Below are 230686 nucleotides of genomic sequence, written 5' to 3' on the forward strand. Positions count from 1 at the left end.
CAAAAAAGTATAATAAAACGGGGAGGCAAGCTTTATGCTTGTCTCCCCATCAGTGTTAGTCCAATGCGCCGGGCTAGTCGTCTTCCTCTGGGGTAAGCTCTGTGCTTTCCACCTTCGGCGGCATCAGGAGCGAGAATACGATAAAGCAGATGAACGCTGCCACCAGACCGGGGATCACGGGCTGACTGAACTTGATCCCAAACAACATTCCCTTGGAGATGTGCTCCAGATAGACAACCACTAAAGTGCCGGCCAGCAAAGAGGCAATTGTGCCGGCAGTGGATGCCTTTTTCCAGTAATGCCCCATCACGTAGGGGAAGAAAGATCCTGCGGCCCGCAGGGTAAAGCAGAACATCAGAATCGAAACGATACTGCTGGTATTGAACAGCGCGATGAACATGGAGGCTACTCCCACAAGGCACATCACAATTTTGGTAACCCGCATCACCTGCTCGCTGGTTGCGTCAGGCTTAAGCACTGCTTTGTATATGTCGTTTGCGAAGATTGAGCCCGCACCCAGCAGATCGGAGTCAGAGCTGGACATGGTCGCTGAAATAATTCCGGAAAAAAGCAGGCCGCAGATCAGCGCGGGCATCGTATGCATGGCCAGTACGGGCAGCGCATATCTGGCGCCTACCGATTCAAACTGAGCCGCGTCAAATCTGCCCATGTTAATAAGAGCCAAGGTAATAATCCCCAAAATGGTGGGAATGAAAGCGTAGATGAAGTTAATCAGTGCCGCTAGCCAGGCACCGGCCTTAGCCGTGTTTTCGTTCTTGGCCGCGTAGAAGCGGGAAACAGCTTCCTGTCCCACAGAGAAGGTCGCGGTATACATTACCACGAGGGAAATGATGCCGAACAGATCATAGCCCTGGAAAAGGTCCAAAGTCCCTGCGGGGATATTGGCAGTTACATTTGCCCAACCGCCCGCGTCTTTCAAGGCAAAGGGAACGGCAATAATCATGCCGAATACGATCAAAAATACCTGTACAAAGTCAGTCAGCGTAACACTCCAAAGACCGCCCATGATCGAGTAGACCGTCACTACCACGGCCACGATAATGACCGCCACCTGATAGTTAATGCTCAGCATGGTGGAGAGAATGACTGCTGAGGCGATGAACTGTCCGGCTGTCAGTCCAATCAGGGGTAGGAGCATGATAACGGACGTTATAATGCCGCAGGACTTCCCATATCTCCTGCGGAAGTATTCGGGCACGGTTTTTACGGTTGCCGCCCGGAACTTAGGTGCCACAAAGCTCAGAATGATAAACGCCAGACCCATTGCAATGATGTACCACGCGGCACTCAGACCATAGCCTGACATGCCGTTTTGCACAACACCAAGAGAACTTCCACCGCCAATTTCCGTCGCGGCCAAAGTACCCGCCATCAGAAGAGGCCCCAGGCGGCGGCCCGCCACCATGAAGTCCGTGTTGCTGGAAACCTTGGTTGAAGAGTACCAGCCGATCCACAGCATGACCAATAGATAGACAACGACGATGATGGTTACGATGATATTTGCGTGCATAATATTCCTCCTCCTAAAGCCTTGGCCGAGCTGCGGCGCGGTGCAGGCACCCGCCTCTTCTCTTCCTTTGCAGCCCTGCTCCTAATAATAAATATATCACCCTCCTGCCGGGATATAAATCTCCGTTTCTGCAAAAAAGCTGCCAAATATGAAAAACACTTGGCAGACAGTCTTCCGCGCATGGCGTCCGTTCCTCTTGACTGCCCGGCAATTATTTAATAGAATAAAGAAAAACCAGCTGTTGTGGGCAGTCTGCCGTAAGCCCCGTTGTGCCATTCTGCCGTCTCCGCATCAAAAAAGGCATTCGGGCCGGCTTGCTTTGGCCGGAATTCTTCTTGGGAGGGATATGGATGTTCCAGATCGCTGTGTGTGACGATAATGCTGCGGAATGCAGCCTCCTGGCCGAGTATGCCTCTGCATTTTTCAGCCACCGGAATATACCGGCGGAGATTGACACCTACGAGAGCGGAGTCCAGTTTTTGGCGGCGGAGAAGTTTTATGACCTCTATTTTTTTGACGTGATGATGCCTCAGTTGTCCGGCTTAGAGGCTGCCCGGGCCCTTCGACAGAAGGAAGACGAACCTGTCATAATTTTCGTGACCTCCTCGCTGGAGTCAGCGGTGGAGGGATACAGCGTCTGCGCGGCGGGCTTTGTCCTCAAACCCATTCAGGTGCCGCCCTTTGAGGATACCATGAACCGGGTGTTGAGGGAACGCTTTGAAAGCCGCACGGCTTCAATCCGGGTCATCCACAATCGCGTTCCGCTAGAGCTGCGGCTGAAAAAGGTGGCCTATTTTGAAAACCGCCTGCATCAGGTCTATGTCACACTGTGCAGCGGGGAAAGATTTCCAATCACACACAAACTCGGGGATCTTGAGCGTGTTCTGTCGGGATATTCCCAGTTTCTCCGATGCCATCAGAGCTATCTCGTGAATCTGGATAGTGTGGAACAGATGGGGGCAGACAGTTTCCTCCTCCGGCAAAGCATGGTGGTTCCTATTTCCCGAAATTATTATAAGCAGAGCAAGGTGGCCTATTACCGCCGCAGGCTCAGGTGAACTCCATGAATGATGAAGCCTGCCGAATCTTTCTCAATCTGATTACCCTTTCCGTGCGGATGATGCCGGTTTTTGTGTGTCTGGAGCCGAAGGTCAAAAGCCGGGAAAATATTGCAAGCATCTCTGCCTATCTGTGGGTTATTATGACCTTCCTGCAGTTCCTGTTTCGCATTCCCGACAATGTTTTCGTGGTTTTTCAGGGATTGTTTTCCTTTCTCTATTTTCTCATTCTTCTGTTCTTTTTCCAGGGCAGTTTATTGGAAAAAGCCTTTCTCTATGCTTCGGCCTGGCTGTTTGCGGTGCTCTCCACCTCTTTGAACGAGTTTATTGTCTGGGCCTTGCTGGGCAGAACGGGGCTGACCTACTCCCAGATCTGTGTGATCGTATCCACCCTGTCGGCTCTGGGATTTTATCTGGGAGTTCGTCTGTGGATGAAGCCTGTTGTGAAGCGGTTGTTCACGGAACTTTCCGTCGGGGCCTCTACTCTTCTGCTTGCCTATCCCATGGTCTCCCTTCTCCTTCTCTTTGTGGGAACAAACACTATTTTTTCCAGCCGCTCGCTGTCAGTGGGGGGATTTGGCGTCGTCGCGTTCTTTTTCATCCTTTGCAATATGATCGTTGGGCTTTATGTTCTGATTTTAAACAGCATTCAGGAGCTTATGGAACGCAGGAAAATGACCGAGGAACTGCAGGTTGCAAAACGGCTTCTCTATCAGCAGCGGGAACACTACCACCAGATTCTTGATTACATCGAACAGGTCCGGATTATCCGGCACGACTTTCGCCATCATATCCACGCCCTGCTGAATATGGACCGAGACGTGCAGGCCCGGTACCTCCGAGACCTGCAAAAGGAACTGGACAACACCGCGGCGCAGACATTTTGCCAGAGTCAGGCGGTCAATGGCCTTTTGCAGGAGTATGCGGGAAGATGCCGGGAAAATCAGGTGGAACTGGAGACGCATCTAGATCTGCCGGAAACCATTCCCATTGATGATCTGACCCTGTGCATCGTCATCGGCAACCTTCTGGAAAACGCTCTGGATGCCTGCAGACGATTTTCCGGCCCGCGCTTCGTCCACATTCGCTGCAGATGGGAAAGCAATCATCTGGAACTGCTGGTGGAGAATTCCTTTGACGGTCAGGTTCGCAAAATCGGCGGAGAGCTTCTGTCCCGCAAGCATGAGGGCGGGTTGGGACTGCTCAGCATCCGAAGAACCCTCAGCTGCCCCGGTGACAATTTTGAAGTATTCTACAGCAAGGCTGCTTTTACTGCCATAGCTACAATTGCTCCCAGAGACCTTCCTGCGTCTCCGGCATGAGAACCTACCCAACCACCGTTTTTTCTTGGATATTGCGGAAGTTGTCTGACGCCGGAAGTAAAAAAGGTGCGCGCCCTGTGGAGTCGAGGGTTCGCGTAAATGTTAAAAAGCTGCTTGGAAAAGCGGGCATCGTATTCACAAGAGCAAAGATTATTGTATTCTGTGATGGTGATTTTGGCATGGGCACAATTGGGTGATTCGCGGTTTAGTATCACTCGATGAGAAGTTGTCCTATTACACTCAATTTTGGAAAGACAAGATTCTCGGTAACATCCATTTGTGAATCGGCCTCGTCGATATACAGAGAAAAATCATCGCTTAGGAGCGCGCGAAATTGTCCCGCAGCCGGGCAGAAAGGTATCCTTCAGGAACACCTCGGTTTTTGCGTTTGCCCCCTTGTTAATTTTGTAGGTCCAGGCGGTTCCATACTTCGCTTCCGAAAGAAGCGCGTTTTTTTCGCTTGGGGACAGAGCTTTTTTCAATTTCTTGATATCAGCGTCTGTCACGTTCGTTTCGCCCAGGGCCTTGAGTACGGCCTGAGAAGCGCATAACTAATGTCACATTATTGATATGACATACCAGTATGGGCTCAGTCTGAGTTGCGCATTATGTTTAATTTATTGATCAAGGAGATGAAAATTAAATGGAAAGCGAGATAAAACCAGGCCGATATCGCCATTTTAAGGGTAATGAGTATAACGTTTTATATATTGCCAAGCACTCCGAAACTCTGGAATCGATGGTTGTGTACCAGGCTTTATACGGGGATGGCGGAATCTGGGTGAGGCCCGCTTCCATGTGGAATGAAGAAGTTGAAATGGGTGGCGCTATTTATAAAAGGTTTGAATACATAGATGAAAAATAATTTGTCCAATAATCAGTCTCGAAAGCAAAGATACTAATAGTTTTACAGAGTTAGGATTGAAAAGAAAGCAAGGTCCAATTATTTATATTATCGGAGGGTTAACGTTATGGATGATGAACTGAAAATCAAAATGAGCGCATTTACACTGGACTGCAAAGACCCGCATAAATTAGCAAAATTCTATGCGGTGCTGCTCAAATGGGAAATACCGTTCTATGATGAAGAATATGCAATCGTGGGTGCTCCGGGGACAACTCAGGGAGCGTATCCCGGTATAACGTTTCAGCGGAACCCTGAGTATAAACCGCCTGTGTGGCCAGAAGAGCCTGAAGCTCAGCAGCAAATGGCGCATATCGACTTCGCAGTTAATGATTTAGAAAAAGCGGTTCAATACGCAATCCATTGCGGGGCAACAATCGCAGATAAACAATTTTCTGACAGTTGGACAGTTATGTTTGATCCCGCCGGACACCCTTTTTGCTTATGTCAAATGAAACATGTTTTTGAAAGTGCCCATTTTGCATTGCTATAGAAAGTTACGAGGCTGAATAGTATGAGTATATTTAGCAGATCGGCCAGAAGTTTGAGCTACGCAGTATGTTTAAGTCGTAAATAAAAGATTGAAAAGGAAGAGATGATATGAAGGATACGAGCTTAAATGAAGCTGTGAAACGTTCTGTTCAAATAAGAAAGCTCTATCATCAGCTTAAAAGGGAAAATCATGGGACAGAATGGACTGTTGAAGAGGATGCGTTAGCTTTCTTGACAGATGCCGGCTTAGTGGGCCGCTTAACAATGGCTCAGCAGGAACGATGGCCTAAGGCAGAAAACCCAAGCGCTGAATTGGGGCACAAGCTTGGCGAATGTATTTGATGGTTAATTATTTTGGCTGAGCGTATGAATATTGATATCAGCGAGGCATTTGATCATTTCTTATCTGAAACTGAAAAACAGCTAGGAAATTGAGCGGTAACCATAAAAAGAAGTCTTGTTAGCCAGCTGCCCGTTATGTTTATGACAGACAAGACAGTTACATAGATAATGAGACATCCGGTCAAAGCCTAACTATTGCACTGCTACTATGCCGCAGATGTAGAGCGTATTTCAAGGGGAAATTCAAACTTATGCAGAAAAGAAAGAGAAAAACCACCGTGATTGTACTGGATTTGGCGATTCTAATCGTGATATCGGTCGGGCTGATCTTTCCGCCCGGACGAAAAAGTCCGAAGACATACCGTGACCAAACGGGTGAAGTATTGGACGGAAGTATTTCCGAGAAAGTATTTACTGAGATCAATGGTGCTCAACAGGGAATGTATCTTAAGGGAAAAGATCTTTCAAATCCCGTGCTGCTGCTTTTGTCCGGCGGACCTGGCATTCCGGATTATTTTCTGACAAAAGAAATAGATACCGGTCTGGAAGATACCTTTACCGTCTGCTACTGGGATTACCGGGGAACCGGGCTTTCCTATACGTCGAAGTGTAAGTCAGAGGACTGCACGACCCAGCAGTTTGTGCAGGACGCGCTTGTCGTGACAGACTATTTGCGAAAGCGTTTCGGACAGGAAAAAATCTACCTGTTAGGACATTCCTTCGGTACTTATATTGGAATATTGACCGCGCAGGCAGCGCCTGAAAAATATGTTGCCTATATTGCCATGAGCCAAATTGCTGACCAGCCAAACTCGGAGCTAATGGCGTATAAAACCATGAAAGCGGAATATGCTACGCAGGGAAATCAGAAGATGGTGCGAAAACTGGACGCATATCAAACAGACGTGCCGGACACCGCGTGGCTGCGTGGCTGGTTCGTTGCCCCGGAGAGGGACACTGCCATGCATGAGTTGGGCGGTGGCACGATGGCGGATATGCAGTCCGTCATTACCGGCATCTTTTTTCCGACACTCCGCTGTACGGATTATACGCAAGCGGAGCGCATCAACATTTGGCGCGGAAAATCCTTTGTGCAAAAAACACAAGTAGCCTATGACCGTATGAAATTTGTGGCGGAGGACAGCGTTCCAATACTGAAAATCCCCATCTACTTTTTGGCAGGAAAGCAAGATTTGACTTGTTGCTACGCTATGCAGAAAGAATACTACGATAAAATTGAGGCACCGCTGAAGGGCTTTTATACCTTTGAGTCTTCCGCCCACAGCCCGATGTTTGAACAGCCGGGCCTGGCAATACGCATTTTGCGGCAGGATGTAATGAACGGTACCGACGCATTGGCAGATGAAAAGTAAAATTGAAACATGGGTTGTATCCCTAGCTATATAAATAAGAAAAAATAACATACTGGTTAGAACGGTTGAAGTATTGAAAACTAAGAAAGCAAAAGTTAACAGCTTTCGTGTACATTATGGCATTGACATCCAATCATATATATAATCTTGCATTTGAAAGGAACCACTGGATTTCGCTTAATGTTTAATAGGCATCCTCGGATATAAAAATATCAAAAAATATTTTATATCCGAAAAAAGTTGGATCAGCGCTTAATAATATTGATACTGGTAGTTTGCTCATTATTGCTGAGAAGGTGAAAAAGATGATAATACATAGATATCAACAAGCAATATACGCAATAACAACTTTACTACTCTTATTGTTCTTCGGCTGTGAACGCAGCAATGGACCCATTTCATCCGGTCAGATTAATAGTCAGGATGTATCGGCGGCAGCAGAGAACTCTGAAACAGATGTTCCCCTGCCAACTGTGGACAACGAGCGTATCTACGAAATTCCTTTGGGTGAATCTTGGGACTATGACAAATACTGGGTCATTGATGGAAATGGCAATGAGATTCAGGCTGAGGAAAAGGATGCGCCGCAGCAGATTGACTTGCCCGATTTGGCTACCGGAGAAATCCGCTATCGGTATCAGAGCCGAGATGAAATCCAGAGAGATCGTGAGGGTTATCCGGTTACAGTAAGATCGCGCGCCCTGTTTGACGTTAGTGGAAACCTGCTTATTGATTGGGGAAGGGACAACTATGAGCCTGCCTTTGGCGAGTACATCATCCGGCAGGATTCGCGGGATGGTATCGTGTCTGCGGATGAAATACCAAAGGATTATCACACGGCCCTGTACCATGTTCCAACGGGACAGGAGTTCTATGAAGGGACGTTTAGTGTATCGAAGTTAAATGGAGATGTTTTCCTTCTGTGCGACAAATGGGGCACACCTCTGGGCGTGGTGAATTCAGCGGGGGAGGCACTCTCCGGATTTCCCCCGCCGAAAAGCTATTACAGTGCCCAAACTTGGAATAGCTACTTTATCGCAAGTTCGGTCTCTCCCTATGAATGGCCGATGGAAACAGCCGGGGTCGAGTATCTTTTGGACAGCAGCTTTCGGGAACTGTGCGCCTATGAATGGATCAGCGGTTATTACGGTGATTTGCGGGGAGATTACCTTGTATATCGGGATGGCGAAGAAAACGGCATATTTCACCCGGATCAAGGTGTCCTCTTCTCCACGGACGGCGCATCCATTCAATATTTCGACGGGGAGCTGGCCATTGTGCAAACCGGTTCGTATCGTTCGGAGAAAGAACCTATTAACGCTGCGCTTGTCACGTTGGAGAATAAGGAATTGGTCGGCAATTTTTCTTGGCTGATACCTGTGCGGCGGCACAACGAGACGGAACCGACGGCGCAGTTTGTTGGCATAAAGGATGAAAAAGCGGTAATGATCGACCGCACCGGAAATCTTATCGCATCATCGGAAAATCTTGCGGGTGCGCGTTCAATCAATCTGTTATGCGATGGTCTCTACACCTATGACGTTGAGAACGGTGGCCTCTATGGGGAAGGCCTGCTTAATTCAAATCTGGAAATTCTTGTGCCCGCGGGCAACTATACAACTCTGTCTCTTGTATCCAGTTTGAGGGAAGAGGATTTCACCTGGGACGGCAGCGTGGATAACATTTTACTGCAAGCTGATAAAGAGATTGGAAACAACCCTAATGAACCCGACAATATACACCGATCCGACATTTTAAATCACACTGGCAAGGTCATTGTGGAGAATGTCACTGCTGTTTACGATGTTGGGCCTGACCGTATCGCACTCAGGCGCGGCTTTAACATCGGCCTGGTGGACTGGAACGGCAACTGGGTTGTCAAAAAGAGTATCTTTAATAATCTCGACACTGATTAGGAGGATCGGGTATGCTTACAAAACATTTAGCGGCTTTCCTGGCAGCATTTTGCATGTTGATATTCGTATCTTGCGACAAAGACAACATGCCATCAAGCGAATCTCTTCCAAATACGGAATCTTCGATTGCGGCTTCTTCTGAGGACGGCGATATCCCATCCGGAATCGCAATACCGGGAATCAGTGCGGAGAATTATCCCCGTGTGGATGGCTCCACCGCCAACATGCCGTTGATGGCAAAGCTGTACAGCGAGGTGTGCGGCGTACCTTTGGATCAGGCCGAAACCTTGGTGCAGGTCAGCGGCGGGACCGGCGCTGTCTGGCGCAATATGATGTATGAGGGGGCCGATTTGCTGCTTGTGTATGAAGCGCCGGAAAATATCAAAGTTGAGATGGAGGGAATGGGACTCTGGGATGAGTTTGAGGTTTCCTCTCTTGGACGGGACGGCTTGGTCTTTCTTGTCAACGCCCAAAACCCGGTGAATAACCTTACTCGTGAACAATTAATTGGAATCTATACCGGAGGCATTACCGATTGGTCTGAAGCAGGGGGAGACAGTGTCCCCATTGCGGCCTTTCAGCGCAATCTGGAGAGCGGCAGCCAGACCTTATTTTTGCGGCTTCTAATGAAGGACGTGGAGCCAATTGATCCGCCAAGCGAACTACGGCCAGCCGGTATGGGCGCACTGATTGACGCCGTTGCGGAGTATGACGGCTCCGGGGGTGCAATTGGGTTTTCCGTCTTTTACTATGCCAACCTTATGTATGAGAATCCTAACCTCAAACTGTTGTCGGTGGATAACGTGGAACCGTCGGCGGAAAGTATCGAAAATGGCAGTTACCCTCTTGTCAACGATTTCTATGTGGTGATCCGCAAGAACGAACCGGCAAACAGTCCCGCCAGACTTCTGCGTGATTGGCTGCTGACTGATGAAGGAAGGCAGCTTCTGATTGACGAAAACTATGTGCCGATCAGGCAAGTAGATTGATAAATATAAAAAAGCGCGCTAATATCATATAAGCCTAAAAATTATTATTTACGAATGCCGTAAAATGATATGATAAACCAGATACACTGTTTTTGATTTTTGTCTATTTGCAGCTATTGCCATTGGTATGGAACAGAGTTCATCGGGAAGTAAAATTCACCGATCGGCCATAGATTTACAATGCAATCTGCTTCCAACCATAAACAACGAGGTGAAATCCATGAAAAAAGCTTTAAGCATTTTTGCCATGATTGTGCTTCTAATTTCATTAGCCTCCTGCGGCGGCAGTACACCGTCAAGTTCCAGCCAAACTTCAGTATCTTCAACTGACCCCCTGTTTGACCAAGTGGAGGCAAAAGCACAATTTGAGCAGGCGGTCGAAGCCTGCGCAGATGTAATAGACGGCTTTGTAATAGACATGAAGAAATCTGCATATCCAATGCCAACGCCGGAAGAATATGCTCAAATGAGCCAAGCGATTGGTACATTGGGTTTTCCGGTGGACTTCTATGATTTGGATATGCCCAACTATGAAAAGGTAGAGGCGTTTTGGAATGAGGTGCAAGCGGGAAAAGATACACAAATCATTATTTACGGTCTTTACAACTGGGGCATTACTGCGGATATTCTAATTCACCGTGATGGTAAAGACTTTAGAACTATGGCTGCCTACGATTTTCTACAGGGCACAGCGGACATAAAATCCAAAATTGAATTTGAAGAGCCGGTTTACAGACTGGATCGTATTTATATGACAGAAAAAGGGTATTTACTCTATCATATCCCAGAACAGGACGGATTCAGCGAGATGTATAGAGGCTACCGTATTTCGCCTTTAGGTGAAGAAATACGTGTACTTGGCAGCAGATATATAGAGGGCATTGGTTATATCGCAAATGGTATGCTTAAATATACTTGGAATAAAGATGATTTTTCGCAGCTGAATATGAACTGGGTTTTTGAATCACTGTATTATAAGTTTAACGGAGAGTTCCCCGAAGCACTATATAAAGAGCTCGACGAAAATGGCCATGTACTCATTCCAGCTGACGTGATGGAAGGGATTATGTTGAACAGTCTCCCTTTAACCAAGGAACAGCTGCGATCTTTCATTCCCTTCAACGAAGTGAATCATACCTATGCTTATGAAGCCTTTGCAGGAGGAGGCTACTCTCCGATTCCAGAGGTCGTGAATATTATAAAAAACGCGGATGGCTCACTCAGTCTGACCATTGACGCTGTGGCGGTGGAATTTGGCGAAGATAAGAGTATGAGTAGTGTTCTCACCGTCATGGATAATACCGACGGCAGTATCAGATATCTTTCCAATACCGTTATCACTCCATTAGCGTAATGCTTTCGCTTATACTCGTAGAAGTAACCGAGGTGAAAATGAGCAGCGGCAGTTTGGTATGCTATTAAGTTCTGAATATTTTGTCCAGAATAGAGGCTAAATATGGTTTGAAGGGAAAGCTGTAAACGGAATTAGAGTGGAATGATTTTAGATCTCACTTTGATGAGAAGATTATGAGCATACTTGGCAAGAAATCTGAATTTCCCATTGGTACTATATAAGCACAGGCATTCATCTGTAGCTGGTGATGTTTGTGCTTATTTTTTATAATAAGGGGAACCATGGTCTGGCGTACTTCGCATTGGATTTCGCATCCGTAACATAATCCGCTAGCCATCCCTTTATTATGAGCATTCGATTTAGCAGGTTGAAACCATACGGCTTTCGTGTAACAAACCAATCTGAATGGTAATAAGCAAGGATGGATACCATGTAATTCAAAGGAGGAATTCTATGGTTCGTGTCGGAGTTGATGTTTCCAAAGGAAAGAGCACAGTTTGTTTTATGTGCCCTTATGGTGAAGTGCTAATTTCTCCATATAATGTTCAGCATTGTGAGAAGGATTTACTACAGCTGGTAGAACAAATACATAGACTGGATGATGAAGTCCGAGTTGTTATGGAATCAACCGGAGCATACCATTATCCTATGCTGACATCCCTTAAGCAGTATGGTATTTTCGTTAGTGTTGTAAATGCTTATCTTATGAAGAAGTATTCCATGATCGTGATTCGTAAAGGCAAGACAGATCCTCTTGATTCAATTAAAATTGCAAGCTATGGTATCGACTATTGGTATAGGCTTGTTGATTTTGAGCCGATAGAGGAGACCTACCAAGAACTGAGAAATTTGAATCGGCAATATTTAAACTACCTGTCAATGCGTGTAAGGGCAAAGCAGACGATGACAAATCTCATGGATCAAACAATCTCTGGTATTAAAACAGTGCTTTGGAATTGCTCAGATGCACCTGATAAGGATAAACTCTGCGATTTTGTGCGTGAATACTGGCATTACCATCTATTGATACAGATGTCTAGCTTTGCTATACTTAGTTTTAGTTCTTAATGATACTACATATTTTCGAAAATTTCTCTTGACTTTTATTAGGTGTACAGTCCCAGATTGAGATGGGACGGGTCAAAGTGGAAGAGATCAGGGTTTTCAGCCCATGATTTTACAATAAACTCATAGGGAGTCAGACCGCGAATAGTTTTTAGGCGTTTAGCAAAATTATAGGCGGCAATAAAAATGTCCAGATGCTTTTGAAGCTCGTCACCAGTCTCATAGTAATAGCGGTTGACCGTTGCATCCTTTATGGTACGACTCATGCGCTCAACCTGACCATTTGTCCACGGATGATTGGGCTTGGTAAGCCGGTGTTCAATGCCGTTTGCCCAGCAAATTCGGTCGAAAGGATGCCCACGAAGCATGGCAGTTGCACCGTTACGGTTCTTTGGAAGATCAGCGAATTGAATGCCATTGTCTGTCAGAATAGTGTGGATGCGATAAGGCACAGCTTCGATTAAGGCTTCCAAGAAACCCTTTGCCGACTTCATTGTAGCTCTATCATATAGTTTCGCCATTGCAAACTTTGAAGTGCGGTCTATTGCCACGAAAAGGTGGAGTTTCCCCTGTTCCGTCCGGAGTTCTGTGATATCGATGTGGAAAAAGCCGATGGGGTATTCCTTGAACTTTTTCTTGGGTTCGATTTCCTTTTTCAGATCAGGCAGACGACTGATGTCATGCCGCTTGAGGCAACGATGCAATGAAGATCGGGTCAAATGAGGTATGGGTTCTTCAAGCGCATACAGGCAGTCGTCCAGTGGCAGCAAGGTATGCTTGCGAAAGGCAACGATGAGTGCCTCTTCCTCTTTGGTCAAAATAGTGGAAGAAGGTACTTTGGGTCCCATCCGCAGGTCGCTTGCACTGTCGCGTTTTCGCCATTTGGCAACCGTCTTCGGATTGATGCCATATCGAGTTGCCAACGTCCTTAAACTCTCTTGACTATTTTGTATTGCTCGGCGGGTTGTCTCTGTCGTTCGGGCGCTCCCGTGTAATATTTGTCCCACAGTATTTCCGTCTCCTCTCTGTTTGGCTTTGTACCATTATACCATGGGACCGTACACCTAGTATATCATAGAATTTTCTTTGAGACAAACAAAACTCAAAAAAGCAAAAAGCGCCCAATCAGGACGCTGTTGCAGAAAGGGGTAATTAAAGGGGTAATTAAATGAACTATTTCAGCATGGGCAACAAACTGTTCGGCTTTGGCCTGTCTCCGGCTGAAGCAATGGTTTTCTGTGCGGTGAGCGGCATCCGGAATCCACTTTCTTTTGCCGTATCCTGCGCGAATGCGATCAGTAACAGGACAGGCTTGTCGCCGCGCACCGTTTACCGAGCACTGGAAGGCCTCCAGGACAAGGAATTACTGATTAAAAAGGAAAGATACTGCTATGACGGACTAAGGGCTGCCAACGGCTATTATGTGGCGCGTATTGGCGGCGGACGATTTAAGGTTGAGCACAATATCTGGAAGTATAAGCTGGATGCTGCGAGCTTCCTGGTCTATCTGTACATATCGAAATGCATTAAAAACCGGAACAGGAAAGGTTTCCCCAGCCTGCGCAAGATGGAGAAAGTGCTCGGCCTGTCCAGAACTATCATCATCACAAAGATCAGAAAGCTGCACCGGTTGGGTGTGTTGCAAAAGTTCCACCAGCATCATAAGCAAGGCTATCACTGTAACGGGCATATGGTGCCGCTGCTGAATTATAAACCACATATTGCAAAACAAAAAGGACGCACTGCAATGCGTTCTTTCTCTACGCGTCATCCAGCTTTTGTCCTCACTACAAGGCTTTATGCAAGGATACCGTCTATTTGCAGTGTAACGCATTGGGACGGGGATTTCAAGGGGACAAGGCAAAAAAAGCTAGGATGTTTTGTAAATTTTTTGAGGTGGTTCAATTTTAGCAGAACAGGTATTATACCCATCTCAGTTACAGCAAAAGAAAGAATAGCTTTAGATTCTACATAGCTTAGTAAAATAGATAGAACAGCGCATATAGTAAAAAATTTGCATCGCTGTCTAAATACTGTGAGTCAAATGGCAACTGCCCTTTTTCTTTTTGCAGAAAACAAGCCCTGTTAAGATCCAGCTCAAAACCACCTCTGATATTGGATGCTCCTGTATTATAAGAATAGTGATGTACATTTAGTTGCCTTGTTATCACTATTGCATCAAGACATAATGCTGGTCCTACTGGAATAGGATAGGAAAGTGGACATGCAAAAAGGAGGATCGATATGGAGACATTAATCATTCCAAAGCCAATCGGAAATGGTCTTACTTTAGCAGAAGTGGAGCATTCCCGGAAAAAATTTGGTGGGAACATTTTTACACAGAAAAAGCGGAACGGATTTTTGAGGCAGTATCTCGAAAGTTTTGGAGACCCGATTATTAAAATACTTTTAACTACGCTTGCAGTTAATATTATATTTATGTTTCGCAATCACGAGTGGTTTGAAACTGTGGGAATAGCTATTGCGGTACTTCTTGCGACTCTGGTTTCTACCTTGTCCGAATATGGAAGTGAATCTGCATTCCAAAAGCTGCAGGAGGACTCTGAAAAAATTCAATGCCGTATTCGACGCAGTGCAGGGATTTTTTCAATCCCTGTCGGAGAAGTTGTAGTCGGGGACCTTGTTTTGCTTCAGGCAGGTGAACGGATTCCGGCGGATGGGATTTTAATTTCCGGGCAGTTAAAAGTTGACCAATCAGCACTCAATGGAGAAAGCAGGGAAACACTTAAAAGGCCTGTGGGGGAAACTGTGTCCGAATGGAACCTGTTTGCTGAAAATCAACTTTTCCGGGGCAGTATTGTCGCTTCCGGCGAGGGCATTATGCAGGTGTGCAATGTTGGCGATCGGACAATTTATGGAGGATTGGCACGGCAATTGCAGGAAGGCGAGAGGGAAAGTCCGCTTAAAGAAAGGCTGGCGGGGCTTGCGAGGTCCATCAGCCGCCTCGGATATGCCGCTGCCGCACTGGTGGCGTTAGCCGATCTGTATAATAACATATTGCTGGACAACCAGTATCGACTGCCGCTTGTTCTTGCGGAACTGACCAATTTTCCAATGATGATGCAGAATCTGCTCCATGCTGCGCTTCTGGCGATCACCGTTGTTGTCGTGGCTGTGCCGGAAGGGTTGCCGATGATGATCACTGTGGTTTTGTCCTCCAATATGTTCCGGATGCTCAAAGATCATGTGATGGTTCGAAAACTTGTGGGGATTGAAACGTCAGGCAGTCTGAATATTCTGTTTACTGATAAAACCGGGACCCTCACCAGAGGCAATTTGAGCGTAAGCCAATTTCTATCCGGAGACGGGCGTGAATTTCCCAACGCGCTGAGCCTCAAACAAGCCCGACCTCTGTGGAAGATGGTGGAACTGTCCTGTCTATATAACACGTCCAGCGTTGTGTCGCAGGGAAAGGCGCTTGGAGGGAATGCCACTGATCGCGCTTTGCTGAATTTCTCATTGCCGCTGGATGCCGGTGTACATCAATATGAAACAGTACAAGCCATCCCATTTGACAGTGTAAAAAAATATTCGGCAGTCGAAATTCAGGGAGAGCAGCATTTTGTCCTGATCAAAGGTTCACCTGAAAAGCTGCTGCCTGCCTGCACTAAATATCTGGATTGGGATGGAACGTCACGAAACATGGCTAAAAAAGGAATCCTCGAACAAAAATTAATCGAAATGACTCAAAAATCCATGCGGGTATTGGTTCTTGCGGTTGCCAACCAGGAGATTCATACGTTGGATGAATGCCATGAGCTGACCCTGATCGGGCTGGTTGGAATCCGGGATGAACTGCGGCGTGAGGTCGCAAAAGCAGTTCAGACGGTCCACGCTGCCGGGGTCCAGGTTGTAATGATTACAGGCGACAACCGTGAAACCGCCGTTGCTATCGCGCAGGAAGCAGGGATTCTCAGCGGGGCGCAGGAGGAAAAAGTGCTGACCAGCCAGGAACTGTCTGCCCTCGACGATGACCGCTTGCAAGAAATCCTGCCGGATATCCGTGTCATCGCCCGTGCACTGCCTGAAGATAAGAGCCGGCTGGTAAAAGCAGCGCAGGAACTTGGTATGGTGGTTGGAATGACGGGCGACGGAATCAACGACGCGCCAGCCTTAAAAAAAGCAGATGTGGGATTTGCTATGGGCAGCGGTACCGAGGTCGCGAAAGAGGCCGGTGATATTGTGATTATGGATGACAATTTTGCGTCCATCGTCAAAGCGATTCTTTATGGACGTACTATTTTCAAAAGTATTCGCAAATTTATTGTTTTTCAGCTGACCATGAATTTATGTGCGGTAGGGGTTTCCGTGATTGGCCCGTTTATCGGATTTGATAACCCCATAACGGTGATCCAGATGCTCTGGGTAAATATCGTTATGGATACACTAGGGGGCCTTGCTTTTGCCGGGGAAGCTCCATTGGAGGAATATATGTACGAGTCACCCAAAGCACGCACCGAGCCTATTCTGACACGTTCGATGGAACTTCAAATTTTACATATGGGGATTTTTACGGTAACGCTTTGTTTGCTGTTTCTAAAGCTTGACATGGTGAAGAAGTGGTTTTATTTTCAGGATGATCCCATGCACTTTTTAACCGCTTTTTTTGCGCTGTTTATTTTTGCCGGAATTTTTAACAGTTTTAACGCCCGAACCCCGCGTATCAATATCTTTTCAAATATGATCAATAACTCTGCGTTTTTATTCATTATGTCGGTAGTAGCCTTGGTCCAGATGATTATGATTTATTACGGAGGAAGTTTATTCCGGACGACAGGCTTAAGTATACAGGAACTATGCTATACCATTTTGTTTGCAAGTCTCGTTATACCGGCGGATCTATTGAGAAAGATCATTGCAAAACGATGTAATCATATAAGACGGAGCCAATGATATTGAGTACTCATCCGGTATGAAAAATAGAAAGTTATCGCAAAGATCCAGAAGCTGAACCGGATCGGCGTGCTGCGGAAGTTTCAACAGCGTCATAAGTAAGGCTATCGCTGCAACAGACATTGCGCGCTACTGCTGAACTACAAACCACAGATTGCAAAGCAAAAAGGACGTACGGCAATGCGTCCTTTCTTCATATCTCAGTTACAGCAAAAGATAGAATAGCTTTAGATTCTACATAGCTTAGTGGAATAGGTAGAACAGTGCAGATGATTTCGGATCCGTTCTGATACAGAAGACAAAAGGGCAACTGCAAATGTTCCCATCCAATAAAGATGTTTTCAGTTTTTGAGATATGCTGTAGGATTTTAAAGTCCGGTGGCTTTTCTCTTGCCTCAAAGATGAAATAGACATCAATTTGATGGGTATAGTGATTCTTCTTGTGCGGTTCGGAGCGCTTATGCAACACAATCTTCTCGACAAATTTCTGAATAATTTCACGCTGAAATGTGCATGTCAAGAGGTAAATCATGACAAAATTCGACCGATATGTTATAATAAAACACAAGTTCAAAATTAACCAAAAAGTAGAGACTATTCACGATCATTTCTGAAAGCATTTGTCTATTGCCACTAAAAAGGAGTTCTTTAATAGATGAATAATAAGAATACCCCTCAAAACAACGATGCTAACCGCAACGATACGGCGTCCGTCTTTTTTCTGAATTCCCAGCTGATGATACAAGCTGCCGCCGCGGTTAAGCAGAGAAAGACAGATTTACAGGAGCTTGCGGAACGAGCCGAAGGAAACGATTTACAGGCGCAGCATGAGCTGGCGCTTTGTTTTTATATTAGCGATGGCACGCGACAGGATTATAAACAGGCGGTGTATTGGTTTGCCCGTGCCGCTGAGCAGGGGCACATTATGGCACAGTATTATTTAGGCGTCTGCTATGAAAATGGATTCGGCGTAGAGCCAGACGATGAAAAGGCATTGCTTTGGTATCAGGAGGCGGCGGAGCAGGAATTTCCGCCTGCGCAGTGCACTTTCGGCTGGTTTCTGGAGCTGGGCAGGGGTATTAATGCAGACAAGGCGCGGGCGGAACAGTTTTACCGTTTGTCTGCCGGGCAGGGCTATGCCCTCGCGCAGTGCAATTTAGGTTTTTGTTATTATTCCGGCATTGGCACGGAAGAAAACGTTGATGAAGCTATCAAATGGTTCACGCTGGCGGCAGAGCAGGGCTACGCCCGCGCGCAGTGCCTCTTGGGAGAATGCTGGCTGAACGGTCACGGCGTGGAAAAAGACCCCGCAAAGGCGGCAGACTATTTCCGCATGGCGGCAGAGCAAGGCTATCCGCAGGCACAGTTCAACCTTGGCTGGTGCTTTGAGCACGGCGTTGGAGTGGAACAGGATTTTGAAAAAGCGCGGGAGCTGTACCGACAGTCAGCTGAGCAGGGGTACGCCCCGGCACAGTGTAATCTAGGCTATTTGTATTATTGCGGCATCGGCGTGGATGAGGACAATGAGAAAGCCGTTTTCTGGTTTTCCAAGGCGGCGGAGCGGGGCCACGTCCGCGCGCAGTGCCTCTTGGGAGAATGCTGGCTGAACGGTCACGGTGTGGAAAAAGACTTCTCAAAGGCGGCAGACTATTTCCGCATGGCGGTAGAGCAGGGCTATCCGCAGGCACAGTACAACCTTGGCTGGTGCTTAGAACACGGCGAAGGTGTCGAGCAGAATCTGGAAAAAGCGCTTGAGCTGTACCGGCTGGCCGCCGAACAGGAACATGTCTCCGCTCAGTGCAATGTTGGCTTTTTCTATTATCGCGGAATTGCCGTGGAGGAAAATAATGAAGAGGCGGTCAAATGGTTTTCGCTTGCGGCGAAACGAGGGTATCCGCGCGCACAGTTTTTTCTGGGGGAATGTTTTGAAAATGGCTATGGCGTGGAGCAGGACGAGGAAAAAGCGATGGAATTGTACCGCCTCGCCGCCGAACAGGAGTATGCCCCGGCACAGAACAGGGTTGGTGCTTTCTATTTTCACGGAATCGTGGTGGAGCAAGATTACCCGGAAGCCATGGAATGGTTTGAACGAGCAGCGGAGCAGGGTATCATCAGTGCAAGGCATAATCTTGGAAAATGCTATGAATTCGGCTACGGCGTGGAGCAGGATTACGTGCAGGCCATGAAGTTTTACCAGCAAAAATATGATTGCGAAGCGGTTTGGCGTCAAGACCGGCGAAGCGCTCTGGCAGGCACGGCAGAAATGTCCAAATATTATCTTTGTTCCGCCGCACTTTGACCGTTATCTGCGTTTTTCAAAGCTAGCCAAGGAAATCTATCTGCAATACACCGATCAAGTGGAGTCATTTGGATTGGATGAGTGCTGGTTGGACATTACCGACAGCGTGCATCTATTTGGGGATGGAAAGACAGTGGCCGATCAGCTTCGGGAACGGGTCAAGTTTGAACTGGGGCTGACCGCTTCCGTTAGAGTCAGCTTCAACAAGATTTTCGCAAAATTAGGCAGCGATTATAAAAAGCCGGATGCTACTACCATCATCACAAAAGAAAATTACAAACAGATCGTTTGGCCATTTCCTGTATCAGATTTGCTATATGTTAGGAGAGCCACAGAAGCAAAGTTACGGCGGTATGGCATCTGTACAATCGGGGAATTGGCGAATGCCTTGCCGGAGCTATTGCAAAGATGGCTTGGGAAAAACGGCATCATGATCTGGCGGTTTGCCAATGGGCTGGATTATTCGCCGGTAGCGGAAGTAGACAGCCGTCCTCCGGTTAAGAGCATCGGGAACAGCACGACTACGCCACGCGATCTGCTTACAGATGAGGATGTAAAAGTGACCATGACCGTACTCTGCGAGAGCGTTGCCGCACGTCTTCGGGACCAGCAGGCAAACTGCTCTACGGTGCAGATCAGCATCCGCGACAATGAACTGTTCTCTTACGAGCGGCAGGCGAAGCTGGACTTTTCCACCTGCGTTTGCTCTGTGATTCAGGAAAAAGCGTTTATGCTCTATAAGCAGCACCATAAGGATGGCAAGCCTATCCGCAGCATCGGTGTGCGTGCCTGTGATCTTTCCAGCGCAGACATCCGCCAGATTTCACTATTACCGGAAGAAATGAAGGCACAGAAGTTAAATGATTTGGAGTGCACGATGGATACGATTCGCCGGCGCTTCGGCAATTTTTGCGGTCCGGCGTGGGAATACTTTAGTTGATACCAAGCTCTCCAACCTTGACCTGAAGAAAGACCACACGATTCATCCTGTCACATTTTTGAACGGAGGCTGACAAATGACACGAAAAGTGAATGTAGAAGTAGACGTCCATTTTGATGTCGATGGAAACATGCAGCCGACTGCAATTAAGTGGGAAGACGGCAGGGTGTTTTCCGTGGATAGAGTGCTGGATATAAGGCAGGCCGCCAGCCTGAAAGCGGGCGGACAAGGCACATCCGATATTTATGCCGAATTTTAGGGCAACAAGCGTATCTTTGGTATGAGGGGCCGGGGTGGTTTGTAGAGGGAAGCAATAATAGGAGGCGAATTGTATGTGCGGCAGGTATAATTTTTCAGCGAAGGAAAGCCAGGATATACGCAATATTGTAGCAGAAGTGGAACGCAAGTATGGTGTGACGGGAATGAAAACCGGAGAGATTTTTCCGGCAAACTTGGTTCCTGTTCTTTTACCGTCCGGATCTGGAATGGAGCCTGAGCTGTTCACATGGGGATTCCCGAATTTTCGGAACAAGGGCGTAATCATTAACGCCAGGGCAGAAACCGCGCAGGAAAGGCCGATGTTTAAAAAATGTCTGGCTGAAAAGCGCTGTGTGATACCGACTACTGGCTTCTTTGAGTGGGATTCTGCAAAAAAGAAATACTGTTCCGGCTTCCGGAAGTTCCGGAAATTTATCTGGCCGGACTGTACAATGACTTTGCCGGAGAGCAACGATTCACAATCCTGACGACTGCCGCGAATACATCCATCGCAGATGTGCATAACCGGATGCCGCTGGTACTGCCGAACGAGGATGTAAGTTCATGGCTGCAAAATACTGCCACTGCCGTGCGAATTATAAATAGAGAGCCGCCGATGCTGGTGAAACAACCGGTTGTATCATGATAAAAATCGACCCACCATAAAAATCGGAAATCGGATCAGCGCTACGGTAATTATCGCAGAGAGATCGTCTACTGCTTGCAACTAAGTCTGAAACCGTGTATAATTTTAAATATAAACGGAGGGGGCAGTGAACTCATGGACAATGAACTTTTGCAGGCAATGAAGCTGATGCTTGAGGAAAACAATAAAACTCTGGTTAATCAGTTTAACGCCATCATTGAAACGAAGGTATTACCAGAAATTTATTTGATTGCGGAGCAGCACGGCGACATCATTCAAAAGCTTCAAAAGGCTGATGAAATAGATGATGTGAAAGACCGTGTACGCAATCTGGAAAGGTCGGTTACTGCCCATACAAGCCAAATTGCTGAACTGAAAAAGGCACAATAAAATAGTAGATATTACGTAACCGGTGCTAAGTGTTCAACTTGGCACCGGTTTTTGCTTGGGTCACCGGATTAGATGATGAAAATAGGAGCATACCAATCTCGGCACGCTCCTTGGAAACATATGTAAATATATGTTGCAAAATCAGGAATAGCTTGGCACAATATCCCTATGGAGTTATATTATGACAGCAAAAAGACTTCCACAGCATACCGATCGCTGACAACAACCGGTATGCATCGGCCTTAAAAATGCAGCGACATCTTAAGACTTATGATTGGAAAAGTAAATGGTACATATAAAAAAGGACCTGTATTTACACAGGTCCTTTTTTATATGGTGGAGACGAAGAGGATCGAACTCTCGACCTTACGGATGCGAACCGTACGCTCTCCCAGCTGAGCTACGCCCCCAAATGGTACCGGACAAGCAGAACCTGTCCGGATTTTGCTGGTGGGAATAGAGGGACTCGAAGCCGCTAATTAGCAAACATTCTTTGTGATAAATATTCATTCAAAATTTTAGCGGTTTTTTCTTTTCTGGCCTCACTAATATGTGTATATACATCCTTAGTCATTATTATGCTTGTATGGCCCAGAAGTTCTTGTGCATCTTTTTCGTCAACTCCAGCGTCAAAAAGCATTGTAGCATAAGCATGCCTTAGCTGATGAGGTGTAATAAGCGGAATTATTTTGTTATGCAACCTCCCGCTTTTTTCATAATAAGATTTTTCTTTATATAAACCGATTTCCTTGCAATAATTATTCCATTTATTCTGAAATTGAGAGCTTGTTAACAAGCCGTTTGCATCATTCGCAAATATATATTGATTTGGTTCGCCTAACGGTATTACTTTTTCAAGATTATCTAGTAAAACAATTTTACGGAGACCAGCATCTGTTTTGGGTAGTTTAACAAAAGGAGAGTTACCTTTATAATATATAGACTTATTTATGGTTATGAGTTTATTGCATCTATCAATGTCGGAATAACGCAATGCTAGAGCTTCTCCTTTACGGCAACCAGTAAAAAGCAGAAAATAGGCGAATAGTCCAAAAGTTGCATTCAGCCCTTTTTTTACTTTTTCAATCTGATCAATGGTTGGAGGATTTCTTATGGTATGAGGCAGGTGTTTTGGAATATCAATACATTCTGCAGGGTTATATTTCATATACCCTTTTATCACACAGAAATTTAATAACATATTCAAAATTAGAAGTTGAGTTCGTACAGTTTTCTTACATACTCCGGTTTTGGAAAATTGAATTATAAATTCGTTAATATCAATGGGTTTAATTTCAGATAATTTTTTATCTTTAAAATAAAAAAGAGCTCTTTTAAATGCTGGGTTATATCCTTTTGTAGTATTGTATTCAATCGTTTTCCAATGTTCGTTTTTCCACTCCAAAGCGGCATCTATAAAAAAAGTTTGATTGTATAATCCGTCGATAGCATTATTGCAATATTCGGTTGATGTTTGTCCAAGATATTTCAATAAATCAAAAATCGAGATTCTTATATTCGTTCCAATCTTTTTTGCCTTAAGTTCCTTAGCTTCAATTAGCTTCATTACATCACTTGGAGATACTTTTAATTGATTAGCGCATTCCTCTACTGTCAAGACCAAGCTGTCCATTTTCTCACCCCATATAAATTTTCGCTAATCAAAATGATAACATATATTATCTTTATTTCAAGAGACCAAGGAGCAGGCGACATAGCCTGCTCCTTTTCATATTTCTTATTTTGAGGAGGAAAAGAACATGTCAAAAACAAAAGTTATCGCAATTGCAAACCAGAAAGGCGGCGTGGGGAAAACGACGACCGCCTTAAACATTGCCGCCGGGCTGGTAAAGGCGGGCAAGAAAGTGCTGGCTATCGACCTCGATCCGCAGGGCAACCTTACAAACTACATCGGGCACGATCTGGACGAGCTGCCCACAATCAGCGAATTGCTCCAGCAAATCGCGGTCAATCAACTGAACTCGGAAAGTATTCAGCAGAGCATTCGAACCAATGCGGAAGGAATTGACTATATCCCGTCCAACATTTTGCTTGCGTCTGCGGATATGTTTCTATCAAATGTTATCTGCCGGGAACAGGTGTTGCACCGCCTTTTAAAAGGTGATGCATTTGCGGCATATGATTACATCCTTATCGACTGTTTGCCCAGTTTGGGGATTCTCCTTACCAACGCTTTAACCGCCAGTGATAGTGTACTTATTCCGGTGCAGGCTCAGAAGTTTGCGCTTGATGGGCTGGAACAGTTGGAACAGATTTACGCTATGGTTAAGGAAAACATCAATCCGGAATTGGAAATTGAGGGTGTGCTGCTAACCATGGCAGACAACACCAATATGTCTAAAGCGGTAGAAAGCGCCTTAACCGATCGTTACGGCAGCAAAGTGTATCATAGCAAAATCCGCAGGTCGGTGGAGGCCACCAACAGCACCTATGAACAGAAAAGCCTGATCGCTACGAAGAGCAGCAAGCTCGGCGCAGAGTATCAGGCTGTCGTGGATGAGATGCTTCAATGAAAGAATGATGATATGTTAATTTTCTATTTATGGATACTTTACTCACTTATGATTACTTGTTTTGCGCGTGGCCTCTTTGTCATGTACAGTAAACTTTCATTTTTTATGATCAGCATGTTCAAAACTAAACTAAAAGTGATTAAGCTAATTCAACAAATATTTATTTTATTTATATCTTCTCTAGGTTTAATTTTCAATCTGTCTTTAGATGCTCAGCAAATTTCTGTGCAATATTTTTCTAATCATGCTGAAATGTCAGCTGTCATAATTGCTTTGATAATAACAATTATAATTTCCAGTATAACAGAATGGTTTGTAGCCATCGTGTCATTAATTATTTATTTAAATAAAAATATTAAGGAGGTTGCCAATGTCCATGAAGATTGACCTGAAAAGCAAGCTCTCGGCCCCGACGCCGAAGGAAGCTTTCAATATGATGCTGGGAGGAACCAGCCAAAAAGATATCAGGGAGCTGGAGATCAGCTCCCTGATTCCATATCCGAACCAACCGTTCCGGCCATACTCGGAGGAAAAGCTGCTGGAACTGGCAGAAGACATCAAAGAAAACGGCGTCCTCTCTCCAGTAATCGTCCGTCCTATGGAGGACGGATATCAGATTCTCGCCGGGCATAACCGTGTGAATGCCAGTAAACTGGCGGGGCTGCTCACCGTCCCCTGCATCGTTAAAGATTTCGACGATGCAATGGCGCAGCTAGTGCTAGTCAACTCCAACTTGCTGCAACGTCAGGAGCTGCTCCCCAGCGAAAAAGCCTTCGCTTATAAGATGCAATTAGATGCCATAAAGCAGCAAGGGAAGCGGTCTGACCTAACTTTGTCTCCAATGGAGACAAAGTTCAATTCAGCCAAAACAATTGCAGAAATAAATAGTGATTCTCGCGCAAACATATTCCGTTATGTTCGTCTTACAGAATTAATACCAAATCTTTTAACTATGGTTGATGGCAATGAAATTCCCTTAAGAGCAGGAATTGAATTGTCCTATCTCAACGAGGAAACGCAGTCGCGGCTTCTGGAATATATCGAAGCGTATCATACGAAGATTGACCTGAAAGCGGCGGAGCTGCTCCGGGCTAAAAGCGATAACGGCGACCTGACGCGGGATAAGATTATTTCTTTGCTGTCGAAGCCGCCGAAAGAGCCGAAAGAGAAAACGCCCGTTAAATTACAAACTTCTGCCTTACAGCAATACTTTCCCGGCAAAAAGACAAAAGAAATCGAAAAGGAGATTATGGAGATTCTGGAAAAACATTTTGCCGCCAAGCTAAATTAACTTTAAAATTTGGAGTGATAGCGTATGAGAAGAAGCACGCAGCAGATAACCACAATGAAAGCGTTTGTAAGTCAAATTGCTATTTAACTGAATTGTGATAAAATCATATGTCATTTTTATTTAGGAAGGAAAAAGAGCAGCAATGAAGTTTCAAAACACTAGTAAGATGCGAAAGGCTTACCTTGAAACGCTTTATCGAATAATCGGCAACGATGAGACTCTTGAAGCGTTTCTTGCTTTTTGCGGGAGACTATACAAATACAATTTTGAAAGGCAGGTGCTTATTTTTGCCCAGCGTCCGGATGCGGTTGCAGTAGCCTCGGAAGATTTGTGGACACAGCGGATGAAGCGGAAGATAAAGCAGGGCGCAAAAATCATTACAGTGTTTAACAAGGATATGTCGGGATTGATACACTTATTTGATGTATCGGATACCATTGGAGAGGAACAAACACTGCCGCATGTATGGAGATATGAAGCGGAAAAAGTGAAAGAACACCTTGATCCGCTGATTGAAAGTGCTCTACAAAAGCTAGATGCTACGCGAAACATACAAGAGTATGTTCAATTTGCGGTATACAGCCGGACAGGAAACAACGTGGACAGCATTTCATTTGATCGCTCTCTGTTAAGAAACATTGACTATTTTGAGGAATCGGGTATTCTGGTATCAAAGGCAACGGAACAAGTATTGAGGGAAATCGAAAGGAGTATAACATATGAGCAAAACAATGATGACGAAAAAAGAGGAAAATGGTATCCTCTATCTAATGAACAGCGACGGTTATTATTATCCACAAATAGCAGGCGATTTTCAGAATCGGGAACCGATGGGAAGATTCGGGAACTTAAAACTGGAGTATATGGAGGATCAACAGCCGGAACAGCTCAAACAATTAATTATGGACGGCGAACTGCTGGATTATCTGCACAAGATCAACAACGAGTGCTGGGAGAAGTCGGAGCGGATACAGGAACAGCTCAAACAGCAGACCCCGCCGCCGAAGGACGCAGATTTTCTCAAGTTGGTTCAGTACAACCAGCAGATACAGGACACGGCGAACGAGATCGTGCAGAGCGAACTGTTCCCGAACAATTAAATCTATTTGGAGCGGCAGAACAAGCCGCTCCTTTTTCGTTGCGAAGCCCTATGCATGAGATACTTCTGGAGCAGATATTACTGCATGGAGACCTGTCGGCAAACATAAATAGGGATACCTATCAGTTTTTTCAACAGGAATCAGGTACACAAAAGCGACAGGCGTTTTTAAAAGACAGATACGGATGGGGCGGCTATCTGTTTACAAAAAGGAATCTCCCTTACTGCTTCGTTCATTGGGAACCAGATTTTTTACAGATCCGCTCACAGTACAAAAAAGATGGGGTTTCCATGACGCTGAAATGGGAGGAGGTCGTCGCCCGCATAGATACATTAATCGCGAAAGGAATCTATTATCAGTCGGAAAGCGAACAAACGGAACAAATTCCGCAGAAAGATCAGAATTTACTTCAAAATGCCGTCATTTCCCGTGATGGAGATACTGTTACCATAGAAAGCAAGGCTGGAGACGAAAAGCATTACGTCGAGTTTGACGCAGAATTGCCGGATGAAGTCGCCGCCCGCATAGACGACTTAATCGCTAAAGGCGACTATCATCAGCCGGAAAACGAACAAACAAAACAAACCTCGCAGAAAGATGAGGTGAAGCTTCGGGAAATCGTCCTTTATCTTGGGGCAGATCCCATTGAGAGAAAAGCTGACGTCGAGTTTGGCACAGAGCTACCTGAAATCTTTGAAGCAATTCCCGAAGTGCCGGTTACCCGGCAGAACTACCGCTATTCCGGCGACCGTCCCACCGGCGGGCCGAAAGCAAAGTATCAGGCAAATGTCCGCGCCATCCGGCTGCTCAAGCAGATTGAAGCAGACGGCAGGCTGGCGACACCGGAGGAACAGCAGGAGCTGGCCGGGTATTCCGGGTGGGGCGGCATTCCGCAGGCGTTCGATGAGAACAACACCGGCTGGGCAAACGAATTTGCGGAGCTTTCTTCCCTGCTGGATGAGGACGAATATAAGAGCGCCCGCGCCTCCACGCCCAACGCGCACTACACTTCCCCGGAAGTGATCGACGCGGTATACGCCGCGCTGGAACGGTTCGGCTTTTCCGGCGGCAGGATGCTGGAGCCGTCCGTGGGCGTTGGCTACTTCTTCGGGCAGCTGCCGGAGCAGCTGCAAACCAGCAGACTCACCGGCGTGGAGCTGGACAGTGTCAGCGGCCGCATTGCAAAGCAGCTCTATCAGAAAGCAGACATTCGGATTCAGGGGTTTGAATCGACAGACTTGCAGGACGATTCTTACGATGCCGCAATCGGAAACGTCCCGTTCGGCAACTATCAGCTCGCAGACGTCCGGTACGACAGTTACCACTTTCTCATCCACGACTTTTTCTTCGCCAAAGCGATTGATAAAGTCCGGCCGGGTGGGTTCGTCGTCTTTGTCACCACAAAAGGTACACTGGATAAAGAAAATTCCACGCTGCGCCGGTATCTCGCCAAGAGAGCGAACCTCATCGGCGCGATCCGGCTTCCTAACAATGCCTTTCTGGAAACCGCAAATACCGAAGTTACCACGGACATCCTCTTTTTGCAGAAGCGAGAGATGATGACCACGGAGGAACCGGAATGGCTGCTTGTCGGCAGAGATGCAAACGGCGTGCCGGTCAACGAGTATTTCCTCAGCCATCCGGAGATGCTGCTGGGCGAAATGGTCTATGACAAGTCGATGTACGGCAACGAAAAGCTCACCTCCTGCAGGCCGTTCGAGGGAAAAGACCTCGGAGAGCTGCTGTCCGAAGCGGTGTCAAAACTGGAAGCACAGTATGCCCCTTTGGGTAATGCGCAGGAAATGGACAGTAAAGAAGAACTCCTTCCGGCAGACCCGAACGTCCGAAACTTCACCTATACGGTTGTGAACAATGCCATCTATTACCGTGAAAACAATTGGATGTGGCAATGCGACATGATGCCTAAAGGTATCGCGCGTATTAAGGGGCTGCACGCAATCCGGCTTGCGGTGCTGGATGTCCTGGATTGCCAGCGGGAGCGCGGCACGGATGAACAGCTTGCCGCCCTGCAGGAAACGCTCAACACCGCCTATGACCGCTTTGTTAAGGAGTTCGGAAGAATCGGGACGCGGGAAAACCGGCGCGTGTTCCGGCAAGATAATGACGCGGCTCTGCTAGCTGTGCTGGAGTCAGCAGATGAACAGGGCAACGTCAGTAAAGCGGACATTTTCACAAAGCGCACCATCAAGCCTGCCGTCCTTGCCGACCGCGCGGACAACGCGCAGGACGCACTTACCCTCTGCCTGAACTACCGAAGGTCGGTAGACTTTTCCTATTTGCAGCAGGTCTATCCGAAAGCGCCGGAGGAACTTCTCGCGGAGCTGGGCGACAGCATCTATTTAGACCCGCTGCACTTTTCAGAAGAACATCCCTATGAAGGCTGGCAGACGGCGGAGGAATACCTCTCCGGCAATGTGCGGGAGAAGCTGGCCGTCGCGCAGTCCTATGCCAAACAGCACCCCGAACGGTTTTCCCGCAACGTGCAAGCCCTTACCGCCGTCCAGCCGAAAGCGCTGGAACCCTCCGAAATCGAACTCCATATGGGGACGCCCTGGCTGGATATCGAATATTACGACCAGTTTGTGTATGAACTGCTGGGGACACCTTTCCGGTACCGGGGCGGTACCCCGAATGACCTGCATGTAATCTATAACCGGTACGACGGCAGCTGGACGGTGCTGAACCAGTGGCGGGATAAGACCAATATCAGCGCTTCCAGCACCTACGGAACGGAGCGCATCAGCGCCTACCAGATCATCGAAGATACGCTGAACCTGCGTAGCTCCACCGTCCGGGATGCAAAGGACGATGGGAAAGGCGGCGTCAAGTATGTCGTAAATTCCAAAGAGACCCGGCTGGCACGCGGCAAGCAGGAGATCATCAAGTCGAAGTTTCAAAGCTGGCTGTTTCAGGACAGTGACCGACGCCATAAACTGGTGGACTACTATAACGAGCACTTTAACAATATTGTTCCCCGCAGCTATGACGGTTCCCGCCTGCTGCTGCCGGAGATGAATCCCCGGGTGGAGCTGCGACGGCACCAGCTGGACGCGGTCGCCCGCTGCATCAGCGGGAACAACACGCTGCTGGCGCACGTCGTGGGCGCGGGCAAAACTTTCACGATGATCGCGGCAGCGCATGAGCAGCTTCGGCTGGGGCTGGCGGGCAAAGTCATGTTTGCGGTGCCAAACCACTTAACCGAACAGTTTGGCAGCGACATCTATGAACTGTACCCGGACGCTAAAGTGCTCATCTCCACTAAAGCGGACTTCGAAACGAGCAACCGGCAGAAGTTTCTGAGCCGGATTGCGATGAGCGATGTGCAGTATGTGGTCATCGGGCATAGCCAGTTTGAAAAAATCCAGATGTCCCCGGAAAACCAGCGGCGGCAGATTGAGCGGCAGGTGGAGGAGGTCTCGTTCGCCATTGAGGACGCAAAGCGGCAGCGCGGGGAAAGATACTCCGTCAAGCAGCTCGAATCCCTGAAGTTCTCGCTGGAAACACAAATGAAGCGGCTGCTGGATGACGGAAAGAAAGACCGGCAGGTGACCTTTGAACAACTCGGCATCGACAGTCTGTTTGTGGACGAGGCGCATTACTATAAAAATCTCGCGACCTTCTCCAAAATGCGCAATGTCGCCGGAATCTCCAACACCCACGCAAAGAAATCCTCCGACCTGCTCATGAAACTGGAGTACCTTGCGAACCACGACGGAATTTCCGGTATCGTAACCTTTGCGACCGGCACGCCGCTTTCCAACAGCATGGCGGAACTGTATGTCATGCAGAAATATTTGCAGCCACAAGCCCTGCGCGAGCGGGGCATTTTTCATTTTGACGATTGGGCGGCAAACTTCGGGGAAACCGTTACAGAGATGGAGATGGCGCCGGAGGGCAACGGCCTGCGTCCCCGCACGCGGTTTGCAAAGTTCCACAATCTGCCGGAGCTGATGCTCATGTTCCGCGAGATTGCGGACATCCAGACAGCGGATATGCTGAACCTGCCGGTTCCCAAACTGGCGGGAGGGAAACCGGTGGTGGTCAAATGCAAGCCGTCCAAGGCGCTGGAGGAATTCATGCTGGACGGCCTTGCCCGCGTGGAACGCATCCGCAACGGTGACGTGCATCCCACCGAGGACAACATGCTAAAATTCACGACCGACGCGAAAAAGGCCGGGCTGGATATGCGGCTCATCGACCCCTACGCGCCCGCCGACCCAGACGGCAAGATCGCGCAATGTGTGGAGCGCGTGCTCCATCATTACCGCGAAACGTCGGAGCAGCGCGGTGTGCAGCTCGTGTTCTGCGACACCAGCACCCCGAAAAAGGACGCATTCGACGTCTATAATGAGTTTAAACGGTTGGCAGCGGTGGCCGGAATCCCCGAACAGGAAATCGCGTTTATTCATGATGCGAATTCCGACGCGGCAAAGGAAGAACTGTTCACCAAATGCCGCAGCGGCGAACTTCGCGTGCTGCTGGGTTCCACACAGAAGTGCGGCGCGGGCACCAACATTCAAGATCGTCTGATCGCGCTTCATCATTTAGACTGCCCGTATCGTCCGTCCGACATTGAGCAGCGTGAAGGGCGCATCCTGCGGCAGGGCAACAAATGCTTCGACGAGGTTTTTGTTTACCGCTATGTTACGGAGCGCTCCTTTGACGCCTATCTGTGGAGCATCGTGGAAACAAAGGCGCGGTTTATTTCGCAGATTATGACCTCCAAAGCTATCAGCCGTACCTGTGAGGATGTGGACGAGGCGGTGCTCTCGTACGCCGAAGTCAAGGCGATTGCCAGCGGAGACCCGCGCATCAAGGAAAAGCTGGATGCCGACATGCAGGTTTCGCGGCTCACCGAACTGAAAAATGCCTGGAACGCGGAGCGGTACCGGTTGGAGGACGCTATCCGGCGCGATCTGCCCCGGCAGATTGCCAAAGCGGAGGAAACGGCGGCGAACATCCAAACGGACATGGCGCTATACGCGCAGACGGACGGCCAGGAGTTTTCCATGACCGTTGGCGGTACGTATTTCACGGAACGTGAACCTGCGGGCGCGAAACTGCTGGCACTCAGCAAAAAGGCAGGCCGTGACGCTGACCTTCCGGTGGGCAGTTTCCGGGGATTTGCCCTGTCCCTGCACCGGAATACTCTGTATGAAGACACCGTTGAGGTACGCATCCGGGGCAGCGCACTGTACACGGCAGAGCTGAGCTTTGACAGCGTGGGCAGCGTGATGCGAATTGAGAACGCGCTGAAAAAGATGGGAGAGCAGCTGCTGGATACCCGGCAGAATCTGGAGGACAGCAAAGCGGCGCTGAACAAATGCGAAGTAGCCTATGCCGTCCCGTTTCAGTATGAGGACGATTTGCAAAAGCAGCTGGAACGTCAGGCAAAGCTCAATTATGACCTGGATCTCAACCGCGTGGAGGATATGGTCATTGATGAGGAAGAAACAGAGATTGTTACAGAGAAAGGAGAAGATCAGGAAATGACAGTTGTATTGGTGGAACCGGGCAAAGCGGCGCGTATTGAGCGTATGAGAGGCGAACTCAAGGATATGCAGAAGCTGGTGGGCGGCAGCATAGAGGCCGTTCATCCTTTTGCGGACAACGCAGTGCTGATTTGCAACGAAGAAGGCAAACTGATGGGTTTGCCGCCCAACCGGACAGTGAACGGCGAAATTATTGCCGGTACGTTTTTCCTCTGTGCGGAAACGGAATCCGGAGACGACTTTACGTCCTTCGACAGAAGCCAGATGCAAAGCTATTTGCAGCTGTTCCGGGAGCCGGAAAAATTCAATCTTGGAGCCGCGTATGCAGAACCTTTGGCTCATTAACCGCTATGCGTCCGGAGTGCTGTTTGGGGGTGCGCTGCTGCTAGCTGCTATTCTGGACGCAAAAACGAGAGAGATCCCGGACGTCTGTCCCCTGATGCTGCTGCTGTCCGGGCTGCTGGGCATCCTTGCGGGGCGCGTCTCCGTTTGGGACGCGCTCGCCGGGATGCTCTGCACCGGCTTGCTTTGCCTGTTCCTGACGCTCTGGAAAGAGGACGGGTTCGGCGGCGGGGACATCAAACTGATCGGGGCGGCAAGCTTCTGCCTTGGGATACTGTCCAGTGCCTACGCGCTGGTGGTTTCACTGACAGCGGCAATTCTGTATGTCCTGCTGCGGATGCTGTGGGTCAAAACGAAGGGGCAGGCTGTGGCGCTTGCCCCTTTTTTGTCGGCAGGCTACTGCCTGCTTTATTTTCAGAAATGAGGTGTTAATCAATTTGTTTGGATTCAGAAAAGAGGAAGAAGTCTTCCGGCCCAAAAAGGAACATCCCAAGCGGGAGAAAAAGCGGCGGCTTCCTAAAGTGAAAGCAGAGGAAGACCTGTCCACGCATTTCGGGGAAAGCGTTGAGACATTTTCAGAGCAGGACGCCTACCCGGACAGCTTCCTGCCGCCGGATCCGCCGGAGGAAAAGACGGTGGGCAAGCTGCCCAAGCCCAAAAAAGAGAAGAAACAGAAACCGGAGAAACAGAAAAAGCCTCCGTCCGAAGCCCCGTTTTACCGCAACCGCTTAGTGATCGGGACAGCGTGCGTGTCAGCGGCCTGCATCATTGCTTTTGTCCTTGTGCCGGTCATGTCGTATGTAACCGGAACAGAGATGACGACCGTTACGGTCATGACCGCTCCGCTCGGAAAAGGCAAGCGAATAGAATCTTCCATAATCCGCACGGAACAGGTTCCCGCGCAGGGAGTTCCCAACAGTGCCATACAGGACGCTTCGCAGGCTGTCGGGAAATATGCGGCGGTGGATCTCGTTGCCGGAGATACGCTGCTGGCGAGTAAGCTCACGGAATCCATCCCATTCCCGGACGATTATCTGTATACCATCCCGGACGGACAGCAGGCCATTTCCGCCACCATCCAATCGTTCGCGGATGGGCTTTCCGGGAAGCTGCGTGCCGGGGATGTGGTTTCGGTCTACGCGGTGCCAAACCAGACGGATACGGAGGAAACAGACTATCTGGCCATCCAGCCGCCGGAGCTGCGGTTTGTCCGGGTGCTCGCCGTTACCAGCCAATTAGGGGCTGACAGGCAGCGGGACGAGCCGGAGAATTCCGGCAAGGACAATAAAAGTAGTGAGGACAAGGATAACCAACCCGCCACCGTCACGCTGCTGGTTCGACCGGAACAGGCGGCGGCAGTCGCGGGGCTGGAAGTGAACGCAAAACTGCATCTGGCACTGGTGTCGCGCGGGAACGAACAGGCGGCGCAGTCTTACCTTCAGACGCAGGGCGAGTACCTGGACGACGCGGCAAAAAAGGAAGAGCAGGAACTTCATGATCTGCTTCAGGATGAAAGTATTCAGAACCTACTAAACGGTGGGACAGATTACAGCGGCCTGAATCCGGAACAGACAGAAAGCGAGGAGAAAAGCGGTGAGTAAACTCATAACCATCTACGGTTCGCCGGGCAGCGGCAAAACATTGCTTTCTCTCGCGCTGGCAAGCCGCCTTGCCCTGCGCAAGGAAAATGTAATCCTCGTCAGCAGCGACAAGGTTGTGCCGCACCTCAAGGTGCTGCTCCCGACCGTGGAAACGGACAAGTCTCATTCCATGGGACCGCTGTTGTTAAAGTCGGGACTTACACAAAAGCAGCTTATCCCGAAACTGGTGTTCCATCCGGACAGCAGCTATCTGGCCTGCCTGGCATTAGCGCCCGGAGATACGCCGATCTCTTATCCGCCGCTGTGGGAACCGGCAAATGTCATGGAACTGCTGAACGTTCTGTCCGGCCTTGCGGATGTTGTTCTGGTGGACGGCATGAGCAACCCGGCTGCGGACAGCGTCACGCTCACCGCCATGGGAGTTTCCGAACGTGTCATCTGTACCCTGACGCCGGATCGCAAAGGACTGGAATACTTAAACGCGGTTTTACAGCTGCTGCGGGATGAGAAATACAAAACCGGAAAGCACATCCGCGTCCTCTCCCCAGTGCGGGAAACAAGCCCGGTGAATGAACTGCTGGGGATTATCGAGGATGTGCGGTTTCTGCTCCCTTACGCGGCGGAAGCGGAGGAACGGATGCTGTCTGGGAAACTGTTCAAAGATTTTACCCGCCGCCCTGGGCTGGTGTTGGAACGGCGTGTAGAAGAACTTTTGGAGGAATTGAAATGACGGAAGCACCCAGCTTAAATGATTATCTGTTCTCCGTTCAAGGGCATACCCCCTACCGGGATGTGCTCCAAAAGGTGCAGCAGTATATGTCCAAAGAATATGCAGACCTGTTCAGCAAACAGGAGCTGACGAAGGAAGACACCTTCCTCATTAAGAAAAATATTGAAAACTATCTCATTGAGGCGTCCATCAACTGCAATGAAAGCAAAAACCTGACCGAACTCACCGACCGGCTCTACAAAGACATGGTGCTCTATTCCTTTTTGACGGACTATCTGTCTCCGGAAAAAGTTGAGGAATTGGGGCTGGAGGAAATTAACGTCAACTCCTGGGAATGCATCTTTCTACAGACGTCGAAGAAAGGGAAAATCCGGCTGGAGGAACAGTTCCTGTCCCCGCAGCACGCAATTGACGTCATTACCCGGATGCTGCGGCACAGCGGCATGGTGATCGACGACGCGAAGCCGCTGGCGCTGGGGCATATTGCAAAGAATGTCCGTATCGCGGTGTTCAAGACGCCTGTGCTGGACGAGGAAATTGGCGTCTCCTGCTCCATCCGAATTGTGTCGTTTTCAAAGCTCACAAGGCGCAATCTTGTAAAGGAGTATGAAACGATACCGGGGAAAGCGCTGGATTTTCTGGAAAGCTGTATGCGGTACGGCGTGAGTATCTGTTTAGCAGGAGAAACCGGAAGTGGAAAGACCGGAACTGTGGGATATGTATTGTCCTCCATCTCTGCGAACGCGGATAAACGTGTGATTACCGTTGAGGAAGGCAGCCGGGAATTCGACCTGATCCGGCGCGATGAGAATGGGCGGGTGAAGAACGATGTGGTGCATCTGCTGACGCGCCCCAGCGAGAACGAGAAGCAGAATATCTCACAGGATTACCTGCTTGAAAATATCCTGCGTTATGACCCGGATATCATTGGAGTCGGGGAAATGCGCTCCCATGAAGCGATTACAGCGGCGGAAGCATCCAGAACAGGACATACCGTTGCAACGACTACCCACTCTTACAGTGCGCCGGATACCTATGAACGGCTCGTGGAACTGGCACAAAAAGTTTCTAGGGCATCCGAGGATGCATTATACCGTAAAATGATCGGGGCTTTCCCCATTATTGTCTATCAGGAAAAACTGACGGACGGCAGCAGGAAGGTGACGGAAATCATCGAGGGCGAAACCTACAAAAATGGCGAGCTTCAATACAGAACGTTATGGAACTACAAAATCACAGATAACTACATTGATGAAAACAACCAACCAAAAGTGGTTGGATCGTTTATCGAGGGGGAAAAAATCAGTGATAGGCTGCGCAGCCGCCTGATTAAAAAAGGCATGGCGAAATCCGTAGCGGATCAATATTAAAGGGGGAGGTTATCTTGCTTGGAATCAAACTACTGCTCTTTGTGCTGCTGATTGCCGGCAGTGCTTTTTTATTGGGGTTGAACCCGCTCTCATTCATCCCGGCAAAGGAAGAATTGAAAGTAAAGCTGAGCACACTGGTCAAAAAAATGCAAAGCGGCAGGAAACAGCCCCTGCTCCGGAAGGTGCGGCAGTCTCAGGGGAAGGAAAAGCCGAACTTTTTCCAGCAGAACCTGACGGATGCCCGCCGGATCCTGACATCCACGAATCAGCAGGGCAAGGTCAAGCTTATGATGCGGATGTCCGCTGTTTGTTTCTGTGCCGGACTGGTCGCCGCCGCTGCTATGCGGAATATCCTCATGCTGCCGGTGCTTTCCATAGGCTGCTCACTCATCCCGATGTGGTATATCCGGTATAGCGAGATCCACTTTAAACGCCAGCTCTGCGACGAGTTGGAAGTGGCACTTTCAGTCATCACCAGCTCCTATCTGCGGACTGACAACCTGCCGCAGTCGGCGGAAGAGAACCTGTCGTATCTGGAAGATCCGGTACGGACAGCATTCGCAAAGTTTGTAAACGGCGTAAAGTTTGTAGATGCCAATATCCAGAACAATATCCAAAACCTGAAAGCTTCGATAGAAAACCCGGTATTCCACGACTGGTGCGACATCCTGACACTGTGCATGATCGACCGCAACTACAAGTACAGCCTGTCCCCGGTTGTAGAACAGTTCAGTGACAATAAAGCGCTGCAAAATTCACTGGAGACGATTCTCCAACAGCCGGTGAGAACGTTCCTTTCCATTGCCGGGATAGCGCTTGCCATGATTCCTATTATTTATCTGGTAAACAAAGACTGGTTTTTTACTCTGGTTGGCACCTCGGCGGGCAAAGCAATCCTGGCGGTATTAAGCGTGGTGCTGTTTGCGGGTATGAATAAAGCGATCAGCCTGACCGCGCCAATTGAATGAGAGGAGGAATTTCGATGCTTTTTTTGCAGTTGTCTCTGGCAGGTCTAGCCGGAACCGGCCTGTGGCTGATTCTGACAGATACGTTAATCCTGCCGTCACTGCGTACCAAAAAGCTCTACCGCGAAAGCGGACGGCAAAAGGCAAAAGGCAGCCAGATGGAGAAGCTGGCCGCGCCGCTGGCAAAGCGGCTGGAATCGCATTTAACAATGAACCCGTATAAGCGGGAAAAGCTCGACCATACGCTGAAAACCATTGGGGATTCCAGAAATGCAGTGCAATTTACCGCGAATATGGCGGCGCAGTCAATGATTTTAGCCGCCGTGGGGATGGCTATGCTGCTCATAAACCCCATTGTACCCTTAATTTTTATCGGGGCAGCGGTCGTTGCCTATTTTCAGAACATGAAAGAGCCGGAGAAACGTTTGAAAGAGAAGCGTGAAAAGATCGAGCGGGAGCTGCCGCGCATGGCCAGCACGATTTCCAATAGTCTTTCCGCCAGCAGGGACGTGGTGAAAATCCTGGAGCATTACCGCAGGGTCTGCGGGCCGGAGCTGGCGGAGGAGCTGGATATTACGCTGGCGGATATGAAAACCGGCAATTCGGAGAACGCATTGCGCGGGCTGGAGAACCGGATCGGCAGCACGAAGCTGTCCGAACTGGTGCGCGGGCTACTGTCCGTCCTGCGCGGGGAAGATCAGCAGCTTTATTTCTACACCAAGAACAGCGAGTTCCGGCGAGAGGGCATCGAGCGTCAAAAGCAGGAAATCCAGAAGCGGCCTGAAAAACTGACGCCCTATATGATTGGCGTTGTAGCCTGTTTTTTCGTTATGCTGATGTATGTCCTTCTTTTTCAGGTCATGCAAAACCAAAAAATAATTTAGTAGAGGAGACTTTCACGATGCAACTGTTAAAAAGGGTTTGTTACAGAACATCTGCACAAACACAGAATCTAATCTTTCGGATAAAGCTAAAATTAAAGGAACGCAGCGGATCCGGAATCATAGAGTTTATGGTTTTGGCCGCAGCAGTTCTTGTAGTCGGTGCAATCCTGATCGGCCTGTTTACAGGGACGACTCAGGAAATATGGGCAAGGATTAAAGAACGCGCTCTGGATCTGTTTGACTATTCCTGATAACGAGGTGAAAACATGTGGGCTTTCAAGCGTGTACGGGCGAAGTTAAAAAGCCGGTGCGGCATGTCCCAATACCTGGAGTTCATGATTGCTTTGATGATGCTGTTGACTCTGATAGCGACCGGCATAGAGACGTGGGGCGTGCTGTCCCTCAAGAAAGGAATTGAAGATACGGCTACGGAAACCGCTCGATACATAGAACTGCGCGGTGCGGTGGACAGCGCGGTTTACGATGAGTTTAACCGGCTCAGGAGCGTGACCGGAATAGATGGCGAATTGTCCGTGGAAGGGGACTTCTACTCCGGGAAAAAGCTCCAGCTGGAAGCGCCGTTCACCGTGACGGTTTCAGCTGTGGGACACCTTTTCTATCTGGATGTTCCCCTCAAAGCCAAAGCGACCGGACGGAGCGAGGTGTACCACAAATGACACGAACTCTGGACAAGCTCATCTCAAAGCTGCGCGATAAGCGCGGGGATATCCTGATGACGGCTATCATCTGGATGGTCATCCTCTTTCTGTTTTTTATCGCTTTGATGGAATACCACCGGGTGCAGATCATCTCCACCGGAATCCGGGACGCGATGGAGCAGGCGGTCACGAGCGTGGCAATCAACAACGCGTACAACAGCTTCAACGGCGTGCGGGAGGGTAACAGCGGCGCGTATGAATTAACCGGCGAGGATTGGAGGGAGAAGATTTCTACAATAGATGTGCAGAACAAGCTGGTGGGGCTGCTGCATTTGCAGTCCAAAAACGGCGTGTTCATTTCTCCAAACCCCGAGGGTGATTCCTATGAGTTTGCGATCAGCCAGGTGGATGTCATTCCGGATAACGCGGAGTTTGCTTCCAACACAAAGCAGGCGAAGTATCTAGCGTCCTGCCGGGTGGAAATCCCGTTCTCGCTTGGCTTTGATGCTTTCCCGTCGCTGGTGATCCGGATGGAGCACCAGTCCGTGTATGTGGATTTGTTTGATTAAAAGATGCCCCTGACGCAGATGCGCCGGGGGTAAAGGAGGGAGAAAATTGTGGGAATATCTCTTTGGCCGGTAATTATCCTAGTGGTAGGCATTGTTTTAACTCAAATAGCACAATGCCCGGATAGCCTTGTCGATAAGGCTGCTCTGAATGTGTTAGGGATTGTATTGATCTTCGTAGCTATCGTTTGGATGCTAACCCAGTGCTTCGCTGTTCCTGAATATACCCAATCTGCTCGGTATAAGCTGAAAAGCTATTCATTAACCACTATCGACACTCGGCAGGAAAGTGTCCAGCGCTGCACAGCAGTGCTGCAGGACGGCAGTACCATGATCGTGGATCTGAAAGAAGTACGCAAGGAAGGTAGCGATGTCGTTCTGGTTCAGTATTCCAACACAAAACAGAAATGGAATGGATCGTGGAAAAAAGAGTATATTCTTCTTTTGCCGGTTAACGAACCGGCGGAATCAGCCACGCAATAATCCGAAACAACTATGAAAAAAACAAGCACAAACCCGCATGAAAAGCGGATTGATGCTTGTTTTTAGAACCATATTGTGGTACAATAAAGATGTAGAAAATGGTGTTGGTCGTAAGGACGGTTACCCCGCTTCCACCTGAATCAGGCAGGTTCCCTGCCCGGACAGAGGGGAGGTGGTGAGCTGATGGAATACATAATTATCGCGTTGGCGCTGATCTTGTTTACCATCGTCGCAATAAAAAAGTAACCGCCTACCATCTCACCTGTAGCGGTTACTTTTAACTAAAACGGCGGGATAACCGTTTGAACCGGTTAGCACCTTTTCTACTTCAATTATATACCGCAGTATGAAAAAAGTCAACTACATAGGCTTAGAAAGGGCGGTTAGAGCAATGACAGCAAAAGTGAAAAAGAATCTTTTGATTTTCGGAGCGTCATCCGTGGGAGTCCTTATGGTTGCTACCCTTACGGTAGGCGTTATTTATAAAATGAACAAGACGGCGGAGTATGAAGCGCTTCTGACACAGCAGCAGATCCAAATGCAGCAGGAAGCGCAGGCTTCCGAAGCTGCAGAAGCGGCGGCGTCCTCCTCGAAGCTGGAGATCCCGCCCATTAAATCCTTAGAGGAACAAAAACAGGACAGCAAGATCGCGGCAAAGAACGCGGGGCTGTCTGCGTCTTCCTCATCTGCTCCGGAGATTTCGGTGTCCACGGATGAGGGCGGCAACGAGACGATCAAGGAGGAATACAGCAAGCCGGAGCCAACGGAAGAAGAACTCCACAATCCCAGCAGCGCGCCGGAAACGCCTTCCTCTTCTAAGCCGACAGATAATCCTGGCGGCGTAAAGTATGACGACAACGGCAACCAAATCCCGAATGAAAAAGGCCAGGTTTATGTGCCGGGTTTTGGATGGATAGATAACAGTGGTTCAAATAAGACCAAATCTGCTGATTTTGAATTAAGCGGAAATCTAGTTGGATATTAGTATTTAAGCAATTTATTGAGCACAGTCGAATGACTGTGCTCTTTTTGTTTGGAGGTGCAGAAGTGAAAAAGGTATTTTGTATTTTACTTGCAATGATAACTATGATGTCTTTCTGTTCTCCTGTTTTTGCGGAGGGCGACCCGAACATGGATGGAGGTGGCGGCGGGGTTGACGATGGGGATGTAGATGGTGGTAGCTACTGGAATGTAGGAGAAGACGGTATTAGGGTGACAGTTGTAAAAGAAAAAACGAGAGCATCCGTTACTACACCTATAGATTTTTCAAATATAACTTTACCGAGTGATCTTATACATTTTGATGGTAAAAACAAGTTACAAATAAAAAGCTCTCTATCGCCTGAGTTAAATGGTTATTCTGTTATTTGTCCTAATTCCCCAATACCTCAAGTTGTTACATCTAATGGGGGGAGTAATATTGAATCAGTCAAAAACTATTTCCGTGATGAAAACACTGTCAAATACATAGCCGAGACCGTTAGTTTTGATTATGACAAGCTCATCAATGGCGACTATGTGCTCCTGATAGAACCAATTTTATACTTCCGATACAACGGATTAAAATTTGCAGCCACTGCAACCGAAGTCGCTCTGTACGATCAGATCACGAGCGGCGACCTGAAGGCAAAGCTCGGTTACGCAACGCATCAAAACCTGCCGCTTTCGATGTTTCTGGACATTCCGCAGCTGGGGTATCCTGCGTACAGCGGTCCTGCTACCGGAATCAAAGATGATGCTACCATCATAGAGCAGCTGGGGCTTGGTATTGTGAACTTCAAGGAGCCTGTGCCGGATCCGGTCGTCACCACTTACGATTATGAGTACCGAACGGATACAGACGTGATTACAGCCGTTCGTGTTTACGCTGGAGGCGAAATTAATCCCGACGATAATGCCTATGTCGTAATTCTTGGCAAGACCTATTCAAAGAGCTTCGTCATCCCGGCCGGAGAATCCCAACTTATATGGGTAAAGTGGCACACGCCAAAAGAACCGCAGGTGGTGAACATAGACGTTCACGCAACAGACGGTAGTGCGGCAAAATCCACGATAACCTGTAATGTCGTGAAGCTGGGGGAAATCACGCCGCCGAACCCGACAGGCCGTGACCGAAACGACAGCTTCAAAACGGTGAGTGCACCGTCCTACCCCACCAAAACGACTGCCACTTGGGGTGAATGGCACGCCTATTGGGTTCCACATTGGGTATGGGTATCCGATGACGACGATGATGATGGCGGGTATTGGGAAGACCAGGGCTGGTGGGAGTTCGAGTGGTATTCTTACACAGCAAAGCTGGTTCCTACCATGAAAATTACGCCGGATGAAAAGGTGCCAACCGCAATCACGAGATACAGTTCCTTTGAAATGAAATCCGGTTACGGCTACAACATCAAAGTGACCGCTTCGGTGTCTACCAGCAGGGAGTATGACGTGACGCCAATCCAGAATGTCGTTACCCTGTTTCCCGAATTTGGGTATAAAACTTATGACCGGCTGCTGGAAGCGACGCGGACAGGCTATTACAGCGAGTGGGAATTTAAGCAGAACAAATACTCCATGACAAAGCAGCGGGTGCACTTCACGCCGATCTGGTACCCTGATGGAAATTACAAGACCTACATGATCTCCTTTGACTCATGGACGCCAGATGGCCAGCTCGTGGCGCAGGATACCTTTGATTTTGAGATTGAGGGGAACGCCTACGACGATTGGGTAATTGTTCCGCAGAAGATTGAATGATAGAAAGGATGGCAATTGCATGGAAACTCTGATAACGGCAAAGAAAAAACAATCTGAACCATGCACCAGAGTCCTCACAGTGGAGGATGGCAAAAGGGAATTAGAGTTGATATCACAGTCCCCATGCCACGATGTGCTGCTGCGGAAATTATTGCAACAGACCGAAGCTGACGATAAGGGGTGGTATTATGGATTATAAACTAGTCGCAAGCGTCTATATCGCTTTTGCCTGCGGTATGTGTGTTGCCCTTAATCTTTATTATCTGCTGATGGGAAACTCCAACCATCCCGTTTCAAAGCGGAAGAAAACCGACTTTGAAGTTATGGAGAAAAAATGGCCAGAAGAGTTTGCGTTTATAGAGCCTATGCTTAAGGAACGGGATTCACTCCAGCATGAAAATGAGCTTTTGGAGGAGAAAAATCAGGAACTTGAAAGTAAACTATCTCAGGGAAATTCCAAAATAGCGGAGCACAGAAAACTGGTCGTGAAGACCATACGTCAAATGCTGATATTGCAGGGAAGGCTGAGTTCCAAATCTGTTCAGATATCTGAGCTAGAGTTTAATATTCTGGGATCAACCCGTGCACGTTTCACCTTTGCGCAGCTGGAGCAGGGGAATATTGAAATTAATGATCTGTTGTCATGGGAAAGGGACTTATCGCAGACGTTTCTGAATGCCCTTTACCATCACCTTTATGAGTCTTTGCCTTTGGATGAAGCGTTGTGTCAGAGCGAGAAAGTGTAATAGACGTGATTTGAAAGGAGGGGAAAAGATCCGTGTTTACGTATGTGCCAAACTATACTATTCAGAAGCAAGCAGGTCTTAATCTTCTTTTGCGGAAGCTGGCTCCATTGGAACGTCATTATTACAACTCAGATCAATATCTGTACGACGGCACATTTTTCTGGCTGGTTCTGGATTCCTCCATGAATGAGCAGGAAGCACGGGTAAAATTGCAGAAACTGGAGGATGGAGCAAAACGCTATGCTGAATCAGAAAACCCGTGAGGGACTACAAAAAGGAGAGTCAATATGACGAGTATATTAAATATCCAAAAAGCACTTATTCAAAAAGAGACGTTTGCGCTCCTTGTGATAGAAACACAGGACGGAGAGATCGTGCTGCGGCCGATCGGCGGCGTATATGGGTGCAACATTACCGAAGCTGCCAAAGAAATGGATGCACAGTACCCCGGATGTAAAATGCGACTATATGAGCACAATTACGATACATGGAGACGGTACTTTGAGGGAGACATCTCGAAGGAACAGTTGATTCTATAACCTTTGATGGACTATACTATTTTTCAAAGGGGAGTGATGAGCTGCTATGACAACCGAACTGATAACGGTCAGGGTTGCCGACATCATGGAATACCCGACTTATTTAGGCAGCAGATGTATGTTGCTTGCAAGTCTTGGTTTGGATGCCAACTGGGATTCAGAGGAAGATCTACTCAAGGCGCTTATTAAAAGCGCGGAAGACCCGGATTGCTTAAAGATATGTAAACAGAGTAGCCGATGCCGTGTTTTTTGGGAGGCGTATCAACGAGGGGAAACGCCGTTTTTACAAAGAGACCCGATACGTCTGTCAGAGTATGCAGGACATTATTGGGTTTCAGAAGGAAAGCACCGTGTCTGCATGGCGAAACGATCTGGTGTGGAAACGATTGAGGCTTATGTTTACCATCTTCCGTTTGATGACCATACATTGCTTCAGCCGGAGGGAGAAGCCAGGGAATATGTATTTCAGTACTCTTTTTGCGGTGAAGACCGGCAGGGTGAAATTGCCGTACTGTGGGTGGAGCCACCGCCAGGCGAACCTCCATCTATTTTTAGCTTTTTTCCAACCATGCTGGATGTAAAGTGCAATACAGGCGGAGCGAAGATAGAGCTATTCCCTGGCTTATCTTACAAGGTGCGCTGCACAGAGAAGCAGATCGGATTCCTGAAACGACGAAAAATCACAGAGGTGGAAACAGAGGTTTGCATAAACGCTAACCATGCCAATACACGGATATGGCTGCTCAAAGGAGCTGCAAATACTTTGTATCATTTTGATTTGCTTCCGCTATCCGCATGGGATACTGTGTTTCGCTGTGGATGTTGGCGAACCCGGCATCTGAACCGACATGTTGAGCAATTGGAAATTAAATAGTAGTTACATAGTGGAACAAGCGCAGTCAAACGGCTGCGCTTTTATCATTCTCATGCCGGTACATGTCGACATTTTTTTGCTGCAACAAAAAGAGAAAATATAAAATGGAGAAAAATTGATATGTATAATTATATTGTCGTGAGGAAAAACACATGGAACAAGAGATCATTATAATAATTGAAAATTTAGCATCGGAGTTTCTTGATATGTATCATGCGGTACAAAAGAAAGAGATAAAACTTGAGCACGTGGCCAATCAAATGAAATTGCGTATATTTACTGGTAGGCCGTTAGGGACAAGTTTATTGGAGTATTGGGACTTTCGATGCGCAAAAGCTCATGTTTTTGAAGAGTTTAAGAAGAAAGATGGTAAGAGTTTTCAGTTCATCATTGTAGATAGAGAAATAGATACGGTTAATAAACTGCTTTTTTTGACAGGGGCTCTCGTTTTTCTCTATATAGAGGATAGATTTGATGAGCAGGAAAGTGAAGATTTAATAAAATTATTGCATTTGGGTATTAGGACTTTGAGTTTTGAAAGTGAGCAGCATCTTTGGAATTCATTCCCCTGTTTATACGAAATCACATTATGTGTTTTGATGCCCAAACAGTCCGTCATTAATTATTTAAGAGAAAAAAACATGGTCGTCAGAGAAATTATAGGCAGTTCAGATGAACTACTGGTATTTGCAAATGCTTTTTTGGTTAAGAAAATTGACGCTCAAAATAGGCTTCGTCTTCTATATAAAACTAGAATAAGAGCCTTACCGTAAATTGTATCGAAAGAGCACGGTTTTGCCGTGTTCTTTTTTTGTCTTCCCACGCCGGTTCATGCCGGCGTTTTTTTATGCAACAAAAAGGAAAAGGAGGAATCCATATGGACTTATTACAGGCTATCAAGCAGGACATCCGTATCACAGAGTTCGCTCAATCACGCGGCTTCACGCTGCTGCGTGCCGGTTCGGAAGTGACCCTGAAGGAGCACGACAGCGTGCGCATCGACCCGGAGAAAAACCTGTTTGTCCGCAATGCGGACAGGAAAACGGCAGGCTCCATCATCGACTTTGTCATGTGGGTGGACGGGGTAAATATGCCTCAGGCTGTCAGCAAGCTGCGCGGGATGCTTACTTACGGCCCGGACTATCAGCCGCGCCCAAGGGCAGCATACCGGAAACCAAAAAAGGAGCTGCGACTGCCAGAAGCAGCTACGGGCAAGTACAGCAGGGTGTACGCCTATCTCAACAAAACCCGCTGCATCGACAATGAGGTAATTGCCGGGCTTATGAAACGCCGCTTGCTGTATGAGGATGACCGTCACAACTGCGTGTTTGTCGGGCTGGATTATAACGGCGCTCCGGCCTTTGCCACAAAGCGCAGCACATCCACAACCGTTTCGTACCGGGGAGACGCGTCGGGCAGCAGAAAGGAGGTTGGTTTTTTTGTGGACAACAAAGCACCCGCCCTGTTCGTGACGGAGGCGCCGATCGACGCGATGTCCATCATGACGCTGCTGCGGGAGAATAAGCGCGACCCCACCAATTACAGCTACCTTTCCCTGTGCGGCGTGGCGGATAACGCGCTTTTGTACCACATCAAGAAGCCGGAAAATCAGGGTATCCGGACGATCTATCTGGCAACAGATAATGACGCTGCGGGAAACCAAGCGCGGGAGCAGCTGCGCGAGTCTCTGACCAACATTGGATATGCCGGAAAAATCGTAGACAAATGCCCGACCGTCGGGAAGGACTGGAACGAGCAGCTGGTGAGTTTCCGCAATCCTGCCCTGCTGCGGGAACAGAACCAGGCTGTAAAACCGCAGCTTCCGCCAGCCAGTGAACAGCAAACATTTGAAAGAGGGATGGACTTATGAAGTTTATGAATCGTGCACCGTTATTAGATGCCGCCACCAGCGTGATTGCCGGTATCGACAGTGCGGCAGATACCGGGATGACAATTGTCAAACACTTTGTGAATACGGTCGTAGTTTGGTTTTCGGCGGCGATAATTGCTGCATTTATGGTTTTCTTTATTGTCAGCGCAGTCAATAAGCATAAAGCGAACGATGAATACAAGGACGATATCATTAAAATCATTGTAGCAATTGTGGGAATCGGGTTGGTGCTTAGTTTCCCAACATGGGGCTGGAAGCTGATGGATTCATCCAGCAGTGCAGCGACAGCAGCATCATTTTTTATGACAAGGATGTGGTGATGTGATAAATGTAATTGGGGGCATGGCAGCCAAGGGGCTGGCATGGCTGTTTGACCAGTTTGCAGCATGGCTATACGAATGGGTTTATGGCGGGCTATCCAAATTTATTGATACGGTTCTGCAGCTTCTCACAACCACTACAAATCTTTTTTGGGATGTGCCTGTCATTGAGAGACTTTTGGATTTTTCAGCATGGATCAATACAGTTGTCCTGGCAATATCCCTCTTGTTTTTAATTATGGAGATCGTGGAGCAGAGCGATCGGGTTAACTGGGCAATCATATTCAGCAACCTGTGCAAAGGGCTGCTGTTTGTGCTTTTTAACCGGTACATCGGCCTTGCAACCTATACGGTTTCTCAAACTGTTATTGAGGGGTTTGACATTGATTTGCAAACACCAACCTTTACGGGACTTACAGCAATGCTCTCCACGTGTTTAGGCGGAGTGACCGGAGGCTTTTTCCTGACATTCATGGTTGTGGTAGTTTTTGCGGCATTTATTGCTTTCTTTGTCATGTCATTGCTGCGCTGCGGGACCCTGTTTGTGCAAATTTTCAGTTCCTCGTTTTACATTCCTTCGATCATTCAGGGGGACACGGCAAAAATGGGAGATTGGCTGCGTCAGACGATAGCAATTTCCGCCACTTACTTTCTCCAGTACCTTCTGTTTTATATCGGGCTGGACAGCTTAACCGGGGCTTCTCCGGATGCATTCGTTACAACAGCCGTCTGCTGGACTACCATGTTCTTTGTACCCAAAATTCTTGGCCAGTTCGGTTATTCCAGCGGAGCGTCTTCTGTCATTTCTGCTGCTGGAAGTCTTGTACAGTCAGGAATGTCATTCGTAAAGTAAAGGAGCGACGCTATGAAAAATATTTTAAAACGTATGAAAGACATTGGAGAAGCAGTTTTGTATGAAATCGTGGATTACTTTTTGGCATTCGCCTGCATGGGGACAGTGGTTGATAATCGGGTTTGTATTACATTAGCTATTGTGTCGCTGCTAATTTCATTTTACTTTGGATTTAAAATACTTAATTTAATGGGTGCGTTTGTGTAATCAATTGAATAGCCCGGTACTAAACTACCGGAATCATGAGCCGTGTCATATGACGCAGCTTTTTTCATGTAACAAGGAGGTTTTTATGGAAAACAAAAGAGTCTATTATATCCCGCCAAATTTAAACCGCAGCTATTTGTTGGGCGGTTTCAAAATTATGGAGCTTGTCGCTTTCTTGACGATTGCTGTCATAGCCCTATTCATGGTCACTAAAAAAGGGTTTCCAACCCTGACATTAGCCGTCCCGGCACTCTATCTGGTACTGCATTTGCGTGCATTGCCGGACGGCAGGAATGTGCAGCAGGCACTGGCTATGCGCTGGCGTTATTTCCAGAAAGATCAAAGATACAGCTTACAGGAGTGTGAAAGAAGAAAATGAAAATAACAGACCTGTTGAATTTTCAGATTATGGAGGATCACATCAAGTGCAAAAACGACTCTTTCTACTTTTTCAGGATTATCCCGCCGAACCTTTCCATTATGGATCCGGGAGAAAAACAGATGAGGATAGAGGGGTTTATGGGGCTGCTCAACAGCATTGACATTAACCTGCACATTTTTGCGATGGATAAGTCGGAAGACCTCAGCAAAAACAAAGCGTTTTGGAGAAAGACCCCGGAACGGTATGCCTTCATCGCGGATGAAATACTGGATAATATCAGCGAGATTGAATCCACCAGTAATGGCATTCAGCGTGCATATTACTTTATCATCCGTCCGATGGAGACGGAACAAAGCGCGCTGTTTGAAACCCTTTTGGAGGAAACGGGTTTTCGTGCGTATCGCGCGAAGCGGGAAGAACTCATCACCATTATGAATAACTTCCAGCTGCGCAGTTTCATCGAGTTTGATATCTATACGTTTGAACAGGAGGTACAAATGCTGTATGAGAGCCAAAAGGGTGCAAAGTAAGGAAAGTATTTTTACAAGCGAGCTGACCCAGCGGCTGCTGCCGGAAATGATGGTGTTTAAACCAAAGCAGATCGAGCAGAGCAATTTCCTGCGCCGGGTACTTATCGTCAAGAACTTCCCGGCGACCATCGAGACACAATTCATCCTCACCGCTGTTACACAAATCAAGAACACGACGTTCACGATGCGTATGACACCTATGAATTCCATGAAAACCACTAAGCTGGTGGACAGGCAGATCAATAATGCGATAGCGCAGTCCCACGAGAACAAAGGAACACGCCAGATTGCCGCCGGTATTGATGTGGAGAGCATCCGACAGTCGTATAAAAAGTTTCTGGAGGAAAAGGGTAAGTTCTACTACGTCAATATCTACATAGAGGTCTACGCTGAGAGCGAAAAGGAACTGCAGGAGCGGGTGAATAAAGTCCTCGCCACACTGGGCGGAAGCCATATTTCGGCGCAAGTGCTAATCTATGAGCAAAAGGAGGGTTACATGGGCGTCAGCCCGATCGGGAAAGACCTGCTTACCATGACGGCGAACAATATTCCGTCCAACGCGCTGGCGACCATGTATCCGTTTTCCTATTCCAGCCGGAACGACCCCTATGGAATGCCGCTGGGTACTACAAAGGATGGCGGGTACATGTTTCTGGATCCGTGGATTCGAGACCACAACATGACCAGCGGCAATATAATTATCATCGGTGAGACGGGTTACGGGAAGTCCTTTCTCATTAAAAAAATCCTCGCGATGATGATGGCCTGCGGAGTTTCATGCTTTATGCTGGATCCGGAGTCTGAATATAATGATTTGTTCCGGAAAATGGGAGGGACGGTCGTTAACTGTGCTTCCGGCAAATTCAGAATCAATCCGTTTGAAATCCGCCGGTTAAAAACGGAGGATGACACAGACGATGAGCTGGATAATGAAATCGACGCGCTCAAAGAGGATCAGTCGTTCTTTCAGCATTTAAGCTGGCTGAAGGATTTCTACAGGGTACTGTTCCCATATCTCAATGGCATGCAGCTTGCCGCGTTAAGCATGCTCACAAAAGACATGTATGTCTGGCATGGCATTGACCACAACACAGACCTGTCGCAGCTCAAAAGCAAGGATTACCCAACCTTTACCGACCTGTACCAGTACATCAGCAATGTGCTGGATGACCGTCAGAAATATGGTGTCTTCAAGGAAATCACAGACAGCATGCTGCAGGAACTTCTGCTGATCATCCGGGATGCCTACGACGGTTCGCTAAGCCCGCTCTTTAATGGCCACACCAATATCAGCAATGACAAGCTCATTAACTTCAATATTCAGGAATTGCTGGCAGGCTCGGAGGAACGCACACAGGCGTTCCTTTTTAATGTCATGACGTTCCTTTGGCATAAAATTATGAAAAAGGAAAACCGGGTGCTGTTCGGTGTGGATGAACTGTATCTGCTCATGAATCGTGATAACCTCACGATTGCCAAATACCTGCGCAACTTTATCAAGCGTGCCAGAAAGTATGAATCCATCATAGTAACCGCGACCCATCAGCTGGTGGATCTGGACGATGAGAAAATCCGGTTCATTTCTTCCGCAATCATCAACTCGGCAGCGATCAAGTTTTTGTTCAATCCCGGCAACCTGGCCTTTGAGCGAACCAAAAGCATGCTCCAGCTATCACAAGGGGAAGCGGATTGCATCTTTACCGCAGGACGTGGCCAGTGCCTCCTGAAGATCGGCCGGTCAGACAAATATAATGTCAATATAGGGAAACTTTCGTATGAGGAAAAGCTGTTCGGCAGTGCTGGCGGCAGGTAACCGTTATGAATAGCAACAAGAAAGGAGCCATCATGGGCATTGCCGTCCTGATGGCTCTTTTGCTGGTCATTCTTCCAATCATTCTGGTTGGCGGCCTGTTTACCATTATCGTGGCGTATCTGAATCCCGCTTCTGTTGGCATGGAGCAGGACGATTTGCACTACCAGGCATTGCAGGAAGTCTCAGCAGAGTATGAACCGGAAAACGACATTGACGTCTATCTCATCAAGGTCATCGATTTGTTCAGCCACGACAAAATCACCGAAGACAAAGGGCAGATCAAGGACTTTATCGAGACGTACTTTTTGTTGGAAAAGGAACGTGAAGTGGAAGTCACTGAAACGGTAGACGGAGAGGAAGTGACCCGGACAGAGACGGAAACCTATTACGTCTATAAGACCTTTTACGAGATTGTCTCCACTGTGCGTGAAGCTCCGTTCAATTTTCAGGACGGCGCGATCGCTTCCATCGTGAACCTGTCGATGGCTGGTTTTACAACCGGAGGTTCCGATGACAGCTCCGGGGGTTCCCCCGGGCAGAGTGGCGGCACACTGTTTGGCAAGTATCCCGCTCCGGTTCAGAATGGTGTCATCACCTGCGGGTACGGGGGACGTATCAACCCTGTAACCGGCAAAGCAGAATTCCATAACGCGCTGGACATTCAGGGCGCTTGGCACTCCCCGATCACAACCATAGCAGATGGCGTAGTGGTTTCCACCAGTACGGCAATCGGCCCCTATGGGAACTATGTGGTCATTAAGCATGAGCTGCCGGAAGAAACCTTCTATTCCAAATACGCGCATCTTTCTCAAATCCTTGTCTCACCTGGGCAAAGCGTGAAGCAGGGAGACACCATTGGAATTGAGGGCGGGAACCCCACCGACCCGAACCCCGGATACTCCACCGGGCATCATGTGCACCTTGAAATCTGGACTTCCGAGGGGCATGTGAACCCTGCGGATTACATTTATTGATGGGTGGCGCGTTAAAAAGCTTACAAAGCTACTTTAAGTCAAAACAGGTGGCATATTAAAAGCCTGTAAAACCGCATGGAAAGGACGTTTATAAGAATTTCCTTTTTTTGTGGCAAAAAGAAAAAGTGTGGTGGTGGCAAAACCGGTGGCACTTAGATTCCCTTGCAATGGGCTTTGCCCATTGCTGTGGTGGCACTCGTGCCACCCGCCTTTATCCTGCAACCCACTTTCAAGTGGGTTGATTACTTCCAAATTTGTAAAAAACTGTAAAGTAAAGGAGGCTATGTTATGCCAGTCAAAAGGACGGTTCGGTTAAGCCCAAAGGTTGCCGAAAGCGTGGAGCGGATTGCCAGAGAAAAGCATCGCACAGGCAATGAAATCATTGAAAGCGCAATCAAATTTTACAGCGACTACCTGTACATGCAGGAGCACGCGACCGTCATCCCGCAGGAGATTGTCAAGGTGCTGCAGTCCACCGTGGCCATGGCGGAGCAGCGCATCAACAACAAAACCAACCAGGTGCTCAGCGCACTGGCAATTGAAACCGGGACACTGGAGCAGATCATTGCGGCCAGTCTGGATGTGGATCGCGGTAAGCTGAAAAAGTACCGGGAAAACACGGTCGATTTCCTCAAAGCCAATAATCGCGTTATCCGGATGGATGAGGTTGTGGAGTAATGCCCGCGAAAATCATTGTAAAAAGCGGCTACATCAAGAATGCGCAGCACATGGTAAACGCGCTGGATTACGCGGGCAACAAAATCGAGGCGCAGCTGGCGGTTTTGGAAGATGGCTCTACTGTGGAAGCAAGTGCAGACGACCTGATAGCCGGAGAGGAAGACCTCGCACTGGTTCGCGTCACTCTGAAAAGCGGCCGGACAATCAACCTCACATCGGAGCAATACCGGCAAAAAGTGAGAGAGCGACAGAAACCTCATCAGGAACAGGTTCTCCACTGGGAGGGCGGGGAAAAGACATTTAACAGCGAGGACTACATCAAGTACATCGCCTATCGTCCCTCCGTGGAGAAAGCGCCCGACCGAAAGCATGGACTGTTTACGTTGAACGGCGACGCGGATATGGAATTGGAAAAGGAGCGGCTGAAGGAACACCAGGACAGCGTGATGTGGTCTCACATCATCTCACTTGAACGTCCGGACGCGGAACGCACCGGCTACGACCACCGTGAGGCGTGGCAAAACCTTGTAACGGCAAAATCTATGGAGATTGCGAAGCTCTACAACATCGACCCGAAAAACCTTGTCGTGAACGCGGCATACCACAACAAAGACCACCATCCCCACCTGCACCTGTATTTTTACAGCACCGATCCGCGCGAGGGAATCGTGCGGGATATGCAGTACGCCAGCGCCCGTCTGAAAAGTCTCTTCTTCAATGAAATCTTTATGGGCGACGTCAGTTATCTCAAAGAGGTGCGGACAGATCAGCGCGGGCAGATGGAGGCAAGGCTGGAGGAACTACTGCGAGGAATCCAGAAGCAGAGCTACCGCCCGCCCAAAGAGGTCTGCGACAAGCTGCTGGCGCTGTCTGCCGACCTGCTGGAATACAAAGGCAAAAACGTGTACGCGTATCATAAGCAGCAGATCAAAGCCCAGGTGGACGAGATCGTAGAACTCATGATTACCAAAGACCGGCACCTGTCCCGCCTTTTTGACGCCTATCTCGCCACTCAGCTGGAATTCGTGAAGCAGTACCAGGAGGACCCGGAGAAGATTGCGGCGCGTATGGAGGAATTCCGCGAGCACTTTTTTCACCCGCACCCGGCGCAGCGTGGAAAACCGGGTACTGGCGACCGTACCGTGCTGCATAATGAAGTGCTGCGCTATGCAACGGTATTGTCCGCACAGCACTTATCGGTGCCGAAAATGGATACCGCTGCGGAAGAATTGCAAAGTATAACCACCGCGCCGGAGTTGTTCCAAACAGCAAAAAGAAAAACGGATTCGCAGCAAGATTTTAGCCCTCTTGAAAATCCACAGGAAGAATCCTACAATAACGGTAACAGAAAATTGCATCAAGCAAGCATCGCTGCAACTTCAAAACAGGCAAAAAAGAAAAGGCGGGTGATGCGGGACAAGGTGCAGTATACCGCGAAGCTGCTCCTGCGCTCCTGCGCGTATAGCTTAGCAAAGCTGGCGCGGGAAAATGAGCAATATAATGGCCGGGAGGAAAAGCAGGACAGTAACCTTACAGGCCGCAGACCCATGCAGACCTGGCGTAATTATAAGGAACCGGAATATGATTATGATTAAAGGAAGGATGACAAGCATGTATTTTGAAACAGTACCCATGAGTAAAACAGTAGACACCTCCGCGATCGGCGCGGCCCATCTCGCACAGGAAGCGAACAGCGCCCGGTTCTATCTGCCCGGGAAAGCGGTCTGCGTAACAGACAGCGGCAGGATGCTTTGGTATGAGCTGCCGGAGGAAGAAATGGATGGATTCCATTTTGACGAAATGGTGCTCAATGAGCATCTGAACGCAAATTTCACCAGCGAGGAATTAAAGGCTCTGAACCTTATCCGGGAACTGGACAGGCAGGCGCAGGACTGCCTGCTGCATGTTATCACCACCCGTGACGCGGGCGGCGGCGACCAGTATGCTATTTTCTACTCTGAACCGAGCGAAGCCTTTTTCAAGGTGCACCTGGATGACTTGGAGCGTGTGAATCTTGTCACGGCAAACCTCATGGCACAGGTAAGGGAGCCAAGCTGGCTGTCCGAGCTGTATGTCATCCGGCTGGATGAACGCGGCGTCTTTGAACTGTAAAAAAAAGAATACAAATCATTTGGCAGGCAGTGAAATTTTCGCTGCCTGTTTTTTGTTGGAATGGAGGTTGTAAAAATGGCAAGAGAACTGTTATATATCGCGTCCCCTTTGCGCGGCGACGTGGAACAGAACATCCAGAACGCAATGCGGTATTGTGAGAAAGCCATCCGGGAAGGGTATATCCCGCTTGCCCCACATGTGATGTACCAGGGGCTGTTCAATGACGGAATTGCGGAAGAACGGGCGGCGGCGCTGGACATCGGTTTGCGAATGCTGGAAAAGTGCAGCCGGATGTGGGCCTGCGGCGACCGGATCAGCGAAGGCATGCGCGGGGAAATGAACCTGGCGAAAGAGAAAGGGATTCCGGTGGAAGAGAAGCCGGAATCTTTTTTTACGGAACGCCCCGCATCTCAGGACAATACCTTCCGGGAGTTGCAGCAGCATACGCAGCAAACTGTGGAGGAATTGACCAAGACCGAAAAAGGAATCGTGCAGCTGGTTCATCTTGCAGGCAGGTACGGCGGCTGCGGGGTTATCAACGCGACCGCAATCCGGACGCAGGCTCCGGGCGCGCAGAAGGTAGCCACCATTTCAGAGTGGCGCAAGATGGGTTACCGGGTAAAGGACTTTCGCAACAGCATCAAGGTGTGGATGCCGGTGGAAAAGACAGGATTTCTTCGAAACGGCAGACTGGTGGACGCAAACACAGCTGCACCGGCTGAACGTGCCGCTATCCGGGCGGGGACGCTTGCCGTTCAAAGCCGCACGGTCTATCGTGCCGGATTTGTCTACGACATTGCGCAGACGAGCTGCCCTCCGCGCGAATACGACCAGGTAATTGGTGAAACAATGTACAGCTTTCTGACACCCGAACAAGTCTACAACGGATTGAGGGAAAGCGTTTCAAAAACCGGCTTCTCCGTGAAAGAAAGTGATGAAACCACGCTGGCCCTGCTCGGCGGCTGGCGCAATGAAGGCTCCCATATTGCAATCAGCAGCCGGATGCATCCGGAGGAAAAGCTGGCCGCGCTCTGTGCCGCCTTCGGACACGGGCTGGTGGAGCAAAGCTCCAGACAGCCGCAGGATGTCCGGCTGTTTGAGGCGGGCTGCCTTTCCTTTTTGCTGCAAAGCAGGTTTGGTGTTCCGGAAAACCTGCGGGAATCTCCGGAGCAGCTTTCCTGCAGCGCGCTGCTTGGAAATATGGGGCTTCTGGAGGGCTGCATGACCCGTGTGCAGCGCATGGAGCAATTCACTTCGGAGCACCTTACCGCCGAGCTGCGCGGACAGGGATTGGAGCTGTCTCCGGAACAAGCGGCAAAAAAAGAACAGCTGACCGAGCAGCAGAGAGAGGCCAACCGAAATTTTATGCAGGACATAGTTTAGGCGGTGATACCATTCAGCAAAGCCCATGGAAAAACAAAAAGGACGGTGCTTAACAATATGGAAAAACGGGAAAGGATTTTGGCAGGCGTAATTGCAGCGTTGGCAGGGTATCTGCTGTTCAGCGCGATATTCGGGATTGGTGCATTAATGGACAGCCCGACCTTCTCCACCTGTTTGCGCGAGATACCCAAAGCGTGGTATTACAAACTACCTTTTGCCCTTGCGATCGGAGTTGCGGTTGCAAGTCTGCCTATTTTTAGTATCAACATGGACATTTCGGCCAAGAAAGTCGGGAATGGCCAGCATGGTACGGCACGTTGGGCGGAAAGAGAAGAAATTCGGGAGCAGTACCAGCTGGTACCGGAGAAGCGTGAAGAGGTTCCGGGTTTTGTGCTGGGCAGGGAAAAGCATCGCTGGATCACGGATGCCAGCGACGCCAGCGCTCTGCTGGTCGCCCCGCCGGGCGGTGGTAAAACCAAACGGCTGTACATCCCATCCATTTTTTACAACGCGCTGGTGAATTTACATACCAAAGGCAAAGGCGCGAGCATGATTCTTACAGACTGCAAGGGTGAACTGCGGCTCAAGTGCGGTTCATTTCTGCAAGCCTGCGGCTACCGTGTGCTGTCCCTCAATTTTTCGGAACCATTGAAAAGTGCTTGCTTTAATCTCATGCACAACATCAACCGGCATATCGACCGCTACAAGGCCGCAGAAACAGACGAGGAACGGCTGCTTCATTACGGGCGTGCGGAGCGGTACGCAAAAATCCTCTCGTCGTCCATTGTGGACAACATGGGAGAAACGCAGAAAAGCGATTCAGGCAGCTACTTCACTGAAACCTCCAAGGGCCTGCTCACCGGCATGATTCTGTTAGTGAGCGAATACGGAGAACCGGAGGAGCGGCACATCATTTCCGTGTTTCGGCTCATTATTGAACTGAACGGCCTGACGGAGGACAGCAATACCGCCCTTCAAAAGAGCCGCCTGCAGGAGCTGCTCCAATATGTTGACAACGAGCGCATCAAGAACTATGTCGGCCCCGCGACGAGCGCGGATGTGAGAACCTCCATGAACGTGTTTTCTTCCGCGCTCGGCAAGCTCGTGCAGTTCATCGACGCAGAGCTGGAGCCAATGGTCTGCAGTCATTCTCCGGAACTCAATGATATCGACTTTATCCGTGAGCCGACCGCGATCTTCCTCGTCTGCCCGGACAGCAACACGACGCGGCATTTCTTTGCCGCGCTGTTTATCCGGTATCTCATGAACGATCTGATCGAGCAGGCGGATGCCAGTCCAACGCTGACGCTTGACCGTAAGGTGCTGGCTTTCTGGGATGAATTCGGGAACATGCCGCCGATCAAGGACGTTGATGTGCTGCTCAGCGCGGCGCGTTCACGCGGTATCCGGTTTTTGCTGGCGCTCCAATCCTATGCACAGATGGAGAAAAGCTACAGCCGCCAGATGACGGACATCATCAAGGACTGTTGCCAGATCACGGTTTCCACCTATGTTTCCCCGAACTCTGGCAAAACGGCGGAAACGCTCAGCAAGGCGCTAGGCAGCAAGACTATTCAGAGCGGCAGCGTGAGTAAGGGCAGGGGCAACCAGCAGACCCTGCAAATGATGGGACGGCGGTTACTCACCGAGGATGAGATAATGCACCTCGCTCCAGGCAATTTTATTGTTTTGAAAGCGGGCGGGCTGTCCGCGCAGACAAAGCTTCCGCTGTATTGGGACTATCTGCCGGAATATGAGGACTATTATCCCGCGCCGGGGGGCGCAAAGCTGACCGGGATCGCGTATCTGTCTGCAGATAAGATCCGTGAGCTGGCAAAACGGAACACCTACACAGTGACGAAAGGACAATTTGATTAAATTTAGCCTGCAAATAAAAAGTCAATAGGTTAAGAGAAAAAACAAGTTAAGGAAAATAAGCAACACAAAAAGGCCACCGCCGAAGCGCTGACCTGAAGTTGGCAGTACGCTACCGAGAAAGGCCGGTTGAATCCATATCCACAGGCTCGTTCACGGCGTTCAGATACTCTTTCACCTTGCCGTAGTAAATGCGTAGAAGCTTGTTGCATCCGGCGGTCATGTAAACGTAATAGGGCTTTCCCTCAGCACGCTTTTTGTCCAGAAATCGAAAGACCGGGTCGTCCGGCGGAGCCTTTTGCAAAAGAACTGTCATCACCATAAAGAGTGTTTTTCGTAGTTCCGGCGAACCGCGTTTTGAGGAACGAGTGCTTATGGCTTCGTATGTACCGGACTGGTTTGCACCTGGGTCCACTCCTGCAAAAGCGGTCAGAGAGCCCTTGTGGGCAAAACGGCGCACATCTCCAATCTCAGCCATGAGCTGTGGGCCAAGAGAGCTTCCAACGCCGTACATGCCCATCACAACAGGGTACTCGGGAAGCTGCTCGGCAAGCTGATTCATCTCGGAACGAAACACTTCGACCGTTTTGGAGATGGAGTTAAGCTGGTTAATGGCTTCCTGCACCATCACTTTAGATAGTGGATTTTTCGGCAGCATAGCAATCAATTCTTTGGAATCCGCATAAATTTCAGCTACCTTGGTGGCATTGAAGTTGTAGCCGTGCCTCTTGCACCATTTGTGGTATCGTTCCACAAATGCGCTTTCCCCTATGCTCCGTACACAATCAACATGCCAGAAGGACGCGGCGAAATCCACCCACTTTTGGCTCCCATCCGTACGGACAGGGCTGTCAAAAAGAGCGTTTACACCGGGGTAGGTCTGGTCAAGAAGCGCAATCAGATTGTTCTTAAAGGCAACCTTGTTTTTGGTGTACAGACAGTACTGCCGGTTCATGCTTTTCAGTTGGTAACGAATTGTATCCATAGAAGTATGCTCTCGCAGTTCAACCCAATTGTCAAGACCGTACCGTGCAATCTTTAAAGAATCAGCCTTATCTGTTTTGACTTTGCGCAGAGAATTGTTCCCGTATTCCTTGATGAGCAGTGGATTGACTGCGCTGACAAAAACTCCGGCATCATGGAGCATCTGCGCCACAGGCTCATAATAACGTCCGGTATGCTCCAAAACAACACGCGTTTCACCCTCCAGACTTTTTAGCGAGTTTGCCAGCTCCCTGAGTTCACTGGAGGTGTGGCGTACCTCGTAGGGCTTTACCACCAATTCTCCAAAGGGTCGGACAACAGCAACCATGCTTTTGCCCTTGGAAACATCAATTCCCACTGCGTTCATAAAAACACTTCCATCACAGATTTACAATTGGCGAACCACCCTTTCCTCATTACCGATTCTATCTGTTTGATGACACGAACGCACCGAATGGCGGCTCTACCTGCACAAATCGAACGCTGCGAACGAGAGGATGGCTAACTGACTAAATTACGGACGCAAAGTCCTTGGAGGTGCCCGTCAGACCCATTGTCCTCTCATTCTAACAGCTTAGGCAACAAGATGGAAAAAGACATGGCTGGATGCCATGTCATCAACCAATATCTATAGTAACAGGAGGATTCTTATGATCAACAAACAGGTAGACGGACAGGGACGGATTGCAGTTCCGGCGGAGCTGCGGCACAGGCTGCGCATCAGGGGAGGCGACACGGTGCATATGAGCATCGAGGAAGATTCCCTGCGGATAGAATTTCCCGCGCGCCGGTGCGCCATATGTGGGGAACGCGAGGTAAACAAACTGCGCCGGATTGAGGGCAAGGACATCTGTGTAAGCTGCCTGAAACGGGCAAAGGAACTTGAATGACAGCAAGGAGGTAAGATAAGTGAATAGAGTGAAAAAGATAGGGACAGTGCTGCTGATGGCGGCACTGTCCCTGCCTCAGTTTTTATCTTTTGATGTAAAAGGAGATCAACATATGCGTAAACATGAACCATTCAAGTCATTGATTAGTTTAGTAGTGATGGCGTTATTACTATGCATATCGTTACCAATAACTGCTTGGGCAGAAAGTACCAACGAACCTGTCAATGAAACAGTTCAGGTGGATGTTTCTAATGAACCCATTGTCGACGTATATCTTGCAAAAGGTATCTCAGATTTAGAAACAAAATCATTTAAAGAGGACTTGTTTTCTCAGCTGAATGATGACGGCTATAATACTGGAAATATACTGGTGAATGAGATTCAGTCTGCCGAAATAAATGTGTCTACAGCATTTAATTGGCAAAAAGACGTGAGTTCATCAATTGGAAACATTTCAATTACCGGAAACGGACAGAATGTTGTTATGAATGGGAATACGTCGAATGCAGGTAAAAATGCTATTTGGACTTTTCCGACAAATGACTATCATCAAAAATTTACATTTGGATACAACATAGATTTTGGAGACAGCTTCAACGCAGGTGGTATGCTTTTAAAGGTGAAAAGAAACGGGAACAGCTTGACGGGATATATGATTAGCTGCAACAACTCATCCTGGGTCAGTGCGGCAGGTGGAGCCAATGGAGCTATATGGACTTTTTCTTATAGCATCGGTGCAAATGATACAAACATAACAAAAACACTTGTTAAAAGCCTTACTATTGACCAGTCGGGAGAATTAACTGTAGAGGTTGGCAAGGATAGTATAGCAGTGAGTGGAGGAGGATTGAGCGGTACAGAGGTTATCACAACAGAAGACGGATACGGCAATGGATTTGGTTTCTTTTCTGATCATTATTCGCATAACTGCGAAAGAATCGGGCAGTTCAGCTTGACAAACATAAACCTGACTCAAACCAATGTAAAAACCCTGTCAGATGTTTTGAAGACCCCTGAATGGCGTGATAATTCAACAAAGATGCTGGTCAATGTTAACGATTATTCTGAATCGGACTTCAAAAATAGTAATGACTTATCACAGACCTTGATGCGCACCATTAATGAAAACATTCATTATATTTCGTGGGGAAACAGTGCAAATCAGGCCTCGAATGAGGATTATATTGCAAAAAACAATGGAAATGGAATGTTTATAAACAATAGTAATTATATGAACGCGATTATCCAGACGGCGGCCTACATTGAAAGTGTTATTAATAGTTATCAGCCAAAGCAGTATGTAGTAGTAGAGGAACCCATTAAACTACAAGTAAACCCAAGTAATTTAAAATCAAATACTGCTACGCCAAATTATCCAAATGGACGTTGGAAAATTGCACATGACTATACCTATTTCGCCTATAACATGGGTAAATATAGTGGTTCTGATGTCTACCAAAAGGATATGCCAAGCACTTTTAATAAAATTGGTAAATACAAAATTTATTTTGCCGATGCCTTAGTTAAAGAAGTTTTCGTACATCGCAAACCTTTAGCCAGTTTCAGTATTATGATTGGTACCGACAATGCAGTTACATATTACACTAATTCATATGATATGGATACCACTTCGAATATTGGGTTTGGTCCAGGCATTGCCGAAGAAGAGTGGTCATATCGTGAAAGTACAACTACTACTTGGACAGAAGGCAAGTTGGCCATATTCGATCCCTCCAAGGTTTATCAGATCCAACTACGAGTCAAAGATGAGCAGGGCTTATGGAGTGACCCTATGGTCAAGTATTTATCGTCATCGTCAAACATGCCGGTAGCTGATTTCAATTTTGGTGCAAATGTGATCACCATACATGATGCACTTCAGATTATCAATAACTCCTATGACCCGAGTGGAGAGGCGCTAACTTCTGTTCAGTGGACCTTAAAAAAGGATAATTCAATTGTCAGCACAGAAAGTGAACCTACCACAGATTTTGATGCACATGGCCTTGGGGTAGGCACTTATACATATACGCTGACTGTAGCGAATATGTCCGGTGCGAAATCTGATGAATTCACAAGAATGTTTCAGGTTATCGATTATGTAGACTCTATCCCGCCCACCATTGATTCCGTGGAATTCACAGACAACCTGTCTGTCGTAACCATCCGTATGAGCGACGAAACCTATGGGGAAGGCGTCAAGGGCGTCTACATTAACGGGGAATTTTATGCAGGCAATCCCGTCATTAGGGAAGTATTGGAGGATACTGCAGTCATGCGGCTGCAGGCAGAAGATAATGCGGGAAATAAATCCGAAATACGAAGGGAGCATGTACCGGGCAGAAAATCTGTGACAATTGAAACAGTGGCCTTTTCAGATGATAACAAAATGGCCACAATTGCTGCTGCTACCAATGAGATAGGGACATCTATCACCGGCATCTACTGTAATGATGAGCTAATCGTGGGCAATCCGGTCACTTACACAATTCCTGTTGACAACAGCCAATACCTGAAGGTGCAGGCGGTAAACAACGAAGGGGACCGCTCTGAGATTGTCACAAAACGTGTTCCCGGCTGGAGTGAAGTGGTGGATACCATCGCGGTGACCAGTGTTGAGTTCCTGAATGGCAACAGGCTGGCACGGGTACGCGCGGATACGACACGGCTCAATGCTTCCATTCTCGGTATTTACGTTAATGGTGTTTTCCATGAGGGCAATCCGATAGAGTGTGAGGTGGCGTCCGGGACAGAGTATCTGGAGTGCCAGGCGGCGGATGACGTAGGGGATCTGTCTCAGCCAGTGGTACGTCAAGTCCCTCGAAACACTGGAAGCGGTGGTGGCGGACATCATAGCAGCGGCGGCTCCGGCTCCACCACATCGATCTCTATCTCGGAACCGGTTCTGCAGGACGATGGCCAGTACCGCATTGGCATTTCCGCAAAGGACAGTGAATGCGAGATTGAGAAAATAGTCGCCGTTTGGGACGGCCACAAAGAGAACATTACAAAATCTCACTTTATTTTGCTGGAAAACGATACACTTTTGCAGGTCATCGCCGTAAACAGTGACGACAGAATGACTTACAAAAAGGTGCGCATCCAGTTGTCCGGCGACGAACCGATCGAGGAGGAGCCTGTTTCAGAAATACCGGCAGCGGAGAAAACAAATCCGACAGCGAAACAGGATTTCTATGCGGGGCAGGTTACTCCGGCAAAAGAAAATTCTGCAGATTCCGAAAGTGGCAGTACGGCGGATCCGCGCGAGCAGCTGGAGGGACTGCTGCGCCGACAGCAGCTGAAGCACAAAGAACAACCGGCACAGGCTGCTAACGTTCAGCAGGTAATTCCCGAAACCATCCGCAGATCTTCTGCAGGTTCTAACAGGCCGGGCGCGGCGGCTGTTGTGGCGTCCTTGCTTTGCTTTCTGGCACTGATGGTGATGATCGTTCTTCTGGTGCGCAGGCAGCACAAACAGAGCGCGTATTGCTTGCCGAATATCCCGAAAAAATAATAAGCGTGGGCAGGCGGGAACAAAACTGTTTCCGCCTGCTTTGGATTGTGTTATGATGCGTCTTATTTTGTAGAATGGAGAAAACTGAATGACTTATTTGCTGATTTTGGAAACCATCCTGATGCTTCTGCTCGTCTTTTATACACGTCTCCTAAAACGAACAATTCAGACAAAAAATATAGACATTGCGTTTCTAAAAAGAAGGTTAGAGGAAAGCGAGGGGAAACGCTAATTTAACGGTTATGTGTTCACCGCGGTCTGAAGCCACGGTTATTTTTAAGAAGAAAGGGGTAACAAAATGAATTATTTCAGCATTGGCAACAAGCTGTTCAGCTTTGGCCTATCTCCAGCTGAAGCTATTGTTTTCTGCGCAGTGCGCAGTTTCCGCAATCCTCTTTCTTTTGCCGTATGCTGTGCGAACACAATCAGCAACAAGACGGGTTTGTCAGTTCGCACCATCTATCGCGCGCTGGAAGACCTCCAGAATAAGGACTTGCTGTGCAAGGCAAAACGGTACCGGTATGATGGCAGCAGGGCTGCAAATGGCTACCATGTGGCTCGCGTGGGCGGCGGCCAGTTTAAAGTGGAACGCAACATCTGGAAGTATAAACTGGATGCTGCGAGTTTCCTGGTTTATCTGTACATAACCAAATGTATCAACAATCATTCCAGAGAGGGCTTCCCCAGCTTGCGCAAGATGGAGAAGGTGCTGGGGCTGTCTAGAACCACCATCATCGCGAAAATCAGGGAGCTGCACCGGCTCGGCGTACTCCGGAAGTATCACCAGCGTCATAAGCAAGGCTATCACTGCAACAGGCACTGTGTGCCGCTGCTGAACTACAAACCTCATATTGCAAAGCAAAAAGGACGCACGGCAATGCGTCCTTTTCTTATGCGTCATCCAGCTTTTGCCCTCACCACAAGGCGTATTGCAAGGATACCGTCTATTTGCAGTGTAGCGCATTTAGATGAGAATTTCAAGAGGGCAAAGAAGAAACGAAGATGCAAGTTGTTTTCTTATTTTAGGTGGTTCAGATTTGGCAGAGCAGGTATTATACCCATCTCAGTTACAGCAAAAGAAAGAATAGCTTTAGATTCTACATAGCTTAGTGGAATAGATAGAACAATGCGGATGATAAAAAATTTGCAAGACTGTTCTGACTCCACGGATGAAAGGGCAACTGCCCTTTTTCTTTTTGCAGAAAACAAGTTATATCGCTGCCCGGGGAAGCCATACTAGGGAAAAAGGAGTTGAAACCGTATGGCAGTCTCGCACAAATCCGTCATATCGTTTGGGTTGGTCGCAATCCCAATCGCAATGTACACGGCCACGCAGGATAATGATATCCACTTTAACCAGCTGCACAAAGAAGACCATGCGCGGATCAAATACAAAAAAACCTGCGCCCATTGCGGTCAGGAGATCACCTCTGGCGACATCGTTAAGGGGTATGAGTACGATAAAGACCAGTATGTTGTGGTGACGGACGAGGAAATCGAGAAGATTAAAACCGAAAAGGAAAAGTCCATTCAGATTCTGCACTTTGCGCAGTTAAACCAGATATCCCCTGTTTACTATGATAAGACCTATCAGGCCGTACCCGAGGCCGGCGGCGAAAAGGCGTTTGAACTGCTGCGCGCTGCTTTGATGAGTGAACAAAAAATTGCGATTGGCAAGACAGTTCTCGGAACCAGCGATACGCTCATGGCAATTATCCCACGGGAAAACGGCGTTCTGATTTCGACGATGTTCTATGCAGACGACATTAAGGGGCTGCAAAAGTCCTATAACAAACCGGAAGTTTCTGAGCAGGAGCTGACAATGGCCAAGACGCTGATCAGCTCTATGGACACACCTTTCGACCCGTCACAGTACAAGGACGAATACCAGGACAAGCTTCGTGCCTTGATTGAAACCAAGATATCCGGGAAAGAGGTTGTTGCCGCGCAGCCGGAAAGCGCGGGCAATGTCATCAGCCTGATGGACGCGCTGAAAGCGTCCATCGAGCAGACGAAGCCTGCATCTTCAATAGAACCGGAAAAGCCCAAACGCGGGCGGCCTAAGAAGGGCGCATAATGGGCATCTTTGAAGAGCGCAATGTCAAGCCCATGCTGATCGGAGAGATGCGGGACGCCTTTGATTCGCCGGATTACATTTATGAACTCAAGCTGGACGGGATTCGCGCGGTGGTTTATCTTGATAGTGTGCGCACTGATTTGCGCAACAAGAGAAATTTAATGGTAACCTCTATATATCCAGAATTGAGAGACATTCACAAACAGGTGAAAAAACGCTGTATTCTTGACGGTGAAATTGCTGTCATCAATAACGGAAAACCGGACTTTTCTGAAATGCAGCGCAGGTCGCTCATGAGCAATAAATTCAAGATTCAGATGGCGGTGGCGAAACTGCCGGTATGCTTTACCGCCTTTGACATTCTGTACCTTGATGGGCAGCAGCTTACCGATCTGCCGCTCATGGAACGCAAGAAGCTGCTGGAGGAAACCGTCGATGAGAGCCCGCGCCTTGCAATATCCCGTTATATCGAGGAAAAAGGCGTGGCCTTTTATGCACTTGCGGAACAGAACGGCTTGGAGGGCATCGTAGCAAAGCGAAAAGACAGCAGGTATTATTTTGATAAGCGGACAAAGGATTGGATCAAGATCAAAAACCTGCAGGACGATGATTTTGTAGTCTGCGGCTATATTGAAAAAGAACGCAATGTCGTGAGTATCGTGTTGGGCCAATATCGAGACAATCAGCTCATTTATAAAGGGCATGTGACTTTAGGCATTTCCGGTGATGATTTCAGGCTCATACAACAGCAAAAAAGAACAGATTGTCCTTTCTCCCCTGCCCCAAAAGGAAATGAGAAGGCTGTCTGGCTTGCTCCGGATCTGGTCTGTACGGTGAAGTATATGGAAAAGACGGAGAGCGGCTCCCTTCGTCAGCCGGTGTTCAAAGGATTAAGAGTAGATAAATTACCAGGGGATTGCATAGAAAAGGATGGCTGATGCCGTCCTTTTTTCTTTTGGTGTCATTTTCCGCTTTACTTTTCAAAATATCCGCATATAATAAGAACAAATGTTTCGAACAATTGTTCTTGATTGGGGTGGAAAAGTGGAGCGGGTGATCTTGCATATCGACCAGAACAATTTTTATGCCAGCGTGGAATGTCTGTACAATCCGGCATTGCGGGATAAACCCGTGGCGGTCGGCGGTGACGTGGAGCAACGGCACGGCATTGTCCTGGCGAAAAATATGATTGCGAAGCGGTTTGGAGTCAAGACAGGCGAAGCGCTGTGGCAGGCACGGCAGAAATGCCCCAATATTGTATTTGTCCCGCCCCACTTTGACCGCTATTTGCGGTTCTCCAAACTGGCCAAAGAACTCTATCTGCAATACACCGATCAGGTAGAGGCGTTCGGTTTGGATGAATGCTGGCTGGACATCACCGGCAGCACTCATCTGTTCGGGGACGGCAAGACAGTAGCCGATCAGCTTCGGGAACGGGTTAAGTTTGAATTGGGACTGACCGCTTCCGTTGGCGTATCATTTAACAAGATTTTTGCCAAGCTGGGCAGTGACTATAAAAAGCCGGATGCCACTACCGTCATCACAAAAGAGAATTACAAACAGATCGTCTGGCCGCTGCCTGTCAGTGATTTGCTGTACGTTGGGCGGGCGACGGAAGCAAAGCTTCGGCGATATGGCATCTGTACGATCGGAGAGCTTGCCAACGCAAATCCGGATTTGATTCAAAGATGGCTGGGCAAGAACGGGGTCATGATCTGGAGATTCGCCAATGGACTAGACTACTCCCCTGTTGCAACCATAGAAAGCAAAATCCAAATCAAGAGCATCGGCAACAGCACGACCACGCCGCGCGACCTTGTAACCGATGAGGATGTAAAAGTGACTATGACCGTGCTCTGCGAGAGCGTGGCCGCGCGATTGCGGGAACAGCAGGCAAACTGCTCTACGGTGCAGATCAGTATCCGGGACAACGAGCTTTATTCCTATGAGCGGCAGGCAAAGCTGGACTTTCCGACCTGCGTCTGCTCCGTAATTCAGGATAAAGCCTTTATGCTCTATAAGCAACACCATAAGGATGGTAAGCCGATCCGCAGCATTGGTGTGCGTGCCTGCGACCTTTCGAGCGCAGACATCCGGCAAATCTCTTTGCTGCCGGAAGAACTGAAGGCGCAGAAATTGAATGATTTGGAATGCGCAATGGACACGATTCGACGGCGGTTTGGCAACTTTGCGGTCCGGCGGGGGAATACTTTAGTTGATACCAAACTTTCCAATCTCGACCCGAAGAAAGACCACACGATTCACCCGGTTGCGTTTTTGAACGGAGGCTGATAATTAATGGTAAGAAAAGTAAATGTAGAAGTAGACGTACATTTTGATGTCGATGGTAACATGCAGCCGACCGCAATCAAGTGGGAGGATGGCCGCGTATTTTCCGTTGACCGTGTGCTGGACGTGCGGCAGGCGGCAAGCCTGAAAGCGGGCGGCCAGGGCATCCGGTATCTGTGCCGGATTCTTGGGAAACAAACCTATTTGTGGTTTGAGAATCCGAACTGGTTTGTTGAGGGCAAGCAATAAAAAGAGGAGGCAAATCGTATGTGCGGCAGATACCAGTTTACGGCTGAAGAGAGCCAGGATATCCGCAATATCATTGCGGAGGTGGAACGCAAATGCGGGGTAACCGGCATGAAAACCGGAGAAGTCTATCCGACGAATCTCGTTCCTGTTCTTTTGCCGTCCGGATCCGATATAGTGCCGGAGCTGCTGTCCTGGGGCTTCCCCAATTTCAGGAACAAGGGTGTGATCATCAACGCCAGGGCTGAAACCGCCCAGGAAAAGCCGATGTTCAAGCGATGCCTGTCAGAGCGGCGCTGTGTGATTCCGACCACAGGCTTCTATGAATGGGATACGACAAAAAAGAAATACCTGTTCCGGCTTCCGGAAGCTCCGGAACTTTATCTGGCCGGGTTGTACAATGACTTTGCCGGAGAGCAACGATTCACAATCCTGACGACTGCCGCGAATACATCCATTGCAGATGTGCACAACCGAATGCCGCTGGTGCTGCCGAAGGAAGATGTAAGTTTATGGCTGCAGAATACAGCAGCTGCCGTGCTAATTCTGAATAGAGAGCCGCCGATGCTGGTAAAACAGCCGGTTGCATAAAATAGCTGCCCCACATGTACGAACTGTACATGTGGGGCAGTTGTCTGTATGAACCTGTATTGGCAGAAAGCACAACAGGGAAGAAGAATTTCGGATATATGGTCGAAATTACCAGTTTTAGGTTGTTTTCACCTGCCTGTTGTCTTATAGTAAATATATGGATTTCAATTCTGATGATACTTGCATAATTGCGAGTCATAGCAATAATGGGAAGTTGATATTGGCATAGGCGAACCTATAATTTGAGTTCGATAATAGCGTATGTTTCTAGAGATTATAGCATGGAATTTGATACTGTAAGAGAAAGAGGTAATGAATATGAGTAGTGGAAATGAACCTTTAATCAAATCAATAAGTGTCTCTCAAATGTTTGGCTTATATACTCAAAATAAATTAATTGTTAACAGAAAATATCAGCGTAAACTTTGCTGGACAATCGAAGAAAAGCGCAACTTCATTGATACAATCATGAATAATTTACCGGTCCCAATGTTTTTACTCGCTGAGGTTGATAATGGGAACTTAGAAATTATTGATGGTATGCAAAGACTTGATGCGATTTGTTCACTTATTGAGCAAAAATATAGTTTGAAGTCTGGCTTTTTTGATCTCGAAACAATGCCAGATACAATTGATTTAGTTCGCAAAGGAAAACTGCTTCAAAAGGGAGGGAAAATAACATCGGACATATGTAAAACTATAGCAAATTACCCTTTGCCTGTTTCGATATTTACTGAAAATTCGAGTCGAATAGAAGAAGCATTCAAAAGAATTAATTCTACAGGAAAGCATTTGTCCCTTCAAGAACTTAGGCAAGTAGGGGTAAATAGCAAATTTGCTAATTTGGTAAGAGAATTATCCGCTGAAGTACGTGGAGATATTTCAGAAGATATATTGTTGCTAAACAATATGTCAAACATTAGTTTGAGTAATCATCGATTAAATTATGGTATATATACCGGAAATATCTTTTGGATTAATCATGAGGTAATAAACACAACTGCGCTCAGAGCATCTCGAGATGAAGAAATAATTGCTTTTATTATAGCCAATATGATATTAGCTCCTGGAGATCGAGATGCATATAATGCTGACACTTTAAATAAATATTACGGATACGACGCTAACCCACTTAATTCTAAAGTTCCATTGGAAATGACGAAAATCGAGGATGCTGTTGACAGAATTTCCCTCAAAATTATAAAAACACAATTTAACACAATTTTTTCATTAATAAAAGAAATATTAGAAGAGAATAAAAGCACAGTTAAAAACTGCATTTTTACTTCTTTTACCAAATTGAAAGACCTAGCTTATCCATTTCAAGCAGTGTTTATGGCCATTTATACACTAATCTATAAAGAAAACTTGCAAGCTGTTGACCATACATTATTATATAAAAATTTGAAAGGAATTGGAAATGACCTTTTTTCTGATGATACACTAGATCAGCTACGTTTTGTTGTAAAAATGAATTCTACAATATCTTTCATTTCTGGGAAAATTAGACCCGCTTTCTCGATTGCAAGGGTTAGTGATCCTGCAGTTGATGATTGGACAATGCAATGTACAAGTATAATCATGAAATCAAGAACGGAACAAAATTTTTATGATTACAAAATTGGACTTACAACATTTGGAGCAAAAAAGTTCAATATAGAGTGCTTGGAGAAAATTATAAAATCACTAACAGCGATAAATAATATAGGACCTAATCATATAGGCTATATTTTAATAGGGATTGCAGATAATTTGGAAGCTGCAGAAAATTATAAAAAGGTATATGGAGAAAGTTATAAAACAGTTGACAGAGTTTTTATTACAGGCATAGAAGCGGAAGCTGCAGCATTACACCAATCAATTGATAGATATACTCATAATTTTAAAGAGTACATACAGAATACATTGTCAATACCTACAGCTTATAAACTACATATTATTCAAAATATGTTTACTCCATTATACTATGGAAAGCAGCTAATTGTCTTGAAAACAGATTTTGGTGAACCTGTTATGTATAACAAAAAATTGTATCAAAGAATGTTTACGGATGTGGATGAAGTAGACCCCACTCAGTATAATTTGATTTATAAAAAATTTTATTCAGTATAATTTGCTTGTTATTTGAGATGAAAGGAAAAGTTCTATTTTTGTCCGACTCTAAACTATATGGTTAGTTTAATTCCCCATTGGTACAAGAAACGAATTGCTGATTATTGTTTATGACATGCTCAAACTCGAGAAGGCCGTTGTTCATATACCCTGCATAGGAGGTATCAAGGAAAACGCGAGCTGCCCATTATGTTTATACAGGCATAGCGCAAGGGGTACCCCTTGCGCTTTCCAATAGTAGAATAATAAATAGGCAAAAGGAGATCAAGATGGAGCAAATCTCTTTTAATGATCTTGAACGAGAGAGATCATTATTTTCCTTGCCAGGCCGAACCGCATATATAGATGAATGTGGCAACTTTGGTTTTGATTTCAATAATGGAGGATCAAAGTTCTATATCTTATGTGCAGTTGTTGTAAAAAACTCTGATATTGACAAACTCCATGCTGCTGTGTCTGTTGTAAAGCTAAATAATGGCTTCGGTCAAACTGAAATGAAATCGAGTGCAATTGGCAGCAACTATCAAAGAAGAAGTAAGATAGTTGCAGAATTATTGCCAATCGAGTTTAGAGTAATTCTGTTTGTGGCAGATAAGCAGGCATTTATAAGTGGTAGCCCACTTACTTCCTACAGGCAATCCTTCATTAAATTTCTTCACCAGCGCTTATATAATGTCCTTTATAATGCATATCCAAAACTGAATATAGTTGAAGACAAAATAGGGACTTCAGAATTTCAGGATTCCTTTAAAAAATACGTCCGAGAGCATCGGCCCGCGAATCTGTTTAATGAATATGATTTTGATTATACTGACAGTAAGGACTCGTTGCTAGTTCAGTTGGCTGATATAGTTGGTGGCACAATAAACAAAGTATATATTGATGACCATGCACCACATTATCTGGAAATGCTAAAGGGTAAAATCCTTTGCATCGAAGACTTTCCGAATAGAACCATTCCATATTTTTCTTCAGCCATTTCTAAGAACACGCAATATGACGAAACTGTTTTTAGCCTTGCCATCCAACAGGCTAAATCGTTTATTACTAAATATGAGTATAACGAACTATTTGAAAAAAAGCTACAGATTGCGTTGTTAAAACACCTAATATTTCAAGTCTACAACGTTGATCCATATAACTATATTTCATCGCCTCAGTTATTGTCAGTCTTAGAAGAATACGCTGATTCGAGAATCCGTCCAAATTATTTATATCGAAGAATTATAGCTCCTTTGCGAGACGCAGGGGTTATTCTTGCTAGTTGTGCACATGGGTATAAGATACCAATATCAGTTGAAGATATTACAACGTATCTTAATCAGACACATACCATAGTGTCTCCTATGCTTCATAGAATTGAGATATGTAGGAACTTAATTAGACAGAATACTGAGAATGCATTGGATGTGCTGAATGACCCCGCTTTTTTAAAATATAAAAACTACTTTGATTAGGGCTCAAATGAACTTCTTATAATGTTTAATTTGTGGCGTTTCAATCGGTCGCACCTCGCATGAGGTGAGTGGATTGAATTGAAATTATCGAGAGAAATCTTGCTTTAATGGCGTGTAGCACCTCGCATGAGGTGCTTGGATTGAGATTTGTAAAAAGCTGTTTGTTTATACAAGTTATAGCTATACCGTAAAGCAAAAGCACATACTAAAGAAAGGTAATGAGAGGAAAAGACATGCCATATATGACCATAGACTTTACGTATGACCAAAAAGATAAAAAAGAAAAATTAGATCGCATTACTCAAAAAACATGGAATTTTTTTATACGTGATGCAAGGCGGCAACGAGGATTTGAGAACCGCGAAGGTCAACAGAATATGGCATTAGATATTATTCAAGCAATAGAATCTAACCAGCATATAGCGGTGGAGGCGGGAGTTGGTATTGGAAAATCTTTTGCTTATCTTGTGCCTGCCTTACTTTACAATCGTGAGTTTGCAACTCCAGTTGCAATTGCGACTTCAACAATTGCTCTGCAGGAACAATTAAAATCAGATATTAAGGTTCTAAAAAAACTTCTCAATTTGCACCCGGAAGTAATTCTGGCAAAGGGCCAGACTCACTACGTTTGTCGTATGAGGGCTGATAATTATCTGAGTCAAAAAAAGGACAAATTAACAGAAATGCTCCGCCGAGATATTAAACAAGGTAAAAGTGATCGAAGAGACTTCGAATATGACATTGAAAATAGAATTTGGGATAATATTAATATTAGAGATTATGGTTTTAAAACGTGTGATCGCTGCCACTATAAAAAGCGTTGTTCGTTTAAAATCATGAGAGATGCTATGATAAGCACTAATGGAATTGTTCTTTGCAATCAGGATCTCCTAACGGTTCATCTTCAAAAAATAAGCGGGGGATTTTCGCCTCTTTTCAATCCTAAACTATCGCTAATTGTAATAGATGAGGCTCACAATTTGGAGGATAAGGTTCGTAATGTGTTTATTAAAAGGTATGGTAAGGAACAAATCATGGCTCATATTGTTCAGGCCAGTAAAAGTGTACGAAAACACGGTACAAATATAGATGTACTTATCGACAAACTAAATTTAGTATTAGATAAATTCTATGATCATTTGCAAAGATTAATTCGAATACAAATCAATACAGCAATGAATGATATGAAGTATGCAGATAGATTTTTTCTGCCTTTTGACGATGAAACAAAATTATTGATAAAAGACACTTACAGAGTTATCTCAAGAATTTCTGAAAACGTTCAGCTTCATTCCGCAATGAATAACAGATTATTTGACGCAGCAATTGATGAAGTAATCACGATCGAGAATTTTTTTGCAAAATTAAATTAACAAAACAAAAAGAACTTGTATTGGCTTGAACAGAACAATAAAAGTGTAGGTATAGTTTCTTGCCCCAAAAATACTGCGGCGCTGGTGAGCCGGTTATATTTTGAAAATGAAAAATTTAGAACTATCATGACTTCGGCAACTCTTACTAACACTGTTTATGGAAGTGAAGAAGAAAAATATGCCTACTTCATGTCTAATACTGGTTTTCCAATCAAAAACGGTAAAGGTTTTCTATCTGAACCAAAGCCATCTCCATTTCCTTACGACGAACATGCGATGATTTATTACTGTGCTGATCTTCCACACCCAACAAAACAGCACAAAGAGTTCATGGATAAAGCGGTTAATAGGCTTGTTGAACTTTTCGAAATTTCCCATGGGAAAGCCCTTGTATTGTTTACAGCGAAATCCGATCTGGAACAAGTCTATAAGTTGTTGTCGGGAATGAACTTGCCTTATAAAATACTTAGGCAACAAGGTAATTCATCTCAGGAGAAAATTACAGGGGAGTTCCGTGAGAACACAGATTCAGTATTGCTTGGCACAGGAGCCTATTGGGAAGGGATTAATATTAAAGGAGAGAGTCTCTCTAATCTAATAATCTTTCGATTGCCGTTTCCTATACCGGATCCGATTATCCAATATAAAGGTTCTATGGCAAAAGACGCTCTTATGGATGTTAATGTTCCTGAGATGATTTTGAAATTAAAGCAAGGAATAGGCAGGCTGATTAGAAATTTTGATGATAAGGGCATTGTTTCTATTGTAGATTCCCGCCTTAATGACAATTCTACAGCCCCATATAAAGATATGGTATGGGCCGCGCTTCCGATCCATAATCGCACAAGCAGTTTAGAAGAAATCAGGACTTTTTATAGAAAACTTTTTTAAATATATCAGTAAAAGACCTGATAATGAAATCAGGTCTTTTGTGTATATCTATATTGCAATTTTTGGAATAGCATGGTATAATATTCCTATGGAGTTATATTATGACAGCAAAAAAACTCCCACAGCATACCGATTGCTTCCAACAACCGGTATGCATGCGCCTTAAAAGATGTTAAAGCACAACATCCATAAGACTTATGAGAGGTTCTTTCCATGATATTTTATCATGGTTAAGATACATTTTTCAAGGGCTTTTAGATGTTTCAGTGAAAGGTAACATCTGGAAGCTCTTATTTTTTGGTGTTAACGTCTACCCGGCGTTTTCACATACAAGCAAGTACCCGCCCTGAGCGGCGCTCCTTGACAACTTATGTCACACACGAGGTTAGATACATGAATCCAGAGCAATTCATCTAGTTGGTGAATCTGCCATGACGCTTTCATGAAATACGCCGCTGAGATGGGGCAGGAACGCGCCTTATATGTGATGACACATGGTGAGCATTGTCTACACAGCAATGCTCTGTATCACGCGCACGATGCGATTGGGGACGGCTTTGGCCATCCGTAGCAGGCAGTTAGCGAAAATCAAAAGTGTGGTGCCTTTGAACTGCGATGACAACCAATTCGCTGGTTACGCTTCAGGCGGTCTGTCCGATACCAACGGACAAGCTCGTGGTATTCCATTATTTTGGAGCGTGCAAGTATGTGTAAGTTTATATAAAACGGTGGGGCGTTGTTTACCCAATGCCCTGCCGTTTATATACTAATCTTAACAGAAAATGAGCCTGAACGCTCAGACTCGTTTTCTGTTAACAATTGGTGGAGACGAAGAGGATCGAACTCTCGACCTTACGGATGCGAACCGTACGCTCTCCCAGCTGAGCTACGCCCCCAAATGGTACCGGACAAGCAGAACCTGTCCGGATTTTGCTGGTGGGAATAGAGGGACTCGAACCCGCGACTTCCTGCGTGTGATGCAGGCACTCTAACCAGCTGAGCTATACTCCCGACGCAAGAAATAGTATAGCATTTTTAAGGGGGCTTGTAAAGACCAAATTTGCAAAAATTGAAATAAATTAAGAAGGCAAATTTGCAAAAGTAACTATTTTTTGTGGAACCCATACATATCTTCCATCCAGTTCTGGAACTGATTCTTTGGGGTCTGAACCTGTTGCAAGCGCATAGGCAATATTGAAAATCGCTTCGGCCTGCCCTTTGGAATCATTTAAGACGCTGCCGGTGAGCGTCCTGTCCCTAATTGCTTCAAGCGCGGGAGGAGTTGCGTCAATTCCGACGATTACCGGCAATTGGTCCAATTCGGCGGCGGAGTAAGCGTCAATCGCGCCAAGAGCCATGTCGTCATTATTGCAGAAAATCACTTCGATCCGGTCCCCTAAATCCTCTATCCAGCGGGACATGATAGCCGATGCCTGTGACCGCTGCCAGTTCGCGGTCTCATTTGCCAGTTTTTCAACTTCAACTCCGGCATTGGTTACTTCCTTTACAGAATACTCTGTCCGGATCAGTGCGTCCTGGTGCCCCTGTTCGCCTTCCAGCATGACATACTGGAGCCTCCCGTCGCCATTCCGGTCAACGGCTTGAGGGGAGGACTGATAAGCCCTGACAACAACCTGCCCCTGCATTTGGCCGGCTTCCCGGGCGTCGGAGCCGACATAATAAACTTTTTCCCAGCGCTGCAAATCCTCTTCGACAGGTTCCCGGTTAAAAAACACAACCGGGATATCCGCGGACTTTGCTTTGTCGATAATGACAGACGCCGCGGTACGGTCGACTTCGTTCACACAGATCACATCATAGCCCTGAGATAAAAATTTGTCTACCTGGTCGTTTTGGACGCCCTGGTTCCCCTTGCCGTCCAGAATATTGACTATGATTTTGACATTTTCCGATGCCTCGCGGTTTTTTACAATTGCCTCAAAATTTTTTTGAATGGTAGAGATAAATGTGTCATCCTGTCTGTAAAGGGTCATGCCGATCTTGATTTGCCGCATATGGCTTTCCGATTCCGAACTGGTCTGGAGGGCACACCCATTTGTCAGGGCGCACAAGCAGACTGCTGCCGCAAGCGGCAGAACAAAAGCCATCAGGGGGTGCTTTTTCATGTGACGCGCCTCCAATTGATAAATTTGTGTTAACGGATGAATGGAAAGAGCAAACGCTGGTTTTCTGTGTCGTACATATTTTCAATGTTGATTAAACGGTGCTCAACCTCAAAGGTCGAAGCAACCGGCCGTGCCTCAATCGCGTCTACTGCGTATTTTACGCCAAGATATCCGATACCGAAATCATTCTGGACGATCGTTGCCGAGATCGTGCCCTGTTCAATGAAGGACGCCACCCGCCCGGTGGAACCGATGCCGAACAGTTTCACGGACTCGGTATAAGAGCCGGAAATCGCCTGCGCGGCGAGCTCCAGCGCGGTGACATCCAGGGCGATCACCACATCGGCTTCCCCTTTTTCCAGCTGTTCGGCAATCTTCTGCGACGCCTGCATGGAATTGTCCGGAAGCGGCCAGTGAATCATTTTACCGCCCAGAGAGCCAAGCGCGCTGGCCAGTCCCTCCATGCGCTGCCGGACGTTATCGCACTGCCAGCTGCTTTCAATAACGGCGATCCTTTTGCGGGCGTTGCCGGAATCCATGATTTCCTGCCCGAGCTGTACGCCCATTTGATAATTGTCCGCGGAAATAAAAGAAGAAACCCGGCTGCTGTTTACCGGAGACTCAATGCAGATCACGGGAATTTTAACGGCGGCCTGTTCAACCGCCGGCACAAGCCTTTCACTGTCCGCGGCAGCGAGTATGGCGGCATCCGCGCCGCCCTCCAGTTCACGGTTCAGCAGGGCGGCCTGTTCTGCGGCGTCATTTTCTTCCGACAGGGTAATAAAACTGAGTTCCACATTCATTTCACTTGCGGCCTGATCACAGCCCTGTTTAACGGAATCCCAGCTTTCGCTGTTTTTTCCCCGGACGATTACGGAAATATTGTAGACGCGCGGCGGGTTATCTTCCACCAGGATTCCAAAAGCATAAACAGAAAAACAGATGCAGAAAGCTGCCAAAAGCAAAAGAAAAACAAGAATCCGCTTTTTGTTCATAAAACAGCCCCCCTTTCGGGCGCGCCGTCGTATTCGACTTGCGGAAGCCGGATTCTGACGGTGGTTCCTTCGTCCGGCTCACTGAAAATTGTGAGCCCGTATGGGCGGCCGTAACAGAGCTGGATACGTTCATGGACGTTGCGCAGCCCAATGCCGGAACCTTTGGAGCGGATGCGGCTTTGGTCGGTCAGCAGGGTTTTACAAAGCTCTGCCGGGATCCCCATGCCGTTATCGGAAACGTCAATATAAAGGTCGCCGTCTTTGCGGTAAGCATGAACGGAAATTTCGCCGTCGCCGTCCATACATTCCATGCCGTGGTGAATCGCGTTTTCCAGCAGCGGTTGAATAATCAATTTAATTGTGGAAAGCCGCAGCGTTTCCGGCTCGGCGTTGATATCCACCTGAAATTTGTTTTTGTAGCGCACCATCTGAATGGTCAGATAGTTGCGGGCATGTTCAAGTTCATCGCTGACAGGGATGATGTTGCGGCCTTTGCTCAGGCTGATGCGGAACAGACGTGCCAGCGCCGTAACCATGGAGATGGCTTCCGGATAGCGCTCGTTTTCAATCATCCAGACGATGGAGTCCAGCGTGTTATACAGGAAGTGGGGATTAATCTGGCTTTGCAGTGCGTCCAGCTCGCTTTTGCGTTTGGACTCCTGCTCCGCGACAATATCGTCCATCAGTTTGCGCATCTGCGCAACCATGGACCGGATTGTTTTTCCCAGATGCTGAATTTCGTAAGAACCGCCAATGGCAATCTCAACGTTCAGATCGCCATTTTCAAGTTCTTTCACCGAACGTTCCAAAGTCTTGATCGGGTCGGCGATGCGGGAGGAAAGATAGAGGTTGGCATAAACCATCAGGAACATCAGAAACGACAGGATAAACACCGCGAACATACGGATATGGTAATAATCCGATGTCATGTCCGACATGGGGGTTACGCCGATAATTTTCCATCCCGTGTAGCCCACGGTCTTGATTGTGACAACACGTTCTTCCCCCTGAAACTTTTCCACATGGCTTCCGTCCTCATAACGTGCGGCGTCAAGGTTATTTTCCTTAATCAGGTTGGAAAAGAGAAGCTGCTGGCGGGGATGATAGATAATTTCGCCTTCGCTGTCGGTCAGGTAGATATACCCTTTTCCGCCGGGGCTCACATCTTTAAACAACTGTTCAATCCCGGAAAAATTCATATCAACCAGCAGGACACCGTGCCGGACGCTGCCGTTGCTGGTCAGTTCCACCGCGCGGGACAGGGAGATCACCCAGCGGTAACGAAAATCGGGATCTTCAAACAGGTTCTGGACATGGGGGGAGGAAAAGTGCAGGTTTTCGATCTTGTTCATGGCGCGCATATACCATTCCTGCTCCTCAGGCCGGGCCGTTTTTTTCAGCTTTGAAACGGGGGAAACTCCCACCAGTTCTCCGTTTTCATCCAATACCACAATGCTGATCAGCAAGTCCCGGTTCGTTTCGTAAAGCAGGTTCATCGACTTGTCAATCGGTTCCACGGCAAGATCGGAGTTCTTAATCACACGGTAATACATGGAATCCGATACACGCATCATATTGCGCAGATAAACATCCAGGTTTATGTTCACCTGGTCGATCACGCGGCGGTTTTCTTCCTTCAGCATAGTTTCCGTGGCGGAGGTGAACCGCAGGTACAGGGCCATCCCCAGAAAAACCATCCCCGCCATTGCGACAACCGTAAACGACAGAGAGATCATAAACTGAATGCTGCGCTTTTGATAGGATTTTACAAGCCGCCGGAACCTGTCTTTCAGCGTATCGGACATCTCACTCACCCTTGCTGCCGCGATACCGGGTGGGCGACATACCGAATTGCTTTTTAAAGACATAACTGAAATAATTCGGTTCCGTATAGCCGATTTTGAGCGATATCTCGTATGTTTTGTCTTCGGTAGTCGAGAGCAGCTTGATGGCCTCCTCCATGCGTACATTGGTCAGGTAGGCGACAAAGCTCATGCCGGTTTCCTTTTTAAACAGGGTGGAAAAATAAGCGGGGGAGACATGCAGATGATCGCACAGCATTTCCACGGAGATGTCCGGGTTCTGAAAATTCTGGGCAATGAATTGCCGTGCCCTGTCCGCCATTGCACGGGTTGAATTTGTGCGTTCCCGGCGTATCAGGGAACTGATTTTCAGGCAGGTCTCCGAAAACCAGCCCCACAGCTCATCAGGAGATTTAAACTGGGTAAGGTGAAAATTGCCGTCAAAATCTTTCCCGAAAACTTCGGACGGGTCGATCTGGTAAGCGCGAATAACGCGCAGCAGCTCTGCCATCATTTCCATCAGGTAAAGCTGGTACTGGCCCAACGAAAGGCGCACAGCTTTAAACTGCCCGATAAACTGCTCCGCGGCGCGGATGATTTCATCCGGCGTGCCAAGCTTGATTGTGGAAATCAGGCTGCGTTCGCTTTGTTCGTCAAACTGCAGGAGTCCGGTAGGGTCCGGCTCCACGTCATCAATATAAATCGTCTTGCCGCGGCCCATCAGTACCCTGTAATCCAGCGCCGTGCGGGCTCCGGATGTGGAAAAATGAAGGTCGGTAAGCGCGGAACAGGGAGAACCGACCCCGATAGTGAGGGTCAGCTCCAAAAACCGCCTTGCCAGCTTACAGACCTGATTCATGTCGTTAATAAGAGCAAGAATCTGGCCGCGCGATTCAAAGCTGGCAATGACAGCCACGTTATCGTTAAAAATAAGGCTTTTAAAATTGTAACGGCGCAGGCTCTCGTCTATCAGCTGTTTGAGCGACAGCGGAATCAGTTCGCTGTCGCTGATTGGCGTGTTTTCGTCCTCATCGCTGTCATAATGGACAAGCGCAACCGTCCAAAAATTACCTGACAGATCGATGTCGTAAAGAGCGGACTGCTGCCGGATGCGCTCCTGCGAGATGCGGCCGTCCATGAGACGGGTGAAAAACTGCTCCCGCAAAACCGGAAGGCTGTTGAGGTAATGTTTGCGCAGCAGCTCGAGGTCACGTTTCTGCGCAAATTCCCCGTCGAGCTGTGATTTGAGCTTTTTCAGGACAGCGGTAAGCTCCGCTGCGTTGATGGGCTTGAGAATATATTCCGCGGCGTTAATCTGAATGGCCTTCTGTGCATACTCGAAGTCATCAAAACCTGAAAAAATCACGATTTTGACTCCCGGCATCAGTTCCGATAAGCGTTTGCCAAGCGTCAGGCCGTCCATAAACGGCATTTTGATATCGGTCATGACCACATCGGGATGCAGGCTCTCCGCCATTTCGAGCGCTTCCTGGCCGTTCTCAGCCGAACCTACCAGTTCAAACCCATTTCCTGCCCAATCGATTTTTCGTTTAATGCCGTCGCGGATTTCTTCTTCATCGTCCGCCAGAATAATGCGGTATAAAGACATAGACATAACCTCATTTTCAGAGTGACCGGATTTTCAATCGCTGTGAATCGCTATACTACTATACAAATCATTTAAAACAATGTACGACTTAATTATATCATTTTTACAAAAAAAAGAAAGAGCCAACTTAAAAAGTTGGCTCTTAAAATAAGGAATGCTTTATTTCTTGCGATATTTGGAAAGATCGATCGCGACAGCCACTGCAATAATAACGCCTTTGAAAACCTGTTGCCACATCGGCGATACATTGATGAACTGGAGACCGTATTGAATTACGGTAAAGATCAGGACACCCGATATGATTCCGCCTACTTTGCCGACACCGCCGTTGAGCGATACGCCGCCGACCACGCAGGCCGCGATGGCATCCAGCTCATAGCCCATTCCATACTGGTTGGTGGCGCCGGCGGTTCTTGCCGCCTCGAGCACGCCGCCGATGCCATAGAGCAGGGAAGCGAGAATAAAGATTCCCATGATCGTCTTAAAGACATTGACACCGGAAACGACCGCTGCCTCGCGGTTACCGCCGATTGCGTATACATTTTTCCCGAATACGGTCTTGTTGAGTACAAACCAGATAATTGCGGTAATGAACAGCGCAATCGGAATTAAAACAGAAAATCTGTCAAACAGCTTTGTCAGACCCAGTTTGGAAAAATCGGGGCGGATTCCGCCGATTGGCTGGGAGTTGTTGGGGGGCATATCAAAATACAGGGAAGTCACGCCGTAAATAATAACCTGCGTTGCCAGTGTCGCGATAAAAGGATGCATATCATATTTCGCCACCAAAAAGCCATTGAGAACACCGAAAACCATACAGGCGAGAATTGCCAGTATAATCGGGATCGGAACCGGAATCTGCGGCAGGTTGGGATAAAACCGGTTTCCGTAGTCAGGGGTTTGCAGCATTGAGCAGGAAATGACAGCTGCCAGCCCCACCATACGCCCGGCGGAGAGGTCGGTACCGGCGATCAGCAGGGTAAAGCAGATACCGAGCGCAATAATCAGCTTGGTGGATGACATGGTCAGAATGTCGAGCAAAACGCGGAATTGCATAAAACGCGGCTCGATAATGCAGATCACGACAACAAGCAATAGAAGTGCCAGAATGATTGCGTTGTTTGTTAAAAATGTTCTTGCGGTTTTTCTGGAGAATTCTACATTCCCAAGACTTTCAGAGCGAATGAGCTGCGCAATTCCATAGATAGCGACGATGGCGCCGATACCCGCGATGATCCACGGCATGTCAAAAATCACTTTTTCCAGTTTGAGTGCCGGCACGGCAAGGCCGAAGGCTATGCCAAACGCAAATAGAATTACGCCGATAATGATGAACGCGACGGAATACGTCCTGCGGTGAATATTATGTTCTTGCATTCCAGTTGCCTCACTTTCCTGTTTCACTTTATGAATTGGGTCGCCAGACGCATGACTTCGACCTGATCGAACTGGTCTTTTTCCAAAAATCCGGAAACCCTTCCTTCGCACATCACCATAACACGGTCGGCCATCCCAAGCAGTTCGGGCATTTCGGAGGAAATCATAATAATGGATTTTCCCTGCCGCACCAGGTCCAGCATGATCGTGTAAATTTCATATTTCGCACCGACATCGATTCCGCGGGTTGGCTCGTCTAGAATCAGAATGTCCGGATTGGTCAGCAGCCAGCGGGCAATCAGAACCTTTTGCTGATTGCCGCCGGAAAGGTTTTGCATCAGCGTTTCCATAGAAGGCGTTTTGACGTTGAGCTGACGGCAAGAGCTTTTCGCCGCGTCAACGCGTTTTTTCTGCTGGAGAATACCATTACGCGCGTAGTTTGTCTGGCTGGCGATGACCGTATTGTCCAGCACCGACAAAATCCCGAATACGCCGCTGGCGCGCCGTTCTTCTGTCAGCAGCGCAATTCCGCGCTCTTTGGAGTCGCGCACACTTTTTACTTTAAACGGCTGCCCGTCTTTTTCCACGGTACCCGAAGTAATTTCCCGCAGCCCGAAAATTGCTTCGACCAATTCCGTACGCTGCGCGCCTACCAGGCCGCCGATGCCGAGAATCTCGCCTTTGCGCAGTTCAAAACTGACGTTCTGGAAAGACTTCGGAAGTGGGGAGGACAACCCATTCACACGCAGGACCGGCTGTTCCGAATAAGTAATTCCGTCTTTGGGCGGAAAACGATTGGTCATATCGCGCCCGACCATTCTCTTAATGATCAAGTCGGTCGTCAGATCGGATGCCGGCCAGGTGCCCACATAGCGGCCATCACGCATAATGGTCACTTCATCCGAGATTTTTAGAATCTCTTCCATTTTATGAGAGATATAGATGATCGACCTGCCCTCACTTTTTAATTTCCGAATAATTCTAAACAGGTGTTCGGTTTCGTTATCCGTGAGAGAGGAAGTTGGCTCATCCATAATGATTATCTTTGAGTTATAGCTGACAGCCCGGGCAATTTCGACGAGCTGCAGTGTGGAGGCGGACAGGGTACCGGCAAGCGCCTGTGGGTTGACGTCCAGATCAACCTGTGCAAAAAGCTCTTTGGTTTTCCGGATCATCGCCTTTTTGTCCACAGCGATGCCCTGCATGGGGAACCTGCCAAGCCAGATGTTTTCCATTACCGGCCGGAAGCGGATTGGATGGAGTTCCTGATGGATCATGGAAATACCCATATCCAGGGCCTGTTTGGAAGTGCCGATCTCGACCTTTTGGCCGTCTAAGATGATTTCGCCGCCGTCTTCATGATAGATGCCGAAAAGACATTTCATCAGAGTGGATTTTCCGGCGCCGTTTTCGCCCATCAAAGCATGAACGCTGCCTGGGCGGACTTTCAGGCTGACATCGTCCAGTGCGGTGACACCGGGGAAAATCTTGGTAATATGATTCATTTCCAGCACATATTCGCCCATATAATCGCCCTCCTTCTAATCAAAATAAATACCCCCAAAAATGCGTAGGACGGGGAACGCGGAAAGCGTGGCTTTCGCGTTCCCCGTGAATGTTATCCCAACTCAGCTGGCAAACTCTTCATAGTTTTCAGCAGTTACTTTTACATATGGGATCCAGACATATTTCCCATCGGTTACCTCAAAACCAACGTTGTCTTTATTGATTTCTTTACCCTGTGCGGCCGCAACAGCGATGTTGATGGTTGCGATACCCTGGTTTTTGCCGTCATTCAGAACGGTGCCAAGCAGAGAGCCGTCTTTCATAGCGGCCAGAGCAGGAGCGGTCGCGTCAACGCCGACAACCGGGATATATTTCGTGGCGTCGCCGGTGTTGTAGCCTTCCGCTTTCAGAGCTTCGATGGCGCCCAAAGCCATATCGTCATTATTTGCGAGGACAGCTTCAATTTTGTCAAGGCCGTTCGCGGCGATGAAGGTCTTCATCAGGTCGGTCGCTTTTACCTTATCCCACATAGCGGTGTCTGCCGCAAGCTTGTCAGCTCCGAATCCGGCAGATTCGATTGCTTTTATGGAATATTCGGTACGCAGAGTAGCATCCTGATGTCCGGGCTCACCCTGCAGCATCACATACTGGATTTTGCCGTCGCCATTTTTGTCGGCATCTGTATGCTCTTTGAAATAGTCGGCGATGATTTCACCGGACATTGTGCCGGATTCCTCCGCTCTTGCACCGACATACCAGGTCTTGTCATATTTCGCCATATCCGCGTCGGAAGGCTGGCGGTTCAGGAATACGATCGGAAGATCTTCCGCCATGGCTTTGTCGATGATCGGGCCGGCAGCGGTCAGGTCAACAGGGTTTACTGCCAGAGCGTTAACCCCTTTGGTAATATAGGTGTCAACCTGCTCATTCTGAGTCGGCTGTTTGTTCTGGGAGTCAACGATCTCCAGTGTGGCGCCGAGTGTTTTCGCGGCTTCGGTCATATTGTTGCGAACGCCGGTCATGAAGGTATCATCAAACTTATAAATGCAGGCACCAACTGTGATATCGGAAGCATCGGCGGCGGGGGCTGCTTCGGAAGACGCGGAAGCCGCTTCGGAAGCTGTTTCAGAAGCAGCGGCAGACGATGATTCGGCCTTGGAACCGCCGCAGGCAGCCAGGGATGAAACCATCATGGCGGCAAGCACAAGCGCAAGTGTCTTTTTCATGTGAATTTTCCTCCTAAATTCTTTTCATTTTGTGGTTGGCATGTTCTCCCAACATGCCCGAATCCACTGACCATATTATAGCGGCGCATCAAACAGAATACTATTCGATATTCTTTTGTCTTCTATAAAATATCTTTACAATTGCTCTACAATACACCATATAACAGGTCGAGATTTGTGCATGTTAACAAAAATGATTCGCTGTGTTTCCCTTTCAGAGCTAGTTTGCCCATCATATGCATAGTTCAATCCGAATTGGCTTTTTAAAAATTTTTGACGAAACGTAAATTTTTAGATATAATCAGGTATAATTGTTTTTCCATTATTTAGCCATACTGACAGAAAAATCATGAATGGGCTGGTTGAGCGTATTGCAAAGATGAGAAGTTCTCTGTAATCAAAAGAATCATACTAATTTGGATGTGGAATAGAATGATCAGGCTCAATTTAAAACGCAGTTCGATCAGAAGAAAAATGCTGTTTCCGATACTGGTTGCCATGATTCTGCAAATGGGGCTGTTCTTTGCCATCATTATGTGGGGCGGAATGGCGGAACGCTTAAATCAAAATGCGTTTGATATGATGAGCGAACGGGTGGCCAGCCGCAGGGACTATCTCCAAAATGAAATGATTCATCGCTGGAGCGGCGTTTCAGACTCTGCCCAGATGATTCGCATGGCAATTGAACGGCAGCTGTTGATTACCGGATCGGCGTCTGGTGACATCCCTTTGAATGAAGAACTTTCTACCCAAATACTGAACGACAGTATGAAGGAATTAATTTATATATTGCGGCGCAATTCCGTGTCGGGTGTGTTTCTGGTTTTGAGCGGGGAGGATGTGGCGCAAGCCGATGAGCAGGGTCAAAAGGAGGAAAAACCGGGCATCTTAATTCGCAGAACGGGAGCTGACTTTGTTGCGGGCAGCAATTTGGACCTGACGGCGGCAATAGGCCCTCTTTTGACCTTGGAACACTGTGGTGTAAGCCGAACCCCCAACTGGCAGCCGGCGTTTCAGTTTCCTTCTGACGCTGTGGAAAACGGTCAGGCTGATTTTTATTACAAGCCGCTTTTTGCCGGAGAACAGTATCTTGGCAGATCCCCTTCCGATCTGGGATATTGGAGCCACATGGCTGGAACAGAGCATGCAATTACTTATTCCATTCCGGTGAGGAATCGCCAGGGCGAAGTGCTTGCAGTCCTGGGAGTTGAAGTTGCGCAGGACAGCATACGCCAGATGATGCCGTACAACGAGATAAACGCGGGGGGAAAAGGGGGTTATACCCTTGCGGTGGACGATTCGGACAGCCTGCGGTTCAGCCGGGTTGTATCGAGCGGCCCTGTGCTGGACAGCCTGTTCGGCTCGGATGCGGCGGTGGCCTGCCAGCCGGGGGAAGTGTATCAAGACAGCTATTTGATGGAACGCGGCGGCCACAATTACAAGGATGTTTATGCCAGTGTGCAGTACATGAACCTGTATAAGGACGATTCTCCATTTTCTCAGGAACGCTGGGCGCTGCTAGGTATTATGGAGGGGGGGACCCTCCTTGAGTTTTCTAACAGGATGCAGGACATCCTGTTATTGGGAGTGATCTCATCGTTAATTTTGGGGGCTGCGGGCGCATGGATCACAGGCACACTGCTCAGCCGCCCAATCGCTGCGCTTGTGCGGGACGTGCGGGAGATCGATACCGACCGCCCCCTGAAACTAAAAAGGGTGCAGGTAACGGAAATTGATGAACTTTCCGCCGCAATAGAAGGTTTAAGCCGCCGGGTCGCGGATTCGGCATCAAAACTGACTCAGATCATCCGCCTTGTGGATATCCCGGTCGCAGCATTTGAATATCTGGAAAAGGAAGGAAAAGTGTTCTGCACGGAAGGCTTTTTTCGGATGTTCGGAAGGGAAAACGCGGCGCTGGATGAGGAGCGATTGCCTGCTGAACAGTTTTTTCGGGAGATGCATGCTCTGAATGATTCCTTTGATAAGATCAAGGCTCCCAATATCACGGTTTTCCGCCTGAAACGAGAGACCGGCGAGCAGTTTTGGGTAAAACTCAAAGTGGTCAGGGAAGATGACCGCATGCTCGGGGTAGCGACAGATATCACGCAGGAAATCCTTGAACGGCGCAAAATTGAACGGGAGCGGGACTATGACCCTCTGACAAACCTGCTGAACAGGCGGACGTTTGATGAGCGGATTCGGCACAGGCTGCAAATTGACGGAAAAACCAAGACCGCAGCCTTGATGATGCTGGATCTGGACAATCTGAAGTACATCAATGATACCTATGGGCACGACGCCGGGGATGAGTATATCAAATGCTCCGCCGAGGCAATGAAGCGGTTCGCGCCGCCAAACTGCCTTGTATCCCGGATGTCGGGAGATGAATTTTATGTCTTTTTCTTTGGCCCCGACAGCAGGAAAGAGATCTATGAACAAATCGTTGCATTTTGGAAAGGCGTCTGTTCAACCATTTTTGCCCTGCCGGACCAGAAGCATCTTCGTGTACGGGCATCGGCCGGTGTCGCGTGGTATCCGTTTGATGCCAACTCGGTGGAATTGCTGATGAAGTATGCCGACTTTACAATGTATATGGTAAAAAACTCTCAAAAAGGTGAATTTGCGGAATTCGACAAAGAAAACTATATGCACAATTCCTATCTTCTCCGTTACAAAGAGGAGTTGAACCGCCTGATTGATGACGAGCTGATTGAATATTATTTTCAGCCGATTGTCGACGCAAAGACCGCGGAGGTCTTCGCTTATGAAGCTTTAATGCGCCCGACGCTTGAAACGATTAAGACGCCGCTGGAAATCCTGATGCTTGCGCGCTCCCAGTTTAAGCTTTATCAGATTGAGCGTCTGACCTGGAAAAATGCGCTTTCCGCATTCTGCAAACTGGAGGGGATTTCGAAAGACAGCCACCTTTTCATCAATTCCATTGCAAATCAGGTATTGAATGAAATGGACTTTGCGGATATCGAGCACCGGTATGCCGGATTGCTTGACAGGGTCGTCATCGAACTGACAGAGGAGGAAAAGCAGGGCGAAAACTGTACCCGCATCAAGCAGAAGGTTGCCGCGCGGTGGGGGGCGCAGGTGGCGCTGGACGATTTCGGAACCGGATATAACAGCGATGTGGCGCTTCTGTCGGTCCGGCCGGATTTTGTGAAGATTGACATTTCCATTGTGCGTAATATCGATACTGACATAAATCGTCAGAAGATTTTGCAGAATCTGGTTTCGTATTCGCACAGCAGGGGCATCCGAGTCATTGCCGAGGGGGTTGAAACGATCAATGAACTCCGAACGGTCATCCAAAATAATGTCGACTATGTCCAGGGTTATTATACAGCCCGGCCGGCCCCAATCTGCCAGCAGATTCCTCCCGCGGTACAGGAGGAAATCCGTCAGATCGCTGCTCACCCGGAAACAGCAGACACAATCAGTTAAAGGCAGAAGCCCGCACCATGCGGGCTTCTGCCTTTTAGAAGAATACAAAGGGCGAAAAGATGACGACCAGTAAGAAGAAGATTCCCAACCCGATCAGAAACGGAGTGAGACATCCGGTACCGCAGCAGCCGGATGGACGTCTGGAACAGTTTTGCGGTCTGCAGTTGCAGGTGTTTTTATCGGGACAGCCGGGATTGTTCATTTTGCATCACCTCTCAATGCTTATGCGCAAAAGAAAGCCAATAGACTGACGGATCGTAAAACTCAAGTTTGATATGCATATCGCCGGGACCAGGCTGATGCACCGGCCCCGGCGGTTTCAGGCAAGGATCAGATGTTTTGCGCGGTGATCACAATGGAACTGTTGGTCAGGCTGAATAAGATCGTATTATTAGTATTCAGCAGGTTGTCTGCCGCACTTCCTCTTGCGGTTACACACATTTTTGTGCAGATATACTGTCCGTTGCTGTTCTGATAAGCCAAAATTCCATCGAGGAATGGGTCGGTATCACTGCCGTAGGCGATGGTTTTGCTTTCATTTGCAATCAGAGTGAACCCGATGCGTCTTCTGATGCATCCCGGATTACTTCCGGCTCTTACGAACAAATAGACCTGCAGGGCAGAGCCGGTGTTATTCGTAAATGTTTTAATTCCCATTATATCATCACATCCATATCAGTTAATCTATGGACATTATATCCATGCTTTATTATATGGCTGTGGCTGTGCTTCGGTGTATCAGAGCGGTTTTGCGGGGTTAAAACAATGAAGCACCTGCCATGGGAGATGATGGCAGGTGCTTCATAAGGAAGCGCTATTTGTATTTACAAGTATAGGAGAAAGAAATATCACAGTCAATACATTCCGGGAAGGTTTGTAAGATTGCATCAATTGCGTCGGATTGATTCGTTCTTCTTGCAATGTGATGTATCAATTCATCTAAAAATTCGTTTGATTTTAGATGAATATTGTCATAACAGATCAGGCTGACTGTTTGCAGAACGATGCGGCTTACAGATTCGTATTTTCTTCGGCAATTCGAAGCATTCTGTACCCGATACCGATATGCGTTTGTATATATTTGGGCTGAGAAGGAACCGATTCGATTTTTTTGCGCAGGGTCGCCATAAAAACGCGCAGGGACGGGGTATCGGCAGGCATTGGATTGCCCCAGACCTCTTTCAGGATGAAATTATGGGTGAGCACCTTACCGGCATTTTTTGCAAGTACACATAACAGCTTGTATTCCATGGGGGTCAGATGGATCTCCCGGTTTTCCACAAATACGCAGCCGGCGGCATAGTCAATTTTCAAGTCGCCGTTGATAAAAACGCTCGAGGACTTTCCCTGTTTTTCCCTGTCATAGCTGATGCGCCGCAAGGTTACGCGCAGCCTCGCCAGAAGCTCATTGACGCTGAACGGCTTCGTCAGATAATCATCCGCACCCGCGTCCAGTGCCTCGATTTTATCCTGATCATCGCTGCGCGCACTCACTACAATAATCGGGACATTGGACCATGTACGTACCTTTCGGATGATGTCCATGCCGTCCATATCAGGCAGGCCCAAGTCCAAAATGATAATGTCCGGCTGCTGAGACGCAGCCTCCAGAATGGAAATCGCACCCGTTTCAGCTGTAAAATACTGATAGCCCTGCGTCTCGAGGGTGGTCGCGATCAGGTTCCGGACAGCCTTGTCATCCTCGACGATTAATATTCTTGGTTTATTCATGATAAGGTACCTCCTCTGCCGGCAATGTAAAGCAAAAAATGGTTCCATGCGGTTGGTTGTCCTGTACGGAAATTGTTCCGCCATGCGCGTTGATGATCGATTTGCACAGGAACAGCCCCAGGCCAAGCCCCCGCCGACGGTCGCTGCGCTGGTTGTCGGCGGTGAAAAACATCTCGAACAGGTGTTTTTTCTGGTCATCAGGAATCCCGTCCCCGTCGTCCGCAATTTCCACAACCACCATCTGGTGCTCTTTTTTTGCGCTGATGCGGATTGTGGAGCCTAATTTCGTATACTTGATGGCGTTATCAATGATGTTGATAACCACCTGTATAATCAGACGGGAATCCATTCTGGCCATCAGCAGGTCGTCCTCGAGCTGCACCTGAATCGGGTGCTCCGAACTTCTGCGGTTAATATGTGCCAGCGCCTCCTGAATCACCTCATCGAGCAGTTCCGGTTCCATGTGGAGATTCATCGTCCCGTTTTCAATGCGAGTTACCGACAGCAGGTTTTCCACAAGGTTGATCAGCCAGATGGAATCATCGTAGATATCGGTATAAAGCTGCTGCTTTTTGCTCTCGCTCAGGATGGCGTTGTTGCTCATCAGAATTCCGGCGCTGCCGGAAATACTGGTAAGCGGGGTGCGCAGGTCATGGGAAATGGCCCGCAGCAGATTTGCGCGCAGCTGCTCCCGCTGGGCTTGAATGGCGATCCGGTTTTTTGTGTCGCTCATCTGTTCTTTCTCCAGCGCAAGCGCGCATTCGCTCAGCATAGCAATCAGCAGGTTCTTTTCAAAGGCATCCAGAATGGGCACGCCCTCCATCACGATGCCTGTGACCGCGAAAACATTGTTTTGGCTCCTGACGGCAAGATACAGGCATTTCGCGTCGGAATGGGTATTTGTGGTGGCGCCTGCGTGCTTGCCGTTGCTCAAAACCCATTGTGCGACTTTCCGCTCGGATTCGCTGGTATAACGGCCCCAAACAATTGCTTCTCCGTCTTTCTCAAACAAAACAGGTACTTTCAGGCGGCCGTCGCCAACCGGATAAAAAAATACGCTCCGGCCCAGCAGCTTAATCATCTGGCGGGCTGTCTGCCCGATGATTTCCTCGCTGCTTTTCGTCCGTTGCAGCATCTGGCTGGTTTCAAGCAGCACCTCGGTACGGTAGGCTTTTCTGGCGGCCTGAACAGCCTGATCCTTGACCCGGATGGTCAGTGAACTGGCTACAAAAGAGGCGATCAGCATAACGGTGAAGGTGATCAAATGGCCTGTGTTATAGGCTACTAAGGAAAATCGCGGCTCTGTAAACAGATAATTAAACACCACAACGCTCAGCAGGGACGCGATACTGCCATAAACCTGTCCGTTTGTGGCGATCGAGATAAGAAGAACGCCCAGAATATAGACAGTGGTGATATTCGCCTCGCTGAATCCCAAGTGATAAAACCACAGGCCGACCAGCGAGGTCAGGCAGAGGATACCGGCGGTCTTGCATGCGTCCGCAAAAGACCAGCGGACTTTTTCAGAATGCCGTGTCTCAAATGGCGGCATGGACTCCGGAATAATATAGATATCCATATTCGGCATCATGCCGATCAGCCGTTCCACAAGCACCGGCTTATTGGCAAACCAACGCCTTTTCCCGTTGGAGCGTCCGATAACGATCTTCGTCACGCCGCTGATTTTCGCATATTCCGCAATCTGTGTGGCGATATCTCTGCCATACACAGTGGCAACCCGTGCGCCGAGCTGTTCCGCAAGTTTCAGGTTTTCCATCAGGCGGACGTCGCTGCCCTTTTCTCTGGTATCGTCCGCCTGCTGAACAAAAAGAGCCGTGAAAGAACCATGAAATGCATTGGCAATGCGCGCCGCCGCGCGGATGACTTTCGCGTTGGACGGAGAACCGGAAATGCAGGTCAGAATATGCTCTTCCAGATGGGTTTCCTCATGAAAGACCGACTGCTGCGATTTTTCAGCTTTCTTTCCCATCCGGTCGGCACAGCGGCGCAGTGCCAGCTCCCGCAGGGCGGACAGTTTTTCCAGTAACCGCTCGTCGGGTGACTTACGCATACGAACGATCAGCTCTTCCGGTTCGATGTCAATCAGATCGACCTGGTCGGCGCTGTCAAAAATGCTGTCGGGAATCCGATTGGTCTCCTCGTTTCCGGTAATAGATGTTACGGCATCGCTGAGGCTTTCGATATTCTGGACACCAAGAGTGGTATAAACGTCAATACCGGCCTTGAGCAGTTCTTCAATATCCTGATAACGCTTCCTGTTGCGGCATCCCTGGGCATTGGTATGCTCCATTTCATCCACCAAAATCAGCTGTGGATGCCGCCTGATTGCGCGGTCCAGATGAAATTCGCCTGATTTGTAAAGCGGCAGGGCTTCCAGCCCGTCTAAAAGAGAAACTGTCTGCGAAGCGGAAAGCGGGCTGAGATATCCGGCCACAACGTCGGTCCCACGCGATTTTTCCTCATGAGCCGCTTCCAGCATGGCAAAAGACTTTCCCGTTCCGGCCGCGTAGCTGAAATAGATCCTCAGTCTTCCAGGCTTTTTTTCGGGTTCCTCCGCCCGCATTCCCAAAGCTCTTTTGGACATGTCCGTTTTCTCCTCTCCGCAGTCATCCGGAACCTGGGGTTTCTCTGTCTGCAATGTGCTTATTATACCATAATTACAAACCGTTTTATGGTTTGTTTTGCCGCAAAGCGGCGGCAGCCGACTATGTCGGCTGGATTCTGGTTGTAACATCTGCAGCGCGGCGCGTCAGCGCCGCTGACCGCGCAAAGCGCGGCCACAAACAGATTTGCTGTTTGTTCTGCGGCTATTATACCACAAGTGCAGAGTACGTGTGGTATAATTGGCCATTTGGGCGGAAGCGAGCTTTTGCGAGCGCATCGCCTTGGCCATAAACGTATAATCGCCCCGGCCATAAACTGATAAAATAACCGTACTGCGGTTATTATATCACATTCCGCAAGGTTGGGAATGCAATGATGAATGATTTGCAGGATTAAGATTCTATAAAGAGAAACGGATAAAGCTGATCTTTATATGCTGTTAACACGTTCGCTTCATATTCTAACGCCGTATTAATCCCGCGCTCTATATAATGATAACGAACTCTTGAAGGATGGGTGTGGTTTTTGATGGATACGGCAATTTTGATCCTGGGAATTCTATACATAGGAGGAATCGGTTTTTGGGCAGTGAAAAAACTGGATGCGTTTCTTCAGGGGGGAATTTTTATCGGAGAAGCGGAGCAAAAAGAACGGGAGGCCAGTAACAGGGAATAGGAAAAACAAACTGCCTTTATATCATATTAATGCCACAATTCTGATCTTAATATCTTCTTAATATGAAAAATGATATGCTGGTTCATACGGTGAAATTTTGATTTTATGGATGTGCTTATCAATGCAGCTTTTTTGGCGTAAAATTACCCCTACGAAGTTTTTAACACTTGGTTATCTGGTAATCATTCTGGCAGGTGCTTTGCTTTTGATGCTGCCTTTTTCCACGCGAAGCGGGCAGAGCACACCGTTTTTTGACGCGCTCTTTACTTCGGCATCCGCAACCTGTGTGACGGGGCTGGTCATATACGATACATACACCTATTGGTCGGGATTCGGACAGGCGGTTATCCTGTTCCTGATCCAGATCGGCGGCCTTGGATTTGTAACGCTGGCAATCGCCGTTACCACTTTTACAAAACGGAAAATCGGCCTGAAACAGCGCTGCGTGATGCAGGAGTCGATTGCCGCACCTCAGATGGGTGGAATTGTCCGGCTGACGCGGTTTGTTTTTTACGGAACGCTTTTCTGCGAGATAGCGGGAGCACTGGTTTTGTCTTTTCGTTTATGCCCGCTGTTTGGCTTTACAAAGGGAATCTATTTTTCCGTTTTCCACAGCATTTCGGCGTTCTGCAACGCAGGGTTTGACCTGATGGGGGCGCTGGAACCTTCCTCGTCGCTGACCCGCTTTTCGGGGGATCCTCTCATTAATTTGCCGGTAATGTTTTTGATTGTCATCGGAGGCTTAGGCTTTTTTGTGTGGGAAGACCTGTGGCATCACCGGCATCATTGGAATCAATACAGACTCCATACCAAGACCGTCCTCGCGGCGACAGGCTTGTTGATCGTCGTTTCGGGGGTGCTTTTCTTTTTTTTAGAGGCAAATGGGGCGGCTTTTGACGGGAAAAGCACCGGCGAAAAAATATTGGCTTCCCTCTTTCAGGCAATTACACCCAGAACGGCGGGCTTTAATACGGTACAGCTCACCAAACTGAACGGTGCCAGTATCTTTTTAACCATTGCCCTGATGCTGATAGGCGGTTCGCCCGGCTCTACTGCCGGCGGTATCAAGACAACGACAGCCGCGCTGTTTGTGTTGGATGTTGCTTCTATGTGGAGAAAAAGCCCCTCGATTGAATATTTTAAACGCAGGGTAGATCATGACGTTCTGCGCAATGCGTCGACAGTGCTGACCTTGTATTTATTTTTTATCGGTCTGTCAACAATGCTGATTTCCTGGGTGGAAGGCGTCACTATGACGGAATCCATGTTTGAGTCGGTATCCGCAATCGGTACGGTCGGGCTTTCTCTGGGGATTACCCCGGCGCTGCACGTTCCGTCTAAACTCATACTGACTTTTCTAATGTATTTCGGGCGGGTAGGATGCCTGACCATCCTTTATTCCATCGCGGACAGCCGTTCAGCAGCTCCATCCAAAATGCCTTTGGAGCGGATAGTAGTCGGATAATTTTCGCAATTCATAACGGAGGGTATCTTTGTGAAATCGATTTTGTTAATTGGTTTGGGCCGGTTTGGAAAACATATGGCTCAAAAGCTCAATGAATTAAACAATGAAGTTCTGGCGGTTGATATCAATGAGGAACGGGTAAATGAAGTGCTCCCGTTTGTCACCAGCGCGCAGATTGGAGACAGCACCAACGAGCAGTTCATCGCCTCACTCGGTGTGCGCAATTTCGATCTTTGTGTGGTCGCTATCGGTGATAATTTCCAAAGCTCGCTGGAAACCACGTCGCTTTTGAAGGAGTGCGGCGCCAAGTTTGTGCTGGCACGTGCAAGCAGGGACGTCCACGCAAAGTTTCTGCTGCGCAACGGCGCTGACAAGGTCGTTTATGCCGAAAAGGAAATGGCAATCCGTATGGCGGTCCGATACAGTTCGAACAGTATTTTCGACTATATTGAGCTGACCCCGGAATACTCTATTTATGAAATTTCTGTGCCTACATCGTGGATTGGGAAAACCATCATTCAAACGGCAGTAAGGACCAAATACCATATCAGCATCTTGGCGACCAAGCAGGACGGTGAAATTCTTCCGCTTCCAAAGCCGGACTATGAGTTCAAGGGAACAGAGACGCTGATTATCTTAGGCCATCATGCGGATGTAAAAAAGCTGGTGGATTAATCACTTTTAAAACAGAAAAGGCAGTTTTGGATTTTTCCAAAACTGCCTTTTTCATACCATTTTTGGGATCAGCCAAAGAACTGGTTGAAGAAATCTTCAAATTCCTCGTAAGGGTCCTGATACTCGCTGTCATCGTTGCCGGGATTATACTTATTCCCGCTGTTCGGATCAGTGACTTCCGGCACCGGCTGCTGGTTGTTGGTAGCTGTATTGCCCATATCTTCAATCAGTTTAACCGTTGCAGTGAACTTTTTGCCGGAAACGCCAGAACGGGCAGCAGGGCGGAAGACTTCCAGTTCGATGGTGTCACCGGGCTTTTTACCTTCCAGCACCTTGCTGAGCGCCTGATTGCTGTCAAGATCTACCCCGTCTGCTTTGGTGAGGATGTCTCCGGGGACAATGCCTGCTCTCGAAATGTCTGATTCGGGCATGGTAGACTGTACAAACAGCCCGATAGGCACATTGTTCAGCCGCGCGGCGGAGATATCAACCGGATAAACAGTGATACCGAGCATAGCACGCCCGGTAACACGTCCGTTTTTCACAAGATCATCAATGATGGGCTTGACTTCATTGGAAGGAATCGCGAACCCCATGCCCTCCGCGCCGGTGGAAATCATTTTGGCGGAGTTAATGCCAATAACCTGCCCGTATTCGTTTACCAGCGCGCCGCCCGAGTTGCCGGGATTGATGGCCGCGTCGGTCTGAATCAGCTTGGAATAAGTGGTGGTGGAGCCGCCGGCGCCGGAACTTGCAGTGAGCTGGCGGTTCAGTCCGGAAACAATGCCCTGCGTCACACTTCCGGCAAATTCCATAGACTGCGGGTTGCCGATTGCGATAACCTTTTCACCGACTTTCACCTGATCGGAATTGCCGAAGGATGCGGGAGAGAGCCCTGTCGCTTCCACTTTAATCACAGCCAGGTCAGTCTTTGTATCCGCTCCGACGACGCGACCCTCATATTTCGTGGTGCCGTCGCTCATTGTGACGGTAATGCCGATGGCCCCTTCCACTACATGAGCATTGGTGGCAATATACCCGTTATCGCTGATTACGATGCCGCTGCCCATGCCTTCCGCCTGATACTGCCCATAATTCAGGTAGGTGGTGATTGCCACAATGGAAGGTTCAACTTCATCCACAATCTGTTCGGTGGACAGCTTTCCGTCCGGTGACGGTGCTTCGGAGTTTGCGGGCTTATCCTGCAGCGTAATTCCGGGCAGTTCGCTTGCGGGCACATTCAGGCTTGGTTCGTTGGTATCGGAAACAGATGATCGATTGCCTTGAATCGTGTTAAAAATGCTGACACCGGCCACGGAAACCAGCGAAATGACCACGACTGACGCGAGAATTACCGAAAAGACAATCAAGCCCTTGCTGCGTCGTTTGGGACTTGCGGCCTGCGCCTGCTGATAATCCTCAAACTTCCACTGATACGGCTCTTTGCCGCGCGACTGGTTTGAATTCTGCTGCCAGCCTCCGGACGCGCTGTACTGTTGAGGAGGCAGCTCATTTTGCGGGCGGGAAGACTGCCGGTGAGTCTCCGAGTAATAAGGCGGCCGGTATTCCTCGCCGTTTTGCCGCGGCGAATTCCATCCGTCGTTTTCGTCTGACGAAGGAGCGTTTGTACTGCCGTAATTCTGTGGATTTCCCAGTGTGCTGCCGCCGGGATTTGGGGTGCTGTTTTCTTCATTGTGCGGGGTCCGCTCTGTATTCTCGTTGTCTTCTGAATTAAGATGGTTAAAATTGTCCTCCATATTGGTCAACTGCCTTTCCGGTTATGTGAAATCATGTTCTCGTTGCTTTGACTGTATTTAGTATAACGGGTAAATGTGAAAATAAAATAACTAAGATTTAAAAAGATTTGAATATTATGATGAAAAATAGTTGAAATCTTTATTTCTAATTTATTACTGCAGTTCTAATCTTGGCTCCTTTTCTTTTTCTTTCTTCTTTTTCTGCGGTTTTGGAATTGTGAACACAAACTCGCAGTATTCCCCTTCCACGCTGCGGACAATGATGTCGCCGCCATGCAGATTAATAATGGAGCGGACGATATGCAGCCCGAGGCCGGCGCCGCCCTTGTCGCGGCTGCGGGATTTATCAGTTTTATAAAAGCGGTCGAATACATGAGGAATTTCGTCCTTGGGAATCCCGTCGCCGGAATTTTTGATGGAAACGCTGGTGGCTACGTCGTCCTCCGTGTACTCCACTTCAATATAGCCCCCCTCGCTGGCAAATTTAACCGCGTTTTCAATTAAATTGTAGATCACCTGGTGAATCAGGTCGGGGTCGGCTTCTACCATGACCTTACCGTGGTCGAGACCCCGTACCTCAATGTTTTTGGCTTCCAGCGGCTGCTCAAATGTAAAAACGGTGCGGATAACCGTATCGTTCACATCAAACAGGTCGGGCTTGATCTCCAGCTCGCCGGCCTCAATGCGGGCGATATTCAGCATCGAGCGAACCAGGCGGGAAAGCCGTTTGATTTCCTGCGAAACAATGTTCAGATAATAATCCCGCTTGTCGTCCGGAATCGTGCCGTCAAGGATACCGTCGATGAATCCGCCGATGGTGGTCATCGGGGTGCGCAGCTCGTGGGATACATTGGCCGTAAAGGAACGGCGGGTGGTTTCCGTGGTCGCCAGGGAGGAGGCCATGTTATTAAAGGAAATTGCCAGCTGCCCGAGCTCATCATAGCTCTCCACCGGGACGCGGACGGTAAAATCCCCTTTGGAAAAGCTCTGTGTCGCGGCCACCATCTTGCGCAGCGGGCGCACGAGATCCGCCGTAATAAAATATACGGCGGCAAACGCCAGAATTAATACCGCGAGAGAGCTGACCATGAACATTTTCAGAATTTCCTTCAGAAACACCGTGAGCGCTTTTGCGGAGGCGGAAACGAAAACCACAGCGGCCGATGTGCCGTCGTCGCGGTTTACGGAAATGCCTACGGTATAATGGGCGTCGGGATAAAGCCCGCCCATTTTACCAAGCTCCTGATAACCGCCTGCTGTGGAGGCTTTTTCGATAATTGCCTTCGAGATCGTCTGGTTTACGTGGTTAGCGCCGGTGCCTTCGGCAAACAGCAGCAGTTCCCCTTCCGTATTGGCAAGATAAATATCAGACTCGATGGAATTGGCCAGAATGGTGTACATGGGAAGCACGACCTGGGGGGTTACCCTTTCAAACGAGTTGTTCCGGATATTGGAATAGGTCAGCGCCGCAGCCTGATGGGCATTGTGCTCCAAAAGCTTATACCGGTCCTGCTTAAAATATTGTGCTGCGAAAACCAGTAGCACCGCGCCCAGAATTGTGATGCTCAGCAGAATAATGGATGCCACAGTGACAAAATGCTTGCTGAACAGAGTTTTGCGCATATTGAATCGTCCCCCTGCACATTGATGCAAAAACGGGCCGGACACCGCCCGACCCGTTCCCCGGTTCTAAAATCTATTCTTTTACTTCAAATTTGTAGCCGACGCCCCATACGGTTTTGAGCGTCCACTGCTCCGAAACGCCTTCCAGCTTTTCGCGCAGGCGCTTGATGTGGACATCGACGGTGCGGGAGTCGCCGTAATACTCGAATCCCCATACTTCGTCAAGTAGCTGGTCACGGGTGTAAACGCGGTTGGGGTTGCTTGCCAGATGGTAGAGCAGCTCCAGCTCCTTGGGCGGCGTATCAATCGCCTTGCCGTCGACCTTCAGTTCATATTTGGTCATGTTGACCACCAGCTTGTCGTAGCTGACTTCCTTGATGTCACTCTCGGCCGCGGATTTCCCGGTCCGCCGCATGATGGCCTTGATACGGGCGACAATTTCCTTGGGGTCAAAGGGCTTGACCACATAATCGTCGGAGCCAAGCTCCAGACCGAGCACTTTATCAAAAGTTTCGCCCTTGGCGGTAATCATAATGATCGGGCAGTTGGATTTTTTGCGGATTTCCCGGCAGACCTGCCAGCCGTCCAGCTTGGGCATCATGATATCCAGCAAAATCAGATCCGGCGTCTCGGAGGCAAACTTTGCGAGCGCTTCTTCGCCGTCGTTGGCGATTGCGAGCGCGTATCCCTCTTTTTCGAGATAAAGGCGGAGCAGTTCGCAGATATTACGGTCGTCATCGCAAACCAGTATCTTTCCGGTAGACATTTCAGTTCCCTCCGTTTTATGCTATAGTCTGATGTTCTTTACCTAGCAATATAATACCACAATTATACAGCAAAATGATATACTTTGGTGAATATTTTTTGAACTGGGCTTGTCCAGTTTCCGAATTATTACCGCTTTCCGCCGAAAGAAAACGGAAAGCCCTCTTGTGAAAAAAGGAAAAGAACGCTATAATATAAAACTGTTTGGATTGCCGGACGCGGGGAACGGGTTTGCTCTGCGCACGGCCTCTTATCATTCGTTGCTTCGCGGATAAGAGCAGCTATCATCTATTATGTGCCGAGCGCGGAGCGGCAGATCGGAGTTTCAGAATGAAATTAGGTATTGTCGGGCTGCCCAATGTGGGCAAATCGACCCTTTTTAATGCGATTACCAATGCGGGAGCCCAATCGGCCAACTACCCGTTTTGCACCATAGAGCCGAATGTGGGGATGGTAGCCGTGCCGGATGAACGTCTGGACGTGCTGGCAAAAATGTACGACCCTGATAAATATACGCCCGCTGTTATTGAATTTGTGGACATCGCCGGCCTTGTGCGCGGCGCGTCAAAAGGCGAGGGGCTGGGAAACAAATTTCTCTCCCACATCCGCGAAGTGGACGCGATTGTCCATGTGGTTCGCTGCTTTGAGGACGGAGAGATTGTGCATGTGGACGGGGAGATCGGCCCCGAACGGGATATCGAAACGATCAACCTTGAGCTGATCTTTTCCGACATTGACCTTGTGGACCGGAAGATCGACCGGTCGCTGAAAGCGGCAAAAGGCGGGGATAAGACGCTGGCGTCGCAGGCTGATGTGCTCAAACGCCTGAAAGCACATCTCGAAGAGGGCAAATCCGCCCGCAGCTTTGTCTGCGACGAGGAAGAACGGGAAGCCTTTGCGGATGTCCCGCTTTTGTCTGGAAAGCCGATCATTTATGCCGCCAACATGAGCGAAACCGATTTTGCGGGCGGTATTGAAAAGAATCGTTATTTCCACGAGGTTGAGGAGATTGCGGCGGCGGAAAACAGCGAGGTACTGCCGATCTGTGCCAGAATCGAGGAAGAGATCGCAGGCATGTCCCCCGAGGACAAGCTGATGTTCCTTGAGGATATGGGGCTTCACCAGTCCGGCCTTGACCGCCTGATTCAAAAGAGTTACTCTCTGCTTGGCCTGATCTCTTATCTGACCGCCGGAAAACAGGAAGTCCGCGCATGGACGATTGAAAAAGGAACCAAAGCGCCGCAGGCGGCGGGCAAAATCCATTCGGATTTTGAAAAAGGCTTTATCCGTGCGGAAATCATCGCATTTGACGATCTGGTAAAATGCGGCTCGATGACGGCGGCGAAGGAAAAGGGGCTTGTGCGCTCCGAAGGAAAAGAATATGTGTTTCAGGACGGCGACGTTGTCCTGTTCCGTTTTAACGTATGATGCCCCGCCGGTTTCTTTTGCTCTTTACGGGTCTGTTCGTCTGCGGAGCGGCCGTTGGTGTCGTTGGGTTTTTGCTCAGCCGGCCCGCAAAAACGGGCTATCTTCCGAAGGCCCAAAATGACTTGATTCTTGCCGCGGTCGGGGTTTCGTCGGAGGAAAGCTCCGGACGCAGCATTGAGGCACGCACGGAGCGGGAGAGCTATCCTGCCGGAACAAAAGAAATTGTGCTGATCATCACGAATCACAGCGAGGACGTTCTGGGTTATACCGGATATTATGATTTCCGGCGCGTGGATGGCGATGTGATCACGCCGCTTGCCGTCCGCCCCGACGTTGTATTCGATATGACGGATCAACAGCTGAACCCAAGCGAAACGGTCCGGGAAACGGTGCCGGTCGACCTGTTCGACGAGCCTCTGCCTTCCGGTACCTACCGTGCCGCCCAGCTTGCCTGCTTCAGCGGTGCGCAGGGGGAAGCTCTCGCGTGCACCGAGATTACCGCGGACTTTGTGATCGATTAAAAAACCGCTCTTCCGAATTTTGGAAGAGCGGTTTTTGCTGTTTGCGTTAATCAATGGGATTGGTCAGCGTTCCGATTCCCTCGATGGAACATTCCACGATATCGCCTGATTTTAAAAATTTGGGAGGCGTGAACCCTATGCCGACGCCTGCGGGCGTGCCCATGGAAATGATGGTGCCCGCTTTCAGCGTCATACCCTGCGACAGCTCGTGGATCACATGGGCAATGCCGAAGATCAGAAGTCCGGTCGTGCTGTCCTGCCGAAGCTCGCCGTTGACGCGGGACTGGATTTTTAAAACGGGCGGCTGCGCAAATTCATCGGCGGTCACAATCCAGGGACCCATTGGGAAAAAGCCGTCGAGACTTTTTCCGAAATACCACTGCTTGTGGCGGTTCTGCAAAACGCGCGCGCTGACGTCATTGGCGACCGTATAGCCGAGCACATAGTCAAACGCATCTTCTTCAGAAACATTTTTCGCGTCTTTTTTCAGGATAACAACGAGCTCCGCTTCATAGTCCAGGCGGTCTTCAATATCGGCATGCGCGGGAACCGGGCCGCCGTCACAGTTGGCTTCGGTGACACGCTTGGAAAAATAAACCGGATACTGCCGTTCCCCGTCGAAGGTTTCCAGCTTATAGCGGGCGGATTCCTCCGCGTGGGCCATGTAATTGATGCCCAGACAGATGACATCCTGGCGGGGATAGGGAATCGGCGCCCGTTTTTCCACACGATCGACGGGGATTGTGGAAAATTTCCCGCCCGCCAGCTTCGCCTTGATGGATTCCCAGCCGGCGTCGTCGGTTTGTTCAATCAATTCGGACATACTTGCGCAGTTGATTCCCAGTTCCTTTCCTGGAACGATCTGATCGGTGCCGGCCAAAATACCGACATGGTCGGTTCCGTTTTGGCGATAGGTTAAAAGCTTCATAACATTCATTCCCCCTGCTTAGACTGAACTCCGGCCACTGCGCACAATCATGCCGCCGCCGGGCTTTTACAAATCCTTCCTTTATTATCCAATATTTTATTCAAATTTGCAACTATAATTTGAGCAGGACTCGGAATGGTACTGACAGTTTTGCAGGGAATGCCGTCTGAAATGATAGCCGAACCGACAATTTTCAACATTTTTTTACTATTTTGTCAAATATCCGCTTAATCCCTTTTCAGATCGCTAAAAAAGTGGTAAAATTTGACCAGTAATTTATGGCAGGGGAGACCGGCATAATGCAAGAAGGACAGGAACCGGAAAAAATGCAAATACAGATGCTGGGCGGCTTTCAGATCACAATCGGAGAAATCACTATTAAAGATACCGACAACCATTCCCAGCAGATGTGGAACCTTTTGGAATACCTGATCGTATTCCGCAATCAGGCGATATCCCCTAGGAGTCTGGCGGATTCACTGTGGCCGGGGGATAAAAGCAACAATCCTTCCAACGCTTTGAAAAATCTGATTTACCGGATCCGCACGATGTTTGCGGGATACGGAGTGCCATTTGCCAGGGAACTGATTCGCTATCATCAAAACACATACTCCTGGAATAACAGCTTTGCCTGCGAGATAGACATCGAGCAGTTTGCGAACCTGTGCGCGCAGGCGGCGGATGCCGGACAGCCCGATGAAACCCGGATTGCCCTTTATCTGCGCGCGTTCGAACTTTACCGCGGCAACTTTCTTCCCAATTCCGGCTACCGCGAGTGGGCGGTTGCGCTTGTGAATGATTATCGCAGGCTTTATTTCAGCAGTGTGTATGATGCCTGTGCGCTTTTGGCAGCGAATAACCGGTTCGACACGATAGAAGCGGTATGTGGGAAGGCTATTGAGTTCGACCCGTTTGAGGAATGTGCCCATCAGTATTTCATAGAAGCGCTGGTTCGCCAGGGAAAGCAGTCCCACGCACTTGCCCATTATAACGAACTGACGGAATTATTCTATCGGGAACTGGGAGTTTCCCTGTCGGAAAGTGTTCGAAGCCTTTACCGGGAAATCGTGAAAACCGTCAACAGCGTGCAAACCGATCTGAGCGTGATCAAAGAGGATCTTTGCGAACAGCAGGCGGCCCAGGGTGCGTTTTACTGCGCATATGAGATTTTCAAATGTATGTACCGCGTCGAGGCGCGGACAGCCACCCGTACCGGCCAGTCGATTTTTATCGCGCTGCTGACCGTAACCGATCAGAACAACCAGGTTCCTGAGTTGCCGCTGCTCGGCAAAGTCATGGATCAGCTTTTGGAATCCGTCCGGCTGTCTTTGCGGAAGGGGGATGTCATTTCCCGTTTTTCCGCCACGCAATATGTCCTGATGCTGCCGACGCTCACTTATGAAAACGGCCGGATTGTGCTTTCCCGCATAGAGAAACGATTTAAGCAGGATTTCCGCGGAAAGGAAATCAAACTGCACACGGCGCTCCAGCCTCTGGACCCGTTAAAATAGAAAGGGGTATTTTCATTGCCGATCCGAGGCGCCTTTCTGCAGCCCAGCACAGTCGCAAAAACGCTGGTATGCATTGATTCGATCGAACCGGCCGGGTTTTCCGGCAGGTTTTACAATCCTCATCTGCCGGATTGCGTCCCGTTTTGCGGAGCTTTTGACCTTGTGAATCGGATGGACCGGATGTTCGACCAATTGGGATTTCCGCATGCCGCGTTTCGATACCGATCCTTTTACAAATCGCGATTGGAGCGGTTCTGCCGCCCGGAACCGGCAGAACCGGCATGTTTCCAGGATGAAAGCGTGTTTGCAAGTGAAAAAGGAGCGAAGATGACGGTGATTGTGCAGGTAAATACCCGCCGGAGCGCTACATGGCAGGGGACTGCGTTTTGGGTGGAACAAAGCTGCCGTGTTGATTTTCAGAGCGCCTGCGATTTGATCCGTTTAATATTCAGATCGGTCTCTTCCATGGGAGGAAGAATGGACCTGCTTGAATGGGAAGAAAACGTGCAGGAATAAAGGCAGGGTTTCCTGCCTTTTTTACGATTCCGACAGGAAGAAGTAAAGATTTTGCCTGATTGGTCGTTTCAGAAATTGCCCATACTGAAAAAGGCGGGCTGAAAAATAAAGAAAAACTGGATTTAGTTGACAGTTTACGGCAATTTTCATACAATAAGGAAAAGAATGGAATAAATGAACAGAAACGAACCGCGCTTTTCCGCAGAATTCAGCCAGACGGGAGAAGGAGCCAACTTGACAATTGAAAAAAAACGGGCATTTCTGATCAACTGCTTATTTACCGCGTGTATTCTGACACTGGCCTATCTGTGTTTCAAATATCTTCTGGCATGGATGCTGCCGTTTGTGATCGGCCTGATTACAGCCGCCTGTCTGCAAAGGACCATTCATTTTCTGGCGGAAAAAACCCACCAGAATAAACGCCTGCTTTCGCCGATTGTGGCTTTTATCCTGGTTTCCACTGTCGGAATCCTGTTTGTGCTTTTGGTATATAACGCTGCCAATGAGCTTGGCGAGCTGATCAACCGCCTGCCGGGGCTCTACCAGAGCGCGGCGCCGGCTATCGCGGATGTGCTGAACCGTACGCTGGAGAGCATTGTATTTGCGCTCCCGGACGAGATGGAAACACAGATTCGCGCGCTGGCCGCTCAAATGATGGCTGATATGCAGTCGAATATTATTGATTTTTCCACTTCGGCTGTCGCCTGGGCGGCCAACAAGGCTTCCCTGCTGCCGTCCGTGCTCATTTCAATCATTATTACGGTAGTCGCGACCTTTTTTATGACTGTTGAATTTGATAATATCATCAAGTTCTGTAAACTGCAGATACCGGAAAAATACAGGGCGCAGGTAATCTCCAGCTGGAATTCGTTCAGCAAGACGGTGGTGGGCATGCTTTCGTCCTATCTGTTGATCATGTTTATTACATTTGTCGAGCTTTCAGCCGGATTGATTCTGCTGAAGGTAAACTATGCGGTCCTTTTGGCGGCGATGATTTCGCTTGTTGATATTCTGCCGGTGCTCGGCACAGGAACAATCCTGATTCCGTGGGGCATTATTGCAATGATGATCGGAAAAACAAGTTTTGGAGCCGGAATTCTTGGAATCTACTTTGGGATTACAATTATCAGAAATATTCTGGAGCCACGGATTATCGGCAAACGCATCGGCCTTCACCCGCTGGTGACGCTGATGTTTATGTATCTTGGTCTGCATGTTCTGGGACTGCTTGGAATGTTTCTGTTTCCGCTTACGGTTATCATTCTTAAAAATTTGCAGGATTCCGGCGTTGTCCAATTCTGGAAAACAGAGAAATCTCTCAACGAGCCCAACCAATAGCCGGCGATTTTGAATATGCAGGAATTTTGCTGATAAGGAGTGGTACTAATGGCTACTTTTCAGGAATTATATGAAACCTTACTCAAAGCATCTGTTCAGCGCGGACAGGCCAGCGCCGATTCGGTGAAAGGTCTGGATTATGACCCTCAGCATCTGGACTGTCTGCTGCATCCGGAAAAGCATCCGGTCATCTGGCAGCTTGCGGACTGTGACTGCCCGCCCGACGCGCCCTGCATGGCTTCCTGCGAGTTTGACGCGATTTCCCGCAAAGAAGGGGTCCCCCGGGTTGCAATCGATGTTACCCGCTGTGTCGGGTGCGCCGCCTGCGCGGAAAGCTGCCGTTCGGGCAAGCTGACTGCTTCAAAGGATATCTTGCCGGCGCTCGAGGCGGTCAGGAACGCCAAGGGGCTGGCCTACGCGCTGATTGCTCCCGCGTTTCAGGGCCAGTTCAGCCCGGATGTAACGCCGGGGATGCTGCGCAGCGCCTTTCTGAAGCTGGGCTTTGACGGAATGCTGGAAGTTGCGTTGTTTGCCGATATTCTGACGCTGAAAGAGGCGTTCGAATTTGACCAGAATATCCATAAGGAGGAAGACTTTCAGCTGACCAGCTGCTGCTGTCCCCTCTGGATTGCCATGCTGCGCAAAAGCTACAGCCAGCTGATGCCCCACGTGCCCGGCGCCGTTTCTCCGATGATCGCCTGCGGCCGTGCGGTAAAGGCGCTGCATCCTGATGCGGTCACTGTTTTTGTGGGCCCCTGCCTTGCCAAAAAGTCCGAGGCCAGGGAGCCGGATTTAAAGGGCGCGGTGGATTATGTGCTGACCTTTGAGGAGATGCGGGACGTTTTTGATGCCGCCGGAATCGATCCGTCAGAAATGGAGGATAAAGAACGCGACCACTCCTCCCGTGCCGGCCGCATTTATGCCCATACGGGCGGTGTGAGCGAGGCGGTCCGCTCAACGGTGGAACGCCTGAACCCACACCGCAAGATCACGGTGAAGACGCAGCAGGCCGATGGCGTAAGGAACTGCAAGGAAATGCTGGCCGCTTTGACGGCGGGTAACACGCATGCGAATTTCTATGAGGGCATGGGCTGCGTGGGAGGCTGCGTAGGCGGCCCGAAAGCGATTATCGATAAGGAACAGGGCAGGGACAATGTGGTGGCCTATGGCGAACAGGCGCTTTATCCGACGCCGATGGACAATCCATATGTGATTGAGCTGCTTCACAGGCTGGGAATCGACACGGTGGAAACCCTGCTGAATGACAGCGATATTTTTATCAGAAAGCTCTGATCCCCCGCTTGATGCAAAGCGGAAAAGATGATAAAATCATTGCATGACATTCCGCCAAAGGAGGACACCCCATATGCCCATGCATGAATCGGGAGAAAACTACCTGGAAACCATTTTGATTCTGGAGAACAAGAACGGTTCCGTGCGTTCGATTGATATTGCAAACGAGCTTGACTATTCGAAACCGAGCATCAGCCGCGCGATGGGGATCCTTCGCAAGAGCGGGTTTATCACCATGGAGGACAGCGGGCGTATCCTGCTTACGCCGAGAGGGCGGGCAAAGGCCTCTGAAATATACGAGCGCCATCTGCTGCTCACCCGGTATCTGGTGCTGACCCTTTCTGTCGATCAGGAAACTGCCGCAAGTGATGCCTGCCGGATTGAACATGTGATCAGCGCTGAAACGTTCGCAAAGGTCAAGGAGTATGTGGAAAGGGAGGACGGCAAATGAGCCTGAACAGTGAGCCGGTGCCGGAGGAAAATGACCTGCTCCGTCTGATAGATGAAGGAATCTTCGGCTTGAACGGCGATGAAAAAACCACCGTTTCTGTTGATGTGGAGCAGATTATTAAAAGTGAAGAAAAGAAAAAAGCATAAAAATGGCTGCCGCTTTCTGCGGCAGCCATTTTTTATATGCTGTACCTCAATCAGGAATGATGTTTGTCCATCAGCTCTACAACTTCCGCAAAGAATTTGAAGAGAAAAGGCAGCGAGCAGAACAGAAAGGAGGTAGAGATACCGGCCAGCGTATAAAGCAGCGCAATGCCTATCGACGCTCCCTGCTGCAGATAGCTAGTGATGCTCAGGTAAAGCTGGAGGATCAAAAAAATGCCCATGACGACCAGAAGAACAACAAAGACACCGTTGAGAAGCTTTGCAGTTGCATTCTGATAGCCTTTTCCGGAGACAGTGGCAATCGTCTCTGTAACTTCCGGCACATCCGGGGTGTCCGTAAAATTGGGAGTGTTCAGTTCTTCCGTGGTGGATTCTGCCGTGTCGTTGCTGTTCAGATCATTCATTTCACAATTCCTCCAAATAAAATTGATTTTAATTCATCCATTATAAGAATAGCAGAATTTGGATCATTCGTAAAGAGCGGATGAAGGACAGCGCCCGCCAATATCTATATTTGTCTGCGGACTCTTTCAGCTATGATATGCTTTTGTAGAATTCCCAAATAATGAGCAAATATGAAGAAAAATTCCATTTCTCCGGTTTGGAAAGGTTTTTTGCCGTTAAAGAGGCTTGTCCACCGAAAAATAAAAGTTTTTGTCGTGTAAAGAAAAAAGCCTTGACACTGATATGCCGGTCCTGTATAATACAGCAAGAGGGAACGTGTAAAGTCAACTACTTTACATGATTGGGGGCAGGAAAGTGGCTAAAAATCTTGAGATTTCGCTGCTGCTGGATTTTTACGGCGAAATGCTTACCGAAAAACAACGCGATGTGGTGGAGCTATACTACAACGAAGATTTGTCCCTTGCGGAGATCGCAGCCCACAGCCAGATTACCCGGCAGGGTGTGCGCGACTCCATTAAACGTGCCGAAGGAGTACTGCTGGATCTGGAGGCGCGCCTGGGCCTTGCAAAAAGATTCCGCAAAATTCAGGATGGGCTGGACCAGATTATCAGCGACGCGCGCTTTATCCAGGAATCCGGGGGCAGGGTCGGCATTTCGCGCGAGGTTTCCCAGCGCGCGGAAAACATTATCCGGATTGCCGGCAGCCTCAACGAATAAAATCAGTCTTACATACAAAGCTGAACGGGAATGGTGGTGAACCCCATGGCGTTTGAAGGACTTTCCGATAAGCTTTCCGCTGTTTTCAAGAAGATGAGGAACAAAGGAAAGCTCAAGGAAGCGGACATTAAGGAAGCAATGCGCGAGGTTCGCCTTGCGCTTTTGGAAGCGGATGTCAACTATAAGGTGGCGAAAGAATTCGTCGCCAAAGTGACGGAAAAAGCGGTGGGCAACGAGGTGCTTGAGAGCCTGACGCCCGCCCAGATGGTTATCAAAATCGTCAATGAAGAGCTGACCGCGCTGATGGGCGAAAGCAATGTGCGCGTCAATTTTGCGAGCCGTCCGCCGACGGTCATCATGATGTGCGGCCTGCAGGGCTCCGGTAAGACGACCCATTCCGCCAAACTGGCGCTGCATTTTAAAAATCAGGGAAAACGCCCGCTTCTCGCGGCGTGCGACGTATACCGCCCGGCTGCGATCGAGCAGCTTCAGATAGTCGGCGCGAAAGCGGGGGCGCCTGTCTTTGAAATGGGGCAGGGAAACCCTGTGGAGATTGCGCGCAAAGCGGTTGCCCACGCGAAGGATCACGGCAACGACGTGGTCATTTTGGATACGGCCGGACGTTTGCATATCGATGAAACCCTGATGGGCGAACTGCAATCGATCAAAGAAGAGGTTGCCCCGCAGGAAATCCTGCTGGTCATCGATGCGATGGTCGGTCAGGACGCGGTCAATGTAGCCTCCAAATTCAATGAGGCGCTTGGAATTGACGGCGTCATTCTCACAAAGCTGGACGGCGATACCCGCGGCGGTGCCGCGCTGTCGGTCCGCGCGGTGACGGGCAAGCCCATTAAGTTCGCGGGTATGGGAGAAAAGCTCGAAGACCTGGAACCGTTTTATCCGGACCGGATGGCTTCCCGTATTCTCGGCATGGGCGACGTGCTGACGCTGATTGAAAAAGCGCAGCAGGATTTCGATTCCAAACAGGCCATGGAAATGGCGCAGAAAATGAAGGAAAATTCCTTCGATTTCAATGATATGCTTGCACAGATGCGGCAGCTTAAAAAGATGGGCCCGCTTTCCAGTGTAATGAATATGATCCCGGGTGTTTCGGGCAAGCTCAAAGAGGAGGACGCTGAAAAGGGCGAGCGCGAGATGCGCCGCGTGGAGGCGATCATTCTTTCGATGACACCGGCCGAACGCGCCAAGCCCGCGCTTATTAACCCGGCGAGGAAGCGCAGGATTGCGGCGGGTAGCGGTGCGGAGGTCTCCGACGTGAACCGCCTGCTCAAGCAAAACGAGCAGATTCAAAAACTGTTCCGTTCCGTTTCTGGCAAGAAAGGCGGAAAACACCGCCGCCTCCCGTTTGGAGGGATGGGCGGCATGCCGCCCGGGGGAATGCCCGGAATGCCTTTTTAATTGATTTCACCCGGGTTCCCGGTTGAATAAATGTTCAGACGAAAGTTTGCAAATTTTATAGGAGGTGACATACATGGCTGTTAAAATCAGATTGAGAAGAATGGGTGCGAAGAAAGCTCCTTTTTACCGTATCGTGGTTGCTGACTCCCGTTATCCCAGAGACGGCAGGTTCATTGAGGAGATTGGTTCCTACGATCCGACCAAGGATCCTTCCGTAATCAAAGTGGACGCTGAAAAGGCAAAGAAATGGCTTTCGAACGGCGCTCAGCCTACCGATACCGTTAAGGCGCTGCTGAAAATCGAAGGCGTGCTCTAATATGGACGTGGAGGTAAATCGTTTTGGATAAGCTGATCGTTACCATAGCACGAGACCTCGTGGAGGATAAGGACGCTGTTCATGTAACTGTCGACGAGCCCAACGAGGAAGGCCTGGTTGTTTACCACCTTCATGTCGCCCCCGACGACATGGGACGTGTCATCGGAAAGCAGGGCAGGATCGCTAAGGCAATCCGCACTGTTGTCCGTGCGGCAGCGAATAAAGCCGAAATGAAGGTTGCCGTTGAAATCGACTGAAAAAAGCAGGGAGGCGAAAGCCTCCCTGCTTTTGAACACTGTGCTTTCGGGCAGAAAAGCTTGCAGGGCGAGGAGAAAACGATGAAAAAGCAGTTTTTGGAATGCGGAAAGATTGTAACTACCCAGGGAATCAAGGGCGAAGTGCGCGTACAGCCGTGGTGCGATACGCCTGACTTTCTGCTGGATTTTGAGACCCTTTATCTGGACAAAGGCGAAACATCTGTCCGGATTCAGAATTCCCGTGTCCAGAAAAATATTGTGGTGCTCAAGATTGAAGGCGTGGAGACTGTGGAACAGGCGGTCCTTCTGCGAAACAAGATTATCTATATCAGCCGTGAAGACGCGGAGCTGGCAGAAGGGGAATATTTTGTGCAGGACCTGATTGGATGCCGGGTAGTGGATGCGGACACCGGGGCGGATTACGGGGAGATATTTGATGTGGAATCCACAGGCGCCAACGATGTTTACTGTCTGGAGGATAAGGCGGGTGTCAAGAGATACGTCCCCGCCATCCCGCAGGTTGTGCTGGAACGGGATCTCGACGGCGGGATCATCAAAATCCGTCCGCTGGAGGGACTGTTTGATGCTTAAAATCGATATTGCCACGCTATTTCCGGAAATGTGCGAAGCCGTCCTGTCGGCCAGTATCATCGGCAGGGCGCGCAAGGCGGGCTATCTGGATATTGCGTGTTTTCATATCAGGGATTACACGGCGGACAAGCACCGCAATGTGGACGACACCCCGTATGGGCCGGGGAAAGGGATGCTGATGCAGGCAGACCCGATGTACCGCACCTGGGAAGCCGCCTGCGCCCGGCGCGGCGGAAGGCCGCATGTCATTTACATGACGCCGCAGGGGAAAACCCTGACGCAGGAACGCGCCAAAGAACTTTCACAGATGGAACATCTGTATATCATGTGCGGGCACTACGAGGGCGTTGACCAGCGGGTGATCGATGAAATTGTGGATGAGGAACTTTCCATCGGCGATTATGTCCTGACAGGCGGCGAACTGGGAGCGCTGGTATTGGCCGACTGCGTGGGGCGGCTTTGCCCCGGCGTTCTGGCGGATGAAAGCTGTTTTACCGAGGAGAGCCATTGGGACGGCCTGCTGGAGTATCCCCAGTATACCAAACCGGCGGTTTGGCACGGCGCCGCGGTCCCCGAAATCATCACCAACGGCAACCATGCGGCGATTGCGCGGTGGCGCCGGGAAATGTCCTTAAAAACTACATTTGAGAAAAGGCCGGAACTGCTGGAAAAGGCGGCGCTCAATGAAAAGGACAAGTGGTATCTGCGGACCATCGGCTGGACGGAACAAACGGAAAAAGAGCCCTGACACCTTGCCCGTTTGCTGTGAATTGACATCTTGAAAGGGGAATTGTGTTGTGGGAACAGTTGTAAATGCGATTGGTGTCATACTGGGCGGCCTGATTGGCCTGCTGATACGGCGCGGGCTGCCGGAAAAGGTGGAGCAGACCGCGATGAAGCTGCTGGGGCTTTCGGTGCTGATTATCGGGCTGAACGGAGTGATCACGGCCATGATCACCGTTGGCAGCGACGGAAAGCTGTCCTCTTCCGGGTCCCTGCTGCTGATTGCCAGCATAGTGATCGGAGGCGTGCTCGGCGAATGCTGGGATCTTGACGGAAAACTTGTGCGGGGCGGTAAATGGATCGAACAGAAATTTGGCAAAGAAGGGTTTGCCAAAGGATTTATCAATGCGTCGCTGGTTTTTTGCGTCGGCGCAATGGCAATCGTCGGATCGCTGGCGGACGGGCTGTCAGGAGACAGCAGTATTTTGTTTATCAAAACTATGCTGGACTTTATCTGCTCGGTCATTCTGGGTTCTACGCTGGGTTTTGGAGTGATCTTCTCCTTTATCCCGGTTGTGCTCTATCAGGGGGCCATTACCTTGTTTGCCGGTGTATTGTCTCCGCTGATCTCCGATTCGCTGCTCGGCAGTATCTGCATGGTGGGCTATACCATTGTGCTGTGCATCGGTATTAATTTTTTGGAGTTTACAACCATTCGTACAGCGAATTTATTACCGGCACTGCTAGTCCCGGTCATTTATGAGATAATGAAGCCATTGCTGCATGCAATTGCGGCGGGATTTTCGGCTTTTTAAAGGGTTTCATGCGACGAATACAGATATGTTGCTGTAATTGTTGAAAACTTTATAGTTATCCTGCACAATTGCAGCAGAATAGCCTTTCAATGATATGGGAAACAAGCAGAAAAAAATCGCAAAACGGAAATCTGTCCTAAAAAACGTTGACGCTTTCCGGAAATCCGCTTATAATAGTACCATGGTTTGAAAACAATTGCGTGATTTTATAGAAATAGGAGCGTATCAAAATGTTTGTGAAAGAAGTCGCCGTACAGAATCAAGTTGGTCTGCATGCACGTCCTGCAACATTTTTCATTCAGAAGGCCAATGAATACAAATCCTCTATCTGGGTGGAAAAAGAGGAACGCCGTGTCAATGCGAAGAGCCTTTTGGGCGTTCTTTCTCTGGGCATTGTCGGTGGCACAAATATCCGGATTATTGCGGATGGTTCCGATGAGCAAGCTGCGGTTGATGGTCTTGTAAAGCTTGTGGAATCCGGTTTCACTGAGTAGTTTTTGCGCTTTCGAGTCAGGATGCACCGTTTGATTATCAGGCGGTGCATCTTTTCATTTCTTCAAGACACAACCCTTGGCGTTGGAGGTGTGTGAGACCATGGACAATCCGCGTCTGCCGTTTTTGGCGGAAAAGGCGCATAAGCTGCCGCTGTTGCCCGGTGTCTATATCATGAAAAACAAAGCGGGCGACATCATTTATATCGGCAAGGCGAAAGCCCTGAAGAACCGTGTCAGCAGCTATTTCCGCGCGGTGGAAAAGCATCTGCCGAAGGTCTACCAGATGGTCAGCCATGTTTATGATTTTGACTATATCGTGACCGACAGTGAGTTTGAGGCGCTGGTTCTGGAGTGCAGCATGATCAAGCTGCACACCCCGAAATATAATATCCTGCTGAAGGATGACAAGGGGTATTCCTATATCAAAATTGCCCCCAGAGAATTCAGCCGTATCCGGCAGACCTTTCAGCGTGACGATGACGACGCGGAATATATCGGTCCGTACATTTCCTCGTTTGTGGTCAGTGAGACTGTGGATGAGGTGAATCGTGCGTTTATGCTGCCGACCTGCAACCGGAAATTCCCGCAGGAATTCGGCAAAGGGCGGCCCTGCCTTAATTTTCATATTAAACGCTGCATGGGAGTCTGCCGCGGAAAAATTTCAAAGGCCGAGTACGACGAGATTATCGAACAGGCGAGAGAATATATTAAAGGCGGCAGTGCGCAGAGCATTGAACTGCTGAACCGCCGCATGGCGGAATACGCGGAATCGATGCAGTTTGAAAAAGCGGCGCAGCTTCGTGACCGCATCCGCGCCATCAGCCGCATCAACGAGTCCCAGAAGGTGGTTTTCACCAGCGTTGCCAATCAGGATGTCATCGCGCTGCAGCGAAGCGACAGCGACACCTGCGCGGTGGTGCTGAAATTCCGGGGGGAGCGGCTGGTGGACAAGCAGGATTTCCTGCTGGGGGCTGTGGACGATCTGGACGCGGCGAGGCTGGAATTCCTGCTGCGCTATTATACGACCAGACAGGACATCCCCAAAAAGATTCAGCTGGACGGCGGTATCGAGGATATCGAAATTGCATCCCGCCTGCTTTCTGAGCAGGCAGGAACCAAGGTGGAGGTGCGCATCCCACAGCGCGGGGAACAGCTGAAGCTGGTGGAGATGGCAAAAAAGAACGCCGCGGAGCGCCTTTCCCAGAAATCCCAGCGCACCGGCCGTGAGGTGGCCGCGCTGGACGAGCTGGCGCGCCTGCTCGGGCTGGAAAAACCGCCTGTCTATATCGAATCCTATGATATCTCCAATATCGGCTCGGAAACGGTTGTGGCCGGTATGGTGGTTTTTGAAAACGGGCGGCCTCTGCGTAAATGCTACCGCAAATTCAACATCAAAACGGTCGCCGGCACCGACGATTACGCAAGCATGAGCGAGGTGCTTCAAAGGCGGTTCCAGCGTTATCTGGACCCGGAGCAGCAGGACGAGGCGTTTGACCGCCTGCCCGATCTGATTTTGCTGGACGGCGGAAAGGGGCATGTTTCCACGATTGTGCCCATGCTTGCGCAGATGGGAATCCATGTGCCGGTTTTTGGTATGGTCAAGGATGACAAGCACAGAACACGCGCGATTGCGCGTACCGGCGGAGAGATCGCTATCTCTTCCCACCGCAGCGCTTTTACTTTGGTCTCTACCATTCAGGATGAGGTGCATCGCTATTCAATCTCTTTTTCGAGGGCGAAGCATCAGAAGAGCTCGTTTGAGCTTTCCCTGACCCAATGCCCCGGAATCGGAAAAACAAGGGCGGCAGAAATTTATAAACAGTTTAAAACCGCAAAGGCCATCCGGGAGGCTTCTTCGGAGCAGCTTGCTCAGGTGAAAGGAGTTTCCATGCCCGCGGCAAGGAAATTATATGAATTTCTGCATGGGGAAGATTGACAAAAAGGCGCAAAAAAAGGATAATAGAGGCATTGCAGCAATCTTTTTTAAAAATCTTTTTTATAGTTTCCGCTGCGTTTTTCCAAACTGTCTGGATAAAATAAACAGGAAAAACCTTTAGAGAAAACCAGGAGAAGAACTATGAGAGTAATCACCGGAACAGCGCGCAACGCGCGTCTGGAAGCGCCGGAAGGGCTTACCACCCGCCCGACTTCCGATATGGCAAAGGAAGCGATCTTCAGCATTCTTCATTTTGATTTGGAGCAGGCCGCCGTGCTGGATTTATTTGCCGGCAGCGGGCAGCTGGGCATTGAGGCGCTTTCACGCGGGGCGAAGTCCTGTATTTTTGTGGATACCTCGCGCGAGGCGCAGGAGGTCATCCGCCGCAACCTCGCCGCAACCAAGCTGTCGCCCCAAGCGCGCGTGGCCGCCATGGAAGCCTCCGCGTTTCTGAACGGAACATCGGAGCGGTTTGATATCGCTCTCCTCGACCCGCCGTACGGGCAGGACTTGATTCCGGCTGTGCTGCCAAAGCTGGCGGAAAAGATGAAGGACAGCGGCATCATTGTCTGTGAGAGTGAGCGCGGCGAAACCCTGCCGGAACGGGCGGGGGATTTTTGCGTTTTAAAAATCTACCGGTATGGCAAAGCCAAAATCACCACCTATAAAAAGCAACAGGAAGAGGGAAAATGAATGGAGCGAATCGCAATCTGCCCCGGCAGCTTTGACCCGATCACCAATGGGCATGAAGACATCATCCGCCGGGCCAGCCTGCTGTTCGACAGGGTGATTGTCGTGGTGGCGCCCAACGCCGTCAAGCATCCGGTATTTTCGGTGGATGAGCGTGTTGCGTTGATCCAGACTGTCTGCGGGAACATTCCCAATGTAGAGGTGGACAAGTTTGACGGGCTTTTGGTGGATTATGTCAGGCAGAAATCCGCCTGCGCCATCGTGAAAGGCCTGCGGGCCGTCAGTGACTTTGATTACGAATTCCAGATGGCGCTTGCCAATAAAAAAATGATGCCTTATGCGGAAACGGTGTTTTTGACACCCAGCAGCGACAATATGTATCTTTCCTCGAGCCTGGTGCGGCAAATCGCGCAGTACGGCGGGGATATCAGCGGATTTGTGCCCCGCTCGGTGCTCAAACCGATTTTGGTGCGTATGTGTCCCGGCGAGGACATTCAAAATAAACTGATCATCTAGTGAGGAGTGAATGGTAATGAATATTGATGAAATACTGGATGTGATTGACGAACTGCTCGACCGCTCCTGGAGCCTGCCGCTTTCCGGCGGAAGGTGTGTTGTGGACGCTGACAAGGTAAGAGATCTGATTGACGACATCCGCCTGAATATCCCTGCCGAAATCAAGCAGGCCAAGGCGATCGTTTCCGACCGTACCGATATTATAGAGAGCGCCAAGAAAGAGGCCGAACAGGTGGTCCGGAAAGCCGAGGAACGCGCGCGCAGCCTTGTTTCACAGGAAGAGGTTGTGAAAGCGGCGCAGGCAAAGGCATCCGAAATCCTCTCCCAGGCACAGATGAAGTCGCGGGAAATCCGTCAGGCCGCGCAGGAATTTTCCGACAACTGCCTGCTCAAAACCGAGGAGGTGCTTGTTAAATCGCTTACGGAGATCAAGGCGACCAGGCAGGCATTCCGTAACGCTACCAGCCGCTGACAGAAAAGGAGGGGGAACCCTCCTTTTTCATGTGGCCCTCGGGATTTGCGCTGTCCACCACAAAAATATGCCAAATAAAATCGGATAATCATTAGAACAAATGTTCCGATTCGCTTGCTTTTTACACCCGAACCATGTATAATACGGATATGTATGATGAATATGGAGGGTATCAGCGATGGCGGATAAAAAATCGGGCCCGGTAACTGAGCGTAAAACAAACTTTACGTCGGAGGACAAACAAAAGGCACTGGAGACGGCGCTCGGCCAGATTGAAAAGCAGTTCGGCAAGGGCGCAGTGATGAAGCTGGGACAGAACAGCACGCTGAATGTGGAGTCGATTTCCACCGGTTCGCTGTCTCTTGATCTGGCGCTTGGAATCGGCGGCGTTCCCAAAGGGCGCATTATTGAAATCTTTGGACCGGAAAGCTCCGGTAAAACGACGGTGGCCCTCCATGTCGTCGCAGAGGCGCAAAAAGCGGGCGGCGACGCTGTTTTTATTGATGTGGAACATGCTCTGGACCCTGTTTATGCACAGGCGCTTGGAGTTGATATTGATTCCCTTCTGGTTTCCCAGCCGGATACCGGCGAACAGACTTTGGAAATCGCCGAAGCGCTGGTGCGTTCCGGCGCGATTGACGTCGTGGTCATCGACTCGGTCGCGGCCATGGTAACCAAAGCGGAAATTGAGGGGGAAATGGGCGAAAGCCACGTGGGCGTGCAGGCAAGGCTGATGTCGCAGGCGCTGCGCAAGTTGACCGGCGCAATCAGCAAATCCAACTGCATTGTAATTTTTATCAACCAGTTGCGTGAAAAGATCGGCGTGATGTACGGCAATCCCGAAACGACCCCCGGCGGGCGGGCGCTGAAATTTTACGCTTCGGTGCGGCTGGATGTCCGCCGCATTGAAACGCTGAAAAACGGAACCGAGATGATCGGCAACCGGACGCGCGTCAAAGTGGTGAAAAACAAGGTGGCGCCGCCCTTCAAAGAAGCGGAATTCGACATCATGTACGGTACCGGTATTTCCAAGGTGGGGGAAATTCTTGATCTGGCTGTCCGTCTTGAAATCATCAACCGCAGCGGCACCTGGTTCAATTACGGCGAGGTGCGTTTGGGACAGGGACGGGATAATGCAAAGACCTTTTTAAGGGATAATCCTGAAATTGCCGCGGAGATAGAGACAAAGGTCCGCTCGAATGCGGATCAGCTGATCAAGTCCTCGAAGGCGGCAGCCGGGAAAAAACCTGTGAAAGTCGGTTCTGCGCTGGCAGAGGATGCCCCGTCTGCGCCGTCGGTCAATATTGATGTCGAAGCGGACGATTAACCATGCGGATCACTGACTTTAAAAAAACCAAGCAGGGCAGGATCGCGCTGTTTGCGGACGGCGGGTTTCTGTTCAGCGTACATCCGGATACGTTTGCGTCGATGGGGCTTTGTGTGGGCAGCGAGCTTGACGAGGATGCCCTTCGAGAGCTGGAAGCGGAGACGGAGCTGAAAAAAGCAAAAGATAAAGCGCTCACGCTGCTTTCCTATAAGGAATATACCACGCATCAGCTGGAAGACCGGCTGTTGCGGCATGTGCAGGACGACGCGGCGCAGCAGGCAGTCCACAGGATGGAAGAACTGGGGCTGCTTGACGACGACGATTATGCAGTCCGCTTTGCCCGGGATCTTTCGCAGCGCAAACAGTTTGGCATTTTGCGGATCAGGCAGGAGATGCGCCGCCGCGGACTATCCGAAGAACAGATCAGCTACGCGGTCTCTCTGCTGGAGGATAACCCGGAGGAGCAGGTGCGGGAACTGCTGGAGAAAAAGTACCCGGCGGCGTGGGAAGACGAGAAGGTAAAAAGGCGCGCATTTTCCGCAATGGTGCGAATGGGCTATCGTACCGAGGATATTCGCAGAGTTTTGCGCATAAAAGAATAGTAAGGATATGAAATGGAGAAGATAATGGCAATCAAAGTTGGAATGGTTTCCCTCGGCTGTTCAAAAAATCAGGTGGATGCAGAACTGCTGCTTGCGCTCGTGGTGAAGGGCGGTTATGAAATCTGCACAAACCCGGAGCAGTGCGACGTGGTAATTATCAATACCTGCGGATTTATTGAGGACGCGAAAAAAGAAAGCATTGAGAATATCCTCGAGTTCTGTCAGATGAAAAACGAGGGGAAAATCAAGGTGGTCGCGGTTACCGGATGTCTGGCTGAACGCTACCGCGACCAGGTGGCCGGAGAAATTCCGGAAGCAGACGTCGTGCTCGGTATCGGCAGAAATGCGGACATTGCCGGGGCCATCGATGCCGCGCTCCATGGTAAAAAAACCGTGGCGTTCGGTGAAAAGAATGCTTTGCCGCTGGAGGGAGAACGCATCCTTGCCAACCAGCCGTTTTACGCTTATCTGAAGGTGGCGGACGGCTGCGACAACCGGTGTTCCTACTGTGCCATTCCGCTGATCCGCGGCAATTTCCGTTCACGCCCTGTCGGGCAGGTTGTAGAAGAAGCGAAAAGACTGGCGGCGCGCGGGGTTACCGAGCTGAATGTTGTCGCGCAGGATACTACGCGCTATGGAGAGGATTTATACGGCAGGCTGATGCTGCCGGAGCTTCTGGAAGCGCTGTGTGAAATTGACGGGATCAGGTGGGTCCGCGTGCTGTACTGCTACCCGGATCGTATTACCGACCGCCTGCTGGACGTGATGGCAAAGGAAGAAAAGGTTGTCAAATATATGGATATTCCCATTCAGCATGTCAGCGGACGCATTCTCAGGCTGATGAACCGGCGCGGTGGCGCGCAAAGCCTGGAGAGTCTGATGAGAAAGATCCGGGAGAAAATCCCCGGCGTTGTGCTCAGAACCACGATGATTACCGGGTTCCCGACGGAAAGCGAAGAGGACTTTGCCGAGATGATCGAATTTATCAGAAAAGTTAAATTTGAGCGTCTGGGATGCTTCGCTTATTCCTGTGAGGAAGATACGCCGGCTTATGAGATGGACGGCCAAATCGACGAGGAGGTCAAACGGCGCCGCGCGGATCTGGTCATGGAGACGCAGTACCCCATTGTGGAGGCCTTCAATCAGAGCCAGATCGGGCGTGTCCTGACGGTTGCCGTGGAAGGGCATGAAAGAAATGTTTATTATGGGCGCAGCTATATGGATGCCCCCGATATTGATACCAGGGTTTATTTCACAAGCAGCAAGAAACCGCGTATCGGCGATTATGTAGAGGTGGAAGTTACCGGTACGGAAGAATATGATCTGGCAGGAAAGGCGCTGGAGTAATATGAATTTACCGAATAAGCTCACTGTGCTGAGGATGGCGTTGATTCCGGTGTTTCTGGTTTTTGTGATGTTTTACACAATACCGCATAACTATCTGTGGGCCGCTGTGATATTTGCCGCGGCTTCCTTTACGGATTATCTCGACGGGCATATTGCCCGGAGGGACCATTTGGTAACGGATTTCGGCAAGCTAATGGACCCCCTGGCCGATAAGCTGCTGATCTGCTCCGCAATGGTGTTTTTTGTGGGAATCGGATGGGCAACCTCTCTGGCGGTATTTATTATTTTGGCGCGGGAGTTTCTGGTGACTTCTGTGCGGCTGATCGCCGCCGAGCATGGCAGGGTGATTGCCGCCGACAGATGGGGCAAGCTGAAAACGGTGTTCCAGATTATCTGGGTGCTGTTCACGCTCCTCACCATGTGGACGGCGCACAGCCTGCTTGACCCGTCTGCTATACCTCCCGCGTGGATGGTTTACGGCGTGTTAATCCTGGAATGGGTTGTTGTGCTGCTGACGGTCTTTTCCGGATTCAATTATATCTGGAAAAACAGGGAGCTGTTTTCTGATGCAAAATAGTGCGGTTGGCACTTGCATTTAGTGAACGAATATGGTATAGTTTGCATAGAATAAAAAGGGGAAAATTCCCCTGTGTAAGAGGCGCTGACCGGGAGAAGTATCCGTTGGCTCCCCGCACCAGAGAAGACGCGTCACCGGCTGAAAACGCGTCTGGCGGGAAAAATGGAGAAGTGCGCCCGTGAGCTTGCCGCTTGAAAGGCGATAGAAGCTGAGTATGGCGGTACGTGACCCGCGTTAAGGGATTGAGCGATAAATTCGAAGTGGAACCGCGGATTCTTCCGCCTTCGTCCGAAAAACACGGACGAAGGCGTTTTTATTTTATAAAACCGCTGTCAGAGGGCGGATATCTGAACCTACAAGACCCAGTTAGCTGCCATGCGAGAATAACCGAAGGAGGAATCTTTTCGCTATGTTTGACTCAATTCGTAAAGATATAAAGGCAGTTCAGGAACGGGACCCCGCGGCACGCAGCAGTCTGGAGACCCTACTGCTTTCCAGCGGTCTGCACGCAATTATACTGCATCGTCCGGCGCACTGGCTTTATAAGCGCAGAGCGTATCTTCCTGCACGCATGCTCAGCCAGTTTTCGCGCTTTATGACCGGCATTGAAATTCACCCTGGCGCTCAGATCGGATCGGGAGTGATGATCGACCATGGTATGGGTGTGGTGATCGGTGAAACTGCGGAAGTTGGGGACGGCTGCACCATCTATCAGGGTGTTACGCTCGGCGGTACCGGCAAGGACAAAGGCAAACGCCATCCCACACTTGGGAAGAATGTGACGGTAGGTGCCGGCGCAAAGGTGCTCGGCCCCTTTAAGGTGGGAGACGGCTCCAAGGTCGCCGCGAACGCGGTCCTGCTGGAATCTATACCGCCCGACAGCACGGCGGTTGGCGTGCCCGCCCGTATAGCCCGCATCGCGGGGCGCAAACCCACCACCCTCGACCATGTCCACATTCCCGACCCGGTTGCGCAGGAAATCTGCCGTCTGCAGTTTCACATTGATAAGCTGGAAAAACGTTTGAGACAATTGGAAGAAGCACAGAATACAGCCAGACAATAAATACCGCCGCGTTGCCGGTGCAAGTGGCTGATGCCGCCTGTACCGGACCTTTTCCGCCCGAACCCATCAAAGAACTATAAAGGAGACTGGAAATGAAAATCTTCAATACCCTCACCCGACAAAAGGAAGAGTTTGTCCCTCTGGAACCGGGCAAGGTAAAAATGTATGCCTGTGGTCCGACGGTCTATAACTTTATCCATATCGGAAATGCCCGCCCGATCTGCGTCTTCGATACGCTGCGCCGCTATCTCGGGTATCGCGGCTATGCTGTTACCTTCGTTCAGAATTTCACGGATATTGATGATAAACTGATCAATAAAGCGAACGAAGAAGGAATCACTGTTAAGGAAGTCGCCGAGCGCTATATTGAAGAATATCTGACAGATACGAACGGGTTAGGAATTCGTCCCGCATCGATTCATCCGCGGGCGACGGAAAATATCGATACCATTATTGATATGGTGAAGACACTGGAGGACAAGGGCTTTGCCTATGCCGCGGAGGGCAGCGTTTATTTCCGTTCCAGACGGTTTCAGGAGTATGGGAAGCTGTCCCATCAGCCGCTGGAAGATCTGGAATCCGGTGCGCGTATTGACGTCAGCGACGTAAAAGAGGATCCGCTGGACTTTGTGCTCTGGAAAGCTGCCAAGCCCGGAGAGCCAAGCTGGCCGTCCCCCTGGGGAGAGGGACGCCCGGGCTGGCACATCGAGTGCAGCGCGATGATCCGCAAGCATCTCGGAGAGACGATTGATATCCACTGCGGTGGGCAGGATTTAATCTTTCCGCACCATGAAAACGAGATTGCGCAGAGCGAATGCTGTACCGGTGTGGAATACGTCCGCTACTGGATGCATAACGGTTATATCAATGTGGACAACCGCAAGATGAGCAAGTCGCTGAACAACTTCTTTACGACCCGGGAAGTGGCGAACAAATTCGGCTATGAGCCGATCAAATTTATGATGCTGCAGGCGCATTACCGCTCCCCGATCAACTACAGCCTTGAGGTCATTGAGCAATGCAAATCGGCGCTCGAGCGGCTTCATAACTGCCGTGACAACCTCGACTTTGTACTGAAAAACGCCTGTGATGCCCCGACTGAAGGGGAAGACGCGTTCATGAAGCAGATCGACAGCCGGGTGGCACAGTTTGTTGAAGCGATGGATGACGACCTGAACACAGCCGACGGTATTGCCGCGCTGTTTGAGATGGCGCGGGATATTAATACGTTTGTCAGTGAAACCCGCTCGAAAGCAGCCGTTTCCTACGCGATTGAAAAATTTGATGAACTGTGCGATGTCCTGGGCCTTCTTTATAACCGCAAGCCGAACACGCTGGACGAAGCGGTTGAGGCTTTAATTGAACAGCGGCAGGCTGCCAGAAAAGCGAAGAATTTTGCCGAGGCGGACCGGATCAGAGACCAGCTGACCGAAATGGGAATCCTGCTGAAGGATACCCCCCAAGGTGTCCAGTGGGGCAGAAAATAAGTTCCTAAGAAAAAGAAAAACGCCCGCGGCTTGTGGGCGTTTTTTCGTGGGTATCTTTTAACGGTCGTTCGTGAGTTTTGCTTTATCAAGCAGGAAGAAGACAAGCCCCATCAGCATACCGACGACGCATGCAAGCGCCATGCCTTTGATCTGGATGTTGCCTACGCTGACAGCAATGCCGGAAAGGCCGGTCACGAAGATAACGGAGGTCATGGCAAGGTTGCGCGACCTGCCGTAGTCCACACGCTGGTCAACGAGAATGCGGAGCCCGGAGGTGCCGATCATTCCGTAGAGCAAAAAGGAGATGCCGCCGATGACCGCACCGGGGATGGTGCTGATCAGGGCCGCCACGGGACCGACAAAGGAGAGGATGATCGAGAAGACCGCCGCGCCGCCGATGACCCAGACGCTGTATACGCCGGTAACCGCCATGACGCCGATGTTTTCGCCGTAGGTGGTGGTCGGGACAGAACCGATCATACCGGAAAGCGCGGTGGAAAAGTTATCGCCGAAGATGGAACGGTGCAGGCCGGGGTCCTTAATCAGGTTGCGGTCAACAATCTGGCTGGTGACCACCTGATGCCCGATGTGCTCGGAAAGAATCACCAGCAGAACCGGCATCATAACCGTGACGGCGCCGCCGTCAAACACGGGAAACTGAAAGTTGGGAAGTACAAAAAGCGGCGCATCCGATACGATTTTTGCGACATCCGCAAAACTGACCAGCCCGGTGGCAAAGCAGCTGATGTAACCGGCCACAATGGCTATTAGAATGGGGATGATGCTCAGGAATCCGCGGAATAGCACCTGACCGAAAACCGCGAAGCCCAGCGTTACGAGAAAAACGATCAGCGCGCGCGGGTCAATCTTTTCGACGCCGACTAATCCTGCGCTGGAAGCTGCCGTGCTGGAAAGTTCGAGGCCGATCAGCGCAACCACAGGGCCCATCGCCGCCGGAGGAAGCACAATATCGATCCAGTTGGTGCCGCACTTATAAATGATGAAAGCAACCACACAGCCGGCAAGTCCCACCGCAACAAAGCCGCCTTGCGCCGCACGGAATCCGGCCGGATGATTCTGAATCAGGTACAAGGTGGGTGCGATGAATGCAAAGGACGAGCCGAGATAGGCGGGCGCGCGCCCCTTTGTTACGGCAATGAACAGCAGGGTGCCTAAACCGTTCATAAACAGCACAATGGAGGAATTGATGCCGAACAGAAGCGGGACCAGAACAGACGCCCCGAACATCGCAAACATGTGCTGGAGGCTCAAAGGAATGAACTGCCCCAGAGGCGGTCTTTCATTGATACCGATGATTCTTTTAGAACTCATAAACACTCTCCTCATTTTTTGGTCTCAAACATACTTGTACTATTATAGCAAGCATTGCTTTCGATGGATAGCGTTCAGATTTCACAAACATTTGCAGGAAGAAATCATGAATCCTGCAAAATGTGGAGAAAATGGTTGCAGAAAGCAGATTTTTGTTGCATTGGGGAGAATTGTATGATAATATTATCATGAGTTTTTCTGAATGTTTGATAGAAATCCGGCTTGTTTTCAGGCAACGAAGCGTTTGTCTGCAATACGTTGTCGCTGCTGTCCTTCCGGGGTATTTCACCCGGGCGGGGCGGCGTTTTTTGCTTTTTATGGATGACAGGGCGGTTTCGCAGGAGGAAATCATGGGAAGAATAGGAAAGAGGAACCAGAGAAAAGGAAAAGCAAGATGATCCGCATATTTCATACGGCGGGCCTGGTTTGGCTGGCATCGGCTGCCCTTGCGCTGGGTCTTGGGTGGAACTCAGCGATCTGTTTGCTGTTTGGCGCGGTCCTGCTGGGAACTTTAGCGGTGGCCGGAAGAAAACTGCCGCGCGGGTTTGCTGTGTGTGCCGCTGCTTTCTGCGCCTGCATGTTTTCTGTCGCGGCCTACCGCGCCGCTGTGATTGCGCCGTCGGAACCTTATCAGGGCACCGTCCAAAGAATTACCGGTACGGTAACCGATCAGGTAGTCTACCAGAATTACAGGAGACTGAGCATCCGCACCTCCGGCGATCTTCCGAGGGGCTTGAAGAATGTCACCATCCGTGCGATCGACTTCAACGCACTTGATGTCGGTACCGGAGATGTGGTAAACTGTGTGGTAGAGCTGGAAAACGATCCGGAGCAGATGAACCGGCTTTACAGCGAAAATATCCGCTTTTCGGGGAGACTGACGGAAGCCCGGAAGACGGGAAATGCATCTCCATTCTCGGTTCGGCTGGCAGTTTGGCGTGACACCATGAGCCGGGGGATCACCAGGAATCTGACCGGTGAAGAAGGAACGGTGCTGTCCGCGATGCTGTTTGGCAGGACCGAACAGCTCCCTCCGGAGCTTCGGCGGGACTATTCCCGCGCCGGAGTTTCACACCTGCTCGCAGTTTCCGGGCTGCATCTTGCCGTTCTGGTGGTGCTGCTTTCCGGTTTCCTGCGTTTTCTGAAGTTGCCGCCGCGCCAAAGCGGCCTGTGCACGATGGCGGCTGTGCTGCTGTTTATGGGGCTTACGGGATTTTCACACTCCGTGACCCGCGCTGGAATTATGCTGCTTCTTCTGACTGCGGCGCAGCTGCTCGGCAGGGACGCCGATGCCCGGAATTCCCTGGGGCTTGCCGCAATTCTCATTCTTCTGCAAAACCCGTACGCCGTTTTCAGCGTAAGTTTTCAGCTGTCTTATCTCGCTACACTTGGAATTCTTACTTTTACAAAGCCGCTGGCGGGGTGGTACAGCCTCCAAGTCTGGAAAATCAGCCTGACGGAGCTGAAAAAACGCAGCCGCTGGCGCTACGCTATTCTTAACTGCTTGTCTGTATCCGTCTGCGCGAATTTTCTGACGCTGCCGGTCGTGTGCCGGGAGTTTGGCTATGTCTCTCTGGTTTCGCCAATGACAAATCTGCTGATTGCCGCTTTGGTGCCATTCGCGCTCGGCGGCGGAATGCTTTGCGGGCTGGCGGAGCTGTTTTCGGGGCTGAGGCTGCCCGGCAGGATTTTCGGGCTGGTAGGCGGGAGTGCCGTAAAAGGGATCAACTGGATCTCCAGATGGTGGTCGGGCCAGACATTCGCGGCTCTGCCGGTTACGGAGCGCTACCTGCTTGTCTGGGTTGTGGTCTGCGTATGCGTGGCGGTAGTGCTGTGGCATCTGCGCGCGGATGCTGCGGTGAAGCGCTATGCCGCCTGCCTTGCGGTGGTTTCACTCCTTGCGGGAGCTTTTTCGCAGAAAGTAACGGCAGGCAATGCCGTCTGGTTTGCGGCGGACGAATATGGCCAAAGCGTTGCGATTGCCTATGGGAAACAGGGAGCGTTGGTCGGCGCGCCGGATTCCGAACGTGCCGTGCAAAACCTTGCCGCGTTTTTTGCTGACCACGGCGTAACAGGAATCACGCTTTTGGTCGCGGAGAAGGACGCGCAGTTCGACCAGAACCCGACGGTTTCGCTGGCGAAAGCGATGCCGGTGGAAGCGACGGTCCCTCTGGATGAATCCTATGGATTTACGGCGGTACTGTTCGGAAATGTCAGAATTTCAGCCGAGGGAAAGGATGCCAGATCGGTTCTGATGGAAATCGGCGGGCTCAGTATCGTGAAGGAATTCAGGCAGCTTGCGCTGCCTGCGCATATCCTGTTCAATGGGCGCAATGAACTGATTGTCGACCCGCGCCTGCATATGAAAGTTCAGGACAGCTATTACGGCAGCAGTGTGTTTTCTGTCCGGCTGCCGAATGATCCGCTCATTGAACCGGAATCCGCCTTCTACGCATGGGGATAGCTTTTAAGAAAAGGGAACTGCTTTATGAAATTTCAACTGGAAAGTGATTTTTCCAAACATGTAAAAAGCCCCGAGCTCCTCCGGGTTTACCTGCTTTACGGGACGCAGGTCTATCTGATTGGGCTATATGAAAAGCTGCTGATGAAGAAAACACTCGGCAGCGCATACAGTGAATTCAACCTTCACCGTTTTCATAACGGCAACCTCGATATGCAGTCTTTTTTTGACGCTGTGGAGCAGCTGCCCATGTTCGCGGATTACCGGTGCGTCACGCTTGACCTCGATTTAGACAAGCTGGATGCCGGTTCCTTTTCGGAGCTGTGCAGCGTGCTCGCCGACCCTCCGCAAACCACAACTGTCATTATCACTGTAAAAAACCCGCCCTCAAAAAGAGAGCGGATCAATACTTTGATAAAAACCTGTGGCAAGTCAGGCGGGGTCGTGGAGTTGGAAGCGCGTAAAAGCGGCGACCTCTACCGCTTTTTGCGCGACCGTGCCCAAAAGAACGGCTGTGAGCTTTCCAGCGAAAACGCGGCTTATCTGGTGGAACGCTGTACGGACGACATGCAGCTGCTGTGGTCCGAGATGGAAAAGCTGTGCGCCTATGTAGGCAGCGGCACCATTACCCGCGAGGATATTGACGCGGTTGTAACCGTTGTCCTTCAGGCAAAAGTATTTGACCTGTCAAAAGCGATTCTGCGGGGTAATTTTTCCCGCGCGATGGAACTGGTGGATCAGCTGTCCGATCTGCGCGAACCTGCATCCAAGATATTGGCTGTTCTGGCAGGTTCTTTTGTAGATCTTTATCGCGGCTATACCGCCCGGCAGGCTGGTGTGACACCGGCTCAGGCAGCCATCGATCTCGGCTACGCAAAAAACCGGGAGTTTCTGATGAAAAACGCCATGGCGGACAGCGGAGCGTATACGGCGCCGCAGATCGGCAAAATGCTGGGCCTGCTCGCGGACGCGGATTTTGGGCTGAAAAGTACGGGCGGGGATGACCGGGTATTGCTGGAGCAGACGATCGCAAAACTATTTTTGCTGGCAGAGAAAAAGTGAACCTATGAAGATGAAAGTAAAACAGGCCATTATTGTGGAAGGCAGATACGACCAGGCAAAGCTGAGCTCGCTGGTCGATGCAACCATTTTGACAACCGGGGGATTTGATATCTTCCGGGATAAAAAGAAGCTGGCGCTTTTTCGCGCGCTGGCGGAAAAAGACGGGATTATTATTTTGACGGATTCCGACGCGGCAGGATTTCGCATCCGAAGCTATATCGCGGGCGCCGTAGACACCGACAAGATCATACATGTCTATATTCCTGACCTGCTCGGCAAGGAACGGCGGAAGACCCAGCCGTCTGCTGAAGGGAAGCTGGGTGTGGAAGGGATTCCCGCCGATCTCCTGCTGGAAGCGTTCCGGCGCGCCGGCGTTTCGGTGGAAAACAGCGGGACTTCCGCAAAGGACGGCGACCCGGTGACCAAGGCGGACTTCGTGGAATGGGGATTGTCCGGTGGGGAGAACAGCTTTGCACTGCGCCAACAGCTTCTGAATCGACTGCGGCTGCCCGCGCGGATGAATGCCAATGCACTGCTTAAAGTGGTGAATTCCCTGTATTCCCGCTCACAGGTACAACAGATTCTGAAAGAATTGCAATAGGGTTTTCAGTTGGCAGGCACAGCCTGCCTGTGGAAGGGGGTGGAGTCCATGCATATGTTCAGCTTGTCCTTTGTTTACCTTTTTCTCCCCGCAATGCTTTTGCTGTGCCTGTTATTGCCGGTACGGCTGCGGCCTGTATTTTTAACAGCGGTTTCTGCGGCCTATTACCTGCTGCTCGAAAGGGAGAACCTGATTTTGTTGGCGGGCGTGATTCTGTTTGACTATGGGATGGCTCTGCTGATGAGTCGATGCCGGGACTTTCAGCGTCTCAGAAAAGCGATCATGGTCTGTTCGGTTGTAAAAAGTATTGTGCTGATTGCCTATTACAGTGTCGTGAATCAGCTGAACGGAACGCATGTACCGCTCGGGCTGGGGGTTTACTGCCTGACTTCCATGGGATATATGCTGGAATGTTATCGGGGAAGCATCAGCTGCGAACGCAGTCTGATGAAGTATGCCCTCTTTGCCGGTTTTTTCCCGAAGCTCTACGCCGGGCCGCTGGTAAGTTACAGCCGTCTGATGCCGCAGATTGATTCCATGCGCGTAACTTTGAAAAAAATAGGGCAGGGTGCCAGTTTCTTTATCCGGGGCCTCGCCAAAAAAGTGATTCTTGGCGATACGATGTTAACTCTGTTTCAGTCACTTCAGGCGATTCCGACCTATGATACTACGGTGCTGACAGTTTGGTCCATGGTCGTGGCAATGGCGTTCGCCGCCTATTTTATTTTATCCGGACTGTGCGATATGGCAAAAGGTCTGGGGCTGATGTTTGGCATGGAGCTACCGGATAATTTCAGCAATCCGTATTGTTCTCTGAGCGTCAATGAGTTTTTTGGCCGGTTTAATATCACCGTCAATCGTTTTCTGCGCCGTCATGTTTATTTGAATCTCGGTGCAACGCAGGGAAGCATGATTTCCGGTATATTCAATATTTTGCTGGTGACGATTTTGATGGGACTGTGGTTCGGCGTCAGCGTCAACCTGCTTTTATGGGGCGTTTACTTCACCGTTTTTATTATCCTCGAACGATACGTACTGCTGAAATATATTGATTTTATTTCACCGCTTTTCCGATGGATTTACTGTTTGGCTGTGGTACTGGTTTCTTTTGCAATCTTTATCGGAAAAACTCCGTCGGGTTCCCTTGAATATCTAAAAATTATGTTTGGATTTGGCAACAATGTGGCGGCATTTGACGACCGTATTTTATATCTGCTGGCTTCCAATTATTTGGCGTTACTCGTGTCTGCCATCTGCTCCGGCAATCTTCCGGGGAAACTTCTTGCAATTATAAAAAAGCATGCGCCGAAATTGGGAGATGTGGCATCCATAATTTTTGATGTGGTTATATTGATGCTGGCAACAGCATTTTTGCTGTAATGATGCACGAATATGAAGGTTAAGGAGGGCAGTTTATGAAAGACAGAATTGTTGGGGTTCTCTTTCTGCTGGCGCTGATTGCTGTGCCGGTATTTCTTCTTTCGGTTTCTGCCTTTTCGACGGTTGATTTATCCGCAGGGAACTCTCCGGAAAAGATAGAAAAATCTGTCGCGGAGAACTTTCCGGCTTCAGAGTCATTGAGACGACTGCAGGTATCGCTTCGCTATTTGGGAGGAAATCAGGAGCAAAACGGCGTTTTTATCTCGGGCGATACCCTGATGCTGGATATCCAGCCTTCTAAAGACTTGAAGGAAGCCAATGCTAATATGCAGGCGATCAAAAACTTTGTGCGGAGTTTTGAATGTCCCAGCTATCTGATGCTGATACCCACGGCAAGTGTTATCCAACAGGATAAGGTGCCGCACTATGCGGAAATTTATGATCAGAAAGCCTTTATTGACGAGGCCTATCGGCGCCTCTCGGGCTTTGTAAACGCTATCGATGTATATCCCACCCTGTTTAGCCACCAGGATGAGTACCTTTACTATCGTACTGATAATACCATAACTGGTTTGGGCGGGTATTATGTCTATACAGCCGCATCGAAAAAATTGGGAGACTGGCGGGTCAGGGGGCTGGAAGAATTCGATGTGGATCATATGGACTACAACTATTACGGAGATCTTTATAAACGGTCGCCATATCGGGAAATTACGCCGGACCGGGTTTCCGCGTATATTTTTTCGAAATATCGCCGTTATTATATAGTGACCCATTATGACACCGATGGGCCCCGCCGCTATTACACGCTTTATCCCGGCTGGAAAAAACAGCTCGGCGGTACAATGGATGTTCTTCTGGGCGGTATGTCTCCGGTCATTGATATCTCTGTTACCAATTCCCAGCAGGGAAGCCGCTTGTTGCTGTTTGGCGACCGTTCCGTGCAAAGCTATCTGCCGTTTCTCTTAATTAATTATGGGCGGGTAACGGTAGTTGACACCGAAAAGATAACTGCCGAACAGTTGAAAAACATCTCGGTTAAAAATTATAATCAGGTGCTCTTTGCCTATTCTGTGGACAGCTTTGTGTTGGGCAATCAGCTCTCTGCGCTGAAAGATCTGCCTGGTGCGTAACCACTTGACGAACGCGGAATAATATTGTATGATAATAAACGCACTCGCCGCAGTGGCGGAATCGGCAGACGCAAGGGACTTAAAATCCCTCGAGGGCAACCTCGTGACAGTTCAAGTCTGTTCTGCGGCACCAAAAAACTCTCACAAAGAGGAAAAGGACTCTATTCAGTTTTGAATAGAGTCCTTTTCCTCTTTAAGAATTGCAGAATACCATCGGGCAATGCAAATAATCCTAAATATAATAATTATATTACTGTGAAATTGTGAATTTCTTACAATCACACACAAATTCATCATAAATATCTGAATTTTACTTGTTCATATATTTTAAACATGAGATAATAAAATAAATGTTAACTATTACCAGTGGCAGGAGGAGAAAAAATATGCATATGAAACGGCAATTCAAGCGGATTTTGTCTCTGTTGTTATCTACTGCAACTATCTTAACGATGTCAGGATTGTGTCTGGCTGCAGAGCAGGATGATGGCGAAACACTGGATATAACATCATCCGATACCAGCAGCATTGAGCAGCCGTCTTCATCAGAAGATCATATTGATCCAGATTCATCAAGCAGCAGTGAAAGCAGCATACCATCTTCTGTGGAGTCGGAAAGTGAAGAGGTTGATGAAACATTACCATCAAGCAGCGAAACACCGGCGGAACTGACAGACCTCCCGGTTCCAGTCGTTAAGGAATATTCTACAGACAGTGACTACGTAAAAAGTAATGTGGAATATGATATCGATGCACAAGAGAATCCGGATATTTGGGGCGACGGGACGGTTGATTGGGCAGTACCAGAGGAGGACGGCTCTTTGGAAGATCTTACAGCCACCAACGTGTATCCCGCCTCGACTCTATATTTTCCCTTGGGGAAAGATATGTACACGAAGTTAAAGATTGGAACAGACCATTTGGTTGCACTGCAAGACTTAGACATTCAGTGGGATGACGATTACAAGGATCGCCCGTTTCTTTTGGACGTGGATAAAACAGAACATCCAGAGTTGATTAACGAAATCAGGATTATTACAGAAAAAAAGCTAGATGGAAAGTTGACCCGTACCTGCTATTTAAAGATTAAATTGAATGATTCCGATACTGTTGAGGATATTGAAACAACAGGTACAATCACTATTAAGGCACAAATGGACGCGGATAGCGACAATGGATCTACATATCAGACAGGTGATACCATTGTATTCAATTACTCTCTGACGATAGGCAATAAGCCTGTCAATAATGGCGCACATGTCCAAGTGGGAGACCGAGTCTATATGCAGCCTGATTCTAACGCAACAAATACATTAATATGGGACGACCAGCGCGCCGCAATTCAGTTTAGGACTGGCAGTAATCCGAATAAATGGTATGCTTATTTAACAACGGAAGCAAATCAGCAGGTGTACCAATCTTACAAGATTCAGGGTAGCGACCATTGGTTCTATAATTTTCCGGGTCGTCCAGTCTTTCCTTCTACATCACTAACAAAGTTGACGCTTGGCTTTCCTTGGAAGGGTACGGAAACAGCCCCTTCTCTCAACAATATCCATATTTATCAGATCAGCACAAACAACGAATTAACCGATGTCACAAATCACTTTACTTATGCAGAAAGCGGTGCCATAATTACTGGATGGACTATAAAGGTAAGAGATATAGGCTCTTATCTGATTACGGGACACGATTTGTTGTATTCACCTCCAGCCAATGACGGTGGCGGCGGCGGCCACTCCGGCGGCGGTGGAGGCGGTGGTGGCGGAGGCGGCGGTAAAGGCGGTGGAGGCGGGAGCGCTTCTGCAAACCTTGTCAAAGCTGCCACCGTGACCAAGAGTGCAACCGCTGCTGTAACGAATTCAATATCCAACGCGTTGAAAGCGAACCTGAAAACTACGGTAGCCAATATTCCGATTACCGCCGGTACGGAAATCTCTCCTGCGACCGTCAAGTCAGTTGTCAAAGCAATCAATGCCGCAGCAAAAAATAAAGGGGTAGTAATCACACCGGCCATGACACTTACCAAGACAAGCGCCGGTAAAGTTGTCAGCAGTATTTCCTTTAACCCGATGAAGTTCACCTCTTTAAAAAACGTGCAGCTGGGCGTTACTTTAGATGATAAGGCGTCCCGTACAGCGTTGTCGAAAGTTTACCAGAATAAAACACAGATGGTAAAATTCACGCAGACAGGCGTGTTCGGGATGGACGTCACGGTTATGGCAAAGCTGAACCTGACAGGTATAAATACCAAAACACTTCAGTTCTATACCTATGATCGTACAAAAAAGACACTGACTCAGATTGTCACTCCCAATTATTCAATCGATAAAAACGGATACCTGCACTTTACCACAAATATGGGGAACACAGTTGTCATTACGGACTCAGTTTTGCAGAAGAAAGCTTGACAATTGATGGACATCGCGACGGCTTGAGCCTGTTCTGCGAAATCCAGAAACTCTTACAAAGAGGCACGCTCGTTATTTTTCTAAATAAAAAAATCGAGATAAAAAATGTCCTACTGTCCATTCGTTATAGATGGGCAGTAGGACTTAGTATTATGATGCCGATTTCAGTTCTTCTCTGCTGGCATCCTTCTCAAAGGAATACTCCACATTTTTTAGTTGATCATGATCCAAGCATACTTTAAATGTTACCTTAACCTTTTCATGGTATACGTCCACACGCTCCACATAGGAATCAATGAACTTTTTTATTTGGGGCTTATCCCGCTTGAGAACAAATTGTTTGAAGGAACTTAGATAGTTGCGAACCATATCTTCTGTAATTTGGGTAATTGGTTTGGAACCGTCCAATCGTTTCAGCAAAGCGGATACTGAGGCCATCTCACATTCAATATCTTTCAGTTTTTGTGTGAATACATCGTCTATCCCTGCCGTGGTAATAGCGTCTATAATGTTTGTCTTTTGATGTTCCAACTCCTTTTTTCTTTTCAGGTATTTGTCCCTGTCTGTATCTGTACAGGCAGTGGTTTTTTGTATGTAGTCATTTAACTCACTGGTTATTTGGGGGATCATATCGTCATTGAACAGATATTTTTGCAATTGGTCGATGACGAAATTTTCCACGATATCCCGCCTGATTTCTTTGTTGGTACAGTTCAGATTGTTGTCTCGATGATTGCATTTGTAAGTAATCACTTTAGGACGGCCTGGGGCGGGGTAACGACCGTTTCCGTGCATCGCATGACCACATTCTCCACAGTAGATTAAACCGCTTAGCAGGTACATTTCTTTAGCCTTAAATGAACCCGCATACCGCTTGTTTTTTGCCATTCTTTCATTAACACGGTTCCAAAGGTCCTCGTCAACAATGGCAGGAATACCTCCGGGAATACGAATGATTTCGCTGTCTGGTTTGTATGTTCTGGTGCGGGAACCGTCCGGGCGTCTGGATGAATGTTTATTGTAGACAAACACTCCTTTATAGCGTTCATTATGGAGTAGCTCAAAGATGCTGTTTTTGCCGAACGGTTTATTTGCTTTGGTCTTGTAACCCAATGCGTTTAGCTGATGAATAATCGGACGATAGCCGTACCCCTGATCATACATTTGAAATATCAATCTTACGGCATCCGCTTCATGTTCATTGATCACATATTTCTTTTGAGAAATATCGAATCCTAGCGGTGGATGCCCGCCGCAAGTGTTCAAATTATATGCGTTTTCCCGGAGTCCTTTCATGATTTCCATTGCTAAATTATCGATATAAAACGAGTTAATACCGGCTATAATAATCTTCATCAATTTTCCGGCTGGTGTGCTGTCCAACTTTTCCATTACACTTACTAAATTAACCTCGAGCATTTTCAGCTGCTTTTCGTACTGCATGCTGTCTGCAATATCTCTGCTAAACCTATCGAGTTTATGGACAATCACAGCTGAGAATTCACCGGTCTTTGCGTCTTCCATCATCTGCTGGAAAGACGGACGGTGATCCGTCTTTCCGCTGATTGCTCTGTCCTCATAGAACCGCAGGATATTATAACCCTCCTGCTGTGCAAAATATTTGATAGCCCTCTTTTGTGCGTCTATGGATTCTTCTCTTTGATGATTGCTCGAAAAACGGCAATAACCGACCGCGTTAATCATGATATATTATCCTCCTGGTATATTTTAAGTATAATATGTATTTTAAAAATCTGTCGATTCAGTAGTTCTAATCTCATTTAACAGTTCTACAAGAGGAAACAGGAAACCACAACTATCCTCTTGCTCGTTTATTATTTTCAGTTTAAATTGGCCATCGTCAGATGTCTTTTTAACAGCTTGCCTGTCTGCAGCCACTTCAAATGTATAAATCATTGAAACAAAACCCCTTGTTTACGATAGTTCAGTAGATTTATTTATGCTATTTCCATAGGCGGGCTTACCTATGGAAATAGCTTACTCTCAAATTTATTTAATAGTAGGTTTCGTCAATTCTGGCACATTCCACACTGCAATCTTTTTATGGTTGCATGGTGGCGTGCATTTTATAAATTTCCGGGTGTCTCAAAATTCTATGGTTTCGTCAATGTCCGCTTCTTTTTTGCCATCTGTGATGATGTCCGTAATATTTTCATACACATTTCCAGTTTCATCAGCACCATGTTCAATTTTCAAAGAACCATAAGTACCGATCAATTCCTGTAAATTCAATTTTCGTTTTTGATAGGCTTTGCAGATGATTTCCATGAATTTCATGAACCGACTTTCTGGGTGTTTCGAGTAATAAAAGCTCTTCTTGATGCTTTTTGTTTCATCTCCAATTTGCAGCTCAAAAATGAAACTGATTCTTTGTTTTACCCCATAGTCCGTTAAAACATTATGTTCCACATCAATGTTGGATAGGGTATAGGGGTATTGCCCTTCTGGAATTTCAGTTTCACGGGTAAGGGAAAAATCAAACAGGTTTTCAATTGACATAATAAATATCCTCCAAATTATAATGTAATCATTGTGTCGACGATGATTGGGACGCTTTTAACTAGCTCGCTCATACCATCAATCATAAAATGTTGTAAAATGGGCTGAATTTGTGTAGCCTTGGAAATTGGGGTCTCCAAAACAATTTCATCGTGAATCACATTCACCAGCATGCAATCATCCGGCAGATGTTTTAATAAAGCAGTAAGAGCAATTTTTAATCCTTCGGCTGCGCTAGCCTGTACTGGCAAATTGACTCTGGCAATTCCTTTGGGATAATCGGTCCATTGTCTACCCCCCAAACTAACAATTTTATCGGTGGTTAATAAATGATTATGGTAAGCTCGTATCTTTGAATAGGTTTTGTAAAAGTTGATTTTAATCTGATCAGCTTGTTGAACAGTCAAATTAGCATCAGACTTCTGATTTACTGCTTCACAAAGCCCGTTTGCAGATATGCCATAACAGACTCCAAAATTGACACGTTTTCCAATGGAGCGCTCCTGTTCGGATACCTGTTCCAGCGGTTTTTGAAAAATAACACTGGCTGTCTTTGCGTGTATATCGGCTCCTGAGCAGAATGATTGAATCATATTGGCGTCTTGGGCGAGTTCGGCCAATATCCGTAATTCTATCTGGGAGTAGTCGCCGCTCACAAAACAATAACCATTCTGTGGCCTGAAATAAGGCTTTAATTCTGACGGAAATGCCTGTAAATTGGGTTCTTTACAAGACATGCGCCCAGTTTTGGAACCGTCCAGGGACCAACTGGCATGTATCCGATGATCTGGCTGAATCTGGCTATGTAATTTGTCACCGTATTGATTTATAAACTGTTGGATACGTTTGTAGCGGTAGAGAAGGCCATAAACAGCATGTTCATTGCGATGTTCCTTCAGGTAATCGAAGCTCATGCTTTCAGGATAAAGGTTGTTTTTGTACAGCTTCCAAACCAGCTTTTTAGATTCTGTAATATCTTCCGTCTGGCATTTCAGATGGTTACACAGTTCAGAGCACAGTTGCCCTTTTATCCCTAACTTCTCCTGTAAGATTTCCTGCTCGTAACGGGGCCAATCAAAACCAATTCCGTTGCACTCCAGCATGTTTGTAATCATATTTTCCATGTAGAATTCATCCTTTCCTGAAATATGGAATTATTGATTCCCATAGACACCTACTTGCTATGGGAATCAGAAAGTGTATAACACTCACAATAGTTTGTATTTTACCGCGTCCCCAGCGCCCCCTTGCCCCTCGAACGGGGCAGCAACCAAGCATTTAGAAGCTAATATCGTAATCAGAATTGGACGCTGGGCGCACATATTTGCGCTTATATCCGTCCAAATAATCCACCCCATGAACACGTTTATATTCCAGCCTGATAGTGCCGTCTGCTTTACCTGCCTGAATCTTCAGCATGTTCCAAAATGTCTGGCGATTGACAGCGTCTAGGCTGTTGTCATTGCTCCAATTATGGTAATCGCTGTAAATATCGCTTTTCTTTACACGGCCCCCATCACATTTGGGTATAGCTCTCTTCGAAAAATACTCCTGTGGGGTTTTGCTGGTTCTGATAATGCTCCATAAGACTTTGAATGGCTGCGCAGGAAGAGAATAGGTAATCATTGGCTTGCAGTCTTTTTAAACCTTCCAACGCCCAATTCAGAATACCCGGCAATTCTCGAAGCAGCTTCTCTACCAGAAATTTATCTTCATTCTCGTCGAACGTCTGTGTAAATGGGATGATCAGGATTTTGCGGAAGTATCCATAGGTGACATCCGTAGTGCTGGGAAGTGTGTTAAGCAGCATGATCATTTTACAATTCAGCCTTGTAGACAGGTCATCTTTGTACTTCCTTGTGACGTTAACCGTGTCTCCGCTGATGATAGCCTTGAAGTTCCCTGTATCAAATTTGCCCAGAAGCTCATTTTCGGCAGAGATATTTACATTTTTGTTGACCAAGCTTGATAGCCCAAAATTGTCATTGAGCTGGCTCAGCTTAACGTTCGAGACATTTTCAGCGCCTACAAGGGCTTCAATCATTTTGGCGAGCACACTTTTGCCATTTTTTCCATTTCCATATAGGAAGAACGCTTTGTCGGCTTTCACGTTGTGACACAGGCAATATCCGACCATTTCCTGAATCACTTTGCCAAGCTCCATATCGCCTCCGGTTATTTCACAGATGAACTGTTCGAACCGGGGACATTTTTCATTGGGGCCATACTGCATAGGCAATTGTACAGTACAGTAGTAATCCGGTGAGTGAGGATGCAGTTCTAAAGTTTCAATGTCAAGAATCCCATTACTCAGATTAATCAAATCGTCTTGGTTGAAGCACATGACAATCTTTCGAATGTCACGCTTGTAGGCATCCATAGCCGCTAGCTCATGGCCTAAAGACCATAGTTGGAGAATCTGGTTCATGAGGCTTTTTACAATTTTGCCAATTATCCAGTCTTCGGCCTCTTGATAGAACCCTTTTAGGTTGTAAATGTAGAGGTTCCCCTGATGGTCCTGAACGGCTCTAATGCATTTTGAAAGATATATGGCGAATTTGTTGGCGCAGAACCCGTACTTAACGCTGCCATCTTTTTTTCGCTGGACAATGAATCCAATAGCTTCTAATATCTTTTCTGGGTTTTCCTGATTATCTGGACGGGGTAGCAGGAACCTGCTGTCAATGTAATCTGATGTAGTAAATTCATAGTTGGTATCCATATTACCAATCCTTTCGTTCAATAGTGTAGCCACATAATAGAGGGCTTTAGGTGTTAATAGTCTTTTACAGTTAGGGATATGTACGGACGATTTCCCAGCCCGTCAGTTTGCGTTCAATTATCGAGGTGCTGTGCAAGAGAAAGCTTTAACTTACATCCTTACTATATCAGTTTTAAAAAGGTGGGTTTAAAATTTTGCCAGTCGGCAGCCATTGTCGCCCAATAAAAAAAATCCTGAGCATCAGCCTATAAAGGGCCTCCACTCAGGATATAATTTTATCTATTTACTTTGTCGCTTATTTTCGCTGCTGTGAATTCTCTGCTCTCAGTACTAACAGTTCAAAATCCTTTTTTACGGTTTTTATCCCTAACCCGGAAAAGCAAATTTTACTGTCTGGGTCATCATCAACTTTTTTCCCCTTTCCTTTTTTATAGGATATTAATTTATCTATAGTATAAAGCCATTTAACCTGGTTTAGAAATGAAATCCTCTGATGCTTCGGTATTAGCATGAACAGAGGAAGATTTTGTTTTGATTTTTTTTATATAATTTTTGAATTGCCATGGACATTTTTTTGGAATGCTCCGCAATGACAACTGTCTGAGGGTTATCTTTCAGTTCCAGTTTATCTCTTACACATTCATTTACCACCAAAAAAATATTGCCATGACCAAGTCTATTCGAAATTATTTTTTACATCAATGTATTTTTCAGTATTTTCGATATTTTGCAGTATAACGCCATAAAACCGATTGGTTAACCTCAACGCTATTTTATTGGGGGATTTTTGCGCTTTACTTCTGGTAACGCCTAGGTATATAAAATGTAAAACCCAAAAATTCTTTTTGGCTTTAAAATACGGTCCAAACCATGATTGGTCTTTATACTGTAAATCAAAAAAATCAGAATCAGGTCGATTTTTTGCATCGTTTATAATTTTTATTAATGTAGAAGAAGATACAGATAATTGATATTTTCGTTCTAAATACACTTTTAAGGTATAGTCATCCCAAACCGAGTATGGCAAATTAAAATCTAAAGGATTATTTTTCATGTCATTATATAATTCGCTTCTAATTTTATCGGTAATTTTTTTAGGCTTTTTGAATTCTTTATAATCCAAACTGGATTGCCCATTTTCCTTGAAATCTGCTGCGTAGCGTTGGATTGTTCGCTGAGACAGACCGTATTTAAGCGCTAAAGACTTTGTTGTTACTTCTTTAAAATAGTGCAATAAGATTTCTGCTTTTATTTTGGATTTTTCATCTGTGCAATTTTGAAGATAATCCTCCAGTATTTTTATATACATTTCATTATCATTTTCCAATTTATAATTCCCTCCAATATAATCATTCTACATCATTGGGGGCTTTAAAATCAAATCAAGATAATCACCGTCAGAATCGTAAGTGTTGAATACAAAAAAGAAAAGTAATTTGAATCAAAATCGTGAAAGTGATCACTAGGGGTAGGATTAAAACTAAATGGCATTGTCTTTATGATTTCATAATTAATATGGTAGATATGCACATATAACATGATTAAAATAGTGTGTTTTAGAGAAATATAAATATATTATTGACATATAAACTAGTATGTGCTTTAATATTGTCAAACAATCGTACTATCATTCAATCATTCAATCTACAAATGAAAGAGGAGTGTTTTTATGAAAAAAAGGTATGCAGCAATATTACTCAGTCTCATTGTAGCAGCCAGCATCATTCTATCGGCGTGTGGCAGCAAGTCCTCGACATCTTCCATGCCGTCTGCATCTCCTGCAGCGGATTCTTCTGCCGTAGGCGATGCAGGCGGTTCCTCCACAAATGTGGTTTCATTTAAAATGGTTGGCAACAATTCATCCGCATTGTCCACCGAGGCCGCTAAAAAAATTGCCGCAATCATTGAGGAAAAATCGGGAGGTTCTCTAAAGCCGGAGCTGTATCTGGAAGGGCAATTGGGTGATAACGACGAAGATCTTTGCACAGGGCTATCAGAAGGTAACTATGAAATGTTGCTCAATGCCGAGATGCTTTTCAACTGGGCGGTGCCGGATTGGATGGAGTTGTTCAACATGGCATTTATCTTTGAGGACCAAGATCATCTGCAGAAGTTCTGGGAGAGCGATATGGGTAAAGATCTTGGGCAGCAGTTGATCGAAAAGTATGGTGTTCGCGCCCATCTCAATACGATTGCATTGCGCGGTCCCCGTTATGTGACCGCAAATAAGGAAATCAAATCGGTGTCCGACATGGTAGGGTTAAAATTGCGTACGCCGAATAATGCGGGTGTAATCGCATCGTGGAAAGCGACGGGTGCCAATGTGACGCCGGTTGCGTGGGGCGAACTATTTGGTGCTCTGCAGAGCGGAATCGTTAATGCGCAGGAAAATCCGCTTGCGAATATTGATCAGGCAGGGCTCTATCAAGTTCAAAGCCATTTGATGCAGACGGAACACCAGTATACCAACTATTTTATGTTCTTTAATGAAAAATGGTATCAGACGTTAACGCCAGAGCAGCAGCAGATTATCGGTGAAGCGATTGACGAAGGGTTCAAATGGCACAACGAGCAGGTCAATGCGGAAGACGAGCAGTTTTTGAAATCCTTCCAGGAAAAAGGTATGACTCTGATTACAAAAGATCAAATTGATATCCAGTCATTTAAAGATAAAATTATTCCTGCACTTCTTGAAGAAAACAAAGATAAGTATCCGGAAGGTGCCTATGAAAAAATTCAAGCACTGAAGAACTGATTGAAAAGGGGAGCTTTCAGATGAACAAAATTGCAACCGTCATGTCCAAACTGACCAAATGGCTGGAACAGTTTGTTAAGGTTGTTTCGATTATATTGTTAGTCATTCTGGTCTGCACAGTGTTCTTTCAGGTGGCCAGAAGAACGTTAACTGGAAAGTCGTTTGTGGAGATCGAAGAGTTTTCAATCGTGCTGGCTTCTTGGTGCGCTTTCATGACGGTTGCATATGCGGTGCGCAGAAAAGTGCATGTCCGCATTGAAGTGTTTACTGAAAAGCTCCCCTTTTATCCAAGTCATATCTTGATGCTGTTCATTGAGGCAACCATATTTGTAGCAGCGGTATTTCTGGTGCGGTACGGATGGCAGCTTGCACAGAATAAAATGATGGTACCTATGACGGTACTTCCCATAAAATCTGGCTATTGGTACATTTCTTATCCCGTTGGGATGGCTTTCGCCTGCATTTTTCTTCTTGATAATGTGATTCAGGAAATGGCGATCATGATAAATGGTTCAAAAAATATAGAACAGTCCTAATCGGAAGAAAAGGAAGAGAGGTATCAACAAATGCTGGTAGTGCTTGGTTTTATTCTGATGATCGGGTTGGGAGTGCCGGTTGGCTTTTCTATGGTTCTTTCCGCATTTTTCTATGTCATTATGACAAATTCTGTTTCACTAACATTTATTCCTCAAGCTATGGTAAGCGGTGTTTCCTCCTATACCATGCTAGCGATTCCGTTTTTCATGTTGGTAGGCGAACTGATGAACAGCAGTGGAATCACTAAACGCATTTTTAATTTTGCCAATTGTTGTGTGGGCCATATCACCGGTGGGCTCGGCCATGTAAATGTCCTGTCCAGCATGTTGTTTGCGGGCATGTCCGGCGCGGCAGTCGCCGACTGCGCAGGCTTGGGTGCCATTGAGATAAAGGCTATGACAGAGGAAGGGTTCGATACTGATTTCGCTGTAGGAGTCACGGCGGCCTCTTCTATTATCGGGCCAATTATCCCTCCGAGCAGCCCGATGGTTATGTTTGGAATTGCAGCAGGCGTTTCAATTGGTTCCCTGTTTATGGGTGGGATCACTGTGGGTGTCATTATGGGACTGTTTATGATGGCTACCGTGTACATCATTTCAAAAAGGCGCAATTACCCAAGACACCACAAAGCGCGGCTACGTGAAATTGCAAAATCATTTTTTTCTGCGCTGCCCGCGTTGCTGTCTCCCATTATACTTGTGGGTGGTATCTTATCTGGCTTCTTTACTCCGACAGAAGCGGCTGCTGTGGCTGTATTTTATTCCTTATTTGTAGGGCTGTTCATCTATCGGGAATTGAAATTTGACGATATTATACGAGTACTGATAAACGGAATAGAAAATTTGGGCCTGGTTATGCTACTGATGTCCTCCGGAAAAGTATTTGCATGGGTGCTGGGTATGGAAAAGATTGCGGAACGCACCACTGCAATGTTGTTCAACATGACCGGAAACAAAGTTATTATTCTGATATTGGTGAACCTTCTCTTACTCTTTATGGGCACTTTTATGGAAACCAACGCAAGCATTTTAATTTTAACTCCCATTTTAATGCCAATCGCGGAATTGATTGGGATGCATCCGGTTCAATTTGGTGTTATAATGATATTTGCACTAATGATCGGCTTGTTGACTCCACCGATGGCGATTTGCCTCTTTATTACCTCCAAGCTGGGCGGAATTTCATTCCAGCGTGCATTTAAGGCTGTCACACCGTATTATATTGGGCTGCTGGTTGTTCTGGTGCTCATTAACATCTTCCCGCAGATTATTCTGACTGTACCGAAATTGCTGCTGGGGAGTTCATTTTAGGTGGTAGAGTATGGAACCGATACAAAAAAAATCTACAGTGGACCTCGCGGTAGAAAAGCTCATTGAATATGTGCAGAGTGACAACGTCACAGTAGGGGATAAGCTACCTGCGGAAGTTGTACTTTGTAAAGAGCTGAACATTAGCCGGACAACGATGCGGGAAGCTTACCGGGTTTTGCAGTCACAGGGGTATCTGGAAATACAGATTGGAAAAGGTGCTTTCGTGAAAAGCAAGGAGCGGGACTTTATCCAAGAGGCAATCGAATGGATTTCTTCCCATAAAGTACAAATGAAGGATTATTTGTTTGTACGCATGGCGCTAGATCCGTTGGCAGCCCGTCTTGCCGCAGAAACGGCCACTGAAAATGACGTCGATGAACTGTGCAAGATTCACAAGTTGTTTGTTGATGCTGTTCATCGCAGGGATAATGCAGCCCTAGAATTATATGATGCGAAATACCATGAGTGTATTGCGCAAATAACGCACAATGATTTGTTGTTGTCCTTAGTGCGTATTACGAACCATTATTTCAAGATTCTACGTCAGACCAGTTTTCGGTTTGAAGCGCATGTGGATCATGCGCTCATGCCTCATGAACAGATTTTGGCTTCCATTGCGCAAAAGCAGCCGGAAAAGGCTGCGCAGGCAAGTATAGAGCATATGCGCACAGCTTTTCAGGATCTGTGCGGTTGGCAGCCGAAGCTTTGAATTGAGCTAACAAATGAGAATATAAAACGAAAACCTTCTATTGCAGAATCATTACAATAGAAGGTTTTGTTATATCGATAGAAGATTATAATGTTATAATTCCGATGTTTGAAGTTCTTTACTGGATGCTTCCGTGATATTTCATGAGTTAATTTTCGAGTCTAATACAAATTTGTTGAATAACTCACCAGATTATATTAATTAAAAAAGAAAGGCAGAGAATCCTCATACCTTTCACAGTGCTAGGGCTTCTTGACCCGGCAACAGACAGCAATAACGCTGACCGCCAGTTTTACGCCTCTCATAAAGTATTCCACTGCTTTTTCGGCAGTCAGGAAGTTCAGCATGGGCAGCGTCTCCGGCCCGGATGTATAGAAAAATCATTGTAGTAGGCCAGCATCAGAGTCAGTAAAAATCCAAGAAAAAACAGGATAAATTCCATATTATAAACACCTTTCCGTATGATAATAGCCCACAGCCATAAAAAGCTGTGGGCGTTTGTTATTTGGATTGCTGCTGATCGTCCGAATTCTTTTTCTTTCCGCGCGTAAACAACCAGAGCACCAGAAAGAATATTGCGACGGGGATTGCCAATGCTCTCAGAAATTCCAACAGCAAAAACATGATAATCGCTCCCGCAACAAGGCATCCCCAGAATAATCCCCAGACCGCGCCGCAGCCAAAATAATAGATTGTAAAGTACTTATTGATCAGGTGATAAAAATACAGCCCGATGGGAAGCCCCAGAATCAGGCAAATCAGCGCATATAAATCCACGTATGTAGTCTCCTCATTTCTGTCTGTTATTTTAATAGTTCCGCGATTTCCACGTTCAACGCCAATGAGATTCTTTTCAGAATTTTAATAGAACAATTGCATCGCCCCTTTTCCACATCACATAGATAGGATGGGGAGATTTGAGCCATTTGCGCAAGCTGTTTCTGCGATAGATGCCGTTCCTGCCGGATATTTTTGATCTGTTGTCCAATACTCATTTGTCACCACCTCTGCCACAAAACTAATTATACGTATATACAGAATATTAGACAAGGACAACCATGCACTTTCTACGTTATAACGGATTCGGTACGATATTATCGTATTATCATTGCGGTTTACACAGGAAAGATTCTTTGCTATACTAAGATCAATACGATCATACCGAATTGTGGGGAGGAATCAGCGTTGACAGTCGGCTCACACATCAAAACATTACGCAAACAGCGGAAAATGACGCTGAAGGCCTTGGGCGAAAAAACTGCGCTGTCCCCCTCGTTCCTCTGTGATATTGAACAGGGGCGCACAAAACCATCGTTAAAACGCTTGGAAGCAATTGCGGGTGTATTGGACACATCCGTGGCCTATCTCATGGGAGAAGAGACGTATGCCGATAAAGTCCCACAATGGATTTCCGATATTGTCCGGGAACTATGCCATTCAGAGGATGGATTGGAGATTATGCGGTTGTTATCCGACTATTCCAAATGGAGTGAATCCGACCGGCAGGAATTTCTGCAATATCTGCGCGTTAAAAACATGCTGCGGAACACAGAAACAGGAGCATAGAAATCATTCGGATTTCTGCTCCTGTTTTTCTTTTTCCGGGTATTGATAGGGTACCAAATACCATCTTAGCCGTACGCTGGTTCCCAGCGGATGAAAACCCCGTTTCCCGTTGACATCCGCAATTTCAAACAGTTTGTCCCTGTAAGGTTTCAGCATGTTCAGAACCTCCTGAATACGGTTATCCACTGATTTTTGTGTCTGCCCCTTGCCCCATCCGAGAATTACCTGATCCGCTTTATGGCAGCTTTTTAAAATCCATTCATCATTTTCAGGACAATTTTCAAATGGGTTTGCGTCCAATTTTGAATAGAGATTGAGGATGTCCACAGAACCGCACCCAAGCTGATAACAGTTGTTGAGCACGTATAGACTGGTAATGTCCATAGCAATCTCATTGGCCCGTACAGACGGAGCGATCATGATAATGCTGGCTGAGGGTTTGGAATTATCCCAGGATTTCTTCAGGCTGAAACGGTGTGTCTTTTCATCGTTATATAATGCTTCCGTTCGGATGATGCTTTTTTCGTTCATAGTATCAAGCTCCTTTCTAATATTCATCTGCATAGAGCATGGTGGCGTGCGTCTCATCGTCGATGCAAAACACCTTGCAGTCCACAGGCGATTTACAGGCAACCATAATCGTCTTTTGATACGGCGGTACCTCCTGCGAATGTACAATGCGCTGTTGCAGGACACCGTCAGGGTTGCGCTCAGCAGACAGGCTGAACACTTGGAGGTAGTCCAGCTCCTGCGATTGTTTGAGGCTGTCTATCATGCTCCATAGAATGATCTGGAGTGAGAGGGGAAGTGTTTCTGCAATACCTCTGGTCATGTAGCGTGGGTTTTGAAACATGGTTATAACTCCTGTTCTAATTGTTGAATTTGATGGTCGTTCAAGTTTTCCGCAGGAATCAAAAAGTCGCTGCAAACCTCACTGTTAAAGAGGAAAACAGCAACATAATAATTCTTCTGGCTAAACGTATGCTTGGTGACCTGTTCAAACAGTTTGCCTGTGAGTTCCGAACCGTTTTCTACGACAAACAGTTCCCCATATTCCTGCAATGAAAACCGCTCCAATGGTACAGAACTATTGGAGCAGAATATTTGATGCAGCTGTTTAAACCGGTTTGACAGCAATAAATACAGGCCGGGGTCATTATCCGGCTTGAGTGATTGCACGTCACTCCATGTGCTGATCCTGATCATTCTCATTCCTCCCGCAAACAGAAACAGAGATGCTTCCGAAGTTGGAAACATCTCTGTTTTGTATTTCGAATGCCACCTGAGCCCCCATCCTGAATGCTTCCGCAAACGTTTCGGACAGTTCCATGTCAGAATAATCCGAGCGGTATTCCAAATAGCGTTCCAGCAGTTGAAACTGCTCGTCTGATAATTCTTTGTGCAGCTGATACAGAAGTTTGCTGGCCTTGGTTTGCGCTTCTTCATATTGGGGGTCCGGGGGCGTGATCGTCTGGGATGGACTAAGGTCGCCGTAATAAAGTTGGTGCAGGATAGATTTTGACATAGGGGTTAACCTCCTTGAATTTAGATTCAAGGTTAGAATATAGATTTATTTTTCTTGTTGATACGCATAGCGTTGCATTTTATAAAAATGTAGAAACGGATACGGACTTACCGTATTCTTTATCCTGAATGTAGAACTTGTACAGAATCACCAAATATGAATTGAGATTATGCTGCGATACATGTAAAATATAGTTAAATAATGTAGCACGGAGGAAAATTCATGAAGTGTAAAAGAATGATTTTAACCACAGCGATCTGCTTATTGGATCTGTCTTTGATGAGCGTGACAGCGTTTGCAGCCTCATCGACAGCCAGAATACCTGTTCGTGCGGAGCAGGTCTGTGAGTCCGTGGAGGGAGTAAAAGTTCATGGATATTCGGAAGGCATGTACCTGATCTCTGACAAAAATGGGCAGTACGGATTTGTGGACAGCAACTGGAAAGACATTATTAAGCCGCAGTACGATTCTGCGCAGCCATTCTATAACGGTCTGGCAGTAGCAGAAAAAAGCGGGAAGTTCGGCTGTATTAATAAGAGCGGCAAAACTGTGGTGCCTTTCCAATGGGATTCATTAGATAAATTCGAATACGGTCTGGCATTGGCCGCTGTCGGTTCCAAAGAAGATGAATACAGTTATGTAGAAGGGAAATATGGGTTTATCAATGCATCCGGGAAAACTGTAATCCCTCTGGATTGGGATAAAGCGGAATCCTTCTCTGATGGGCTGGCGGTAGTTACAAAAGGGGATAAAAGCGGCTATCTCAATGCGAAAGGAAAGCTCGTAATCCCTTGCAAATATGATACGGCCTATTCTTTTCACAACCAATATGCCGTCGTATGTGAAGATGGAAAATGGGGCGTAATCAACCAGCAGGGACGCTATGTCATAAGACCCGTTTGGAACGGAATTATGGGTGATGGACAAAATGGGATTTATACAGTTATGCAGGTAGAACAGGGAGGACCGTATTCGTTCAAATATGGATTTGTAAATATTCAGAATCAGGTAATTTTAGCGCCCAAGTATGATGAAGTCTATGAATTCAATCATGGGTACGCGAATGTCAGGGACACGTCCGGCAAATATGGGCTGATTGACACGAAGGGTAATTGGGCTATTAAGCCGATATACACCGCGCCTCTTGATTATGAGGACAATGGGCTGATTCCTTTTTCCCAAAACGGCAGCTATGGGTATATGGACTTTAACGGAAATATTGTGATACAGCCGCAATTTTCAATGGCGTATTCCTTTAGCAAAGGTACTGCAGGAGTACAGAAAAACGGCGGTACAGGCATCATCAATACGAAGGGCAGTTATCTGATTACGCCTACTCTGGGATATCAGGAGATTGTTTTGGCGGACGATGAAAATTATCTGATCGCACAAAAACAGAACCGGTCTGCCGTCTATAAGCTGATTTATCAATAAAACCCATCCGTATAATACATATTGTAGAGAAGAGACGCTTTATAACATAAGGCGTCTCTTTTTGCAAGCAGCATGAAACGAAATCACAAAAATTATTGTAAGAATTGCGCAAAAAACGATGAGGCATGTTGAAATATAATTGGCTGATAGGTATAATTATATGGTAAATATATGGAATCGTTACGTATGGTTTTGTGTTTAAATCATTTTTTAAACAAGTTCAGGTGATTTTTATAAAGACTTTCTGCTAATAGCAATAACACGCAGTTCACCCAACGGTGCGTCGTGCAATAATGTGTGATTTGCCTAATGATGGGCCATAGCAATCATCAGAAAGATTTCTCAGACAGCATCGGTTTGCGAATTGGTGCGCAACTTTCAATTATGTCTACCCAAGGACAAACCAGGAGAAACGCTTTAGGCCTGTTGAATGCATTCTGCAAACGTAAATGACGAGCGTCAGCAACCTGCGCAATCGCGGGGATTATAAGAGAACGATTTCACTTCTTATTAGAGGGATGACAGCATGAATTATTTAGCACACATTGATCCCATACATAATAGAGAGCAAAGCATTCTCGAACATTTAACAGGCACTGCCGCAATGTCGGCCAAATTTTCACGAGCTTTTTTTGCAGGAGATTTGGGCTATCTGTGTGGAATTCTGCATGATATCGGCAAATATTCTGAAAAATTTCAGCTGCGCATCAAAGGCTCCGGTGACTCCGTGGACCATTCCACGGCAGGCGCGCAGGTGGCCTTTTTTGAATTGAAGAACGTGCCTGCGGCTTTTTGTATTGCGGGTCATCACAGCGGCCTGCCCGACCTTGGAAACCGTAAGCTCGATATAGCAGACGCCCCCACTTTCTTTGGAAAAATGGCCCGCAAGGTGGGACGGGATATTGAAGAGTACAGCCGATTCCAGTCTGAAGTCAGTTATGCGAATTCCCCACCGCCACCCTCGTTGCCGGCTGATGCACAGAGCCAGTTTTTCTTTGTGCGAATGCTGTATTCCTGCCTCGTGGATGCGGATTTTCTTGATACGGAGGCATTTATGAACAATGGTGCCGTCCAGCGCGGGAACGAATCCACCATGGAAGAACTGAGCAATCTGCTCGATCAGTACATAGCGGGTTGGTGGGATGCGAAGGCCGCTCTTAATCAAAAACGTTGTGAAATTCTTAATACGCTGCTGGAAGCGGGCAGACGCGACAGGGGGCTATTTAGCTTGACCGTTCCAACAGGCGGCGGTAAGACAGTCAGTTCCATGGCGTTTGCACTGCGGCACGCGCTCAAACATTATCTACGGCGGGTAATCTATGTCATCCCCTATACCAGCATCATTGAGCAGACACAGCTGGTATTTGAAAAAATATTCGGCGCAGAGAATGTGGTCGCCCATTATGCGGGGGTTGAGTATAGCACCGATGAAAACGGAACCATTACGGACAAGCGCTATCTTGCCGCCGAGAATTGGGACGCACCTATCATTATAACGACCGCTGTGCAGTTTTTTGAGTCGCTGTACGCCAACCGTTCGTCACGCTGCCGCAAGCTTCACAACATTGTGAACAGCGTTTTGATATTTGATGAAGCGCAGATGCTCCCCGTTTTCTGTCTTGAACCCTGTGTGAATGCCATTGCACAGCTTGTAAAAAACTACGGATGTACCGCGGTGCTCTGCACGGCGACACAACCTGCGCTCAATCCGCTGTTTCAAAAGCGTCTGGAGGAGTTTCCTATTCGTGAACTTTGCCCGGACGCCGCGGAAATGCATGATTTTTTTCGGCGGGTGCGATATGAAAAGCTGGGAGTGCTTTCCAATGAAGCACTGGCGTACAGGCTGAATGGTGAAAATCAGGTTTTATGTATTGTCAACAGCCGTAAACAGGCACAGAATCTCTATGAACAGCTTGAAAAAGACGGCAGTTTTCATCTTTCCACCACGATGTATCCCGCCCACAGGCGCAGTGTGCTGGAAGAAATACGCAGCCGTCTTTCCAAACATCTGCCCTGCCGGGTAGTTTCGACAAGCCTTGTTGAGGCGGGGGTGGGTGTGGGTTTTCCCGTTGTTTATCGCGCGCTCGCAGGGCTGGATTCGATCATTCAGGCCGCTGGCCGCTGCAACCGCGAGGGCAAACGACTGTCGTCCGAAAGCATGGTTTATATTTTTGAGGAAGAACAAAGTCCGCCCCAGATGCTTCTCCAAAACATTGCGGCGGCGCAGAGGGCGATGCGGCTGTACGAGGATCCCTCTTCGCCGCAGGCAATAGAGGAATACTTTCGTTTTCTGTATTACAGGCTCAAGGACGAAAAGGAGCTGGATAAAAACCAGATTCTCAGAGAAATTGAGAGCGGAACCCTGCCGTTTGCCACCGTGTCACAGCGGTTTCATATGATTGAACAGGCGGGGTACAGCATCTATGTGCCACGCGGAGAGGGCGAAATGCTTGTTGAACAGCTTCGGGCGCAAGGCCCCAGCCGCGGTCTGATGCGTAAACTTGGGCAATATGTTGTCAATGCCTATCCGCAGCATTTTAGCCAGTTGCTGCAAAGCGGCGCTATTGAAAAAATTGGTCCGAATGCCGCCATACTGAACGATAGTTCCCTTTACAGCGAAGAAACCGGTCTTGCTTTTTTCGCAAACGAGGGGCAGGGATATATTGTCTAGAAGAAAGGAGCGGGAAAAATGTCCGTAAAAGTTGAGGTCTGGGGGGAGTATGCCTGCTTTTCCAGACCGGAAATGAAGGTTGAACGCGTCAGCTACGATGTTATGACGCCTTCGGCGGCGCGTGGTCTGCTGGAAGCCATCTACTGGCACCCCGGTATGCGATGGAAGATCGACAAAATCTATCTGCTCAATCCGATTCGGTTTACCAACATCCGCCGCAATGAGGTCAAATCCAAAATATCTGCACGGAATGTCTCCAGTGTGATGAACGGCGACACCGCGCCGCTGCTGATCAGCACCGCGGACGATATCCAACAGCGCGCCGCTATGGTATTGCAGGATGTGCATTATGTGATTGAGGCACATTTTGAAATGACCGAAAAAGCATCTCCGGGGGACAACGAGGGGAAATTTTCCGACATTATGCGCCGCAGGCTGGAAAAGGGACAGTGCTATCATCAGCCCTGCTTTGGATGCCGTGAATTTCCCGCGCAGTTTAGAAAATGGGAGGGTGAAGAGATCGAAACCGCCTGCCCCGATGCCGATATAGATCTGGGCTTTATGCTGTTTGACCTCGATTACAGCAACAGCCGGAATATCACGCCCATGTTTTTCAGAGCACAGCTCAAAAAAGGCGTGCTGGATGTGCGCGACTGCGAGGTGTTCCGATGATTCTTCAGTCGCTGGTTTCCTATTATGAAGCGCTCGCCGCCAGAGGAGAAATCGTTCGGCCCGGCTGGGAAAAGGTGAAGGTTTCCTATGCGCTGGAGCTGGACGAAAGCGGACAGCTGCTGGGTGTGCTTCCGCTGAAAGTCCCTACTGTGGATGGGAAAAAGATGATATCGCGCGAAATCATACTGCCTGCCCGCGTCAAGAAAACGGCGGGGGTGAGCGCCAATTTTCTCTGTGAAAATGCTGCTTATCTTTTGGGAATCGGTGATCCGGTAAAACCGGAGCGGGTTTTAGACTGCTTTAAAGCGGCAAAACAGCTGCATCAAACGCTTCTGTCGATGGTGGATGCGCCTTGCGCAAACGCGGTCTGTGCCTTTTTTGAGCAGTGGGATACCGCCGCGGCAAGAGAACACCCGATCCTTTTGCCTTACATAGAGGAATTTGAGAGCGGCGCCAATCTTGTGTTTTTCGTTGGTGACATCTACCCGCAGGAACATCCTGAGATCATGCAGTCTTGGCAGGCGCATTATGACAGCGAGGAAGAGGGCACAAAAATGACCTGCCTTGTTACGGGAAAGAAAGTGGTTCCGGCTGCGATTCACCCGCCGATCAAGGGGGTCAGCGGCGCGCAGTCCAGCGGCGCGGCGCTTGTCTCGTTCAATGCATCGGCGGACTGCTCCTTCGACCGGCAGCAGAATTATAATGCCCCCATCGGAAAATATGCAGCTTTTGCCTATACCACGGCGCTCAACTATCTCATTGCAGATAAAAAGCACTCCAAGCATATTGGCGATGCGACGGTGGTTTACTGGGCGGAAGACGCCGAGCCGGGCTATCGGGATGCCTTTTCCTGCTATTTGGACAGCGATGGAGACACGGTAACGAATGTAGATCTGGACGATCTGATGAAGACGATTGCACAGGGCGGCACCGTAAACTGGAACGGTATTCCTCTAAAGCCGGAGAATCGTTTTTATGTGCTCGCCCTTGCCCCCAATGCCGCCAGACTGTCGGTTCGCTTTTTTCTGCGCGACAGCTTCGGCAGGATGGTGGAAAATCTGCAGGCGCATTATAACAGACTGCAAATCGTGGGCGATGGCCGCAGTAAGTTCCAAAATATTCCGCTGTGGGCTCTTCTGCGGGAAACCATCAATGAAAAATCAAAAGAAAAATCCGCTTCGCCACAAATGGCAGGGGATACCCTGCGCGCGATTCTGACGGGCGGCTCTTACCCGGCAACGCTGTACCAGCAGACCCAGCTCCGAATACGCGCTGAAAAAAGCATTACGCGCGGGCGAGCCGCCATTCTAAAGGCATATTTGATCAAGAATACGGACAATGAAAGCTATAAGGAGGCCTTGACAGTGGAGCTAAACGAAAAAACCACCTACCAGCCCTATGTTCTGGGGCGCCTGTTTGCTGTTTTGGAGGAAATACAAAACAGGGCGAGCGGCGTTACGACCATTAAGGATAAATATTTTTCTTCCGCCTGTGCAACGCCAGCCGTGGTGTTTCCCTTGATTATGAATCTTTCGGACAAGCATCTGCGCAAGCTTGAAAATGGTCCGAAAATTAACTATGCAAAGCAGATTCAAGCGCTGACGGGCGCGATTACCCACAGCTATCCCGTGCACCATACGCTCTATGAGCAGGGCATCTTTCAGCTCGGCTATTATCATCAGACACAAAAGCGCTATCAGAAAAAAGACAGCGTTGCAACAACAGAGGAGGAAAGATAACATGTCCGAACCTATCAAAAACCGCTATGAATTTGTAATTCTGTTCGATGTGGAAAACGGGAACCCCAACGGAGATCCGGATGCGGGAAACATGCCCAGAATTGATCCTGAAACCAACTTCGGCATCGTGACCGATGTCTGCCTGAAGCGCAAAATCAGAAACTATGTTGAAACCGTCTGCGAAGACAAAACCGGCTACCGCATCTATATCAAGGACGGCGTACCGCTTAACCGCAGTGACGCGGAGGCGTATGCCTATGTAGGCGCGGATGAAAAAACCATTAAAGAAAAAAAGAAAAAAGAAGAAAAGGTGGACGAAAAAATACGTGATTTTATGTGCCAAAATTTCTTTGATATCCGAACTTTTGGCGCTGTCATGACCACTTTTGTAAAAGCGGCGCTCAACTGCGGGCAGGTGCGGGGGCCGGTTCAGCTTGGCTTTGCCCGTTCGGTCGACCCTGTGATTCCGCAGGAGGTGACCATTACCCGTGTTGCGATTACGACCGAAGCCGACGCTGAGAAAAAAGGAACCGAAATGGGGCGTAAATATATCATCCCTTACGGTCTGTACCGGTGCGAGGGGTATATTTCGGCAAACCTTGCCCGTAAAGTCACCGGCTTCTCGGAGGAAGATCTTGCATTGCTCTGGCAGGCGATTCTCAACATGTTTGAGCATGATCATTCCGCCGCCAGAGGCAAAATAGCGGTACGCAGGCTCATTGTGTTTAAGCACGATTCAGAGCTTGGCAATGCGCCCGCCTACAAGCTGTTTGAAACCGTTGGAGTCAAACGCAGGGAAGAGGTCCCCGTTGCGCGCGGATATGGCGACTATGAGGTAACAGTCCGTGAAAGCGCCCTGCCGGAAGGTGTAATATGTATGCAGATGGGTTGAGCGGATACAGCGAGGAGGAGTTCCTTCCGCTCTCGGGTTTACAGCATTTTCTTTTTTGTAGACGGCAGTGGGCTCTTATTCATATTGAGGAGCTTTGGGCGGAAAATCTCCGTACCGTAGATGGCGACTTGATGCATGAACGCACACATGACGAAGCGTTTACAGAAAAGCGTGGAAATACGATTATATCGCGCGGAATCAGCGTACATTCTTATCGGCTGGGAGTTTCGGGCAAGTGTGATGTGGTTGAATTTCATCGGGATGCTTCCGGAATCGGCATCAATGGCTGGGAGGGGCTATGGCAGCCCTTTCCGGTCGAATATAAGCACGGCGAGCCAAAGGAAAATAACTGCGATGCTGCGCAGCTTTGCGCGCAGGCCATCTGCTTTGAGGAGATGCTGTGCTGCCTAATTCCACGCGGCGCTTTATTTTACGGCCAGACAAAACGCCGCCTGCCGGTGGAATTTACGGAGGAGTTAAGGCAGGAGGTGAAAAAAGCACTGGAGGAAATGCACGTCTTATATAAACGCGGACATACGCCTCAGGTGAAACCGACAAAGGGATGCAATGCGTGTTCGCTGAAAGAAGGTTGTCTGCCTGTGCTCATGAAGAGGCCTTCGGTAAAGGCATATATGGAGGAAAGGCTATGAGAAAGCTGCTCAACACGCTTTTTGTAACAACCGTGGATGCTTATGTCAGCCTAGACGGAGAAAATGTAGTGATCCAGCGGGGAGAAGACGAGCTGGCGCGCTTTCCGCTCCATACACTTGAGAATATTGTTACGTTCACCTATCCGGGCGCAAGCCCTGCTTTGATGGGGGCTTGTGCCAGAAACAGTATCAATCTGTGTTTCTGTACACCAAACGGACGATTTCTTGCCAGAACAACAGGAAAATCCAATGGGAACGTGCTTTTGAGAAGAACGCAGTACCGCATAGCGGATGACGCCGTCGCCAGCTGCCGCATTGCCAAAAACATGATCTTCGGAAAGGTCTATAATGCACGCTGGAGCATTGAACGCACAATCCGCGACAACGGACTGAGAATTGACCAGGAAAAACTGCAAACCGTTTCTGCTATTTTGCAGAATTCTCTGTTTAGTATTAACAGCGCCACGGAACTGGATTCTCTGCGCGGGCTGGAGGGAGAAACTGCGGCGGCATATTTTTCGGCATTTGATGAACTGATATTAAACGAAAAAGCAGAATTTTTCTTTCGCGGGCGCAGCCGCAGACCGCCGCTTGATAAAGTGAATGCCATGCTTTCCTTTGTGTATACACTGTTGGCAAACGATTGTACGGCCGCTCTTGAAGCGGTTGGCCTGGATGCTTATGTGGGCTTTCTGCACAGAGATCGCCCAGGCCGCGCGTCGCTTGCGTCTGATTTGATGGAGGAACTGCGTGCCTGCTTTGCCGACCGCTTTGTTCTGACGTTAATTAACAACAAGGTGATAAAAGCAAAAAATTTTCAGGAGAGGGAAAGCGGCGCGGTTATTATGACCGATGAGGGCTGTAAAAAGCTGATCAAAGCCTGGCAGGAACGCAAGAGAGAAGAAATCACCCATCCTTTCATAAAGGAAAAAATGGCATGGGGACTTGTTCCCTATGTACAGGCGCTGTTGCTTGCTCGATATTTAAGAGAAGACTTGGAAGAATATCCACCATTCCTGTGGAAGTAGGAGATTGTAATGCTGGTGTTAATTACCTATGATGTCAATACAGAGGATGCAGAAGGAAGAAGGCGTTTGCGCCTGATTGCCAAACAGTGCGTCAATTATGGCCAGCGGGTACAAAACAGCGTTTTCGAGTGCCTTCTGAACGCGGCGCAGGCAAAAATGCTCAAGCACAAACTATGTGGCATTATGGATGAAAAGAAAGACAGCTTGCGGTTTTATTATCTGGGGAAAAATTATCAAACAAAGATTGAGCATTTCGGAACAAAAGTCAGCTATGAGCCCGAAGGTGTACTGATGATTTAGGTTGGTGCGAAGTATAAGCACACATTTCTTTTAAAAGGCTTCGCACTGTATTTATGAGTGCTAACCATTTAAGTCCTTATCGTGGTTTTGATTTTTCACTGTAAAAATATTGCAAACTTGTGCAGATAGCTGATCTTTTTAGTGAAAATCTGTGGGTGTTTGCTGTCGCTCCCCGCGCGGGAGCGTGGATTGAAATAAATAGCTACATCCCATCTACAAACGCAATTGCGGTCGCTCCCCGCGCGGGAGCGTGGATTGAAATCCGGGTGATTGGTTGCAAACATCCCTACACTGTCGCGTCGCTCCCCGCGCGGGAGCGTGGATTGAAATACAAACGAAAATAAAAACCAATTGCTTCGTGACCTGTCGCTCCCCGCGCGGGAGCGTGGATTGAAATCGAAGCCCCGCCAGATTGCCCCATAGCCGCCAACTGTCGCTCCCCGCGCGGGAGCGTGGATTGAAATCCAAAGGCGGGACAACTCCATTTACACCAATCGGAGGTCGCTCCCCGCGCGGGAGCGTGGATTGAAATCTAGAGCAAGACGAAGCTGGAAACTGGTATTACGACGTCGCTCCCCGCGCGGGAGCGTGGATTGAAATTAAGAATGTCTTGTGGGGTTAAATTTGCATCGGGTCGCTCCCCGCGCGGGAGCGTGGATTGAAATCGCTTATTGTTAAAACAGCACAATTTCCATCTCCGGTCGCTCCCCGCGCGGGAGCGTGGATTGAAATTTTGATTCCGTCAGAAGTGCGGCCGTATTTTTTAAGGTCGCTCCCCGCGCGGGAGCGTGGATTGAAATCTGAATTTCGTCAGCCGGTGCGGGTTCTCCTTCGCCGTCGCTCCCCGCGCGGGAGCGTGGATTGAAATCATCCGGTGAAGCTCCGGAAATCGGAATCAGTGAGTCGCTCCCCGCGCGGGAGCGTGGATTGAAATTAATATAACTAAAAATATGTGCAATCACATCAACGTCGCTCCCCGCGCGGGAGCGTGGATTGAAATTCGTCCTTTGTACGTATGCGCTAATCGCCAGTGATGTCGCTCCCCGCGCGGGAGCGTGGATTGAAATCCTGCCGGAGCAATACCAGCCCCGGCCTGTAATGGTCGCTCCCCGCGCGGGAGCGTGGATTGAAATTGATGAAGAAGAGTCCGGTTCAGAGGACGAAGAAGTCGCTCCCCGCGCGGGAGCGTGGATTGAAATATGAATAACACTCCTTTAAAAAATATATTTATAGTCGCTCCCCGCGCGGGAGCGTGGATTGAAATCATTATGACAAAGCTGATTATATCATGAAAGACTGGCGGGTCGCTCCCCGCGCGGGAGCGTGGATTGAAATTTGGACGCGATTGTCAGCGCGAGCGGCCGCGGCCGGGTCGCTCCCCGCGCGGGAGCGTGGATTGAAATTTTCCTCCTCTTGCCCAACGGCTCAACCTTAGTGTCGCTCCCCGCGCGGGAGCGTGGATTGAAATTGGAAGTCGGCGGGAATGCTGTTAATATTAAGGGTCGCTCCCCGCGCGGGAGCGTGGATTGAAATAGCGAGAAATGTGTTACAGCGGGGCGGCGTGAGCGTCGCTCCCCGCGCGGGAGCGTGGATTGAAATCAAGGATTCCTTTCATGTATGAGAAAAGATTCTCCGTCGCTCCCCGCGCGGGAGCGTGGATTGAAATTGGGATAAGGGGTTTTAACATCAGTTAAAAGCATAAGTCGCTCCCCGCGCGGGAGCGTGGATTGAAATTGTAATAGTAAATTTTGCTGTGCGCTGGATAGTTGTCGCTCCCCGCGCGGGAGCGTGGATTGAAATCCTTAAAGAATGGGTAAAAATCATGACCGCAGTTAGGTCGCTCCCCGCGCGGGAGCGTGGATTGAAATAGCACATGCGTTTGTTGCGTCAGCGATTACGCGGGGTCGCTCCCCGCGCGGGAGCGTGGATTGAAATCAGAATGTATGAGGGTTTTAAAACCATATGGAACGTCGCTCCCCGCGCGGGAGCGTGGATTGAAATGAAGAGGAAGAGCAGAAAGAGAGTGATAGCCATGGTCGCTCCCCGCGCGGGAGCGTGGATTGAAATCGTCTAATGGCTATTTTAACGATTGGTTTAATGAGGTCGCTCCCCGCGCGGGAGCGTGGATTGAAATTGGTTTATTGGTAAATGTAACACAATGCAGAAGCTGTCGCTCCCCGCGCGGGAGCGTGGATTGAAATCATTAAGGCATGGCTACAGATGCATGATAACGATTGTCGCTCCCCGCGCGGGAGCGTGGATTGAAATGAGGTATGTTTGGTTAATGATCTCTAAGAAACCATGTCGCTCCCCGCGCGGGAGCGTGGATTGAAATCTGAACCTCCAAACGGAAAATGGAATACGTCCGGTGTCGCTCCCCGCGCGGGAGCGTGGATTGAAATCGGTATCAGTGTGTACATGTCAAATATCATTTCGTCGCTCCCCGCGCGGGAGCGTGGATTGAAATACATTATCAGTGGATATGAGATGGCTGAAAAATTGTCGCTCCCCGCGCGGGAGCGTGGATTGAAATTAAATTGGTTGGCAAGCCAATAGATGTGTGTTTAAGTCGCTCCCCGCGCGGGAGCGTGGATTGAAATAGAGACTTGTCACCACACGCCAAGCGCGGCGTACAAAGTCGCTCCCCGCGCGGGAGCGTGGATTGAAATAGCGAACTGTATGACGAATTTTTACCATTACATGTCGCTCCCCGCGCGGGAGCGTGGATTGAAATCGAACTGGCACAAAAAGAAATTCATATTGATTCTTGTCGCTCCCCGCGCGGGAGCGTGGATTGAAATTAAGAGGGATTTATAAAACTGGATGCTTGCGTGAGTCGCTCCCCGCGCGGGAGCGTGGATTGAAATAGGACAAAGCTTTTGAATTATACAAGATACACCATAGTCGCTCCCCGCGCGGGAGCGTGGATTGAAATAGGTTGACTTCTTCCGTACGAATCCTGATACCATGTCGCTCCCCGCGCGGGAGCGTGGATTGAAATTGTCCGAAATCTCACCGGCGCACTCTGCATACCCAGTCGCTCCCTGCAATGCATCAATACGAATACACATTTTGAATTCAGGCAATGTGGCACACACTTCATAAAAGACGGGAAGAACTATACACTTCCTGTAAGGCAGCTTTGCAGTCAGGCAAGAAAAGCAGGAATTGACTGTTAGAGAGAAGAGCAAGTAAAATCAAGCCGTACTCTGTTTATTCCTTTATAATGAACGCAGGGCAGTTGAAACGAGGTGAACCGATAAATGTACGAGTGGCACAAGCAGATTCAAATAATCGTGGATGAAATAGACGAATGTATCAGACATCATCACAATGAAGCTCTGACACTACGGTTTCTTTCCCGCAAGTTGAGTTATTCGGAATTTTATACTACCAGAAAATTCAAGGATATATCGGGTATGCAGTTTCGGGATTATCTGCGGCATAGAAAATTGGCTTTTGCGCTCAAAGAAGTGCGAGACAGTGAAAAAAGCCTTTTGGATATTGCTTTTGGTTATGGCTTTTCATCCCACGAGGCTTTTACAAGAGCGTTTAAGGGGACCTATGGTGTAACGCCAAGTGAATACCGGAAAAAGCCTGAGCCTGTCGTTCTTCGTACAAAAATCAATCCTTTCGACCGCTACTTTTTTGGATTTGGAGAGATTGGCATGATGAAATCTACGGACGATGTTAAAATTTACTTTGTAACCATTCCTGCACACAAGTTTCTGCATATTAAAAACTATGAAAGCAATGGATATTGGGATTTTTGGCAAAAGCAAAGCCTGATTCCGGGACAGGACTGCGAAACTATCTGCGGCTTGCTGGATAGTATCAAGGGTAAATTGGATGACGATGGCGGGAGCGAAGTGAACAGCGGCAGCGGTCAGATTATGGCGTATATCAGTGATGCGGAGGGCAGACTCTGCGATTGGGGATTTCTGCGCACAGAATGCTATGGCGTGCGTCTTCCTGCTGATTATGCAGGCGAAGTACCGCCACAAATGCTCTTGATTGATATTCCCGAGGCCGAGTATCTTGTTTTTGAGTATGGGCCGTTCGATTATGAGCAGGAAAATCGCAGCGTGGAGGAAAAGATAGAAACGGCTATGTCAACTTTTGATTTTTCAGGTACAGGGTATCGCTTTGATACCTCTCCCGGCAGAATTATTTACATGTATCATGATCCGGAACGATTTTTCAAGTATATCAGACCAGTACGCAAGTAAATAAGATCTACTTTCTACCCACAATTTTCTCTAACAAGAAAGTTAAACAGGAAATATAAATTCTAAGTTTGTGGGCTGTCTGAATGACTAATTATGAGCAAACTGGATAGCTCAGAAGTAGATTTGAGTTTCGCATAATGTTTACAACATTAATTATGGCTCATATTTAAGAACAATAAAAATCTATGTTGGCAATTACTTGGATTTGATGTACTAACAATATAAATGAAGGGAGAGCTTTATTATGGCAAGTTTAAAAATTGAAGAGATTATTGATAGTTTAAGTTTTGAAATGAAAAAAGCTTTGAAAGAGTCAGTGGAAAAGTACTGCCCGGTTCTAGTTTTGATTCATCAGCACTATTTAGAGAATTCAAACGGTCCGTAGGACGAAAATGTAATACTTGGGAAAGAGTACCTGACAATTATGTTGAGAAAGATTAGTGCTTAATATTTCAATTTATGGTGATTTCGTGTCACCCATATAATCTGCCGATGTGACAAATGTTTTAAGTTTCCCATTATGTTTAAGCCATGATGTTCAACTGAACATCATGGCCAAACGATTGGAGTTCACGGCTGCTTGCAACTGACGATCATCTATATGGGTATAGATCTCCGTCGTTGCAATGCTCTCGTGCCCAAGGATTTGTTGAAGTGATCGAATATCTACATGCCCATATTTATACATGAGTGTAGCAGCTGTGTGGCGCAATTTATGAGTTGATAGGCCTTCTGGGTTAATGCCTGCGCCAATAATGTGTTTCTTTACAACGTTTTGAATTGATCGTGCTGTGAGACGTCCTTTATTCCGAGATATAAATAGTGCATTAGTCTTAACTTGTATAGTGGTACGAATAGAGATCCATTGAGTCAAAGATTGCTTAACCGCTGTTGTCAGATAAATCTTACGCTCTTTATTTCCTTTGCCAATAATGGAGATGACATCGGAACCAACTTGATCAATATTTAGTGATTCCAGCTCGGACAAGCGTAGCGCGCAGTTGAGAAAAATAGTGATAATACAATTATCGCGGGCGGAACAGGACTTTGCTTGAATAAGCAGCCGAACCGATTCCTCTAACGTTAAAGAACGGGTGTTTCGCTTTGGAAGCTTAGGGGTCTCTAGTTCCTCGGCAATGTTGTTATCAAGTAAATGAGCTTTCGTCTTGAGATGTTTCTAAAACTGTCTGATTGAAACGATTTTTCTATATCTGGTATTTGGAGCTGCGTTCAGCGTTTCTTGGCAATAGGCCAAGAAGGCATACATATCACCAAGCTGGATTGAACGAATAAATCCCAGATCTGCAAAGTGGAAGTCAGCAAAAGAAATTCCTCTTTCATTTGCTGTAAACCGAAAAAATTGCAGAAGATCCACGCGGTATTCCAAAATGGTATTTGGACTTCGGCCTTTGACAGTTTTTAAGTAGGCAAGATAATGCTCTACGACGGCGCAAGATTTATCTGACTGCATATTATCACCCCTCAGTTTGAGTTTTGACAACATACTGAAAGCATAGACTCTGTGTCCATAAGAACAGAAGTGGATTAAAAACGATAAATTCGAGTTTAGGAGATCTTATGTCAAACATCATAGAGATACGTGATTTTTCATCGCCTGATTTGGACGTCTTTGCACGCCTGACGGAAGCGCAGCTGCGAAGCCGGATTGAGCCGGAGGAGGGTATCTTCATTGCGGAGAGCCCAAAAGTGATCGGGCTTGCCCTCGATGCCGGATGCGAACCCCTTTCACTTTTGGTGGAGCGCAAACATATTGCTGGGCAGGCACATAACGTCATCACCCGCTGCGGAAACATCCCTGTTTATACTGCTGATAACAAGCTGTTGGCAGGACTGACCGGCTTTCAGTTGAATCGCGGCGTGCTGTGTGCCATGCGCCGCCCCCAACTACCCGGTGTTGAGGAGCTGTGTGCCGGAGCACGTCGAGTGGCTATACTGGAAGGTATTGCTGACTCTACCAATGTAGGTGCTATTTTTCGCTCGGCTGCGGCGCTTAATATTGATGCCGTGCTGGTTACGCCCTCATGCAGTGACCCACTGTTACGGCGTGCGGTGAGGGTCAGCATGGGTACCATCTTCCAGGTGCCATGGACCCATATTGGCAATAAACCCTCGGAGTGGCCGCAATCGGGCATCGAACGTTTGCGAAGGTTGGGCTTTAAGACCGTTGCCATGGCTTTAAGTGATACTGCTGTTAGCATAGATACTCCGCAGCTTATGGCAGAGGAGAAGCTTGCTATCGTACTGGGTACAGAAGGCAATGGACTAGAGCCTTGCACGATTGTTGAATGCGATTATACCGCGCGCATCCCTATGTCCCACCATGTAGACTCTCTGAACGTTGCTGCAGCCAGCGCTGTCGCCTTCTGGCAACTCAGAGTCCGGTAAGCTTTCATATGATAGTGAGAGCCGCTTTGTCGGGGTAACTCAGATTCGACGTAAAGCAATGCCAATTGGCTTTATTTAAATTGCGCAGTATGTTTATGGGACAGTGGGGACATAAGCTAATTATTTATATTTGACGAAAGAAAACAGGTGGTTACTATGGTTGAAACAATATATTTCGCAGGTGGCTGTCTATGGGGTGTACAGGCATTTATCAAAACACTAAAAGGTGTCATTACTACTCAAGCAGGTCGAGCAAATGGTTATTCAAATACTCTTGAAGGAGAGTATGATGGTTATGCTGAATGCGTAAAAACAGAATTTGACCCTGAAATTGTATCTGTTTCTCAACTAATGGATTATTTTTTTGAGATTATAGATCCTTACAGTGTGAATAGACAAGGTAATGATGTGGGAAAAAAATACCGCACAGGCGTATATAGTAAAGTGCCTCGACATTTGGAAGATGCCAAGAATTATATAACAGAAAGAGCAGATAGGGACAAAATTGTAGTAGAAGTCCTTCCACTTATGAATTACGTTAAAAGTGCAGATGAACATCAAGATAGATTAGATAGATGCCCTAATGACTATTGTCATATTCCCGAAGAATTATTACGCAAATATTTGCAACCCAATGTTATGAGCAGACTCAGAAGTTCGCAAGAAGTTTGAGTTGCGCATTATGTTTAGGATATATCCAACCCTATTTCTAATTCACAAGGAGAAAGCGTGTGAAAAAAGTATTCTGATATTGTTGACTCTTGTCCCACTGATTATAGGATATGTAATTAACAACACACTCACTATTCCAGGAATCGGAATTACATATATTGTTTCAACCATAGTATTCACCTATTTTCTTTCGTCAAATATAAACAATCAGAATACCATTAGTGTATCATGGATTTTTCTTTGAGACAAACATCATTCTATAATAAGTAAGCAAGAATATCTGATCAAGGGGCTCTCTTGCTGTGGAAAAGGGTAAACAAATGAAGTATTTTAGCTTCGGCTTTTCTCCGGCCAATCAATAGGTTTCTGTGCGGTGAGCTGTATTATGGCACGCCGTGCCGGATGAAAGTGTTTCTGTACAGAATAGTCTTCTGTTTTTTCAGCAGCGGATAAAGTTTGGTGTGCCCGCCGAACTGCACATTTATTCGTTTGGTTCCCACGGCGCGCCCGCTGGAAAACCGCCACGCCGACCCGCATGTGGCGACCTGAATTCCGCTGGCACAGCAGTGGCTGGCAGATGTATTCTCCGAGCGGAAAGGTTAAAAATTTTCGCAGCAGGTAAGAGGTATCGATCAAAAATGACCGCCTGATTTAAGGCGGTCATTTAGCGTTGTATGGCACTGACACTGAATTAATATGAGCGTTTTTACATCCGAGTACAGTGGATCTCCGTTCTTATCCAAAATCATTATTTAGTATCTCCCCAAATCGAAAAGATACTGTAAGAGCGATCTCCTGCCGCTTCTGTTCTGAATACTCTCCTATCTCTGATCGCTGATGGAAGCGTCGCTGTTATTAAGAGCCAAATCAGTTAAGGGATCATAGGGCGGTCCTGCAATCGTACCCACCAGCAGCGCAATATCGACCGCATTCTCCGGACTGCCCCAAGAGTTGCCCGAAAGGACGAAAACCGCTCTGTCCACCACGAACCCGCGTGTGTTATAAACCACATTATCTATAATATGGCCGGTTGTATTCGGATTCAAATAAGCGGGCTGTCTCAGAAAATTAAAAATGTTGTTTTGAACGATTAAATTCGTCATGTTATTTGCCTGCGTGAGAAATCCGCGGTTTACGACCCAACCGGTCGACGGTCCTGCCTGAGGAGGTCCAAAAATTACGTTGTTGACCAGCTTGTGATTCGTACCGCCCAATTGTATAAACTCAACAGCATACGGGTTGTCACTGGTAATCGTCAATCCCTCAATGGTTACGCCATTTCCGGTAACTAGAAAAGGAATTACCGCAGCTTGCAATTGTACCAGTGTGCTGGGATATCCTTTTAATGTTACTCCTGCTTTATTAATTGCTATTGACGAAGTAACAGGATAAGTTCCTCCCAGTACGTGAACAGTTCCTGTTGGTGATACAGCTGCTACGCCTTGTTGTATCGTTCCGAATGGATTAGCTTGTGTGCCGTCTCCGCCAACCGCTCCTGCTTGAACAAAAACTGCAAATGGGTTGGGTTCAAACGTGCCCGTCGGACCAGTTGCGCCTGTCGGACCAATATCACCTGTTGGCCCTATTGGCCCTGTGTCACCAGTCGGTCCAGTGTCACCAGTCGGACCGGTATCGCCAGTCGGACCGGTATCGCCAGTCGGACCGGTATCGCCCGTATCACCGCCCACTGGGCCTGGTGCGCCTGTTGGCCCTGTATCACCTGTTGGCCCTGTGGCGCCTGTTGGACCCGTGTCACCGGTGGGGCCTGTATCCCCCGTATCACCTCCCGCAGGACCGACAGGTCCGGTATCACCAGTTGGTCCGGTATCACCAGTTGGTCCGGTATCACCAGTCGGTCCGGTATCGCCGGTAGGGCCGGTGTCACCAGTAGACCCGGTTTCACCAGTTGGACCGGTAGGCCCAGTAGGACCCGTATCTCCGATAGGCCCAGTATCACCGGTAGGTCCAGTGCCGCCGCTAGGTCCAGTGTCGCCAGTCGGTCCGGTATCTCCGGTTGGCCCGGTGTCGCCGGTAGGGCCTGTATCCCCGGTAGGGCCTGTATCCCCGGTAGGTCCGGTGTCACCAGTGGGTCCAGTGTTACCGGTGGGTCCAGAGTCACCAGTTGGTCCGGTATCTCCGGTTGGCCCGGTGTCACCGGTAGGGCCAGTGTCACCGGTAGGCCCAGTGTCACCAGTTGGTCCGGTGTCACCAGTTGGTCCGGTATCTCCGGTAGGCCCGGTGTCACCGGTAGGTCCAGTGTCGCCGGTTGGTCCGATATCACCAGTTGGTCCGGTATCGCCGGTAGGGCCGGTTTCACCAGTAGGCCCGGTTTCACCAGTAGGCCCGGTAGGACCCGTATCTCCGATAGGTCCAGTATCACCGGTAGGTCCAGTGCCGCCGGTTGGGCCGGTGTTACCGGTAGGACCCGTGTCGCCAGTCGGTCCGGTGTTGCCGGTTGGTCCGGTATCACCAGTTGGTCCGGTATCACCAGTCGGTCCGGTATCACCAGTCGGTCCGGTGTTGCCGGTTGGTCCGGTATCACCAGTTGGTCCGGTATCACCAGTCGGTCCGGTATCACCAGTCGGTCCGGTGTCACCGGTTGCGCCGGTAGATCCGGTATCGCCGGCAGGCCCAGTGTCACCGGTAGGCCCAGTATCGCCAGTGGGTCCGGTGTCCCCAGTTGGGCCAGTATCGCCGGTAGGTCCTGTATCACCAATCGGGCCTGTGTCGCCAGTCGGGCCAGTGTCACCAGTTGGTCCGGTATCGCCAATCGAACCAGTATCACCAGTCGGTCCGGTGTTGCCAGTCGGGCCAGTTTCGCCGGTCGGTCCGGTGTTGCCAGCTGGGCCGGTAGGCCCAGTAGGACCAGAGTCACCAGTTGGTCCAGTGTCGCCGGTAGGTCCAGTGTCGCCGGTTGGTCCGATATCTCCAGTTGGTCCGGTATCACCAGTCGGTCCGGTATCGCCGGTAGGGCCGGTGTCACCAGTAGACCCGGTTTCACCAGTTGGACCGGTAGGTCCAGTGTCGCCAGTCGGTCCGGTGTCGCCAGTCGAACCAGTGTCGCCAGTCGGTCCAGAGTCACCAGTTGGTCCGGTATCTCCGGTTGGCCCGGTCTCGCCGGTAGGGCCTGTATCCCCGGTAGGACCGGTATCCCCGGTAGGACCGGTATCGCCAATGGGTCCAGTGTTACCAGTGGGTCCAGTGTCACCGATGGGACCTGAATCGCCAGTGGGCCCGGTGTCACCGGTTGCGCCGGTAGATCCGGTAACGCCGGCAGGCCCAGTGTCACCGGTAGGCCCAGTATCACCAGTCGGGCCGGTATCACCAGTTGGTCCGGTATCACCAGTCGGTCCGGTATCGCCCGTTGGACCAGTATTGCCAGTCGGACCGGTATCACCAGTTGCTCCGGTGTCACCGGTTGCGCCGGTGTCACCGGTTGCGCCGATAGATCCGGTATCGCCAGTTGGACCAGTATCGCCAGTCGGACCGGTATCACCAGTTGCTCCGGTGTCACCGGTAGGCCCAGTGTCTCCGGTAGATCCTGTATCCCCGGTAGGACCTGTGTCACCGGTGGGACCTGTATCGCCAGTCGGGCCAGTGCCACCAGTAGGTCCAGTGCCGCCGGTAGGTCCAGTGCCGCCGGTAGGTCCAGTGCCGCCGGTAGGTCCAGTGCCGCCAGTGGGACCGGTATCACCAGTAGGTCCGGTAGGGCCGGTATCGCCGGTTGATCCAGTGCCGCCGGTAGGTCCGGTATCGCCAGTTGAACCAGTGTCGCCGGTAGGTCCGGTATCGCCAGTCGGGCCAGTGTCGCCAGTCGGGCCAGTGTTGCCGGTTGGACCGGTAGGTCCTACGGACGCAGCATCACACGCTAAAACCACAAGCGTTGCGGTAACGGGAACTATCGCGGAATAATATACGATATCCGTACTTGCATTAATCAGTGAAACCGTTACAGGAGCTGTTATGACATTAATAGTACTGATACCAACGACCTCTCCAACTTTGAGGGGGGAATTGCCTTCAAGAAAGTCGCCCTGTGATGAAGATAACGCGAATACTGTTCCATTTGCAGAACTCGTTGACTGTGTTGTCACCCACCAATCAAATTCATATATTCCAGCCGCGTTTAGAGTGATCATTCCAGTTGTTTCGTCGTAACTGATGTCACCTGACGAAACGACTGGAATGTCAAAAATCACGTTTTCATTCACATTGACACTACCTGCGGCTAATCGCTCTATTTGTAATACTTTGAAACTCATTGTATATTACACCTCCATATTATTGGAAAACCAATTCATACCGACTTCCAATTAGATCAGAAATCACAATGGTAATTAGAATTGTATAACATAATATGTAATAGTGGGCCACTTCGTACTGTCATCCAGAGTATCATAAAGATCGAAAGCAAAGACAAGCCATGAATCAGTAAGTGAAGATGTTACCGGAAGATCATCTGTAAACTATACCCAATTTGATGGACAGGCTGGAGCACTGTAAATTGAATCGGCTACTTAATTGAACAGAAAAAATAAGGTCATGTTAGAATAGTTAAAAAGGAGACGTAATAACATTGCCGAGCGGAGAGAGCGCCGAACATTTAGTGAAGAATGAATTGTTAACAGAAAGCTAAACAACTTTTTTAAGGTTATTCGACTTGAATTGGTAGGGGATAAGATACCCCAAAGATGAATGGATTCTATGTTTGTTGAACCAGTTCACATAGTCAGCCAGTTGGAGCTTGCAAAAAAGTATAATAAAACGGGGAGGCAAGCTTTATGCTTGTCTCCCCATCAGTGTTAGTCCAATGCGCCGGGCTAGTCGTCTTCCTCTGGGGTAAGCTCTGTGCTTTCCACCTTCGGCGGCATCAGGAGCGAGAATACGATAAAGCAGATGAACGCTGCCACCAGACCGGGGATCACGGGCTGACTGAACTTGATCCCAAACAACATTCCCTTGGAGATGTGCTCCAGATAGACAACCACTAAAGTGCCGGCCAGCAAAGAGGCAATTGTGCCGGCAGTGGATGCCTTTTTCCAGTAATGCCCCATCACGTAGGGGAAGAAAGATCCTGCGGCCCGCAGGGTAAAGCAGAACATCAGAATCGAAACGATACTGCTGGTATTGAACAGCGCGATGAACATGGAGGCTACTCCCACAAGGCACATCACAATTTTGGTAACCCGCATCACCTGCTCGCTGGTTGCGTCAGGCTTAAGCACTGCTTTGTATATGTCGTTTGCGAAGATTGAGCCCGCACCCAGCAGATCGGAGTCAGAGCTGGACATGGTCGCTGAAATAATTCCGGAAAAAAGCAGGCCGCAGATCAGCGCGGGCATCGTATGCATGGCCAGTACGGGCAGCGCATATCTGGCGCCTACCGATTCAAACTGAGCCGCGTCAAATCTGCCCATGTTAATAAGAGCCAAGGTAATAATCCCCAAAATGGTGGGAATGAAAGCGTAGATGAAGTTAATCAGTGCCGCTAGCCAGGCACCGGCCTTAGCCGTGTTTTCGTTCTTGGCCGCGTAGAAGCGGGAAACAGCTTCCTGTCCCACAGAGAAGGTCGCGGTATACATTACCACGAGGGAAATGATGCCGAACAGATCATAGCCCTGGAAAAGGTCCAAAGTCCCTGCGGGGATATTGGCAGTTACATTTGCCCAACCGCCCGCGTCTTTCAAGGCAAAGGGAACGGCAATAATCATGCCGAATACGATCAAAAATACCTGTACAAAGTCAGTCAGCGTAACACTCCAAAGACCGCCCATGATCGAGTAGACCGTCACTACCACGGCCACGATAATGACCGCCACCTGATAGTTAATGCTCAGCATGGTGGAGAGAATGACTGCTGAGGCGATGAACTGTCCGGCTGTCAGTCCAATCAGGGGTAGGAGCATGATAACGGACGTTATAATGCCGCAGGACTTCCCATATCTCCTGCGGAAGTATTCGGGCACGGTTTTTACGGTTGCCGCCCGGAACTTAGGTGCCACAAAGCTCAGAATGATAAACGCCAGACCCATTGCAATGATGTACCACGCGGCACTCAGACCATAGCCTGACATGCCGTTTTGCACAACACCAAGAGAACTTCCACCGCCAATTTCCGTCGCGGCCAAAGTACCCGCCATCAGAAGAGGCCCCAGGCGGCGGCCCGCCACCATGAAGTCCGTGTTGCTGGAAACCTTGGTTGAAGAGTACCAGCCGATCCACAGCATGACCAATAGATAGACAACGACGATGATGGTTACGATGATATTTGCGTGCATAATATTCCTCCTCCTAAAGCCTTGGCCGAGCTGCGGCGCGGTGCAGGCACCCGCCTCTTCTCTTCCTTTGCAGCCCTGCTCCTAATAATAAATATATCACCCTCCTGCCGGGATATAAATCTCCGTTTCTGCAAAAAAGCTGCCAAATATGAAAAACACTTGGCAGACAGTCTTCCGCGCATGGCGTCCGTTCCTCTTGACTGCCCGGCAATTATTTAATAGAATAAAGAAAAACCAGCTGTTGTGGGCAGTCTGCCGTAAGCCCCGTTGTGCCATTCTGCCGTCTCCGCATCAAAAAAGGCATTCGGGCCGGCTTGCTTTGGCCGGAATTCTTCTTGGGAGGGATATGGATGTTCCAGATCGCTGTGTGTGACGATAATGCTGCGGAATGCAGCCTCCTGGCCGAGTATGCCTCTGCATTTTTCAGCCACCGGAATATACCGGCGGAGATTGACACCTACGAGAGCGGAGTCCAGTTTTTGGCGGCGGAGAAGTTTTATGACCTCTATTTTTTTGACGTGATGATGCCTCAGTTGTCCGGCTTAGAGGCTGCCCGGGCCCTTCGACAGAAGGAAGACGAACCTGTCATAATTTTCGTGACCTCCTCGCTGGAGTCAGCGGTGGAGGGATACAGCGTCTGCGCGGCGGGCTTTGTCCTCAAACCCATTCAGGTGCCGCCCTTTGAGGATACCATGAACCGGGTGTTGAGGGAACGCTTTGAAAGCCGCACGGCTTCAATCCGGGTCATCCACAATCGCGTTCCGCTAGAGCTGCGGCTGAAAAAGGTGGCCTATTTTGAAAACCGCCTGCATCAGGTCTATGTCACACTGTGCAGCGGGGAAAGATTTCCAATCACACACAAACTCGGGGATCTTGAGCGTGTTCTGTCGGGATATTCCCAGTTTCTCCGATGCCATCAGAGCTATCTCGTGAATCTGGATAGTGTGGAACAGATGGGGGCAGACAGTTTCCTCCTCCGGCAAAGCATGGTGGTTCCTATTTCCCGAAATTATTATAAGCAGAGCAAGGTGGCCTATTACCGCCGCAGGCTCAGGTGAACTCCATGAATGATGAAGCCTGCCGAATCTTTCTCAATCTGATTACCCTTTCCGTGCGGATGATGCCGGTTTTTGTGTGTCTGGAGCCGAAGGTCAAAAGCCGGGAAAATATTGCAAGCATCTCTGCCTATCTGTGGGTTATTATGACCTTCCTGCAGTTCCTGTTTCGCATTCCCGACAATGTTTTCGTGGTTTTTCAGGGATTGTTTTCCTTTCTCTATTTTCTCATTCTTCTGTTCTTTTTCCAGGGCAGTTTATTGGAAAAAGCCTTTCTCTATGCTTCGGCCTGGCTGTTTGCGGTGCTCTCCACCTCTTTGAACGAGTTTATTGTCTGGGCCTTGCTGGGCAGAACGGGGCTGACCTACTCCCAGATCTGTGTGATCGTATCCACCCTGTCGGCTCTGGGATTTTATCTGGGAGTTCGTCTGTGGATGAAGCCTGTTGTGAAGCGGTTGTTCACGGAACTTTCCGTCGGGGCCTCTACTCTTCTGCTTGCCTATCCCATGGTCTCCCTTCTCCTTCTCTTTGTGGGAACAAACACTATTTTTTCCAGCCGCTCGCTGTCAGTGGGGGGATTTGGCGTCGTCGCGTTCTTTTTCATCCTTTGCAATATGATCGTTGGGCTTTATGTTCTGATTTTAAACAGCATTCAGGAGCTTATGGAACGCAGGAAAATGACCGAGGAACTGCAGGTTGCAAAACGGCTTCTCTATCAGCAGCGGGAACACTACCACCAGATTCTTGATTACATCGAACAGGTCCGGATTATCCGGCACGACTTTCGCCATCATATCCACGCCCTGCTGAATATGGACCGAGACGTGCAGGCCCGGTACCTCCGAGACCTGCAAAAGGAACTGGACAACACCGCGGCGCAGACATTTTGCCAGAGTCAGGCGGTCAATGGCCTTTTGCAGGAGTATGCGGGAAGATGCCGGGAAAATCAGGTGGAACTGGAGACGCATCTAGATCTGCCGGAAACCATTCCCATTGATGATCTGACCCTGTGCATCGTCATCGGCAACCTTCTGGAAAACGCTCTGGATGCCTGCAGACGATTTTCCGGCCCGCGCTTCGTCCACATTCGCTGCAGATGGGAAAGCAATCATCTGGAACTGCTGGTGGAGAATTCCTTTGACGGTCAGGTTCGCAAAATCGGCGGAGAGCTTCTGTCCCGCAAGCATGAGGGCGGGTTGGGACTGCTCAGCATCCGAAGAACCCTCAGCTGCCCCGGTGACAATTTTGAAGTATTCTACAGCAAGGCTGCTTTTACTGCCATAGCTACAATTGCTCCCAGAGACCTTCCTGCGTCTCCGGCATGAGAACCTACCCAACCACCGTTTTTTCTTGGATATTGCGGAAGTTGTCTGACGCCGGAAGTAAAAAAGGTGCGCGCCCTGTGGAGTCGAGGGTTCGCGTAAATGTTAAAAAGCTGCTTGGAAAAGCGGGCATCGTATTCACAAGAGCAAAGATTATTGTATTCTGTGATGGTGATTTTGGCATGGGCACAATTGGGTGATTCGCGGTTTAGTATCACTCGATGAGAAGTTGTCCTATTACACTCAATTTTGGAAAGACAAGATTCTCGGTAACATCCATTTGTGAATCGGCCTCGTCGATATACAGAGAAAAATCATCGCTTAGGAGCGCGCGAAATTGTCCCGCAGCCGGGCAGAAAGGTATCCTTCAGGAACACCTCGGTTTTTGCGTTTGCCCCCTTGTTAATTTTGTAGGTCCAGGCGGTTCCATACTTCGCTTCCGAAAGAAGCGCGTTTTTTTCGCTTGGGGACAGAGCTTTTTTCAATTTCTTGATATCAGCGTCTGTCACGTTCGTTTCGCCCAGGGCCTTGAGTACGGCCTGAGAAGCGCATAACTAATGTCACATTATTGATATGACATACCAGTATGGGCTCAGTCTGAGTTGCGCATTATGAGTAGCGAATTATCCGAAGTTGGGCGCAAAAAATGCCCAGATCCAGAAAAAGATCTGAGCATTTCATAAATAGCAAAGGCGCGCATAACTTTGGATAATTCCATAGCGCGAAACCGCCGTCTATGGGAAAAGTATAATTTCTCTTGCTTAATTTTTAAAAAGCATAGTATCTAGAAAAGCCTTGCAAATCAGGGCTTTCAGCGTATGGGAAAGAGAAAAATTAGACTTTTGGGTATAACAAATTAACCTCCACTGTCAATACCACCGCCGCAGGCGGTTTAGTGCTATGTTTATGATATACCTAAGCGCCAGAAGCTAATAATTTATATAATACGAAAAGGAGAAATGATCAAATAATGCGAGATGTGGAAAAAACAATTGGCAATATGATTGACAAGATGAAGCTTACTATTCTCAGCTATATAGATTCTGAGGGATTTCCTGTCAGCAAGGCAATGCTTGCACCACGCGAGCGTGAGGGGATAAAGACTTTTTGGTTTTCTACAAACACCTCATCTAATAAAGTGAAGTTTTTTCGTGAAAATCCGAAAGCAAGTATATACTTTGTTGATAAACGCTTTTTTCGAGGAATTAGTCTTTCCGAAACTGTTGAAGTGTTGGAAGATGCCGAATTAAAAGAACGCATTTGGCAAACAGGGGATACCATGTATTATCATGAAGGGGTAACTGATCCGGATTATTGTGTGTTAAAATTCACCACAATTAAAGGACGGTATTATAGTAATTTTAAGTCTGAAGATTTCACGGTTTAACATCGTCAAATGAGCAAACTTGGTAACTCAGCCAAAGGGAGGAGCTTCGCTTAATGTTTACACCGAGCAACTGGATTCAGAGGTATGCAGTTTGTATGTATATAAAGGAGTTGTGGATTAATGGGAAAGATTAGTTGGAAAATATTAAACTCAGCATTTTGGATAGAGATTATTTTATCATATATTTTACCTTTTAAGGTTGTTAATCACTTTCAATATAACATTGGTTGGCCTATACAATTTATTTCGGTATATGATTCGAAGCTTGGAGTAAATCCGCTTATGTCAATGAGTCTTAATCCGTTAGGATTATTGCTAAACGGAATTATCATATATATGGTTATTTCAGTTGCAGTAAAAGCTTACAACAAACTCAAATATTACGAGACAAAATAAGCATACCCCGTAGCAGAATCAACTTCTAGTTATGTTTATTTAATTCTAGCTTGGTGTAAGTATTACATGTAAACTAATAAATTTAAAAGGGAGGTAAATTCTTGTGGCCAAAGTAACACATCATGTTGTACCAAGCGACAAAGGCGGATGGGATGTTAAGCGAGGAGGTGCACAACGCGCAAGCATTCATACAGAAACTAAGGCTGAAGCGATAAAAGTTGGTAGAGTTATTAGCCAGCGAGCTGGAAGTGAGTTTGTTATTCACGGTGCGAATGGAAAAATTCAGCGTTCAGATAGTCATGGCAATGATCCTTGTCCACCCAAAGATAAGAAATAAGGGGTGATACAAAATGCGTTCTAAGAAGCCCGTATTGGCCTTAATGTACGATTTTGATAAAACCTTATGCACTACAGATATGCAGGAGTATACTTTTATTCCTAATGTAGGTATGACTCCGGGAGAATTTTGGGAAGAATCTAATAATCTTGCTAAAGAAAATAAGATGGATGGTATTCTTGCTTACATGCGTGTAATGCTTGAGCGAGCGCGCTCAGCCAAAAAAAGCATCTGTCGCGAGGAATTCGTAAAGCTTGGAAAAGATCTTCAATTTTATCCTGGCGTTGAAAAATGGTTTAGTCGGATAAATCGAATTGGAAGTGAATTAGGCGTAAAAATCGAACACTATATTATTTCTTCTGGGCTTCGAGAAATTATTGAAGGTTCAAATATCTACAAATATTTTCGAGAAGTGTTTGCCTGCGAATTTTTATACGATGAAAACCACATCGCATGTTGGCCGAAGAATGTTGTTAACTACACAACAAAAACCCAATTTCTATTTCGTATAAATAAAGGAGTACTTGATTTATCAAATGATGAGAATTTGAATAAATTCACCCCAGAAGATGACCGACCAATACCATTCCGTAATATGATTTATATTGGTGATGGGCTTACAGACGTACCGTGTATGAAACTTGTAAAAGCGAACGGTGGATATTCCATTGCTGTATATCAAAGGGGGAAAAAAACAAAAGTTGAAGAACTATTAAAATACGGAAGAGTTGACTTTTTGGAGTTAGCGGATTATTCGGAAAACAGCGAACTTGATAATACTGTACGTGATATAATCTGTAAGATGGCTATGGTAGACTCCTTAATACGGAAAAATTGCGTGCAGTTAAAAACTATAAAGTAATTTGTTTTGTTCGTGATATTAGCATTGTGACGCTTCTTCTCGAACTGCGCATTATGTTTATTGCCTTCCTCTGCAAGCGTTCTGGGTTGGTTTAACTAGCCAGAAATTTAAATATACTAAAAAGGGTGGGATCGTATGAATTCTTACGTAATCTTTCATATAGATGAATTTCAAAAGTGGAATCTGCTTCTCAATAATGTCAAAAATCTATTACTTTCATATGATGATGCATTTTCTGGTGTATCCATAGAAGTATTGGCTAATTCAGAAGCTGTCAAAGGTTATAAGTATAACAGCGGCATGATTGATAAAAATGCGCTGGAAGTTCTATCGCGAAAAAGTGTTACATTCGTGGCATGCAACAATGCATTACAGGGAATGAATATTTCCAAAGAACAGATTCTCCCATTTGTCAAAGTTGTTCCAGTAGGAGTCAGGGAGCTAATCGATAAACAAAGAGAAGGATATGCGTATATAAAGCCATAAATGTTGTGATGAACTTTAATTAATGTTTATAACGTATTAATATATTATGACGCATCAACTGCATAAAATTTATATAATTAACTGCATTTGGAAGAATATGAAAGTTGGAATGAACCCATGAATCGCCGTGAACTTATTGAATATTGCCTGACATATTCTGACACTTACGAGGACTATCCATTTGATGATGTCCCAGATTCAAACGTGGCATGGACAGTCATGCGCCACCGGTTGAACAAAAAGAGCTTTGCTCTTATCTACGAACGTGGGGGTCTGTGTGTCAACCTTAAATGTGAGCCGTTCCGTGCGGATTTTCTGCGGCAGATATATAGTGGCGTGATGCCAGCTTACCACATGAACAAGGAACACTGGAATACTATTCGTCTGGATAGCGATGTGCCAGACGACGAACTGTACTCTATGATTGAGCACAGCTATCGTCTGACAATGCCAAAGCATAGAAAATGAGTGATATTAGCCATAGTCTAAAAAAATAAGAGGAGAGCCTAACTGGCACCTCCTCAAAAAATAATTTTTGGATTTGTGTTCTGATTCTTCCAACGTCCGCGCAATGTCTCATATCTTCTTTTCAATGCAAATGCACATGATCCCATGTTGATGTCCGTATATTTTTTCGATTGTATTGGGGGCGTTATTCATTCCCACCGCCTCCTATGACATTAGGACTGTCAGCGTCCAGTTCCTCTTGAGCCTGCTCTTTTTTCATTTCGCGAATCATCTGAGGGATTGCCTCAGCCCGACGTTCGTTTGCCGCTTGCAAATCCTGTATTTTTTTATCACTCGGCTTCAATGAAATGATTTCCTCGGTGATTTCCATATTGTGAAGTGTAGATTCAATGGTGTCCTGAATCCGCTGAGATTTCGTTTTGTGGTTGGCATTTCGCTCTACTACCTGAAGGCCGGAAGCACAATCGTCGTATTTTCCAGCAGAAATATCGCGGATGACCTTTTCCAAAGTTCGTTCATAATAAATCTCAGGCGACATGGCACTGTAAGATTGATCTGTAATATGTTCGCGGCTTTCAAGCTGCGCTAACCGCGCATATTCGCTCTTTATTTGCTCAATCAATAGATCCCTATCCAAAAGAGATACCTCCTATATCATCTTATTTTCGTTAGTATGTGACCAATGCATGCGGATTATCGATGTTTGTATCGGGAGATTTTTACAAATCAATAGAATTGTCGACATAATAAGCGAAGCCAATATACCTGATAAAAATGAATGGAAACAGCCTGTAAATAATATCAGTAATATCAGACCAAGGCAGGAGATTGGACTATGAGAATACCGGGAAGTCCCTTTCTGTGGCACCAATAAACCCTCACACTTCTTTTGGAATGTGAGGGTTTATTAATTCCTATTATCTTATTTCCTGTAGGTATATATCCCCAATCTGTTATTTGTCAGATAAAAAAATGGTGTCATAAGTTTTCTTAACCCTGGTAACAGATACTTTAATTCATCAGTAAAATTTATAAGCGCTCTACATAGGAACCAATGAGCTTCTTAATTTGCAGCTTGTTTCATTTGGAAACAAATTGTTTAAAAAACCTGGATAGCTGCGAACCATATCTCTTGTAATTCCTCGAAAATTTGCTGCGGCCTATTCTTTCCGCAATGAACAGGCCATAGCAAATGAAGGTGGAAAGTTGGGCATAATCAACCAATAGATACTATGTTATGAAGCCTGTTGGAATGGTGTTGTTGATGACGGTCAAAATAGGATTCACACGGTCGTGCAGCTAGAACAAGGAGGACGCTATCGCTTTCTGCTTGGATTTGTAAATGTTAGGAACCAAGTATTCTTAAAATTCAAATATGATGAAGTTTATGAGTTCAATCATAGATATGCAAATGTTAAGGATACGTCAGGTAGATAAGGGCCGATTGATACAAAAGGAAATTGGGCAATCGTTCGATTGCCCAACGCTGCCGTGGCTTGCGCCTTGCTCATTCGAAATAGTCTTCTCCAAACATCAGATCATACTGGAGCAGCCAATGACGGTCGAACCATTGCTGCTGCGCTTGTGTCATGGTTTCGGAAAAGCTGCCGTCCGGCTCAACGGTGACGCCTCTGGTACGGGCCCTGTAAAGGGACATGCCATCAAGCAAAAAATCAAAATACAGGGGCTTTTCCAACCCGTACAGATCCATCATGACAGGACTGATGTTGTAAGCCCCAATCGTTCCTAAATCCACCGCCTGGTTACTGTAATTACTCCAGATGACCAACGGTGTGCCGCGAAGCAAGGGGCTTTTGACGTCGCCCTTTGCAATATAGCCTGTTTTTTCATAGAGTTCGTATCCTCTGCCTATAGTGTTGTAGTGATCTCCCCAAAACACCAGTATAGTGGGTTCCTCCACATGAGAAAAATACTCTACCAGACTGCCCAGCATGGCATCGGCCTGATGAATGCCCGTGGCGAAATCCCGCAGTTGGGAAATGGTTTCCGAGGAAAGGCCCTCGGGGGCTTCAAGAATGTTGACAAGCTCTTCGGCAGGATAATTCTTTTCGTTATAGCTGGAATGGTTTTGCATGGTAACCGCATGGAGAAACAGTGGTTTGCTTTTATCCCGCTGCTCAAATTCTTTTATAATTCTGTTGCCTACCTCCGCATCGGATATCAGGCCGCCTTTCCAGTAAAAACTGCGTTTACGCTCGGGATTGATAAAATTTTCAGCCGAAATAAAACGGTCGATGCCGAGGTAAGGATAAGCTTTGTCCCGGCTCCAGTATTTGCGGTAGTAACCATGGATGGCCATCGTGCTGTAACCCTGGCTTTTCAGATAGTTGGGAAGTGAAAACATCGTATGGGTGACATGCTGCTGATAGGGCTTGCTTCCGGCAGGCAAGTGCTCCATCGAATAGCCGGTAAGCGCCTCGAACTCTACGTCGCAGGTTCCGCCTCCAAAACTTGGGGAGTATGAACGCCCCATCGCCGCCCTTTCCTTCAAATCATCTAAGGTGGGCGTAATCTCCCGGTCAAAAACAATCCCGTCCAGCTCAGTTACATCCCAGAACGCCTCGCACATAATATAAATAATATTTGGCTGCTTTACTGTGGAAGCCGTCGTAGCCGCATAGCTGTCCTGATACAGGGGAGCGGTTGGACGGTTTTTTTCGATAAGTTCCTTGAGTGCCGACAGGTTTTCCTGACTGTAGCCATCTGGTTTGGAGATATGTAAGGCCTGCAGATTGGCCAGAAACCCGCTGACAACCCCATAGTCGGCATAAAATCGGTTTTGCATCCACATATCCGGAACGATACCCAAAAAAGAAGTGACGGCTGGTTGAAGATATATGCCGAAAACCTGTAACAAAAGCAGAGCTGCAAAGACAACCCCAGTTCCTATTCGCTTAAGCCGAGACCGGATTTCGTGTCTTCTTTTCCTCTCGTCCAAAAAAGAAGCAGCCACAGTCAAGGCTATAAAGAGAGCCAGCGTCCATGCCATAGAGGGTCGAAGCTCCAGATTAGCCTTGCCCACCACATTGGATGCTTCCATAAATTGAGGAATATCCCAAGGCAGGAAGGGTTCACCTCTCAGCTGCAGCTTAAAATAGGTGATAGCCGCTGGAAGGTGGCCCGTAAGCCCCACTACAGCGGTGGCCAGGCTGTGCCAGCCGGTTAAGAGGGACACAGCACAATATAGAAAAAAGAAAAAAAGCCATGCTAAAAAATATCCCGATAGATGTCCCATAAATTCGATGAAAAATTTTTCGGTAAGTAAAGTATCCCGGTGTATCCATTCGGTGGTAATCAGGGCCGACAGGGGAATCAACAAGGATGAGATTATACGGACTATTATTTTATTTGACCCGTTACGCAGGTTCTGCACAAATTTACGAAAGCCAAACGGCGCTATTGCTATGTGTGACAAAACAGTATCCTCCGGTTTTACATGCTTTTTACATTCCTATATTGTAACGCTTATTGTGATTTTTGCAATAAGAAAATATAAAAATTTTGTCTTTTTTTACAATTTTGGAATTGTTTTCTGAATGTTTAAAAAGATTGCCAATAGAATTGATAAATGTGTAGCCACATCATGTAAAGTAGTAGACTTTGCTGATAGGTCTTCAATAGCTCCCATTTATTTATTAGATATAGCATGAATATGAAAGATCATGGGGATAGGAGGCTGCTCTTTTGGGTAATTTTGTGATGGGGATGGTATAATAGATCCAGATTTTTATGTTAAGCATCAGGAGGCTATAGATGAATCCCAAAATTTATAAATTTGGAGCTATCATTCAGAAAGTCCCCGACATAGACGGTGCATATGTCAAATTTCCGTATGATGTTAGAGCTGAATTTGGTAAAGGCCGCGTAAAAGTCCACGCAACGTTTGACAAAGAACCGTATGATGGAAGCCTTGTCAATATGGGCGTAAAGAATGCTGACGGGTCGGTGTGCCATATCATAGGTTTGCGTAAGGATATCCGCGCAAAAATAGCCAAACATCCCGGTGATACCGTATATGTTACGGTAAAGGAACGCGAGAAGTAATGTAGTGATGTCCAAAATGCGGACGTAAGTTCAGGAACCAGAATTAAAACCACCTCTGTGATGAACCGCTGAAAACAATTGATGCATATATTGCGGGAAAATCGGAGGACGTCCAACCGCTTTTGAACCTTTAGGCTGGATGCGATGAGATTGTTTTTCAGATTAATTTCTGAACGCTTCAAAATAGCGACGGGAAAACAAAAAATATCTGCTCAAAGTAACATAAACACCACAATGCGAATATTCTGTTAATATTTACATTGAAGGTGATTATATGGGCTACTATATTACAGTGGAGCCAAATGTCAGGGTATACGTTGAGGATTTGAACCCAACCGGTGACAAGACAGTTTTCTTGATTCACGGGTGGCCTGGAAATCACAACCTGTTTGAATATCAGCTGAGCCAACTGCCAAAGCTAGGCTATCGATGCGTTGCAATGGATTGCCGGGGATTCGGGCTCTCGGATAAACCCTGGGACGGTTATGGGTATGACCGGCTGGCTGACGATGTGCGCGTTGTTGTGGACGTACTGCAATTAAAGAATTTTATACTTTGCGGGCATTCGACAGGAGGCGCAATTTGCGTCCGATATATGGCGAGACACAACGGGTATGAAGTATCTAAGCTCGGGCTTTTCGCTGCCGCGGCTCCAAGCCTTATTCAACGCCCCAATTTTCCTTACGGCATACAGAAACAGGCCGTCTTGGACATCATACAGGGTACATATACCGACCGTCCAAAAATGTTACAAACTTTCGGGAATACGATTTTTTATCATCGAGTCAGTATCCCGCTTTCAAACTGGATATTCAAATTAGGATTGCAGGCGGCGAATTGGTCAACCGCGGCGGTTGCTAACACATGGATAAACGAAGTGCTGTTTGATGATTTGGCAAAAATTCATGTCCCTACACTCATTTTGCATGGAATCAATGATCAGGTATGCCTGTACCCTCTGGCCGTTGCACAACAAAAAGGCATATCAAACTCCAAGCTTATCGCGTTTAATCAGTGCGGCCATTTTCTTTTCTATGACCAGCTGGATAAATTTAATAAAGAATTAGTAGCATTCATACGCAATTAAGGTCTCCTTCCGTAGTGATCCGAGACTGCATATGCCTGCTTTTTCCTGAATTTTGCAAATTTTCCTTGCATTATATCGGCATTGTGTTAAACTTATTTTAATCAATCCATCACTACCGGGAGGCTATTTTTATGGCTTTCGATGCATATGATCAAGAAAAGAAGATGATTTTCGATTGATAAAAATCTGAAAAATGTCGACGATATTTTTAATCATTTGACCGATGCGTTAAATCAATCAAAGTATCTCAAAATACAGTAAGACTGTGCGACGGTGCCTCTGCAATATTAAGAAATGAAAAAGGGCATAAAAACAGCGAGCCTATGACAAGGCCTGCTTTGTATATAAAAAAATAAGATGAGGTGTATCGGCTATGAAATTTTGCTGGACTACAGTAACGGTAAACGACTTGAACCAATCTCTGAAATTCTATCAGGAAATTGTTGGCTTACCCTTGATGAACAGATTTTCGGCTGGCCCCGAATCGGAGATTGCTTTCTTAGGAGACGGAGAAACAAAATTAGAGCTTATTCAGCATACTATAAGTCAGCCGGTAAATATTGGGCAAGACATCTCCTTAGGCTTTGAAGTCCATTCGATGGATGAAAAAATCGCATTCATCAAAGAAAAAGGGCTGCATATTCACAGCGGCCCCTTCCAGCCAAATCCGCATGTAAGGTTCTTTTTTGTGCTCGATCCGAATGGGTTAAAGATTCAGTTTGTCGAAAACAGTTAATTTTATCCTTTTAGTGTCTAAAAAATCAAAACGGTCCGAATGGGCCATAGCCAATCTATCATATGATTAGAACGCCCTGCGGTAAAAACCGCAGGGCGTTTGCCTTTTCGACAGATTTTATGGTGATTTTCCCCCGTTAAAAAAGGATAAGCGTATTTCATTGAATGCTTCCAGCGTTAGCAGTTTTATAGGATATCTGCAAATAAAAATGTCTATTGATGAAATAAAAAGAAAGGATTACAATGATGATACAACATATTGTCGAATAAACAATCAATAAGGAAGCGAAAGAAAAAACAATGAAGCGTCTATGGCATTGGGTAAAAGATCACTCTTACAGCTATGCCTTGCTGTATTTGGTCTTTTACATAATGATGTTTTTTGCGTTGGAATCGGTGCTGAAACCAAAATATCTGGTTCATTGCAGTTTGGATGACCTCATACCGTTCTGCGAATGGTTTGCCCCATTTTATTTTATCTGGTTTTTGGCATTCCCCTTTGCTTTGCTCTTTTTCCTTTTTTACAGCAAAGAGGACTATCAGAACCTGTGTTTCGTCCTGATGAACGGAGCAACGCTTTGTTTCCTGTGTTATATCCTTTGGCCGACGGAACTGAATCTGCGGATTGATATTACACGGGGCAATCTGTTCTGCAAAATGATGAACCTTATATGGGCTCTGGACACGCCGACTAACGTGTGTCCATCCTTACATGTTTCCATTTCAACCTCCATTGCTTTGGTGGCTTTCAAATCCGAAAAATTGAAAAGTCGTCCTTGGGCCAGGAGGGGAACGATTGTGCTGATGCTTCTAATTTGTGCGTCGACGGTATTCGTGAAACAGCATTCCGTGATAGATGTATTTTTCGGCATGCTTGTGACAGCCTTGTTTGGATGGCTCGCGTACCATACTGAATGGAGGGCATTTCTTTTAAAAACGCCCTTCCGCTTTATTCTGTAAAGAAAGACCAATGGACCTTGCCATAGAGGTTTGTATTTCCTTACTCTTTCGCAGGATGATTCAGCCGCATTTCGTAAGCAAACTGCAGCTTGCGATAGTAATCCAGTTCCACCAGGTCTGTGGGCTTCACCTCACCATCACGGCGTTCAAAATAAGCGAGGCCTGCAATTTTCAGCATTTTGTACACAAACTGCGAGCAGAACATAATATTCGGTTTGTGGGAATACTTGAGAACCAGCCCCATCATGTTATACGCGCTGCCTTCCCGGTTAATTTCTTTTACTTTTTCCAGAACGGTCTGTTTTTGTTTCATGGTGCAGGCTAACCTGTAAACGATAATAGATGCATCCTCCTTCTTATTGAAATACTCCAGCATTTCTGAGTTTAACCCGGGTGGGTAAACCCGTTCTCCTCCATTATAGCTGATAATGGTTTTCAGGTCTTGGTCAAAAGACAGAGACGCGTGGTTATACTGTTTCTGTGTAAAGGTGGATATGATTTCGCTGGCTGGGCTTCCTGTATTAGAAATTACAATATAAAGATATGGGTCGTCCATGCTGGCCTCGGCTTCCCTAAAGTACGCATCGGTCAGTACCCCTTTGTTGATATAAGTGAAGGAGCTGTGCCGGTGCAAATCGCTTTTAATCTCATTTAAGTTTTCGGCAGAAAAAGCCTTTCTGGTCTTTTTAACCGCCTCTACCGCTTGAATGACCTTATCCGTGCTGGATTTGATCTGTGCAAAACTGACATTTGAAAGCTCCTCTACCGACGGCAGATAAAATTTGGCATACTTGTTGATCGTTACAAACCGCTCTACAAGGAAGGGGAATAATAACGCAATTGCGCCAAATAATCTGCTGAAGATGGTCTGTAACAGTGATTGATCTTCGCGGAATACCACCAGCACCGTAAAGATTATCTGCATCGTCGTAACAGCGGCGTAGACGATGATCAGATATCTTTTGATCCTCCAATCCGTCGGAACCACCAGAGATCGGATGATAAGCAGCAGGCCAATAAATATATAGGTGAGAATCATGGACACAAAATTCCCGCCTAAAAAAACATTCATAAATAAGAGTATCAATATCGCCTTTAAAATACCGGCATATCGCTGAAAATCTTTCATTCCCGTTACCTCAACTTGTATCTTTGATGATTACAGGATACCACAACTTTGAAATCGGCGCCACTTTTCCTTTGTGATTCCCAACAACAGGCCGGATTTTCTTTATTTTTCAGCCTGTCCGCTCGGAAATCCGGGTATTATATCTTTATCCGCTCGAACTGACATGTTTTATTTAATTTGAAATTGAATATTGACTTTAATAATATTATACTTTATACTGAATATTATTAAAGGAGGGCTTGCTGTGGCGATAGAAATTGTTCCGGAGTGGATGGTAAATCTTGATGATGAAGATTTGTCATTTATCAAGAAATTCCTTTTGGCATCCGGTTCACTGAAGGAGATTGCAAATCAGTACGGTGTAACATATCCAACCGTGAGGCTTAGGCTTGATCGGTTAATACAGAAAATACAGATCAGCGAGGATGCAAATAATGAACCATATATATCGGTAATAAAGCGACTCGCCGTAAATGAAAAGATAGATTTTGATACTGCGAAAATCCTGATTGCTGAATACAGAAAAGCCAAAAAGGAGAAACAATAGATGCGGAGAACTACTTTTGCACTCATTTTTGTACTATTGATCATGGCAGGAGGTATCTGGTTACAGATTTTTCTCTCAAAGAAAAATAGTAAATGGTTTGGACTGATATTGCCGGCCATCAGCTTTGCCTATTCTCTGCTTATGGTTTTAAGCCTTATCGCTTATAATGGGATGACTGGGTGGGATATTTTCATACGGGTTCTGTTTACATTATTGGTGTCGAATATCCCTACACTCATTCTTGTAGCAATCTACTTTGCTTGCCGTGAAAAAATCAAGCTTCGGAAAGAGCTTGATAAAATGAATGTTCAAGATTTGGATTGATCTTCCATAAATAAAGAGGTGAAAACTCATGAAATATACCCTATTGTTCAGGGGGATCAACGTCGGCGGGAAAAACGTCGTAAAAATGAATGATTTAAAGCAATTGCTTCTTGAGCTGGGGCTGAGCAAAGTGAAAACCTATATTCAAAGCGGTAATGCTGTATTTGAGACAACTCTCGGTGAACCTGTTTTACATGATATCATTAGGACCGGTTTTATTAACCGCTTTGGTTTTGAAAGTGACACACTGATACGGAATATAGATGAAATGCAGCTCCTAATTGAACAGTTTCCAATCACGACAGCAGAAATAGCGGCGGCGGAAGCCGCTGATCCGCAGGTTGAGCATCTCTACGTCTATTTTTTAAATAATCCTCCGCAACAGACACAGATCGATGCAATCTGCAAAGAGTATGTTGGGACAGACACGTTGCGGGCGGGAAAAAGAGAGATGTATCTTCTTTGTTACCAAAGTATACGTAAGTCAAAGCTGGCGGCCCGCACTTCAAAAACATTTGATTCGGCTACCGTACGTAACTGGAAAACAGTCAATAAACTGTATGATATGATGATTGCTCTGTAAGTTCAATATTAGGCTGCTCTAATATTTTGTAAAAGCCCCCACACTTCTTTTGAAATGTGAGGGCTTTTGTATACTTATCTACTAGAAACTTATTCTGCATAACAGCGGTATAATGCCTATCGAATGAATTAAGCGGCGGATATCTAGCGGGCTGCTCCGAACAAGAGCTATAAGGTCAGTGAGCAAAATTTATTTGTCCTCTGACTTTCTTGTTGTTGCCGGGTAAAGTGCTGTCCTCATTCTTCATATAAGTCGCCGCTATTTTCCTTGTTCAGAGTACCGGCTAATTCAATCATTAAAAACTTTGTAAGTTCTTTCACGGCGGGACGGTGCTTTACTTCTTTGGGAACAATTATAAACTCGCCAGCATTCACTTTTATTTTCTTTTTTTCCGTTTCCAGATGAAAACTGCCCTCTATCACATAGAACAGCTCATCAGAATCCTCGTGGATGTGAAAATCCAAAGTACGGTTTTCCACCTGCACAACGCTCAAAACATGAGAATTTAGAAGTCCCACTTTTTTGTAAACATACAGGCTTTCAATCTCATTGACCTCTTCCAGCAGGTTAACAGCTCTCATTCCAATGCCTCCATATCATTTTGACTTTTTCGTGTCTCTATGATAGCATACAATTATGAATCTTAAAAATAGATGATTTATATAGAATCAATCTCGTTAAGAGATTTTCCTGGAAAGAAGGAATCACCTATGGAACTGAAACACCTGCAAACCTTTTTGACTCTGAGCGAAATCAAAAATTTTACAAAAACGGCGGAATATCTTCACTATGCGCAATCAAATGTTTCGACGCAAATCCAGCAATTAGAAGAAGAGTTGGGCGTACGTCTGTTTGAACGTATTGGCAAAAGCATCACACTGACTGCGGAAGGCAATGATCTGGCATTTTATGCCCGTCAAATTCTATCCCTTTCAAAAGAACTAAAAAGCAACTTTGCCAGCAAAGCGGGGGGCCGCATTACGATTGGAGCTTCAGAATCCGTTTGTATCTACAGGCTGCCCGCTATCATTAAGGCATATCGGGCGGAGCATCCCAATGTGGAATTGTATCTGAACATGATCGATACCTCTGATTTTGTTCCATTGCTTACAGATAACACAATCGACATCGCGTTTACGCTGGATGCCCCGATCAGCAATCCAGCCATTCACACCGCTTTACAAATCGAAGAATCGATTTGTGTATTTTCAGTACCCGAACATCCGCTTGCACAAAAATTTAAAGTTGATGTACATGATTTCTCAGGGGTTTCCTTGATTCTGACTGGAAAAGGGTGCTGCTATCGAAAAATGTTTGAACGTGATCTGTCAAAAGCGTCTGTAACGCCTAAAATTGTGCTGGAAACAAGCAGTTTACAGGTGATTAATCAAGCGGCGCGGAGTGGCTTAGGGGTCTGCGTTCTTCCTTTGCTTGCAGTTAAAAAAGAGCTGCAGAACAATGAATTGGTAAAACTCAACTATACAACCAACTATCAAGTCTTTTCACAGCTGATTTATCACAAAAACAAGTGGCTTTCACCGAACCTAAAAGATTTTATTGACACAGTCCAAAATATCGTATCCAAGGAAGGTGGTTTGAGCAAAAACATCTGATAAAAGCAAAGGCAAAGTGCTGGCAGAGTGTTTGCTCAGTTATCTCATCAAATGCTTGCTGTCTTTAAATTTTTGTTATGATGACAATAGCGTTATTTCATAATATAATAATGAATATGAAATCTGAACGCAACTACATATAGAATTGATGAGGATATTATGAACGAAAAAGAAATCGCAGAAATTCGCCGCCGCTTCCGTCCCGATAAAAGCAATATCGCTCGAATTCGAGGCTGCTACGTTAACGATAAGGGGGAAATTATTTCCAAGTTCAATCAGTTGCTCGGTTTGATGTCTCATGAAGAATCCGAAGAACTTTTGGCGATTCTAAAGAAAACACTGTCCGGAACTATTGGAAAGAACCTTATCGATATCGAATTTACAACTCAGCAAGTTCTTGAAGGCGAGGAACATAAGTTACTAATGGCGCTCAGAAATTCATCTCTGGATGATGAAATTGCTGTACAGGAATTCTATGGACGCGTCATTCAGGCACTCAACATGAAAGAGAACTATCTTATTCTTCTGGCTTATGACAAATATGATATCCCTTGCTATACCGAAGATGGAGAGAAGCAGGAAGATTCGTCAGAAGTATTTTCGTACTTTCTGTGCGGCATTTGTCCCGTAAAATCAACAAAGCCCGCGCTTAGCTACTACGCTTCCGAAAATATATTCCGCAATATAACGGCAGATTGGATTGTATCGTCACCTGAACTTGGGTTTATGTTTCCGGCTTTTGATGACCGAAGTTCTAATATTTATAACGCTGTCTACTATTCCCGCAATATTGCGGAGAGCCACGAGGAATTTGTTAATACTATTTTCAAAACTGAAATTCCTATGCCGGCTGCTGCACAGAAAGAAACATTTCAATCTGTTTTAGGAGATACCATCGCTGATGATTGCAGTTTTCAAGTTGTGCAGGCGGTTCATGAGCAGTTATCTGAAATGATTGCAGAACATAAAACAAATAAGGTGAAAGAGCCGCTGATGATTTCCAAGAATACAGTAAAAGATGTTTTAGAGTCCTGCGGTGTTCCTGAATCCCGTATGGCTGCATTTGAAGAAAAATATGAAGCCGAGTTTGGCACCAATACAGAGATTAATCCACGAAATATTATTGATACCAAGCAATTTGAAGTTCGCACCCCCGATGTGACAATCCGTGTGAATCCGGGACGTAGTGACTTGGTTGAAACACGAATGATTAATGGCAAGAAATACATTTTAATCCGTGCAGACGAGGGCGTAGAGGTAAACGGTGTAAATATTAATATTTCGCGGTAAACGTCTCTTGAGAGGCTTGCAGATGTATTTATATAATGGTCAGTCTTGAGGGCGCAAAAGAATAGGAGTCGCACGGGTAAATGCTATGAATGGTTAGAAATTCTCGCAGAGAGCTAAACTGGTCGGGGAAAATCATCACTTTAGACAAAAAATTTTCCGGTATAACTATGAAACAGCATTTTGTTTTGGACATTGATAGAATCATAAGGTGATTGAGATACAAAAAAATTGTTTCTGTTGACCAAGCATTGTCAAATACGATTGAGTGAGAGTTAAGTAAGTTATAAGCGATTATGCATTATTGATACAATAGGAGGTTCATAATATGAATATTGGTTCAATAATTTGTGCTATCATGGCATCTTTATATATCACTATAATTGCATTTACTATCTGGATAGTATTATTTTTTAGAGAAGTTCATTTAGACATTGAAAAGGCATTTAATAAGTATAAATTATGAGCAAACTCTGCAAAAAGTTTGAGTTGCACATTGTGGCGTCCAAATGAACTTTGTTTAATGCTTGCAATATTTTGCCATTGACCACACTGGCCGGTTATGCTATACTGCAGATACCGACCAGTGTGGTCAATTTATAAAAGGGCGTGGTAGCAATGCACGAAAACTTCATCGGTCTAAAGGAAGAAAAGCGGGACATTATCATCAATGCGGCCCTGATGGAGTTTGCCACAAAGGGCTACGATCTGGCCTCCACCAATGAGATGGTAAAGGCGGCGGGCATCTCAAAAGGGGCGCTGTTCCACTACTTTGCCAGTAAAAAAGAATTGTTCCTGTTCCTCTGTGACTATGTGTTCGGAGTGGTCAGCCGGGAATTCTACGAGCAAATCGGTCACTGCGGTGGCGACCTGCTTACCCGTTACCGCCGGGCGGCCATGCTCAAGGGGGCGGTTTATCAGCGCTACCCCCCTATCTTCGAGTTTATTAAACGGCTGACCGTGGAAAAGTCACCCGAGATCGCCGCCGAGCTGAAAGGGCAGCTTGAGAAGATGATGGGCTATGGCTACGAGTGCCTGCTGGGCAACTTGGACATTTCTTTGTTCCGACAGGATGTGCCGGCCGACAAAATCCGGGACCTGATTATCTGGGCGCTGGAGAACTACGGTAACCGTTCGTTGGAACTGATTGGGGATCAAAAAGTGGAAGACATCGACGTGGAAGCCCTTAACGCCGACTTTGATAAGTATCTGGATGTACTGCGCAAATGCTTTTACAAACAGTGAAAGAAGGGAAAAGATATGTCTGCTATTAAAATTCATGGTTTAACCAAGCGGTTCGGCAAAACGTTCGCCCTGAACGGCGTTGATCTTTCTGTGCCGCAGGGCAGTATTTACGGTTTTATCGGTCCCAACGGCGCGGGAAAATCCACTACTATCCGTATTTTGCTTGGTTTGCTGAAAAAGAACGACGGGCAGGTGAAGCTGCTTGGCAGCGACCCCTGGCGGGATGCGGTGGAACTGCACAAGCGCTTGGCCTATGTACCCAGCGACGTACAGCTCTGGGATAACATGACCGGCGGCGAGGTCATCGATTTTCTTGGTCGGCTGCGGGGGAGCTATTCCAAGGAGCGCCGGGCGCAGTTCATCGAGCGCTTCGATCTCGACCCCGCCAAAAAATGTAAAACCTACTCTAAAGGCAACCGCCAGAAAGTGGCGCTGATCTCGGCTTTTGTGTCCGATGTGGAGCTGCTTGTCCTCGACGAACCTACAACCGGCCTCGATCCGCTGATGGAGGGTGTGTTCCAGCGGTGCGTCAAGGAGGCGAAGGACGCAGGAAAGACCGTGTTTCTCTCCAGCCACATTCTTTCGGAGGTGGAAGCCGTCTGCGACCAAATCGGCGTCATCCGTGCGGGGAAAATGATCGAAGAGGGCAGCATGGAGGAACTGAAAGCACTCATCCATCAACAGGAACCGCCCACATTGGAGGCGCTGTTCTTGAACTACTACAAAAGGGATGCCGAAAGGGGGGCCTGACATGAAGAGATATTTCCATGGCACACTTTCCCTCATGAGACTGTACCTGCGGCAAAACCGCATCTTCACACTTGTCTGGCTGCTGCTGCCCGGGGTATGGGTGGCTATCAACACGGTGTCTTCGCTGGTGCTGTTCCCCACGCAGGAGGCGCTGGAGGAGATGGGTGTCAGCCTCATCGATCCGCTTACCGAGGCGATGCACGGCCCGCTGCTGGATATTTCGATCGCCGGATTTGTCACCTGGCGTACTAAGGTGTTTTTGGTGCTGCTCGGCGGAATTTTCAGCATCGTCTATATGATTCGCCATACCCGACAGGCAGAGGAACAGGGCAAGAGGGAACTGTTGAGTGCCAACGTCATCGGCAGCCTTGCGACCCTGGCAGCGGCACTTGTGAATATGGTTTTAATCAACGCCTTTGCAGCGGTATTGGCGGTATTTGCAATGATTGCGCTTGGCCTTGGATTTGTAGGCACATTGGCTCATTGCCTGGGCTTCTTCGGTGCCTCCTGCGTGTTGGGGATTCTGGCGGGGGTGGTCGCGCAGTTCTTTGTGAGCGCCACGGCGGCGCGTGGGATGTCCTTTGGGCTGTTGGGGCTGTTGTTCGGCCTGCACATTTTATGGAATGTGAGCGGCGGGCAAAATCTCCTTGCTTTCCTTAACCCATTAGAGTGGCCGCTGCTTATCCACCCATTTGCCGGTGAGCAGTTCCGTCTGCTGCTGATTCCGCTGGCGTTGGGTGCGACGTTGGTGGCGCTGTCCCTGTGGCTGATGGCGCGGCGGGATGTGGGCGCGGGTCTTGTACCGCAGCGGACGGGACGGGCTTTTGCGAAGCCGGGTCTGCGGGATCTTTCCGCCCTTGCCTGGCGCACCCAAAGGGGGCTGTTTCTCGCCTGGTCTTGCTTCTACGCAATCTTTTCCTTCGCGCTGGGTTGTGCCAGCTATCTGATGGTGAGTGCGGTTAGCTCGGCGGAGGCGTTGACTGGACTGATCGAGCGGCTGGGCGGCGTGGATCGGGCGTTTTTATCGCTGATGCTGTATATTTTTGGAATACTGATCTCCGTCTATGTGATGATGTCGGCGGGCATTCTGCGCCGGGAGGAAGCGGCCAAAGGCGAGACACTATTATCCATGCCTGTGCGACGGGAGAAGCTGGTCTTGAGCCATATGGTCTATATCTTCGGCGGATCGGCGGCCATTATGCTGATGTCCGGCCTCTGTGTGGGCCTGGGCGCGGTAATAGGCACGGAGGACAAGAGCGCGCTTGTTCGACTCTTCTTGGAAATGGCGGGGATGGTCCCGGCAATCTGGGCCATTGGTGGCGTTGCGTTGCTGCTCTTCGGCGCGCTGCCAAAGTGGATGACCGGGATCAGCTACGGTCTGCTCACCCTGTTCGTCTTGATGGAAATTTTCTGGGAGCAACAGCAGATTCCCGAAGTGCTTTACGCCCTTTCGCCTTTCTCCTGGATAACGCCGCTGAAAGCCATCCGGCCGACAGCCGCGCCGTTGGTGCTGTGTGTTGCAACAATCATACTGACGGGAACGGGAATTGCCCTATTCCGCCGAAGAGACGCGGCACTGTGATATCAAAAACAGGATCACTAATGATCATTATCATTGATTAAACTGAGCCATATGTAATTTTAATGCGTAGCGGGCGGTTACTATGTTTAAAAGCTAAATAACTGAAAACGGGCGGCTCATGTGTGAGCCGCCGTTTTCTATATATATGGAGGGTATATTAACTACACCTATCTTACGGAACATGGCGGCATGAGGGGGGCTGCCGTGTTTAGTTTTAGCCAGCTCATGTAAGGAAGCGGCCCGTAAGTTGGGCTACGAACTCCACTTTCTAATCCGCCGGACCCTTGTGGACGCCTCAGCAGCCGGACAGATGATTAGCCGAATCGCTCAACGATTTTGAAAAAGTCGCGGGCATATTGGCCAATAAGTTTACCGTGTGCCATTATGGCCTTCACTTCCGGTTTGGCAAATGCGGAAGAACTAGGCATGAGTGCTATTGATATACTCGACGAAATGGAAATCTCCGAGACACGTCTGCGGGATTCGCTTTGTGGCAGCCATCTAAATTATCTCCGCCGTGATTAATGCGTTTATACAGAACCTACCGAAATTCGTCGAAACGGATGTATAAAGTACAGGGGATGACTCGTTAGACCAATTACTCCTCTCATTGTAACTTAGACATGAGATGGAATAAATCACGGTTGGCTACCGTGCTCCATTCGCAAATATATAGTGGCAGTGGATGGCTATCAACTTAATGACGCTTCCAACAGCTAATGCAAAGGTATCCTTGCTACCAAAAGCGAAATCTGTTTCTGGTGTCGCTGGCGTGCAACATCTATGAGTGTTTCAGATTATAGCTTCCTTCCTTAATTGGGTTTCGTTCAAGTTTCCTTGCATACGCATTGGTAGTCTAACACTCTATACTGTACAGCTTGGCGGTATCATGAATTCGAGTCACTTCACCGATGGCGGTTTCTAAGCATTTGAAGTAAAAAATTCACACTACTGTTCTCAGTTATTCTGATATTACCTATTTTAAAAGTGAAACGCTCGTTTTCTTTTCGTAGAAAACAGACTGGCATAACTGTACTATTTTTTCTTTTCTGTTTTCTGGCAATGTTACCGGACCCGGCTTTTCTGAATCGCATTTTTAGAAAAAGCAATATTGTCCCGAAGCCTTTGGGGCATCTGGTTAATGACTGCTGATTGAAGCAACCCAATGATCGCGGTTTCGCACATGCGCGCGACGTGCAGGTAACGGAGGTCATCTTCAATACTCAAGCTGTAGCACAGCGGTATCGCAACACTTTTGGCGAGGATTGAATTTCGGTTGGCGGTAATACCGATAGTGTACGCCTTGCGCATCTTGGCTGCATGTATCGCATCAATAACGGTTCCCGCATTTCCGCTGAAAGTGATACCTACGGCAATGTCGCGCGGTTTGAGCTGGGTCACAGCCAGCAGGGCCAGACGTATGTCGGTAAAAAAATTGCAGGGGATTCCGATCTGTAAAAAAAGTTGATATGCAAAGTTTGCAGTTGCGCCCGGGCCGCCGTCAGCGTAAATGTGTACCATGTTTGCCTGGCAGATCGCCTGCGCCGCCCTTTTGACGCATTGATCATCCAATAGTCGTAACGAATCCGTGATTGCCTTTACATCAGTTTGGAGCAATTTTTTTTTGATTTCCGATACGTCGTCGGATGGCTCTACATCAGGGCTCTTGGTAAATGGAGTGGAAAGGTTGCGTTCTATACAAAATTTCAGATCACTGAAACCTTTATAGTGGATCGCCTGACAGAACCGAGTAATTGAAGGGGGCGTGGTACCGATTTTTTCAGCTAGAGTTGTAATCGTACTGCTGATAATTTCCTCGGGATGATCACTGAAATAGTTCGCAATGCGTTTCTGCGCTCGTGTAAAGATAGCGGATTGGGTTCGTATTCTGGAAAGATAGCTGTCGTTCTTATCCCATAAGGCAGGACTTCTATCGTCGCTCGACATAGTGCACCCCTTCTCTGTACAGAATTACAAATCATTTACATTATTATAATTTTTTACTATTCAATAAGCAAGCTTTCCTTAAGATTGGGGATTTTTTCAATTTCGTGAACAGGTTTTCAAAAGAAATAGATAGTTTTGCAATTGTTTTCACGATGTTTCTGTGTATATTTACAGTGCCTATACAGCGGGGTATAATGATCTCGTCATTCACCCAATCAAATAACATCATGGTCAAGATTTAGGGAGGTCTTTCAATTGAAAAGCTATCATATCGCAGCGCTGCCTGGAGACGGTGTCGGCAGCGAGGTGACCCGCGAGGCGTTTAAAGTCCTGCGAGCGGCGGCTGAAGTTACAGATGGATTCTCGTTGGACATCCAGACGTACGACGCGGGTGTCGGCCAATATCTGAAGTGCAAAAAGGCGATTTCAGAGAAGGTTTACGAAGAATGTAAGGCAGCGGATGCCATTTTCATGGGTGCGATTGGACAGACCGAACCGGGTCCGCTAGTTTTGGATGAAAATGGTACTGAGGTTTCAGGGCATGTCATGTTTAAACTTCGATTCGGCTTGGACCTGTTCGCAGGTGTACGGCCAATCAAGCTCTATCCAGGGGTGCCTTCGGCGCTTGCCCCGCATGACGCGATCGACTTCATCGTCCTGCGCGAAAGCTGCGAAGGGTTGTTTGCCAGTTACGGCGGCGGGATCTATTGCCGTGACTGTGTCGCTACTGATACCCAGGTAATCACCAGGCAGGGAAGTGAAAAGATCTCCAATTTTGCTTTTGAGCTGGCAAAGGGCCGAAACGGAAGGGTTTCCGACGGCAAAAAGATAGTCACCTGCGCAGAAAAGGGCAATGTCTTCCGTTCCTTCGCGTTCCTGCGCAAGATTTTCCGTGAGGTGGCGCAAAATTATGCCGGCGAAGTGGACTCCGAGGCCATGATGATTGACGCGCTTGCCCTGCTGTTGGTACAGCATCCGGAAAATTTCGACGTAATTATGTTTGAGAATATGCACGGCGATATTATGTCGGATATGGCCGCTGCGTTCGTCGGCGGAATGGGGATGGCTCCATCTGGAGATATCGGTCTGGAACACGCGATGTTTCAGCCTGCTCATGGTACTGCACCGACACTTGCCGGGAAAAACATAGTCAATCCGACAGCGGCCATCCTCTCCGGAAAGATGATGCTTGAATGGCTGGGCAAACGATACGGCGACGAAAATCTGATACGGGCGGCCGGACTTTTGGAACAGGCGGTCACCAACACCTTCGCGGACGGGATATTCACTCAGGATTTGAAAGGCAACGTTTCTACCAGTCAGTTTGGAGATGAGGTGGTTGCACGGCTGCATAAGCTCGCGTAACTCTATTGCGTAACACAAACGAAAAAGATAAGATATAAAACAGTAGATGAAAGGGGTATTTCATTATGAAAAAAAAGTGTATGATTTCGTTTCTGCTGGCTTCTACGCTCATTCTGTCACTGACCGCCTGCCAAAGCGGACAACTCAATGCCTCCGCTCCATCATCCAGTGCCCCGGCGGAGACATCCGCCACTCCGCCGGCCGATAGCTCTGTCAAACCTGGAGTAATCGTAATCAAAGCCGCAGTAACCGCCAATGAGGAGGGAGCGCACACCAAGGGCCTCATGAAAATGAAAGAGGCCATCGAAAAATATACAGACGGGGCTGTCGATTTTCAGGTTTACACCAACTCACAGCTCGGTTCTGAACGCGAAATCGTCGAGGGGGTAGGACTGGGCACCATCGAAGTGGGAGTTGTTTCTACCGGCCCTCTGCCAAACTTCGTACCAGACTTTATGGTCCTCGACCTGCCCTATCTGATTCGCGACAAGGCAAAAGCTTTCCCGCTGCTGGATGGTGAGGTCGGACGCTCTATGCTCGATCAGCTTGAAAATATCGGTATTCGGGGAGTCAATTTCTGGGACAATGGCTTCCGCTATATCACCAGCGTCAAACCCATCATCAACCCGGAGGATATGAAGGGAATGAAAATTCGCACCATGGAAAATGAGGTGCATATGGAAACCTTCAAAGAGCTCGGTGCAACGCCTACCCCAATGTCGATCAGTGAATTCCTGACTGCGGTGCAGCAGGGCACAGTGGACGGACACGAAAATGTCATGGTGTCCATCAGCATGAACAAAGTCTATGAGGTAAATCCCAGCATTTCGCTGACCGAACATTTTTATTCCGCTGCTCCATTCCTGGTAAACAAGGCTTTCTACGAGGGGCTGCCAACAGATATCCGCGAAGCTTTCGACAAGGCGGAAAAGGAAGCGATGGAATGGGAACGAAACTACTGCGCCGATCTGGACGAATCGCTGATGGAAGACATGAAAAGTAAAGGCGCTCAGTTTTACGAGGTGGACAAGGACAAGTGGGCGGCCGCTACAGCCGGTGTGTACGATGTTTATAAAGACAAGATCAATCCGGAACTGATCGAAAAATTCCGGGCAGCTGCATAAGAAAGGATGTTGTCTCCTTGAAAAAGTTATATGGAGCTGTATACAGGGTGCAGAATACGCTGATATCGGTTCTTCTGATCTTGATGCTGGCAGTTGTACTGCTTGCGGCTTTCTGCCGCTATACCCAGCTCGCGGTGCTGTCGTGGCCCGACGAACTGACCCGGTATCTGCTGATCTGGCTGGTCTTTATCGGCGCAGGCGCGGCGTCCAAGAACGATACTCATTTTAAAATTGACGTTCTGATCGACAGCGCTCCCTATACCCTTAAGCTCATCATGCTTGGGGTCAAGTTGATTTTGACCAATGTGATGTATGTGATCCTGATCGCTATTTCGGCCGATTTCATTCAGAAACTCAACGCGATGGGACAGGTATCCCCCGCCATGCATTGGCCCATGTGGGGGATGTACATGGCGGTCCCCGCGGGCTGTGGACTGATGGTCTTCCAAGGGGTGATCTTTGAGATCGGCAATATAGTCGGCATTGCCCGGGAACATCTGAAAGGAGGCGAGTGCTAATGTCCGCGATGCTGTTTATTGCGCTGATGATCTGTCTGGCCTTAGGTGTCCCGATTGCGGTGGCGTTGATCATTGCGGTTTTCCAATGCGTCTGGGTTGGCGGGAACTTCGCTTATTTCCAGATGATTGTGCAGCGGCTGTTCATCTCCCTGGACAGCTTTAGCAACGCTGCCGTGCCTTTCTTCATCCTGGCCGGAAACCTGATGGAATACGGCGGCATTTCCAAACGCTTAATCGGTTTTGTACGATCCCTGCTTGGCAAAGTTCCCGCCAGTTTAAGCTGCATCACGGTGGGCGGGGCAGCGTTTTTTGGGGCCATCTCCGGTTCTAATGCGGCAACTGTATCGGCCATCGGCGGAATTATGATCCCGCAGATGCAGGAGGAGGGTTATCCGCCTGAGGAAGCGGCAGCAGTGGCGGCCTCCGCTGGAACCCTGGGCGTTATTATCCCGCCAAGCGTAACAATGATTATCTATGCCATTACCACCTCGACCTCGGTTTCGGCACTTTTTATGGGCGGTATCGTACCCGGATTGGTTCTTGCGGCAGTTTTGATCGTGACTAATATCCTGCGCTGCCGTAAGTTTGAGCCTGCACGCAATGTTCAGATTACTCCTAAAATGCTCTGGATTTCCTTCAAGGACGCGTTCTTTGCTTTGCTGATGCCGGTAATCATTCTAGGCGGTATATACGGCGGAGTCTGCACCCCTACCGAGGCGGCGGCGGTTTCCTGCTTGTATGCCTTCATCGTCAGTCTCTTTATTTATAAGGAACTTCGGCTCCGTGACATCCCTGTGATCTTGGTCAAATCCGCTCAGACAACGGCGATGATCATGATTGTGGTAGCAGCTTCCTCGCCTTTCCAGTGGCTGATGACCTCCAATGGGATTGCGACTGCGATATCCAATGCGGTGCTCTCGACTCTAAGCAGCAAAATTGTTATTTTACTTTTTATTAATGTGATTCTGCTTTTCCTTGGATGCTTCCTGGAGAGCTCCGCGATTATCCTGCTGATCGCTCCGGTAATGCTGCCGATTATACTTTCACTTGGATTAGATCCGGTCTGGTTTGGCATTATTATGATTGTCAATACCTCGATTGGTATGATCACTCCACCGCTCGCGGTAAATTTGTTTGTTGCCAGTGGTATTGCTAAAGTAAAAGTGGAAGAAGTTAGTCGAAAGATCCTGGTGTATCTGGCTGTGGAAATTGGCGTACTTCTCATTTTTACCTATCTGCCGGACATGGTTCTTTGGCTTCCACGCCTCACCGGCTATCGCGGATAAGGAGACTTTGAGATGGAATATCATGTTTATATCGGTACCTATACGGAAGAAATCCATTTCGCCAGCGGAAAGATTGTCTATGGACAGGGCAAAGGAATTTATCATTATCGCATGGATGTCAATACGGGCGACCTTATCTCAGCTTCTACACCGGCCGGATCAATTAATCCATCTGATCTGGCAATATCCTCTGATCATAAGATACTGTATGCGGCCAATGAACGTAAAGAGTCCGATGAGGTCTTTGGTGGAACAGTCAGCGCCTTTTTGATCGGAGAGGACGGCGCACTTTCCTTTTTGAACCGACAGTATACGGGCGGGATCGACCCTTGCTATGTAACGGTCAATGATGCGCGCACGCAGGTCTATGTCTGCAATTACGGGAGCGGGAGTATAGCGGTTTTCCCACTCGCTGCCGACGGCAGCCTGAGACCGAGAAGCCAACTTGTGCAGCATTCCGGCGGCAGCCTGCATCCCACCCGGCAGAGCGGGCCGCACGCGCATTCTCTTTTGCTCTCATCGGATAATCGGCTGGCCTATGCGCTGGATCTGGGGACTGACCGACTGGAGGTTTATGAGTGTGATTGTTCGTCGGGCAGGTTAAATGTACGGCCAGATCTTTCGATGGACACGAAAGCGGGGACAGGCCCCCGCCACGCGGTATGGCACCCGGACGGCAATCGTCTCTACGTAATTAATGAATTGGACAGTACTGTTCAGGCCTATGCCCTCGAGGCCCGTACCGGTCGGCTTGCGCTGCTCGGCACAGCCGTACCTACATTGCTCGGGAATTTCACGGGGGAAAATACCTGCGCTGACATCCATATCTCTCCGGATGGAAACTTTCTCTATGGGTCGAACCGTGGAAATGGTACCCTCGCTGTTTACCGGATCCGCAGTGACGGCACGTTAAATCCGGTCGAACAAGTTTCTTCCGGAGGACTCGTTCCTCGCAGTTTCGCTTTGGATCCGACAGGAAGATTCTTGCTGGCGGCGAATCAGAATTCCGACAACTTGTCGCTTTTCGCAATCGAACCCGCTACTGGCCGGTTACGTCTTATTTCACAGACTGCTGTTCCTAATCCTGTCTGTGTCAAAATCGCAGTAATAAATGATTAAGGAGGAAGATGAAAATATGAATGCGGCACAACATCACCACACAGCGCTGTATGTGCAGGATCTTGAATGGTATCTCTCCTTTTTCCGGGACGTTTTCGGCATGTCAGTCACTCTTTCGGAAGGAGACCCTCAACGGCCTGATCAGGTATGGCTGGATGGGGATCTGCAGTTAATCCGAAGTAAAGATTCGGAATGCACGCTCGCGCATTTGGCACTCAAGCCCGAAAATGCCGAACAGGCCATTTCTATGGCCCAATCGCTTGGAATCGGATCATTGGCCAGAGGGGAAAACTGGCTCCGACTCTCTGATGGTCTGGTTTTGGAAATTATGTAGCAACCGCAGGAAAAGAGGAACAAACATGAAGACTGTTATTTTTGGCAGCGGGCTAATGGGCAGTGGAATCGCTGCTATCAGTGCGCTGGCTGGCAATCAAACCTTACTGGTGGATTTGGACCCGAAGCGCGCGCAGAACGGTATAGAGGCCGCGCGTACCAGTATTGATGAATTGGTCAGTCAGGGGCTCACTACCTCGGAAGCACGACAAGCCGCTCAGCTGCTGCTCAGCGCAGGCTGTGATACCCAAAAATCGCTGACAGGTGCAGACTTGGTTATCGAGGCGATTGTTGAAAATCTGGAGGCAAAGCAGACACTTTTCGAAATACTTGACCGGTTGCTGCCGGCAGAGGTTCCTATTCTTTCAAACACTTCCGGTCTGCGTATCACCGATATTGCGGCCAAGGCGCATTTGCATCCTGAGCGGACGATGACTGCCCATTTCTGGTTTCCGGCACATTTAGTCCCTCTCGTCGAGGTTGTCATGTGGGAAAAGACCGACCGCGCAATGGCAGAGAAAACGATACAGACCTTAAAGGGCTGGGGGAAAGCCCCGGTTCTTGTCAAACGTGATACTCCTGGACAGCTTGCCAATAGAATTCTGCAGGCGGTCATCCGAGAAGCAGTTAATATCGTAGCCACTGGACTGGCCACTCCCGAAGACGTTGATACTGCTGTCAAGATGGGAATGGGAATCCGTTTCCCCGTCTGGGGTCCGCTGGAACATATTGATTCGGTCGGCCTTGACCTCGCTGTCTCGGTGCAGAATACGGTGCTCCCGGAAATCAGTGATGCTCAAACCTGTAACGACTATCTGCTCGCGCTTGTCCAGAACGGAAATTTAGGCTATAAAACCGGACGCGGAATCTATGATTGGAATAAAAAGGACATGGACACGCTGGCGGCAAAACGTAACGATTTCATTTGCAGTGCGCGCAGGATTATCGGTGCATAAATTATTACAGGTCTAGTGTATACTTAAATTGAAATACCGCATAAAGAAAAGGGTGCATAATAATGTGCCCTTTTCTTGTATAAGAAAACCCTGCGTCAAACGCAGGGTTCGGTAAAGCTTCAACAATGGGTATTGTCACACCCACTGAGGGGGGCATCCTCGCAGCCATTTATGCTGTAATTCTTGGCTTTTTTGTGTACAAGGAACTCACGTTGAAAACACTTTTGCAGACTCTGCTCAAGACTACTGTGAATTCCGCTTCCATTCTGCTTATTATTGCCAGTTTTTTGGTGATGTCTTGGGTAGTGATGTCCTCAAACATCCCGAATGTTGTGCAACAGATGGTGTAACTCCCACCGAGGTGAATCAGTTTATTATTCTGGCGCTGTTCGGAGTAAAATATGCCAAACTTGTTAAAGCTTATGTACCTTGGGCACTTGGCGTGGCATTTTGGATGATTGTTGTCAGCACATTAACAGGAGTACTGCCCATCTAAAGATGTCACCTGCAAAAGAATTTTTTAAAAAGCATGCCCTGGTGTGAACGGAACCCGATGGAACAGACAGAGAATAAAAGGCACTATCGTAGAATTTCATAGAATTATGCAAGCTGGCATCGTTTTTGATACGGTGTCAGCTTTGATTTAAGCTGAATACGTTCATAATTATAAAATAGACATAGTCACCAATAAGCTTTATTCAAGGAAAGTTACCGGCTGGGCAATGCACACTCAATTGCGAGACACACTGGTTCTTTCGACATGCCCACTTTTTCTTGACCCTTCCAAAGGTGATTGTAAGCACCATCATAGACATCATCACTATACGGACAAAACGGGTCTTCAGCATTGAGAATCTGAAAGAGCGGATACTGGATGTGAAGCAAAAAGGCGAAAAGAACCGTTCTTCACGCCAAAGGTATCGTCCGCAGCATAGGTAGATATATCAACCTGCAATACCTCCCGGAAGATATCGGATTACCGAATGTGCTGTTGATGGCGGTATGCTTTGCATTATAGGTGGGGGTATAGATAACATTAAGTGTGACAAAACTTTATTTTGTCTTTATTCACCTGCCAAAACGATGTTTAGCAAAGTGATTTTTTGATTGGCAAGAGTAAAATGAAAGTTCAGTTGAATAGGGCTCCCATCAAAATTACCAGAAACAATAGCAGTTACTATCGTTTCGCCGTTTAAATCAACCGAATTGGTAACCACGGTTTCAACCTTTGGATTGTTATTTATTTCTATGATATGAGCCTTGATGGCATCAGGTCCCTGATATTCTTTCCCTTCGTCCTTAAAGGTTGCATCCTCTGTAAAGCATTCCGCCAGTAATTCGCTGTCGTAAATATTCAATGCACGGAAATATGTTTCGATTGTCTTCGGCAAATTGGTACTCATATTTTCCAGCCAAGAGGTTCTACGTAAAACCCACGTAGCTTTTGGGCATCGTCACAATCGATTATGATATCGCCTAAACAAATGTTCTGATTCATAAAATCCCTCCTAGTTATTATTTAGTATTTTAATGAGATGTTTTTATTTAGTGAGTATAACAATTGCTTTGCCTATTCCTCCTATAGTACCGCCGATTACAAGAACACGCGTTCATTCAAGTTGCTTTGAATCAAAAGTTATATGGCTTAACTTGCTAATTAAAGAGCCTCCTTTTTTATTATAATGTATGAGGCTGGTTTCCATACTCCAATTGTAACAACTATAATATGACAACATCGGGTCAAGTTATTTTTTGATATTTAATGGAAATTTTAGTTAATCCATTTTGCATTATATCGTGTATATTCTGTACCTCAATTGCATTATAAAATAAATAACATGACAATAGTATGTCATATTATTTACTAACTAGTCGGGTATGTGGTTTCGACCCTTTTGATAATGAAACCAAAAAAATATTCATAGATGAAAGCCAACGGTATCAGGAATCTAATATTCTGAAAGGAAAACCGGCACTTTGAAAATGATCGCGGTCTTGCCAAGGACATTCACGACGAAGTTCTCAGAGGGAAAGTGTACAGCTTGTATCCGTCAGTGGAGGTTGTCGACAGCGAGCTGTGGGAAATCATGACCGCAGGACTGAAGGATGCTCTCTCCGGAGAAGAAACCGCGGAGCGCTTAAGTTCTATGGAAGGGCAAAATTCAGACGGCTACGGTGAAAGGTTTGAGCAGCGCCCTATCAAAACGCCGGACGGTGAAATCTATGTCGGCTTTTGGGACAGCGGGAATTACTCCATGAAGCTGGAGCGGGAGATGAAAAACAGTTCTCCCGATTCCGGATATAGCGGTCCCATGATGGGAGATATGAAAATGAGAACGTACTGACATTGATGTTATGCGTAAATTATTATCAAAGCCGTGGGCTACTTTACACCTGTTTGTATCTCCGAACTGTCGCATCGGGCATGATCTGTCTATATGTACCTGCGCGACCATGCTGGCAAGGACGGCAAATGCTTCCCTGCGATTAGTACCATCGCCAGAGAGCTGAAGCTGTCCCGAAACACTGTCAGGAGTGCTATAGCCGACTTTGAGTAAAGCGGACGTCTGCACAAAGAGCAGCGGTGGCGTGAGAACGGCGGCAAGAGCAGTAATCTGTACTATATCCAGCAACTTGATTCAAGTTAGATTAATCAAAAATGAGCTTCCCCGCCAAGAGGAAGATCTGTCCTAATCAAGGCAACCGCTATTGACAAACCGACTACTACGTGTTACTATATAGATATAGTAAGTGATACTGCATACCAGTCATACAGAATAGAGAGGGGCGACTGTGCTGGAAAATCTAACGGAAATGCTCAAAGGCGTGCTTGAGGGCTGTGTCCTTGAAATTATAAGCCGCAAAGAAACCTATGGCTACGAAATCACACGGCGGCTGAATGCCCTCGGCTTCACGGACGTTGTTGATGGAACGGTTTACACCATCTTGGTGCGACTTGAGAAAAATAAGCTCGTGGACATAGAAAAAAAACCGTCCGATATGGGACCGCCGCGTAAGTTTTACGCGCTCAACGACGCAGGGCGCGCAGAACTGCGCCGATTCTGGGCAAAATGGGAGTTCGTATCATCGAAAATTAATGAGTTGAAGGAGGAAAAATAATGAATTTTTGGGATAAAATCACAGGAAACGATATGACTAAAGAATTAAAAGCTTTTGATTTGCGAGCCAAAAAGCTGCCAACTGATTATCAAGAGGCATGGGAAAAAATCAGTTTGAATCTTTGGCCGCACTCAGATTTCACCGGTCGCAACCTCATGCCGATTCTTGACGGTGTGCTTGGCCTGCTTGAAGAAGCGGCGGCGGATGGTCAGAGTGTCCAAGAGGTTTTGGGTGACGATATCAAAGGCTTCTGCTCAGCGCTGGCCGGCGAAGAGGGGGCAAAGTCTATTCGCGACAAGTGGCGCGAGCAACTCAACAATCATATCGCTAAAAAACTAGGTAAATAGGAGGATAAAATGAGAATACAAGATATCATCGAAGGCAAAAAAGAGTGGCGTGCGCACGTGGCACGCGTCAAAGCGCTCCCGCAAGATTATCAGACGGTTTATAAAGAGATTCAAAAATATCTCTTTAAAGTCGGCCCTGTTGAGCTGACCGAAGGGACGGGCTTGCTCTCAGGGATTGTTGATCTTTTTGAGGAGGGCGCGGCCTCGGAGAAAGGCGTTCTCGAAGTGACGGGCAGTGACGTAGCGGCGTTTTGCGACGATCTGATCAAAGATTCAAAAACTTATGCTGATATCTATCAGGAATCTGTTGACCAGGAAGTTTACAAAGCCATAAAAAAGGATACGGATAAAACAAAGTAAAGGGGGATATCGGAATGGAAAAAGTAATCCAAGTGAATGGGCTGCAAAAGTCCTACAAGAAACTAAAAGGTGTAGATTACCGAGATCGATCGAGGACATACCGATCTCACAAGCCCGCGAGTTGTTTGAAGTGAACCTTTTTGGATCTGCGAGGCTGACTCAGCTTGTTTTACCATATATGCGTGAACAAAGGTCGGGAACCATTATTAACGTTTCGTCAATAGGCGGGTGATATCACTGCCTCTTGCCGCATGGTATTACGCGTCTAAGCACGCTCTTGAAGCATTTTCGGATACTCTGCGTCAGAAAGTCGGGCGATTTGGTATAAACGCTGTGATTATAGAGCCCGGCATTATAAAAACTGATTTTGAGAAAGAAACCGCAAAAAAGCTGCGTGAAGTCTCAGGTCACGGACCATATCAGAATATCGCTGAAGCGCTGGCAAAACAAACAGAGAATATGTTTATTAGTGACATAAAACGATTCGACCCAATTGTAGTGGCAAAAGCCATCCTCGATATTGTTGAATCGCCAGCGCCAAAGACACGGTATGCCGTTGGTTATATGGCAAAACTGGTGCTGGCTTTTAAAAGATTACTGTCTGACAGGCAATTTGATAATCTATTTACAAGCAAATTAAAATAGGAGTTTTTTATATGAAGCAAAAACAATTCAGCACAACTGCAGCGGGATTGGCAGTAGTTCACGCTATCGAGTCGTCCGGCCGGAAGGCTTGCGTATTTACTTTGACCTGATCGCCTGCTCACTGGTAAACCCTATAGCGGTTTTCTTAAGTAAAATGATTATTGGCTCCGGTATATATAGCGAGGTAATATACTAATTTCTTTATAAGTTGAACTAGTTTTTTTGCTTTGTAAAATCGCTTGTGAAACGAATATCGGCAAATCTTATTTCAAACTCGTCATAATAAGATAATGTAGATTGAAATGCTTTAATCTATAACCTATTTTCGAGACACGCCTTAATAGGCCCTGAAAGGCAGACAACCACCTGCCTTTCAGGGCCTGTTTTTTATTTAAAAGTAGATGAATTTGTGGACCGCATTACTCTGGCTGAGTATGGCTTTCTACACTTTTCTTACTTTCAGCACTCGCTTTGCGGAAAAGATCGATTGACTTACGGATGTGATGCCGACAGTAAGCACCTGCCATATCGGGATCTCGGTCCTTAATTGCCATAAGTATCCGATAGTGGTAGGTAGTGCCTATTTGGTATTTCTCTATCCGCATGTCTTGTGAAAGAATGTTTTGATGGGTCAGCAGATTGTCGCGCAGATACTCCATTACTCGCGAAATAAATTGATTTTTACACCCGCGTGCAATCAAAAGATGGAATTCGTTTGCATAGTAGTTGTAGGCTTCCAGATCGTTGCGATTGGATAACATATTGTAATAGCATTCTTCAAGCTGTTTGATTTCCTCATCGGTGGCGCGTTTTACAAACAATTCGGTGCAGTAAGAATCCATAATATAGCGAAATTCCATTAATTCCAGCGTATCCTCGTCATCCATAATAAAATAGCGGATTCCTTCGAGAGAAACGTTGTCCGGATTTTCAACATAGGTGCCGGATCCTTTGACCTTTTTGAGGACAGAAATTGCTGAAAGACTGGCAATCGCATCCCGGACAGCAATGCGACTTTTATCGAGATTTTGACAGAATTCGCTTTCAGACCAGATTTTATCCCCTGGTTTCCAGATACCCGACTGGATGTTATGAATAATGAAATCACTGATTTCCTTGCTTGCATTATTATTATAAGACATATGAAGACTCCTTTGTGGCTAAACCGATGAAATGCCGACGTAAGATTATAATCATAAAAACCATACCACAAATCAGACCGCCGGATGAACAGATGAAAGATGATGAAATGCAAATTTATTATAAAATAAATATTATATATTTGCAATAGTTATTTAAAAACATATGACATTTCTTCATTGTTACGCCCGGATGAAAATCGTTATTTTCCAATTAAATACTACATCTTTCGGCAGGTGGAAAACTAAATTCACAAAAATACAGATAATTTATTATGAAATATAACAAAAATAGAAATAATCGGCAAGAAACTATTGACTCTAATGAAAAGTTATAATATTATTTGAACAAATGAGATGACTCCTGATTTCATCTCGATGTATGATTAATTTGAACAACTTAGGAGGTAATGAAATGAAAAGGAAATCTCTGGCAATGATCTGTGCTCTGGCAATGGTAATCCCTTTATTTACCGCTTGTGGCGGAAGCTCCTCTGCTCCATCGAAAGCTGAGGAAACTAAAGCAGAAAACAGTAAAGCAGAGGATACTCAAGTGGAGAATGCCAGTGAGGATGGGACTTATAAATTATTGTTTGGTCACACTCTTACCGAGCAAGATCCGTTTCATCAGGCCTATTTGAAATGGGCCGAGGCTGTTAAACAAAAGACCAATGGCAAGCTTATCATCGAAGTTTATCCCAACAGCCAGCTTGGTGTTGAAGAGGACGTTCTTGAACAGATGAAACAGGGTACAAATGTTGGGTGGCAGACCGATGCTGCTCGTCTGGGCAATTATGTAAACGAGTTTTCTGTCCTGCTTGCCCCGTATTTCCTTGAAAATTTGGACGAGGTTAAGGAGTTGATGGGTTCCCCCACGATTGCCGGCTGGGAGAAGAAGCTTGAAGATGAGCATAATATCAAGGTAATTTCATTCGCTTATGTTCAAGGCTACCGCAATATCTTTTCAAATAAGAAAGGTACCAACCCGACTGAGCTCAAAGGTATGCAGATTCGTACTGCCGGCGCCCCAATCTGGGTCTCAGGCGTCAAATCCCTTGGCTGTACGCCTGTTTCACTGCCTTACGGAGACATGTACAACGGAATTCAGACGAAGGTTGTAGACGGCTGTGAACTGCCCTACATTGCTGCAAATAATCTGAAGATTCAGGAAGTTACAAAATATATTCTGGAAACCCGGCATTTCTACCAAAATAACTTCATGGTCTGTTCAGCCGAATGGTTCAATAAACTGCCGGCCGAGTATCAAACAATTTTGCTTGACGAGTGCAATAAGGCTGGGCTTGAAGTTTCCGAACAGATGGAAAAAGATACTGATGCCGCAAAACAGGCGATGATTGATGCGGGCATGGAGTATATTCCGTACGACCAAATGGACATTGCAGCTTTCAAGGAATCCAGCAAAAAGGCTTACGAAGAGCTCGGACTCATTGAAGCCCGTGATGCGATCTTTGCGGAACTCGGACGCTCAGCTGAATAGAGCACCTTCACACAGAAGGAAGGAACGGAATAATGAAGAAATTTTATGAAGCATTCTGTAAAATTGAACTGACACTTGCGATCTTTGGTCTGGTAACCAGCGTCGCCGTTATCTTTCTTGCGGCAATGTTACGTACTTTGGGCAGTCCAATCAACTGGGGAACCGATATTGCGCTGCTTCTGTTTACCTGGAGTACTTTCCTTGGAGCAGATATCGCATTTAGAGCAAATAAACTGGTCAATGTCGACATTCTTTTTAACCGGTTGTTCGGCAAGCCCCAGAAGGTGACGAAACTGATCATCTATCTGATCTGTCTGGGGTTCCTGGCCGCGATGGTTTATCTGGGGGCAATTCAGTCGGTAAAGACCTGGAGCCGTTCTTTTCAGGGGATTCCTGCCCTAAGCTATACTTGGGTTACTCTAAGCGTCCCGGTATCCTGTGCGTCTATGGCTGTCACTACCCTAATTAAAATGCATCATACGTTGAAGGACCAAGATGAATGTACGACCATTTGAACGTTTAGTTGAAATGCTGCGGCAGGCTGGTTCGCCGGCTTGCCGCAAAAATAAGGAGGAACTTGCATGATAGTGGTAGTAATTACCTTTATCATACTGCTTGCTATTGGCGTACCTGTGGGATTTTCCATCGCAATCTCCGGTGCAACGTTTTTTTTACAGCATCCCGAATTTCCGATAACCACGATCGTCCAACTTCCCATCTCTCAGACACAGAATATTACGCTGTTAGCAGTCCCGCTGTTTGTCTTTGCAGGCAGTCTGATGAACTCTTCTGGAATTACCGACCGCCTTATCAAGCTTTCTATGCTGCTGTGCGGACATATGCGCGGCGGCATGGCACAGGTGAGCGTTGTGCTTTCATCTCTTATGGGCGGCGTTTCCGGTTCCTCAAACGCGGATGCAGCAATGGAATCGCGTATTCTTGGACCTGAAATGAAGCGTCAGGGATATCCGGTCGGCTATACCGGCGCAGTTATCGGCTACACTTCACTGATTACCTCTACAATCCCGCCAGGGGTCGGGATGATTCTGTATGGCACAATCGGAGAAGTTTCGATCGGACGGCTGTTTGCCGCCGGTCTGGCCGCAGGACTCTTGATGATGATCATCCTGATGGTATCGGTTTCGATTACCGCGCGTCTGCGGGGCTTCAAACCTGCGCGTGAAAAACGCGCCAATTTGAAAGAAATTCTCCATTCGTTGAAGGACACTATCTGGGCGCTGATCTTCCCGGTCTTGCTGCTGGTCGGAATCCGTTTTGGCCTATTTACTCCGTCCGAGGTGGGCGCGTGCGCATGCGTTTATGCGCTGGTTGTAGGCTTCTTCGTCTATAAAGAACTGACAATTCCAAAGCTGATTGAAACACTTAAAGAGGCAATTGTGGATGTCGGCGGAATCATGTTTATGATCTCGATGTCCGGCATCTTCGGCTACGGTATCCCAATCGACAAGCTCCCACAGAAGATCACCAATTTTATCACCGGTATTACCAGCGAGCCGTTGATTGTAATGACTATTGTCGTCCTATTCCTGCTCCTGTTTGGTATGTTCATGGAGGGTTCGGTTGTTATTTTACTGCTGACTCCAATTCTGTTGCCCCTGATTAAAAGCTTCGGTTTCGATCCAATCTTTTTTGGCATCATTATGTCAATCGTCGTAACGACCGGTATTTTAACTCCGCCGGTCGGCGTTGCAATGTACACGATTTGTGGTGTGCTCGGCTGTAAAATGCCGGAATTTCTAAAGGAAAGTATCCCTTTTTTGGCTGTAATAATGCTTGAAGTGGTGGTCCTGTGCATTTTTCCAGACCTTATACTGTGGGCGCCAAAGTTAATATATGGTACATAAGGCAGTTAGAAAGGATGAAGGATATGAAATTTGTAGCTTTGGGCAAAACCGGCGTTGAAGTTTCGGTGCTGGGTATGGGCGGTCATGAGTATCTGTCCAATGGTAAATCCCGCGGCTTTAATGAGGACTTTCAGAAAAGTACCACGCCTGGTATGATTCTTGAAGGGTTCGGTAACGAAAATCGTTTGAAGGTACTTAAGAATGCCTATGAACTCGGAATCAACTTCTTCGATGTGACACAGGATTCTGAAAAGGAAGCGCTCGGGCGAAACCTGAAACAGATGCCCCCGCCGCACGAAATCTACGTACAAACCCGCCCTGAAGGCATGGTTTATACATATGACAAGAATAACGTTAAAATGGGAAATCTTGAACTGCTGCGAGCCGAAGTTCAACGAATCCTCAGATTGCTGCAGCGGGATGCGATTGATTTTCTTAATATCGCACCAATGAAATGCGCGTTCGATCACGATCCGGAATATCTTGAAAAACTCGGTTACAATATCGCCGCCCTTAAAAAGGAAGGGCTGATTCGCTTCGCCTGCGCTGACACCTTCTCAGGTGAAGAGACCTATCTCAGAATGATCGAATCCAGTTATTTTGATATCATCTACATCAATTTCAATTTTGCAGACCATCAAGCTGGCAATAAGGTGTTTAAAGCTGCTAAGGCACAAGGTATGGGAGTTATTGGCCGTGAGGCTTATATGAAAGGACAACTCTTTCAGATGGCGAAAGAGGCGGGTATCACCGACACCAAAGCGCTCGCTGACGCCGCGCTGCGCTGGTGCCTTATGCAAGAAGGAGTCGACATGGTCATTTATGGCACGGGCAAGGTTGACCACCTGATTAATGCCGCCGAGGCCTTCAACAAGCCGTTTGCCAGAGATGATCAGGTGTTGATCGACCAAATCAAAACCACCGAACTATACCGGAAATACGAGTCCGATAAGACTGCTGAATTCATGCAAAAATGAGTGGGGGATAAGAATCAATATGCAGGAACTATATCATAATGAAGTGAAACGCAAACTCAAGGAAAAAGGCAAAGTCTCTGCCGCATGGCTCCATATGGCCAGCAGCATTTCCGCCGAAATTATGGCAAACGCCGGATTTGACGTGTTGGTGATTGATGTGGAGCATTCCCCAGCTGATTATCAGACGGTACTCAGCATGTGTCAGGCAATCAAGTCGACCGGCGCGGCACCTTTCGCACGGGCTCCATGGAACGATCTTGTTGCACTGAAACGGATCCTCGACTGTGGAGTCATGGGGGTTTCGGTGCCGTATGTCAACACAAAGGAAGAGGCTATCGATGCAGTTTCACGCTGTAAATATCCGCCCGATGGGGTACGCGGCATCGCGGGCAGTCCTCGTGCAGCCGGATACGGCATGAATCGCGGGCAATATCTCAATCGTGCCAATGATGAAAATCTCGTCATGGTTGCCATCGAAACCCCGACTGGAATCGACAATCTTCCCGGCATCATGGAGATTGAGGAACTTGATGGGATTTTTATCGGCCCGATGGATCTTTCAACTTCAATGGGCAAAATGGGTCAGATAGCGAGCCTGGAAGTACAAGCGGCCATCAAGCGGATCGAAGACCTTGTCATTCCCTCGAAAAAATTCCTGGCAACCGTGGCGGATAATTTTGAATCAGCCAAAGTGCTTTATGACAAGGGTTACAATCTGATCATTATGATGTCCGATGTGGTAGATCTTTCGAAACTTGCGAAACAACGCGCCGACCAGTTCCGGGAATACCTTGGAAAGTGAGCGATCAATATGGCAATTCATGCTCCATCGCTGGCTAACTGCAACCTTTTGAATATCGGTGAGCAAATCGACCAGATGGTTGCAGGCGGTGTGAACTTTGTACATATCGACCTTGCGGATGGAAATTATGTGCCGAATATCCTGTTTCCAACTTCTTTTGTGAAGACTATCCATGACAAGTATCCTCAGCTCACGCTGGATGTGCATCTGATGGTTACCAATCCATTCGAGTATGTTGAGCGGATGGCGGGCGATGGTGCGGATTATCTGAGTTTTCATATTGACAGCACCCCCTTTTCCCGGCGTCTATTAAAGTATATTCGTGACAACGGGATGAAAGCGGGCGTGATCATCAATCCTTCCCAGCCGGTTTCTCTGCTTGCGCCATTGGTGAATTTTTGCGACTATGTGGTACTGATGTCGGTCGAGCCGGGCTATGCGGGGCAGGTGTTTATGCCGGACGCAATCGGACGTCTTCAAGAACTCTGCATGCTGCGGAAAGCTGCTGGAACAGATTTTCTAATTTCGGTGGATGGGGCGATCGACTACCCAAACTCGATTAAAAGCGTTCGGCTTGGAGCGGATATTCTGATTACAGGGATTTACACCGTATTTAACCAGCCGGATGGCCTTACCACCGCATGTATGCGATTCCAGAAAGAACTTGACCGGTGTGCGGCCGAATAATGAAATGGAAAGGGAAAATTTTTATGAAATTGCTTAAACTGCCTCAAGATGAAGCGTTTATTAAAGAAGTGCTCTCAAAAATTGACTATTCCAACGCGCTGGTCCCCAATTGCACTTAGGAACTGCTCGAAAAAACCTGTGATGAAGCGCTGCTTTATGGTTTTGCGGCGGTTGCGGTTTTTCCAATTTGCGGTGAATATGTCGCCAAACGATTAAAAGGCTCCCAAGTTCATGCTCAGGTTGCCGTTGGGTTCCCAATGGGGAACCATATGACGGCTACGAAACTCAAAGAAGCGGAACTGGCTTTGGAAGCGGGAGTCAACGAACTGGATATGGTCATGAATCTACACAAATTTTTTTGTGAAGATTATGCTTTTGTGTGCAATGAAGTGCGCCAGATGGCAAAGTTGGCTGCCGGTTACGGGGTAGATATCAAGCTGATCATCGAAAGCGGCTATCTGTCCGAGGAGCAAAAGCTAATCGCCGGTCAGATAGCGATTGACAGTGGTGCAAAATTTATCAAAACCTGCACCGGCTTTGGGCCCGGCCGTGCTACTGTACATGATATTGGACTGCTGCTGAATGCTTTCGGCGAAAAAATTAAAGTCAAAGCGAGCGGTGGAATTGCCTCACTTGATGATGCCGCGGGCTTTATTGCAATGGGTGCGAGCCGCAGTGCCGGCCGTCACAACATCATTGAGCAGTTAGAAAAGATGGGCTACAAACCCTGAACCCGCATTGTGCATGGAGGTTGGAACGTACATACCAACGCACGAACAGATTATGTTATGAAAAGCTAAAAGTAAATAGTCTGCAGCAAACGATCAAATAGAAAGTTACAGGGGGTTTTGGTTATGAGAGATTCCATACACAAGTATTTCCAAATTGGTACCATCCAGTGGATGAGCCACCCGGCCTATCCATTACTGGAATCCATTAAGACGATTGCATGCGATGAATTTTTTGATGCCCTGGAAATCGGCAGAATCGCAGACGATTCACTGCGGGAGCAGGCAAAAAACCTGCTGGCGCAGTCGCATTTAAAGGTGTGCTACGGTGCACAGCCCAGGCTTCTCGGGCCAAAGCTGAATCCGAACGCGCTCGAAGAGGAAGAACGGAAAAAAGCCGAGAACACACTGCTGGAAGCAGTGGATGAAGCGGAGTATCTTGGCGCAAAAGGGATTGCTTTTCTGTCTGGGAAATGGGTCCCTGACCACAAAGACGAGCATTATGCACAGCTGCTGAAAACGACCCGCGCTGTCTGCGATTATGCCTTGGCTAAGAATATGATGGTCGAACTTGAAGTTTTTGACTATGACATGGACAAGGCGGCTTTGATTGGCCCCGCACCGTACGCGGCTGAATTTGCAGCGGATATGCGGAAAACCCATCCGAATTTTGGGCTGTTGGTAGACCTTTCCCACTTCCCGACCACCTATGAAACCAGCCGGTTCGTTGTCCGCACCCTTCGCCCTTACATTACACATTTACATATTGGAAATGCAGTCGTAAAAGATGGCTGCGAGGCATATGGGGACCAGCATCCACGCTTTGGATTCCCCAACAGCGCAAATGATACAGATGAGCTGCTGGATTTCTTCAGGGTGTTAAAAGAAGAAGGATTTTTCAATGCCCAGAACCCGTATGTGCTCTCTCTCGAAGTAAAACCATGGAAAGATGAAGACGCGGATATTATCCTCGCAAACACAAAACGCACCATTAACCGCGCATGGGCATTGTTGGACGACTGAACTTGCCTGATTGGAAAGGATTCTGGTTATGAAAATTGTAGTTTTAGACGGTTATACGGAAAACCCCGGCGACCTGAGCTGGAAGCCGATGGAGGCGCTCGGCGAGCTGACGGTATATGACAGGACGTCTCTGAAAGACACCGAAGAAGTAATCAAAAGAATTGGGGACGCGCAGGCGGTCATTACAAATAAAACGCCTATCCCCAGGGAAGTATTTGACGCATGCTCTTCCATCCGGTATGTTGGTGTGCTTGCCACAGGCTATAATGTAGTGGATGTAGCCGCAGCAAAGGAAAAGGGCATTCCGGTATGCAATATCCCGACTTACGGGACCAGCGCCGTTGCGCAGTTCGCGATCGCAATGCTGCTGGAAATTTGCCATCATGTTGCTCATCATAGCGACGCGGTGTATGCGGGGCGCTGGGAAAATAACGCGGACTGGTGCTTCTGGGATTATCCCCTGATTGAATTGGCGAACAAAACGATGGGAATCATCGGGTTTGGCCGCATCGGGCAGGCAACCGGCAGGCTGGCTCAGGCTCTTGGCATGAATGTGCTTGCACACGACGCCTATAAAAACCTCGCGCTGGAAAGTGACACCTGCAAATACGCAGCGCTGGACGAACTGCTGCAAAAATCCGATGTGATCGCACTGCATTGCCCCCTATTTCCCGAAACACAGGGAATTATTAACAAAGATACCATCGCGAAGATGAAAGACGGCGTTATTATTCTGAACAACTCCAGAGGCCCGCTCATTGTAGAGCAGGACCTTGCGGATGCACTCAACAGCGGGAAAGTTTACGCCGCGGGGCTGGATGTTGTGTCAACCGAACCGATTCAGGGCGACAATCCGCTTTTAAATGCGAAAAACTGCATCATCACGCCCCATATTTCCTGGGCGCCCAAAGAGAGCCGTCAGAGATTAATGGACATTGCGGTTGAGAATTTAAAAGCTTTTGTTTCCGGAGCGCCGACTAATGTCGTGAACAAATAATCTATACGGCGTGGGTAAAGGAGTGTCATCATGAAATTAGCTAGAGTTGCGGAGCCTTTTCATCTCCAGTTCGAAGAGGCTTTTGCCAAACAGTCCCCCGGATGTTTCTTATGTCTGAGGGATTGTTTCGATCTTCAATATGTGAATATAAAGCGATCGGCATCTGCAATATTAGATTTCTGAAAAGGAGTAATGGCTGATGATTCCCGAAAAGATATTGGTAGTAAGCGCGCATGCTGCCGACTGGTGCACCAGAAGCGGTGGGACACTGATCAAATATATAAAGGCGGGCTGCAAAGTTACTGTTTTTGCCTTTACGTTTGGCGAACACGGAGAATCAGGAGGCTACTGGAAGAACAACCCGGAAAGCACCGTCGAGGCCTGTAAAGAATGCAGAAAAAATGAGGCGCGCGCTGCAGCGGCCGTAATTGGTGTGGACTCCATAGAATTTTTTGATTTTCGGGATTATCCTTTGGACTTAAACACTGATCAAATACGCAATTTAGGACATCGCATATTACATCTGCGTCCCGACGTGATATTGACCCATTGGATAAAAGACCCGTTTAATTTTGATCACGAAGTAACTGCAAAGGCGGTTATCCGCGCCGTCAGCGCCGCCGGTATGTTGGGAGCGCAGCCTAATACGCCGTCCCATTTTATTCCGGATATTTTTCTGTTCGAATCTACAATCCCGCACTCTGAATTCAATGAGTTCAAAATGGATACTTATGTTGATATTGAAGATACCTTTGAACAAAAAATGGAAGCCATACGCAGGTTTGAAGCACAGCCGCAATTGGTGGAATATTATACGAGATGTGCCTTGACCCGAGGAATACAAGCTACCGACTGGGCAAGGGGGCGGCGCATCATCCGCTATGCGGAAGGTTTCAGCCGTTACACCCCTTATTTAGGAGACTACCTGCCGTTTACAAAACTTCATGCTGTACGATCAAAGCAGTAAAAGATTTATACAAAATCCGAATCTATAACGAAGCCCCAGAAATAGGTAATATTTGTGGAAACTGGACTTTCAGACCTATTCCGATGCATTCGAAGTATTAATGTGAGAACCTTCACTAATACCGAGAACTTCTTTGAATGCAATTTCTACCCAATGTACAAAAAACTCACGGTATTTACCAGATATGACAGTTATGAAATTGCAATTATGGCCATTTTTAAAAACGTGAAGACTTAATAAACTTATAAAACCTTTCATAAAATGTTTTGGTAAAATTGGATGGCAGTAACCGTGGACTCAAGTCCCATCTGCCGCACCACCCTAAATGAACCTTGAGTGTTCATAAAGACAAAAGCAGGCTGACATAAGTTAGTCCTCGATAAGACAATATATATTCAGAAGAATGGCGTAGCGTAGAAGCTACGCCATTTCTTACTTGCCGTGATGTAGCACACCGCTACCCGATTGAAGAACATTGTGAAACATGGGCGCGGCGGCGCGCAAGGTAAACCTGATTATAGATGTTCAGTTCAGAATGAGGGCCGGGAAAGGCCCAGTGTATGAGCGGTGGGCGAAGATATTCGATCTGAAATAGGTGGATACGCTCAAAGCCGAATATTAAAAGCTGGCGGCAGAGAAACGGGCCGCATATAAGGAGTACCGCGCGGTACGAAAAGACATGCAGGAGGTTGTCACGGCAAAAGCCAACATCGACCGTCTGCTCGGTCTGACGGTCGCGCAGAAAAATAAGGAACAGGAGCGGTAGCGACGGTGACGCAACAATAGTCGCAGGGTTTGGGGCGGTTTGCCGGTCAGTGAAATTGCCATTCATCTCAATCGCGCTTTTATTTACGGCGTTGTTTCAGGCAACGGGTCAGGGACGGAAAGCGCTGCTTCTGTCTCTGCTCCGTAAGGGTATCATCGACGTGCCGTTGATGATTCTTATGAATATACTGATTCCCATGACGGACCTGATGATGGTGCAGCCGATCCTCGATTTTCTATGTGCTGCAATTGCGTTTGCCCTGTATTTATCATTCTTGAAAAAAGCACAGAAAGCATTTCAAAGCAAAAAACAGCAAAGGAATGAGTGGAACATGAACATAAAATGGTTTGGGCAGTCGTGCTTCAGAATCACCGCTGAAAACGGCACAAAGATCGTCATGGATCCGGTTAAGCTGTTCTGCTATAAACTGTCGGAGATTGACGCGGACATCGTCACCGTCAGTCATAATCACAGCGACCACAACAATGTCGGCGCGGTTAAGGGGGGACTTTGCCCTTATCAAGGACCCGGGAGTTTTTTTGCAGGAAGGCATCGACATTAAAGGCATACCGACCTTTCACGACAACGTTTCCGGGGCAAAAAGAAGCAAGAATATCGTCTATACGTTTAGGATAGACGGATTAAATGTCTGCCATTGCGGCGATCTGGGACATCGATTAAGTCCTAAACAGATCAGGGAGATCGGGAAAGTGGACATATTGTTCCTTCCCGCAGGAGGGAGAGCCACGCTGGATGCCGGCGGTGCAGCGGAAGTCATGAAGCAGCTGGGTCCGGCGGTCGTGATACCGATGCACTACAGGACAAAAGTGATGGGCATTCTCGGATTCATATTTGGAAAAGTTGAACCATTTATAACCGTTTCAAAAAAAGATGTGAAAAGTTATAAAGAGCTTGATATTAATTTATCAAACATCAAAAATCTCCCGGGAATTGCGGTTCTACAATATGATTGAGTAAAACTTGCAGTGCATGAAAGGCCGTATTTTTCATGCAATATCGTGAGATGGGCAAAACAGGGGACAAAATCTCGATTCTTGCCTACGGTTGCATGCGCTTTCCGAAAGACGGAAACAGGATCGACGAGGCACGGACGGAGCGCCAGGTGATCTCCGCGATTGAGCGTGGGGTGAATTACTTCGCCGCAATAGATTTCCCAAAAACCGGCGTACAGACGAACACTTACTTTTTTGCCGCCATACTGCTACGGAACCCCGTAACGGACGCCGTCGAAGCTGATCATGCTGTCGCGAGTGGCGATCCGGTTTTCCCCACCGGTATTTGTCCAGCGTTCCCTGTAGCGGTAGTTCCAGCAGACCCTCTTTGGGTAATTCTTGCAGTGGAATCCTGCCGGTAGTACGATGAACTTTTTCGTCTGCTTCCAGAAATCAAGGAACTGCTGCTAAACGTTAAGGAAAAAACAGAATATTACAAGCGCATGTTCGGAAGCGAGTAAATTGATACAGATTACATATTTACTTGACCTAACGGAAAACCTTATGCGCCGGACTATGTGACAAGAGGATACAGCGCAAAACAAAAGAACCTGTAAACTGGCTTTAAAAGCCCGTTTACAGGTTCTTTTCCGTTTCCGGTTTGGTCGAGGTGACAAGACTTGAACTTGCGGCCTCTGCGTCCCGAACTGTGTGTATGGTATTTTATGCCGTGATCTAATAAGATGCTAAGTGATGTTTAGACTGCAAGAAATTCTACAGAACCGCATGAATAGGTTATTTGCGTTTATTTCATCTTATATGGTGTTAAGCAATGTTTTTATTAAGATGAAACTTTTTTAGATAGTTTTTTAGATACCTATAATCCAAGACCCAAAATTTAGAGAACATGATTTCGCATACTATTTTTCAGTAATATTTGCTTATTTTACTTTATGTATATGGTTATTAATATTGATGAAGGAAGCAGCTTTATTTAACCGTTTCCCTCATAGACGTTTTTTGTTATAAATCCTCTTATATTATTATGTGGGGAAGTTGGGCACCATAGGCAACGATAATAAAAGCGGATACCTCATGATAGAAGCTTTTCTGGGCACTGCCTTTATTTTCTTCTATACAATTGTTAAAAAATCAGGTGATGCAGAAAGTTTTTTTTAAACTCTCTAACTTGTTTATCGATTAGCATTCTTCCGAAGAGATATTACGTGTTTCTGCAAATTCGTTAGGATTGCTTCTTACTTGTTCCCAAGCATCCAATACTTCAGGTCGACTGACTGTAAATTAACTATCTCTCAATTTTTTTGCCAGTGAAGCTGTCGCCGAGCGGAGTGTCTCCCTTTTCTTCAGCCTGTTCTATGCTGTTGTACGGCAAGATTTTTGTCTCCTGTAATATCTGCGACAACTCAGATAATATCTGCTTCCACTTTTCGCTGCCTAACTTTGGTCCGCTTTTTCTTGACCTTTCCAAATATTCCCCTTTGAGGAGCGTCTACTTCTTCGAGTGCGGTGCATTTTTTATCTCCCAACGCATAGTCTGGCTTTAAATCCTATCGGACCGATGTGGCTGAAAATTGAAATCTTCCTGCATAAGATAAAAGCACGTTGCGCAAATATTCTTATGCAAAGTAACCCCACAGATTAATCTTTGCCATATGGCGTTTCACTATTTCGATTTTTAAAGATGGCTAACTGAAGCGGAAGTAGTGGGGAATGGCACTGAGGCCGAATTTCGGGCTAGCTTGGAATATATTTTTTCAAATAATGTAAGTGGAAAGACTTTGATATATCCAATTATCATGGCGAAATATGTTCTCGCTGGTATAACGGGCCTTGCTTTCCATTTAATTTCTTTGTATTATAAAATCTTAAGTAGCCTCTTAACATTTAGCCTGTTGCATAAGAGGACTTTGGCGAAATTTACACAAGATATTAATGTCGGCCAATTTTTTTGACTATAAAACCGTATAATCCTCATTTACAGAAAAGAGTGAATATCAATTGAAATATGATTTTAAAGAATGCGATATTCAAATCGAGACGATCATCAATGTAGTTGCAATTAAAACCGATAGGGACTGGAAACTCAATGATCTTACATATAACGATCGATGGATTTTATGCTGTTCTACAGGCGGAGCGGCGGTTTATCGGTGGGATGAAAAAACAATTAATCTTGAGAAAGGTGATTTGTTATTTTTTCAAAAGGGAAAATCCCGGTCGGCTTCTACAAATCCGGCAAAACCGTGGTCATTTATTGTAATCAAGTTTCAGTTGGAGAAACTAAATGAAGCAACACAGGAAATGCTTGCCTCCATTCCCGTGCATATACCCCGTGTACAGCAAGCAGTGGCCCAGTTGTTTCGGGAAATTGAAACGACATGGCGGGCAAAACATCCGGGTTATATAATAAAAAGCAAAAGTTTATTATATCTTCTTCTTTACCAATTATTGGGGGAAAGCAAGCAAATGGTGGAATCCCGTAAGTATGAAAATTGTCTCTCAACGGTATTGCAGGAGATAGAAAATCATTTTGATGTCAATTATAGTGTGTCTGAATTGGCTAATATGTCCAATTTATCGCCATCCTATTTTAATACCATTTTTAAAAAATACACAGGATATACACCTATACAATATCAAAATTATATAAAAATGACGCATGCTTATGATCTTCTTCGTTTTAAGCATTATAGAATATCGGAAGTAGCGGCTCTTGTAGGAATCACAGATGATTATTATTTTAGTCGGTTATTCAAGAAAGTGATTGGAATACCTCCTTCAAAAGTGCGGGATTAAATTCTGGCAAGTCAGTTTAAAAGAAGTAATAAAAATGTGCCGAATCAGATAAAACGAACAATGGGAATCACCCAATCGTAGGAATGACAGAACTGCGGTTGGGTGATTTTTATGTTGGTAAAGGTAGGGAAAGGCCTAAATTACCTAAGAATAAGCTTGTTTGTTGGAAAACATGAGGGTAAAAATATTAGGTTATGGGACTGTATCGCTCATTAATGCGGGAATCTGCTAACACGGAATTTCTATATGCTGCATCATTAATGGCTGTCATTCTTTATTTGTAATAAAAAGTTGTTTTGTGCAAAATTAGTCGAAATAATCATTGCCTATAAAATAAAATTTGATAATATATAGAGGTAAAGATTAAAAAAACTAGTAAAAAAGTTTAAATCAAAGATTAATTCATGAAGGGACTAAAATGATGTTTCACTCAAGAGAAGAGATTATTTCTATTACTTCCCTATGGAAAGGAGAACGGCTTCCAGACGGACGTCCAAGAGTCGCCGATAGGTATTTAGATGCGCTTTGTAAAATGACTCTTGAAGAAGTTTGGAAGCCGATATTTGTAAAAGGATATGAGAATCAATTTGTGGCAATGAAATCTCTCCATCCGGAATTTAAAGAAAACGGCGATCTAAACTGCAAAATGATAGGTCGCGCTGTCACCGCAACATATGCGCCTACGCGTCCTGATTATTACAGCGACAGCTTTAAAATGGCAGCTGAAAAAGGTTACCAGGGTACGCCGAACCAATGGGTACTGGATTCTTTGACCGAGAGGGATGTGGTGGTCGTTGATATGTTCGATAAAATTTATAAGGGAACGTTTTTAGGAGGAAATCTTACAACAGCGCTGAAAAGTAAAACCCAGAGTGGTGGAGCCGTAGTTTGGGGCGGTATTCGTGATATTGAACAAATGCAGAAAGTACAGGAGGTTCAGGTATATTATCGCGGAATTGATCCCACACCGATACGTGATTTCGTTTTAACAAGCTTTAACGGCCCTGCACGTTTGGGCACAGAATCCAAAGCCGCAATTTGTCTGCCTGGTGATATTGTGTATGGATGTGGCGGCGGTGTTTTATTTATTCCGCCGCATTTGGTGGAGGAAGTAGTAGATGGGGGAGCAAAAACGCAGATAAAGGATCTGTTTGGCTTCGAAATGATAACAGCTAATCGCTTCACAACCGCGCAAATCGATCGGAATACATGGACAGAGGATATGTTAGATTTACTTATGGAGTTTATCAGGACGGACGAACGTGCAATCTCTTATCGCCGTTTGGATTGGTCACGCGAATATGAGCTTGCTCGTAATGGTGATCCAAACGATTCACAATCCGCTTTGTAAATTATGGTTACAGCTGGCAGATGCAAATGTCAGTGAAAATAAAATGTAAAAGGGAGAAGAAAAATGAAAAAGTTTTTAGCATTGATTCTTGCTTTCACAATGACAATTGGTATGGCGGCATGCTCCGAAAAAAATTTAGCGTCAGAGGCTTCGAATTCTGTTGCACAATCTGGTGAAACGCAGACGGAATCAAAGCCTGCCGCACAAGCTTCTGAGCCAGTTGTGCTCAAAATCAGTATCGCAGAGACTTCTGCAGATGTAAAGGCCGAGGTACTTGATGAGTTTGTAAAAAAAGTAGAAGAACGGACAAATGGTACGATTAAATTTGAAGTCTACTACAGTAACGAACTGGGTTCTTTATCCGATGTAACTGAGCAGATGGCAATGGGTGGTAACGTATTGGCAGGGACCTCTGGCGATTTTTATGCCGATTACGGATGCCCGGATATTATGTCAACAGCGTTGCAGTATGCGCTGCCTTCCGTAGATGCAGTCATGAAGGTTAATGATTCCGAACTTTTTGCGGAGTGGTGCGCTAAAATCGAAGAATCTTCAGGATTAAAAATCCTCTGCTGTAATTGGGCGGCGGCACCACGCAGCGTTTTATCCACAAAGCCAATCAATTCCGCTGCCGACTTTAAAGCATTGAAAATCCGCGTGCCAGGTGCCGCAGCCTCTGCATTTTTCGAGGCTCTGGGCGCCGCTCCCCAAACCGGCATGCCTTTCTCAGAGATTTATACCAACATGCAGCAGGGAGTCGTTGAGGCTTGCGAAGCTCCGCTAAGCACGCTGTCCTCTTATAGCCTGCAAGAAGTCGCTAAGAATTGTTATCTTTCCGAACATTCGCTTGCCCCGTCCTGCTGGGCAATGAGTGCAAAAATATTTAACTCACTGTCCGTCGAAAATCAAAAAATCCTACAGGAAGAAATGGTCAATTATGGCTATGAATTCATGCAAAAAGGGCTGGATTCTCAAGCAGAGTTCAAGAAGACGATGGAAGACGCTGGGGTGGTATTTATAGAACCATCGAAAGACGACATAAAGCTCCTCCAAACTGCCGGAAAAGCAAGCTTTGAAAAATTCCCTGAAATGACTTCGGGATTGTATGATCAGTTGCAAGAAATTATCGACTGAGATATGAGCAATGGCGGAGAAACGGAATAAATTCCGATCTCCGCCAACAACAGAGGTTATATTTTTAAATCTATTTAAAATGCTTATGGTTTACAAATAAACAGATAGAAAGAGGTGGGGCTTTGAAACGCATTGTATGGCTAATTAAAAATATAGAAGAAATAATTTCATCTATAGCCTTGGCGGGAATGGTTTTAACAACAGTTTACAACGTTATTATGCGGTATATCTTTAAAAATTCACAGGCGTGGGCGACCGAACTGTCGATTCTATTTTTAATTTGGGCGACTTTTATAGGAGCCGCAGTCTGCTGGAAGAAGAATATGCACTACGGCATGGATTTTGTGGCAGATCATTTCTCTGAAAAACTTCGATTTCAGCTTCATCGTGGCATTACGCTGATGTGTACACTTTTATTTGCATTTCTTTTTGTGGTTGGGTTGCAGTTTACCCTAACGGCGACAAAAACAACTGCTTTTTTCCGGCTGTCTTATAAATTCCTGGACATTTCCGCTGTTTTAGGATTTGCAAGCATGACAATTTATTCTGTAATCTATTTTATACAGAGTATTGTCCATCCAGATCAGTTTAGCAGGCGCTATGCTGTTGCTTATGAGGATACAGAGAATACTCAAGATACTGAAAACAGCTAAGATGCCTGAACAGAGAGTTTTGGAAAGGAGTTTTAAAGCATGAATTTTATACCTTGCATCATTTTAGCAATTTGCTTTGCGCTAGGCGTACCGGTTGCGTTTTCTCTGATTCTTGCATGTATTCCATATTTTGTGATGGATCCATATATTTCAATTAACGTTATTATCCAGAGAATGGTTGCTAACGCGGAGAGTACTTCACTGATGGCAGTTCCGCTTTTTATTGTTGCGGGCTCGATTATGAATTATTCCGGCATCACAAATCGCCTAATGAATCTTGCCGATGCACTGGTGGGCCATTTAACCGGTGGGCTTGGACATGTGAATGTGGTTCTGTCCACCATGATGGGCGGCATTTCTGGCTCCGGTGCAGCAGATGCGTCTATGGAAAGCAAGCTGTTGGTGCCGGAAATGGAGAAGCGCGGGTATAGCAGAGCCTTTAGTGCTGCGGTTACAGCGGCATCCGCATGTATTACCCCGATCATCCCGCCTGGAGTAGGCATGGTAGTTTTTGCATTCGTATGCGAGGTTTCATTAGGGAAGCTGTTCTGTGCCGGATATTTACCTGGCTTGATGATGTGCGTTTCGATGATGATTGTTGTCGGGATTATCTCTAAAAAAAGAGGTTACAAGCCCTCCCGCGAGAAACGCGCAAGCGCAAAAGAAGTTTGGAAGCTGACAAAAGATGCCGCGTGGGCATTGTTTCTTCCGTTTGGGTTAATTATGGGACTGCGTATAGGAATGTTCACAGCAACAGAAGGCGGAGCAATGATGGCGCTGTATTCATTGCTGGTTGGAAAATTTGTTTATAAAGAGCTGAAATTTGAACAAACCCCTCAAATCATGTGTGAAGCAGTTGTTTCCATGTCTTCCGTTATGCTGATCCTCTGCGCTGCGAATGTATTCAGCTATTATCTCAGCTGGGAACGTATACCGCAGGCAATGAGTGAACTTTTGATTAGCGTTTCAGGCAATAAATTTGTTTTTCTTCTCATGGTTAATGTCTTAATGCTCATATTGGGGATGTTCCTGGACGGTATGGCGTGCATGATTATTTTAGCTCCTCTGCTTGCCCCGGTGGCGACGGCTCTGGGAATCAATATGATCCACTTTGGCATTACCATGTGTCTGAATTGTGCACTTGGAGCGATTACGCCTCCGTTTGGTACTTATATCTTCCTTGTGGCAGGCACAGTGAAACTCAAAGCGGACAAACTGGTGAAAGAACTGGTGCCATTCATAGCAGTTTGCTTGTTGGTTTTGGGGTTAGTAACTTATATTCCATGGATCTCTATGATTGTGCCGAAGCTGGTTTATGGAGTTGTATGATAGAATAGGATACTCATATATAGATAGATTGTAATGGGGACGGTAAAATGAGTCAGGAAAGAAACAGGCAAATGCTTAGTTTAGCAATTAATAATACCATACCGGAAAATAGTGAAGTCTTGATTTGGTGGCTTGGTCAAAGCGGTTTCATCATTAAAAGCAGAGATGTTTGCCTTGCGGTGGACCCTTATCTGTCTACAACACTGGAGGAAGCCACAAAAAACCAGCCATGGAAGCGACACATTCGCATGGGCCCGCTTGCCGTTTATCCGAACCAACTGCATTGCATAGATTACATCCTATGCTCACACGGCCATAGGGATCATTATGACCCTGCTACGATCGATGGTCTGCTACAAGGCAATCCAAATGCAAAGCTGATCATTCCTCCTGCGATAGTGCCAACAGTAAAGAAAAACGGGCATGCTTCAAAAGAGATAATCGGACTGGGCGTAGGAGAGGTTTATGCGGCGGGCACACTAACAATCCAAGCTGTGAAAGCAAAACATGATGCGTTCGATTGGACTCCGGAAACGGGGTACCCATACGAGGGCTTTCTTATCGACATCGCGTCGAGCAGAATCTACTTTGCGGGAGACACGGTCTGCTATGAAGGAATGTCAGAAGAACTAGCGGGGGACAAAATCGATCTGGCAATACTGCCAATCAATGGATGTTCGGAGGAATTGCTTGAGTTGGGATTTGCTTCCAATATGACTTATGAGGAAGCAGCGAACCTTTGCCACACAATTGGCGCGGAGCAGATGATTCCCTGTCATTATGACATGTTCACAATCAATACGGAACAGGTTGGCCGCTTTGTAAATTATGCAAATACAATGCAGGAAAGGATCCGGTATTGGATTCCGGTGGTTGGGGATGTGTATTCACTCACAAAGGTGGAACCCATGTTGTCAGGAACGGAGGAAAATTGAATGATCGTAACAGATTATTTATATAGCGGGAAAGATATCTCGTGGGATTATGCGCGACAATGCGGTGTAACCCACGGAACAATCCGTTTGCCGGAAAGCAACGACTTTGATATTACAGATCGGGCACACTGGCAAACAATTCGCGGGCGATTCCAAAATTTTGGTATTCAGCCAATTGTGATAGAACCCTTGCCTAATATATTACACGACCATATAAAAACGGGTGACAGCATGAGGGATGAAAGTATTGAAAAGCTGATCAAAGCTTTTCAATATATGCAGGAAATGGGGATACATACAGTATGCTTCAATTTTATGGCGCATATCGGTTGGCTGCGTACAAGCAATGAGATTCATGAACGAGGCCAAGCCTTGGTTACGGGATTTGATTTAAGAAACGTGGAGTCGACACCATATAGTATCACAGAGAAAGAACTCTGGGACAATTATCTGTATTTCATCAAAGCAGTTCTCCCATTTGCTGAGAAATACAATATCCGGCTTGCACTTCATCCGGATGATCCGCCGCTAGACAGGATCGGGAATGTCAGCCGCATTATGACGTCTTATCCCAACATTAAAAAAGCGATCGATACCATAAGGTCTGATATGCTGGGTGTCACAATGTGTCAAGCAACTTATTATCTGATGGGGGAAGACTTGTTTCGAGTCGTACCGGAACTTGCAGATAAAATATTTTTTATTCATTTTCGAAATGTCCGCGGAAACAAGTTCCAATTTCAGGAGACATTTCATGACAATGGGGATCTTGATATGGCAGCACTCCTGCGGCTGTATACTTCATTAAAATTAGACGTTCCAATTCGTGTTGACCATGTCCCGCTGATGGCTGGGGAAAGGAATGACCGCCCAGGGTATACAGTGGCAGGACGGCTTTTTGCAATCGGCTATTTAAAAGGATTGCTTCAAATGTGCGAGCAGGGATAAGAAGAAAGGAACGTAAGCCATGAATATGCAAGAGATCGAATGTACTTGTTATGATGGCGAAGGTTACTGTCGGCTGGTCTCATTTGAAAGTTGGCGGGTAGCAGTCGCTAATTTCGCGGCTCATTTACAGCCAGATACGCTGCAAACCTTTGAAAAACACACAAAGACCGATGAGATCTTTGTGCTGCTAAACGGAGAAATAACTATTTTGACGGCGGGATATGATCAGCTGCCGGGCGATATTTGTGCGTGCCGGCTTTTACCGGGGAAAATTTATAATGTAAAAATGGGAGTGTGGCATGCAATTGTGCTTACCCCACAGACCAAGATTCTTATCGTAGAAAATGATAATACCGATGAGCGTAATACCGAAAAATGGTTGATCACACAAAAACAGAGAACAAAAATCAGTGCGCTTATCAATGTAAAATAATGAGAAGAGGGCTTAATAAAATGGTTAATACAGCATCTAGACGAGGAAGTGTTGATCCGTTATCTTTAAGAATAACCGATCTGCGTTTTGTGGACATTGATCAGGCACCGAAACGCTGCACACTCCTGAAAATTATGACGAATCAGGGCCTGGAAGGGTACGGAGAAGTGCGGGATGCAGCAAGCAAGACGTATGCGCTGATGCTCAAAAGCAGGATTTTAGGGGAAAACCCTTGTGACGTGGATAAGATCTTTCGGAAAATTAAGCAATTTGGTGGGCCGTCTCGTCAAGGCGGCGGAGTGTCCGGCATTGAGATCGCATTGTGGGATTTAGCGGGAAAAGCGTATGGAGTGCCGCTATACCAGCTATTAGGTGGAAAATTCCGGGATAAAATCCGGATATATGGAGATACAGACGTGTCTGGAAAACATACGGGAACAGATATGGGACATGCACTCAGGAAGCGTGTAGAAATGGGATTCACATTTCTAAAGATGGATCTTGGGATTGGGTTGTTATTGGATGAGCCAGGAACAATCAACGCACCGACAGGACTTGTGGAAGATATGAAAAACTATGCTTCTCACATTCTGAATGCGCAAGGAGGTTCCGTAAGCGCTGATATGGTGCGACATCAGAAAAGTTATTCCTTAGTTACAACTGCACATCCGTTTACAGGACTACATTTGACTGAAAAGGGGTTGGATTACCTTGAAAATTATGTGCGGGACGCGCGTAATGTGATTGGCTATGAAATTCCCCTGGCCATTGACCATTTTGGACATATTTGCGTAGAAGATTGTATTCGGTTTGCAAGGCGAATGGAAAAATATAATATTGCCTGGCTGGAAGACATGGTACCGTGGATTTATACGGACCAGTATGTCCGTTTGAAAAATGCAACAGCCATTCCAATTTGTACGGGAGAGGATATCTACCTGAAAGAAGGGTTTCAAGCCCTGATTGAAGCAGGAGGTATTTCTGTGATACATCCCGATATTTTAACCTGCGGAGGTGCTCTGGAATTAAAGAAAATTGCTGATATTGCAGATGAACATGGTGTTGCTGTGGCAATTCATATGGCGGAAAGTCCAATTGCCTGTATGGCGGCGGTCCATGTAGCCGCAGCAATGCATAATATACTTGCTCTAGAATTTCATTCGGTGGATGTCCCATGGTGGCAGGATATGGTGAACGGTCTGCCAAAACCATTACTGCAAAATGGGTTTATCAGTGTCCCGGAAGCACCGGGTCTGGGAATCGAAAGTTTGAATGATGAAGTATTAAGAGAACACATCAATTCTGAGATTCCCGGCATGTGGGAATCCACAGAAGCGTGGAACAAAGAATTTTCAAATGACAGGATTTGGAGTTGAATCGAAAAATGAGTGATAGTTTAAAGGGGAAAACCGCCTTAATTACCGGGTCAAGCAGGGGAATCGGAAGTGCAATAGCATATGAGCTTGCGCAATATGGTGCGGATATCATATTACATTACATAGGGAACACGGTAGCTGCCGAAAAAGTGAAGATGTCGGTTGAAAGTTTGGGACGACAGTGCTGCCTAGCTCAGGCAGACCTGTGTGAGCCTGAAAATATAAGCGGTTTGTTTGAAAAAGTGCGGGAAACAGATATCCTAATTCTGAACGCTTCTGTACAATATAAAAAGAAATGGCAGGAAATCACAACGACAGATTTCTACCAGCAGATGACTTGTAATTGTCTTGCGTCCATGCAATTAATGCAACAGGCTGTGCCTTATATGCAAAGGCAACACTGGGGGCGAATTATAACAATCGGCAGTGTACAAGAAGTGAAACCACACCCTGACATGCTGGTATACTCCGCGTCAAAAGCTGCACAAACCATGATGGTAAAGTCTTTGGCAAAACAGCTTGCGGGCGATGGAATCACAGTTAACAATGTGGCTCCCGGAGTAATCGATACAGATCGGAATACAGAAGCGCTCGGGGATCCGGTTTATGCGCAAACAGTCAAAAATTTGATACCAGCAGGCTTTTTCGGCAGCAAGGAAGATTGTGCGGGAATAGTACGTTTACTGTGCTCAGAGTCTGGCCGGTATATTACAGGACAGAGTATCTATGTGGATGGAGGAAAGGGGCTATAGGATTCTTTCATTAAATCTGAATAAGAGGTACAAATTGGTTTCTATATGTGCTGAAAAATTACCGCTATGATGCGTTTGGCAACGAGCGGAGCCCTGAAAAGCTGGATTCCAACCCCTTCCGCTACTGCGGCGAGTACTTCGACCGCGAGACAGGTGAACTCTATCTCAGAGCGAGGTATTATAATCCGGCGATTGGAAAATTTGGCGCTGAGGATTCGGCAAGGAGCGGATTAAACTGGTATACTTATTCATTAACGATCCCAGTTTCCAAAGTCATAATGGATTTGAGAAATTAATGAGCATCGCCGTGCTGAATGTTTTGATGGCCTACATTCCCTGATATAAGCGTTCGATTTAGCTTTCATGGACTTTAACAAAACCTCATCATATATACCGAAGCGTCCGCGCGTTGGATAACGTCCCCGTGGGCGTTGAACAGGTAATACTGGTTTGCGACGTCCTGTTCGCGCGCAATGAGATTGATTCCCCGCAGATAACGCGCCGTCACCGTCCCGGTCGTGCCGATTTCCGCCACGATGTTCTGCCCGTCCCACAAGTGGATAGTAGAACTCGTTTCTCCATTTCGTTCCCGGATGATTTTCCGTAGCGCAGGCCATCCGAGCAATAACGGTACACAATGCGTACATTGAACAAAAAGGGTGCCGCCGGATTCAGATTGAATCCGGCGGTTGGTCTTTACGACTTATTTATGATTCTTAGCAGGTTTTAA

General features: G+C 47.4%; 225 protein-coding genes, 4 tRNA genes, 4 pseudogenes, 1 CRISPR repeat array and 1 other annotated feature (1 of these 235 cut by a window edge). Of the genes and pseudogenes, 181 read left to right on the top strand and 52 right to left on the bottom strand.

The window, feature by feature from the left end:
* Positions 1–73: 73 nt before the first annotated feature.
* On the bottom strand, positions 74–1531 hold the full coding sequence (locus C1A10_RS03935) for a sodium:solute symporter family protein (RefSeq protein ID WP_101909015.1): 1458 nt from the start codon (positions 1529–1531) through the stop codon (positions 74–76).
* A 350-nt stretch (positions 1532–1881) separates the two neighbouring features.
* On the opposite strand from C1A10_RS03935, the gene C1A10_RS03945 reads away from it, so the two are divergent.
* The 3 genes from C1A10_RS03945 to C1A10_RS18710 all read left to right on the top strand — a co-directional run bounded on the left by C1A10_RS03945 (position 1882) and on the right by C1A10_RS18710 (position 4108).
* Positions 1882–2589, top strand: a complete 708-nt coding sequence (locus C1A10_RS03945) for a LytR/AlgR family response regulator transcription factor (RefSeq protein WP_101909017.1) — start codon at positions 1882–1884, stop codon at positions 2587–2589.
* 5 nt (positions 2590–2594) lie between these two features.
* Positions 2595–3911, top strand: a complete 1317-nt coding sequence (locus C1A10_RS03950) for a sensor histidine kinase (RefSeq protein WP_101909018.1) — start codon at positions 2595–2597, stop codon at positions 3909–3911.
* Between the two features lie 77 nt (positions 3912–3988).
* The gene (locus C1A10_RS18710; RefSeq protein WP_242968827.1) at positions 3989–4108 is read left to right on the top strand and encodes a very short patch repair endonuclease; all 120 of its coding nucleotides are present in this window, start codon (positions 3989–3991) and stop codon (positions 4106–4108) included.
* 114 nt (positions 4109–4222) lie between these two features.
* Here the strand turns inward: C1A10_RS18710 and C1A10_RS03955 are convergent, their stop codons facing one another.
* Positions 4223–4417 carry a hypothetical protein gene (locus C1A10_RS03955; RefSeq protein WP_101909019.1) on the bottom strand — a complete coding sequence of 65 codons (195 nt, stop codon included), beginning with the start codon at positions 4415–4417 and terminating at the stop codon, positions 4223–4225.
* Positions 4418–4554: 137 nt separating this feature from the next.
* On the opposite strand from C1A10_RS03955, the gene C1A10_RS03960 reads away from it, so the two are divergent.
* From C1A10_RS03960 to C1A10_RS03995, 8 genes are all read left to right on the top strand, one after another.
* The gene (locus tag C1A10_RS03960; RefSeq protein ID WP_101909020.1) at positions 4555–4776 is read left to right on the top strand and encodes a DUF1653 domain-containing protein; all 222 of its coding nucleotides are present in this window, start codon (positions 4555–4557) and stop codon (positions 4774–4776) included.
* Between the two features lie 106 nt (positions 4777–4882).
* A complete protein-coding gene (locus C1A10_RS03965; RefSeq protein WP_101909021.1) occupies positions 4883–5308 on the top strand; it encodes a VOC family protein in 426 nt (141 codons plus the stop codon).
* A gap of 107 nt (positions 5309–5415) precedes the next feature.
* The gene (locus C1A10_RS03970; RefSeq protein WP_242968828.1) at positions 5416–5649 is read left to right on the top strand and encodes a nucleoside triphosphate pyrophosphohydrolase family protein; all 234 of its coding nucleotides are present in this window, start codon (positions 5416–5418) and stop codon (positions 5647–5649) included.
* 251 nt (positions 5650–5900) lie between these two features.
* The gene (locus tag C1A10_RS03975) at positions 5901–7022 is read left to right on the top strand and encodes an alpha/beta hydrolase (RefSeq protein WP_101909022.1); all 1122 of its coding nucleotides are present in this window, start codon (positions 5901–5903) and stop codon (positions 7020–7022) included.
* Between the two features lie 305 nt (positions 7023–7327).
* The gene (locus C1A10_RS03980) at positions 7328–8938 is read left to right on the top strand and encodes a hypothetical protein (protein ID WP_145997693.1); all 1611 of its coding nucleotides are present in this window, start codon (positions 7328–7330) and stop codon (positions 8936–8938) included.
* A gap of 11 nt (positions 8939–8949) precedes the next feature.
* The gene (locus C1A10_RS03985; protein ID WP_101909024.1) at positions 8950–9927 is read left to right on the top strand and encodes a PstS family phosphate ABC transporter substrate-binding protein; all 978 of its coding nucleotides are present in this window, start codon (positions 8950–8952) and stop codon (positions 9925–9927) included.
* Positions 9928–10147: 220 nt separating this feature from the next.
* A complete protein-coding gene (locus tag C1A10_RS03990) occupies positions 10148–11281 on the top strand; it encodes a DUF6070 family protein (RefSeq protein ID WP_101909025.1) in 1134 nt (377 codons plus the stop codon).
* 453 nt (positions 11282–11734) lie between these two features.
* Positions 11735–12349 (top strand): IS110 family transposase, encoded by a 615-nt coding sequence (locus tag C1A10_RS03995; protein WP_180950976.1) that lies wholly within the window; start codon positions 11735–11737, stop codon positions 12347–12349.
* A gap of 38 nt (positions 12350–12387) precedes the next feature.
* Here the strand turns inward: C1A10_RS03995 and C1A10_RS04000 are convergent, their stop codons facing one another.
* Positions 12388–13353, bottom strand: coding sequence for an IS481 family transposase (locus tag C1A10_RS04000; protein ID WP_101909027.1), 966 nt, complete (start codon positions 13351–13353; stop codon positions 12388–12390).
* A gap of 161 nt (positions 13354–13514) precedes the next feature.
* Between C1A10_RS04000 and C1A10_RS04005 the strand changes: the two genes are divergently transcribed.
* The 8 genes from C1A10_RS04005 (at position 13515) to C1A10_RS04040 (ending at position 21793) form a co-directional block, all read left to right on the top strand.
* A complete protein-coding gene (locus tag C1A10_RS04005; protein ID WP_101909028.1) occupies positions 13515–14321 on the top strand; it encodes a helix-turn-helix domain-containing protein in 807 nt (268 codons plus the stop codon).
* A 269-nt stretch (positions 14322–14590) separates the two neighbouring features.
* On the top strand, positions 14591–17260 hold the full coding sequence (locus C1A10_RS04010) for a calcium-translocating P-type ATPase, PMCA-type (protein WP_101909029.1): 2670 nt from the start codon (positions 14591–14593) through the stop codon (positions 17258–17260).
* Positions 17261–17915: 655 nt separating this feature from the next.
* The gene (locus C1A10_RS04020; protein ID WP_101909031.1) at positions 17916–19559 is read left to right on the top strand and encodes an SEL1-like repeat protein; all 1644 of its coding nucleotides are present in this window, start codon (positions 17916–17918) and stop codon (positions 19557–19559) included.
* Positions 19465–20499: a DNA polymerase Y family protein gene (locus C1A10_RS04025; protein ID WP_101909032.1), complete on the top strand. Its 1035-nt coding sequence runs from the start codon at positions 19465–19467 to the stop codon at positions 20497–20499. The genes C1A10_RS04020 and C1A10_RS04025 overlap by 95 nt, the downstream gene beginning before the upstream one ends.
* Before the next feature lie 76 nt (positions 20500–20575).
* Positions 20576–20758 carry a hypothetical protein gene (locus C1A10_RS04030; protein ID WP_101909033.1) on the top strand — a complete coding sequence of 61 codons (183 nt, stop codon included), beginning with the start codon at positions 20576–20578 and terminating at the stop codon, positions 20756–20758.
* 73 nt (positions 20759–20831) lie between these two features.
* Positions 20832–21245: an SOS response-associated peptidase family protein gene (locus C1A10_RS04035; RefSeq protein ID WP_278309112.1), complete on the top strand. Its 414-nt coding sequence runs from the start codon at positions 20832–20834 to the stop codon at positions 21243–21245.
* Entirely contained in the window at positions 21137–21403 is a 267-nt protein-coding gene (locus C1A10_RS18830) for an SOS response-associated peptidase family protein (protein WP_278309113.1), read from the top strand. The genes C1A10_RS04035 and C1A10_RS18830 overlap by 109 nt, the downstream gene beginning before the upstream one ends.
* A gap of 135 nt (positions 21404–21538) precedes the next feature.
* Entirely contained in the window at positions 21539–21793 is a 255-nt protein-coding gene (locus C1A10_RS04040; protein ID WP_101909034.1) for a hypothetical protein, read from the top strand.
* Between the two features lie 334 nt (positions 21794–22127).
* On the opposite strand, the gene C1A10_RS04045 is transcribed toward C1A10_RS04040, so the two are convergent.
* Together C1A10_RS04045 and C1A10_RS04050 are read right to left on the bottom strand one after the other, a co-directional pair.
* Positions 22128–22203: transfer RNA gene (locus C1A10_RS04045), tRNA-Ala, on the bottom strand.
* Between the two features lie 65 nt (positions 22204–22268).
* The gene (locus C1A10_RS04050; RefSeq protein WP_101909035.1) at positions 22269–23426 is read right to left on the bottom strand and encodes a tyrosine-type recombinase/integrase; all 1158 of its coding nucleotides are present in this window, start codon (positions 23424–23426) and stop codon (positions 22269–22271) included.
* 127 nt (positions 23427–23553) lie between these two features.
* On the opposite strand from C1A10_RS04050, the gene C1A10_RS04055 reads away from it, so the two are divergent.
* From C1A10_RS04055 to C1A10_RS04230, 33 genes are all read left to right on the top strand, one after another.
* Positions 23554–24327, top strand: coding sequence for a ParA family protein (locus C1A10_RS04055; protein ID WP_101909036.1), 774 nt, complete (start codon positions 23554–23556; stop codon positions 24325–24327).
* Positions 24328–24697: 370 nt separating this feature from the next.
* Positions 24698–25618: a ParB/RepB/Spo0J family partition protein gene (locus C1A10_RS04065; RefSeq protein ID WP_101909038.1), complete on the top strand. Its 921-nt coding sequence runs from the start codon at positions 24698–24700 to the stop codon at positions 25616–25618.
* Between the two features lie 719 nt (positions 25619–26337).
* Positions 26338–26718: a TnpV protein gene (locus C1A10_RS04070; protein WP_101909039.1), complete on the top strand. Its 381-nt coding sequence runs from the start codon at positions 26338–26340 to the stop codon at positions 26716–26718.
* Between the two features lie 290 nt (positions 26719–27008).
* Positions 27009–32576, top strand: coding sequence for a DUF3846 domain-containing protein (locus tag C1A10_RS04075; RefSeq protein ID WP_180950977.1), 5568 nt, complete (start codon positions 27009–27011; stop codon positions 32574–32576).
* Positions 32554–32997 carry a prepilin peptidase gene (locus C1A10_RS04080; RefSeq protein WP_101909041.1) on the top strand — a complete coding sequence of 148 codons (444 nt, stop codon included), beginning with the start codon at positions 32554–32556 and terminating at the stop codon, positions 32995–32997. Before C1A10_RS04075 ends, C1A10_RS04080 begins: the two co-directional genes overlap by 23 nt.
* Positions 32998–33010: 13 nt before the next feature.
* The gene (gene cpaB / locus C1A10_RS04085; RefSeq protein WP_180950978.1) at positions 33011–34174 is read left to right on the top strand and encodes a Flp pilus assembly protein CpaB; all 1164 of its coding nucleotides are present in this window, start codon (positions 33011–33013) and stop codon (positions 34172–34174) included.
* Positions 34167–34904, top strand: a complete 738-nt coding sequence (locus C1A10_RS04090; protein WP_101909043.1) for a hypothetical protein — start codon at positions 34167–34169, stop codon at positions 34902–34904. The genes cpaB and C1A10_RS04090 overlap by 8 nt, the downstream gene beginning before the upstream one ends.
* Positions 34901–36274 carry an ATPase, T2SS/T4P/T4SS family gene (locus C1A10_RS04095; protein WP_101909044.1) on the top strand — a complete coding sequence of 458 codons (1374 nt, stop codon included), beginning with the start codon at positions 34901–34903 and terminating at the stop codon, positions 36272–36274. Before C1A10_RS04090 ends, C1A10_RS04095 begins: the two co-directional genes overlap by 4 nt.
* 14 nt (positions 36275–36288) lie before the next feature.
* Complete coding sequence (locus C1A10_RS04100) at positions 36289–37242, top strand: type II secretion system F family protein (protein ID WP_101909045.1); 954 nt, start codon at positions 36289–36291, stop codon at positions 37240–37242.
* Between the two features lie 14 nt (positions 37243–37256).
* Positions 37257–38123: a type II secretion system F family protein gene (locus C1A10_RS04105; RefSeq protein ID WP_180950979.1), complete on the top strand. Its 867-nt coding sequence runs from the start codon at positions 37257–37259 to the stop codon at positions 38121–38123.
* Between the two features lie 266 nt (positions 38124–38389).
* Complete coding sequence (locus C1A10_RS04115; protein WP_101909048.1) at positions 38390–38800, top strand: DUF4320 family protein; 411 nt, start codon at positions 38390–38392, stop codon at positions 38798–38800.
* The gene (locus C1A10_RS04120) at positions 38797–39351 is read left to right on the top strand and encodes a hypothetical protein (RefSeq protein WP_101909049.1); all 555 of its coding nucleotides are present in this window, start codon (positions 38797–38799) and stop codon (positions 39349–39351) included. The genes C1A10_RS04115 and C1A10_RS04120 overlap by 4 nt, the downstream gene beginning before the upstream one ends.
* 48 nt (positions 39352–39399) lie before the next feature.
* On the top strand, positions 39400–39831 hold the full coding sequence (locus C1A10_RS04125) for a hypothetical protein (RefSeq protein WP_101909050.1): 432 nt from the start codon (positions 39400–39402) through the stop codon (positions 39829–39831).
* A gap of 391 nt (positions 39832–40222) precedes the next feature.
* Positions 40223–40816: a DUF6550 family protein gene (locus C1A10_RS04130; RefSeq protein ID WP_101909051.1), complete on the top strand. Its 594-nt coding sequence runs from the start codon at positions 40223–40225 to the stop codon at positions 40814–40816.
* A 104-nt stretch (positions 40817–40920) separates the two neighbouring features.
* The gene (locus tag C1A10_RS04135) at positions 40921–42576 is read left to right on the top strand and encodes a DUF8193 domain-containing protein (RefSeq protein WP_479724263.1); all 1656 of its coding nucleotides are present in this window, start codon (positions 40921–40923) and stop codon (positions 42574–42576) included.
* Between the two features lie 188 nt (positions 42577–42764).
* Positions 42765–43322, top strand: a complete 558-nt coding sequence (locus C1A10_RS04145; protein WP_101909054.1) for a hypothetical protein — start codon at positions 42765–42767, stop codon at positions 43320–43322.
* A 32-nt stretch (positions 43323–43354) separates the two neighbouring features.
* On the top strand, positions 43355–43585 hold the full coding sequence (locus tag C1A10_RS04150; RefSeq protein ID WP_101909055.1) for a hypothetical protein: 231 nt from the start codon (positions 43355–43357) through the stop codon (positions 43583–43585).
* Positions 43586–43609: 24 nt separating this feature from the next.
* Positions 43610–43861, top strand: a complete 252-nt coding sequence (locus tag C1A10_RS04155) for a hypothetical protein (RefSeq protein ID WP_101909056.1) — start codon at positions 43610–43612, stop codon at positions 43859–43861.
* A gap of 46 nt (positions 43862–43907) precedes the next feature.
* Complete coding sequence (locus tag C1A10_RS04160) at positions 43908–44735, top strand: hypothetical protein (RefSeq protein WP_101909057.1); 828 nt, start codon at positions 43908–43910, stop codon at positions 44733–44735.
* 152 nt (positions 44736–44887) lie between these two features.
* Positions 44888–45508: a hypothetical protein gene (locus C1A10_RS04165; protein WP_101909058.1), complete on the top strand. Its 621-nt coding sequence runs from the start codon at positions 44888–44890 to the stop codon at positions 45506–45508.
* Between the two features lie 104 nt (positions 45509–45612).
* Positions 45613–46605, top strand: coding sequence for a DUF3991 and TOPRIM domain-containing protein (locus tag C1A10_RS04170; RefSeq protein WP_180950980.1), 993 nt, complete (start codon positions 45613–45615; stop codon positions 46603–46605).
* Positions 46602–46946 carry a hypothetical protein gene (locus tag C1A10_RS04175; protein ID WP_101909060.1) on the top strand — a complete coding sequence of 115 codons (345 nt, stop codon included), beginning with the start codon at positions 46602–46604 and terminating at the stop codon, positions 46944–46946. The genes C1A10_RS04170 and C1A10_RS04175 overlap by 4 nt, the downstream gene beginning before the upstream one ends.
* A 1-nt stretch (position 46947) precedes the next feature.
* A complete protein-coding gene (locus C1A10_RS04180; protein WP_101909061.1) occupies positions 46948–47799 on the top strand; it encodes a conjugal transfer protein TrbL family protein in 852 nt (283 codons plus the stop codon).
* Between the two features lie 12 nt (positions 47800–47811).
* Entirely contained in the window at positions 47812–48006 is a 195-nt protein-coding gene (locus tag C1A10_RS04185; protein ID WP_101909062.1) for a hypothetical protein, read from the top strand.
* A gap of 85 nt (positions 48007–48091) precedes the next feature.
* A complete protein-coding gene (locus C1A10_RS04190; RefSeq protein WP_101909063.1) occupies positions 48092–48385 on the top strand; it encodes a hypothetical protein in 294 nt (97 codons plus the stop codon).
* Entirely contained in the window at positions 48382–48918 is a 537-nt protein-coding gene (locus C1A10_RS04195; RefSeq protein ID WP_101909064.1) for a hypothetical protein, read from the top strand. Before C1A10_RS04190 ends, C1A10_RS04195 begins: the two co-directional genes overlap by 4 nt.
* Positions 48893–50731: a VirB4 family type IV secretion system protein gene (locus C1A10_RS04200; RefSeq protein WP_101909065.1), complete on the top strand. Its 1839-nt coding sequence runs from the start codon at positions 48893–48895 to the stop codon at positions 50729–50731. Before C1A10_RS04195 ends, C1A10_RS04200 begins: the two co-directional genes overlap by 26 nt.
* A gap of 5 nt (positions 50732–50736) precedes the next feature.
* Positions 50737–51705, top strand: coding sequence for a M23 family metallopeptidase (locus C1A10_RS04205; RefSeq protein WP_101909066.1), 969 nt, complete (start codon positions 50737–50739; stop codon positions 51703–51705).
* A 288-nt stretch (positions 51706–51993) separates the two neighbouring features.
* Positions 51994–52383 carry a hypothetical protein gene (locus C1A10_RS04210; RefSeq protein WP_101909067.1) on the top strand — a complete coding sequence of 130 codons (390 nt, stop codon included), beginning with the start codon at positions 51994–51996 and terminating at the stop codon, positions 52381–52383.
* Positions 52383–53978 carry a MobP3 family relaxase gene (gene mobP3 / locus C1A10_RS04215; protein WP_101909068.1) on the top strand — a complete coding sequence of 532 codons (1596 nt, stop codon included), beginning with the start codon at positions 52383–52385 and terminating at the stop codon, positions 53976–53978. The genes C1A10_RS04210 and mobP3 overlap by 1 nt, the downstream gene beginning before the upstream one ends.
* A 16-nt stretch (positions 53979–53994) precedes the next feature.
* Positions 53995–54495 carry a hypothetical protein gene (locus tag C1A10_RS04220; protein ID WP_145997695.1) on the top strand — a complete coding sequence of 167 codons (501 nt, stop codon included), beginning with the start codon at positions 53995–53997 and terminating at the stop codon, positions 54493–54495.
* Positions 54496–54570: 75 nt separating this feature from the next.
* A complete protein-coding gene (locus tag C1A10_RS04225; protein WP_101909070.1) occupies positions 54571–55878 on the top strand; it encodes a DUF7768 domain-containing protein in 1308 nt (435 codons plus the stop codon).
* 57 nt (positions 55879–55935) lie between these two features.
* Complete coding sequence (locus tag C1A10_RS04230) at positions 55936–57756, top strand: type IV secretory system conjugative DNA transfer family protein (protein WP_101909071.1); 1821 nt, start codon at positions 55936–55938, stop codon at positions 57754–57756.
* Between the two features lie 109 nt (positions 57757–57865).
* Here the strand turns inward: C1A10_RS04230 and C1A10_RS04235 are convergent, their stop codons facing one another.
* A complete protein-coding gene (locus C1A10_RS04235) occupies positions 57866–59104 on the bottom strand; it encodes an IS110 family RNA-guided transposase (RefSeq protein WP_101909072.1) in 1239 nt (412 codons plus the stop codon).
* 283 nt (positions 59105–59387) lie between these two features.
* Here C1A10_RS04235 and C1A10_RS04240 point away from each other — a divergent pair, with 283 nt between their 5' ends.
* The 12 genes from C1A10_RS04240 (at position 59388) to C1A10_RS18720 (ending at position 74177) form a co-directional block, all read left to right on the top strand.
* Positions 59388–59627, top strand: coding sequence for an AbrB/MazE/SpoVT family DNA-binding domain-containing protein (locus tag C1A10_RS04240; RefSeq protein ID WP_101909073.1), 240 nt, complete (start codon positions 59388–59390; stop codon positions 59625–59627).
* A gap of 19 nt (positions 59628–59646) precedes the next feature.
* The gene (locus C1A10_RS04245) at positions 59647–63141 is read left to right on the top strand and encodes a hypothetical protein (RefSeq protein WP_145997697.1); all 3495 of its coding nucleotides are present in this window, start codon (positions 59647–59649) and stop codon (positions 63139–63141) included.
* A gap of 298 nt (positions 63142–63439) precedes the next feature.
* Positions 63440–64246, top strand: a complete 807-nt coding sequence (locus C1A10_RS04250; RefSeq protein ID WP_101909075.1) for a helix-turn-helix domain-containing protein — start codon at positions 63440–63442, stop codon at positions 64244–64246.
* A gap of 156 nt (positions 64247–64402) precedes the next feature.
* Entirely contained in the window at positions 64403–65218 is an 816-nt protein-coding gene (gene ku, locus C1A10_RS04255; protein ID WP_101909076.1) for a non-homologous end joining protein Ku, read from the top strand.
* On the top strand, positions 65218–66156 hold the full coding sequence (gene ligD, locus C1A10_RS04260; protein WP_101909077.1) for a non-homologous end-joining DNA ligase: 939 nt from the start codon (positions 65218–65220) through the stop codon (positions 66154–66156). Before ku ends, ligD begins: the two co-directional genes overlap by 1 nt.
* 106 nt (positions 66157–66262) lie before the next feature.
* Positions 66263–67510, top strand: a complete 1248-nt coding sequence (dinB, locus tag C1A10_RS04265) for a DNA polymerase IV (protein ID WP_101909078.1) — start codon at positions 66263–66265, stop codon at positions 67508–67510.
* 6 nt (positions 67511–67516) lie between these two features.
* Positions 67517–67756: a hypothetical protein gene (locus tag C1A10_RS04270; RefSeq protein ID WP_101909079.1), complete on the top strand. Its 240-nt coding sequence runs from the start codon at positions 67517–67519 to the stop codon at positions 67754–67756.
* Between the two features lie 18 nt (positions 67757–67774).
* Entirely contained in the window at positions 67775–68344 is a 570-nt protein-coding gene (locus C1A10_RS04275; protein ID WP_101909080.1) for an SOS response-associated peptidase, read from the top strand.
* A gap of 318 nt (positions 68345–68662) precedes the next feature.
* A complete protein-coding gene (locus C1A10_RS04280) occupies positions 68663–70456 on the top strand; it encodes a DUF262 domain-containing protein (RefSeq protein WP_180950981.1) in 1794 nt (597 codons plus the stop codon).
* 269 nt (positions 70457–70725) lie between these two features.
* A complete protein-coding gene (locus C1A10_RS04285; protein ID WP_101909082.1) occupies positions 70726–71913 on the top strand; it encodes a DUF3800 domain-containing protein in 1188 nt (395 codons plus the stop codon).
* Positions 71914–72146: 233 nt separating this feature from the next.
* On the top strand, positions 72147–73286 hold the full coding sequence (locus C1A10_RS18715; protein ID WP_242968829.1) for a DEAD/DEAH box helicase: 1140 nt from the start codon (positions 72147–72149) through the stop codon (positions 73284–73286).
* A gap of 15 nt (positions 73287–73301) precedes the next feature.
* Positions 73302–74177: an ATP-dependent DNA helicase gene (locus C1A10_RS18720; protein ID WP_242968830.1), complete on the top strand. Its 876-nt coding sequence runs from the start codon at positions 73302–73304 to the stop codon at positions 74175–74177.
* Positions 74178–74997: 820 nt separating this feature from the next.
* On the opposite strand, the gene C1A10_RS04295 is transcribed toward C1A10_RS18720, so the two are convergent.
* The 9 genes from C1A10_RS04295 to C1A10_RS04335 form a co-directional block, all read right to left on the bottom strand.
* Positions 74998–75073 (bottom strand) — tRNA-Ala (locus C1A10_RS04295).
* 38 nt (positions 75074–75111) lie between these two features.
* Positions 75112–75188, bottom strand: a tRNA-Val gene (locus C1A10_RS04300).
* A gap of 68 nt (positions 75189–75256) precedes the next feature.
* Positions 75257–76303 (bottom strand): galactose ABC transporter substrate-binding protein, encoded by a 1047-nt coding sequence (locus C1A10_RS04305; RefSeq protein WP_101909083.1) that lies wholly within the window; start codon positions 76301–76303, stop codon positions 75257–75259.
* 29 nt (positions 76304–76332) lie between these two features.
* Positions 76333–77298 (bottom strand): substrate-binding domain-containing protein, encoded by a 966-nt coding sequence (locus C1A10_RS04310; protein WP_101909084.1) that lies wholly within the window; start codon positions 77296–77298, stop codon positions 76333–76335.
* A complete protein-coding gene (locus C1A10_RS04315) occupies positions 77295–79103 on the bottom strand; it encodes a sensor histidine kinase (RefSeq protein WP_101909085.1) in 1809 nt (602 codons plus the stop codon). Before C1A10_RS04315 ends, C1A10_RS04310 begins: the two co-directional genes overlap by 4 nt.
* Position 79104: 1 nt before the next feature.
* The gene (locus C1A10_RS04320; RefSeq protein WP_101909086.1) at positions 79105–80709 is read right to left on the bottom strand and encodes a response regulator; all 1605 of its coding nucleotides are present in this window, start codon (positions 80707–80709) and stop codon (positions 79105–79107) included.
* A gap of 159 nt (positions 80710–80868) precedes the next feature.
* Complete coding sequence (gene mglC, locus C1A10_RS04325) at positions 80869–82086, bottom strand: galactose/methyl galactoside ABC transporter permease MglC (protein WP_101909087.1); 1218 nt, start codon at positions 82084–82086, stop codon at positions 80869–80871.
* A 23-nt stretch (positions 82087–82109) separates the two neighbouring features.
* Positions 82110–83612, bottom strand: coding sequence for a sugar ABC transporter ATP-binding protein (locus C1A10_RS04330; RefSeq protein ID WP_101909088.1), 1503 nt, complete (start codon positions 83610–83612; stop codon positions 82110–82112).
* A gap of 102 nt (positions 83613–83714) precedes the next feature.
* Positions 83715–84818, bottom strand: a complete 1104-nt coding sequence (locus tag C1A10_RS04335) for a galactose ABC transporter substrate-binding protein (protein WP_101909089.1) — start codon at positions 84816–84818, stop codon at positions 83715–83717.
* Between the two features lie 432 nt (positions 84819–85250).
* Between C1A10_RS04335 and C1A10_RS04340 the strand changes: the two genes are divergently transcribed.
* A complete protein-coding gene (locus C1A10_RS04340; RefSeq protein ID WP_180950982.1) occupies positions 85251–88271 on the top strand; it encodes an EAL domain-containing protein in 3021 nt (1006 codons plus the stop codon).
* Positions 88272–88601: 330 nt separating this feature from the next.
* Here the strand turns inward: C1A10_RS04340 and C1A10_RS04345 are convergent, their stop codons facing one another.
* The 3 genes from C1A10_RS04345 to C1A10_RS04355 form a co-directional block, all read right to left on the bottom strand.
* Entirely contained in the window at positions 88602–88928 is a 327-nt protein-coding gene (locus C1A10_RS04345) for a hypothetical protein (protein WP_101909091.1), read from the bottom strand.
* 354 nt (positions 88929–89282) lie between these two features.
* Complete coding sequence (locus tag C1A10_RS04350; protein ID WP_101909092.1) at positions 89283–90002, bottom strand: response regulator; 720 nt, start codon at positions 90000–90002, stop codon at positions 89283–89285.
* On the bottom strand, positions 89995–92607 hold the full coding sequence (locus C1A10_RS04355) for a sensor histidine kinase (protein ID WP_101909093.1): 2613 nt from the start codon (positions 92605–92607) through the stop codon (positions 89995–89997). The genes C1A10_RS04350 and C1A10_RS04355 overlap by 8 nt, the downstream gene beginning before the upstream one ends.
* 548 nt (positions 92608–93155) lie before the next feature.
* Between C1A10_RS04355 and C1A10_RS18370 the strand changes: the two genes are divergently transcribed.
* The 3 genes from C1A10_RS18370 (at position 93156) to C1A10_RS04365 (ending at position 95442) form a co-directional block, all read left to right on the top strand.
* Positions 93156–93302 (top strand): hypothetical protein, encoded by a 147-nt coding sequence (locus C1A10_RS18370; RefSeq protein ID WP_180950983.1) that lies wholly within the window; start codon positions 93156–93158, stop codon positions 93300–93302.
* 121 nt (positions 93303–93423) lie between these two features.
* Positions 93424–94767 carry a TrkH family potassium uptake protein gene (locus tag C1A10_RS04360; RefSeq protein WP_101909094.1) on the top strand — a complete coding sequence of 448 codons (1344 nt, stop codon included), beginning with the start codon at positions 93424–93426 and terminating at the stop codon, positions 94765–94767.
* A 30-nt stretch (positions 94768–94797) separates the two neighbouring features.
* Positions 94798–95442, top strand: a complete 645-nt coding sequence (locus C1A10_RS04365; protein ID WP_101909095.1) for a potassium channel family protein — start codon at positions 94798–94800, stop codon at positions 95440–95442.
* 68 nt (positions 95443–95510) lie between these two features.
* On the opposite strand, the gene C1A10_RS04370 is transcribed toward C1A10_RS04365, so the two are convergent.
* The 3 genes from C1A10_RS04370 to C1A10_RS04380 form a co-directional block, all read right to left on the bottom strand.
* Positions 95511–97199 (bottom strand): S1C family serine protease, encoded by a 1689-nt coding sequence (locus C1A10_RS04370; protein WP_101909096.1) that lies wholly within the window; start codon positions 97197–97199, stop codon positions 95511–95513.
* A gap of 153 nt (positions 97200–97352) precedes the next feature.
* Complete coding sequence (locus C1A10_RS04375; protein ID WP_101909097.1) at positions 97353–98822, bottom strand: HAMP domain-containing sensor histidine kinase; 1470 nt, start codon at positions 98820–98822, stop codon at positions 97353–97355.
* Between the two features lie 73 nt (positions 98823–98895).
* Positions 98896–99588 carry a response regulator transcription factor gene (locus C1A10_RS04380; RefSeq protein ID WP_101909098.1) on the bottom strand — a complete coding sequence of 231 codons (693 nt, stop codon included), beginning with the start codon at positions 99586–99588 and terminating at the stop codon, positions 98896–98898.
* A gap of 329 nt (positions 99589–99917) precedes the next feature.
* Here C1A10_RS04380 and ychF point away from each other — a divergent pair, with 329 nt between their 5' ends.
* A complete protein-coding gene (gene ychF, locus C1A10_RS04385; RefSeq protein WP_101909099.1) occupies positions 99918–101015 on the top strand; it encodes a redox-regulated ATPase YchF in 1098 nt (365 codons plus the stop codon).
* A gap of 17 nt (positions 101016–101032) precedes the next feature.
* Complete coding sequence (locus C1A10_RS04390) at positions 101033–101536, top strand: immunoglobulin-like domain-containing protein (RefSeq protein ID WP_145997698.1); 504 nt, start codon at positions 101033–101035, stop codon at positions 101534–101536.
* A gap of 46 nt (positions 101537–101582) precedes the next feature.
* Here the strand turns inward: C1A10_RS04390 and C1A10_RS04395 are convergent, their stop codons facing one another.
* Positions 101583–102464: a fumarylacetoacetate hydrolase family protein gene (locus tag C1A10_RS04395; RefSeq protein ID WP_101909101.1), complete on the bottom strand. Its 882-nt coding sequence runs from the start codon at positions 102462–102464 to the stop codon at positions 101583–101585.
* 299 nt (positions 102465–102763) lie between these two features.
* Here C1A10_RS04395 and C1A10_RS04400 point away from each other — a divergent pair, with 299 nt between their 5' ends.
* The 6 genes from C1A10_RS04400 to C1A10_RS18375 all read left to right on the top strand — a co-directional run bounded on the left by C1A10_RS04400 (position 102764) and on the right by C1A10_RS18375 (position 107719).
* A complete protein-coding gene (locus C1A10_RS04400) occupies positions 102764–103975 on the top strand; it encodes an AfsR/SARP family transcriptional regulator (RefSeq protein ID WP_180950984.1) in 1212 nt (403 codons plus the stop codon).
* 15 nt (positions 103976–103990) lie between these two features.
* A complete protein-coding gene (locus tag C1A10_RS04405; protein ID WP_101909103.1) occupies positions 103991–104491 on the top strand; it encodes a hypothetical protein in 501 nt (166 codons plus the stop codon).
* A 174-nt stretch (positions 104492–104665) separates the two neighbouring features.
* Complete coding sequence (gene ytvI, locus C1A10_RS04410) at positions 104666–105829, top strand: sporulation integral membrane protein YtvI (RefSeq protein WP_101909104.1); 1164 nt, start codon at positions 104666–104668, stop codon at positions 105827–105829.
* Positions 105830–105877: 48 nt separating this feature from the next.
* Positions 105878–107122: a [Fe-Fe] hydrogenase large subunit C-terminal domain-containing protein gene (locus C1A10_RS04415; protein ID WP_101909105.1), complete on the top strand. Its 1245-nt coding sequence runs from the start codon at positions 105878–105880 to the stop codon at positions 107120–107122.
* Between the two features lie 79 nt (positions 107123–107201).
* Positions 107202–107573 (top strand): metal-dependent transcriptional regulator, encoded by a 372-nt coding sequence (locus tag C1A10_RS04420; RefSeq protein ID WP_101909757.1) that lies wholly within the window; start codon positions 107202–107204, stop codon positions 107571–107573.
* Positions 107570–107719, top strand: coding sequence for a hypothetical protein (locus tag C1A10_RS18375; RefSeq protein ID WP_180950986.1), 150 nt, complete (start codon positions 107570–107572; stop codon positions 107717–107719). The genes C1A10_RS04420 and C1A10_RS18375 overlap by 4 nt, the downstream gene beginning before the upstream one ends.
* Positions 107720–107769: 50 nt before the next feature.
* On the opposite strand, the gene C1A10_RS04425 is transcribed toward C1A10_RS18375, so the two are convergent.
* Positions 107770–108141: a hypothetical protein gene (locus C1A10_RS04425; protein WP_101909106.1), complete on the bottom strand. Its 372-nt coding sequence runs from the start codon at positions 108139–108141 to the stop codon at positions 107770–107772.
* Between the two features lie 355 nt (positions 108142–108496).
* On the opposite strand from C1A10_RS04425, the gene ylxM reads away from it, so the two are divergent.
* The 18 genes from ylxM to cysS all read left to right on the top strand — a co-directional run bounded on the left by ylxM (position 108497) and on the right by cysS (position 123491).
* Positions 108497–108859: a YlxM family DNA-binding protein gene (gene ylxM, locus C1A10_RS04430; protein ID WP_101909758.1), complete on the top strand. Its 363-nt coding sequence runs from the start codon at positions 108497–108499 to the stop codon at positions 108857–108859.
* A gap of 45 nt (positions 108860–108904) precedes the next feature.
* On the top strand, positions 108905–110278 hold the full coding sequence (gene ffh / locus C1A10_RS04435; protein ID WP_101909107.1) for a signal recognition particle protein: 1374 nt from the start codon (positions 108905–108907) through the stop codon (positions 110276–110278).
* A gap of 73 nt (positions 110279–110351) precedes the next feature.
* Positions 110352–110594, top strand: coding sequence for a 30S ribosomal protein S16 (gene rpsP / locus C1A10_RS04440; protein ID WP_101909108.1), 243 nt, complete (start codon positions 110352–110354; stop codon positions 110592–110594).
* 23 nt (positions 110595–110617) lie between these two features.
* Complete coding sequence (locus tag C1A10_RS04445; protein ID WP_101909109.1) at positions 110618–110851, top strand: KH domain-containing protein; 234 nt, start codon at positions 110618–110620, stop codon at positions 110849–110851.
* An 81-nt stretch (positions 110852–110932) separates the two neighbouring features.
* Positions 110933–111442 carry a ribosome maturation factor RimM gene (gene rimM / locus C1A10_RS04450; RefSeq protein WP_101909110.1) on the top strand — a complete coding sequence of 170 codons (510 nt, stop codon included), beginning with the start codon at positions 110933–110935 and terminating at the stop codon, positions 111440–111442.
* Positions 111435–112190: a tRNA (guanosine(37)-N1)-methyltransferase TrmD gene (gene trmD, locus C1A10_RS04455; RefSeq protein WP_101909111.1), complete on the top strand. Its 756-nt coding sequence runs from the start codon at positions 111435–111437 to the stop codon at positions 112188–112190. Before rimM ends, trmD begins: the two co-directional genes overlap by 8 nt.
* 49 nt (positions 112191–112239) lie before the next feature.
* Positions 112240–112980, top strand: a complete 741-nt coding sequence (locus C1A10_RS04460; RefSeq protein WP_101909112.1) for a DUF554 domain-containing protein — start codon at positions 112240–112242, stop codon at positions 112978–112980.
* A gap of 230 nt (positions 112981–113210) precedes the next feature.
* Complete coding sequence (locus tag C1A10_RS04465) at positions 113211–113474, top strand: HPr family phosphocarrier protein (protein WP_101909113.1); 264 nt, start codon at positions 113211–113213, stop codon at positions 113472–113474.
* Between the two features lie 100 nt (positions 113475–113574).
* Complete coding sequence (uvrC, locus tag C1A10_RS04470) at positions 113575–115410, top strand: excinuclease ABC subunit UvrC (protein WP_101909114.1); 1836 nt, start codon at positions 113575–113577, stop codon at positions 115408–115410.
* Positions 115411–115551: 141 nt separating this feature from the next.
* A complete protein-coding gene (rsmD, locus tag C1A10_RS04475) occupies positions 115552–116103 on the top strand; it encodes a 16S rRNA (guanine(966)-N(2))-methyltransferase RsmD (RefSeq protein ID WP_101909115.1) in 552 nt (183 codons plus the stop codon).
* Positions 116104–116616: a pantetheine-phosphate adenylyltransferase gene (gene coaD, locus C1A10_RS04480; RefSeq protein WP_101909116.1), complete on the top strand. Its 513-nt coding sequence runs from the start codon at positions 116104–116106 to the stop codon at positions 116614–116616.
* Positions 116617–116632: 16 nt separating this feature from the next.
* Positions 116633–117088: an ATPase gene (locus tag C1A10_RS04485; protein ID WP_101909117.1), complete on the top strand. Its 456-nt coding sequence runs from the start codon at positions 116633–116635 to the stop codon at positions 117086–117088.
* A gap of 178 nt (positions 117089–117266) precedes the next feature.
* Positions 117267–118415, top strand: coding sequence for a recombinase RecA (recA, locus tag C1A10_RS04490; protein WP_101909118.1), 1149 nt, complete (start codon positions 117267–117269; stop codon positions 118413–118415).
* Between the two features lie 2 nt (positions 118416–118417).
* Positions 118418–119017 (top strand): regulatory protein RecX, encoded by a 600-nt coding sequence (locus tag C1A10_RS04495; RefSeq protein WP_101909119.1) that lies wholly within the window; start codon positions 118418–118420, stop codon positions 119015–119017.
* A 24-nt stretch (positions 119018–119041) separates the two neighbouring features.
* Positions 119042–120364 carry a 30S ribosomal protein S12 methylthiotransferase RimO gene (gene rimO / locus C1A10_RS04500; protein WP_101909120.1) on the top strand — a complete coding sequence of 441 codons (1323 nt, stop codon included), beginning with the start codon at positions 119042–119044 and terminating at the stop codon, positions 120362–120364.
* Position 120365: 1 nt separating this feature from the next.
* Positions 120366–120941, top strand: a complete 576-nt coding sequence (pgsA, locus tag C1A10_RS04505) for a CDP-diacylglycerol--glycerol-3-phosphate 3-phosphatidyltransferase (protein ID WP_101909121.1) — start codon at positions 120366–120368, stop codon at positions 120939–120941.
* 75 nt (positions 120942–121016) lie between these two features.
* Positions 121017–121230: a binding site (T-box leader), on the top strand.
* 120 nt (positions 121231–121350) lie between these two features.
* Positions 121351–122004 (top strand): serine O-acetyltransferase EpsC, encoded by a 654-nt coding sequence (gene epsC / locus C1A10_RS04510; RefSeq protein WP_101909122.1) that lies wholly within the window; start codon positions 121351–121353, stop codon positions 122002–122004.
* 92 nt (positions 122005–122096) lie between these two features.
* Entirely contained in the window at positions 122097–123491 is a 1395-nt protein-coding gene (gene cysS, locus C1A10_RS04515) for a cysteine--tRNA ligase (RefSeq protein ID WP_101909123.1), read from the top strand.
* 57 nt (positions 123492–123548) lie between these two features.
* On the opposite strand, the gene uraA is transcribed toward cysS, so the two are convergent.
* Complete coding sequence (gene uraA / locus C1A10_RS04520) at positions 123549–124823, bottom strand: uracil permease (RefSeq protein WP_101909124.1); 1275 nt, start codon at positions 124821–124823, stop codon at positions 123549–123551.
* A 394-nt stretch (positions 124824–125217) separates the two neighbouring features.
* Between uraA and C1A10_RS04530 the strand changes: the two genes are divergently transcribed.
* From C1A10_RS04530 to C1A10_RS18380, 7 genes are all read left to right on the top strand, one after another.
* The gene (locus tag C1A10_RS04530; RefSeq protein ID WP_101909126.1) at positions 125218–127287 is read left to right on the top strand and encodes a ComEC/Rec2 family competence protein; all 2070 of its coding nucleotides are present in this window, start codon (positions 125218–125220) and stop codon (positions 127285–127287) included.
* Positions 127288–127311: 24 nt separating this feature from the next.
* Positions 127312–128346 (top strand): DNA polymerase III subunit delta, encoded by a 1035-nt coding sequence (gene holA, locus C1A10_RS04535; protein WP_101909127.1) that lies wholly within the window; start codon positions 127312–127314, stop codon positions 128344–128346.
* A 10-nt stretch (positions 128347–128356) separates the two neighbouring features.
* Complete coding sequence (locus tag C1A10_RS04540; protein WP_242968831.1) at positions 128357–128947, top strand: ribonuclease M5; 591 nt, start codon at positions 128357–128359, stop codon at positions 128945–128947.
* A 48-nt stretch (positions 128948–128995) separates the two neighbouring features.
* Positions 128996–130327, top strand: coding sequence for an MBOAT family O-acyltransferase (locus C1A10_RS04545; protein ID WP_101909129.1), 1332 nt, complete (start codon positions 128996–128998; stop codon positions 130325–130327).
* 35 nt (positions 130328–130362) lie between these two features.
* Complete coding sequence (locus tag C1A10_RS04550) at positions 130363–131460, top strand: DHHW family protein (RefSeq protein WP_101909130.1); 1098 nt, start codon at positions 130363–130365, stop codon at positions 131458–131460.
* Positions 131461–131506: 46 nt separating this feature from the next.
* A tRNA-Leu gene (locus C1A10_RS04555) sits at positions 131507–131593 on the top strand.
* 253 nt (positions 131594–131846) lie between these two features.
* Positions 131847–133871: a hypothetical protein gene (locus C1A10_RS18380; RefSeq protein ID WP_180950987.1), complete on the top strand. Its 2025-nt coding sequence runs from the start codon at positions 131847–131849 to the stop codon at positions 133869–133871.
* 150 nt (positions 133872–134021) lie between these two features.
* On the opposite strand, the gene C1A10_RS04570 is transcribed toward C1A10_RS18380, so the two are convergent.
* The 6 genes from C1A10_RS04570 to C1A10_RS04590 form a co-directional block, all read right to left on the bottom strand.
* Entirely contained in the window at positions 134022–135575 is a 1554-nt protein-coding gene (locus tag C1A10_RS04570) for a recombinase family protein (protein WP_101909132.1), read from the bottom strand.
* A 42-nt stretch (positions 135576–135617) separates the two neighbouring features.
* Positions 135618–135788, bottom strand: coding sequence for a hypothetical protein (locus tag C1A10_RS18385; protein WP_180950988.1), 171 nt, complete (start codon positions 135786–135788; stop codon positions 135618–135620).
* A 189-nt stretch (positions 135789–135977) separates the two neighbouring features.
* Positions 135978–136391 carry a hypothetical protein gene (locus C1A10_RS04575; RefSeq protein ID WP_101909133.1) on the bottom strand — a complete coding sequence of 138 codons (414 nt, stop codon included), beginning with the start codon at positions 136389–136391 and terminating at the stop codon, positions 135978–135980.
* A gap of 17 nt (positions 136392–136408) precedes the next feature.
* Positions 136409–137515, bottom strand: a complete 1107-nt coding sequence (locus C1A10_RS04580; protein WP_101909134.1) for a DNA polymerase — start codon at positions 137513–137515, stop codon at positions 136409–136411.
* A 392-nt stretch (positions 137516–137907) separates the two neighbouring features.
* Positions 137908–139113 (bottom strand): DNA primase family protein, encoded by a 1206-nt coding sequence (locus C1A10_RS04585; protein WP_101909135.1) that lies wholly within the window; start codon positions 139111–139113, stop codon positions 137908–137910.
* A 676-nt stretch (positions 139114–139789) separates the two neighbouring features.
* Positions 139790–140440, bottom strand: a complete 651-nt coding sequence (locus tag C1A10_RS04590; RefSeq protein ID WP_101909136.1) for a COG3415 family protein — start codon at positions 140438–140440, stop codon at positions 139790–139792.
* 342 nt (positions 140441–140782) lie between these two features.
* On the opposite strand from C1A10_RS04590, the gene C1A10_RS04595 reads away from it, so the two are divergent.
* Genes C1A10_RS04595 through C1A10_RS04610 form a run of 4 tightly spaced genes read left to right on the top strand, consistent with a single transcriptional unit; the run spans position 140783 to position 144424 of the window.
* A complete protein-coding gene (locus C1A10_RS04595) occupies positions 140783–141868 on the top strand; it encodes a TRAP transporter substrate-binding protein (RefSeq protein WP_101909137.1) in 1086 nt (361 codons plus the stop codon).
* A gap of 20 nt (positions 141869–141888) precedes the next feature.
* The gene (locus tag C1A10_RS04600) at positions 141889–142404 is read left to right on the top strand and encodes a TRAP transporter small permease (RefSeq protein ID WP_101909138.1); all 516 of its coding nucleotides are present in this window, start codon (positions 141889–141891) and stop codon (positions 142402–142404) included.
* 30 nt (positions 142405–142434) lie between these two features.
* Positions 142435–143715, top strand: a complete 1281-nt coding sequence (locus C1A10_RS04605; protein WP_101909139.1) for a TRAP transporter large permease — start codon at positions 142435–142437, stop codon at positions 143713–143715.
* A gap of 10 nt (positions 143716–143725) precedes the next feature.
* Positions 143726–144424, top strand: a complete 699-nt coding sequence (locus C1A10_RS04610) for a FadR/GntR family transcriptional regulator (RefSeq protein ID WP_101909140.1) — start codon at positions 143726–143728, stop codon at positions 144422–144424.
* 501 nt (positions 144425–144925) lie between these two features.
* Here the strand turns inward: C1A10_RS04610 and C1A10_RS04615 are convergent.
* Both C1A10_RS04615 and C1A10_RS04620 read right to left on the bottom strand, forming a co-directional pair.
* Complete coding sequence (locus C1A10_RS04615; protein ID WP_101909141.1) at positions 144926–145201, bottom strand: hypothetical protein; 276 nt, start codon at positions 145199–145201, stop codon at positions 144926–144928.
* A 26-nt stretch (positions 145202–145227) separates the two neighbouring features.
* Complete coding sequence (locus tag C1A10_RS04620) at positions 145228–145419, bottom strand: helix-turn-helix domain-containing protein (RefSeq protein WP_101909142.1); 192 nt, start codon at positions 145417–145419, stop codon at positions 145228–145230.
* Between the two features lie 190 nt (positions 145420–145609).
* Between C1A10_RS04620 and C1A10_RS04625 the strand changes: the two genes are divergently transcribed.
* On the top strand, positions 145610–145990 hold the full coding sequence (locus C1A10_RS04625; protein WP_101909143.1) for a helix-turn-helix domain-containing protein: 381 nt from the start codon (positions 145610–145612) through the stop codon (positions 145988–145990).
* 3 nt (positions 145991–145993) lie between these two features.
* On the opposite strand, the gene C1A10_RS04630 is transcribed toward C1A10_RS04625, so the two are convergent.
* The 4 genes from C1A10_RS04630 to C1A10_RS04645 are packed head-to-tail and all read right to left on the bottom strand — an operon-like array spanning position 145994 to position 147515.
* Positions 145994–146521 carry a DUF1643 domain-containing protein gene (locus tag C1A10_RS04630; RefSeq protein WP_180950989.1) on the bottom strand — a complete coding sequence of 176 codons (528 nt, stop codon included), beginning with the start codon at positions 146519–146521 and terminating at the stop codon, positions 145994–145996.
* A gap of 16 nt (positions 146522–146537) precedes the next feature.
* Positions 146538–146843 (bottom strand): DUF960 family protein, encoded by a 306-nt coding sequence (locus tag C1A10_RS04635; protein ID WP_101909145.1) that lies wholly within the window; start codon positions 146841–146843, stop codon positions 146538–146540.
* Between the two features lie 2 nt (positions 146844–146845).
* Entirely contained in the window at positions 146846–147196 is a 351-nt protein-coding gene (locus tag C1A10_RS04640; RefSeq protein WP_101909146.1) for a carbonic anhydrase, read from the bottom strand.
* A complete protein-coding gene (locus tag C1A10_RS04645) occupies positions 147171–147515 on the bottom strand; it encodes a DUF6809 family protein (protein WP_101909147.1) in 345 nt (114 codons plus the stop codon). Before C1A10_RS04645 ends, C1A10_RS04640 begins: the two co-directional genes overlap by 26 nt.
* 222 nt (positions 147516–147737) lie before the next feature.
* Between C1A10_RS04645 and C1A10_RS04650 the strand changes: the two genes are divergently transcribed.
* The 10 genes from C1A10_RS04650 (at position 147738) to C1A10_RS18390 (ending at position 161515) form a co-directional block, all read left to right on the top strand.
* Positions 147738–148949, top strand: a complete 1212-nt coding sequence (locus C1A10_RS04650; RefSeq protein WP_101909148.1) for a WG repeat-containing protein — start codon at positions 147738–147740, stop codon at positions 148947–148949.
* A 526-nt stretch (positions 148950–149475) separates the two neighbouring features.
* Complete coding sequence (locus tag C1A10_RS04655; protein ID WP_101909149.1) at positions 149476–151620, top strand: CRISPR-associated helicase/endonuclease Cas3; 2145 nt, start codon at positions 149476–149478, stop codon at positions 151618–151620.
* Between the two features lie 18 nt (positions 151621–151638).
* Positions 151639–152292, top strand: coding sequence for a type I-C CRISPR-associated protein Cas5c (gene cas5c / locus C1A10_RS04660; protein WP_101909150.1), 654 nt, complete (start codon positions 151639–151641; stop codon positions 152290–152292).
* Positions 152289–154031 carry a type I-C CRISPR-associated protein Cas8c/Csd1 gene (gene cas8c, locus C1A10_RS04665; protein ID WP_101909151.1) on the top strand — a complete coding sequence of 581 codons (1743 nt, stop codon included), beginning with the start codon at positions 152289–152291 and terminating at the stop codon, positions 154029–154031. Before cas5c ends, cas8c begins: the two co-directional genes overlap by 4 nt.
* Position 154032: 1 nt before the next feature.
* On the top strand, positions 154033–154923 hold the full coding sequence (gene cas7c / locus C1A10_RS04670; protein WP_101909152.1) for a type I-C CRISPR-associated protein Cas7/Csd2: 891 nt from the start codon (positions 154033–154035) through the stop codon (positions 154921–154923).
* On the top strand, positions 154905–155573 hold the full coding sequence (gene cas4, locus C1A10_RS04675; RefSeq protein WP_101909153.1) for a CRISPR-associated protein Cas4: 669 nt from the start codon (positions 154905–154907) through the stop codon (positions 155571–155573). The genes cas7c and cas4 overlap by 19 nt, the downstream gene beginning before the upstream one ends.
* The gene (gene cas1c, locus C1A10_RS04680) at positions 155570–156601 is read left to right on the top strand and encodes a type I-C CRISPR-associated endonuclease Cas1c (protein ID WP_101909154.1); all 1032 of its coding nucleotides are present in this window, start codon (positions 155570–155572) and stop codon (positions 156599–156601) included. Before cas4 ends, cas1c begins: the two co-directional genes overlap by 4 nt.
* A gap of 9 nt (positions 156602–156610) precedes the next feature.
* The gene (gene cas2, locus C1A10_RS04685; protein ID WP_101909155.1) at positions 156611–156901 is read left to right on the top strand and encodes a CRISPR-associated endonuclease Cas2; all 291 of its coding nucleotides are present in this window, start codon (positions 156611–156613) and stop codon (positions 156899–156901) included.
* Positions 156902–157065: 164 nt separating this feature from the next.
* Positions 157066–159902: a CRISPR direct-repeat array (repeat unit 32 nt; unit sequence GTCGCTCCCCGCGCGGGAGCGTGGATTGAAAT).
* A gap of 262 nt (positions 159903–160164) precedes the next feature.
* Positions 160165–161130, top strand: coding sequence for a helix-turn-helix transcriptional regulator (locus C1A10_RS04690; RefSeq protein WP_101909156.1), 966 nt, complete (start codon positions 160165–160167; stop codon positions 161128–161130).
* A gap of 244 nt (positions 161131–161374) precedes the next feature.
* Positions 161375–161515: a hypothetical protein gene (locus tag C1A10_RS18390; RefSeq protein WP_180950990.1), complete on the top strand. Its 141-nt coding sequence runs from the start codon at positions 161375–161377 to the stop codon at positions 161513–161515.
* Positions 161516–161668: 153 nt separating this feature from the next.
* Here C1A10_RS18390 and C1A10_RS18725 read toward each other — a convergent pair whose 3' ends face one another.
* The gene (locus C1A10_RS18725) at positions 161669–162268 is read right to left on the bottom strand and encodes a tyrosine-type recombinase/integrase (protein ID WP_341456897.1); all 600 of its coding nucleotides are present in this window, start codon (positions 162266–162268) and stop codon (positions 161669–161671) included.
* A gap of 39 nt (positions 162269–162307) precedes the next feature.
* Positions 162308–162601 (bottom strand): site-specific integrase, encoded by a 294-nt coding sequence (locus tag C1A10_RS18730; RefSeq protein ID WP_242968833.1) that lies wholly within the window; start codon positions 162599–162601, stop codon positions 162308–162310.
* Between the two features lie 107 nt (positions 162602–162708).
* Between C1A10_RS18730 and C1A10_RS04700 the strand changes: the two genes are divergently transcribed.
* Entirely contained in the window at positions 162709–163536 is an 828-nt protein-coding gene (locus C1A10_RS04700) for a TrmH family RNA methyltransferase (protein ID WP_101909157.1), read from the top strand.
* A gap of 156 nt (positions 163537–163692) precedes the next feature.
* Positions 163693–164208 carry a peptide-methionine (S)-S-oxide reductase gene (locus C1A10_RS04705; RefSeq protein WP_101909158.1) on the top strand — a complete coding sequence of 172 codons (516 nt, stop codon included), beginning with the start codon at positions 163693–163695 and terminating at the stop codon, positions 164206–164208.
* A gap of 330 nt (positions 164209–164538) precedes the next feature.
* Here C1A10_RS04705 and C1A10_RS04710 read toward each other — a convergent pair whose 3' ends face one another.
* From C1A10_RS04710 to C1A10_RS04725, 4 genes and pseudogenes are all read right to left on the bottom strand, one after another.
* A complete protein-coding gene (locus C1A10_RS04710) occupies positions 164539–164844 on the bottom strand; it encodes a hypothetical protein (protein ID WP_101909159.1) in 306 nt (101 codons plus the stop codon).
* A 185-nt stretch (positions 164845–165029) separates the two neighbouring features.
* Positions 165030–168086 carry a hypothetical protein gene (locus C1A10_RS18920; protein ID WP_479724264.1) on the bottom strand — a complete coding sequence of 1019 codons (3057 nt, stop codon included), beginning with the start codon at positions 168084–168086 and terminating at the stop codon, positions 165030–165032.
* A 754-nt stretch (positions 168087–168840) separates the two neighbouring features.
* Positions 168841–168948, bottom strand: a pseudogene (locus C1A10_RS18405) (IS3 family transposase); the annotation flags it as partial.
* Positions 168949–169028: 80 nt separating this feature from the next.
* Positions 169029–170486 (bottom strand): sodium:solute symporter family protein, encoded by a 1458-nt coding sequence (locus C1A10_RS04725; RefSeq protein WP_101909015.1) that lies wholly within the window; start codon positions 170484–170486, stop codon positions 169029–169031.
* 350 nt (positions 170487–170836) lie between these two features.
* Between C1A10_RS04725 and C1A10_RS04735 the strand changes: the two genes are divergently transcribed.
* The 3 genes from C1A10_RS04735 (at position 170837) to C1A10_RS18740 (ending at position 173063) form a co-directional block, all read left to right on the top strand.
* Positions 170837–171544 (top strand): LytR/AlgR family response regulator transcription factor, encoded by a 708-nt coding sequence (locus C1A10_RS04735; protein ID WP_101909017.1) that lies wholly within the window; start codon positions 170837–170839, stop codon positions 171542–171544.
* A 5-nt stretch (positions 171545–171549) separates the two neighbouring features.
* A complete protein-coding gene (locus C1A10_RS04740) occupies positions 171550–172866 on the top strand; it encodes a sensor histidine kinase (RefSeq protein WP_101909018.1) in 1317 nt (438 codons plus the stop codon).
* Positions 172867–172943: 77 nt separating this feature from the next.
* Positions 172944–173063, top strand: a complete 120-nt coding sequence (locus C1A10_RS18740; RefSeq protein WP_242968827.1) for a very short patch repair endonuclease — start codon at positions 172944–172946, stop codon at positions 173061–173063.
* Positions 173064–173177: 114 nt separating this feature from the next.
* Here C1A10_RS18740 and C1A10_RS04745 read toward each other — a convergent pair whose 3' ends face one another.
* Positions 173178–173372: a hypothetical protein gene (locus C1A10_RS04745; protein ID WP_101909019.1), complete on the bottom strand. Its 195-nt coding sequence runs from the start codon at positions 173370–173372 to the stop codon at positions 173178–173180.
* Between the two features lie 461 nt (positions 173373–173833).
* Between C1A10_RS04745 and C1A10_RS04750 the strand changes: the two genes are divergently transcribed.
* The 6 genes from C1A10_RS04750 (at position 173834) to C1A10_RS04775 (ending at position 176799) form a co-directional block, all read left to right on the top strand.
* Positions 173834–174250, top strand: coding sequence for a pyridoxamine 5'-phosphate oxidase family protein (locus C1A10_RS04750; RefSeq protein ID WP_101909161.1), 417 nt, complete (start codon positions 173834–173836; stop codon positions 174248–174250).
* Positions 174251–174370: 120 nt separating this feature from the next.
* Positions 174371–174646 (top strand): hypothetical protein, encoded by a 276-nt coding sequence (locus tag C1A10_RS04755; RefSeq protein WP_101909162.1) that lies wholly within the window; start codon positions 174371–174373, stop codon positions 174644–174646.
* 103 nt (positions 174647–174749) lie between these two features.
* Positions 174750–174983 (top strand): DUF2188 domain-containing protein, encoded by a 234-nt coding sequence (locus tag C1A10_RS04760; RefSeq protein ID WP_101909163.1) that lies wholly within the window; start codon positions 174750–174752, stop codon positions 174981–174983.
* A 13-nt stretch (positions 174984–174996) separates the two neighbouring features.
* On the top strand, positions 174997–175845 hold the full coding sequence (locus C1A10_RS04765) for an HAD family hydrolase (protein WP_101909164.1): 849 nt from the start codon (positions 174997–174999) through the stop codon (positions 175843–175845).
* Between the two features lie 135 nt (positions 175846–175980).
* Positions 175981–176331: a DsrE family protein gene (locus C1A10_RS04770; RefSeq protein ID WP_101909165.1), complete on the top strand. Its 351-nt coding sequence runs from the start codon at positions 175981–175983 to the stop codon at positions 176329–176331.
* Positions 176332–176448: 117 nt separating this feature from the next.
* On the top strand, positions 176449–176799 hold the full coding sequence (locus tag C1A10_RS04775; RefSeq protein ID WP_101909166.1) for an MmcQ/YjbR family DNA-binding protein: 351 nt from the start codon (positions 176449–176451) through the stop codon (positions 176797–176799).
* Between the two features lie 184 nt (positions 176800–176983).
* Here the strand turns inward: C1A10_RS04775 and C1A10_RS04780 are convergent, their stop codons facing one another.
* Together C1A10_RS04780 and C1A10_RS04790 are read right to left on the bottom strand one after the other, a co-directional pair.
* A complete protein-coding gene (locus C1A10_RS04780; protein WP_101909167.1) occupies positions 176984–177436 on the bottom strand; it encodes a small, acid-soluble spore protein tlp in 453 nt (150 codons plus the stop codon).
* 870 nt (positions 177437–178306) lie between these two features.
* Positions 178307–179605 (bottom strand): LTA synthase family protein, encoded by a 1299-nt coding sequence (locus tag C1A10_RS04790; protein WP_242968834.1) that lies wholly within the window; start codon positions 179603–179605, stop codon positions 178307–178309.
* Positions 179606–180573: 968 nt separating this feature from the next.
* Here C1A10_RS04790 and C1A10_RS04795 point away from each other — a divergent pair.
* The 4 genes from C1A10_RS04795 to C1A10_RS04810 all read left to right on the top strand — a co-directional run bounded on the left by C1A10_RS04795 (position 180574) and on the right by C1A10_RS04810 (position 183646).
* Positions 180574–180864: a DUF1905 domain-containing protein gene (locus tag C1A10_RS04795; RefSeq protein WP_101909168.1), complete on the top strand. Its 291-nt coding sequence runs from the start codon at positions 180574–180576 to the stop codon at positions 180862–180864.
* 274 nt (positions 180865–181138) lie between these two features.
* The gene (locus C1A10_RS04800) at positions 181139–181951 is read left to right on the top strand and encodes an alpha/beta fold hydrolase (protein WP_101909169.1); all 813 of its coding nucleotides are present in this window, start codon (positions 181139–181141) and stop codon (positions 181949–181951) included.
* Between the two features lie 373 nt (positions 181952–182324).
* Positions 182325–182687, top strand: coding sequence for a VOC family protein (locus tag C1A10_RS04805; RefSeq protein ID WP_101909170.1), 363 nt, complete (start codon positions 182325–182327; stop codon positions 182685–182687).
* Between the two features lie 299 nt (positions 182688–182986).
* The gene (locus C1A10_RS04810) at positions 182987–183646 is read left to right on the top strand and encodes a phosphatase PAP2 family protein (RefSeq protein ID WP_101909171.1); all 660 of its coding nucleotides are present in this window, start codon (positions 182987–182989) and stop codon (positions 183644–183646) included.
* Between the two features lie 40 nt (positions 183647–183686).
* Here the strand turns inward: C1A10_RS04810 and C1A10_RS04815 are convergent, their stop codons facing one another.
* Positions 183687–184775, bottom strand: coding sequence for a hypothetical protein (locus C1A10_RS04815; protein ID WP_101909172.1), 1089 nt, complete (start codon positions 184773–184775; stop codon positions 183687–183689).
* A 244-nt stretch (positions 184776–185019) separates the two neighbouring features.
* On the opposite strand from C1A10_RS04815, the gene C1A10_RS04820 reads away from it, so the two are divergent.
* From C1A10_RS04820 to C1A10_RS04830, 3 genes are read left to right on the top strand one after another with little or no spacing between them, the layout of a single operon-like run.
* A complete protein-coding gene (locus tag C1A10_RS04820; RefSeq protein WP_101909173.1) occupies positions 185020–185322 on the top strand; it encodes a DUF2089 family protein in 303 nt (100 codons plus the stop codon).
* Positions 185323–185646 carry a hypothetical protein gene (locus tag C1A10_RS04825; protein WP_101909174.1) on the top strand — a complete coding sequence of 108 codons (324 nt, stop codon included), beginning with the start codon at positions 185323–185325 and terminating at the stop codon, positions 185644–185646.
* Positions 185647–185674: 28 nt separating this feature from the next.
* Positions 185675–186229 (top strand): DUF1697 domain-containing protein, encoded by a 555-nt coding sequence (locus tag C1A10_RS04830; protein ID WP_101909175.1) that lies wholly within the window; start codon positions 185675–185677, stop codon positions 186227–186229.
* Positions 186230–186465: 236 nt separating this feature from the next.
* On the opposite strand, the gene C1A10_RS04835 is transcribed toward C1A10_RS04830, so the two are convergent.
* The gene (locus C1A10_RS04835; RefSeq protein ID WP_101909176.1) at positions 186466–186810 is read right to left on the bottom strand and encodes a cupin domain-containing protein; all 345 of its coding nucleotides are present in this window, start codon (positions 186808–186810) and stop codon (positions 186466–186468) included.
* 129 nt (positions 186811–186939) lie between these two features.
* On the opposite strand from C1A10_RS04835, the gene C1A10_RS04840 reads away from it, so the two are divergent.
* The 6 genes from C1A10_RS04840 (at position 186940) to C1A10_RS04860 (ending at position 192706) form a co-directional block, all read left to right on the top strand.
* Positions 186940–187842 (top strand): LysR family transcriptional regulator, encoded by a 903-nt coding sequence (locus C1A10_RS04840; protein WP_101909177.1) that lies wholly within the window; start codon positions 186940–186942, stop codon positions 187840–187842.
* Between the two features lie 159 nt (positions 187843–188001).
* Positions 188002–189132 carry a DUF4317 domain-containing protein gene (locus C1A10_RS04845; protein ID WP_101909178.1) on the top strand — a complete coding sequence of 377 codons (1131 nt, stop codon included), beginning with the start codon at positions 188002–188004 and terminating at the stop codon, positions 189130–189132.
* Positions 189133–189457: 325 nt separating this feature from the next.
* Positions 189458–189595 (top strand): hypothetical protein, encoded by a 138-nt coding sequence (locus tag C1A10_RS18410; RefSeq protein ID WP_180950994.1) that lies wholly within the window; start codon positions 189458–189460, stop codon positions 189593–189595.
* A gap of 152 nt (positions 189596–189747) precedes the next feature.
* Positions 189748–190374: a TetR/AcrR family transcriptional regulator gene (locus C1A10_RS04850; RefSeq protein ID WP_101909179.1), complete on the top strand. Its 627-nt coding sequence runs from the start codon at positions 189748–189750 to the stop codon at positions 190372–190374.
* A gap of 15 nt (positions 190375–190389) precedes the next feature.
* Positions 190390–191124 carry an ABC transporter ATP-binding protein gene (locus C1A10_RS04855; RefSeq protein ID WP_101909180.1) on the top strand — a complete coding sequence of 245 codons (735 nt, stop codon included), beginning with the start codon at positions 190390–190392 and terminating at the stop codon, positions 191122–191124.
* Between the two features lies 1 nt (position 191125).
* Positions 191126–192706, top strand: coding sequence for an ABC transporter permease (locus tag C1A10_RS04860; RefSeq protein ID WP_101909181.1), 1581 nt, complete (start codon positions 191126–191128; stop codon positions 192704–192706).
* A gap of 1065 nt (positions 192707–193771) precedes the next feature.
* Here C1A10_RS04860 and C1A10_RS04865 read toward each other — a convergent pair.
* Positions 193772–194653 (bottom strand): MurR/RpiR family transcriptional regulator, encoded by an 882-nt coding sequence (locus C1A10_RS04865; RefSeq protein ID WP_101909182.1) that lies wholly within the window; start codon positions 194651–194653, stop codon positions 193772–193774.
* Between the two features lie 255 nt (positions 194654–194908).
* Here C1A10_RS04865 and C1A10_RS04870 point away from each other — a divergent pair, with 255 nt between their 5' ends.
* From C1A10_RS04870 to C1A10_RS18415, 9 genes are all read left to right on the top strand, one after another.
* Positions 194909–196018 carry an isocitrate/isopropylmalate dehydrogenase family protein gene (locus C1A10_RS04870; protein ID WP_101909183.1) on the top strand — a complete coding sequence of 370 codons (1110 nt, stop codon included), beginning with the start codon at positions 194909–194911 and terminating at the stop codon, positions 196016–196018.
* 65 nt (positions 196019–196083) lie between these two features.
* Positions 196084–197142, top strand: coding sequence for a TRAP transporter substrate-binding protein DctP (gene dctP, locus C1A10_RS04875; protein ID WP_101909184.1), 1059 nt, complete (start codon positions 196084–196086; stop codon positions 197140–197142).
* A 17-nt stretch (positions 197143–197159) separates the two neighbouring features.
* Positions 197160–197660, top strand: coding sequence for a TRAP transporter small permease (locus tag C1A10_RS04880; RefSeq protein ID WP_242968836.1), 501 nt, complete (start codon positions 197160–197162; stop codon positions 197658–197660).
* Positions 197660–198946 carry a TRAP transporter large permease gene (locus tag C1A10_RS04885; RefSeq protein ID WP_101909185.1) on the top strand — a complete coding sequence of 429 codons (1287 nt, stop codon included), beginning with the start codon at positions 197660–197662 and terminating at the stop codon, positions 198944–198946. The genes C1A10_RS04880 and C1A10_RS04885 overlap by 1 nt, the downstream gene beginning before the upstream one ends.
* A 12-nt stretch (positions 198947–198958) precedes the next feature.
* A complete protein-coding gene (locus tag C1A10_RS04890) occupies positions 198959–200065 on the top strand; it encodes a lactonase family protein (RefSeq protein WP_101909186.1) in 1107 nt (368 codons plus the stop codon).
* Between the two features lie 16 nt (positions 200066–200081).
* The gene (locus C1A10_RS04895; protein WP_101909187.1) at positions 200082–200399 is read left to right on the top strand and encodes a VOC family protein; all 318 of its coding nucleotides are present in this window, start codon (positions 200082–200084) and stop codon (positions 200397–200399) included.
* A 25-nt stretch (positions 200400–200424) separates the two neighbouring features.
* A complete protein-coding gene (locus C1A10_RS04900; RefSeq protein ID WP_101909188.1) occupies positions 200425–201354 on the top strand; it encodes a 3-hydroxyacyl-CoA dehydrogenase family protein in 930 nt (309 codons plus the stop codon).
* A gap of 125 nt (positions 201355–201479) precedes the next feature.
* Positions 201480–201704 (top strand): TRAP transporter large permease subunit, encoded by a 225-nt coding sequence (locus C1A10_RS18925; RefSeq protein WP_101909189.1) that lies wholly within the window; start codon positions 201480–201482, stop codon positions 201702–201704.
* The gene (locus C1A10_RS18415; protein ID WP_180951055.1) at positions 201653–201850 is read left to right on the top strand and encodes a hypothetical protein; all 198 of its coding nucleotides are present in this window, start codon (positions 201653–201655) and stop codon (positions 201848–201850) included. Before C1A10_RS18925 ends, C1A10_RS18415 begins: the two co-directional genes overlap by 52 nt.
* 568 nt (positions 201851–202418) lie before the next feature.
* On the opposite strand, the gene C1A10_RS04910 is transcribed toward C1A10_RS18415, so the two are convergent.
* Positions 202419–202757, bottom strand: a complete 339-nt coding sequence (locus C1A10_RS04910) for a nuclear transport factor 2 family protein (RefSeq protein WP_101909190.1) — start codon at positions 202755–202757, stop codon at positions 202419–202421.
* A 558-nt stretch (positions 202758–203315) separates the two neighbouring features.
* On the opposite strand from C1A10_RS04910, the pseudogene C1A10_RS04915 reads away from it, so the two are divergent.
* The 7 genes and pseudogenes from C1A10_RS04915 to C1A10_RS04945 form a co-directional block, all read left to right on the top strand.
* Positions 203316–203699, top strand: a pseudogene (locus tag C1A10_RS04915) (hypothetical protein); the annotation flags it as partial.
* Between the two features lie 93 nt (positions 203700–203792).
* A pseudogene (locus C1A10_RS04920) lies at positions 203793–204002 on the top strand (helix-turn-helix domain-containing protein).
* 166 nt (positions 204003–204168) lie between these two features.
* A complete protein-coding gene (locus C1A10_RS04925; protein WP_278309116.1) occupies positions 204169–204474 on the top strand; it encodes a PadR family transcriptional regulator in 306 nt (101 codons plus the stop codon).
* On the top strand, positions 204474–204821 hold the full coding sequence (locus C1A10_RS04930; protein ID WP_101909191.1) for a DUF1048 domain-containing protein: 348 nt from the start codon (positions 204474–204476) through the stop codon (positions 204819–204821). The genes C1A10_RS04925 and C1A10_RS04930 overlap by 1 nt, the downstream gene beginning before the upstream one ends.
* 9 nt (positions 204822–204830) lie before the next feature.
* Positions 204831–205181: a DUF1048 domain-containing protein gene (locus tag C1A10_RS04935; RefSeq protein ID WP_101909192.1), complete on the top strand. Its 351-nt coding sequence runs from the start codon at positions 204831–204833 to the stop codon at positions 205179–205181.
* Positions 205182–205311: 130 nt separating this feature from the next.
* A complete protein-coding gene (locus C1A10_RS18930) occupies positions 205312–205413 on the top strand; it encodes an SDR family NAD(P)-dependent oxidoreductase (RefSeq protein WP_423241411.1) in 102 nt (33 codons plus the stop codon).
* The gene (locus tag C1A10_RS04945; RefSeq protein WP_101909194.1) at positions 205410–205826 is read left to right on the top strand and encodes an SDR family NAD(P)-dependent oxidoreductase; all 417 of its coding nucleotides are present in this window, start codon (positions 205410–205412) and stop codon (positions 205824–205826) included. Before C1A10_RS18930 ends, C1A10_RS04945 begins: the two co-directional genes overlap by 4 nt.
* 419 nt (positions 205827–206245) lie before the next feature.
* Here C1A10_RS04945 and C1A10_RS04950 read toward each other — a convergent pair whose 3' ends face one another.
* A complete protein-coding gene (locus C1A10_RS04950; protein WP_101909195.1) occupies positions 206246–206968 on the bottom strand; it encodes a FadR/GntR family transcriptional regulator in 723 nt (240 codons plus the stop codon).
* Between the two features lie 412 nt (positions 206969–207380).
* On the opposite strand from C1A10_RS04950, the gene C1A10_RS04955 reads away from it, so the two are divergent.
* The 25 genes and pseudogenes from C1A10_RS04955 to C1A10_RS05080 all read left to right on the top strand — a co-directional run bounded on the left by C1A10_RS04955 (position 207381) and on the right by C1A10_RS05080 (position 230252).
* Positions 207381–208463 (top strand): C4-dicarboxylate TRAP transporter substrate-binding protein, encoded by a 1083-nt coding sequence (locus C1A10_RS04955; RefSeq protein WP_101909196.1) that lies wholly within the window; start codon positions 207381–207383, stop codon positions 208461–208463.
* A gap of 32 nt (positions 208464–208495) precedes the next feature.
* Positions 208496–208978, top strand: coding sequence for a TRAP transporter small permease (locus C1A10_RS04960; RefSeq protein ID WP_101909197.1), 483 nt, complete (start codon positions 208496–208498; stop codon positions 208976–208978).
* Between the two features lie 66 nt (positions 208979–209044).
* A complete protein-coding gene (locus C1A10_RS04965) occupies positions 209045–210328 on the top strand; it encodes a TRAP transporter large permease (protein WP_101909198.1) in 1284 nt (427 codons plus the stop codon).
* A 23-nt stretch (positions 210329–210351) separates the two neighbouring features.
* Positions 210352–211305: an aldo/keto reductase gene (locus C1A10_RS04970; RefSeq protein ID WP_101909199.1), complete on the top strand. Its 954-nt coding sequence runs from the start codon at positions 210352–210354 to the stop codon at positions 211303–211305.
* A gap of 19 nt (positions 211306–211324) precedes the next feature.
* Positions 211325–212107, top strand: coding sequence for an HpcH/HpaI aldolase family protein (locus C1A10_RS04975; RefSeq protein WP_101909200.1), 783 nt, complete (start codon positions 211325–211327; stop codon positions 212105–212107).
* 9 nt (positions 212108–212116) lie between these two features.
* Positions 212117–212794, top strand: coding sequence for a ribulose-phosphate 3-epimerase (locus C1A10_RS04980; protein WP_101909201.1), 678 nt, complete (start codon positions 212117–212119; stop codon positions 212792–212794).
* Between the two features lie 122 nt (positions 212795–212916).
* Positions 212917–213525: a deoxyribose-phosphate aldolase gene (deoC, locus tag C1A10_RS04985; RefSeq protein ID WP_101909202.1), complete on the top strand. Its 609-nt coding sequence runs from the start codon at positions 212917–212919 to the stop codon at positions 213523–213525.
* A 123-nt stretch (positions 213526–213648) separates the two neighbouring features.
* Entirely contained in the window at positions 213649–214545 is an 897-nt protein-coding gene (locus tag C1A10_RS04990) for a sugar phosphate isomerase/epimerase family protein (protein ID WP_101909203.1), read from the top strand.
* A 28-nt stretch (positions 214546–214573) separates the two neighbouring features.
* Positions 214574–215542, top strand: a complete 969-nt coding sequence (locus tag C1A10_RS04995; protein WP_101909204.1) for a D-2-hydroxyacid dehydrogenase — start codon at positions 214574–214576, stop codon at positions 215540–215542.
* Between the two features lie 199 nt (positions 215543–215741).
* A complete protein-coding gene (locus C1A10_RS05000; RefSeq protein WP_101909205.1) occupies positions 215742–216509 on the top strand; it encodes a PIG-L deacetylase family protein in 768 nt (255 codons plus the stop codon).
* A 490-nt stretch (positions 216510–216999) separates the two neighbouring features.
* A pseudogene (locus tag C1A10_RS18875) lies at positions 217000–217275 on the top strand (hypothetical protein); the annotation flags it as partial.
* A gap of 49 nt (positions 217276–217324) precedes the next feature.
* Positions 217325–217837, top strand: coding sequence for an MBL fold metallo-hydrolase (locus C1A10_RS18835; protein ID WP_278309114.1), 513 nt, complete (start codon positions 217325–217327; stop codon positions 217835–217837).
* Positions 217815–218249: an MBL fold metallo-hydrolase gene (locus C1A10_RS05010; RefSeq protein ID WP_278309115.1), complete on the top strand. Its 435-nt coding sequence runs from the start codon at positions 217815–217817 to the stop codon at positions 218247–218249. The genes C1A10_RS18835 and C1A10_RS05010 overlap by 23 nt, the downstream gene beginning before the upstream one ends.
* 35 nt (positions 218250–218284) lie before the next feature.
* Complete coding sequence (locus C1A10_RS05015) at positions 218285–218650, top strand: hypothetical protein (RefSeq protein ID WP_101909206.1); 366 nt, start codon at positions 218285–218287, stop codon at positions 218648–218650.
* A 1597-nt stretch (positions 218651–220247) separates the two neighbouring features.
* Complete coding sequence (locus tag C1A10_RS05030) at positions 220248–221045, top strand: AraC family transcriptional regulator (RefSeq protein ID WP_101909209.1); 798 nt, start codon at positions 220248–220250, stop codon at positions 221043–221045.
* Positions 221046–221463: 418 nt separating this feature from the next.
* On the top strand, positions 221464–222396 hold the full coding sequence (locus tag C1A10_RS05035; RefSeq protein WP_101909210.1) for an RraA family protein: 933 nt from the start codon (positions 221464–221466) through the stop codon (positions 222394–222396).
* Positions 222397–222459: 63 nt separating this feature from the next.
* On the top strand, positions 222460–223530 hold the full coding sequence (gene dctP / locus C1A10_RS05040; protein WP_101909211.1) for a TRAP transporter substrate-binding protein DctP: 1071 nt from the start codon (positions 222460–222462) through the stop codon (positions 223528–223530).
* Between the two features lie 122 nt (positions 223531–223652).
* Positions 223653–224183 (top strand): TRAP transporter small permease, encoded by a 531-nt coding sequence (locus C1A10_RS05045; RefSeq protein ID WP_101909212.1) that lies wholly within the window; start codon positions 223653–223655, stop codon positions 224181–224183.
* 39 nt (positions 224184–224222) lie between these two features.
* Positions 224223–225512 (top strand): TRAP transporter large permease, encoded by a 1290-nt coding sequence (locus tag C1A10_RS05050; RefSeq protein ID WP_101909213.1) that lies wholly within the window; start codon positions 224223–224225, stop codon positions 225510–225512.
* A gap of 47 nt (positions 225513–225559) precedes the next feature.
* Entirely contained in the window at positions 225560–226447 is an 888-nt protein-coding gene (locus C1A10_RS05055) for an MBL fold metallo-hydrolase (protein ID WP_101909214.1), read from the top strand.
* Entirely contained in the window at positions 226448–227395 is a 948-nt protein-coding gene (locus C1A10_RS05060; protein ID WP_101909215.1) for a mannonate dehydratase, read from the top strand.
* 19 nt (positions 227396–227414) lie between these two features.
* Entirely contained in the window at positions 227415–227828 is a 414-nt protein-coding gene (locus tag C1A10_RS05065) for a cupin domain-containing protein (RefSeq protein ID WP_101909216.1), read from the top strand.
* A gap of 20 nt (positions 227829–227848) precedes the next feature.
* The gene (locus tag C1A10_RS05070; RefSeq protein ID WP_101909217.1) at positions 227849–229204 is read left to right on the top strand and encodes a mandelate racemase/muconate lactonizing enzyme family protein; all 1356 of its coding nucleotides are present in this window, start codon (positions 227849–227851) and stop codon (positions 229202–229204) included.
* Between the two features lie 8 nt (positions 229205–229212).
* Entirely contained in the window at positions 229213–229956 is a 744-nt protein-coding gene (locus tag C1A10_RS05075) for an SDR family NAD(P)-dependent oxidoreductase (protein ID WP_101909218.1), read from the top strand.
* A gap of 47 nt (positions 229957–230003) precedes the next feature.
* Positions 230004–230252 carry an RHS repeat-associated core domain-containing protein gene (locus tag C1A10_RS05080; protein WP_180950997.1) on the top strand — a complete coding sequence of 83 codons (249 nt, stop codon included), beginning with the start codon at positions 230004–230006 and terminating at the stop codon, positions 230250–230252.
* Between the two features lie 74 nt (positions 230253–230326).
* Here C1A10_RS05080 and C1A10_RS05085 read toward each other — a convergent pair whose 3' ends face one another.
* Positions 230327–230581 (bottom strand): hypothetical protein, encoded by a 255-nt coding sequence (locus tag C1A10_RS05085; RefSeq protein ID WP_145997699.1) that lies wholly within the window; start codon positions 230579–230581, stop codon positions 230327–230329.
* 78 nt (positions 230582–230659) lie between these two features.
* A protein-coding gene (locus C1A10_RS05090) for a hypothetical protein (RefSeq protein WP_101909221.1) crosses the window boundary here: on the bottom strand, positions 230660–230686 show its 3' portion. Its footprint extends 363 nt past the window's final position; only the last 27 of its 390 coding nucleotides appear in the window; the start codon falls outside the window, past its right edge — the gene reads right to left on this strand; it ends in the stop codon at positions 230660–230662.

Source organism: Marasmitruncus massiliensis, from assembly GCF_900186535.1.
In the GTDB taxonomy this organism is placed as follows: Bacteria; Bacillota; Clostridia; order Oscillospirales; family Ruminococcaceae; genus Anaerotruncus; species Anaerotruncus massiliensis_A.

Excerpts from the sequence above, each read along its gene's own strand:
- C1A10_RS03935 (WP_101909015.1), bottom strand. The coding sequence starts at position 1,531 with ATGCACGCAAATATCATCGTAACCATCATCGTCGTTGTCTATCTATTG.
- C1A10_RS03945 (WP_101909017.1), top strand. The coding sequence starts at position 1,882 with ATGTTCCAGATCGCTGTGTGTGACGATAATGCTGCGGAATGCAGCCTC.
- C1A10_RS03950 (WP_101909018.1), top strand. The coding sequence starts at position 2,595 with ATGAATGATGAAGCCTGCCGAATCTTTCTCAATCTGATTACCCTTTCC.
- C1A10_RS03960 (WP_101909020.1), top strand. The coding sequence starts at position 4,555 with ATGGAAAGCGAGATAAAACCAGGCCGATATCGCCATTTTAAGGGTAAT.
- C1A10_RS03965 (WP_101909021.1), top strand. The coding sequence starts at position 4,883 with ATGGATGATGAACTGAAAATCAAAATGAGCGCATTTACACTGGACTGC.
- C1A10_RS03970 (WP_242968828.1), top strand. The coding sequence starts at position 5,416 with ATGAAGGATACGAGCTTAAATGAAGCTGTGAAACGTTCTGTTCAAATA.
- C1A10_RS03975 (WP_101909022.1), top strand. The coding sequence starts at position 5,901 with ATGCAGAAAAGAAAGAGAAAAACCACCGTGATTGTACTGGATTTGGCG.
- C1A10_RS03980 (WP_145997693.1), top strand. The coding sequence starts at position 7,328 with ATGATAATACATAGATATCAACAAGCAATATACGCAATAACAACTTTA.
- C1A10_RS03985 (WP_101909024.1), top strand. The coding sequence starts at position 8,950 with ATGCTTACAAAACATTTAGCGGCTTTCCTGGCAGCATTTTGCATGTTG.
- C1A10_RS03990 (WP_101909025.1), top strand. The coding sequence starts at position 10,148 with ATGAAAAAAGCTTTAAGCATTTTTGCCATGATTGTGCTTCTAATTTCA.
- C1A10_RS03995 (WP_180950976.1), top strand. The coding sequence starts at position 11,735 with ATGGTTCGTGTCGGAGTTGATGTTTCCAAAGGAAAGAGCACAGTTTGT.
- C1A10_RS04005 (WP_101909028.1), top strand. The coding sequence starts at position 13,515 with ATGAACTATTTCAGCATGGGCAACAAACTGTTCGGCTTTGGCCTGTCT.
- C1A10_RS04010 (WP_101909029.1), top strand. The coding sequence starts at position 14,591 with ATGGAGACATTAATCATTCCAAAGCCAATCGGAAATGGTCTTACTTTA.
- C1A10_RS04020 (WP_101909031.1), top strand. The coding sequence starts at position 17,916 with ATGAATAATAAGAATACCCCTCAAAACAACGATGCTAACCGCAACGAT.
- C1A10_RS04025 (WP_101909032.1), top strand. The coding sequence starts at position 19,465 with ATGATTGCGAAGCGGTTTGGCGTCAAGACCGGCGAAGCGCTCTGGCAG.
- C1A10_RS04030 (WP_101909033.1), top strand. The coding sequence starts at position 20,576 with ATGACACGAAAAGTGAATGTAGAAGTAGACGTCCATTTTGATGTCGAT.
- C1A10_RS04035 (WP_278309112.1), top strand. The coding sequence starts at position 20,832 with ATGTGCGGCAGGTATAATTTTTCAGCGAAGGAAAGCCAGGATATACGC.
- C1A10_RS04040 (WP_101909034.1), top strand. The coding sequence starts at position 21,539 with ATGGACAATGAACTTTTGCAGGCAATGAAGCTGATGCTTGAGGAAAAC.
- C1A10_RS04050 (WP_101909035.1), bottom strand. The coding sequence starts at position 23,426 with ATGGACAGCTTGGTCTTGACAGTAGAGGAATGCGCTAATCAATTAAAA.
- C1A10_RS04055 (WP_101909036.1), top strand. The coding sequence starts at position 23,554 with ATGTCAAAAACAAAAGTTATCGCAATTGCAAACCAGAAAGGCGGCGTG.
- C1A10_RS04065 (WP_101909038.1), top strand. The coding sequence starts at position 24,698 with ATGTCCATGAAGATTGACCTGAAAAGCAAGCTCTCGGCCCCGACGCCG.
- C1A10_RS04070 (WP_101909039.1), top strand. The coding sequence starts at position 26,338 with ATGAGCAAAACAATGATGACGAAAAAAGAGGAAAATGGTATCCTCTAT.
- C1A10_RS04075 (WP_180950977.1), top strand. The coding sequence starts at position 27,009 with ATGACGCTGAAATGGGAGGAGGTCGTCGCCCGCATAGATACATTAATC.
- C1A10_RS04080 (WP_101909041.1), top strand. The coding sequence starts at position 32,554 with ATGCAGAACCTTTGGCTCATTAACCGCTATGCGTCCGGAGTGCTGTTT.
- C1A10_RS04095 (WP_101909044.1), top strand. The coding sequence starts at position 34,901 with ATGACGGAAGCACCCAGCTTAAATGATTATCTGTTCTCCGTTCAAGGG.
- C1A10_RS04105 (WP_180950979.1), top strand. The coding sequence starts at position 37,257 with ATGCTTTTTTTGCAGTTGTCTCTGGCAGGTCTAGCCGGAACCGGCCTG.
- C1A10_RS04115 (WP_101909048.1), top strand. The coding sequence starts at position 38,390 with ATGTGGGCTTTCAAGCGTGTACGGGCGAAGTTAAAAAGCCGGTGCGGC.
- C1A10_RS04120 (WP_101909049.1), top strand. The coding sequence starts at position 38,797 with ATGACACGAACTCTGGACAAGCTCATCTCAAAGCTGCGCGATAAGCGC.
- C1A10_RS04130 (WP_101909051.1), top strand. The coding sequence starts at position 40,223 with ATGACAGCAAAAGTGAAAAAGAATCTTTTGATTTTCGGAGCGTCATCC.
- C1A10_RS04135 (WP_479724263.1), top strand. The coding sequence starts at position 40,921 with ATGTCTTTCTGTTCTCCTGTTTTTGCGGAGGGCGACCCGAACATGGAT.
- C1A10_RS04145 (WP_101909054.1), top strand. The coding sequence starts at position 42,765 with ATGGATTATAAACTAGTCGCAAGCGTCTATATCGCTTTTGCCTGCGGT.
- C1A10_RS04155 (WP_101909056.1), top strand. The coding sequence starts at position 43,610 with ATGACGAGTATATTAAATATCCAAAAAGCACTTATTCAAAAAGAGACG.
- C1A10_RS04160 (WP_101909057.1), top strand. The coding sequence starts at position 43,908 with ATGACAACCGAACTGATAACGGTCAGGGTTGCCGACATCATGGAATAC.
- C1A10_RS04165 (WP_101909058.1), top strand. The coding sequence starts at position 44,888 with ATGGAACAAGAGATCATTATAATAATTGAAAATTTAGCATCGGAGTTT.
- C1A10_RS04170 (WP_180950980.1), top strand. The coding sequence starts at position 45,613 with ATGGACTTATTACAGGCTATCAAGCAGGACATCCGTATCACAGAGTTC.
- C1A10_RS04175 (WP_101909060.1), top strand. The coding sequence starts at position 46,602 with ATGAAGTTTATGAATCGTGCACCGTTATTAGATGCCGCCACCAGCGTG.
- C1A10_RS04185 (WP_101909062.1), top strand. The coding sequence starts at position 47,812 with ATGAAAAATATTTTAAAACGTATGAAAGACATTGGAGAAGCAGTTTTG.
- C1A10_RS04190 (WP_101909063.1), top strand. The coding sequence starts at position 48,092 with ATGGAAAACAAAAGAGTCTATTATATCCCGCCAAATTTAAACCGCAGC.
- C1A10_RS04195 (WP_101909064.1), top strand. The coding sequence starts at position 48,382 with ATGAAAATAACAGACCTGTTGAATTTTCAGATTATGGAGGATCACATC.
- C1A10_RS04200 (WP_101909065.1), top strand. The coding sequence starts at position 48,893 with ATGAGAGCCAAAAGGGTGCAAAGTAAGGAAAGTATTTTTACAAGCGAG.
- C1A10_RS04205 (WP_101909066.1), top strand. The coding sequence starts at position 50,737 with ATGAATAGCAACAAGAAAGGAGCCATCATGGGCATTGCCGTCCTGATG.
- C1A10_RS04210 (WP_101909067.1), top strand. The coding sequence starts at position 51,994 with ATGCCAGTCAAAAGGACGGTTCGGTTAAGCCCAAAGGTTGCCGAAAGC.
- mobP3 (WP_101909068.1), top strand. The coding sequence starts at position 52,383 with ATGCCCGCGAAAATCATTGTAAAAAGCGGCTACATCAAGAATGCGCAG.
- C1A10_RS04220 (WP_145997695.1), top strand. The coding sequence starts at position 53,995 with ATGTATTTTGAAACAGTACCCATGAGTAAAACAGTAGACACCTCCGCG.
- C1A10_RS04225 (WP_101909070.1), top strand. The coding sequence starts at position 54,571 with ATGGCAAGAGAACTGTTATATATCGCGTCCCCTTTGCGCGGCGACGTG.
- C1A10_RS04230 (WP_101909071.1), top strand. The coding sequence starts at position 55,936 with ATGGAAAAACGGGAAAGGATTTTGGCAGGCGTAATTGCAGCGTTGGCA.
- C1A10_RS04235 (WP_101909072.1), bottom strand. The coding sequence starts at position 59,104 with ATGAACGCAGTGGGAATTGATGTTTCCAAGGGCAAAAGCATGGTTGCT.
- C1A10_RS04240 (WP_101909073.1), top strand. The coding sequence starts at position 59,388 with ATGATCAACAAACAGGTAGACGGACAGGGACGGATTGCAGTTCCGGCG.
- C1A10_RS04250 (WP_101909075.1), top strand. The coding sequence starts at position 63,440 with ATGAATTATTTCAGCATTGGCAACAAGCTGTTCAGCTTTGGCCTATCT.
- ku (WP_101909076.1), top strand. The coding sequence starts at position 64,403 with ATGGCAGTCTCGCACAAATCCGTCATATCGTTTGGGTTGGTCGCAATC.
- ligD (WP_101909077.1), top strand. The coding sequence starts at position 65,218 with ATGGGCATCTTTGAAGAGCGCAATGTCAAGCCCATGCTGATCGGAGAG.
- C1A10_RS04270 (WP_101909079.1), top strand. The coding sequence starts at position 67,517 with ATGGTAAGAAAAGTAAATGTAGAAGTAGACGTACATTTTGATGTCGAT.
- C1A10_RS04275 (WP_101909080.1), top strand. The coding sequence starts at position 67,775 with ATGTGCGGCAGATACCAGTTTACGGCTGAAGAGAGCCAGGATATCCGC.
- C1A10_RS04280 (WP_180950981.1), top strand. The coding sequence starts at position 68,663 with ATGAGTAGTGGAAATGAACCTTTAATCAAATCAATAAGTGTCTCTCAA.
- C1A10_RS04285 (WP_101909082.1), top strand. The coding sequence starts at position 70,726 with ATGGAGCAAATCTCTTTTAATGATCTTGAACGAGAGAGATCATTATTT.
- C1A10_RS18715 (WP_242968829.1), top strand. The coding sequence starts at position 72,147 with ATGCCATATATGACCATAGACTTTACGTATGACCAAAAAGATAAAAAA.
- C1A10_RS04305 (WP_101909083.1), bottom strand. The coding sequence starts at position 76,303 with ATGAAAAAGCACCCCCTGATGGCTTTTGTTCTGCCGCTTGCGGCAGCA.
- C1A10_RS04310 (WP_101909084.1), bottom strand. The coding sequence starts at position 77,298 with ATGAACAAAAAGCGGATTCTTGTTTTTCTTTTGCTTTTGGCAGCTTTC.
- C1A10_RS04315 (WP_101909085.1), bottom strand. The coding sequence starts at position 79,103 with ATGTCCGATACGCTGAAAGACAGGTTCCGGCGGCTTGTAAAATCCTAT.
- C1A10_RS04320 (WP_101909086.1), bottom strand. The coding sequence starts at position 80,709 with ATGTCTTTATACCGCATTATTCTGGCGGACGATGAAGAAGAAATCCGC.
- mglC (WP_101909087.1), bottom strand. The coding sequence starts at position 82,086 with ATGCAAGAACATAATATTCACCGCAGGACGTATTCCGTCGCGTTCATC.
- C1A10_RS04330 (WP_101909088.1), bottom strand. The coding sequence starts at position 83,612 with ATGGGCGAATATGTGCTGGAAATGAATCATATTACCAAGATTTTCCCC.
- C1A10_RS04335 (WP_101909089.1), bottom strand. The coding sequence starts at position 84,818 with ATGAAAAAGACACTTGCGCTTGTGCTTGCCGCCATGATGGTTTCATCC.
- C1A10_RS04340 (WP_180950982.1), top strand. The coding sequence starts at position 85,251 with ATGATCAGGCTCAATTTAAAACGCAGTTCGATCAGAAGAAAAATGCTG.
- C1A10_RS04345 (WP_101909091.1), bottom strand. The coding sequence starts at position 88,928 with ATGGGAATTAAAACATTTACGAATAACACCGGCTCTGCCCTGCAGGTC.
- C1A10_RS04350 (WP_101909092.1), bottom strand. The coding sequence starts at position 90,002 with ATGAATAAACCAAGAATATTAATCGTCGAGGATGACAAGGCTGTCCGG.
- C1A10_RS04355 (WP_101909093.1), bottom strand. The coding sequence starts at position 92,607 with ATGTCCAAAAGAGCTTTGGGAATGCGGGCGGAGGAACCCGAAAAAAAG.
- C1A10_RS18370 (WP_180950983.1), top strand. The coding sequence starts at position 93,156 with ATGGATACGGCAATTTTGATCCTGGGAATTCTATACATAGGAGGAATC.
- C1A10_RS04360 (WP_101909094.1), top strand. The coding sequence starts at position 93,424 with ATGCAGCTTTTTTGGCGTAAAATTACCCCTACGAAGTTTTTAACACTT.
- C1A10_RS04370 (WP_101909096.1), bottom strand. The coding sequence starts at position 97,199 with ATGGAGGACAATTTTAACCATCTTAATTCAGAAGACAACGAGAATACA.
- C1A10_RS04375 (WP_101909097.1), bottom strand. The coding sequence starts at position 98,822 with ATGCGCAAAACTCTGTTCAGCAAGCATTTTGTCACTGTGGCATCCATT.
- C1A10_RS04380 (WP_101909098.1), bottom strand. The coding sequence starts at position 99,588 with ATGTCTACCGGAAAGATACTGGTTTGCGATGACGACCGTAATATCTGC.
- ychF (WP_101909099.1), top strand. The coding sequence starts at position 99,918 with ATGAAATTAGGTATTGTCGGGCTGCCCAATGTGGGCAAATCGACCCTT.
- C1A10_RS04395 (WP_101909101.1), bottom strand. The coding sequence starts at position 102,464 with ATGAAGCTTTTAACCTATCGCCAAAACGGAACCGACCATGTCGGTATT.
- C1A10_RS04400 (WP_180950984.1), top strand. The coding sequence starts at position 102,764 with ATGCAAGAAGGACAGGAACCGGAAAAAATGCAAATACAGATGCTGGGC.
- ytvI (WP_101909104.1), top strand. The coding sequence starts at position 104,666 with ATGAACAGAAACGAACCGCGCTTTTCCGCAGAATTCAGCCAGACGGGA.
- C1A10_RS04415 (WP_101909105.1), top strand. The coding sequence starts at position 105,878 with ATGGCTACTTTTCAGGAATTATATGAAACCTTACTCAAAGCATCTGTT.
- C1A10_RS04420 (WP_101909757.1), top strand. The coding sequence starts at position 107,202 with ATGCATGAATCGGGAGAAAACTACCTGGAAACCATTTTGATTCTGGAG.
- C1A10_RS18375 (WP_180950986.1), top strand. The coding sequence starts at position 107,570 with ATGAGCCTGAACAGTGAGCCGGTGCCGGAGGAAAATGACCTGCTCCGT.
- C1A10_RS04425 (WP_101909106.1), bottom strand. The coding sequence starts at position 108,141 with ATGAATGATCTGAACAGCAACGACACGGCAGAATCCACCACGGAAGAA.
- ffh (WP_101909107.1), top strand. The coding sequence starts at position 108,905 with ATGGCGTTTGAAGGACTTTCCGATAAGCTTTCCGCTGTTTTCAAGAAG.
- rpsP (WP_101909108.1), top strand. The coding sequence starts at position 110,352 with ATGGCTGTTAAAATCAGATTGAGAAGAATGGGTGCGAAGAAAGCTCCT.
- rimM (WP_101909110.1), top strand. The coding sequence starts at position 110,933 with ATGAAAAAGCAGTTTTTGGAATGCGGAAAGATTGTAACTACCCAGGGA.
- trmD (WP_101909111.1), top strand. The coding sequence starts at position 111,435 with ATGCTTAAAATCGATATTGCCACGCTATTTCCGGAAATGTGCGAAGCC.
- C1A10_RS04465 (WP_101909113.1), top strand. The coding sequence starts at position 113,211 with ATGTTTGTGAAAGAAGTCGCCGTACAGAATCAAGTTGGTCTGCATGCA.
- uvrC (WP_101909114.1), top strand. The coding sequence starts at position 113,575 with ATGGACAATCCGCGTCTGCCGTTTTTGGCGGAAAAGGCGCATAAGCTG.
- rsmD (WP_101909115.1), top strand. The coding sequence starts at position 115,552 with ATGAGAGTAATCACCGGAACAGCGCGCAACGCGCGTCTGGAAGCGCCG.
- coaD (WP_101909116.1), top strand. The coding sequence starts at position 116,104 with ATGGAGCGAATCGCAATCTGCCCCGGCAGCTTTGACCCGATCACCAAT.
- C1A10_RS04485 (WP_101909117.1), top strand. The coding sequence starts at position 116,633 with ATGAATATTGATGAAATACTGGATGTGATTGACGAACTGCTCGACCGC.
- recA (WP_101909118.1), top strand. The coding sequence starts at position 117,267 with ATGGCGGATAAAAAATCGGGCCCGGTAACTGAGCGTAAAACAAACTTT.
- C1A10_RS04495 (WP_101909119.1), top strand. The coding sequence starts at position 118,418 with ATGCGGATCACTGACTTTAAAAAAACCAAGCAGGGCAGGATCGCGCTG.
- rimO (WP_101909120.1), top strand. The coding sequence starts at position 119,042 with ATGGCAATCAAAGTTGGAATGGTTTCCCTCGGCTGTTCAAAAAATCAG.
- pgsA (WP_101909121.1), top strand. The coding sequence starts at position 120,366 with ATGAATTTACCGAATAAGCTCACTGTGCTGAGGATGGCGTTGATTCCG.
- epsC (WP_101909122.1), top strand. The coding sequence starts at position 121,351 with ATGTTTGACTCAATTCGTAAAGATATAAAGGCAGTTCAGGAACGGGAC.
- cysS (WP_101909123.1), top strand. The coding sequence starts at position 122,097 with ATGAAAATCTTCAATACCCTCACCCGACAAAAGGAAGAGTTTGTCCCT.
- uraA (WP_101909124.1), bottom strand. The coding sequence starts at position 124,823 with ATGAGTTCTAAAAGAATCATCGGTATCAATGAAAGACCGCCTCTGGGG.
- C1A10_RS04530 (WP_101909126.1), top strand. The coding sequence starts at position 125,218 with ATGATCCGCATATTTCATACGGCGGGCCTGGTTTGGCTGGCATCGGCT.
- holA (WP_101909127.1), top strand. The coding sequence starts at position 127,312 with ATGAAATTTCAACTGGAAAGTGATTTTTCCAAACATGTAAAAAGCCCC.
- C1A10_RS04540 (WP_242968831.1), top strand. The coding sequence starts at position 128,357 with ATGAAAGTAAAACAGGCCATTATTGTGGAAGGCAGATACGACCAGGCA.
- C1A10_RS04545 (WP_101909129.1), top strand. The coding sequence starts at position 128,996 with ATGCATATGTTCAGCTTGTCCTTTGTTTACCTTTTTCTCCCCGCAATG.
- C1A10_RS04550 (WP_101909130.1), top strand. The coding sequence starts at position 130,363 with ATGAAAGACAGAATTGTTGGGGTTCTCTTTCTGCTGGCGCTGATTGCT.
- C1A10_RS18380 (WP_180950987.1), top strand. The coding sequence starts at position 131,847 with ATGCATATGAAACGGCAATTCAAGCGGATTTTGTCTCTGTTGTTATCT.
- C1A10_RS04570 (WP_101909132.1), bottom strand. The coding sequence starts at position 135,575 with ATGATTAACGCGGTCGGTTATTGCCGTTTTTCGAGCAATCATCAAAGA.
- C1A10_RS18385 (WP_180950988.1), bottom strand. The coding sequence starts at position 135,788 with ATGATTTATACATTTGAAGTGGCTGCAGACAGGCAAGCTGTTAAAAAG.
- C1A10_RS04575 (WP_101909133.1), bottom strand. The coding sequence starts at position 136,391 with ATGTCAATTGAAAACCTGTTTGATTTTTCCCTTACCCGTGAAACTGAA.
- C1A10_RS04580 (WP_101909134.1), bottom strand. The coding sequence starts at position 137,515 with ATGGAAAATATGATTACAAACATGCTGGAGTGCAACGGAATTGGTTTT.
- C1A10_RS04585 (WP_101909135.1), bottom strand. The coding sequence starts at position 139,113 with ATGGATACCAACTATGAATTTACTACATCAGATTACATTGACAGCAGG.
- C1A10_RS04595 (WP_101909137.1), top strand. The coding sequence starts at position 140,783 with ATGAAAAAAAGGTATGCAGCAATATTACTCAGTCTCATTGTAGCAGCC.
- C1A10_RS04600 (WP_101909138.1), top strand. The coding sequence starts at position 141,889 with ATGAACAAAATTGCAACCGTCATGTCCAAACTGACCAAATGGCTGGAA.
- C1A10_RS04605 (WP_101909139.1), top strand. The coding sequence starts at position 142,435 with ATGCTGGTAGTGCTTGGTTTTATTCTGATGATCGGGTTGGGAGTGCCG.
- C1A10_RS04610 (WP_101909140.1), top strand. The coding sequence starts at position 143,726 with ATGGAACCGATACAAAAAAAATCTACAGTGGACCTCGCGGTAGAAAAG.
- C1A10_RS04620 (WP_101909142.1), bottom strand. The coding sequence starts at position 145,419 with ATGAGTATTGGACAACAGATCAAAAATATCCGGCAGGAACGGCATCTA.
- C1A10_RS04630 (WP_180950989.1), bottom strand. The coding sequence starts at position 146,521 with ATGAACGAAAAAAGCATCATCCGAACGGAAGCATTATATAACGATGAA.
- C1A10_RS04635 (WP_101909145.1), bottom strand. The coding sequence starts at position 146,843 with ATGTTTCAAAACCCACGCTACATGACCAGAGGTATTGCAGAAACACTT.
- C1A10_RS04640 (WP_101909146.1), bottom strand. The coding sequence starts at position 147,196 with ATGATCAGGATCAGCACATGGAGTGACGTGCAATCACTCAAGCCGGAT.
- C1A10_RS04645 (WP_101909147.1), bottom strand. The coding sequence starts at position 147,515 with ATGTCAAAATCTATCCTGCACCAACTTTATTACGGCGACCTTAGTCCA.
- C1A10_RS04650 (WP_101909148.1), top strand. The coding sequence starts at position 147,738 with ATGAAGTGTAAAAGAATGATTTTAACCACAGCGATCTGCTTATTGGAT.
- C1A10_RS04655 (WP_101909149.1), top strand. The coding sequence starts at position 149,476 with ATGAATTATTTAGCACACATTGATCCCATACATAATAGAGAGCAAAGC.
- cas5c (WP_101909150.1), top strand. The coding sequence starts at position 151,639 with ATGTCCGTAAAAGTTGAGGTCTGGGGGGAGTATGCCTGCTTTTCCAGA.
- cas8c (WP_101909151.1), top strand. The coding sequence starts at position 152,289 with ATGATTCTTCAGTCGCTGGTTTCCTATTATGAAGCGCTCGCCGCCAGA.
- cas7c (WP_101909152.1), top strand. The coding sequence starts at position 154,033 with ATGTCCGAACCTATCAAAAACCGCTATGAATTTGTAATTCTGTTCGAT.
- cas4 (WP_101909153.1), top strand. The coding sequence starts at position 154,905 with ATGTATGCAGATGGGTTGAGCGGATACAGCGAGGAGGAGTTCCTTCCG.
- cas1c (WP_101909154.1), top strand. The coding sequence starts at position 155,570 with ATGAGAAAGCTGCTCAACACGCTTTTTGTAACAACCGTGGATGCTTAT.
- cas2 (WP_101909155.1), top strand. The coding sequence starts at position 156,611 with ATGCTGGTGTTAATTACCTATGATGTCAATACAGAGGATGCAGAAGGA.
- C1A10_RS04690 (WP_101909156.1), top strand. The coding sequence starts at position 160,165 with ATGTACGAGTGGCACAAGCAGATTCAAATAATCGTGGATGAAATAGAC.
- C1A10_RS18390 (WP_180950990.1), top strand. The coding sequence starts at position 161,375 with ATGGCAAGTTTAAAAATTGAAGAGATTATTGATAGTTTAAGTTTTGAA.
- C1A10_RS18730 (WP_242968833.1), bottom strand. The coding sequence starts at position 162,601 with ATGCAGTCAGATAAATCTTGCGCCGTCGTAGAGCATTATCTTGCCTAC.
- C1A10_RS04700 (WP_101909157.1), top strand. The coding sequence starts at position 162,709 with ATGTCAAACATCATAGAGATACGTGATTTTTCATCGCCTGATTTGGAC.
- C1A10_RS04705 (WP_101909158.1), top strand. The coding sequence starts at position 163,693 with ATGGTTGAAACAATATATTTCGCAGGTGGCTGTCTATGGGGTGTACAG.
- C1A10_RS04725 (WP_101909015.1), bottom strand. The coding sequence starts at position 170,486 with ATGCACGCAAATATCATCGTAACCATCATCGTCGTTGTCTATCTATTG.
- C1A10_RS04735 (WP_101909017.1), top strand. The coding sequence starts at position 170,837 with ATGTTCCAGATCGCTGTGTGTGACGATAATGCTGCGGAATGCAGCCTC.
- C1A10_RS04740 (WP_101909018.1), top strand. The coding sequence starts at position 171,550 with ATGAATGATGAAGCCTGCCGAATCTTTCTCAATCTGATTACCCTTTCC.
- C1A10_RS04750 (WP_101909161.1), top strand. The coding sequence starts at position 173,834 with ATGCGAGATGTGGAAAAAACAATTGGCAATATGATTGACAAGATGAAG.
- C1A10_RS04755 (WP_101909162.1), top strand. The coding sequence starts at position 174,371 with ATGGGAAAGATTAGTTGGAAAATATTAAACTCAGCATTTTGGATAGAG.
- C1A10_RS04765 (WP_101909164.1), top strand. The coding sequence starts at position 174,997 with ATGCGTTCTAAGAAGCCCGTATTGGCCTTAATGTACGATTTTGATAAA.
- C1A10_RS04770 (WP_101909165.1), top strand. The coding sequence starts at position 175,981 with ATGAATTCTTACGTAATCTTTCATATAGATGAATTTCAAAAGTGGAAT.
- C1A10_RS04775 (WP_101909166.1), top strand. The coding sequence starts at position 176,449 with ATGAATCGCCGTGAACTTATTGAATATTGCCTGACATATTCTGACACT.
- C1A10_RS04790 (WP_242968834.1), bottom strand. The coding sequence starts at position 179,605 with ATGCAAAACCGATTTTATGCCGACTATGGGGTTGTCAGCGGGTTTCTG.
- C1A10_RS04795 (WP_101909168.1), top strand. The coding sequence starts at position 180,574 with ATGAATCCCAAAATTTATAAATTTGGAGCTATCATTCAGAAAGTCCCC.
- C1A10_RS04800 (WP_101909169.1), top strand. The coding sequence starts at position 181,139 with ATGGGCTACTATATTACAGTGGAGCCAAATGTCAGGGTATACGTTGAG.
- C1A10_RS04805 (WP_101909170.1), top strand. The coding sequence starts at position 182,325 with ATGAAATTTTGCTGGACTACAGTAACGGTAAACGACTTGAACCAATCT.
- C1A10_RS04810 (WP_101909171.1), top strand. The coding sequence starts at position 182,987 with ATGAAGCGTCTATGGCATTGGGTAAAAGATCACTCTTACAGCTATGCC.
- C1A10_RS04815 (WP_101909172.1), bottom strand. The coding sequence starts at position 184,775 with ATGAAAGATTTTCAGCGATATGCCGGTATTTTAAAGGCGATATTGATA.
- C1A10_RS04825 (WP_101909174.1), top strand. The coding sequence starts at position 185,323 with ATGCGGAGAACTACTTTTGCACTCATTTTTGTACTATTGATCATGGCA.
- C1A10_RS04830 (WP_101909175.1), top strand. The coding sequence starts at position 185,675 with ATGAAATATACCCTATTGTTCAGGGGGATCAACGTCGGCGGGAAAAAC.
- C1A10_RS04835 (WP_101909176.1), bottom strand. The coding sequence starts at position 186,810 with ATGAGAGCTGTTAACCTGCTGGAAGAGGTCAATGAGATTGAAAGCCTG.
- C1A10_RS04840 (WP_101909177.1), top strand. The coding sequence starts at position 186,940 with ATGGAACTGAAACACCTGCAAACCTTTTTGACTCTGAGCGAAATCAAA.
- C1A10_RS04845 (WP_101909178.1), top strand. The coding sequence starts at position 188,002 with ATGAACGAAAAAGAAATCGCAGAAATTCGCCGCCGCTTCCGTCCCGAT.
- C1A10_RS18410 (WP_180950994.1), top strand. The coding sequence starts at position 189,458 with ATGAATATTGGTTCAATAATTTGTGCTATCATGGCATCTTTATATATC.
- C1A10_RS04850 (WP_101909179.1), top strand. The coding sequence starts at position 189,748 with ATGCACGAAAACTTCATCGGTCTAAAGGAAGAAAAGCGGGACATTATC.
- C1A10_RS04855 (WP_101909180.1), top strand. The coding sequence starts at position 190,390 with ATGTCTGCTATTAAAATTCATGGTTTAACCAAGCGGTTCGGCAAAACG.
- C1A10_RS04860 (WP_101909181.1), top strand. The coding sequence starts at position 191,126 with ATGAAGAGATATTTCCATGGCACACTTTCCCTCATGAGACTGTACCTG.
- C1A10_RS04865 (WP_101909182.1), bottom strand. The coding sequence starts at position 194,653 with ATGTCGAGCGACGATAGAAGTCCTGCCTTATGGGATAAGAACGACAGC.
- dctP (WP_101909184.1), top strand. The coding sequence starts at position 196,084 with ATGAAAAAAAAGTGTATGATTTCGTTTCTGCTGGCTTCTACGCTCATT.
- C1A10_RS04885 (WP_101909185.1), top strand. The coding sequence starts at position 197,660 with ATGTCCGCGATGCTGTTTATTGCGCTGATGATCTGTCTGGCCTTAGGT.
- C1A10_RS04890 (WP_101909186.1), top strand. The coding sequence starts at position 198,959 with ATGGAATATCATGTTTATATCGGTACCTATACGGAAGAAATCCATTTC.
- C1A10_RS04895 (WP_101909187.1), top strand. The coding sequence starts at position 200,082 with ATGAATGCGGCACAACATCACCACACAGCGCTGTATGTGCAGGATCTT.
- C1A10_RS04900 (WP_101909188.1), top strand. The coding sequence starts at position 200,425 with ATGAAGACTGTTATTTTTGGCAGCGGGCTAATGGGCAGTGGAATCGCT.
- C1A10_RS18925 (WP_101909189.1), top strand. The coding sequence starts at position 201,480 with ATGGGTATTGTCACACCCACTGAGGGGGGCATCCTCGCAGCCATTTAT.
- C1A10_RS04910 (WP_101909190.1), bottom strand. The coding sequence starts at position 202,757 with ATGAGTACCAATTTGCCGAAGACAATCGAAACATATTTCCGTGCATTG.
- C1A10_RS04925 (WP_278309116.1), top strand. The coding sequence starts at position 204,169 with ATGCTCAAAGGCGTGCTTGAGGGCTGTGTCCTTGAAATTATAAGCCGC.
- C1A10_RS04930 (WP_101909191.1), top strand. The coding sequence starts at position 204,474 with ATGAATTTTTGGGATAAAATCACAGGAAACGATATGACTAAAGAATTA.
- C1A10_RS04935 (WP_101909192.1), top strand. The coding sequence starts at position 204,831 with ATGAGAATACAAGATATCATCGAAGGCAAAAAAGAGTGGCGTGCGCAC.
- C1A10_RS04950 (WP_101909195.1), bottom strand. The coding sequence starts at position 206,968 with ATGTCTTATAATAATAATGCAAGCAAGGAAATCAGTGATTTCATTATT.
- C1A10_RS04955 (WP_101909196.1), top strand. The coding sequence starts at position 207,381 with ATGAAAAGGAAATCTCTGGCAATGATCTGTGCTCTGGCAATGGTAATC.
- C1A10_RS04960 (WP_101909197.1), top strand. The coding sequence starts at position 208,496 with ATGAAGAAATTTTATGAAGCATTCTGTAAAATTGAACTGACACTTGCG.
- C1A10_RS04965 (WP_101909198.1), top strand. The coding sequence starts at position 209,045 with ATGATAGTGGTAGTAATTACCTTTATCATACTGCTTGCTATTGGCGTA.
- C1A10_RS04970 (WP_101909199.1), top strand. The coding sequence starts at position 210,352 with ATGAAATTTGTAGCTTTGGGCAAAACCGGCGTTGAAGTTTCGGTGCTG.
- C1A10_RS04975 (WP_101909200.1), top strand. The coding sequence starts at position 211,325 with ATGCAGGAACTATATCATAATGAAGTGAAACGCAAACTCAAGGAAAAA.
- C1A10_RS04980 (WP_101909201.1), top strand. The coding sequence starts at position 212,117 with ATGGCAATTCATGCTCCATCGCTGGCTAACTGCAACCTTTTGAATATC.
- C1A10_RS04990 (WP_101909203.1), top strand. The coding sequence starts at position 213,649 with ATGAGAGATTCCATACACAAGTATTTCCAAATTGGTACCATCCAGTGG.
- C1A10_RS04995 (WP_101909204.1), top strand. The coding sequence starts at position 214,574 with ATGAAAATTGTAGTTTTAGACGGTTATACGGAAAACCCCGGCGACCTG.
- C1A10_RS05000 (WP_101909205.1), top strand. The coding sequence starts at position 215,742 with ATGATTCCCGAAAAGATATTGGTAGTAAGCGCGCATGCTGCCGACTGG.
- C1A10_RS05015 (WP_101909206.1), top strand. The coding sequence starts at position 218,285 with ATGCAATATCGTGAGATGGGCAAAACAGGGGACAAAATCTCGATTCTT.
- C1A10_RS05035 (WP_101909210.1), top strand. The coding sequence starts at position 221,464 with ATGATGTTTCACTCAAGAGAAGAGATTATTTCTATTACTTCCCTATGG.
- dctP (WP_101909211.1), top strand. The coding sequence starts at position 222,460 with ATGAAAAAGTTTTTAGCATTGATTCTTGCTTTCACAATGACAATTGGT.
- C1A10_RS05050 (WP_101909213.1), top strand. The coding sequence starts at position 224,223 with ATGAATTTTATACCTTGCATCATTTTAGCAATTTGCTTTGCGCTAGGC.
- C1A10_RS05055 (WP_101909214.1), top strand. The coding sequence starts at position 225,560 with ATGAGTCAGGAAAGAAACAGGCAAATGCTTAGTTTAGCAATTAATAAT.
- C1A10_RS05060 (WP_101909215.1), top strand. The coding sequence starts at position 226,448 with ATGATCGTAACAGATTATTTATATAGCGGGAAAGATATCTCGTGGGAT.
- C1A10_RS05065 (WP_101909216.1), top strand. The coding sequence starts at position 227,415 with ATGAATATGCAAGAGATCGAATGTACTTGTTATGATGGCGAAGGTTAC.
- C1A10_RS05070 (WP_101909217.1), top strand. The coding sequence starts at position 227,849 with ATGGTTAATACAGCATCTAGACGAGGAAGTGTTGATCCGTTATCTTTA.
- C1A10_RS05075 (WP_101909218.1), top strand. The coding sequence starts at position 229,213 with ATGAGTGATAGTTTAAAGGGGAAAACCGCCTTAATTACCGGGTCAAGC.